Source organism: Aeromonas sp. 97A (genome assembly GCF_051919185.1).
In the GTDB taxonomy this organism is placed as follows: Bacteria; Pseudomonadota; Gammaproteobacteria; order Enterobacterales; family Aeromonadaceae; genus Aeromonas; species Aeromonas veronii.
This window is the reverse complement of the sequence record NZ_JBQBFF010000001.1, coordinates 2477556-2708241: the sequence shown is the minus strand read 5'-3', so window position 1 is coordinate 2708241 and position 230686 is coordinate 2477556. Positions and strand designations below refer to the sequence as shown.

The following is a 230686-nucleotide window of genomic DNA, read 5'->3' as shown; positions in this document are numbered from 1 at the left end:
CGCAGAGTCGGATTGCTTCCAGCGCCAGCGTTGACGGTTCTGTTCCAGATCCCAGACGATGATGCCCTGGCTGATGCTGGAGACGATGGCCTGCTTGCCATCACTGGAGAGATCTGCGGTCAGCAGACCCGTGCTGGCGAGGGTCATTTGCTGGTTGGGTTGGGAGCTTTGCTCGCAACCGGTGAGCATTAAACAGAGGCTCACCAGATAAATGGCACTTTTTATCATTTTTGCGGTCTCACGCTTTTGTTACCTGCGATCACGGCGTTAGTATAAGGCGCTTATCACGATAAACCTCTCATTTCACGATGGAACCGAGAGCGGTATTTGGAGTTTGGAGAAACTGATGAACAAATTTCTGAAGGTGTCCCTGTTGGCGGCGGCCGTTGCCGTCGGTCTGACTGCTTGCCAAAAAGACGAGAAGCCTGCTGCGGCCAATACCGCCGAAGTGAAGGCAGAAGCCAGCAAGCCGGCAGAGGCGACCAAGGCCGAAGCCAAGAGCTTTGAAGAGCAATCTGGCTACGCAATTGGCCTCTCCATGGGTCGTTACATCGCCAATACCCTGGAGCGTCAGCAGGAACTGGGCATCAAACTGGACAACGCCGTGATCCTGAAAGGGGTGACTGACGGTCTGGGCAAAGAAGCCAAGATGACTGATGAAGAGATCCAGAAGGTACTGCAGGATTACGACGCCAAGATCAACGAGCTGACCAAGGCCAAGGCCGAGAAAGACGCCGTTGAGAATCTGAAGAAGGGCGAAGAGTTCCTGGCTGCCAACGCCAAGAAAGAGGGTGTGAAGAGCACTGAATCCGGCCTGCAGTACGTGGTCGAGAAGATGGGCACTGGCGCCAAGCCGAAATCTACCGATATCGTCAAGGTTCACTACACCGGTACCCTGACTGACGGCACCAAGTTCGACAGCTCCGTCGATCGCGGCGAGCCGGCTACCTTCCCGCTCAACCAGGTTATCCCGGGTTGGACTGAAGGCGTGCAGCTGATGCCGGTTGGCTCCAAGTTCAAGTTCTTCCTGCCGTCCAAGCTGGCCTATGGCGAGCACGGTGCAGGCTCCATCCCGGCGAATGCCGTGCTGGTGTTTGACGTTGAGCTGCTGGCTATCGAGAAGCCGACTGCTGACGACGCCAAGAAGTAATCCCTTCTTGTAGTTAAAAACGGCTCCTTAAGGAGCCGTTTTTACTTGTGTATTCCCTGCAATCGCGGGATAACAGAGCTGTCTTGGCGTTGGGTTTGCGCGCGAAAATAAGGCAAAATAGATCGCAGAATCAAATACAAGGATGAGTCCAGTGGCTGAAAATAAATCGCGTGTCCTGCTGGTGGAAGATACCCGTAGTCTGGCGGTGGTCTATGAACAGTACCTGCGCCAGGAGGGGTATGAGGTGGTGCTGGCCGACTGTGGTCAGCAAGCGTTGGCGCAGTTGCTGGCAAGTCCTCCCCCCGTGGTGCTGCTGGATCTGGAGCTGCCGGATATGTCCGGTATGGATATTCTGCAAATGATCACCGAACAGCAGTTGCCCTGCTCTGTGGTGGTGATCACCGCCCACGGCTCGGTGGATGTGGCGGTGGAGGCGATGCGCCTCGGTGCTTTTGATTTTCTGACCAAGCCGTTTGACAGCAAGCGGCTCTGCGCCACCGTTCGCAATGCCTTGAAACACCAGCAGTTGAGCTCGCTGGTTGCCCACTATCGGGAAAACTTCGAGCGCAGCTCCTTCTTCGGTTTTATCGGTGCCTCCATGTCGATGCAGGCGGTCTATCGCATCATCGAGAGCGCGGCGCCCAGCAAGGCGACCGTCTTTATCACTGGCGAGAGCGGCACCGGCAAAGAGGTGTGTGCCGAGGCGATTCACCAGTGCAGTCCCCGCAGCGAGCAGCCCTTTATTGCCCTCAACTGCGCCGCCATTCCCCACGATCTGATGGAGAGCGAGATCTTCGGTCATGTGAAGGGCTCCTTTACCGGCGCCCAGGGGGATCGCAAAGGGGCAGCCAGTCTGGCCGATGGCGGAACCCTGTTTCTCGACGAGATCTGCGAGATGGACCTGGATCTGCAGAGCAAGCTGCTGCGCTTTATCCAGACCGGCACAGTGCAGCGGGTCGGCAGCGGCAAGCTCGAGACGGTGGATGTGCGCTTTATCTGCGCCACCAACCGGGATCCGCTGGTCGAGGTAAAAGCGGGCCGTTTTCGCGAGGATCTCTACTATCGGCTCCACGTCATTCCGCTTACCCTGCCGCCACTGCGGGAGCGGGGTGAGGATATCCTGCTGCTGGCGCGCACCCTGCTGCAAAGCTACGCCAAGGAGGAGAACAAACGCTTCAAGGATTTCGATGTCGAGGCGGCGCGAGTGCTGCTCGACTACCCCTGGCCTGGCAACGTACGCGAGCTGCAGAACGTGGTGCGCAATATCGTGGTGCTCAATGACAAGGAGCTGGTGAGCCCGGATATTCTGCCGCCACCGCTCAATGGGGTGCGCCCCCAGCTGCCGGCTGCGATTGCGGCAGCGGTGGCATCGGCTCCGGCCGCCACTGGCGTGGCCAACGGGCCAATTCGTCCGCTCTGGCTGGTGGAGAAAGAGGTGATCGAACAGGCCATCGCCAGCTGTGACGGCAACATTCCCAAGGCGGCGGCCCTGCTCGAGATCAGCCCCTCCACCATTTATCGTAAAAAGCAGGGGTGGGAGGAGTCTAATCGGGCCTGAACCATCTTGCCAGCAGAAAGGGCGGCTAGCGTGCCGCCCTTTCTATTTTGGGGATCAGAGTTTGGCGAGGCGCTTGAGGCGGGCCAGTCGCTCCCCCTCGTTGGCGCTGAACCAGCGGTCCTGCGATAGCAGAAACCAGGCACGGGAGAAGTATTCCGCGGCCAGCGGATCGTCCAGCACCAAGGCATTTTCCCCCAGCTCCTCGAACAGATAACCATCCTCAGGTTCGCCTGCCTCGGCCATATCGGCCTTGAGCTGGTGCAGCTCTGCCAGCGCCTGCTGGTGCTGACCCTGGGCCCGGGTCAGGCGAGCCAGACTCCAGCGGGCGATAAATGCCTTGGCCGGCTGGTTATGCTGCAGATGCCAAGCCAGACACTTCTGCTGCTGGATTTTCGCCTCATCAAAGCGGCCCAATTCGAAAAGGGTCCAGCCCTGATTGTTGTAAAGGGGGGCCAGCCAGCCGCGCACCTTCTCGTCACTGCTGCGTTCCGCCAGCTCCATCGCCAGTTGATGCCAGCGGCTCTGCTCTTCCAGTGGTGCGGCGATGGCGATCATGTGAGCGGCGTCGATGGCGAGATAGGTCTCCTTCTCCTTGAGCCCCCATTGCCAGGCTTGTTCAAACTGCGGTTTGGCACTGGCTTTGTCGCCCGCCGAGTTAAAGGTGCGGCCTCGTTCCAGCAGGGCCCTGATCCGCGCTCTGGGGGTTTTATCGGTGAGGCGAGGCTCTATCTCGTCGAGCAGCTGATGGGCTTCGGCAAACTGGCGCTGCAGCGAGTGGGTACGGGCAATTTGGGTCAGCAACTCCAGTTCGAGTTGCAGGTCGGCGGCGGCGCGCGCTTCGGGAAGAAGGGTGTGAAAACGCAGGGCGCTGGCGGCGGGATCCTGATAATCCCACAACGCCATGAAATCGGGCGGATTGTCCATTTGGCCTCCTTGCTGGTTATCCTGTCACCAAGATGCCTGCAGGCCATTGTTTGTACAAGGGGCGCCCGTCACAGAGCGCCCCTTGAGTCATGTTAACGGCTGTGGCCAGTTGCTCAGTAGACCATGGCCAGGCTCATCAGCATCAGACCGAGGGCGGCAAAGGCCCCCTCTTTGATGGCGAGCCGTGGCACCAGCGCCTTGGGCAGGGCCGGAAACAGGCTCAGGGCAAAGCCAAGGCCCGGCATCAACCAGTGGAATGCCGGATCGCGCAGGGCGGGATCGGCGGCTCCATTGATGATGATCAGCAAAATAAACAGGGTGAAGGCGGGGAGGATAAACCAGCGTACCCCACCGGCGGCGACCGCCCGCAGCGGCGAAATGCGATAGAGCAGCATGGTCACAAGGAACAGTACAAAAGGGGCCAGCAGATAGAGCGGAGCGGGGTTCATAACATCTTTCCTGAAAACTGATCGTCAAAAAACAGGGAGTCCGGTGCAAGAGGCGCGGGATTTAATCACTCTTCGCAGGTAATCACCAGCAGCCCGGGCCCGGGCTGTGAAGAGGATCCCGGATAAAGGTTTGCTAGCGCACTCTTAGTGCAACCAGAACAAGGTTGCAGCAAATCCCAGCCAGCTCAACACCAGCAATATCCAGGGCAGGGGATGCTGATGGCTTACTTCAACCAGCTCCAGCTGATCGTCTTGTTCTTCGGTTTGGGGCGCACCCTGTGGTTGTCTGGCTTTGGCCTGCATTTTTTTCTGGCGGCTCGCTTCGCGGGCTCGCGCCTTCATCTGTTTCTTGTATTCGTCGATGCCTTTCTGGATCCCTTGCGCGATAAGCTGGGTCTGCTCTTTGGTCTGCCCCGGCTTCTGGTTGGCACGGGCAATTTTCATCGCCTCCTGCTGGGTCTCGGGGGAAATCTTGTCGTACTTGGCCATCAAATCATCTCCTCGGGCATGGCTGGCTGGGGAGTATGCCATAAAGGCGCGTCCGGGTGGCGCCTCCTTGGTGCGGGATGGGGCAAGTGAGTGACCACTCAACAAAAAACCTGATAAATCAGCAGGAAGCCGGATGTTGGGCCGAAGATCACAATTAGCAGAATTTGTGAGTCATCGATGAAAAACGGTCATCTGTTGTTTGTTATATTGGCGCCCGACCCGCTGGACAGGGTTGATAAATAACAAAACAATCAAGGTGATATGGAAATGAATAATAACTTTATCAAAGGCGGCGTGGCACTGGCCGTGCTTGCTGCACTGACTGGCTGTAATACCTCGACCAATGACACCGTTGCACCCTGCACCGAAAATGTCTGCAAACTGACCATACTGCACACCAACGATACCCACGGCCGTTTCTGGCACAACGCTGAAAATGAGTATGGTATGGCTGCCCAGAAGACTCTGGTCGAACAGCTGCGTGCCGATGCCAAGGCTGCTGGCAGTGACGTACTGGTTCTCTCCGGTGGTGATGTGAATACCGGGGTGCCGGAGTCCGATCTGCAGGATGCCGAGCCTGACTTCATGGCGATGAACAACATTCGTTACGATGCCATGGCAGTGGGCAACCATGAATTCGACAACCCCCTCAGCGTGCTGGAGAAGCAGCGCAAGTGGGCCCAGTTCCCCATGCTCTCGGCCAACATCTATGACAAGGCGAGTGGCAAACACTACTTTGACCCCTACAAGGTGTTCAAGCTGGAGAGTGGTCTCAAGGTTGCCGTACTGGGCCTGACCACCGAGGATACCGCCCAGCTGGTTGACCCCAACAACGTTCAGACCCTGGAGTTCCGCGATCCGACCAGCGAGGCGGCCAAACTGGGCCAGCAGATCCGCAGCAACAAGGAGGCCAATCTGGTCTTCGCCATCACTCACATGGGCCATTACGAGAATGGTCAGCACGGCAGCAATGCGCCGGGCGATGTAGAGATGGCTCGTGCACTGCCGGCAGGGACTCTGGATGCCATCATTGGTGGCCATTCTCAGAATCCGGTCTGTATGGAACCGGGCACCACCAACAAGTACGCCAATTTCAAACCGGGTGATAACTGCCAACCGGACCAGCAAAACGGCACCTGGATCATGCAGGCTCACGAGTGGGGCAAGTATGTGGGCCGTGCCCAGTTTGAGTACCAGAATGGCAAGTTGACCCTGACCAGCTATGACCTGATCCCGGTCAACCTCATCAAGCGCAACGCCAAGGGTGAGGCGATCGATGCTAACGGTGCCGTGACCAAGGACCCGGCCAAGATGCAGTTCGTACAGGACGAGATCACTAAGGATCCCGAGCTGTATAACACCCTGCTGGGTTATCAGGAGAAAGGTCAGCAAGAGCTGAATGTTGTCATTGGCTCGGCAGATGGCTTGCTGGTTGGTGATCGCAACTCGGTTCGCAACAAGCAGACCAACCTGGGTCGCCTCATCACCACGGCGACCAGCAGCAAGCTGGGTGTCGACTTTGGTATCGTCAACTCTGGCGGCGTCCGTGACAGCATCCCTGCCGGTGATATCACCTACCGCAGCGTGCTGCTGGTACACCCCTTTGGCAACACGGTCAACAAGGCTGTCATGAAGGGAAGCGATCTGGCGACCTATCTGGGCCAGGTGGCAAGCAAGACCCGTACTACCGGTGGTTATGCCCAGTTTGGCGGTATCAACATGGCGGTGGATTGTCAGGCCAAGAGCGTCAATATCACCAGTATCGGTGGCAAGGCGTTTGATCCGGCAGCAACCTACAGCTTCGCGATCCCGAGCTTCAGTGCCTCCGGTGGTGATGGCTATCCGAAGATCGATACCATCAACGCCGGTTTGGTGGATGCTGCCGTGCTGAAGGAGTACATCGAGATCAAGAAGACCATCAACGTGGCTGATTATCAGCCAGGCAATGAGGTGAGCTATCTGAACTCAGCCTCTACCGAAGGGTGTAACTAAGCGCTGTCGATTCGGTATCGTCACAACAGTAGTCACATTCTGCTGTCTTCTTAAAAAAATCCCCAGGCATTACCTGGGGATTTTTTCGAACCGTTAGTGAATTTTCCAGTCTATTGCATCACATCGTGTCTCGTCAGGCTTGCAGCCAGCTTTCGATGCTGCGCTGGATGCCTGCATCGTCCAGACCGAGCAGGGCATAGATCTCCTGCTGGGTACCCTGTTCCACGAAGCGATCCGGCAAGCCGAGGTTGAGCACCGGCTTGCACTGCTTGCTGCACATCAGCAGTTCGTTCACCGCCGAACCGGCGCCGCCCATGATGGCATTGTCTTCGATGGTGACGAAGTGATCGTGGCTGGCCGCCAGCGACAGCACCAGCGCCTCATCCATCGGTTTGACAAAGCGCATGTCCACCAGGGTGGCATCCAGTGCTTCGGCGGCCGCTTTCGCGTGGTGCAGCAAGGTGCCAAACGCCAGAATGGCAGTGCCCTTGCCCTCTCGCAGGATTCGTCCCTTGCCGAGCTCCAGTGCCTGCATTTCTGACGAGATGGGGGCGTCGCTCAGGCTGCTGCCGCGGGGGTAGCGCACTGCGGCAGGGCCCTGATGGAGATAGCCGGTATAGAGCATCTGGCGGCACTCATTCTCATCAGATGGCGTCATCACTACCATGTTGGGCACGGTGCGCAGGAAGCTGATGTCGAACGCCCCCTGATGGGTCGGGCCATCGGCGCCCACCAGACCGGCCCGGTCGATGGCGAATAGCACCGGCAGATCTTGCAGCGCTACGTCGTGGATCACCTGATCGTAGGCGCGCTGCAGGAAGCTCGAATAGATGGCCACCACCGGCTTCTTGTCGGCGATGGCAAGACCCGCGGCGAACGTGACCGCATGCTGCTCTGCAATGGCCACATCGAAGTAGCGATCCGGATATTGCTGGCTGAATTTTACCAGCCCCGAGCCTTCGCGCATGGCGGGGGTGATGCCGACCAGCTTTTCGTCTTTGGCGGCCATGTCGCACAGCCATTGGCCAAAGATGGCGGAGAAGGTGGGTTTGGCGCTGCTCGCCTTGGGCAGGGCGCACTCGTCCGGATTGAACTTGGGCACGGCATGATAACCGATAGGGTCTTTTTCGGCCGGCTCGTAACCCTTACCCTTCTTGGTCTTGACATGCAGCAGCTGCGGGCCCTTGAGATTGCGCATGTTGCGCAGGGTCTCGACCAGTGCCTCGATATCGTGACCGTCGATGGGGCCGATATAGTTGAAGCCGAACTCCTCGAACAGGGTGCCGGGCACCACCATCCCCTTGAGGTGCTCTTCGGCCCGCTTGGCCAGCTCCTTGACCGGTGGCAAACCCGCCAGCACCTTCTTGCCGCCTTCGCGGATGGTGGTGTAGAGCTTGCCGGACATGACCCGGGCCAGATGGTTGTTCAGCGCCCCGACATTCTCGGAGATGGACATCTCGTTGTCGTTGAGGATCACCAGCATGTCCTTGTGAACATCGCCGGCGTGGTTGAGCGCTTCAAAAGCCATCCCTGCGGTAATGGCACCATCACCAATCACCGCTACCACCTTGCGACCCAGCCCTTCACTCTCGGCGGCGACCGCCATACCGAGCGCCGCACCGATGGAGGTGCTGGAGTGGCCGACGGAGAGCACGTCGTACTCGCTCTCGCCGCGCCAGGGGAAGGGGTGCAGACCATCTTTCTGACGGATGGTGTGGATCTGATCACGGCGCCCGGTCAGGATCTTGTGGGGATAGGCCTGATGGCCCACATCCCAGATCAGCCGATCGAACGGGGTGTTGTAGACGTAGTGCAGGGCCACGGTCAGTTCGACCGTGCCGAGACCGGAGGCAAAATGTCCGCTGGAGCGGCTGACTGAGCGCAGCAGATATTCGCGCAGCTCGTTGCACAGCACCGGCAGCCGATCTTTGGGCAAGGAACGCAGCTCGACCGGAGTGTCCGCGAGGGCCAGGTTGGGGAAATTGCTAATATCAACGCTCATATTGTTACTGTTATCCAGCGTTTAGTGGGTTCGCTCGATGATGTAATCGGCAAACGCTTCCAGAATGTCGGTATTGTAGGGCAAGGATTGCAGGGCTGTTAAGGCTTTCCCATGCAGTTCGCGAGCCAGCTCACGGGCATTTTCGAGTCCGAGCAGGGCCGGATAGGTACTTTTCTCCAGCGCCAGGTCAGAACCTTGCGGCTTGCCCAGGGTGGCGGTATCACCTGTGATGTCGAGGATGTCATCCTGCACCTGAAAGGCGAGGCCAATCGCGGCGGCATAGGTTTGCAGTGCAGCCAGCGTGGCGTCATCGACATCGGCTTTGCACAGGGCGCCGAGCGCCACGGCACATTCAATCAGTGCTCCGGTCTTGTGGCGGTGTACCTGCTCCAGCTCGGCGAGCGAGATCTGGCGTCCTTCGGCCTGCAGATCCAGCGCCTGACCGCCACACATACCGAGATAGCCGGAAGCGCGGGCGAGGGTACTCAGCATCCGCACCCGGTTGGCCATCAAGGAGTCGGGCATGGGGTGATCGGCCAGAATGGAGAACGCCAGAGTCTGCAGCGCATCACCGGCCAGAATGGCGGTTCCTTCGTCAAACGCCTTGTGAACGGTTGGCTGACCACGACGCAGGTCGTCGTTATCCATGGCGGGCAGGTCATCGTGCAGCAGGGAGTAGGCGTGGATGCACTCCACGGCAGCCGCGGGGCCATCCAGCAGCTCGCTCTTGACGCCCAGCATCTCGCCGACCGCGTAGACCAGAAACGGGCGAACCCGCTTGCCGCCCAGCAGCAGGCCATAACTCATGGCATCGCGCAGGCGTGGCGCCATGGCGGGCAAGGATTCAAGTTGTGCGGACAGACAGTCGTCAATACGCTGACGATGCAGACGGGAAAAATGGTCCAGCGCCACTCACTCCTCTCCTTGTTCTGGCTGGAAGGGGGCGAGCTGGTCACTGCCATCGGCTTGACTGAGCAGGATCTGGATCTTCTGTTCGGCCAGTTCCAGCTTCTGCTGACCGGCCCGTACCAGATGAACGCCCTGCTCGAACTGCTTGAGTGCCTCTTCCAGGGGTAGGGAACCTTGTTCCAGCTGATGAACGATGGTTTCCAGCTCTTCCAGAGTGGCATCAAAACTCAGACGGTCGATTTTTTTACTGGCCATGTCCATCCTCGGGGATTGAAAAAAACGGCTTATATTAACATCGACCGTCCACAGGGGGGAGGCAGAAAAGCATCCCCCCCTCAAACTCTCGCTAAACTGGCCGATAATGAGCCATCATTCTCAGTGGATGCATGCTTGCCGCATGGGTCGCAATAGCAGAAAATTCAACAGACTATAAATAGACATAAGAACCGGTGACAGGAGTAGGGACGTGGATCTAGGCAGTCTGATAGGGATAGTGCTGGGTTTCGGGGTGGTGGTGTACGGCATGCTGCTGGGTGGCCCCATGAGCATGTATGTTGATATGCCATCGGTCTACATCACTGTATTGGGATCAATCTTCATCGCCATGATGAAGTTCAACCTTGGCCAGTTCCTGATGGCATTCAAGGTGGCGGGTAAAGCCTTTATGTACAAGGGCGACAAGCTTGAAGACCTGATTACCAAAGCCGTTGAACTGGCTGACGCGGCTCGCAAAGGGGGCTTTCTTGCGCTGGAGGCCGCAGAGATCCCCAATGCATTTATGAAAAAAGGGATCGATATGCTGGTGGATGGTCACGATGCCGAAGTGGTGCGCGCCGTGATGGAAAAGGATATCGACCTGACAGCCGAGCGCCATGTCATTGCCATCAAGGTCTTCCGTACCCTTGGGGATCTGGGCCCTGCCATGGGGATGATAGGTACGTTGGTGGGTCTGGTGGCCATGTTGGCCAACATGAGTGACCCCAAGTCGATCGGGCCGGCGATGGCGGTGGCCTTGCTTACCACCCTGTACGGTGCGATAGAGGCCAATATGTTGGCTATCCCGATTGCCGACAAGCTGGAGCTGCGCAGCGGAGAGGAGAAGCTCAGCCGTACCCTGATCCTTGATGCCATTATGGGGATTCAGGATGGCCAGAATCCGCGGGTGATCCAGTCCATGCTGCAAAACTATCTGAACCAGTCCAAACGTAATACCGGCACCGAATAGGGGGCGTTATGTCTGATTGCAAGTGCCCGCCACCAGGGCTCCCTGGTTACATGGGAACCTTTGCCGACCTGATGTCGTTGCTGATGTGCTTCTTCGTGCTATTGCTCTCCTTTGCCGAGATGGATGTGCAGAAGTTCAAACAGATAGCCGGTTCCATGGACAAGGCATTCGGGGTACAGAACATCCTTGAGGTGAAAGATATTCCCAAGGGAACCTCGGTGATTGCCCAGGAGTTCAGGCCCGGTCGCCCGGAACCCACGCCAATTGATACTGTGATGCAGCAGACTATCGATCTGACCCAGACAGAACTGGAGTTTCTGCCCGGCGAGTCGGATCAGGCCGGTGGTCAGGACAAGAGTGATGGCAAACAGACGGGGGGCGATACCGCGCAGGATGCGAAGAAGGCGCAAGAACAGTCCAATACCCTGGCCAAAGCCCTCGCAGAGCAGATGAAAGATCAGATCCAGGACGGTGCTATCGAAATTGAGGCGCTGGGCCAGCAGATCATCATCCGGATCAGGGAAAAAGCGTCGTTCCCGGCTGGTTCGGCGTTTCTGCAGCCCCAGTTCTGGCCGGTCATTCGCAAGGTCGCGACCCTGCTCAAGGATGTGCCGGGTGAAATCACCATCTCCGGTCACACCGACAACGTGGCGACCGAAGATGAGCTGTTCCAATCCAACTGGGAGCTGTCGTCGCAACGGGCGGTGGCGGTGGCGCACCAGATGCTGAAGGTCCCCGGTTTTGATCAGGGGCGACTGGTTGTGCAGGGGATGGCGGACTCCCAACCATTGGTGCCCAATACGACCCCGGAAAATCGTCGGATGAACCGGCGGGTGGAGATCGCCATCATGCAGGGCAAACCGACTGTTTCGGCCCCCATTTCCGTACCGGAAGGGAAGTAAGCGAGGGTAATATCGATGACGCAAGTGGGATCTGCATCAGGGGGCTGACGTGGATTTTGTGTTGGCTTCATATTAAGATGCCTCATCCGAACCGATTGCTGCGGCCTCCTTGCAGATGGCCGCAGTTTCTATTTTCAAGCAACCCAGGTTTCGACTATGAATCATACTCCGATGACTGTTCGCGGCGCTGAGAAGCTGCGCGAAGAGCTCGATTATCTCAAGACCGAGCTTCGTCCCCAGATTATCGAAGCGATTGCCGATGCCCGTGAGCACGGCGATCTGAAGGAAAACGCCGAATACCATGCCGCTCGCGAGCAGCAGGGGTTCTGTGAAGGCCGCATTCAGGAGATTGAAGCCAAGCTCTCCAATGCTCAGGTGATCGATGTCACCAAGATGACCAACAACGGCCGCGTTATTTTTGGCGCGACTGTGACTCTGCTCAAGAGCGAGACAGAGGAAGAGGTGGTTTACCGCATCGTGGGTGATGATGAGGCTGATATCAAACAGAACCTCATCTCTGTCAACTCCCCCATTGCCCGCGCCCTGATTGGCAAGGAAGTGGACGATGTCGCAATCGTCAAGACCCCGGGCGGTGATGTGGAATACGAAGTGCTAGAAGTCGCTTATATCTAAGCGAATGCTACAGACGATGAAACAGGGGGGCTTGCGCTCCCCTGTTTGTCTTTATCTATGTGATTATTGATAAAAATCAGGACAGATACGCCTCGGTAAAGGCGTCCTGATGGCGCTGAAACAACCAGTGGCGCAGCCGTTCGATGTTGTTCTCGCTCATCTGAAAGCTCAGCGCCCAGGTGGCATGGTCGGCATTGGCTTTGATGCGCCTTACCAGTCGTCCCTGCAAGGGAAGAGGGGCCTCTTGCTCGATGCAGAGCTCGCCGTTGATGGGGGTATCGGCCACCATGTCGGTTGGCAAATTTTCCACGATGAGGCCGTTGAGGGAGAGGCTGAGCACCTGAAACAGGCCCAGCTCGCTGCAAAGCTTGGCTTTTTGGGTGAGACGCCAGGCGCGCGGTTGGGCAAACCCCAGCTCCCTGATGACCGGTGCAGATAACCGGGGCTCGACGAAGCCATCTTCCCCTTGGGTAAAGCTCAGGGGAAAACGCAGCTGATGACCTGCGAAGCGGGCTTCGAGTACAAGGTGTTCGGCTTTTTGCAGCAAGCCAAGCATGGGGGCATCGAGGTGACCACTCAGAACATGGGTGTCCTGATTGCTCCCCAAGTCCCGCAGCATGGCCAGCTCATCGTCGGTCAGAATAGGATGGTGAGCCATAATGCGTGTCCGGAAGTATTCATCGCAGGTTAAGGGCTTTGCGACTACTTTGGCAAGCGACTCGGGAAGAAGTGGAATAAGGAAAGAGCGATGCTCTTTCCTTTTACTTGCGGGGCAGCTGGATTTTGGGTTCGTTGGCTTGACGATAAATGGTCAGCACATGACCCATGCTTTGCACCTTGATTGAACCGGTTTCACGGACGATAGCATCCATAACCAGTTGTTTCATTTCGCGATCTTCAGAGGCAACCTTAACCTTGATCAGCTCGTGATGGTTCAGTGCCAGATCGATCTCGGCCAGTACACCTTCGGTCAGACCATGCTGACCCAGCAGGACGACAGGCTTGAGGCTATGGGCAAGGCCCTTGAGGTACTGTTTCTGTTTATTGTTGAGAATCATCGCAATTTCTTCATAAGTCAGGGTTGAAAGGGGCGTATTCTACCCCCACTTAGCCCTTAATACTAATAACCCTTGTGGTTTTTTAAAGTCGATTATCATGACCCAGAAAAAACGTTCCCCCAGTTCAACTCGCTGGTTAAAAGAACATTTTGACGATCAATACGTCAAAAAAGCCCAGAAAATGGGCCTGCGTTCTCGTGCTGTTTTCAAGATTGACGAGATCCAGGGCAAGGATCGCTTGCTGAAACATGGCATGACCGTAGTGGATTTGGGAGCAGCCCCCGGTGGTTGGTCCCAGTTCGCGGTTGAACAGGTTGGTGATTCGGGTCGCGTCATCGCATGTGACATTTTGCCGATGGATCCCATTGCCGGTGTCGATTTCCTGCAAGGGGACTTTCGGGAGGAAACTGTACTCGGCGCCTTGCTGGAACGAGTGGGCCCCGACAAGGTCGATGTCGTGATGTCTGATATGGCGCCCAACATGAGCGGTACCCAGCAGGTGGATCAGGCTCGCGCCATGTATCTGGTCGAGCTGGCGCTGGACATGTGCAATCAGGTATTGCGTAGTGACGGCAGTTTCGTGGTGAAGGTGTTTCAGGGAGAGGGCTTTGATGCCTATCTCAATGAAATTCGTAAACTTTTCTCCGCTGTCAAAATTCGTAAACCAGACTCATCCCGCGCCAGATCACGGGAAGTCTACATTGTGGCTACCGGTTTTAAACTGTAGTACCCTAACCTTCATCGTTAACTGTCAGTCTGCGAGGTTACTGATTTGAGTGACATGGCGAAAAACTTAATCCTGTGGCTGGTCATCGCCGTCGTTTTGATGTCGGTGTTCAATAGCTTCAGCCCCAGCGATACCACTAGTCGCCAGCTGGACTATTCCAGCTTCGTTAAAGAGGTGACCCAAGAGCAGATCCGTGAAGTGCGGATGGACGGTAAGGTCATTAATGGCGTCAAGCGTACTGGTGAACGATTCACCACCATCATCCCGGCGCCGGATCCCCAGCTGCTCAACGACATGCTCAATCACAATGTCAAAGTGATGGGTGAGAAGCCGGAAGAGCCGTCTCTGTTGACCTCTATCTTCATCTCCTGGTTCCCGATGCTGCTTCTGATCGGTGTCTGGGTCTTCTTCATGCGTCAGATGCAGGGCGGCGGTGGCAAAGGTGCTATGTCGTTCGGCAAGAGCAAGGCTCGCCTGATGAGCGAAGATCAGATCAAGACCACCTTTGCTGACGTTGCAGGTTGCGATGAAGCCAAGGAAGAGGTGAAGGAGCTGGTCGACTATCTGCGCGACCCGAGCAAATTCCAGAAACTGGGTGGCAAGATCCCGACCGGTGTGCTGCTGGTTGGTCCTCCCGGTACCGGTAAGACCTTGCTGGCCAAGGCCATTGCGGGCGAGGCCAAGGTGCCGTTCTTCACCATCTCTGGTTCCGATTTCGTGGAGATGTTCGTCGGTGTCGGTGCCTCCCGGGTGCGTGACATGTTCGAACAGGCCAAGAAATCTTCCCCTTGCATCATCTTCATCGATGAAATTGATGCGGTCGGTCGTCAGCGTGGCGCCGGTCTGGGTGGTGGTCATGATGAACGTGAGCAGACTCTTAACCAGATGCTGGTCGAGATGGATGGCTTTGAAGGCAATGAAGGCATCATCGTCATTGCTGCCACCAACCGTCCTGACGTACTGGATCCGGCACTGCTGCGTCCGGGCCGTTTCGACCGTCAGGTTGTGGTCGGTCTGCCGGATGTCCGTGGTCGCGAGCAAATTCTGAAAGTGCACATGCGCAAAGTTCCGTTGGCGGATGACGTCAATCCGGCGCTGATTGCCCGTGGCACCCCCGGTTTCTCCGGGGCGGATTTGGCCAACCTGGTCAACGAGGCAGCCCTTTTCTCTGCTCGTGAGAGCCGCCGAGTGGTCTCCATGGCCGAGTTCGAGAAGGCCAAGGACAAGATCATGATGGGTGCGGAACGCCGCTCCATGGTGATGAAAGAGTCCGAGAAAGAGATGACTGCATATCATGAAGCCGGTCACGCCATCATTGGTCGTCTGGTTCCGGATCATGACCCGGTTTACAAGGTCTCCATCATTCCGCGCGGTCGTGCGCTGGGTGTGACCATGTATCTGCCGGAGCAGGATCGCTGGAGCCACTCCAAGCAGCATCTGGAGTCGATGATCTCCAGTCTGTATGGCGGTCGTCTGGCAGAAGAGCTGATCTACGGTGCCGAGAAGGTATCGACTGGTGCATCCAACGATATCGAGCGTGCCACCGAGATTGCACGCAAGATGGTGACCCAGTGGGGTATGTCCGAGCGTCTCGGCCCGATGCTCTACGCGGAAGAAGATGGCGAGGTGTTCCTCGGTCGCAGCATGGCCAAGGCCAAGCATATGTCCGACGATACCGCTCGCGTGATCGATGCAGAGGTCAAGCAGGTCATTGATCGTAACTACGCCCGTTCCAAGCAGATCCTGCTGGATAATATGGACGTGTTGCACAGCATGAAAGATGCGCTGATGAAGTACGAAACCATCGACGCCAAACAGATCGATGATCTGATGGCGCGTCGCGAGGTACGTGCTCCGAGCAACTGGCATGACGAGCACGGTGATACCCCGCAAGGCGGTTCCACCGTGGCTGCCGAGGCCAAGCCTGCCGATGAGGCTGCACCGGTGGCGGATGTCACTATCGACAAAGCCAACGATGCTCCGGCCAAATAATTGTGACTCTCCAAACCCCGGGCTTGCCCGGGGTTTTTCTTTATCAGATGGACGTGAAAATGCAGTTAACCAGCAAGGGGCTCAGCCTCTCCCTCGATCGTCCCCATGTGATGGGGATCCTCAATGTGACGCCCGACTCCTTCTCCGATGGCGGTAATTTCAACCAATTTGAACGGGCAATGGGCCATGCGCGCCAGATGGTCTCTGACGGTGCGACCCTCATCGACATCGGTGGCGAGTCAACCCGCCCTGGTGCGCCCGATGTGAGTGAGCAGGAGGAGCTGGACAGGGTCATTCCTGTCGTGGAGCAGATAGCCCGTGAGCTGGATGTGATGATCTCCCTAGATACCTCCAAAGCGGCTGTGATGCGGGAGGGTTGCAAGGCGGGAGCCCATCTGATCAACGATGTGCGGGCGCTGCAAGAACCTGGAGCACTGCAGGCCGCGGCCGAGGCCGCTGTCCCTGTCTGTCTGATGCATATGCAGGGACAGCCGCGAACCATGCAGGTCGAGCCCCACTATGACGATCTGATCGGAGAGGTGCGCGCCTTTTTTGAGCAGCGCATTGCCGCTTGCCTGGCAGCCGGGATCCCGCGCGAATATCTGTTGCTGGATCCGGGATATGGCTTTGGCAAAACCCTTGCACACAACTATCAGCTGTTGGCGGCTCAAAAGGAACTGCTTGATTATGGCTTGCCGCTATTGGTGGGGATGTCGCGAAAGTCTATGATAGGCAACCTGCTGGGCCGTCCGGTGGATGAGCGTCTGGCGGGCAGCCTGGCATGCGCCCTTATCGGCATGCAGCATGGGGCCCGCATCATCAGGGTACACGATGTACGGGTGACCATGGACGCATTGCGCGTCGGTTGGCTGGCAATGACGGGACAAGATTTTATTTCCAGATAATAAAGAGAACAGACAATGGCAAGAAAGTATTTCGGTACCGATGGTGTGCGCGGCAAGGTTGGCGAATACCCGATCACACCTGATTTTGTAATGAAATTGGGTTGGGCTGCCGGCAAGGTGCTCTCCAAGAAGGGCACCAAAAAGGTGCTGATTGGCAAAGATACCCGCATTTCCGGTTACATGCTGGAATCCGCGCTGGAAGCGGGGCTCTCTGCTGCAGGCCTTAAAGCCATTCTGATGGGGCCCATGCCCACGCCGGCGGTTGCCTACCTGACTCGCACTTTCCGTGCCGAAGCTGGTATCGTCATCAGCGCTTCCCACAATCCCTTCTACGACAACGGCATCAAGTTCTTCTCCGCCGACGGCACCAAGCTGCCCGATGATGTCGAGCTGGCTATCGAAGCCGAGCTGGATCACGAGCTCAAGTGTGTCGAGTCGGCCGAACTTGGCAAAGCGGTGCGCATTGATGATGCTGCCGGTCGCTATATCGAATTTTGCAAGAGCACCTTCCCCTCCCACATGAATCTGGATGGGGTGAAAATGGTGGTCGACTGTGGCCACGGCGCCACTTACCACATTGCGCCGTCGGTTTTCCGCGAGCTGGGCGCTGAAGTGATCACCATGGGCTGTGCCCCGGATGGTCTCAATATCAACGATGGTGTCGGTTCGACTGCGCCTGACGCTCTGGTTGCCAAGGTACTGGAGTGCAAGGCCGATCTGGGGGTTGCCTTTGATGGTGATGGTGACCGTCTGATCATGGTCGACCATACCGGCTATCTCATCGACGGTGATGAAGTGCTCTATATCATCGCGCGCGATGCTCTGCGCAATGGTCGCCTCAAAGGCGGTGTCGTCGGCACCCTGATGGCCAACATGGGTCTGGAGCTGGCGCTGCAAACCCTGGGCATTCCGTTTGCCCGTGCCAAGGTGGGTGACCGCTATGTGCTGGAGATGATGGAAGAGAAGGGCTGGCGTATCGGTGGCGAGAACTCCGGCCACATAATCTGCCTGGATCAGACCACTACGGGTGATGGCATCGTAGCCGCCTTGCAGGTGCTTACCGCCATGCGCAGCGCCGAGATGCCGCTGGCCAAGCTGCGCTCCGGCATGAGCAAGTTCCCGCAGGTGCTGGTGAATGTTCGTTTTGCCGAAGGCAAGGATCCGCTGGCCGCTGATGCGGTCATGGCTGAGGTTGCCAAGGTGGAACAGGAGCTGGCTGGTCGTGGTCGCGTACTGTTGCGTAAATCAGGTACCGAACCGCTGATCCGGGTCATGGTCGAAGGGGAGCATGAACAGCAGGTGCGTGACATGGCTCAGCGCATAGCCAAGCAGGTCGAATCGGCGTTTTAATGAACAACCAGGGCGGCTTTTTAGCCGCCCTGGTTGTATCTTGTTCAAACGATTCAAAAATTTAAAAATAGCACTTGTCAGCTGAGCATCCTCTGGATATTATCAGCCCCGCTTTCGCAAGGGAGTTGCCGATGGGACATCGCAAGCCGTTTGTAGCAGCAAACTGGAAGTTGCACGGTAGTAGGTCGCAGTTAGAGCAGTTTACAAGTCAGTGTCTAAACGGCGTTGACGGAAAAGTAGATGTGGTTCTCTGTCCTTCCCATGTGCATCTCGACTTTAGCGCTTCACTGCTCAATGAGCAGAAAGTAATAAAGTTGGGGGCTCAGAATGTGAGTCAGCACGCTACTGGCGCTTACACTGGAGAAATCTCGTGTCAGATGCTGGTCGAGGCAGGGTGTCGTTACGTATTGGTAGGGCACTCCGAGCGCAGGCGTCTCTTTGGTGAGACCAGTTTTATCGTCGCAGAGAAGTTTGCGGCAGCCAGAGCGGCAGGCTTGATTCCCATCCTCTGTTTAGGTGAATCAGGTGCGGCTAGGCAGGCGAGAAGAGCCTTCGAGGTGATCGCTGAAGAGCTGGATATCGTCATAGAGAAAAATGGCGCGATGGCTTTCGATAATGCTATCATCGCCTACGAGCCGATTTGGGCTGTAGGTACAGGTAAATGCGCCACACCCGAGCAGGCACAAGAGGTTCATTCCTTTATACGTGGTCGCTTGGCGGAGGATACTCCGGTAATAGGTGAGAAAGTTAGAATCATCTATGGTGGGAGCGTAACGCCGAGCAACGCGAGAGATTTGTTTGCACAGCCCGACATTGATGGCGGACTGATTGGCGGAGCAAGCCTCGATAGCGATGCGTTTTTAGGAATTGTTGAAGCGGCAAAGGGTGCAAGTTAAATGTACGAGATTCTTTTAGTCGTTTATCTGCTGGTTTCACTGGCTCTGATTGGTCTGGTGATGATTCAGCAAGGTAAAGGGGCTGATATGGGCGCCTCATTCGGCGCAGGGGCATCGAACACAGTATTCGGCTCCGGTGGCTCAGGCAGTTTCCTGACCCGAACAACAGCAATTTTGGCTACTCTGTTTTTCGTTATCAGCCTGGTGCTCGGCTCTATGTCCAGCAACAAGGTAAAGCAGGGTAGTGAATGGGAAAATCTGCAACAAACCCAACAGGTTGAGCAGACCAAAGCGCCAGTGAAGAAAGATACTGACGTTCCCGAGTAAGAGTTTTGCCGTGGTGGTGGAATTGGTAGACACGCTATCTTGAGGGGGTAGTGCTCTAGGGTGTGCGGGTTCGAGTCCCGCCCACGGCACCAATTAAGCAGTGAGCTCGGGAAACCGAGTGTATTATAGCCAGTCAGTCTTGTATCGAGAGAGTGAAGTGGCTATAATCTCGCACGATTTCGGACGCGGGGTGGAGCAGCATGGTAGCTCGTCGGGCTCATAACCCGAAGGTCGTCGGTTCAAATCCGGCCCCCGCAACCAAATTTCACGCATTTCCTACGCTCAGGAAGGCGGTCGCTGCGAGGCGACAATCAGGGTAAAGCGCCAAGCCCCGATTTGACATCGGGGCTTTTTGTTATGTGCAATTTACTCTGAATCGATATCTATCTGGGCTTTATGCCCTTTTTTTGTTTTTCGGAGGGTGACTTTGGCTACGTTGGAACAACGTTTGACCGATCTGCTCGAGGCTCCGGTCGTTGCCTTGGGTTTTGAACTTTGGGGTATTGAGTTTATCCGTGCGGGTAAACACTCCACCTTGCGTGTCTATATTGACGGCGAGCAGGGGGTGACTGTCGAGAACTGTGCTGAGGTCAGCCATCAGGTTGGCGCCATCATGGACGTCGAAGATCCCATCACCGAGGAGTATTACCTCGAGGTATCCTCCCCTGGCCTGGATCGTCCCCTGTTCAAGGTTGCCCATTTCGAAAAATACGTTGGCCAAGAGGCGGCGGTAACGCTTCGGATGGCAACAAACAACCGCCGCAAGTTCAAAGGCGTAATCAAAGCTGTGCAAGGCGACATGATCACCCTGACAGTAGATGGTAAGGACGACGTGTTGGCTTTCACCAATATCCAAAAAGCGAACATAGTGCCGAACTTTGGTTAACGAGGCTATCGGATATGAATAAAGAGATTTTGCTGGTCGTTGACGCAGTATCCAACGAGAAAGCGGTACCCCGCGAGAAGATCTTCCAGGCTCTGGAAACCGCGCTGGCGACTGCGACCAAGAAGAAATATGAAGGCGAGATTGAAGTTCGGGTCGAAATCGATCGCAAGACCGGTGACTACGACACTTATCGCCGCTGGGTAGTCATTGCGGATCAAGCCGCGATGGAGAACCCCTATGCTGAAATCACCCTGGAAGCGGCACAAATTGATCAGCCGGAAATCCAGATCGGTGAGTATGTTGAAGACCAGATCGACTCTGTGACCTTCGACCGTATCACTACCCAGACCGCCAAGCAGGTTATCGTGCAGAAAGTGCGCGAAGCCGAGCGTTCACAAGTAGTTGATCAGTTTAAAGATAAAGAAGGCACCATCATCAGTGGTGTGGTCAAGAAGAGTAACCGCGACAACGTCATACTGGATCTGGGCAGCAATGCTGAAGCCGTGATCTTCCGTGATGACATGCTGCCGCGTGAAACCTTCCGCCCGGGCGACCGTGTCCGTGGCCTGCTCTACGCAGTGCGTCCGGAAGCCCGTGGTTCCCAGCTGTTTGTCAGCCGTTCCAGCCCGGACTTCCTGAAAGAGCTGTTCCGTATCGAAGTACCGGAGATCGGTGAAGAGATGATCGAAATCATGGGTGCTGCCCGTGATCCGGGTTCCCGCGCCAAGATCGCGGTGAAGACCAACGATCGTCGTATCGACCCGATCGGTGCCTGTATCGGTATGCGTGGTGCTCGTGTGCAAGCTGTCTCCGCCGAGCTGAGCGGTGAGCGCGCCGATATCGTGCTGTACGATGACAACCCGGCCCAGTACGTGATCAATGCCATGGCACCTGCCGATGTGGCCTCCATCATCGTTGATGAAGACAACCACACCATGGATATCGCCGTGGAAGCTGCCAACCTGGCTCAGGCCATCGGTCGCAATGGTCAGAACGTGCGTCTGGCCTCCCAGCTGACCGGTTGGGAGCTGAACGTGATGACCGTTGAGGACATGCGTGCCAAGCACCAGGCCGAAAACGACCGCATCATGAACCTGTTCACCAGCACTCTGGATATCGATGACGATTTCGCCGGTCTGCTGATGGAAGAGGGCTTCTCTACCCTGGAAGAGATCGCCTTTGTACCGGTTAACGAGCTGCTGGCTATCGACGGTCTGGATGAAGACATGGTCGAAGAGCTGCGCAAGCGCGCCAAAGATGCCCTGACTACCAAGGCACTGGCCAAAGAAGAGTCTTTCGATGGCGTTGAGCCGTCCGAAGAGCTGCTCAATCTGAACGGTCTGAGCCGCGAACTGGCTTACGCTCTGGCGGGCCGTGGCGTGGGCACCCTGGAAGATTTGGCTGAGCAAGGTATCGATGACCTTGCTGATATTGAAGGGCTGACTGCCGAGAAGGCAGGTGAGCTCATTATGGCTGCTCGCAATATCTGTTGGTTCGGAGAAGAGCAGTCCGAGTAAGATCAAACGGAGGAAAATGAATGGCAGAAGTATCAGTCAAACAACTTGCCACTGACATCGACACACCGGTTGATCGTCTTCTCCAGCAGTTTGTCGATGCCGGTATCAGCAAGAGCAAGGCCGACGACATGGTCAGCGAGTCTGAGAAACAGGCTCTGCTGGCACACCTGAAGAAACAGCATGGAGGTGACGAGGTCGCCGCTCCTGCCCGCATGACCTTGCAGCGCAAGACCAAGAGCACCATCAGTGTTCAGGGTACTGGCGGCAAGAACAAGGAAGTGCAGGTAGAAGTGCGCAAGTCTCGCACCTATGTAAGACGCTCGGCGCTGGAAGATGAACAGCGTCAGGCGGAAGCCGAGGAAACAGCGCGTTTGGAAGCAGAAGAAAAAGCTCGTCGCGAGGCCGAAGAGAAGGCCCGTCTCGAAGCTGAAGAGAAGGCTCGCCGTGAGGCTGAGCAAGCTCGTCGTGAAGCTGAGGAAAAGGCGCGGATCGAGGCACAATCAAAGGCTCGACAGGCTTCACAGCCCGCCAAAGCAGCCAGTAGCACAGCTCAGCAAGAGGCAGAAAAGATGGCCAAGCGCGAAGCAGAAGAACTGAAGCGCCAACAGGAACAAACAGCTTTGAAAAAAGCTGAAGAACTCGCCGCGAAGAAAGCCGAAGAGGCTCGTCTCATGGCGGAACAGAACGCAGCCCGCTGGGCTGAAGAAGAGGCCGCTCGCGCCAAAGAGAGCAGCGACTACCATCTGACCACCAACAAGCATGCGCAAGCCGCAGAAGACGAGTTGGATCGGAAAGAAGAGACCAGCCGCCGCACTGCCGCAGCTGCCAAGGCACCGAAGAAAGCCGGTCGTCGTGAAGATGATCGCGACTCTCGCAACCCGCGTGCCCGTAAAGGCAAGCGCGGCAAGGTTGCCATGCCGAACGCCATGAAGCACGGCTTCAACAAGCCGGCTGCCGTGGTGAACCGCGATGTCGTCATCGGCGAGACCATCACTGTGGCCGAGCTGGCCAACAAGATGGCCGTCAAGGGCGTTGAAGTCATCAAGGTGATGATGAAGATGGGTGCCATGGCCACCATCAACCAGGTGATCGACCAGGAGACCGCTCAGCTGGTCGCCGAGGAGATGGGTCACAAGGTTGTGCTGCGTCGTGAGAACGAGCTGGAAGAGGCGGTACTGTCCGATCGTGACGAGACCTCCGAAGCCAAGCCGCGCGCACCGGTCGTTACCATCATGGGTCACGTTGACCATGGTAAGACCTCGCTGCTCGACTACATTCGTAAAGCCAAGGTTGCTGCTGGCGAAGCCGGTGGTATTACCCAGCATATCGGTGCTTACCACGTCCAGACTGACAGTGGCATGATCACCTTCCTGGATACTCCGGGTCACGCGGCGTTTACCTCCATGCGTGCTCGTGGTGCCAAGGCGACCGATATCGTTGTTCTGGTTGTTGCAGCTGACGACGGCGTGATGCCGCAAACCATCGAAGCTATCCAGCACGCCAAGGCTGCCGGTGTACCGCTGGTTGTTGCGGTCAACAAGATCGACAAGCCGGAAGCGGATCCGGATCGCGTCAAGACCGAACTGGCCCGTTACAACGTCATGTCCGAAGATTGGGGTGGAGACTGCCAGTTCGTGCACGTATCCGCCAAGTCTGGCGAAGGCATCGACGACCTGCTGGAAGCCATCCTGATCCAGGCCGAAGTACTGGAGCTGAAAGCGGTGGTTGATGGCATGGCCAACGGCGTCGTGATCGAATCCTTCCTGGATAAAGGTCGTGGTCCGGTTGCTACCGTACTGGTACAAGAAGGTACTCTGCGTCAGGGCGACATCGTTCTGTGTGGTCTCGAGTACGGCCGTGTTCGCGCCATGCGTGACGAACTGGGTCGCGAGATCAAGGAAGCGGGTCCGTCCCTGCCGGTGGAAATCCTGGGTCTGTCCGGCGTTCCCTCTGCCGGTGACGAAGCCACCGTTGTCCGTGACGAGAAGAAAGCCCGTGAAGTGGCGCTCTATCGTCAGGGCAAGTTCCGCGAAGTCAAGCTGGCTCGCCAGCAGAAGGCCAAGCTGGAAAACATGTTCGCCAACATGACCGAGGGCGAAGTGTCCGAAGTGAACGTGGTGATCAAGGCCGACGTACAAGGTTCTGTGGAAGCGATCTGCGATGCGCTGGTCAAACTCTCCACCGACGAAGTGAAGGTGAAGATCGTGGGTTCCGGCGTAGGTGGTATCACCGAAACCGACGCGACCCTGGCTGCAGCTTCCAGCGCCATCTTGGTTGGTTTCAACGTCCGTGCCGACGCATCTGCGCGCAAGGTCATCGAATCCGAGAGCCTGGATCTGCGTTACTACTCCGTCATTTATGACCTGATCGACGAAGTGAAGCAGGCCATGAGCGGCAAGCTGGCCCCTGAGTATCGTCAGGAGATCATCGGTCTGGCTGAAGTGCGTAGCGTCTTCAAGTCTCCGAAGTTCGGCGCCGTTGCCGGCTGTATGGTTACCGAAGGTGTGGTCAAGCGTTCCAACCGTATCCGTGTTCTGCGTGACAACGTGGTTATCTATGAAGGCGAGCTGGAATCCCTGCGCCGCTTCAAGGATGACGTCAACGAAGTTCGCAACGGCTACGAGTGTGGTATCGCGGTCAAGAACTACAACGACGTGCGCGAAGGCGACCAGATCGAAGTTTACGAGACTGTTGAAATCCAACGGACTCTGTAAGCCGAGAGTTAGACAAAATAGGGGGCCGCGGCCCCCTTTTATCGCAGGATAGAATATGGCCAGAGAATTCAGCCGGACCCGTCGGGTCGGACAGCAGATCCAGCGTGAAATCGCGCTGATCCTGCAGCGCGAGGTGAAAGACCCGCGCATCGGCATGGTGACTGTTTCCGATGTGGAAGTGTCCCGTGACCTCAACTATGCCAAGATTTACGTCACCTTCTTGCAGCTGGAAAATGATGCCGAGCGCATCAAGGAAGGCTTGCAGGGTTTGACCGAAGCAGCCGGATATATCCGTAGTCTGCTGGGCAGTGCCATGCGTCTGCGCGTGGTGCCCGAGCTGCGTTTCTACTACGACCAGACCCTGGTCGAGGGGATGCGTCTCTCCAACCTGGTGACCAACACTGTGCGTGAAGACAAGCGTCGCATGGCCGAATCCGGCCGTGACGAAGAAGCTGAATCCGCACCGGATGACACGACTGAGGATAAAGCCTGAGATGACCCGAAGACGTCGTTTCAAGGGCCGTGATGTGCACGGCATTCTGCTGCTGGACAAGCCGACCGGCCTGACCTCCAACGATGTGTTGCAGAAGGTCAAGCGCATCTACAACGCCGCCAAGGCCGGTCACACCGGCGCACTGGATCCGCTGGCGACCGGCATGCTGCCGATCTGCCTCGGCGAGGCCACCAAGTTCTCCCAGTATCTGCTGGAAGCGGACAAACGCTATGAGGTGACCGCCAAACTGGGCGAGCGCACCAACACCAGCGACTCCGATGGTGAGGTGGTCTCCACCCGTCCGGTGAACGTGGCTGTCGGTACCCTGATCGAGGCGCTGGACCAGTTCCGCGGCCCCATCATGCAGGTGCCCTCCATGTACTCCGCGCTCAAGCACAACGGCCGTCCGCTCTACGAATATGCCCGCGAAGGCATCGAGATTGAGCGTGAAGCCCGTCCCATCACCGTATTCGAGCTCAAACTGCTGAGCTTTGAAGGTGATGAGGTGCGCCTTGAAGTGCACTGCAGCAAGGGCACCTACATCCGCTCTCTGGTGGATGATCTAGGTGAAGTGCTGGGCTGTGGTGCCCACGTGACTCAGTTGCGCCGTACCCAGGTGGCCAGCTATCCGTACGAGCGGATGCTGACTCTGGAGCAACTCGAGTGCATCTTCGAGCAGGCCAAGGCCGAGAGTATCCCGCCGCGCGAGCAGCTGGATCCGCTGTTGTTGCCGATGGATACCGCCGTGGCAAGCTTGCCCGAGGTGAACATGCTGGCGGTTGTGGCTGCCTATGTGAATCAGGGCCAGGCCGTGCAGGTAGCGGGTGCGCCGCAAAGCGGTCAGGTTCGCATGACGGTCGGCCCGGAGCGCGAGTTCATCGGGGTTGGCGAGATTGATGATGATGGCCGCGTCGCTCCCAAGCGACTGGTGCGTTATCACGACGAGGAGTGATCCTCAGGCGGTATCAGAACGTCTTTCCTGTTTCGCCTCTTTATCGTTGCGAAAAGGGGCGGGGACGATTATGATACCGCCCTCATTTCACGGCTGAATTAGAGATTGGCTGTGAACCTTTAAACACTCTACTGGAGTATTACCATGTCTCTAAATGCTGAGATCAAAGCTCAAATCGTTGCTGACAACGCTCGTTGCGCCAACGACACCGGTTCCCCCGAAGTGCAAGTTGCCCTGCTGACTGCCCAGATCAACCATCTGCAAGGTCACTTCAAAGAGCACTCCAAGGACCACCACGGTCGTCGCGGTCTGCTGCGCATGGTTTCCCAGCGTCGTAAGCTGCTGGACTACCTGAAGCGTAAAGATTCCGAGCGTTATGCTGCTCTGATCGCCAAGCTGGGTCTGCGTCGTTAATCGACCATCAGATTTCGCGAAAAAGGGGAACCGTCAGGTTCCCCTTTTTTATTGCTCTTCAAGCCGTTGCCTGCCTCACAGAATTCGCGTCACCGCTTACCTTTTGCATCGAATCAAGTATACTTGTGCGCGAATTTAAAGAGCCAAATTGTAAAAAGGAAATTCACGTGAATCCTATTGTAAAGTCATTCCAGTACGGTCAACACACCGTCACTCTGGAAACCGGTGTGATGGCCCGTCAAGCCACTGCGGCCGTTATGGTCAGCATGGACGATACCTGCGTATTTGTGACCGTAGTCGGCAAGAAAGAGGCCGATCACGGCCGTGATTTCTTCCCGCTGACCGTCAACTACCAGGAGCGTACCTATGCTGCTGGTCGTATCCCGGGTGGTTTCTTCCGTCGTGAAGGCCGTCCGAGCGAAGGCGAGACCCTCATCTCCCGTCTGATCGACCGTCCTATTCGTCCGCTGTTCCCGGAAGGCTTCCTCAATGAGGTTCAGGTCGTTGCGACCGTAATGTCCGTGAATCCGGCCGTATCCCCCGACATCGTTGCGATGATCGGTGCCTCTGCTGCACTGGCCATCTCCGGTATCCCGTTTGGCGGCCCGATCGGTGCTGCTCGCGTGGGTTACATGAACGGTCAGTATGTGCTGAACCCGACCACCACTGAACTGCCGCAGAGCGACCTGGATCTGGTAGTTGCCGGTACTGCCAACGCGGTACTGATGGTTGAGTCCGAAGCGGCCATCCTTTCCGAAGAGGTAATGCTGGGTGCCGTGGTATACGGTCACGAGCAGATGCAGACCGTGATCAATGCGATCAACGAGTTTGCCGCTGCCGTCGGCACCAAGCCGTGGGACTGGACTCCGCCTGCCGTCAACGAAGCGCTGAAAGCCAAGGTTGCCGAGCTGGCGAGCGCCGAACTGGGTGAAGCCTACCGCATCACCGAGAAGGCAGTTCGTTACGAAACCATCGCGGCCATCAAGGGTCGTGTGGTTGAGCAAGTTATCGCTTCCGGCGTGGAAGAAGATGCCAAGAAGATCGGCGAAGAGTTCCACAGCCTGGAAAGCCGCATCGTTCGTGGTCGCGTAGTACGTGGTGAGCCGCGTATCGATGGTCGCGATCCGGAAATGATCCGCGCCCTGAGCGTAGGTACCGGTATTCTGCCCCGTGCTCACGGCTCTGCCCTGTTCACCCGTGGTGAAACTCAGGCCATCGTGGTCGCCACTCTGGGTACCGAGCGTGACGCCCAGAACATCGACGAGCTGACCGGCAACCGTGCCGATCGCTTCATGCTGCACTACAACTTCCCGCCATACTGTGTCGGTGAGACCGGCATGATGGGTAGCCCGAAGCGTCGTGAAATTGGTCACGGCCGTCTGGCCAAGCGCGGCGTTGCTGCCGTGATGCCGAGCGCCGCCGAGTTCCCGTACGTGGTGCGCGTGGTCTCTGAAATCACCGAATCCAACGGCTCCTCCTCCATGGCGTCTGTCTGTGGTTCCTCTCTGGCGCTGATGGATGCCGGTGTGCCGATCAAGGCCTCCGTTGCCGGTATCGCCATGGGTCTGGTGAAGGAAGAAGAAGGTTTCGTCGTGCTGTCCGACATCCTGGGTGACGAAGATCACCTGGGCGACATGGACTTCAAAGTAGCCGGTACCACCGAAGGTGTAACCGCGCTGCAGATGGACATCAAGATCGAAGGCATCACCAAAGAGATCATGGAGATTGCGCTGAAGCAAGCTCGTGGCGCTCGTCTGCACATCCTGAAAGTGATGGACGAAGCTATCCAGGCTCCCCGTGCCCAGATCTCCGATTTCGCACCGCGTATCCACACCATCAAGATCAATCCCGAGAAGATCAAGGACGTGATCGGTAAGGGTGGTTCCGTGATCCGTGCGCTGACCGAAGAGACCGGCACCAACATCGAGCTGGATGATGACGGTACTGTACGTATCTCCGCCGTGGCCAACGAAGCCGCCATGGAAGCGATCCGTCGCATCGAGGCCATCACCGCCGAGATCGAAGTGAACCGCATCTATGAAGGTAAAGTTGTCCGTCTGGCCGATTTCGGTGCATTCGTCAACATCCTGCCGGGCAAAGATGGTCTGGTACACATCTCCCAGATCACCGATGCTCGCGTGCAGAACGTGGCTGACCACCTGACCATCGGTGACGTGGTCAAGGTGAAGGTACTGGAAGTGGACCGTCAGGGCCGTGTACGTCTCTCCATCAAGGAAGCGAACGCCCCGACCGAAGCAGCTGCACCTGCTGCTGACGCCGCTCCGGCCGCTGAAGAAGCGCCTGCTGCAGAGTAATCTGCTCGCCTGATACCGGATTGGTTCCGGTTGATGTAAAAAGTCCGGCTCCCCTTGGGGGGCCGGACTTTTTTATGGGCAAAACGCGCGATAAGGGATTACTTGCCGAGGATGGCGTACTGCATCTCTTGCAAGGGGAGTACATGGCGGGCGGCTCCCAGCTTGATCGCCTCTTTGGGCATGCCGAAGACCACGCAGGAGGCCTCATCCTGGGCATAGGTGTTGGCACCCGCATCCAACATCTCGCGCAATCCCCGGGCACCATCATCCCCCATGCCGGTCATGATGATGCCGGTGGCATTCTTGCCGGCATATTTGGCGACGGAACGAAACAGCACATCCACCGAGGGGCGATGGCGGTTGATAAGCGGCCCGTCGACTACCTCGACGTGATAGTAGGCACCGCTGCGTTTGAGCAGCATATGCTTGCCTCCGGGGGCTATCAGCGCCAGCCCCGGGATCACTCGGTCATTGTTCCTCGCCTCCCGCACTTCTATCTGGCAGACCCCGTTCAACCGCTCGGCAAACATGGCGGTAAATTTCTCTGGCATGTGCTGCACGATGACAATGCCGGGGCTGACCCGAGGCAAGGCTGTCAGCACGGCTTCCAGCGCCTGGGTGCCGCCGGTCGAGGTGCCGATGGCGATGAGCCGCTCTGTGGTTTGTGCCATGGCGTGCTGGTTGGGCGCCAGCATGGCATCCGCGTTGAGTTTGGGGCTGACCGGCACAGATGAGGGCTTGCCCACGCGCTTGAGGTTGGCCTGGGCCGCAGCACGTACCGCCATCGCCAGGTCGTGGGCAGATTCTTGCAGAAAGCTTTTTATCCCCATGGTCGGTTTGGTGATGATGTCCACCGCGCCGGCAGCCATTGCCTGCAGGGTTGTCTCGGCCCCTTTTTCGGTGAGGGAGGAGCAGATCACCACCGGGGTTGGATGCTCTGCCATGATCTTGGTGAGAAAAGTGATGCCATCCATACGGGGCATCTCCACATCGAGCACGATGACGTCAGGCCACTCTTTCTTCAGTTTTTCCTGGGCAAACAGGGGATCCGATGCCGTGGCTATCACCCGGATATCAGGCTCCTGCTCCAGCACCGCTTGCAATACCTGTCTGACCACGGCGGAATCATCCACCAGCATGACCCGGATCTGCTTCATTCTCGCGACTCCCGTTGATGTGGCAGACGATGATGGCGGAGCCAGACACTGCCGTTGCTGAGCTCAAAGAGCAAGCTTCGGTGGCCGCTATGGCCAAGATGATGGGCTTTGATATCAAGGCCAAGGTGTCGGGTCAGCTGCCAGGCTGCCTGAATATTTTTAGCGGCGACATTGTTGTCGCTCTGTGCGTATTGAGGCTCGGTAAACATGTTGCCACCCCCGAACAACTTGGCCTCATATTCATGGATAGGGGCGGGATAGTGACTGGCCGCTTGCAGCAGCAAGGCGAGGGCCTCATCGGCATAGCGCCCATCCAGCTTGGCAGAGGGATTGCGCCGACTTGGCAGCATGTAGTGACACATTCCTCCCTGTTTCTGCTCCGGATGCCACAAGGTGATGGCAATACAGGAGCCCAGTACGGTTCTGACCACCACATCTTCCTTGCCAAAAAAGAGTTCTCCCGGTTGCAGGATCACCTCCCGAGTCATGACTTATCTCTTCTGATAGATGGAAGGAGAGACAAGCTGCAGGCCGTGGTGCAGGCCATGCAGGCTCTCGGCGTGGCTCACCAGCAGGTAGCCACCGGGTTTGAGTCTGGGTACCAGCCGCTGCAAAACTTGCCCTTTGGTCTCCTTGTTGAAGTAGATCATCACGTTTCTGATGAAGATGACGTCAAACATGCCTATGTCCGGCAGATCCTGATTGAGGTTGATCTGCATGAACTGCACCTTGTCCCGCAACTTGCGATCGATGATGAAGATGCCCTCCTGCAGGCCTACACCCTTGAGGCAATATTTCATCAAAAAGGGCAGTGGAATATTTTGCGCCCGCTCGATGGGGTAGCGACCGCTCATCGCCTGTTCCAGCACCCGGGACGAGATATCGGAGGCCAGGATCTCCCAGTTGAAGGTGCTGCGTTTTTCCGCGAGGGTCATGGCCAGACTGTAGGGCTCCTCGCCGGATGAGCTGGCAGCGCTCCAGACCCGCAGTGGTTGCTCGGGCGGGAGCGCTGAGACTATCTCCCGCGTCAGAAACTCGAAGTGTTTGGGCTCCCTGAAAAAGTAGGTTTCGTTGGTGGTCAGCAGATCAAGCGCCAGCTGCAGTTCGCTGCTGCGATCGTTCATGATGAGCTGGAAGTAGTCGTCATAACTCTCCAGCTCATAGTGGCAGAGGCGTTTAGCCAAGCGGCTGGCCACCAGCGCCTTCTTGGCTGGAGACAGCTCTATCCCCGCCGTTTGATGAAGCCAGCGTTGGAAGCGGGAGAACTCATCATCATGCAGCTGGGTTTGATACAAAAAACGGTCCCTCTACCTGTGTTGTCGGAGATGGGAGAGGCAACGCCTCTCCCGTGGCTAGAACCGGACAAAATCGCCATCGCCGATGGGGCGTTGGACGGTGGCGGCTCGTTCCCGACTGTTGGCAGTGCTCTCGTTCATGAAGCGACCTCGGGTATTGGGGTGAAGATGCGAGGTGGCTGCTTTACCTTCTTTGGCGTGGGCCTCCAGGGTAAAGAACTCCATGGCCAGTTGCAGCTGTTCAGCCTGGCTGCTCATCTCTTCTGCTGTGGCAGCCAGCTCTTCGCTGCAAGAGGCATTTTGCTGGGTAACCTGACTCAGCTGGTTCATGGCCTGGTTGATCTGGCTGACACCGGTGGATTGCTCAACCGAAGCGGCACTGATCTCCTGCACCAGATCCGAGGTCTTGTTGATTGAAGGAACCATCTGATCCAACAAACGACCTGCTTTTTCCGCCATCTCGACACTGCTGGAGGCCAGCTCGCCAATCTCCTGTGCTGCAACCTGGCTGCGTTCGGCCAGTTTGCGCACCTCCGCCGCCACTACGGCAAAGCCTTTGCCGTGATCGCCTGCCCGCGCCGCTTCGATAGCTGCGTTGAGAGCCAATAGATTGGTCTGGTAGGCGATGTCATCGATGATGCCAATCCGTCTGGCGATCTGCTTCATGGCATCCACAGTCAGTTTGACCGCTTCTCCTCCCTCTACGGCCTCTTTGGCTGCCTTGCTGGCCATGCCATCGGTGACCTGGGCATTGTCGGTATTCTGGTTGATGCTGGCGCTCATCTGTTCGATGGAGGCGCTGGTCTCCTCCATGCTGGAGGCCTGTTCACTGCTGGATTGGCTGATCGACTGGGCGGTCGCGCTTACCTGCTCGGCGGCACTGGAGAGGTTGTCAGAGGCGCCGCGCACTTCGGTGACGATGTTGGTGAGCGATGCGATGGTCTTGTTGAGCGCATCCTTGGTGGTGCCAAACACGCCGGGATAGTCCGCCTCAATCTGTTGGGTCAGGTCACCTTTTGCCAGACATTGCACGACCCGGATGACATCGTTGAGTGTGCTGTCGATCACTTCGGCAATCTGGTTGATCCCTTCTCCCATCGCCTGAAAGAAGCCGCTCTTGCCAGCAAGTTCCATCCTGCGGTGCAGCTCGCCATTAATCACGGCCTGCACAATGTCGGACATCTCTTTCTCTATCATCACCTCCTTGGTTCTGTCGGCCCATTCGACCACGGAGCCCAACCGTTCTCCGGTATCGTTGAAGACCGGATTGGCGATCAGGGAGAAGGTGCGCCCCCCCAGCTGTATCTGGGTGCGGTAGGTGCTGTTGAGTTTGGCCAGCATGGCGCGCTGATGGCCGGGATTTTTATGAAAGCTGTCGATGTTGGCGCCCATCAGCTGATTGGCGTTGAAGCTGTAGAGCTCTTTCTTGATGTCGGTCTCAGCCTGATTGAGCATGCCGGTCACAGCCTCGTTCATATAGATAATGTCGAGGTTGGTATCGGCAATCATCACGTTGGTGCTGGCGCAGTCGAGGGCTTTGCGAACCAGCTGGTTCTCATGGAGCAATACCTGGTTCTTTTTAATGTCGTTGCGGCTCTGTTCCAGCTTGTCACTGAGCAAGGTGACCACCTCGTTGATGGCATGTCCTACTTCACGCAAGGGGCTATCCATACCGGAAAGATCGAGTGGTGCTGGAACCTGCTCTGCCAGGACTGCGTGTTGCAGTTGGCCGATTGCGTCGAGTAACAGGGTCCGCTGCCTCACTTCGGTGGCATTGTCTCCGAAGAGTTTTCCTAAGAGTGATTGGGTCATGAGCGTTTCCTTATGCTGCATGTCGTGGAGTATGGAGGCCTGTTCAGGAGGGTTGCAGGTTGCCTTGTGGCAACCTTGCCTGTGGCTGGGCCAGTTCGTTGAGTTGAGCCATCTCATCGAGTGACAACACTTTCCCGGTATCGATGAGGATGACGAATTTGCCGTTGACCTTGCCCATGCCGCTGATGAACTCGGCCCGGATGCGGGCACCAAAACTGGGTGGGGGCTCGATATCTGCTTGTGGGATACCCAGTACTTCCGATACGGAATCCACCACAACGCCAATATCCTGACCTACAGGTTCATCGCCCTGCGGGGCCATCCCCTCAATAATGACGATGCAACTGCGGCGAGTGATGACCGAAGGTGCATTGCCAAAGCGGGCATTCAAGTCTACGACCGACACAACCGCTCCTCTGAGGTTGATTACGCCACGAATAAAACCCGGCATCATCGGAACCGGAGTGATATTGCCGTATTCGATGATCTCTTTGACCCCCAGAATATTGATGGCGAACATCTCGTTGTTGATCAGAAATGTCAGGTACTGGGCATCGCCACTGTTCTCGTTAGCGGCCGCTGATGGCACCGTGATATCGGTGGATGTATGCATGGTCGCCTCCGGTTAAAAACGGACAAAATCCGCGTCATCAATGGAATGGGATAATGGTTGATTGGGCTGGCTGGCCCGTTGTGGGGGGGCGATGAAACTGCCTCTGGGAGGCATGCCCTTGTGGCCGGTTTCATTGGGCCTAGTGTTGAGCTGCGCACTTTTCTCCAGAGCAAAAAAGGCCATGGTTTGCTGCAGTTCGCTGGCTTGCGAGCTCATCTCTTCGGCCGTGGCCGCCAGCTCCTCGCTACTGGCCGCATTCTGCTGTGTCACTTGATTAAGCTGGTTCATGGCCAGACTAATCTGGTTGGCTGCGCTGGCCTGTTCACCTGAGGCGGCATTGATCTCTTGTACCAGATCAGAGGTTTTGCGAATGGAGGGGACGATCCTCTCCAGCAGGTTGCCAGCCCGCTCTGCCTTGCTGACGCTGTCGGAGGAGAGCTCGCCAATCTCCTGCGCAGCGATCTGGCTGCGTTCTGCCAGTTTTCTCACCTCGGCAGCAACCACCGCGAAGCCTTTGCCATGCTCTCCGGCGCGAGCAGCCTCGATGGCGGCGTTGAGGGCAAGCAGGTTGGTCTGGTAGGCAATGTCGTCGATGATGCTGACTTTCTTGGCGATTTGCTGCATGGCGGTCACCGTCTGTTGAACGGATTGGCCCCCTTCGGTGGCCTCCAACACCGAGTTGCTGGCCATGCTGTCGGTGATCTTGGCGTTCTCGGTGTTCTGATTGATGCTGGCGCTCATCTGCTCGATAGAGGCGCTGGTCTCTTCAACGCTGGCCGCTTGCTCGCTGGTGGCTTGGCTCAATGCCTGCGCCGTGTTGCTCACCTGATTGGAGGCATTGGTCAGGTTGTCGGCGGCGTTGCGTACCTCTTCGATGATATTGGTCAGCGCAGTGATGGTCCGGTTGAGGCCGTCTTTGGTCTGGCCGAAAATACCTGGGTAGGGCTCATCGATCCGTTGGGTCAGATCACCCTTGGAGAGTGCGGTGGCGATGCGCATCACATCTTCCAGGCTGGTATCTGTCACATGGGAGAGGCGATTCAGCAGCTCGGATACCCGCTTGATATATCCTTGACGATCCTCCAGCGCAATCTTGTGGCTGAAGTCGCCCTGTTCGACAGCGGCGGTGACCAGCGTTTCGATATCCGTGATCAAGGCCCCCAGTTTCTTGACCATGTTATCCATCGCCATCAAGAGCTGACCCGCTTCATCGTTGGACTCTATCTGGATCGATACATCTAGATTGCCATCGGCCAGACTATTGGCCACGCGCAGAGCCTGTTCGATGGGGGTGATGATGCTTTTGATTAGCAGGGTGCCAAACCAGGCTGCGAGTGCGATGCCGACCGCGATAACCACCGCCATGGTTATCAGCATCACGTCATACCAAGATTGCGCTGCGGTATATTCCGACTTGGCCACATTGAGCTGCAGGTTGACCAGCTCGGTGATTTTGTTGCCTATCGGGTCGATGGAGCCATAGAGGGCACCGTCAAAGTTGTTCAGCATGCCAGTAATCATGCCGTGCTGGGTGGCGAGGTATTTCTCCAGCTTGCCAATATCGGTATCGGCCGCGTTGAACAGGGTTGTCGCCTCGGCTGACAAACGCTGTTCATCTGGTGTGAGAGTGGTGGACTGGTAGTGATGCCACTCGTTTTTGATTGTCTGCTGGGCCTGTTGTATCTGCTTCAAAGCCTCTTCTGCCGGGATCAGCCCCGCATTGGCCTTGTTGAGGTTGTCGATGATCGAGACGGCATAGCTGTCGGAGATAGTCTTCAGCTGCTTGAGGGGAACCACCCTGTCGTTGTAAACGCGCTGCAACCCGGTATTGCTGCTCTGCATGTTGTATAACCCGAGGCTGCCAACAGCCAGCAGCAGCAGGCAGAGCATGCAGAGCAGTACGATAAGACGCAATTTGATGGTGGAATTTTTTAACATGATGGTCCCCTCAGTTGATGCTGGATTGAGGCAGGTTGCGCGACACTGTCAACCTGTTGAGCTGACAGGATTCCTGAGTGATTGCGTGCTGGATCAGCGAAGGAATGTCGAGGATCAGGGCGACCTCTCCCCCCCCCAGAATGGTTGAACCACTAATGCCCTGCAGGCGCTGGAACAATTTCCCCAACGGTTTGATGACGGTCTGGAATTCTCCCAGCAGTTCATCCACTACCAGCCCGGATTTTTTGCCTGCATGGCTGACCACGACAATGTTCTCGCGCCTCCCTTTGCTGCCATTGGTATCGAAGTAGTGTTGCAGGCGGATAAAGGGCAGCACCTCGCCACGCAAATTGATGTAATTGCGACCCTGGGTATCGGACAGTGCACTCTGGGTCAATTCAACGCACTCGATCACCATATCGAGGGGAATGACGTAGTGGGTGTCGCAGACTCGTACCAGGAAGCCGTCGATTATGGCAAGGGTGAGCGGCAGGCGGATCTGCACACGGGTTCCTTTTCCCGGGATGCTGTCCAGATCGACCGTGCCGCGCAGGGCAGTGATGTTGCGTTTGACGACATCCATGCCAACCCCGCGACCGGAGAGGTTGGTTATCGCCTCGGCGGTAGAGAACCCCGGCTCGAAGATCAGGTTGTATATCTCCTGATCTGTCAGCGTGGTGGTTGGGCTGATCAGACCGCGCTCGATGGCTTTTTGCTGGATCCTGGCTTTGTTGAGACCAGCTCCGTCATCCCGAATTTCGATGACGATACTGTTGGAGTCGTGATAGGCATTAAGATTCAGGGTGCCACGGGGGGATTTGCCTGCCAGCAGCCGTTGCTCTGCCGATTCGATGCCGTGATCCATCGAGTTTCTGACCAGATGCATCAGCGGATCGCCGATCTTCTCTACCACCGATTTGTCCAGTTCAGTCTCGGCTCCGGAGATCACCAGAGTGATATCCTTGTTCAGCTCCTGACTGACATCGCGCACCACCCGCTGGAAGCGGTTGAAGGTATCGCCGATAGGCACCATGCGCAGGCGCAGTGCACTGTCGCGGATCTCTTCCACCAGCATGGCAATGACTGAGGTGGCTTCCTGCAGTTGGCTTTCGCGGGTACGTTGGGCCAGCAGATTGGCTCCTGAACTGGCGACTACCAGCTCCCCGACCAGATTGATTAGATCATCCAGCTTGTCGGCATGCACCCTGACGTAACGGCCCTCTTTGCTCTTGCTCTCCTTGGTCTGGTTCTGTTTTTTCAGGGCAGCATCGACGACGGCTTCGTTGACGGCACCCTGCGCAATCAGGATTTCTCCGAGTTTGGGCGCTTGTTCTGCCGGGGTCGCTTGTTGTGCCTGCAGACCGCTTGCTAACTCCTCTGCGGTGAGGGCGCCGGTGTTGACCAACAACTGGCCCAGCATGGTGCTATCTTCCGGTAGCGACTCGATCAGGTTGATGAACTGGGCGATCTTGCTGTGGGGCGGCAAGATGGTGATCTGACAGTCATCTCTGACAAATTCAAAGACATCGCTGATGGCTGCCTTATCTGCCTGCGAGTCGAAGTCTATCTCGTAGCCGAGGTAGCAATTCTCCGGATCGAACTGTTCCCAATCCGGTAGCGCCTGATGGATGGTCTCCACCGAGCATATGGTTCCGAGAGTGCCGAGATAGCGCAGAAATGCGGCCGGATCCATGCCATTGCGCAGCACATCGGGACCAAAACGCAGGGAGATATGCCACAGGGAGGCGGAGCTGGTAATCCCTCCCTCTTTTTCGATCTTGGGTTCCGGCGTATGTACAGTATCTGGCAGCGTGGCATGGGGGACGCACTGATGACGGGTGAGGGTGAGCCTCAGCCGTTCATCCTGGTTGGCATCGCCATCGCTTAACGTGCTGCCCTGTTCTGCAACGACACTGATGAGTGTCTGGATGTGGTCGCAGCTCTCCAGCAGATCCTTGATCAGAGGAGAGGTGACGGTGAGCTGCTGATTGCGGATCTGGTCGAGCAGATCCTCGACGATATGGGTAAACCCGACGATTGGTTGCAGACCAAACAGGCCAGCCGACCCCTTGATGGTATGAGCAGCACGGAAGATGGCACCAATCAGCTCGCTATTGTCAGGGTCAGATTCCAGTGATAGAAGGGCTGACTCCATCTCTTCAAGCAACTCGCGTGCCTCGGCGATATAGGTTTGTAAAGCCTGATCAAGATCGATGCTCACGGTGACTCCTTGTCATGGTAGCTCAGGGCCGTTCGCCATGGGTGATGAGGGTGGGGTCGCCAAAAAAGGCCGAGAGCTGGCAGAGCTCCAGCAGTTCAAGCACAACATGGCTGTGCCAGACCAGCGCCAGGGAGGAGCCTTGCTGCAGAGCGGTTTTCTTCGCTGCCAGCAGCAATTGCAGCCCGGCGCTGTCTATCTCGGATACCGCCGCCAGATTCAGCTCCAGTTCGTTCCCCTGATGTAATAAGGGTGAGAGAGCATCTTTCAGCTCGCTGACTGTATAAATGGTGATCTCGTCCGGCATGGTCACCACTACCTTGTTGTCGAGTAGCTCACTCTGTAGTTGCATGATGCGCTCCGGATCACGGCATGATGAGCTTGGCGACTGCGGCCAGCATCTGTTCGGGCTGGAAGGGTTTGACCACCCAAGCTTTGGCTCCTGCGGCTTGTCCCTCCTGCTTCTTGCTGTCCTGAGACTCGGTGGTCAGCATGATGACAGGGGTAAATTTGTAGTTGGCCAGCTTTTTGGCCTCTTTGACGAAGGTGATGCCATCCATGTTCGGCATGTTGACGTCACTGATGATCAGGTTGATCTTCTTGCCATCAAGTTTGTTGAGCGCATCTTTGCCGTCAGAGGCTTCCATGACCTCATAACCGGCGCCCTTGAGGGTCATGCCCACGACTTGGCGAATAGTAGCCGAGTCATCCACGATCAGGATCGTTTTGCCCATATCTCTCTCCTAGAAAAATGTGATGTCGGCGCTGCTTGGTTGCGCGTTGACAGAACGGGTGGTGCGACCATGGTGAATATTGCGCTGTTCGTCGGTGGCGTATGAGAGCTCCATCTCTGCCAGCCAGCGATTGGCATCGATCTGGATTGGCCCTGTCGCATTGCTGCTCTGCTCGGAAGCCACCAAGTGGCTGGAGAGGCTCTCCATGTTTTGTCTGACGTGGCTGAGGATCTGGCTGACTCTGTCTTGAAATTGCAGCGAGACAATGACGCTGGAGATTTCGCGATGGATATCGGTGCTCTCGTTTTGCAGCAGGGAGGCGGATTCCGCCAGGCTGTCAGTGGCATGGCGAAAACGGGCCAGTACCTGTTCAATTGTCTGCTCCGAATTGAGCGCTGAGGCGTGATCCCGTGCGGCAGCATTTTCGGCAATCTGGAAGGCGCGACCGATAGCAGTATTGATGGTGTCTACCTTGTCGGTCATCTTCTGGGCGGTTTCGCTAGAGAGGCGGGAGAGGTTGCGCACTTCATCCGCGACCACAGCAAAGCCACGGCCTGCTTCCCCAGCGCGAGCCGCTTCAATGGCGGCGTTGAGGGCCAGCAGGTTGGTCTGGGAGGCGATTTTGGCCACATCCATGGCCATGGTGTTGAGCTCTATGGTGTAGGTGGTCAGGCTTTTTATCTCACCCAGCATGGCATCCCGATTGGCTTGGGCGGAGTGCAGGATGGCCACTACCTCATTGAGCTGCTGCTGGCTCTCGCTCAAGACTCCTGCCATGCCACGGGAATTGGCATCACCCAGTTCTCCTGCTGCCAGATGAGAAGCATTGACTGCTTCCTCCAGCTTGTTGGCCAAGCCGCTGAAGCGTTGGGTCAGGTCAATCATCGCGGCTTCGGTTTGTTGACGAGAGCTTTCAATTTGCTGGGACCAGATAGGTAGAGCCTTCTCGCACACCTGTTCGAGCCCGATGATGGAGTGGGCGAGAGGATCGGTCGCGACGGTTTGTTCCTCTCCTGCACGATGTCGGAGTGTGTGCTGGTGGAAGTGACTCGATGTCCAGAGCGCGGCGGCAATACCAACCAGCACATTGAGCAGCAGGTAGAGAGGTGACAGCGCATCGGCGAGCTGCAGCAACAGGCAGCTCAGCAGAGCAAGCCCGATGCAGCAAATCCAGCAAACCGGTTCCCAAAGCGGTGTGTTCACGCCACTTTTGTGTTGTGCCATACGTAGCTTATCCCTGTGCAATTATTTGGTAAGAGGTAAAGGCGCAGGACCGAAACAGTCATGGTGCCCCTTGACGCTCTTTTCTTTATTTATAGTTGGCACAATAAGGTTAGCGGAAAAAAATTAATTGGCTGCAAATCGGAGTTGTTTGTATCAGCGATTGCCGTATCAAGCGGCTTGCGAAGTGGGGGGCAGAGCTTGGTGGGGATGAAAAGGAGAGAGGGAGCCTGAGGATTCAGGCTCCTGATGAGGATCAAGCCTCGTTGGCGTGAGCCTTCTGGCAACCTTCCACGGCGTGGGCAATCAGTTCCAGCGCGCTCTTGTCACACGGGGGCAGTTCGGCATCGCACGCCTTGATAGGGGTGACGCGATCGCCCCACTTGATGATGGCGGCCCCCCAGGTCAGGCCGGCACCGAAAGCGGCGGTCAGCAGATAGGAGTTCGGCTTGACGCGGCCCTGCTCCAGCGCTTCGCAAAGGGCGATGGGCACGGTAGCTGCGGAGGTGTTGCCGTAGTTTTCGATGTTGACCATCACCTTCTCCATCGGCGCATTCATCCGTTTGGCGAGGGTCTCGATGATGCGGATATTGGCCTGGTGCGGCACGATCAGGTCGACCTGCTCCGGCGCAATACCGGCCTGCGCCAGCACAGTGCTGGTGGCTTCACCCATGCCGCGCACGGCGCGTTTGAAGATCTCCGGCCCTTCGAAGTTGAAGGTGAACAGCCCATCGATATCGGCAAAACGCACCCGATCGGTACCGAAGTTTGGTACGTGCAGGATCTCCCGCGCTTCGCTGTCACAGCCGAGCTTGTTGGCGATCAGGCCACACTCCTGCTCGCTCGCCTCGATTACCACGGCTCCGGCACCATCGCCAAACAGCACGGCGGTATCGCGGCGCGCCCAGTCCAGCAGGTAGGTGAGGCGCTCGGCACCAATCACCAGCACCTTCTTCATCATGCCGGTCTGCACCAGCGAGGTCGCGACGGAGAGGGAGTAGACGAAACCGGTGCAGGCAGCATTGAGATCAAACACGGCGGCATTGACGGCACCGAGCTTCTTCTGCACCGCAGAGGCGGCACTTGGCAGCAGGTTGTCCGGGGTGGCGGTGGCCAGGATGATGCCATCGAGATCGCTCGCTTCCAGACCGGCGCAGGCCAGCGCGCGGCGACCGGCCAGGGTGGCGAGATCCGAGGTACTGACATGGGAGATCCGGCGGGCCTTGATGCCGGTGCGCGGATAGATCCACTCGTCTGACGTATCCATGATGGTGCTGAGGTCATCGTTGGTCAGCACGGAGGGAGGCAGGCATTTGCCCCAGCCGGTGATATTGGCGTATTTCATCTTGTTACCGCTTCTCAAAGTGGATCGCCCGCGGGCGGAAAATCGTGCAATTATGCCGTACGAGACAACCACTGTCATCTTGTGGTCATGGTTATGTGCAGGGCGAGCGGCTGCGCCATCTGGTCGCAAAGGGCTGCAATGTGCCGAACATGGCAGGAAATTTCGCTTAAAGCGCGGGACTCCTCTGCCCTAAGATAGGCATTTCGCCACCGATGAGGGTATCTCCTTGCTCAGAGCCAATCTCAACTTGTTGCCGACCCTCAAGGTGCTGCTGGAGACCCGCAATATCAGCCGCGCCGCCGAGCTGCTGCACCTGAGTCAGCCCTCCATCAGCAAGCAGCTTGCCCAGTTGCGCAGCGAGTTTGATGACGAGTTGCTGGTACGGGAGGGGCAACGCTGGTTGCTGACGCCACGGGCCGAACTGTTGGCCGCCCAGCTGGCGGATTCTCTCGGTGCGCTGGAGCGGCTCTACGAGGCGCCCGGATTTGACCCGAGCCGCTGCGAGCGGGTATTTCGACTCGCGTCTTCTGATTATGTTGCCCAGCATATCCTGCCCGATATCTGTGCCGCGCTCGCCAAAGAGGCGCCGTTGGCGGCGCTGGAGTACAGCCTGTGGGACAAGCGTCAGCTGCCGCAGTTGTGGCAGTCCGAGCTCGATCAGGTCTCTACCATCACCGAGCAGGTACCGGAGCAGATACGCGGTCTGCATCAGGGGGAAGATCGGCTGGCGGTGTTGATGGGACGTCATCACCCGTTGGCGGGCAAGGCGCTGAGTCTCGATGACTATCTCGCCTGGCCTCACCTGCAGGTGAGCGGGGGAGGTGACAAGGACAGCCCGGTGGAGCAGGTATTGGCGCCGCAGGGACTGAGTCGGCACTGGTTTGCCAGAGTTCCCTTCTTTCAGGCGGCAGTGGAGGTGTTGCTGCGCACCGATTGCCTGATGACCACCCCTGCTCATATCGCCTGGCAGCTCTCCTGCGGCCATGAGCTCACCTTTGTCGACTTGCCCTTTGCGGCCCGCGACCAGCAGTATCATCTGCTGTGGCACCAGCGCCACCATCAGGATCCGGCCCACCGCTGGTTTCGCGAGCTGGCCTACCCCTTCCTGCGGGATCACCTGCAACATACCGTCGGCGAGAGTCGCAAGCTGCTTGATCTCGGCGGTTAGCCCCGGTCAGTTGTGTGGCGTTATAGCCATGGGTTATGGGTTCTATTCATAACTTTCACTACTGGCATAACGGCTCAGCCCGTACCCTGAATGCAGGCATCCTATCGAGCATATAAAGAGGAAAAGCATGGAACTGACGAGTTGGCTGGCACTGGCCGCAATCTGCGTGATGGGCGCCATCAGCCCGGGGCCGAGTCTGGCGCTGATCATCCGCAACACGGTGCAGGGTGGGCAGGGGCATGGCGTCGCAACCGCGCTCGGCCACGGCTTCGGGGTTGGTATCTATGCGCTGGTCACGGCGCTCGGCCTCTCCATCCTGATCACCCAGACCCCGATCCTGTTTGATCTGATCCGCTACGGCGGCGCCGCATTTCTTGCCTGGCTTGGGGTGAAAGCCCTGCTGGCAAAACCAGCCAGTGACGAAGGGAATGAAGAGGTGCATCAACTGCGCGGTCGGCAGGGAGCCTTTGAAGGTTTTATGGTGGCCTTCCTTAACCCCCAGCTGGCGGTTTTCTTCATCGCTCTGTTCAGCCAGTTTGTGCGGGCCGATACCGGTTGGAGCGAAAGGGGCATCATGATGCTCACCGCTGGCGGGATCGATGCAGTCTGGTACGTGCTGGTGGCGCTGGTGCTCTCTCGTGGGCCGGTGCTGGCGTGGCTTAAAGCCAAATCCTTTGTCATCGACAAGGTGAGCGGGCTGGTGCTGCTCGGGCTGGCACTCAAGGTGGTTATGTAATCCTGTATTTCGCAGATACCTTAAGCGGGATCAAGGCATGTGGGTGGTGAATGGGCTAGAGTAGCGCCCATTTGCTGTCCGCCCTGATCCCGAGACCATGCACCAGAACAAGCACCCGTTAAGCCACAACAACCGGTTGGAGCTGCTGGCTCCGGCCAAGAACCTCGCCTACGGCATCGAAGCCATCAACCATGGCGCCGATGCCGTCTACATGGGCGGCCCTGCCTTTGGCGCCCGCAGCGCTGCGGGCAACACCATCGAAGATATCGAAGCGCTGGCGCGCCACGCCCATCGCTTCGGTGCCCAGGTCTTTGTCGCCTTCAACACCCTGCTGCACGATCACGAGCTGGAGCAGGCCCGGCGCCTGACCCACCAAATTTACGAAGCCGGTGCCGATGCGCTCATCGTCCAGGATATGGGACTGCTGGCGCTGGATTTGCCTCCCATCGCGCTCCATGCCAGTACCCAGACCGACAACCGCACGCCGGAGAAGGTGAAGTTTCTGCAGGATGTGGGTTTCTCTCAGGTGGTGCTGGCGCGCGAACTGTCTCTTGCTCAGATCCGCGAGATCAGCGCGGCGACCAATGTGCAGCTGGAGTTCTTTATCCACGGCGCGCTCTGTGTCTCCTACAGTGGCCAGTGCAACATCAGCCATGCCCGTACCGGCCGCAGCGCCAACCGTGGCGAGTGTGCCCAGCTCTGCCGTCTGCCCTGCTCGCTGCAAAAGCCGGATGGCGAAGTGCTGGTGGCCGACAGCCACCTGCTGTCACTCAAGGATATGGATCAGACCGACAACCTGGAGGCCTTGATCGAGGCGGGGATCCGCTCCTTCAAGATTGAAGGGCGACTCAAGGGGCTCGACTACGTCAAGAACGTTACCGCCTGGTATCGCCAGAAGCTCGACGCCATTCTCGACAGCCGCTCCGATCTGGTGGCCGCCTCTGCGGGCCGTTGCAGCTACAGTTTCGAGCCTGATCCCAAAAAGAGCTTCAACCGCGGCAGCACCGACTACTTCCTCCATGGCCGCCAGCAGGGGATCGACTCCACCAAGAGCCCGAAATATGTGGGCGAACCGCTCGGGCGTGTCACCAGAGTCACCAAGGATGGCATCGAGATCGACGGCAAGCAGGTCAGCCTCAACAACGGTGACGGTTTGGGCTTCTTCAAGCCGAACAACGAGCTGGTGGGGATGCGCCTCAACAAAGTCGAAGGTAAGCAGTTACTCCTGTCAGAACGCATGCCGGGGTTGAAGGTGGGCACCGAAATCTACCGCAACCACGATCAGGCGTTCAGCAAGATGTTGGAGAAGGCGAGCGCGGATCGCCGCATCCGGGTCGATATGCAGCTCTCCGAGTGCGATGAGGGCGTGAGTCTCACGCTCACCGATGAGCAGGGTATCAGTGCCGCGGTGACGCTGTCTTGCGACAAACAGCTTGCCGACAATCCGGAGCGGGCGCTGCAACAGGCGCGCGACCAGCTTGGCAAACTCGGCAATACCCTGTTTGTGGCGCGCAAGATTGAGTTGGCATTCACTTACCCGCTATTCATCGCCGCATCACAGCTCAACGGGCTGCGCCGGGATGGCATCGCTGCGCTGGAGGCGACGCGCGTGGCTAACTACCTGCGCCCCGAGCGACGCATCGCCCTGCGGGATATCAGCTATCCCCAGCACCGTCTCTCCTACCTTGGCAATGTGCTTAACAGTGCCGCCGAAAAGTTCTTCCATGAGCACGGGGTTGAGCGCATCGCCCCCGCCTATGAGGCGAACAAGGAGGAGCGGGAAGTGGTGCTGATGATCACCAAGCACTGCATCCGCTACAGCCAGAACCTCTGCCCGAACGAGGTGCCCGGTCTCAAGGCCGAGCCGCTGGAGCTCAAGATGGGTAAAGACACCTTCCGCCTGCGTTTTGACTGTAACCGCTGCGAAATGCATGTGATGGGCAGCCTGAAACGCTGATCAATGAGCCCCTTTCTCCATCTGGAAAAGGGGCAATTTTTTATCGCAGGTGCTCTACTCAGACTCCTTTAATTGCCCCTCTCCAGCGCCAGCAGTGCTTTTTTAATCTCCAATCCCCCCGCATAGCCGGTCAGGCTGCCGTTTTGGCCGATCACCCGATGGCAGGGAACGATGATCGAGAGCGGATTGCGGCCGTTCGCCGCGCCTACTGCCCGCACTGCCTCGGGTTTGCCGATGGCTCGGGCAATATCGCTGTAGCTGCGGGTCTCGCCGTAGGGGATGTCGCACAGCGCTTGCCACACCGCCTGCTGAAAGGCAGTACCACGGGCGGCAAGGGGCAGGGAGAAGCGCTGCAAGCGACCGGCAAAATAGGCGTCAAATTCGGCGAGGAAGGGAGCCAGTGCCCCGTGATCTTGCTGCCAGCCACTCATATCGGGCAGTGCCCGCAGGCCCGCCACAAAGTCTACGTGTACCAGACCAGATTCATTGAGGGCAACCAGCAGCTCGCCGCAGCGGGTTGGCAGGATATCGTAGCGGATCATGGTGTTATCTCCTGTTGTTGGGTATCTGGCTGTTGTTCGTTGCCAGTGGCACGGAGCAGCAAATCGGGCGCTTCGCTCATGGCGTGCCACAGCCAGCTGGCCGCATAGCTGCGCCATGGCTGCCATGCTGCGCTTTGCGTCAACACCTTCTTCACCGGCAGCTTGGTGCCGCCTCCGAGTGCCTTTTGCAGCACCAGATCGGAAGCGGGGAAGGCATCGGTATCCATCCCGCAGCGCAGCCGCCAGTAAGAGACCGTCCAGGGGCCTATGCCCGGTAGTGCCAGCAACTGCTCATCACTGGCTGTCGTGAGGGTCAGCTCGCCGCTGGCCAGCACCTGCGCCACGCCACGCAGGGTACGAATGCGGCTGCCGGGCATGCCGATGCCGTCGAGATCGAGTTCGCACAACTTGGCGGGGGTCGGTAGTTGCGCCACCCCGAATTGCGCCTCGGTACGGGCTACCAGCCGCCCGAGTATGGTGATGGCCCCCTTGACCGACACCTGCTGGCCGACGATGGCACGCAGCATCACCTCGTATTCGTCCCAGCCACCCGGCAGCCGCACGCCGGGCCAGCGCGCCTGCAAACGGGCGAGCAGCGGATCCTGACCGAGCAGATCACCGATCCGCTGCATGTCGGCATCGAGATCCCACATCCGGCGCACCCTATAGAGCAGATCGGGCAGCGCAGCGAGCGGCAGATCATGGACGGTGAGTTGCAGGCTGTGCCCCTTGCCCTGCGCGATGCGCACCAGCGCGACCTGATCGCCGACCCGGTAGCGCCGCTCATACACCTCGCCATCTACCCGCTCCAGCCCCGGGATTGCCCGCAGCCGGTAGAACGCCAGCATGGCCGCTACGTCATACGGGGGGCGGTAGGGCAGTTGCAGCGTCAGGATTGCGCCGCGCGGTTGATCGCTCATGTGTTCTGGCGCGTTACCGTGTGCCTCTTGTTGGCGCAGGGTGCGCGGGGCCAGCCCGTAGGCGTTGAGCCAGGCGTCATTGAAGCGGCGGATGCTGGCAAAGCCGGCGGCAAACGCGATGTCGGTAATGGGCAGCCCGGTTTCAGTCAGCAGCCGTTTCGCGAGCAGCAGGCGACGCGTCTGCTCCACCTGTTTTGGTGAGGCGCCGAGATGTTGCTCGAACTGGCGGCGCAGGGTGCGTTCGCTGATCCCTGCCTCAGTGGCCAGTTTGGCGAGCGTGCCTTCCGCCAGCTCGCCGCGATCGATGCGCGCCAGCAGACGTGCCAGTTCAACCGGCAGATCGCCACGGGCTGCGGGGGCCAGCTCTGGGCGGCAACGCAGGCAGGGTCGCAGCCCATACTGCTCGGCGGCCGCGGCGCTTTGGAAGTAGCGCACATTGTGCTCGTGGGGTGGCCGTGCCGGGCAGACTGGCCGGCAGTAGATGCCGGTCGAGAGCACGCCGGTAAAGAAGCGGCCATCAAAGCGAGCATCGCGGGCGAGCCGTGCGGCATGGCACTGCTCACGGCTGAGGGTGTTGATCACCTCATCTTGTGACGACTCTTGGCTGGGCTTTGCATTCATGGTGTGGGCGGCTTTGCTGGAATAGATGGCAAGAGAGTAAGGGGGCTCAGGGGCTGTGACTAGCCAGAAACGGACAGGGATAGCAAAAATTGGCCAAAGGTTTTTTTGCTCTTTTATTGCACGGCCGGGTTTCACTCTTCGTCACGCTGTTATTCATGTATCGCGGCTCGACAGAAGGGGGCATAACGGACGGGTCGTAGGCACGATTGGCTTAGCTTTATTTGCTTAGCGAGATTAGTGGCGGCGAAAACTGCTTAAAAATTAATAACAGATCACATAACTATCTTTTTTACATTGAGTGTGGTGATTTTGTGTTGTTCAATCGAGTCAGTTAATTTTTGATGATTATTAAGTCATCACATCTGCGGCCTTAGGCCGAGCAATAACAACACTTGCCAAGGATGATAAGTGAACGACTGTAAGGCATGGCGCCATTGCCGGGGCTTTAGTCTGATCGAGTTGTTGATCGCCATGACGGTTGTCAGCATTCTCGCGGCCATCGCGTTGCCAGCGTATCAGGGTTATCTGCAACAGGGACGCCGTTACGAAGCGCAGCAGCAATTGCTGGAGCAGGCGCTCGCCCTCGAACGTATCTATACCCAACAGGGCCGCTATCCCGACACGTTTGCCACCCCTGCCAACACGGATTTCTACCAGTTCAGCTACAGCCAGCAAGATGCTGGCGACTACCTGCTCAAAGCCATTCCAACGACGCGACAACAGGATGAGTGCGGCACTCTGACCCTCGATCAGACCGGTTATCGCGCGGCCAATCGCCATGACTGCTGGGGATCATAAGATGAACGTGCGCGGATTTACTCTGATTGAGTTGATGATCACGGTCGGCATCGCCGCCATCTTGCTATTGGTCGGGTTGCCCTCCATGAGTCAGCGCCTCGCGGCCGAACGGCTCGATCGCAGTGCGACCGAACTCGCGTCAGCCTACCGCTTTGCCCGCAGCGAAGCGGTCAAGCTGACCCTGCCAGTGGTACTGCAGGGCACCGAGAACGGTGGCTGGGAGGTGATGGCTGACAGCAAGTTGCTGCGTCAGGCGGCAGCACCTGCTGGCGGAGTGGTGATCAAGCCGTTTGACCCCATCCAGATCGCGCCAACCGGCAGTAGCAGCCACGCCGAGATCATTCTGGCCAATCGCCTCGGTGAGCAGCGGGTGCTCTGCGTGGCCCCGAGCGGCCAGCTGCTGCAAGGGAGCTGCTCATGAGGCACGCCGCACTTGCCCGCCAGCAGGGCTTCAATCTGGTGGAGATCATGGTCTCCATGGTGTTGGCGGTGATGGTGTTTCTCGGTCTCGCCAAGGGGCAGGTGGTCTCGTTGCAGCAGGCGCATTACAGCTTGCAGAGCACCCTGGCTACGATCGAGGCGAGCAACAGCGTGGAGCAGATCTGGAGTTCGCTGTGTGAAGTGCAGCGCAAGCCCGAGCGGTTCACCCAGTCCGATTTTCTTGCCCGCTTCACCCTGCACGAGGGCCACCGGCTGGTGCTACCGAACCGTTATAGCGACAACTTTGTGGTCGCCATCGAGTGGCAGGATGAGCGGGTCTCCGGCGCCAAGCGGGTGGAGCTGAACGCAGGATTTCCGCCCTTATGCTGAGCATCCCCTCACGGCAACGAGGCGTCAGTCTCGTCGAGCTGATGATCTCCATGGTGCTCGGTCTGATGCTGATGCTGGCGATTTTTGCCGGTTACGCCCCAATCAAGAGCACGGTCGAGCAGAGCAAGGCGCTGGAGCAGGCGAACGAAGTGTTGCGCTTTGCCACTCTCACCTTTACCAACAGCATCAAGCAGGCGGATCAGCTGATAGCCGTGACCCCTGATCGCCTGACGCTTGCCTTCAAGGTAGAGGGGGGCAGTCAGGTGCTCTCCTGCCTTGGCAACCAGAAAACCGCCGATTTTACCGAGCAGTACCGCTTCACGCCGCCGGTACTCAGTTGCGATGACGGTGATGGCCCGCGCCTGTTGCTGGCCCATCTTCAGGATCTTGAATTCGGCCAGCAGGGTGCACTGGTCAATATCCGCATCTTGCCCGAAGGGCTGCCGAGCTATCTGGCGCCGGGAGTAGAGGTGCAGGTGGCCCGCCGCAAGGCGGTCTGGGCGGCAGCGTTGGCCACATCCGGTGCCAACGCCACAGCAGGGGGAGCGGGATGAACAAGGGATTGCAGGGGCAGCGGGGAGCCGTACTGCTGGTGGTGCTGGTGGTGAGCCTGCTGTCGAGTCTGCTGGTGTTTACCAGCATTCAGGAGAACCAGTTGCAGACTCGCCTGAGCGGCAATTTTCACAAAAAGATCAATGCGCAGCTCAGTGCTGAGCAGGGGATGAACGAGAGTTATCGTGCCCTGCATCAGGCCCTTGGCGCTGAACCACGGATAGAGTGGGCTCAACTGGTGCAGAAGGTGCCAAGCAAGGGCGAAGGGGCCATGGCGGGCAGCCGCTTTAGCATCGAACAGCTGGATGCCTCCGCCGGCAGCAAGTTGGCGTTGCAGAGCCATGGCCGTTATCTGGAGGGCAATGCCAGCCTCAACGCGCTGTTTGCTCTCAAGCGCGAGCCGGGCAATCTCATCTTTCAGGATTCGGTGGTGGCGTGTGAAGGGCTAAGCCTCTCCGGTAGCGGTTTTATCGACAGCTACGATTCGCGCAAGGGGGCGTACAAGGAGTCTGTTTCCGGGACTCTTAATCAGGGGCAAAACGCCAAGGTGGCGACTGTCAGCGACAAGGCCAATGTAGTGCTCGCCGGGCACTCCCCCATCTGGGGTGATGTGCGGGCGACCGGCGCGGTGACCTTGAACGGCTCTTCACCTGTTGCAGGTAATGTACTTGCTGGCGGCGATATCACCATTTCTCCCTCTGATGGGGTCGTCAGGGTTGAGGGAAGCGTGAACGGGAGTGGAAATTTTGCCTTGCAAGGGGGGCATATTGCCGGAGCTGTTGCAATCAATGGTGATGTCTCTATGGGTCATGGCACAAGCATTGCTGGCGACAAGTTGAACTATGGTGGGAACGGGGCATTCCTTGATGCCAAGCATCAGAAGTATCTGGATCCCCAATACCGCACTCATCCCAAGCTGCCACCCGTGGCCGGGCAGGTGTGTGACCCGCTCAATGTGGCCGCGCTGCCCAAATCGTTCCCTCCTGCAACGCTGCCCATCAATGGCCCGCTGACGCTCGGGGCCACCCAGCAGATGGTGCTGACCACGGATCCCTCCACCGGCTCGGTCACCAGCAGCAACCAGCACAAGCCCGGGCTGCCGCTACCCGGCAAGGGGGAGCTGTTTGGCAAGGATCAGACCATTTATCAGCTCGACAGTCTCAATATGGGGGCCGATGCCACACTCACCATCAAGGGGGATGTGGTGCTGCTGATCGACAAGGATTTCACCATGACTGGCAGCAACAAGTTGACGGTGAGCGAGGGGAGCAGCCTGACCCTGATCGTCAGCGGCAAGGTTGATCTCGGGGCCGGTGCCGAGGTGACGGCAGTCAAGCAGGGGCTGACCGCTGGCGGTACGCCTGCTATCTCCCTCTATTCCGCGTATAGCGGCAAGGATGGGGTCAAGCTGTCGGGCAATACCCCGCTCTATGCCGCTCTCTATGCCCCGCTCACCGAGATGAAGATCAGCGGAAGTGGCGGTTTGTACGGGGCGGTGCGTGCCAAGCACCTGAACGAGAGCGGTGCGGGCGGGGTGCACTATGACGAGGCGCTGGGCATGGCAGATTTGGGGGATGAGCAGGGGCCGCCTCCGACGTTGGCACTGCGGCAGTGGCACTTTGTGCAGTGAGGCTGGCGAGCCGCTAAAAAGGATCGAATGAGGCACGCAACTGTGAGATGGTGGAGATCTGTCCACCCAGTCGTTCACTGTTGAGGAGTGCTCCATGCCAGGCCCCGCTCGCGCCGGTGCCCTGATCTATGCCAAGGATCCGGGCCTGCTGACCCACTTTTACCGTACATTGCTGCAGATGGTGGTTTGCAGTCAGGATGAACAGTTGGTGGTGCTGGAAAACAGCGATATCCAGCTGCTGATCCACGCCATTCCCGAGCCTTATGTCGGGCAAGTTGTTATCAAGCAGCCGCCAGCACTGCGGGAAGAGGGGGCCATCAAGCTGTTCTTCACCGTCTCCAGCCTCGCCTGGGCGGAAGCGAAGGCGGCGGATCTCGGCGGCGGCCTGCTGCCACAGCAGTGGACGGGGCCCGGCTTTGTGGTGCGCAACGCCTTCGACCCGGAGGGCAATATCCTGCAGCTGCGCGAGTTGCTGGGTTCCCCGGATCCCCTCTGAACTCCCTATTTTTACAGCATTGTCGTGACGGCGTGCTGTGCCATGCACCGCCATAAAAATGAACCGCCATAAAAACGGGGCCCTGTAGTGGTTAACTAAAAAGGGCCCCGTTCTGCTGTTAGCTTACTGCGCTCATTACTTCAGGTAGCGCTGTTCCAGATGCTGGCGCAGCCAGTGCGGGTTGAGCGCTTCACCGGTGGCACGGCGCACCAGCTCGTCGGTGCTGTGCAGGCTCCCCTGTGACCAGATGTTGCGTCCGAGCCAGCCGAAGATTTCCGGCAGGCGGCCCGCCGTGATCACCTCACCCATGCTGCCCAGCTCTTTCTCGAGGGCAAAGCGCAGCTGGGCGGCATACATGGCGCCCAGGGTGTAGCTCGGGAAGTAGCCGAACGAGCCGTCGGTCCAGTGAATATCCTGCATGCAGCCATTGCGGTAGTTGCCCTTGGTAGAGAGCCCCAGCCACTGCTGCATCTTGGCGTCCCACAGCTCGGGGATGTCGGCCACCTCGATCTTCCCTTCCACCAGATCGCGCTCCAGCTCGTAGCGCAGGATAACGTGGGCCGGATAGGTCACCTCGTCCGCATCGACCCGGATAAAGCCCGGTTCGACCCGGCTGTAGAGCTTGGTCAGATTGTCCGGCGCAAACGCCGCCTGTTCGCCGAAGTGGTGACGAATACGTGGCGCCAGCAGCGCGAGGAAGGCCGGATGATGCCCCAGCTGCATTTCACAAAACAGGCTCTGGCTCTCGTGGATTGCCATGGAGCGTGCTTCGGCCACCGGCTGACCCAGCAGATGGCGCGGCAGCCCCTGCTCGTAACGGGCGTGACCGGTTTCGTGCACTATGCCCATCAGGCTGGAGACAAACTCCTGCTCGTTATAGCGGGTAGTGATCCGCACGTCGGTCGGCACCCCGCCACAGAAGGGGTGACTGCTCACATCGAGGCGGCCATGTGCGAAATCAAAGCCGAGCAGCCCCATTACCTCCTGACCGAGCGCCTGCTGGGTGGGGATGGGGAAGGGGCCTTGCGGCAGCAGCAGGGCATCGCCCTTTTGTTGTTCACTCACGGTCTGGATAAGAGCCGGCAGCCAGCTGGCGAGATCGCCGAAGATCTGATCGAGCCGTGCGCTGGTCATGCCCGGCTCATAGAGGGCCAGCATGGCGTCGTAGGGGCGCACGCCAAGCGCATCGGCTCGCAGTTGCGCCACTTCACGGGAGAGTTTCACCACCTCCTCGAGATTGGGAGCAAAACCGGCCCAGTCGTTGTTCTTGCGCTGGCTGCGCCAGGCGTGCTCGCACTTGCTGCCAGCGAGCGACAGCGCTTCGACCAGCTCACCGGGCAGCAGGCTGGCATCTTGCCACTGGCGCTTGATTTCGCCGAGGTTGGCGCGTTGTACTTCATCCAGCGGCTCACTCTCGGCCTTGGCAATCCAGTCGCCCAGCTCGGGAGCGGTACGCTTCTGGTGGATTAGCAGACCGAGTTCGGCCATCGCTTCGGCGCGGGCATCGTTGCCCCCTTCCGGCATCATGGCCGCCTGATCCCAGCCGCAGATGGCGGCGAGGTGGCTAAAGCGGTGGATCTGCTGCTGATGTTGTTCAAGCTTTTGATATGACATGGGATTGTCCTTGTTATCGTCCCTGATGGTATGCCGCCCCGTACCTGGCATGATCGGGGCCGTTCGATGCTAACACCGCCGCTGTATAGTTGACCACCTTCATGCAGGTGGGCCAAAGGCGTGGGGGGCGAAACGCGGATTAGCCGAGCCGCTTCTGGTGCCGTTCGCGGTTTTCCGCTTTTTTGCGTTCGCTTTTGCGCAGCAGCACATAGAGCGCGCCGCTGCCGCCGTGGCGACGCTCTGCGCTGTGGATCGCCATGACGGCGGGCAGTTGCGGCAACCAGGCGCTCACATAGCTTTTCAGCAGGGCGCGCGGGGTGCTGCGCTCCCCCTTGCCGTGCAGGATCAGCAGGCAGCGGATATCCCGGACTTCACAATCTGCAATGAACTGCACCAGCGTCTGGCGCGCTTCGTTGAGGGTTTTCTGGTGCAAGTCCAGGCTGGCCTGCAGCTCGTATTTGCCGAGCCGCAGCTTCTTGTAGACCCCCTCCTGCACCCCATCGCGTTTGAAGCCGACGATTTCGTGCGGATCGCGCATCTCGATGGCCTCCATGGTGAGGTGGTCGAGGGCGAGTTGCTCGGCGGTGGCAGCCTGACGGCGAGCGAGCTGCGCCTCGGTCGGGGCGGATTTGGCCGCATGGGGATGGATGTTGTCGCTGCGAATGGGCCGCACGTCGGCCACTTCATTCATAAATAGCGAGAGTTCGTCGTTATGAGACACGGCAGGCTCCCCATAAGAAAAAGTGGGGGTCATTATAACGGTCGCAACCGGCACAGAAAACGGGGAAAGGGAGAGGGGATAAGGGGCGCCCAGCATGGGCACTGGTGCAGATTGGCCCAGGAATCACAGTCGCGAACCATAAAACAGTACAGGCGGTCAGTGTGAGCTGCCGCCTGTGGTCAGAGGATTATTTTCCCTCTTTGGGTTGTTGAGAATGGGGTTGCTGTGAATGAGGTGGTTGCGAGTGCATCACCTTGTAGATGAAGTAGGCCGCGTAAGAGCTGATGAGCAAGAAGGTGCCGATAATCACCAGCATCGACATCAATCCCACGCTGTTGCCAAACATCAGGTCCAGCCAAAAGTCCATTTTATTGCTCCTGTCACCCGGTTGATGACAAGCATGATAAATACCTCTTTGCCCCGTCCGGGATGATCCCGATCAACTCCCTTGCAGGTTGTTTAATAACCAGTGCGATCTGTGATCGTTCTCACTGGACTCCTTGCTACCGAGCCTGCACCGGACCTGGAGTGGTGAGCGGGGTAATGCGCCACCCTTGCTGCTCCAGCAACGCCAGCAACCCCTGCTCGCCATAAAGGTGCAGGGCGCCTACCACGATAAAGCTCTCGTTGGGCAGGGTGGACCATTTCTTCAGCCAGTTATGGTTGCGCTCGGCCAGTAGGGTCTGCTCCATCCAGCTTTGTAGCGCGGGCGGGGCCATCTCATCCTTGAGCAGATTGATCAGCGTCGCCTCATCTCCCTGCTGCCATGCCTTCATCACGGCGGCGAAACCACTCTCCAGCATTGGTAGCTCATCCAGGGTGCTGGCGAGCATCAGGGTCTGGTTGTCACCCACGCTGGCCAGATAACCGAGCTGCTCCAGCAGGGTTTCAAAACCCACTACCTGTTTGCCCTCTTTGGCGGCCCGGGTGGCAAAGTGCTGGTCTATCCCGAGTTCACTCTTGAAGTCGGAGCGGGCCATGGCGGCCTGGGTCAGGGTAATGGCGGCAAACCATGGGCGCAGGGTGGCGAGGGTCGCCTCGTTGATGCCATAGCGGGACCCCGCCATCAGGGTGCGTTGATAGAGCTCGGCAGGCAGATGATCCTTGAGCGGTTTGCCATCCACCAGTCGGGTGAGGGAGGCGGTCTGTTGCCACTGATCCGGCGTGATGCTGTTCATGTCCACCTCCATCACCAGTGCGCGACTCTGCAGCCAGGCCCGTTCCACCGGCTCGGGCAGAGGATAGAGGGCTGGTTTGCCCGCATGGATGGAGCCCAGCAACCAGTGTTGCTGGTTGCCCTTGCTCACCCGATAGAAGGCGGGATCGGCAAAGGCGTGCAGCGGTAGCAGCAGGCAGAGCAGGAAGGCAAAGAGGGTGCGATGAAATCTCATGGGGATCCTTAATATGCGCCGGGTGACTTCTCTTGCTGAAAATAACTCCTATGATAAGTCCTCATTTCAGATAACCAAGAGGTTTGCCATGCCCCATCTTCGTTTTCGCGCCGTGACGATCGATACCCTGCAACAGGTGAGCGGCCCGCTGCTGGCCGAGCTTTGCGAGCTGACCGGCGGCAAGCCGGAGTTTGTCACCATGGAGCGGGTGGAGAGCTGCTGGAGCCGCAACGGCGAGCCAGAGGCGGGATTTCCGTTTGTCGAGCTGCACTGGTTCGAGCGACCACAAGAGATGCAGGACGCCGCCGCGCGCCTTATCACGCGCCATTTGAAACGGGTGCTGGGGGAGCAGACCTATGTGGTGGTGCAGGTGATCCCTCTGGTCAAGAGCGCCTACTACAGCAATGGCGAGCACTATTGAAGAGAGGGACAAACCAGGTTGGCGGGACAGGTGACGCCGCTATCCGGCTAACGCCACCTGGGCGACCGGGTACTTGGTCGCCAATCACGGGATCAGGCTGATTTGGCCAGCAGTTTATCGAGCCAGCGAGTGGGCAATACCCGTCGCAAGAAGGCAAACAGCCGGGTCGGCGTGGTCACCGGATAGCGCGCCTTGGGATGGGCGTGGGTCAGCGCATGGAGCAGCGGCGGGATGCAGGCTTCGCTTGGGAGGGTAAAGCCGCTGGTGGCCCCCTCTTTTTCCAGCCGCGTCAGGGTCTGGCGGTAGGCCGACTGATGACGGCTCTGGGCCGGATCGATGTGCCGCAAGAAGGCGCTGCGCGCATTGGCACGAAAACGGGTATCGATGGGGCCCGGTTCAATCAGGCTGATATATACACCGCTACCCGCCAGTTCGAGGCGCAGAGTGTCGCTATAACCTTCCAGCGCAAATTTGCTGGCGTTGTAGGCACCGCGATACTTCATGGCAACCAGCCCCAGTACCGAGCTGTTCTGCACTATCCGACCCTCTTTGGCCTCCAGCATCGGCGGCAGCACCTGACGGATCAGATGGTGCCAGCCAAACAGGTTGGTATTGAACTGCTCCCTGAGCGCTTCGGTGGGCAGATCTTCCAGCGCCCCGGGTTGGCCATAAGCGCCATTGTTGAACAGGCCATAGAGGCGCCCGCCTGCCAGATGGAGCGCCGCACTGGCACCCAGCTCGATGGAGGCAGAATCCGCCAGATCCAGCTGTACTGCGAGCAATCCCTGTTGCTGCAAACGGGCCACATCTTCCGCCTTGCGCGCCGAGGCGATCACGGTAAAACCGTGCTGCCCGAGCGCCTGTGCGGCGGCGAGGCCAATACCGCTGGAACAACCGGTGATGAGAACAAAACGGGGCATGATGGCGTCCTTGTGACTGCTGACAAAAGCGTACGGGCTGGTGAGCGGATAAAATCCTTATCCGGCTCGCATGTTAGCCTGCCAACCGGTAAAAAGAAAACCGGGCCAAGTGGCCCGGTTTGCTGACATCGTATTGCCTGATTACATGAAGGTAAGCGGCATGATGATGTGGAACTTGACGTCGTGCTCGGAGGCGAAGATGTTGGGGTAATCGGTCCAACCGCCGCCCTGGCTGATGTCGTTGTTGTAGTCGGTGTAGTGCAGTTTGAACAGGGTGCCTTTCAGCTTGCCATCCTGCACGGTATAGGTGACATCGAAGTTGGCTGCCCATTCGGTATCTTCACCGTTGGCTGCTTTCTTGCCTTGACCAGTTTCGATATCCCAACCGTAAGCACCGGATACACCGACGGACCAGCCAGGAGCACCAACCAGGTCATCCAGAGAACGGGTCACGCCGAAGAACAGCGCTTTCTCGTTGTTGGCGTTCCAGTCAGAGCGGGAGTCCCACCAAATTTCGTTGGCACCCTGGGAGTTGGCGTAGCCACGGGTCAGACGGGGCAGGTAGTTACCTTCCGCACCTTCAGCCTTGGTCCACAGACCTTCCAGACGGAAGCCGTACGGGCCCATGCCCCAGGCAGCTGTCAGAGCTTGTTGCCATGCCAGACCGTCATAAGTCTCGATCTGGGAAGCGCCCTTGGTGTAGGTCTCGGTCTCGGAACCGTAGAACTGGTAGCTGGTGGACAGGCCGCCCAGTACGTCAAATTTGTGAGCCAGTTTGAAGTGGTAGCTGTCCATGTAGCCTTCGGACTGACCGAAAGAACCGGTCACTGCAGTGCCATTTTCGAAGGTGTAACGGGCTGCGATACCGTGGATGTAGTCGATGACGTTTTCATCAGCGAACGGATCCATCCACGCTTTGGCACGGGAGAATACCTGAGTCTCTTTGTACCAGGGTGCCTTGTACTCGTCAGCGATGGCGTAGGTCAGGTAGAGGCCACCGAAGTTACCTTCAACTTGACCACCACGATAGGTACCCGGCTGATAAGACCAGTTAACACCGATTTGGCCAGGGACATACAGCTGGGTATAACCACCCTTGGCAGTGATGCCGCCGTCCAGGAATTTCAGCTTCATCGCTGCGTTGGAGAGGCTGAAACCACCTTGGGAGCCATCTTTGGCGTTGTTGCCCCAAGAACGGCCAGCGAAGGAGAATTCGTTTTCCTGGTTGACCGGGTGATTTTCGGTAACGGCCAGGTCATAGGCACCGAAGCCGCCCAGATCCAGACCTACGGTGTCCCAGGCATAACCGGAGTTGAAGTTGAGAGCGGCTTGAACGGTGGAATGGCTCAGGTTGGACTGGTATTTGCCTTCTTTCTTGGCTGCAGTCGGGTCACCATCGATGCGCTGACGATCACGCTGGAAGTAGAACAGACCGCCGGTCAGTTTGGAGTCTTTAACGAAGGTTTCATAGGATTGGCCGTATTCCGGGCTCATCATATCCTGAGCTGCCAACGCCATACCGGGGGCGACCAGAGCGGCTACCACAGCGGCACTCAAAGCGGCGCGCTTGAAGATCACTTTTTCCATTTTTATTGCTCCTGATTTTATGGACTTAGCTTTTTTTTTCCGGCAGTTGGCATCGGGCCTACCGCTCGGTATTGGCATTGCAATCAAAACCCCGAAGGGCAAAAAATATTGTCTTGGCTACCTGCAAACCCGGATGTCTTGGCACATCTGTAGTTGGCAGTCCTGATCATCACATGTTGTTTTTTTATGTTCCGATTCTTGGCTATCGGACAACCCCAAGAGTACGTTCGCGGTGCGAAATATCAATGAAAAGTTCCCTCAACGTTTCAAAAGTATGACCGAGTGCAAATAATCATGGGCAAGGTCGTAAACAGCCTCATGGCAGGTATCACGGTGATGAGAGCGTTTTCTTGAGGCTGCGGCCAGCGCCAGTGCGGGTTTTCATCCGGTACGGGGGAAGAGGTGTCAGTTAACCTGCTGATAACAAATAATTTTGTGCTACAAAAAAACTTTCCCTCTGGTCGAGGGAAAGTGATCTGGCAAAGATGTGGGGCGAATAGGGGTCAGCCTTGCTAGCCGAGGATGCGGGGGATCTGCTGCGCCTGATGGTGGATATGGGACGAGACCTGCACTGAGAGCTGACTCACCTGACGGGCATGCTGATGGATACGGGTGATCAGATCGGCAAAACTGGCCAGCTTGTGTTCCTGACTTTTGGCGTTGTCGGCGCCCTGCAGGGCGATCACTGCGGTGTTGCGGGCGATCTCCCGCACTGCCTGGGTGGTCTGGCGCAGTTGTTCTGCCTGCGCCCGCTGGCGGCTTGACTCGCTGGTGATCCGGTTCAGTACAGTGCCAAGCTGTTCACCGGATTGGGTCAGACGCCCCAGAATATCGGTGATCTGGTTGAGGGATTGCTGGGTGTTAGCTGAGAGGTGGCGCACTTCATCGGCAACCACTGCGAAACCGCGTCCCTGTTCCCCTGCGCGGGCCGCTTCGATGGCAGCGTTGAGGGCTAGCAAGTTGGTCTGCTGAGCGATATGACCGATCACATCGACAATGGCCGTCACATCGGCAACCGAGCGGGTGAGGGCTTGCAGTGCCTCATCGCTCTCGTCAATCGCCAGTCCGGTCTGATGAGTGGCATGCAGCATGCTCCCCACCAGATCTTCGCTTTGGCTCATCGCCTGTTCGTTATGGTGGGCATGCTGGGCGATGTCGGCGGCAACCTGATGAACCTCTCCGGCCAGCTGGTTCAGCTCATCCATCATCTGGCCACTCTCGTCGACCACCTGTTCGGTGGTGCGGGTGCTGTGGTGGATCTCGTCAACCTGACTGACCATCCCTTGCAGACTGAGGGATACCGCTGACAGCTGCCCCTCTTTTTGCTGTTGGTCCAGTTGCAGACGACCGATCAGCCGATTGTAGCTGGCAACAATATCGGCCAGCTCGTTGCGATCGCGCCCGGTAGGCAACGGCTCGGCCTGCCCCGTCTGATCGAGCTGTAGAAAGGCTCCACGCAGTCGCAACAAGGGGGTGAGCAGCCAACGTCGTTGCACCAGCGCAAACAGCAGGGCGACTATCACCAGACAGAGCGCCAGCGTGCCGAGGATGGTGGCCAGCTCCTGATTGACGGCTTGCCGTTCGCGGGCAAGTTGTTCCCCCATCTGTCTGGTCGCTTGCAACATCGCCATGATGTCTTGCTGCACGGTCTGGCGGCCAGCCTGTTGCTGTTGCAGCGCCGCACGGCTGTTGGCCAGCTCCTGTGGATAGCGGCCCAGCAGCGAGCGTAATTCGCTGCGCGGTTGATCTCCCAGCTCCTTGCGTACCGGCTCCCCCAGCGTGAACTCATCGGCGGGCGCCTCTTCATACAGGCCGAGCAGTGGCAAGGCGTGCAGCGCTTGGGCCTGTTTTTGCAGTGCCTCCAGCTCGAAGCGGATCCCTTCGAGCAGCTTCTCATTGCCCTGTTCCATATAGCTTTGGCGCAAATGGGCGAGGCGCGGCAGGCTCGCCAGGATCTCGGCTGCGCCGCTGCGATATTGCTGTGCTGCGGCAGATTGTTCCGTGCTGGCGCCTTGCTCCCCATAGCGGATCAGCGCCATGGCCTGGCTGCCCAGCTCACTCTCCGCATTTTGCAGTAGCAGCTGGCTGTTGCCCGAGAGCTTGCCTGCGGCCTGATAGTCGTGCGCGATGCGCTGCGCCATCTGCTCGAGTTGCTGCCTGAGCGGGGCCGCCACGGCATCATCCTGAGCGGCCAGCGAGGAGAGCGCTTGCTGGCGGACTTTCTCCGCTGCTGTCAGTTGCTGTGGATCGCCGCTGTTGAGGTAGTCACGCAGGCTGTTTTGCAGGGTCACTGTCACCAGTTGTTGCAGCGTCTCGTGCTGATGCTGGGCCTGATTGGTACGGGCAAGCTGTTGCCAGCCGTGGTAGAGGGCCAGCGCCTGTCCTCCCGCAACCAGTAACAAAACAAGGGAGGAGAGGGTGGCGTAATGGGCGATTTTCACGGGGTAATTCCTGTCAGCACAGACCATGGGGGAGCGTGGCCAGAGCCTAAACAGGGATGATGGCGTTTTTATGACAGCATGGTCAGGTAGCCCTATCTTGCCGGCTTAACTGGCTGGGGATGCCAGTGCTCTGTTGCGTTGGCCCAGCATACCGAGCAGGGCGCCTCCCATAATAAGTGCACCGGCCAGCAGATGGCGCGAGGTCAGCTCTTCTCCGTTCAATGCCACTAACAGCAAAGTACTCAGCAGCGGTGTCAGGTAGGCAAGGGCACCGATCCGGCGTGGATCGCCGTCTCGCAGTGCCAGATACCAGGTCACAAAGGCCGCCCCCATCGGGCCCAGCGCCAGCCCGATGATGAGGCTCCAGTCACTGGTGGGGATCTGCGCGAGTGGCAGGGGCCCCTCCAGCAGACGGGCGAGCAGCAGTGCCAGCAAACCAGCGGGCAGGCAGGCTGCCGCAGTGACCACGGCAGGGGCTGGCGGCAGACGGCGTGATAGCACCGAATAGGCCCCCCAGACGACAGCTGCACCGAGCGCCAACAGGTATCCCGGCAGATAGGCCTGCTGCAGTTGCAGCTCGCCATTGACCATCACCAGCATGGAACCCGCCAGACCGAAGGCGCCAGCCAGCAGGTGACGGGCATGGAGTGGATGGCCGGGCAACAACAGCGGGGTGAACAGAATGATGCAGAGCGGCCAGAGGTAGTTGATGAGGTTTGCCTCCAGCACCGGGGCATGGCGAAAGCTCATAAAGAGCAGCAGATGGTAGAGCAGCAATGCCGTAACCGTCACCAGCCAGGTAATCGGGCGAGCGCGCCATTGGCGCCAAAACGGCAAAGCCCCGACCCCGCAGAACAACAGCACCAGCCCGACCAGCACCAGCGGTGACACGCTGGTGACCCGTGACGTCAGCGCCGCCAGGGAAGCCCACAGGACAATGGTCAGCAAGGCAAAACCGGTGGATCTATCCCACCAGGAACATCCGGACATCCAACACTCCTTTGCAAGATGAAACAGGGCTTGGCCTCAAAGACAAGCCAAAGAGAAGCAGTCTATCAGAGAGAGCGCATGCTCTGAACGCAGAAAGGAGAGGGTCATTACGGTTGGATGGTCGGATTCATTGTCGCCAAAGACGACCAAGGGGTTGGCATCGTGATGATGCCAACCCCTTGTTTTATATGGCGCTCCCGACTGGAGTCGAACCAGTGGCCTGTCCCTTAGGAGCCAAGGTCTGCAGTGTTTCAGAAGGTTTTATAAAGTTGAATTATGGATGGTAATTCATTGTTTTTAATGTTTATTTTTCTTGTTGTGGGTTTCAGCTAGTTTCATGAAGTCTCACCCTATATCATGTTTGCTGTGGTACCCCAAGTGGTACCCCAAACAGGGGGGAGAGAATGCTATGGCAAGAAAACCGGTAACGCAGGATCGAGAGATCCCCTCATTGATTTTGCAAGGGGAGGCTTCGATTACCCGCTACGCGGTGAAATCTCCCCATGGCGGTGGATTAGCTATTGAGGTTAGGGCAGGGAAGAGCAAGCGGTTTGTCTATCGTTATCGGATTGCTGGTACTCAGGCGACAGTTGTTCTGGGTAATTACCCTGCGTTGTCGTTGGCGCGAGCTAGGCTTGAGCATGCAGAGCTGGCTGCCCTGGTAAAGAAAGGGATTGATCCACGCAAGCATGTTGCTAGTGAAAAGGCTAAAAATGAAACGGCCCTGACGATGGATGAGTTGCTTGGACGATGGCTTGATGCGCAGCGTGTTGCTGAGGTTGTCAAACCCAAAACCCTCCAATGTCATCAGGAGCGTTGGAATCGTCATCTCAAGAAAACTCTGGGCAATATTCGTTTAATCGATCTGACTCGTGCCCACTTGGCGCAAGCGTTAGAGATAACCCGACGTGCAACAAAAGACGAAACCCGTAAGGGGTTGGGAACGCTGAACCAGATGTTGGATTATGCGGTGGTTCACTGCCTGATTGAGGCCAATCCTGCGAGACTGTTGCGACCCAAGGATTTTGGTGCCAGTGCCGGTTCGCCAAGAGAGAGATGGTTGACAGTCCCAGAATTGCGCAGGCTATGGAAGGCGATTGATGAGGATCTTGGGAGTGGTGGTAGCTTGGCGGCTGGAGGGCGTGGTGTTTCTCGACATGCAACGATTTCTTTACCTGCCGCGAATGCGATTAAGTTATTGATCCTAACCGGATGTCGTAGAGGTGAAGTCGCTAATATGCGTTTTTCACATATTAGAGACGATATCTGGACGATCCCTGATACTAAAAATGGGAAGCCACATTCGGTATTCTTATCTCGACAGGCGAAAGCGTTGATTGAGGAACAGGCGCTATATGTAAACGGTGACTTTGTTTTTGAATCAGACAGACCCAAAAGTGACGTAATTGAGCCAATTTTAGTTGACTCGATAACCAGAGCTTTAAGACGTTTCATTTCTCGTTCATTATCTGATATGGAGCCATTTACCGTACATGATTTACGGCGTAGTGCTGCAACCAATTGGGCTGAGAGATTAGATGCAGAAGAGAGAGTTATTGAATTATGTCTGAATCATCTCCCACTCAATAAATTGGTTAGAACCTATCATCGTTCGCGACATGATGATAAGAAAAAAATGCTATGGCAACGCTGGGGCGAGTTGGTTGAACTTGAAGTAGCCAATGAGCCACAAAAAACTAACCCTCATGGAAATGTTATTGAATTTGTAAGAAAAGCAAAATAAAAAGGCGGACTAGTGTCCGCCTTTTTTTATTTTGTCATACTCTTCTCTAATCAGTCTTGTGACTACCTCATTTTTTCTTCTATCTGTGTTTTCACAAACAAAGTCTAGTTTTTTAATAATATCTTCGGATAGCACAATACTTACCGCCTTTTTACCATTATTTTTATCACGATATGCCTTTTGTGACCAAGCAGATTTCATATTCTTCTTTAATAAAGATCTCTTATCTTGGTACTCATTAAGTAAATCAAATGTTGTTATGATACCGAGAAGTTTGTCTAGCCTGTGATTATCATTTATAAACCAATCTGGAGCCGCGTCCTTGTGTATATATGACCACGCCCAGTTAATTTTATCTGGATCATTTTTAGGTATCCAAGTCTCCAAATCATCATAGTTTCTTATGTTAGTCCATTTATTTTCCAATGTTTTTATGTTTTTTTCTTTCTCACTTAGTGAAACATCCCACGTGTCAAAAAAAGAAATCACATTGCGTTTGATAATTTTGTTGTTGGTTGGATTGAGCTCAACAAATCTAAATGCATCTTGTTGCAAGCCAAAAGATATATAGTGGGGCTCTTTGATGATATTTTCTGGTGAGATATATAGTGTTTTTTCAAATTTTGTGCTGTTTGTGTTGAAGTTATGCCCCAAAACAAAGTCTGCATCACTAACCAATTCAATTTTTTCTTTAGCACATTTTATATATGCCCATATAAAATTACATAGTCGATCATTATCAGTGTTTATCCACTCGAAATATGTTTTATCTAAGCATTCTGCCTTAAGGATTTCATTGATGTATGCAATGCCGGAATAAGAAATACCATTTTTTATCATATTGTTGTGTAAAGCTCGAATGTTAACTCTATTTATTGTTTTTTCGTTGTTTATTTTTAATTCATGAAGTAAGGCATCATGTCGTCGTTCAAGGGGTTTGAATTTTTTAATTTCAATCCTGTGAATATTACAAATGAAAGATAGCTCTCTTTCGGATAAAGACATTAAAGGAGCACCTACTACTTCAGCCATTAAAACCTCCAATTACTAAGTAATTTTGAGATTGCTTTCATCTTGTTTATGGTTTGTTTATATGTTGTTTTTGATGTTTTATCAATTGGTTTTAGTTGTTTTTTTTGAGTGGTATGGCCCATTTAGCCTTACTTTTACTGGTTACTAGCAGAACAGTACCGATGTAGAGATGGTTGAAGTAGATCCTGCATGTAGCTGAGGTAGACTGTTACGAGGTGTGCTGACTCTTTGTTTTATCTAAGTCATGAGGGGGAGGTGTTAGGTTTAATGTATTAACGAGATCTTCAGACAGATGAGAGGTACGCATTCAGTATTTAATTCTCAATATTCTTGGTATCGAAACGTTACTAGGTCATGATAATGTTTTAAGTTCGTTTATAGACATAAGCACAACGCTGCCAACCATATGTTCGTGGTTTATCTATTTTTTAGGTATGCGCTTTTATAGAGATGTGTATGTTACAGATATAATATATTGATGATGCGTATGATAAAAATGTAGTGCCTACACTCTTGGTGTTTTTATGATGGGGATTGTTTTTTACATGTGAGCCCACTCCTATGGACGAAAAGGAGCTCATCATGAAACTACTTAAGTTGAAAGATGTCATCGCAATGACATCACTCTCTAAGGCATCTGTTTACCGTCAGATGAATGACGGGAAATTTCCAGCATCAATCAAGATTGGCCCAAGATCTGTTGCTTGGGTTAGCTCTGAAATAGAGTCATGGATTGAAGAGAAAATAAATCTTCGCTAGGGCTAATTTCTGAATAATAATTTGAACAAATTAGCTTGTTGCTCGGGATACAAGTCTTGTCCTATCTGGGATAAGAGTTTTTAGACTGGTTTGATATTCAATACATTTGTGTAGGTAATAGTAATATATGTTTAAAGTTGAATGAATGCGTATATTTAAATGCAATGACACCTTCATTGAAAGTATATTGACAGTCTATGAATATGCCTGCTTGAGCCATGCTAAGCAATAGCCATCGCTTATCATAATAGCTTAATTGCTCTATTCCGCATTTAAAGAAAATGTTAATCGCATCTATACACAAACTATCCTGGTGATTACACCAGTTAATAGACCGTGTTTTAAAAACACTATCGCTCTATTCGAAAAATACATCCATCACGATTTAAACCTTCAATGCCTATCAACAATCTATTGGGAGAGTTCAAATGTCTATTTCTATAGAAGAGTATGTCCTGCTTACTCAGCAGTTCTACGAAGGACAGAACTATAGCTTTAATGTGGATAATTTAGAGAAAATCCTCTCTGTATCGGAGTGCGCTCTTAAGCATTACCCCAGAGTGTTTGCTTTTCGAGTTGACTTTCATTTTGAACAACACTCTGGCTTTGGTATGTATTTAGCCTTAAAGCCTGAGTCGGGCTCAAGGATACTTAAGGCGTTCTTTTCAGGGCTTAAATGGCTCATTGATCGCGATGAGTCAGAACGACGTTATGAAGGCAAGAGGGTTCATTCGACTGAGATTAGATACGTTTGGGCTAAGGAGCAAACAGCCGATGCTCCCTGTCCTCACTATCACATGATGTTTTTTTTAAATAGGGATGCTTACTACAAATTAGGGAACTATGAATCGGAAAGAATGAACCTTGCTAATAAAATAAGAGTGGCATGGCACAGCGCTGTGTATGATGAAAATATCAATCTGCAAGATTGTAAAAGAATGGGACTGGTGCATTTCCCCGAGAATGCTGAGTATCTCATTGAGCGGAATGATACCGAGTCACTCAAAAAGATACTTGTGCGGGCAGCCTATCTGGCTAAAAACGAGACTAAGAGGCGGCGAGAAGGGTACCGCTGTTTCGGGGGGAGTAACATTTGAAGGCTTATTAGTGTTGATAAAAAGACTTTTACTGCTGCTTTACATGGCATCTGATCCGGGAGTTTCTGCTCCCGGATCTGTTAAGCTAACCCTCATTTGTTATCGCATCAGTTGGAGTAACCCATGGCAGCCTATTCCCCTCCCTTCACCCTGACCCACGCCATGTTGAGTCGAGTGGCGGATATCGCTGAGTTGCTGCGGCTGTAGCGGTTTGCTCAGAGCTCTCAGGTTCTTATGTTGCGTCGAGAGAACCGGATCCGCACCATCCAAGCTTCGCTAGCTACTGAGCACAATACTCTGAGTGTTGAGCAGGTGACGGCAGTGATTGAGGGGAAGACGGTACTTGGGCTTCCACGGGAAATCCAAGAGGTCCGTAATGCGTTTGCGGCCTATGAGGCAATGCCTAATAGGGATCCAGCTTCAGCGGAAGATTAACTTGGTGCTCACGGACTCCTGATGCGTGGACTCTGTGATGATGCGGGTCACTGGCGTAGGTATTTATCGAGGCGAGCATGTAGTGCATATGGCTCCCCCTGCGAACCAGGTCCCTCGTATGATGGGACCGCTATTGACTTGGCTGGCTGAGAACGAGGCTCATCCGCTGCCATATAAAGGGGTTTGGTCGGTGTGAATTGCCCCTAGTTCCCTAGAGACCTAACTGCCTTAAAATGAGGCCAGCATTGGAGGTGCCATGGTCCGTCAGCGTTATCCAGAAACTTTCAAAATCGAAGCTGTTAAACAAGTTACTGAGCGTGAGATGCCTGTGGCTGACGTTGCACGAGCCCTTGGGGTATCCAGCCACATTCTGTATGCCTAACTCAAGCAGTACGGCAAGCCTGCAGAGCAGCAACACGATGAGTCTGCCTTGCAAGCCGAGATACACTGCTTGAAAACCGATCTGCGTCAATTAACCGAGGAGAGCGCAACATCTTAAAAGAGGTGGGATTCAATCGGGTGTGCGGCGACCATGTGAAAACATGCAGTTGCGGAGGATTGTTGAATGAAACGAACATTTACAGCAAAGGAAAAGGGGACTGCCGAAGCAGTCCCTGAGTTAGGCTCATTGCGATAACACATGTCTGAAGTTTGGTTCAATTGTATTATCTACATGTTAACCACAGCTGCTCACAGAGAGCGTTGTTTAACTCAACTAAGTCGAGCGTTCACCGTCTAGCAGGGCGGCTATACCATGACCAGTCTGGAAATACGTGACCACTACAATATTGAGGTGTCAGCGAACATATCAGAGTGGGCCGGCTCCGGCGGAGGGCTTACAGATATAGATGCTCGGGGCCAGACCGCTCACTTGGGGATAACGAATATTAACCTGTTCGCACACTGCTGCTGTCAGTGACTGTGGAACCAATGCAACCACACAGCCACCAAACCCGCCACCAGTCATCCTCACACCACCACGACTGCCGATGATCTCTTTGATCATGTCGACCAAGGCGTCGATAGCAGGCACTGTGATGGCAAAATCATCACGCATCGAGGCATGGGACAGCGCCATTAATTCGGCCATCATGACCATGTCTTCATTCGCAAGCGCATCGGCTGCTGCCAGCGTTCGTTCATTCTCGGAGATGACGTGGCGTGCACGGCTCGCGACGACAGGATCCAGTTCGTTGGCTCGCTCGGTGAACTGGGTCATCGTCAGATCGCGCAGTGCCTTGACCCCAAAATGCCGTGCGGCCTCTTCACACTGTGCCCTGCGGGTATTGTATTCGCTATCCACCAGGCCCCGACGTACGTTCGAGTTGATGATGACCACATCAATGTCGGCTGGCATGCTCACAGGACAGGTATCCAGACTGCGGCAATCGATCAGCAGAGCATGATCTTGCTGACCCAGAGCCGAGATGAACTGATCCATGATGCCGCAGTTGCAACCGACGAACCTGTTTTCCGCCAGTTGTCCATTCAGGGCGATATCTGCTTGGCTGATGTCGAGGTGATTCATCTCTTTGAAGATCTGTCCTACTGCCACTTCCAGAGAGGCGGAAGAGCTCAGGCCTGCTCCCTGAGGTACATTGCCACTGATTACCAGGTCTGCCCCTGTCAGTTGACAGCCTCGCAATAGCAAATATTTGACGACGCCTCGCACATAGTTGGCCCACAGGTATTCCGGGCGCGCCTCTATGGGGTGGCGTAAGTCAAATTCATCCAGTTGGTTGTGATAGTCGGCAGCGATAACCCTGATCAGACTATCTTGGCGGGGGGCAGCACTGATCACGGTCTGATAATCGATGGCGCAGGGTAGCACGAAGCCATCGTTATAGTCCGTGTGTTCCCCAATGAGGTTAACACGCCCAGGTGCCTGAATGGCGAGGGTCGGGCGATAACCATACTGAGTGTAAAAGGTATGTTCAGTCACGCTGTGTGGCGATTCAATACTCATATCTCAACCTCAAACCTGTTCACGAAAATGGATATCGCTGACGGAACGCAGGCGTTCGGCCGCCTGTTCTGCCGTCAGGTCACGTTGTGTTTCTGCCAGCATTTCATAGCCCACCATAAACTTGCGTACGCTCGCAGAGCGCAGCAGGGGCGGGTAGAAGTGGGCATGCAACTGCCAGTGATCATTCTCTTCGCCATTGAATGGCGCACCATGCCATCCCATCGAATAGGGGAAGGAGCACTGAAACAGGTTGTCATAGCGGCTGGTTAGTTTTTTGAGCGCCAGTGCGAGGTCTGCACGCTGTTGCGGTGTCAGTGTCGGTAGACGTGTTACCGCAAACTTTGGAAGCAACAGGGTTTCGAAGGGCCAGGCAGCCCAATAAGGCACTACTGCCAGCCAGTGTTCCGTTTCCACTACGGTGCGGCTGCCGTCAGCCTGCTCGCGTTCCGCATAATCGAGCAACATGGCTCGACCATGTTTGGCAAAATACTCCCGTTGGGCGACATCTTCCCGCGCGGCTTCGTTGGGCAAGAAGTCGTTGGCCCATATCTGCCCATGGGGATGGGGATTGGAGCACCCCATCATGGTGCCCTTGTTTTCGAATACTTGGATCCAGCGGTATTCGCGCCCCAGCTCTGCAGTTTGTTCACACCAGGTGTTGACCACGGCAGTGAGGGAGGGGATAGACAACTCGGGCAAGGTCTTGCTGTGATCCGGTGAGAAGCAGATTACCCTGCTGGTGCCGCGTGCACTCTCTAGCTGGAAGAGGGGGTCCTCGCTGGTTGGGGCCATAGGTGTATCAACCATCAGTGCCGCAAAGTCATTGGTAAAAACGAAGGTCGACGGATAATCCGGATTTTTGTCACCAGTGACGCGAGTGTTGCCGGCGCAGAGGAAGCAATCCGGATCGTGAATGGATCGCTGGGTGCGATCAGGTTCATCCTGCTGCCCCTGCCAAGGGCGCTTCGCCCTGTGGGGAGAAACTAGAACCCACTGCTGGATCAATGGGTTGTAACGACGGTGGGGGTGATCGGTTGGTTCAAATTGCATAGGAAGGTCTGTCTCGTTCTGTACATTCATGGAAGGGGGTAACCGTTCGGATTTTGGGATTGCCAGCGCCAAGTATCGGCCGTCATCTCATCAAGCGTGCGATTAGCCTTCCACCCCAGCTCGTTGTAAGCCCGTGTTGGATCGGCCCAACACTGCGCTATGTCTCCGGCACGGCGGGGCACGATCTCATAAGGCAGCTCGCGACCACAGGCCTTGGAGAAGGCGGCATGAATGTCTAGGACGCTGTAGCCATGCCCAGTGCCCAGGTTGTACACATGGACGCCAGCTTGCCCAAGAGTATGTTTCAAGGCTGCAACATGGCCATCGGCTAGATCCATGACATGAATGTAATCCCGCACACCGGTACCATCCGGTGTCGGGTAGTCATCACCAAAGATGGCGAGTTTGGCACGGCGGCCCACTGCCACCTGGGCAATATAAGGCATCAGGTTATTAGGAATGCCCTGGGGATCTTCGCCCATTAGACCGCTGGGATGGGCTCCCACCGGATTGAAATAGCGCAACAGGGTCAATGACCAATCGGGAGCTGATCGTGCAAAGTCTTTGATGAGACGCTCCACCATCAGCTTGCTCTGACCGTAAGGGTTGGTGGCGCTCAAGGTTGGCGTTTCCTCGGTGATGGGCATGCTCTCTGGCTCACCATAAACGGTGGCAGATGAGCTGAATAGTAAGGTCTTGACCCCGGCGCGTCGCATTGACTGCAGCAACACCAGGGTGCCGCTAACATTGTTGTCATAGTACTCGAGAGGCTTTTCTACCGATTCTCCTACTGCCTTGAGGCCTGCGAAGTGGATCACTGCATCTATCGGTTGGTCTGCAAACACACGATCCAGCAGGTCGGCATCCCGCACATCACCGTGATAGTGCAGGGGACGCTGCCCGCTGAGGGTGTGGATACGTTCTAGTACACTTTCTTTACTGTTAACCAAATTGTCCAACAAGATGGGGGTCATCCCGGCAGCGATAAGCTGCAAGCAGGTATGACTACCTATGTAACCAGTTCCACCTGTGACGAGTATCTTCAACATGAATCTCTCCTTGGTGCTCGTTTTAATTAGGCTTTATTTAGTGTAACCGCTTACCCTTATTCTGCGCTTGTGAAAGCAGGCCGGGAAGATGCACCTCTGTTTTGTGTGACTTTTGTCACGTTTTTATCCGCGATTAGCATGATAATGAAGAATAGTGTATGTAAGATGATTACACGGCGAGGCGCTCGTATTGATAGAATGCTCCCGCTTTTGGTATGAAAGCCGTGTCAGGCATTGGAAATATCGGTAGTATCCTTACCCTGTAAAGCACAGGTTTTTATTTATACCGTTCACCGGAAAAGCTAATTCATGGCAACCATCAAAGATGTAGCAATCCTGTCAGGCGTATCCGTCGCCACAGTCTCACGTGTCATCAATAATTCGCCAAAGGCAAGTCAGGCGTCACGCGATGCCGTCTTCAAGGCGATGCATGAACTCAACTACCACCCCAACGCGAACGCGAGAGCCTTGGCCCATCAGAACAACGAAACGCTGGGGTTGATTGTTGCTGATGTGTCTGACCCCTTCTTTGGCACCATGGTTAAAGCAGTTGAGCAGGTGGCGCAGGCTACGGGGAATTTTCTGCTCATCGGAAATGGCTACCACGACGCAGCCAAAGAGAAGCACGTAATAGAGCAGTTGATAGGGCATCGCTGCTCTGGCTTGGTGGTTCATGCCAAAATGCTGCCAGATGAAGAGCTGATCCAGATGATGAGCTATGTTCCCGGCATGGTGCTAATCAACCGTATCGTTCCAGGGTTCGAGTCCCGTTGTGTGGCGCTGGACGATCGCTATGGTTCCTGGCTTGCAACTCGTCACCTGATCCAGGAAGGGCACAAGAAGATAGGGTTTCTGTGTTCAAATCATCAGATCTCTGACTCTCAGGATCGCATGCAGGGGTATCTGGATGCGCTGCAAGAGCACAATATCCCGGTCGATGAGCGCCTGATCTCCCGTGGCAGTCCGGATGAGCTGGGAGGTGAAGCCGCGATGACTGAGTTGTTGAGCCGGGGGCAACAGATGACGGCGGTCGTCTGTTATAACGATTCGATGGCGGCAGGAGCTTTGTCCGTGCTTAGCGACAACGGGATCGAGGTTCCCCAGGAGCTATCTCTGGTGGGGTTTGATGATGTACTGATATCCCGCTACTTGCGCCCTCGTCTGACTACGGTGCGTTATCCCATCATCGCCATGGCGACCCAGGCCGCCGAGCTGGCCATTGCTCTGGCAAAAGGTGGGCCCTTGCCCCAGACGACACATATGTTCAGCCCGACTCTGGTTCGCCGTCATTCAGTCCGCAGTATCGATTGATCGACATTCTGGCAACCTGAATTCATCGGCTATCAGGCAAGGTTACCCGTCAGGGGCCTTGCCTTTTTAGTGCCTCATCTTCTTCCTCTCTCTTTTGTCGCTCACCCCTGTGGGGTCGGGAAGGTCTCACGGTGCCTTCCTATGTCCTGCACGAGGAGGTCATGTCTGCTGCTATGAGTCTGGTCGAGCCATGGTTATCTCAGGTGTAGACATTACCATCAAGAGTGTAATCGATAACACGCAATTTATTTTTTAATGAACCTTTATTTTCAACTGCTTAAGTCTCTAGTGATGTTTTTATCAAGTGTTTACATGGCAGTATTTATGTAATAATTACAGTTTTGTGAGTTGCGTCATGTCAGTGATGGCACGGATATTCCTATAATCCACACCGGACAGTGAAAGCGCTTTCCCTATGGATTGGTAAGCGGTTCATCAAGATAACAATGCAACAGTGGAATAAAGGAATAACTATGAAAGTGAAACTACTGACGACATCCGTTGCCCTCGCTCTGTCAATGACTGCATTGAATGCTAATGCTGTTGATTTTACAGGCTATTTCCGCTCTGGCGTAGGTGTGTCCCAAGACGGTAATATGCAAACCGGTCGACAGAACTTTGTCGGCCGTCTGGGTAACGAAAGCGATACCTATACCGAAATTGGTATTGGTCAGGAGGTTTACAACAAGGATGGCAAGACTTTCTATGTAGACAGCATGTTCAGCATGCAGAGCGATGGCTCCAATGACTATGAAAGTACCACCACTGTGTGTAACTTCGATCAAAAGGAGTGCAAGGACGATGCAACATTTGCTCTGCGCCAATTCAATGTTAAGGCCAAGGGGCTGATTTCCGCTGCGCCCGATGCCGTGGTTTGGGCTGGCAAGCGCTTCTATCAGCGTCACGACCTTCACATCATCGATACCAAATACTGGAATATCTCGGGAGCCGGTGCCGGTATTGAGAACCTCAAGGCAGGTCCAGGCGCCTTCTCACTGGCGTGGATCCGGTCTGATGGTAACGATATCGATAACTCGATTGTCAACAATGACCTCAACGTTAACTTCCTGGACCTGCGCTATGCCGGCTGGGCTCCCTGGGAAGGGGCCTGGACTGAAGCGGGTGTCAGCTATGCCATGCCCAATCCGACCGATGAGCAGGAGAAGGTCGGTAATCTCTATGATCCCCAAAATGGTGTCATGCTGACCGCAGAAATGAGTCAATACTTTGCCGATAGCCGCATCTACGAGAAGTTGGTGCTGCAATATGCTGACAAAGGGCTGGCCCAGAACATGATCTCCCAAGGGGGCGGTTGGTATGATGTTTGGCATCTGACCGATGATGCCAAGGGATACCGGGTGATTCTAACTGGTGACATTCCCATGGGAGAGAAATTCAGTGTGAACCATGTATTCACTTACGGTAAGGGTGAGAAACTTGAAGCATGGCATGACAACACCGAACTGTTTAGCGCTGTCGCGCGAGGCGGTTATGCGTGGACTGACATCATGAAGACGCTGGTTGAAGCCGGTACTTATGAGAGCACCAAGACTTGGACAAGCGGCTCTGAAGAAAAATCGAGTGGTCAAAAATATACCTTGGCTCAAGCTTGGTCAGCTGGTCCCAGCATGTTTGCCCGCCCGGAGATCCGTGTTTTTGCCAGCTATCTGAAAGATGGCGAAGGCAAATCCTTCAACGGCGGTGAGGATGATAATACCTGGAACTTCGGCGTGCAGGCCGAAGCCTGGTGGTAAATCCCGACTCGTTACATCGCAGGGAGCCCGCTGGGCTCCCTTTTTTATTTTGCATTGAGGACTCGCCTTGTCGTGCTGACGTCGTCCTAGGAAAACCGATGTTGCGAGTCCCGGCGAAGGAGGCTGCAGTCGGCGAGTCGGTTTGTCTCGGGGAGAGGGTGGTCGTGTTTTCGGTGATGGTGGCGGAGGCCCCCGCGCGACTCGGCTCAGTGGAGCTGCCATCCGCATCCAGAGTCATTACGCGCAGGCAAGTGGCGGGATGATATGCGTTGGTGAGAAAGGGCGAAGAGACGGGTGAAGTCATGTCCAGGTGGCAGCCTGAAGAGGCGCACTACCTACTGCGCCTCTGTGTAACGTTACATATTTAATGCAACAGGAAGGCATCCAGCGCATAAGTGGGTTTGCCGCTGTTGTCCATCAGCCCCAGGCTGTAACCCTGCCAGTTCTTGTAGCTTTGTGGTTCCCAGTAGAGCACTCCGAGTCCCTTGCTATCGGGGATCCACGTCATCTTGTTGAGTAGATCAGCAATGGTGTCGTAACTGTTTTTTGGGTCATCCCATGGCATGCCCACCTCGACAATCATCACCTCCTTGCCATAGCGGGTCACCATATCGGAGAGGTTGTCATAGCAGAGGTTGTTGAGGGTGAACCAGTCGCCGTTGCCACTCTGGGTTGGGTAGATGGAGGCACCAATGACATCCCACTTGGCACCGTTGTTCTTTAGGCCATCAAACATCCAACGATAGAGGCTGTTGTTCTCGCAGTTAGCCAGGTGGACGATGACCTTGGTGCTACTGTTGACCGCCTTGACGGCGTCATAACCGCTGTTGATGAGCCAGGCAAAGTTCTTCATGTTGACCGAGGCGCGCCCCTCTTCCCAGAGCATGCCATTGTTGGTCTCGTTGCCCACCTGTACCCACTTGGGTGTGATGCCTGCGTTTTTCAGGGCTACCAGGGAGTTGTAGGTGTGCCACCATACGTTCGACATCAGCTGCTCGAAGGTGTAGCTCTGCCAGGCTGCCGGCTTGGTCTGCTTGCCAGGGTCGGCCCAACTGTCGCTGTAGTGGAAGTCAATCAGCAGATCGAAACCGGCCGCCTTGGCCCGCTTGGCCTTGGTGATGACGTCACTGATGTTGTTCCAGCCATCGGCAGGATTGACCCATACCCTGAGTCGGATGGTGTTCATACCGTGCTCTTTCAGGGTTTTGAACAGATCCTGCTGCTGGCCAGCGTCGTTATAGAACTTGTATCCGGAGTTCTCCATCTGGGTCAACCAACTGACGTCAGCCCCCTTGACCATGGCTTCTCCCTGGCCATGAAACAGCAGAGCGCTGCCAAGCAGTAGGGTGGTAAGTAGATGTCTCTTCATTGTTGTTATCTCCTGTCTGGATGTGTGTAGGATGGCGACAGGGATGCAGTCCCGCGCCGGGATGGCGTCGCCGTGCGACGCCATCCCGGCTGAGGCTGGGGCCGCCTTGCGGCGGCCCAGGGATCACCCGGCGGGGGAGACGGTGACCTGGATGTGTTGGGGATCGCGGCGATCCAGGGTGATGCGATACTGGCCGTCGCGGGGCGGGGTGAACTTCATGTCGCTCCACTGCCAGCCGGCCTTGACTACCACCGGTTTGTCCGCCTCGACCTTGACTGCGGGGTCGAACTGACCATAGCTGGTGTCGGCCTTCCACTTCTCGTCGGCAATCTTGAACTTGTAGGCGCCGTGACTGGCCTGCAAGGCCACCTGTACCGACAGCAAGTCTCCTTGCTGGGTCACCAGTTGCTGGTCTGCCGGTGCCTCCCAGTTGTTCATCTCGCCACGCAGGAACAGCGGGCGTGCCAGGGGGTTCTCTTCATTGGCCAGCGCGGGCTGGAGACAGGCGATCAGGGTAGTCAGCAACAGTGTCTTCTTGAACATGGGTAGTCCTCTCTATGGTGTGTGGTCAGGCGCTCTTCAGGGTGAAGCGGCGGGTCAGCGACAGTTGCTGCTGCGACAACTGCTGCAACTGGTCGCTGGTCTGTGCCACCTTGACCAGGGCGACTTGGTTGTCGTCGGCAATCCGGGCTATGTTGGTAATGTTGCGGGCGATCTCGGCGCTGGTCTGCTGTTGCTGCAGGGTCGCGCTGGCGATACGGCTGCTCTGCTCGGCCACCTGCTGCAGCGCCTGGGATAGCTCGGCCAGGGTGGCGCAACCTGCATCGCTGTCGGTGCGGCTCAGGGCCATGGCGTCGTGGCAGCGCAGCATGGTGGCGACCGCGCCGCGGGTGCTCTGCTGCAGATCGTCGATGATCCCCTGGATACGAGTGGTGGAGTCTGCGGTGTGGTGTGCCAGCTGACGTACCTCGTCGGCCACCACGGCAAAGCCACGCCCCTGCTCTCCGGCGCGGGCCGCCTCGATGGCGGCGTTGAGGGCCAGCAGATTGGTCTGCTCCGTGATGCGCCCGATCAGGGCAAGGATGTCACCGATGCTGACGCTCAATGTCTGCACCTGCTCCACACTGCGGCGTGATTGCGCCAACTCGTCAGCCAGTTGCTGCAGCCGTTTGCCGGTCGCAGCCCCACGCAGGCTGGCGGCGTGGGCTGCCGCTGCTATGTTGCCGAGTGTCTGTTCGGTCTGGCCAATACTGCCGGCAACCTCGCGAACCGAGTAGTCCATCTCCTCCATGGCGCTACAGACCCCTGTGGTCTCGTTGCGCTGTTCGCCGATGGCAAGCTGGGCGTGATGCTGGGCTTGCTGGTTCTGGCCGGCCATACGGCCGAGCGCGTCGGCCGCATGAACTATCTGACCGAGCATGCCGCTCATCTCGTCGGCCAGAGCATTGATGCCGATGGCAAGCTGGCCAAACTCGTCGTGGCGCAGCAGCGGTACGCGTTGGCGCATGTCTCCCTGGCTCAGTGCCTTGAGGGTGGTGAGGATATGGTGCAGCGGCTGGCGGATGGCGTGCACCAGGTGCCACAGCACCAGGGCGCCGAGACTGAGAGAGAGCAACAGGCCGGCGCACAGCCCGAGGCGTAGCCAGAGCAGAATTGCGCCGCTGCCGGCGGTGCTCTGGTGAAGCTGCTCGTCGATTGCTCCGTCAAGTTCGCTCAGCTCGCCGAGCAGACTGTCGATGAAATGGCTGGCTTGTGCGCTTTGGTTGCGAAGCATGATGCTTTGCTCGACCAGTGACAGGTGGCGGGCCAGCAAGCTGTCTGGACCACTTAGCAGGGTTGCGAGGGTATCGAGCCGTGCCCCTGTGCTACGTTCCAGGCTTAGGGGCGCGCCGAAAGCATCTTCTTGGCCTGCAAGCTGGCGCTCCAGCTCCTTGCGCAGTTCTGTCATCTGCTTATTGGCCCGTTCATTGATCGCTAAGCGTGCCGCAATAGGAGCCGGGTCTTGCTGCTTGAGGATCTCCTGAGTAGTACTGACTTGCTGTTCCAGGTTTGCCAGCAGACGATTCTTGAGCAATGCGGCAGGATGGCTACCCAGAGGGGCAAGCAGAACATCGAGGGCACTGGCAAATTGGCGCGCCGTGCTGCCGAGGCGGGTGTCGGCAGCCAGCTTGCTCTGTTCGAGGCGGTTGTGGGCATAGTCATCGACCAGTTGTTGGGCCAGTTGCCAGTAGGCGGCCTGTTGCTCGCGCAGGCTCTCGACGCGCGCACTCTGTTGCGGCTCCCCCGCTATCTGTCGAGCCAGGGTGGCCAGATCCTGGTCGAAGCGAGCCTGCCATTGCTGCATCTGCTCGCGGGCGGAGCCCAGTTCCTCCTCTCCGGTCTGCAGTAATGCGTTGCCCAGATGTCGGTCGAGGGTAAAGAGATCACGGACCACGGCACGGCTCTGCACCAGAGTCGGCGCGGTATGGCTGGCGAGCAGCCCCACTTGGTCGGCCAGCCGTTGGCCGGCGTAGAGGGAGAGGGTCACCGAGAGCAGCAGCAGCAACAGGATGACGGCAAAGCCCAGCGCCAGGCGCTGGATGATGGAAAGGTGACGAGTACGCAAGCTCATGGTATCGATTACATGTAGTGTTGAGTCAACCCAGCCTGATGGCAAAAGTAATAAGTCATCTTTTATCAGTGCCTTATCTTTTTAAAAGATAAGGTCACGATAAGGGAGGGTCCCTGAATCTGATTTTTAGTGTAACGTTTTCATTATTTTGTGGATCTTTTACACTCTTTCTCGGCACCCTTGTATGGGATTTGTCCAGGGTTGCGAGCCCGCTCTCATTTTGTGTCCCGAGCCGGGGATAAAAAAAAGCCCCCGACCGGCGGGGGCAAAATAGATCGGGGCATGCAGTAGCCGCGTTCAGCGGCTGATCCTGAGCCCTTCGGCATTGAACACAAGGCAATTTTGCGGGGCAAAGAAGACATCCATCTTCTGGTACGGATGAAACTCCCCATCCCCTGCCAGCAGCAGCTTGAAGCCGTCGGTGCCGCAGCACTGACCGAACAGGTAGGTGCTGTTGCCAAGACGTTCCACCACCTCGCAGGTAAAGGCGAGGTGGATCCCCTCTGCGCCCGGCACCACATGCTCGGGACGCAGGCCAAGGGAGATCTCGCTGCCCTGCTCGAGTCGCTCGGTGAGGATGGGCAGGGTGAGCTCCTGCTGGCCGGCTACCTTGACCCGGATCTGCTCCGGGCTCCAGGCCAGTACGCGGGCCGGTAGGAAGTTCATCTTGGGTGAGCCGATGAAACCGGCCACGAAGCGGTTGCAGGGTTTGTAGTAGAGCTCCATCGGCGAGCCGACCTGTTCCACCTTGCCATAGTTCATCACCACTATCTTGTCGGCCAGGGTCATGGCCTCTACCTGATCGTGGGTCACGTAGATCATGGTGGTCTTGAGCTCCTGATGCAGCTTGGCGATGTGCAAGCGCATCTCGACACGCAGCTCGGCATCGAGGTTGGAGAGCGGCTCGTCAAACAGGAACACCTTGGGATTGCGCACGATGGCACGGCCGATGGCTACCCGCTGGCGCTGGCCGCCGGAGAGCTGCTTGGGCTTGCGATCGAGCAGGTGGGAGAGCTGCAGCGTCTTGGCCACCATGCTGACCTGGTGGGTTATCTCCTCTTTCGGCACGCCATTGACCCGCAGGCCATAGCCCATGTTCTCGGCCACCGTCATGTGTGGATAGAGGGCATAGGACTGGAACACCATGGCCACGCCGCGATGAGCCGGTGCGATATCGTTGACCACCTGCTCATCGATGGCAATCTGGCCTTCCGATATCTCTTCTAGACCGGCGATCATCCGCAGCAGGGTGGACTTGCCACAACCGGAAGGACCGACGAAGACGGTGAACTCGCCGTCTTCCACGTCCAGGTTGACGTTATGCAAGGTCACGTTGCTGCCAAAACGCTTGACCACATTGTTCAATCTGATACTCGCCATGAGCTTTAACTCCTTGATAATAAATGCATTAGCTGCAGAACTCCGAGGTGGCCATACCCCTGCTGCGGCTTCTTTGCCCTGGGAGGGAGAAGGCGTTTCACACCGTTTCACTCTGTGGCTTTGGGGGGACTATATCAGTCAGGTGTAAGCGGTTGCACAAAATGCTGTTTCTTTTGTGCATGAGATCACAGCCTTGGTACGTGCTACTGGCAGGCTGGGCAGGCACCGCTTACCGTAGAGCCATTCGGTGTAATCGTTACCTTTTTTGCCGCATGAAAGCATAGTGAAGGGCGTAGGCGGCAAGAAATTAAGAGAGAGAGCGAGTTGCTCCGGATCTGATGTATAGGATTAAACCGGTTATTTATCATTACATTAGGTGATGGTGAGTGCGCGTCATAGAGGCCAGACCAGTACAGTGTGCAATGTGGTTGTGCTCTGCTTTACACACTAATCGGTAACAAGCGTCATAAGTTACACCGGCTGGATGGCATCGTAACACCCACCTAACCGACGTGGTCGGCGAAGGCCTGTTTTTACCTGAGTTAGGGACAAGGAAATCATATGAAAATCAATAAATTGACCGCTGCAATGTTGTTTTCTTTTGGCGTGGTGGGGTTGGGGCAGGTAGCCCGGGCTGCCGACGGTGAACTGCTGGTGTGGGAAGACATCAAGAAATCAAATGGCATAGAGGAGGCCGTCAAGGCGTTCGAAGCCAAACACAGCGTCAAGGTTAAGATCCTCGAAACCCCCTATGCCCAGCAGATCGAGAAGCTGCGCCTAGACGGCCCTGCCGGCATAGGCCCGGATGTGTTGGTATTGCCCCATGATCAGGTGGGCACCGCCGTGGTGCAGGGGCTCATCAGCGAGATCAAGCCGGGTGCCGACTATCTGGCCGGCTTCACCAAGCCGGCGGTGGATGCCCAGACTTATGAAGGCAAGCTCTATGGCCTGCCCAAGGCGGTCGAGACCATCGTCATGGTCTACAACAAAGACCTGCTGCCCAAGGCGCCGGAGAGCTTCGACGAGCTGATCAAGACCTCCCAGACCCTGCGTGGGGAGAACAAATACGGCCTGCTCGCCAAGTTTGACGAGATCTATTACTCCTACGGCGTAGTGGCCGCCATGGGGGGCTACATCTTCGGCCAGAACCCCAACGGTTCGCTCAACGTCAAGGACGTGGGCTTGGCCAACCAGGGGGCGGTCGACGCGGTCAGCTTCCTCAAGCGTTTCTATAGCGAAGGGCTTTTCCCAGCCGGTATCGTCGGTGAGACCGGCGCAAACGCCATCGACTCTTTGTTTACCGAGAAGAAGGCGGCGGCTGTTATCACGGGACCTTGGTCGTTCCAACCTTACAAGGATGCCGGTGTGAATTATGGCGTCGCCCCACTACCGACACTGCCCAATGGCGAACACATGCGCTCCTTCCTCGGCGTGAAGGGGTACAGCATTTCAACCTATTCCAAGCAGAAAGAGCTGGCACAGCAGTTCATCGAGTTCATCAATCAGCCTGAGTACGCCAAGGTCCGCTTCCAGAAGACCGGTGAGATCCCGCCGCTCAAGGCATTGATCGACGATCCGCTCATCAAGGACGACGAGAAATCCCGGGCCGTGGCCATTCAGGCTGGCTTCGCCATCCCGATGCCAAGTGTGCCCGAGATGCAGGAGGTGTGGACCCCGGCCAACAGCGCACTGCAGCTCGGTGTGACCGGCAAGCAGGATGTCAAGGCGGCTTTGGACGGCGCGGTCAAGAACATCAACATGCAGATCGAAGTCAATCACGCACAGCAATAACAACAGTCGAGCTTCGGCTCGATTCGGGCCGGGCGGCATCAGTGGTCGCCCGGGCTCTTAATGGAAAGGAGGTAAATTGTGGTTGTCGATTCCGAATCGTTCACCCAGATTGGTACAAGAACCCATCATGCCAAGGTTGCCGCGCTGCTCTCGCTGATACCGGGACTCGGACAGTGGTATAACCGGCAATGGGTCAAGGGCACCCTGTTTTTTATCGTCATGGTTTGCTTCTTCGGCGTATTCCATGACTTCCTGTCGCAGGGCTTCTGGGGCCTGTTCACCCTCGGTATCGAGTTACCGCGGGACAACTCCGTCTTCCTTCTGGCCAAGGGGGTCATCAGCGTACTGGTGGCTATCTTTGGTTGTGCTTTCTACTACTGGAGTATCCGCGACGCCTATATCAACGGTGATCGCCGCGATCGTGGCGTGGCCCTGACCAGTGTGCGCAAGCAATACCAGTTGCTGCTGAGCGAAGGGTTCCCGTACCTGATGATCACCCCGGGCTTCATCCTGCTGGTGTTCGTGGTGGTGTTCCCCATCATCTTCGGCTTCTCCATCGCCTTCACCAACTACGATCTATACCACACCCCGCCGGCCAAGTTGGTGGACTGGGTGGGGATGAAGAACTTCATCAACATCTTCAAGCTCGATCTGTGGCGTTCGACCTTGCTCGACGTGCTGCAGTGGACCGTGATCTGGACGCTGATCGCCACCACGTTGCAATGCTCGGTCGGGGTGCTGCTGGCGATCCTGGTCAATCAGAAGGATCTGCGCTTCAAGCCGCTCATCCGCACCATCCTGATTCTGCCGTGGGCAGTGCCCGGTTTTGTCACCATTCTGGTGTTCGCCGGCATGTTCAACGAGACCTTTGGCGTCATCAACAACGGTATTCTGGCTTCTCTGGGTATCGACCCCAAGGCATGGATGACTGATCCCTTCTGGACCAAGACAGCCCTCATCCTGATGCAGACCTGGCTTGGCTTCCCGTTCGTCTTCGCCATGACCACTGGGGTGTTGCAGGCTATCCCGGATGATCTCTACGAGGCGGCCACCATCGACGGTGCCAGCACATGGCACAAGTTGACCACCATTACGCTGCCCTTGGTGCTGTATTCGATCGCTCCGATCCTCATCACCCAGTACACCTTCAACTTCAACAACTTCAACATTATTTACCTGTTCAACAACGGGGGACCGGCGGTGGCTGGTTCCAATGCCGGCGGCACCGACATCCTGGTCTCCTGGATCTACAAGCTGACCATGTCGTCATCCCAGTATGCGATTGCAGCGAGCATCACCATTCTGCTCTCCATCTTCGTGGTCGGCATTGCCCTGTGGCAGTTCCGTGCGACCAATTCGTTCAAGCAAGACGACATGGTGTAAGGAGATCCAGCCATGAGTGCCAAACACAGTCTGAAAAAGAGTAATGCCATCCGCCTGACCCTAAGCTATTTGCTGCTGGCTATGGTTGCGGTGATCATCATCTACCCCCTCATCTGGACGGTGGGGGCATCCCTCAACCCGGGCAGCAGCCTGCTCAACACCTCGATCATCCCGGAAAACTTCTCCTTTATTCATTACCAGGAGCTGTTTGACGGGCGCATCGACTACGCCGACTGGTACTGGAACTCGATGAAGATCAGTTTCCTGACCATGGTGTTGACCCTCATCAGCGTCAGCTTCACTGCCTATGCCTTCTCGCGCTTTCGTTTCCGTGGGCGGCAAAATGGCCTGATGTTGTTCCTGTTGTTGCAGATGGTGCCCCAGTTCTCGGCCCTCATCGCCATCTTCGTGTTGGCCCAGATGCTGGGTCTGGTCAACAGCCACCTGGCGCTGGTGCTGGTCTATGTGGGCGGCATGATCCCGATGAACACCTATCTGATGAAGGGTTATCTGGACGCCATCCCCAAGGATCTTGACGAGTCGGCGCGTATGGACGGAGCGGGCAACTTCCGCATCTTCATCGAGATCATCATGCCGCTCTCCAAGCCCATCATTGCGGTGGTTGCACTGTTCTCCTTCACCGGCCCGCTTGGCGACTTCATCCTGGCCAGCACCATATTGCGCACCCCGGATCAGTTCACCTTGCCCATTGGTCTCTACAACCTGGTCGCCCAGAAGATGGGGGCCAGCTACACCACCTATGCGGCGGGAGCTGTGCTCATCGCGGTGCCGGTGGCCATCTTGTACCTCTCCTTGCAGAAGTACTTCGTTTCCGGTCTTACCGCAGGTGGGACCAAGGGTTAATCCGTTAAACAGGACGTTCGACATGAAAATCAAGAAGACGCTGGTGATGGCGGCGCTGCTCGCCACCGGCATGTTGGGTATGCATGCCCCCGCCGTGGCTGCCGAAAATGTGGTGGTGCAACCAGTTGCGGTACCACAGGAGTTCATCAAGGGGGCTGATGTCTCCATGCTGGCCGAAGTAGAGAAATTTGGTGGCAAGTTCTTTGATGCCAGTGGCAAGCAACAGGACGCCATGGCAATCCTCAAGGAGAACGGCTTTAACTACATTCGCCTGCGCCTGTGGGTAGACCCCAAGGATGCGGACGGCAAGCCTTACGGCGGTGGTAACAACGATCTGGCTGCAACGATAGCGCTTGCCAAGCGTGCCAAGGCCCTTGGTATGAAGTTCCTGCTCGATTTCCACTACAGCGACTTCTGGACCGATCCGGGCCGCCAGAACAAGCCCAAGGCGTGGCGTACGATGTCAGTCGAGCAGTTGGCGGATGCCGTTTACGCCCATACCAAGGAAAGCATGGATGCCCTGGCAAAGGCCGGTGTGATGCCTGACATGGTGCAGGTCGGCAACGAGATCAATGGTGGCATGTTATGGCCAGAGGGCAAGAGCTGGGGGCAAAACGGTGGGGAGTTTGATCGCCTGGCCACACTGCTCAAGGCTGGTGTACGTGCTGTGAAAGAGCACGGCAAAGATATCAAGGTGATGCTGCATCTGGCTGAGGGCACCAAAAACGACACCTTCGTCTGGTGGTTTGATGAAGTCGCCAAGCGCGAGGTGCCCTTCGATATCATCGGACTCTCCTTCTACACCTACTGGAATGGCCCCATCAATGCCCTCAAGGCCAACATGGATGACATCAGCAAGCGCTATGGCAAGGATGTGATCGTGGTCGAGGCCGCCTACGGCTACACCACTGAGAACTGCGACAACGCCGAGAACAACTTCACTGCCAAGGAGGCGAGCGACGGTGGTTACCCGGCCAGCGTACAGGGGCAGGCCGACTTCCTGCGCGATCTGATCAAGAGCGTGGTGGCGGTACCGGACGGGCGTGGCAAGGGAGTCTTCTACTGGGAGCCTGCGTGGCTGCCAACCCCTGGTGCCACTTGGGCTACCAAGGCTGGGATGAAGTACAACAACGACGACTGGAAAGAGGGCAATGCCCGGGAGAACCAGGCGCTGTTTGACTGCTCCGGCCATGTGCTTCCCTCGATCAAGGTATTCAACTGACCCGGTTCAACCGATAGGGCGACCGGCCATGGCTGGCGCCCCCTCGTTTTAGGAGATGTGTGATGTTCAAGTTTCCCCCGCTCAGTGAACGGGTGCCCGCCCTGCTGCATGGTGCTGATTACAACCCGGATCAGTGGCTGGATGATCCCCTGGTGTTCGAGCGCGATCTCGAGATGATGAAGCAAACCCGCTGCAACGTGATGTCGGTCGGCATCTTCAGTTGGTCTTCCCTGGAGCCACAAGAGGGGCACTATGAGTTCGGCTGGCTCGATACGGTGCTCGATCGCTTGCACGAAAACGGTGTGTCAGTTTTCCTCGCCACACCAAGTGGTGCTCGTCCGGCTTGGCTTTCCCAGCGTTATCCCGAGGTGCTGCGGGTCAGCAAGGAACGTGTGAAGGCACTGCACGGTGGCCGTCACAATCACTGTATGAGTTCGCCTGTCTATCGTGACAAGGTGCGCGCTATCAACGGTGCCCTGGCCGAACGCTACGGCCATCATCCCGGTGTCATCGCCTGGCACATCTCCAACGAGTACGGCGGCGAGTGCCACTGCGAGCTTTGTCAGGAGCGCTTTCGTGACTGGCTCAAGGCTCGTTATGGCAGCATAGAAGCGCTCAATCACGCCTGGTGGAGCAGCTTCTGGAGCCATACCTACACCGACTGGTCACAGATCGAATCCCCGTCTCCCATCGGCGAGAGCTCGATCCACGGCCTCAACCTAGACTGGAAGCGTTTCAATACCGCCCAGGTGAGCGATTTCTGTGCCGAGGAGATCAAGCCCTTGAAGGCGGCCAACCCGAGCCTGCCGGCCACCACCAACTTCATGGAGTACTTCTACGACTATGACTACTGGCAGTTGGCCAAGGAGATCGATTTCATCTCCTGGGACAGCTACCCCCTCTGGCACAACAGTGGCGATGACTCGACCCTGGCGGCGTACACCGCCATGTATCACGACCTGATGCGCACTCTCAAGGGAGGCAAACCTTTCTTCCTGATGGAGTCGACCCCGAGCCTGACCAACTGGCAGCCCATCAGCAAGCTCAAGAAGCCGGGAATGCATATCCTCTCCTCCTTGCAGGCGGTAGCCCACGGCTCCGACTCGGTGCAGTACTTCCAGTGGCGCAAGAGCCGTGGTTCGGTCGAGAAGTTCCACGGCGCCGTGGTCGATCACGTTGGTCACATCGATACCCGGGTGGGCCGCGAGGTGCAGGCGCTAGGCGAGATCCTGGCCAAGTTGCAAGAGGTCGCTGGCAGCCGCGTCGAGGCCAAAGTGGCCATCATTTTCGACTGGGAGAGCCGTTGGGCCATGGACAATGCCCAGGGGCCGCGCAATGCCGGCCTCTTCTACGAGAAGACGGTAGCCGAGCACTACCGCCCATTCTGGGAGGCAGGGGTGGCGGTGGATGTCATCAATGCCGACTGCGCGCTTGATGGCTATGACCTGGTTATCGCCCCGATGCTCTACATGGTGCGCGATGGCTTTGCCGAACGGGTTGACGCCTTTGTCAAACGAGGTGGGCAGTTTGTTACCACTTACTGGAGTGGCATCGTCAACGAGACCGATCTCTGTCACCTGGGGGGATTCCCAGGGCCGCTACGCCCGGTCCTTGGGATCTGGGCAGAGGAGATAGACGGTCTCTATGACGAGGAACGTAACGCCGTCTCGGGTCTTGCTGGCAACGAAGCCGGACTCTGCGGCCCTTACGAAGTCACTCACCTTTGCGATCTCATCCACCTGGAAGGCGCGAGGGCCCTGGCCAGCTATGACGGTGACTTTTATGCCGGACGTCCGGCGGTGACGGTCAACGAGCACGGGACAGGTCGCGCCTATTATGTCGCCTCGCGAAATGATCTGGCGTTCCAACGCGACTTCTTTGGCCATCTCATCGAGACCCTGGCCCTGCCGCGTGCTTTGCCAGCCTTGCCGGAGGGGGTCACCGCCCAGTGCCGCAGCGATGGTAAGCAGGTGTTCGTGTTTGTGCAAAATTTCGCCAACGCCGAGCGCCTGGTCACTCTGCCGGGTGGTCACAGTGACATGGTGAGCGGTGAGGCGCTGAGCGATTCACTGGTGCTGCCTCCATTCGGCTGCCGGGTGCTGCGTCGCGCCCGTTGATTGCGGGGCGGAGCCAGTGGCTTCGCCTTCTTTTTTACGTTTAGGAGATTCAAATGGTCAAGATGCAGGACTTCAAGCGGCTGTTCGCCGCGGCCCTCGGCCACAAGGAGGAGAAATCGGCCGAGGCACCGCTCTCCGGGCTGGACGAAGCGGCCATCACCGCGCTCATCGCTGCCTTTGGCGGGCGCGACAACATCGTGGGCTTTGACGCCTGCCTGACCCGGCTGCGGGTCAGGGTCAATGCCTTGCAGCCGGTCGACAGCGAGGCGCTGCAGCGTCTCGGCGCCATAGGCGTCATCATCATCGGCGACGAGGTGCAGGCCATCTTCGGCAAACGCTCGGACAACCTGCGTCGTGATCTCGGTCAGTGGTTCGAGCTGCACGAGCCGGAGCAGCACTAGGATGCGCCCCCCGCTGAGCTGGCCACTGTTGGTCATGCTGGGAGCCATCAGTGCAGGGGCTGGTGCCGCTCCTCATAACCTGGTCATCCGAGGGGCGGATGTCTCCACCCTAGCCGAACTCGAGCGCCTGGGCGTTCACTATCAAGACGGAACGCGGCAGGGGGATTTGCTAACCCTGATGCGCAAGCGTGGCCTCAACCTGGTACGCCTGCGGCTGTGGGTCGATCCCCGTTCGGCCAAGGGGGAACCCTTTGGTGGTGGCAACAATGACTTGGAAAAGGTGATTGCACTGGCGCAGCGAAGCCGGTCCCTCAACCTGCCCTGGTTGCTCGATCTTCATTACAGCGACTTCTGGGCCGACCCTGGCAAGCAGCACACGCCACGGACCTGGCGAGGCAAGTCGGATGCAGAGCTGGCGGCAATGCTGCACGATTACAGCGCCGCCGTGATACAACGCCTGCGCGAGGCCGGGGTGCCACCGCAAATGGTGCAGGTCGGCAACGAACTCAATAACGGCATGCTGTGGCCTCAGGGGCAACTACACCGGCAAGAAGAAGAGGAGGGGTTCGATCGATTAGCCCAGTTGCTCAAGGCGGCCATCGCCGGGATCCGTGCTGGCAGCGAGGGGGGTATCACCCCACGACTGATGCTACATCTTGCTGAAGGAGGGGATGAGGCTCAGTGCCTACGCTGGTTCAAGGCGATTCAGGTACGCGATGTGCCGTTCGATCTGGTGGGTATCTCCTTCTACCCATATTGGCACGGATCTCTGGGCGACCTCTCGCGCACCATGAACAGCCTTGCCACCCAAATCAGGCGTCCGCTGCTGGTCGTTGAGACCGCCTATGGGCATGACACCGTCAACCAGGACGAGGTTCGTAACGCCTTCGGTGAGCAGGAGGCCGTACGCGGCGGGTTTGCTGCGACGCCCGAGGGGCAACTAGCGTTTCTCGATGCACTGCGTGCTGCTATTGCCGCAGTGCCGGATCAGCTCGGGCTCGGGTTTGTCTATTGGGAGCCGGGCTGGATCCGGGTCCCCGGCGACAGTTGGGCCAGTCGCGCTGGCATGGCGTTCCTCGGGATAGATGAGCCCCTCGGCAATGGCTGGGAGAACCAGGCCCTGTTTGATCGGGAGGGCAGAGGACTGCCGGCGTTGGCCGCCTTTGTCCTGACCCGCTGACTATTTCACATTGAAGAGATGACAACAGCACCATGAAGATTGACATGAAAAAGACCAAAATTGTCTGCACCATCGGTCCGAAGACCGAATCCAAAGAAATGCTGGCCAAAATGCTGGACGCCGGCATGAACGTCATGCGCCTGAACTTCTCCCACGGTGACTACGCCGAGCACGGCAGCCGCATCAGCAACCTGCGCGCTGTGATGGCCGAGACCGGCAAGCACGCAGCTATCCTGCTGGACACCAAGGGTCCGGAAATCCGTACCATGAAGCTGGAAGGCGGCAACGACGTCGCGCTGGTCGCTGGCCAGACTTTCACCTTCACCACCGACCAGACCGTGGTTGGCAACAAAGACAAAGTGGCCGTGACCTATGCAGGTTTCGCCAACGATCTGCGCGTCGGCAACCGCATCCTGGTTGATGACGGCCTGATCGGTCTGGACGTTATCGAAATCACCGAGCGCGAAGTTATCTGTAAAGTGCTGAACAACGGTGATCTGGGCGAGAACAAAGGCGTTAACCTGCCGGGCGTCTCCATCAAGCTGCCGGCCCTGGCCGAGAAAGACAAGCGCGACCTGATCTTCGGTTGCGAGCAAGGCGTTGATTTCGTTGCCGCTTCTTTCATCCGTAAGAAAGAAGACGTTCTGGAAATCCGTGAGCACCTGAAAGCCCACGGTGGCGAGAACATCCAGATCATCTCCAAGATCGAAAACCAGGAAGGTCTGGACAACTTCGACGAGATCCTGGCTGTTTCCGACGGCATCATGGTTGCTCGTGGCGACATGGGTGTAGAGATCCCGGTTGAAGAAGTTATCTTCGCCCAGAAGATGATCATCGCCAAGTGCAACAAAGCCCGCAAAGTGGTTATCACTGCCACCCAGATGCTGGACTCCATGATCAAGAACCCGCGTCCGACCCGCGCCGAAGCTGGCGACGTGGCCAACGCCATCCTGGACGGTACCGATGCAGTGATGCTGTCCGGTGAATCCGCCAAGGGTAAGTACCCGCTGGAAGCCGTGACCATCATGGCCACCATCTGCGAGCGTACCGATGCCGTGATGCCGTCCAACCTGTCTGCTGCCAACGACAGCAACAAGCTGCGCATCACCGAAGCCGTATGTAAAGGCGCCGTAGAGACCTCCGAGAAGCTGGACGCCCCGCTGATCGTGGTCGCTACCGAAGGCGGCAAGTCTGCCAAGGCCATTCGCAAGTATTTCCCGAAAGCCTGGATCCTAGCTATCACCACCAACAAGAAAACTGCTGCCCAACTGGTTCTGACCAAGGGTGTGGTTGCTCACGTGGTTGACAGCATCGCCTCTACCGACGATTTCTATCGCATCGGTAAAGAAGCCGCGCTGGAAATCGGCATGGGTCTGAAAGGTGATGTGGTTGTGATGGTCTCCGGTGCTCTGGTACCGAGCGGCACAACTAACACCGCCTCCGTGCATATACTCTGAGCGGGAGTCGAGTCTTTTTAGTCCCATACTAGACTTAAACATTCTTAGCTAACTTCTAACTACTCAGAACCCGTGATGCTCCATATCGCGGGTTCTTTATTTCAAGAGGGGGTACGCATATGTTATAAATATGCGCTATCTTACCGCCTTGATATCACTGCAGAAAACGTGGTGTACCACCTTTCCATCTTCTGCGGGGCACTTCCATTTTACCTATGCTTCTGAAGAGCTCACACATCACAGTCAGTAGCATTTCATCAAACTTGAGCAAATAGTTCAGCACATTATGCAATAGCAGATGACGTTCTTCTAAGTCATCGTGATACACCATGCTAATATCGTATATTCCCTACTCCTCAAACTTATTCCTATACGTATTACAGTTGTAATATGTTCTGGGTGCACTGCTCAGTGATTTCCAGCCTTTGCCTAATCGACGCCAAAGGTTAATATCAGTGACGGCGTATCATTTGTGGGCACGGATGGCGCCAGATAACGGCAGGCATGCGACCTCTTGGTTGGGTTCCAATACGCCAGCGAAGGAGGCGATCCGGGTCGGTTTCGATTACTTCAAAGGCAACCTGAATCGGGTCAGCGCAACAACCAAGTTCTCCGAGCATGAGTACCATTTGCATGTGGTCGAGCTACATAACTCCTGCCCCAGCACCAAACCAGTCTGGCCGCGCTGGTAGCGTTTTGTTCCATTCTGATGGGCAAGCCGGTGCAGGAGCAGATGGTAGTGCTGGGTGACATGACGCTAGGCGGTGTGGTCAATCCGGTTGAGGATTTGGCTGGCAGTCTGCAACTGGCAATGGACAGTGGCGGAAAACGGGTATTGTTGCCGATGGCGTCAGCCTCGGATATTCCAACCGTACCGGCGGAGATCTTCTCCAAGTTTCAAATCAGCTTTTATGCTGATCCGGTAGATGCCGTCTACAAGGCATTAGGGGTTCAGTAGTCAGCCAAAAAAAAAGAAGTATCAGGTAGGGTGAGCTACATGCTCACCCTCTGCCTCAGATTCATATTTTCGCGGCTTGAACACTACTGCATTCCTGCCGGTAGACATCCAGATAGAGATATCCGTAGCTGGCTTTGGGATTAGCCAGACACACCCATTCCCCTTGCTGCAACGTCACCAATTTATCTTGGTCACTCAGTAGTTCTCCTTGTTGAAAGAGCTTTCTAAGGCGCTCAATAAAACTCGGTATAACGGTATCAATGTCGGTGAGCCATTGCTCGTCAGCATCGCCATAGACGCCGCAGCGATCCCAAAGCAGGGAAACCCTGCTTCGTTCAACAATTGCACGTGCGCCAAAACGTGGCTGAACTTGGGTGTGTAATCCCCAACTCCCTATGGTTCGCATTTTCTGTGTACTCCTAATGATGGTAAGTCGTTGTAGAGCTCACTGCTGGCTATGCCTTCTTCCTCCATGGGCCCCCTGACCTGCGTGGCAGTTACAAATTTCCTCGTTCTGCCAGCGACACCACACCCTCAGTACCGACGACCAGATGATCCAAAATCCGGATATCCACTAGTGCCAAGGTATTCTGCAGTCGCAGGGTGATCTCGATATCTGCCCGGCTGGGTTCCGGGTATCCCGACGGGTGGTTATACACCAGTATCAGAGCGGCAGCATTGTGGTGCAGTGCCCGCTTGACGACATCGCGAGGGTAGACGGTCGCAGCGGACAGGGTGCCAAGGAACAGCTCCTCGTAGGCCAGGATCCGGTGTTGGTTATCGAGGAACAGTGCTGCAAACACTTCGCGGTCTCGTGTTTGCAGCAGCCCTTGCAGTGCTTGTTGTGCCAGGTATTTATCGGTGAGAGCTGTGCCCTTGGCGAGTTTCTGGCGGGCAACGGCTTGGGCGATGGTGAGCAGGTCATCGTCGGTGACAAGGTCAGTCACCCGGTAGGTGCCGGGGGTTTCCCCGGCGATCAGTTTGTGATGCAACATGATTGTGCTCCATACACCATCGTCCCACCGCGTTGGATGCGGCAGGGTTGGCGAGGTAGTTGGTTAATGGGTTACTGAATGGGGGGGGACCGCAGACTTGGTTGGCGGTGTTCTGGCCGCCAGGGTGTGCGGGGTGTAGTCGTGCAGCGGAATGTGGTAACTGGTGGCGAGCAAGTTACCTACCTGTGTTAGCCAGTAGTGATCCAAGTGATCGCACAGCCATTGCGCCAGTGCATCACCCCGTTCGTTTTCATAGCGCAGGTAGAGGGCGTAACCGTCTACCGGCTGGCTTTGGTCATGCACTGCTTCAATCTGACCATCATGCTCAAGATAAGCCTCCAGCTCGATGGCGAGCACGGCGTTAATCATCTTCGGTCTCCTTGTCAGGGATGGGGTCACTCGCCACGGCATAGCCGCGATGGATGCAGATGCGTTGCAGGTCGGCCAGAAAGTTGGCCAGTACGCGAGGTTGCTCGGTGAGCGGGACTGGTCCTGCCTGGCAATGCCAGAAACAGCGGCGTTCGGGGTCGATGCAGATTTCATCCCTCGGCCGGCTCATGGTGTGCCAGTCCTCAGCATTGGTGAGGGAGATCAGTTGCCACTGCACGCCAGACCAACGGACCTGCAGGGTGACGGTGCGGATGTGTGGACTATCCGGTGTCAGGTGCAGCAGCCATCGCTGACTACTGCGGGTGGGGGGTATCTTGGCGTTGGCGGCAACTTGTCCCAACCACTGACGTGAGTAGTGGGAGAGCGCTAATTCTTGGCTCATCGTGTCCTCCTAATCTCCTGCGACGGTGACGCTGAAGCATTCCAACCGGCAGTAGGCAATGAAGTTGCTCTGCCAGATGCCGAACAACTCCCGCGCCTCAGCCAGCCGCAGCGGTCCCCAGCCCAACATGGTGTGTTCCCCATCGAGGAAGTTGAAGTCGAGCTCCTTGCAGAGCTCGGCATCATGGCCGAGCCCCTGGTAGCTGAAGTCGGTGACGTAATCGAACAGCCAGCCATCTAGCCCACGGATCAGGCGGATCTCGACTGGGTGCACGCCGCCTTGCTCGGCGCTGTAGCCGGGATTACGAAAGTTGAAGGTCAGTTGGCTTAAGCGCTCGATATTGAGCTCGGTTTTAGCGACTTCCTGGTTGAGCAGAATCAGCAATGCTTGGTCAACGGGCAGGGCAAAGCCGTCCCGGAAAAAGGGAATGGTCATGGTGTTTCCTCATTGAGTTCCAGCAGGAGAGCGCCCCTGCGTTTTGCTTTGAAGTGATGGGTCAGTCGTTTAACCAATCCCACAGTTTGCTGACGCTATAGGCTGCGACGGCGCCCACTGCAAGGGGGGCTAACAACGGGGCTGTGGCAATACCGGTCACCGATACTACCGTTGCAGCAGCGCCACTACCTCCAGCTGTTGTGGCTAGGGTGCTGGCAGCAAGTCCTGCTGTTGCACTGGTGGCCGCCTTGCTGAACGTGTGACGAGCCACTTCGGTTGCCACCACCGTTGCTACAGCGGTCTGCAGCAGTTTGGGGGGATGCTGAACCCCTTCAATGCACCAAGTGACAAACCGCTCGCTGTTGGCAAACGGTCGGCCATGCTCACCTTCATTTAGTCGGGCGTAAGCCCGTGTCAGGCTTTCCTCTCGGCTGAAAAGGCGTCGAGCATGGGGTTTCACCTCAATGGTGTTGTGCTGACTGAATTGAGCCAGCGAGGTCAACGCCAGTTGGCCTGGGTGCTCTCCGGCAGGCGATGGCAGGCAGTGAATGACCTGGTCATGACCAACAAAGATGCCATGATGCTGGCCTTCAGACTGCGGTGTTACCAAGTGATCGCCGATAATGAAATGTCGTGTCATGGGGTGATGAACCTCATCAAGGGTTGGAAATGAAAAAGGGCGTCACCGTGATGGTGACGCCCTTTGGCTTTATTTTTTTCTGAGCGGGCTACTTGCCGCCTACGGTGATCTTCAGTGGTTGATGAAACTCGGGTGTGAAGGTGGAGATTGGGAGCCGGGTAACCTGGTTATTTGCAAAGACTTCGGTCGCCTGAATAATGGCGATGGACTTGGCCTGTTCAACCTGTCCGCAATCAACTTCCGTAAAGCCGCCACCATAACGAGTAGCGGAACTCCCACCGAATGGCTCAACCTCCAGCGTTGACTCGGCCAGCGGTTTGCCCTTTTTGTCATTAAACTGCAGCGTGATATACAACCGCCCAAACTCATCGGCCCCACCGCTATCGAGGGAGAAGTGGTAGGCGCAGACGCCTTGGTTGGCGTAGACGGTGTCAGTGTGCTGGATAGCGAGGTAGTGCTGTTCTTCCGCATGGCTTGGGTGGCTCCAGAGCAGTCCACAAGCCATCAGGGCAGCTATCGAGCATTTGGTTGAAGTGATGTTCATGACTCACCCGTTGTAATAGTCGCAAGTGGAGGTCAACTTCGTGGGCTTGACCGTCCATGTGGCTTTTTGATCCTGCCCACGGTAGATGCTCAGGGTTGAGGCGGAGAGGATCGCGTTGACAAGTTGAGTCCATTCGGCCTGGCTTTTGGCTTCACCGGACAGACGTTGACCATTGACTTCGATCTCCTCAACACTGCTTGAGGCATCGTAGGCTCTGGTGTATCTGAGTTCAGAGTGCAGGGGCCAGGTTGCCCCCGCCATCTGATAGGCGCATTTGATTTCCAGTACGTATCGTGAGTAACCCTGGCCCTGTGTCAGGGTATAACGAGGGCCATAGCGCCCCTCTTCGGCCACCCACTGTGCAGGGGGACCTTTTGGTGCATCCAGCATCTGAGGCTTCTTGGCATTCTCTTCTGCCTTGCTCCAAGACGCCCCTTTACCCGCCTTGCGTATTTCTCCCCACATCCAAGCATCTAACGGATAACGCTTGATGAGTCGGTCACCGATCATGACATCGACGTTGTTCAGACGATTGTAGGTATTGACCTCGATACTGGCCGAGGTGCTACAGGTGCCGGTATCCAGTTTCTTAAAGCTGCGACTGGCGTGTTCGGCAACCAGCAGATCACCAGTGGCACAGCCCGTTTGGGAGCTGTTGTTGACGAGGGCAAGGTAGTGGCTGTTTTTGTAGATCAGATCACAGGTACGTTTGTTATTACACGCTTGAGCCAAGGTGGTGCCATCACTGTCTTGATAGGACCAGATGTCATTGGTGTTGCTGGCCATGATACTCGGTGCAGTGACTGCTAGGGTTAGCAATGGAACGAGTCGTTTCATGAGAACTCCTATTGGTAGTAAGTCGTAGAGAAGGGGATAACCCTAGTCCGGTTAAATAGGCAGATAATGCCCAATAACAACCTTTTGGGTTGATCCTCACCTTTTGTGGTTCTTCATGTCAACGAGTCCACACCCAACCATAGGAGTTGGTTGGAGGACTTATGACAGATATCAACTTTGAGCAGTTAGCCAAGAACGTGGGTAAGGCGATTGGGCGTCAGCGTAACCAGGCCGGGTTTACCCAGGAGCAGGTGGCTGAACACCTCAATATCGGGATGGAGGCCGTCTCTCGGATGGAGCGGGGGATTGTGGTGCCGACCGTGGTGCGGCTGGCGGAGCTCGCTCAACTTTTCGGCTGTGAGCTGGCGGATTTCCTGCGCGAGACCAGTAACCGCCCGACCGAGCAGGGCATTGTGCTGAGCCAGCAACTGGCTCGGCTCGATGATGCTGACCGAACCCTGTTGCTGGAAACGGTAGAACGGTTGGTGGAGCGGTTGGCGCGTCCCCGCTGATCACCCGCCATTTGCTGGGGGAGGGGATGGAGTCCCTTTCCCCAATTTGTTGGTGAGCGGACTCCTTCTTGGTTGCGGCCTCTGCGGTGCGGCATGCGAGGTAGTCGTCTCCACACCAGAGTTACCATTAGCCGTTTCGTCGTTGTTGGCTTCGGGATAGAACTCCTCCAGCAGCATCGGCACCTCTTCATCGATATCTTCAAACTGGCCGTTACGCAGCAATTCACGCGCGGCCTGCTCCATCTGGTCGATGGTGAGACCCGCCTCCTGGTCACGCTGTGCCGCCTCTTGTGCTTGCCTGACTACCTCAGTCAGGTTGGTTTCTTCCCGCAAGGTTAAATCCACGTAGTAGACCGGTGTGCGGTACGACTGGGTGGTGCTCTTGGCTCGCAACCGCAGGGTGAGCGGCAGATAGCGGGTATGGCCCCCGCTCACTGCCTCCAGGTACTTCAGTCGAGCCGCCAGAGTGCGCACCGAGTTGTAGCCGGTGGTGCGGAAGATAAAGCTGCCCAGCTCATCCCCTTGCCCCTCCACAAACAGGTTCAGTCGACCGTACAGCTTGCAGCCCTGTTGCCCTGCAAAGGCGCAGCGCTCTGGTCCAGGGCAGCTGACCTCCTCCATGCCTTGTGCCCCTACACGTCTTGCCACCTCCCCATTCCCGACACAGAGCGGCCTGCCGGTTTGCCGGTCAAAGGCGCTGTATTCCGCCCGCAGATTCAGGTCGCTATCGTTGAACAGCACCCGCACCGGAATGGCGCGGATCTTGGTCTGCTCCTGCCCCTGGCCACTCTTTTGCGATGAGTAGTGTTGATGCAGGGGATGGAGCAACCATCCCCCCTTTTGTTGTACCTGGGTGGTGAGGGTGAAGCTGTCGTCCTTCTCCGGTACCCACTTATCCTGTTTTTGCACCAGCTTGCCGATGCAGATCCGCCCGATCACGGGCGGGGTAATCGCCAGTCCTTTGATCATGGTGTTTGCCTCAAGGGTTGAATGGTGAAGCGGCGCACGCCGGGCACCGGTTTGACGTAGCGGGTGAGCAAGTCGGGATGATCCTGTCCGAGCTTATCCAGATCCGGTGCCAGCCGGTCTTTGCTGCGTTTCCAGGTGATCTTGCCATCGGCAAACAGCCCGGCTGTCGCTTCACCCAAGGTGGCTTGCAGCCGCTGTTTGAGCTGCGACTCCTGCAGCTCGACCGCTTCCTTTTGCTGACGCAATCGCAGTAGCTCGCCAAACAGCTGGTTGAACTCGGGTGAATCTGAGAGATCCACCGTCTGGCCATCGTCACGGGGGAAGAGCCAGCTCAGGGCATTGGCGGCATCACTGGAGCCGTCAGGCTCAGGCTGCTGGTCTTGTTGCACCATCTGCCAGAACTGCGCTTCCCGCTCGGTGAGATCCTGGATCTTCTCCTCATCGCGCTCGATGCGGTAAATCCGAAAATCCTGGCCACCGATCAGCACAGCCACTTCGGCCCAGGCATGGCCAGTGACGGCCAGCTGATGCAGCACCTGACACTGGTAAGCCACCGGCACTCCTTCCTCCCACTGGGGGGCGCTGTGATAGCTGGCGGTCTTGATCTCCAGAATGCCCGGCCCATCGGGATGGCCGACCACCTCTCGATCGAGGTTGGCGAGCATGAAGGGTTGCTCGGGGTGTTGCAGCACAGCATTGACCCGGCGCACCTTATAGCCGGTGCGTTTGGCATAGACCTGCGCCAAGACCGGCTCCAGCTCGATGCCCCACAGCACCGCTTCCTTGTGGGAGATATCTTCCGGCTCCTTGCGACCGGTCTTCTCCAGCCACAGGCTGAGCGGGCATTTGTAGGGGGATAGCCCCACTGCCACGGCGGCATCGGAGGAGCCAATGCCGAGTTTGCGGAGTGCGAGCCACTGCTCGCGGGTTAATTGGGTAGTAGAGGCCAGCCGCAGGGCCTGGCCATATTTGGTTTTTGTTTTCATGACAACTCCTTGTTGACGGCATAAATGGCTACGCCCGGATTGGCTTGCGCCAGTCCGGGTGAGGTCGTTATGTGGTTTGAATGGGGAAGCGGAATTACTGCAGCAGAGTGAGTGCCTGATTCAGGGCTTGGGACTTGAGTTGGGCGCCCTGACCGAACCAAGCGGAATCGAGCCGGTGATCCTGGCTGCGAGCGCGGCGGTGGTGATCCACGTATTCGGTGACTGCATTGACCAGCCCCCAGGCGGTATTGCGGGAACTGGCAAGCTCTGAACCCATACCCGCACCCTGATAGAGCTCATGCAGCCGTTGTACCGGCTTGGTGAGGATAATGTTCTTCTCATCCAGCGGTTGCGCCAGCAAGTCGCTGAAAAAGCGTAGCGCCTCTTCGGGGGACACGGGCCGTTGTGCCAATTCCTTAGTCTGTGCCTTGAACTCATCCCAATGGGAGAGCCCCAGTCCGAGCGACTCTTTGGCGGCAGCCGCATCGAACTGGGTGGAGTGGGGCACCTTGATGGCGCCGGTAGCGCCGCGCAGTGCCATCTGCAGGGTGTTGTTGCAGACCACCCGCAGAGACGTAAATTGCGCCGTAGTGCAGAGCGTGCCGTCACAACTGGTCGCCAGCAGCAGATAGGACTTTACCAAGTCATTGCCTTTGAGTTTTAGATCTTGGCCTGTCTTAGCCAGTGCCCACAGTTTGCGGCCGCCTTTAAGCGAGCCTGCGGTCTCCAGCTCAAATCCACCGGCCTCCACTAGGTCTTGATAGAAGTGCAGTACCTCGTGAGGCTGTACCACGTTGTAGCGGCTTGAGACCACCGACAGGGGGGCGAGGGTATCGGAGCGGTAAAGTACCTTGCTGTCGCTGTAGGGGCGAATATGCAGCGCATCGGAGGCGATGTTAAACATCACGTCGCTCTGCTCGATAGTCCAATCCATCCCGGCTGCCTGTAGCCAGATGTCGAGGGATTGTTGCGGGGGCAAGACATTACCAAGGCCATGCCAAGGGGTTTGGCCAGTGTAGGCCATGGTGTCGATCAGGTGAGCCATTAGAGATCTCCAATGAAAAAGGGACTGCACAGAGCAGTCCCTTGGGTAGGTTCATGGAGATAATATATATCTGAAATCAATTCAAATGAGACTTATTCGCTTCTCTAATTTCTAGCTATGGAATGCGCGCTGTGGTACCCCGTGTGGTACCCCAGGCCAAAAACGACCAAGGGGTTAGCACCATGATGATGCTAACCCCTTGTTTTGTATGGCGCTCCCGACTGGAGTCGAACCAGTGGCCTGTCCCTTAGGAGGGGACCGCTCTATCCTGCTGAGCTACGGGAGCTGTGTGGCGGGCATTATACAAGAAGCAACTCCCTTTTAAACCCTTGATTCTTATTCCAATACTGCCAAATCCCCGTTCTGGATGTTGAATGGCGAATATTTGTTCTGGCTGCTGATGATGGCGCCATCGTCGAATACCTGCACCACCTCGAACAGACCATCGGCCGGGTTGCGCATCATGCGCGACTTGCCATAGGGGTCGATGAAGTCGGCGTTGTGCTGGATGCGGAACTGGTCGCCAAGTTTGACGCCGTTGCGCCGTCCCAGATTGATGTAGGGGCCGCGTTCGTTCTGGCCGACCACCCGGGCGGTGACCGGGGCGCAGGTGAGCTGGGCTACCAGATCCTGAGCCGCCTGCTGCAACTGGTAGTTGACCTCCTGGCCATAGCTTGACTGCCAGAACTGGCCGCTGCTGCTGCCCACCTGCTCCCGCTTGCCAAAGGTCCAGGTGGCACGTCCTTCGTAAACTTTGCGGTTGATCAGACTGCCGTTGATGCCGTCGAACAGGTAGAGCTGCATGCGAAAGTTGCGCACCGGATCCTCATACCAGCTGGTCAGCTGGTTGCCTTGCGGCTCGATGGAAAGATCGTCGATGCTGCCGAGCACCAGATACTGGCTGTCGGTACGCAGGCTGAGCGCCTTGATCTCTTCCAGAGCGCTGCGATCCCCCTGTTGCAGATGGAGCGGATCGATGCGCAGGTTTTCATCCAGCCACTGGCGCACTGCGACCCCTTGCGGCGCATTGGCGAGGGTCTCGAACAGTCGGCGCGAGAGGTTTTCCGGCATGTCGTCCATGGCGCCGTAGCTGGCTTGGTCCGGATAGCGCATCCGCAGCCTGACCAGTGTCAAATCCTTGGCGAAGTGCTGGGTCTGGCAGATCTGGCGCTCGGCCTGAATGTCGGCCACTAAGGTGATATACATGCGGCCGTTGCGCACCTCTTCCCGCTTGAGCCGGTACTGGCGAATGTCGCCGCCGGAGCGGATCTGGATCTGCTCGGATCGCAGGCTGCCATTTTCCAGACGCTGGACGCTGGAAACGGCCGCGCCGCTGGCCAGCAGCGCCTGACGCAGGGCGTCGCGGGTCGCCTGCTCGCGGGCATAGACCTCATCGCCCCCCAGAATGGCGGCGCTGCCCTGCGCTTCGATAAGCTCGGCGCGGGCGCTCAGGCTGGCCAGCAGCAGGGTCAACAGCAGCGGTAATTTCATAGCAGATACCTTGAGTTGGCGGGCAGCCGAGCCATGTTGAGGAAATGGCGCCTGCTGGCCGACATGGATCACAACACGTTCCAAGTGGCAGCGCACGTTGGCGCTGACGATGACCATTAAAAAGCAAGAATCATGCCTCATTCCCGGCTCAAGCTTTGTCCGGCGCGTCCGATAATAAGTCAGGTGCAGATACAGGAAAGGTATCCATGAACAAACTCATCACGGCGTTGGCGCTTGCCCTGGCATTGACCGGGTGTGGCTCCGACCCTATCAATCGGGATCAGGGTGACCCCCGCCAGGCGGCGCAGGGGATGGAGCTCAACTGGCTGGTGGCGCGCATGACCGATCAGCTGATGGAGCGCAAATCGCTGACCACTCTGACCGAACCCATCGCGGTGGCCTCTTTCGTCGATCTCGATACCCTGCAGGATACCAACTGGATGGGGCAGCAGATTGAGGAGAGCTTTATCTACGAGCTCAACCGCCGCGGCGTGGTGGTGGTGGACTTCAAGCTGACCGGTAGCATCAAGGTGACGCCGCAGGGGGACTTCGTGCTGAGCCGCAACTATAAGGAGCTCTCCTCCCGTTTGCCGATCTCCCGCATTCTGGTCGGCACCTTCAGCCGCAACAGCAAGGGAATTCTGGTCAATGCCCGCGTTATCGACATGCGCACCAAGATGGTGGAGACCACGGCCCAGAGCCTGATCCCGCAAAAATATCTGTTCGGTGCCAACAACTCGTTTGGTCGGGCATCGATCAATCGCGGTTATCTGATGCGTGACAGTCAGGCCCGGCCGGGCGGTCATCTGGTCAACCTGACCCCGTGAGGAGCGAGTCATGAAGATCCTGTTTGGTTGCCTGTTGGCACTCTTGCTCACCGGTTGCAGCTACAACCGGGTGGTGGATTACACCCAGGGTGGCAAGCCCGATGATTTTCCGGTGCTCAAGGCGGTGGGCTATGCGGTGATCGACATCCAGCCTGGCCCCTCCCAGTCGGAGAAGATGCTGCAAGCCATTCGCGCTTCCAAGATGGATGCTTATCGCGAGCTGGCAGAGCAGCTCAATGGTCAGCAGGTGCGCGGTCAGAGCAGCTACCGCGACTTGACCCAGACCTCCAACTCGCTGGATGTGTCGGTCGCTGGTGTGGTGCGTGGTGCCCGGGTGGTTGCCTCTTATCCGCGCGGCAATACCTATGCCACCGAGATGGAGCTCGATACCCGTGCCCTCTACAACATCAATCAGTTGATGGCGGGTCAGTTCTGAGTTGATTGCCTGACCTGAAAACAGGCATCAAAACAAAAGGCGAGCAGGGTGCTCGCCTTTTGTCGTTGTGGGCTGGTTAGCTCCCCATCAGCACCGGCGGCACTGCGGTAGGTTTCACATCCTCGCTCGGGTAGCAGCCCAGCACCTTGATATAGCGGGTGATCTTGGTCAGCTCCACCAGTGCGGCCTGCATCGCCGGGGTCTGCAGGTTGGCGGAGACATCGAGGTAGAACATCTCTTCCCACGGGTTGCCCTGCACCGGACGGGACTCCAGTTTGGTCATGTTGATCTCGTGGCTGCGCAGCACCAGCAGCGCCTCGACCAGCGAACCCGGCTTCTGGGAGGTGGACATGATGAGGGTGGTCTTGGCCGGGATCTGCGGTGCCACGTCGATGGGCTTGCGCGCCACCACGATAAAGCGGCTGTAGTTCTCTTTCTGGTTGGCGAGCTGCTCGGCCAGCACATCCAGACCATACAGTTCGCCACCGGCGGCGCTGCCGATGGCGGCGGCCTCCGGGCTGGCCAGTTCTTTCACCTTCATCATGGCACTGGAGGAGGAGTCGCAGATCTCGTGACGCGCCCCTTCCAGCTTGCTCAGATAGTGGGAGCACTGCTGGAACACCTGCGGGTGGGCATAGAAGGTTTTGATGCGACTCAGCTCGGTCGGCACGGCGGTGAGAATGCAGTGCTCGATGGGGTAGGTTAGCTCGCCGACGATGGAGAGGCTGGTATGCTGCATCACGTCATAGACTTCGTTGATGGAGCCCGAGCTGGTGTTTTCGATGGGCAGCACGCCGAAAGCGGCGCGACCCGACTCCACCGCATCCAGTACTTCACGGAAGTTCTGGCAGTTTACTTCGATCACCTGATCCTTGTAGCGCGCCAGATATTTGCGTGCGGCCAGGCTGGAATAGGAACCGCGCGGCCCAAGATAGGCGACGCTGGTCATCGGCTCCTGCTGCTCCGGGTTGAGCAGGCTCTGCAGATAGGCCTGCTGGGAGAGCACAGAGTCTTCGATGATGGTGTGATAGATGCGAGTGATGTACTGGGCATCCAACCCAAGCACGCGTCCTTTCTGGATCAGGGCGACCAGCAGCTCCTGCTCCCGCTGGTGGTCACGAATGGGGCGCGGGTTGGCTTGCTTGGCACGGGCGACCTCGATGCTGAGGGTCTTGCGTTTCGCCAGCAGGGCAAGCAGCTCCTGATCCAACCGGGTGATGTCTTGTCTGATCTCGTCGAGCGTTGCCATGATTGTTCCCTATCCAAGTAATCGATTGATATTAATGCAAAAAAAAGCCTCCGCTAGGGGAGGCTCGATTCGTCTTTGCTTTCTGTTCACACGACGACAGGCCTTCCCTCAAGCGGGCCGGATAAACGAGAAAGCAAAGAAGAATGGTGCGTGCATAGGTGTGTCCTTGAGGTAACGTCATAACCATTAAGGGATTTGTCGGTCTGATGCAAGTAAAACTTGCCCGCAGGCGGGGATGGGGGCAGGTTATCCGGTTAAGAAAATGGCGTATGAGCGATGTTCTGTTGACTCTGTTTTGATGACTGAAACCCAGTGGGGGAGGTAAAGACGATGGCGATTATTTTCGATCTGGGACGGGTGGTGGTGAGCTGGGATCCGGTAGGCATAGTGCGTTCCGTGCGTGGCCCGCAAGGGGCCGAACAGTTGGCCAAGCAGCTCTTTAACCACCCGGATTGGCTGGAGGTAGACAGAGGCACCATGTCGCTCCACACCATGGCCCGGGAAGCGCAAGCGCGCACCGGCCTCTCTGCGGCACAGAATCTGGCCATTTTACAGGCAGTTCCTGCCTCCCTGATGCCAGATCCCGCTATGCTAACCCTGATAGCCGAGCTGCACGGGGCGGGGCACACCCTGTATGCCCTCTCCAACATGGGTCATGCCAGCATCGACTGGTTGGAGCAGCATCAGGATTTCTGGCGCTTCTTTAGCGGCAAGGTGGTGTCGGCGCGGGTGCGGATGATGAAGCCGGAGCCGGATATCTATCGCTATCTGCTGGTGTCGTTCGATCTGAAACCGGCAGAGTGTATCTTCATCGATGACAGTCCCGCCAACATCGCAGCCGCCGAGGCCCTCGGTATCAGGGGGATCGTCTTTACCGACGCGGCAAGTTGCCGCCAGCAACTGGGTGAGCTGGGCTGTTTGCCCGCCACCGGCAAGGGGTGATGCCCCTGTAGGAGCACTATGGAGCATGGCCGGTTTCGCAATTGGCTCAGTCACTATCCCGAGGCGACCCTGATCATCGCCTGCAAGGATGGCAGCGGTTATCAGCTCTGTGTTGAGGCAGAAGGGGAGTGCCTCTGCCTGACCGACAGTGAGGGAGGGCGCCTGACTTTCACCTCGCTGGATCAGGCGCAGGGTTTCTTGCGAGCCCATCGGGTTCACCAAGCAAGATTACGAATTTATGACGCCCAAAATGAAGATTTAGCAGCAGAATCACAGGAAATAATCATCAAGTTTTAATTTTAACCAGACTCTTTAAGGGTCTATTCAGTTTGTTTGCCGCACAATACTGCACCTGTTCATCATCCGGAGCTGTTTAATGGGTGCCAATGTAGTTGTACTGAATCAGGGATATGATCACTCTTTTCAAGCCAGGGAACAGCTGCTGATTGAGCGACTGGCAAGTTTTGACGAGCTGGTTGTCTCTTTTTCGGGACGGTTGGAATCCTGCTACAGCATCGAGCTGTGCCGCGCTGCCGGTGTGAAAATCCACGCAATTACCCTCGATAATCCGACCCGCAGTCGCAGCGAAGTGGCCCGAGCCCGCCGTTATTGCCAGCGTTATGGCATCGATCACTGGGTAATCAAGAGTGACGAGATCGTCTTTTGCGATCGCCTGCCAAATATTGAAGGGCTGATCGACCCGGTTCGCCGCATTGGTGAGTATGTGCAGACTCGTCCGGAATGGGCTCATCTGCCGTTGCTGGTTCCGGCAGCGGTGGAGGAGCGTGATGATTATCTTGCCCAGTTCGGGTCTCTGCCTGCCAACTCAATCTGTTTTTTTGCCGACAACGGATTGATGCGCCGCGATTATCGTTACGGCTTCAACAAGCGTCAGCTCGGTCGTTGGGGCAAGGGGAGCAACGGTTGCCTCAGCAATCGCTTCACCAATCCACGGCAGCTTGAGCAGCGTTATCTGCGAATGGTGGATCAGGCAGAGCAGATGCTGGCCGACATGGGGCTGGACGAGGCACAGGTCTTTTTCCATACCCTGTGCGACTGCTCCACCACCCTGGCCCGGGTGCGTCTGCCCGAGCATCAGCGTGCACAGGCATTTGATATGCAATCGGATATTTTGTCTGCCCTCAAGGGGAGCAAGTTCGATCTGGTGACCCTGGATATGGCACAGAAAGAGCGGCACGATCTCGCCATCTAGCCTGCGGGCAAGCGATGCGGGTGCCAGAACGTGAGTGCTGTCATAGGCAAGGGGCGACGGGACTGTTTATACTGTCGCCCTTTCACCCGTTACCGAGCTTCGCCCTATGAAACCCTTCTCCCGTCTGCTGATTGCCCTGTGCCTCTCCCCCGTATTGGCGCAGGCTGCCCCTCTTTCTCAGGTGACGCTGCCCGATGGCCGGCAGGTTCAGCTCAACGACGACTTCACCTGGGAGTATCTGGTGGTCAAACCGGCCGAGCCTGTGCAGGGCGTGGCTGCCGATGGGAAGGCTGGGGCCGTGGTGGCCGTCGCGGCCCCGGTGTTGACCGATCAGGCCAAGGCCAATCCGGACCTGCTTGCCCAGATGGCGCGTGACGGTGTGGTGGTCAAGCTGGACAAGATCGAGGGATCTGACCCGCTGGTGCTGACCTTTATGGTGAGCAATACCGGTACCCGCAATGTAGTCGGGGTGCGTGGCATGGTGACCCTGTTCAGTGCTGACGGGGTGCAGCTGAGCCGTCAGGAGGCACGCTTCTGGGTTGCCGAGAATCGTCTGCCGGAAACCTATCTGCGCAAGGGGCAAGCCCGCCCGTCACTGGCCCTCGAGATCCCCCGTCCTGCCGGATTGACTGGTCAGCCGCTAGTGCGGGTCGAAATTGACGAGGTGGTCTTCCGCTGATTTGGCGTTGTTCCGGCCCATGCAAACCGCTTGGGCCGGCAACTTGTTGCCGCTGACACCCCCTGCAATATCTGCTTACATCTGACATGGTTCTGCAACAGCTTGCAGCTCGGCAAGCCGGGAACCTGATCGCACAATGACTCCATACCTGCTCGCTAGCAACGGGCCCAATCACATGGAGTTATCATCATGAAAAAAGCAACTGTCTCTCTTCTGGTTCTGGCCGGGTTTGCCTCTACTTCCGTCATGGCGCAGGATGCCTTTAGCTACGCCAAGGGTTCCGCCACCTGGGCGCACACCAAATCCGACTATCTCAACGGTACCTTCAGCAATGACAGCAAAGGAACCCGTGATTTTGGCGGTCTGAGCCTGGATCTCTCCAAGAGCTTCGGCTCCAATTTCTATGGTCGCGGCAGCACTGAATACACCTCTCGCAGCAACGGCAACGACAGCATGTCGATCTCCAGCATTGGTGTCGGTGTATTTACCCCGCTGAGCACGGGTCTGAACCTCTACGGTGAAACCGGTTTGACCGGCTACATGCTGGAGCGTGAACTTGCCAGCGATATCGCTAACAAAGGGTGGGATGCTGTTGCTCGCAAAGATAGCGGTAGCATGTACGGTGAAGTGGGTCTGCGCTACGACATCGGCAATGTCGAGCTCTCCACTGCCTACCGCTACGCCAACATGACCGACGATATGCACGACTTCAAGGTGGGCGGTGCTTACAAGCTCAACCAGAACTGGGCACTGACAGCCGATTACACCTATCGCAACTGGGATCTGCAAAAAGGTTCCATCTCCAGCCTAGGTGTGAAGTACAGCTTCTAATTTTCCTTCCCGTAGTCCGTAGTGTCTTGATTTTTACCCATGGCGTTCGCCATGGGTTTTTTCTTTTTCCGGTGATCCCTTTTTTCTCCTTGTGTCGTATTAGTCGCAAATAGTTATACAACTTTCATTTTTTTGTATAACTGCTATAACTGAATCAATGCTTATACAAGGAGTGCCATCATGTACAAGATTAAAGTCGGTATCAGTGCCTGCCTGCTGGGACAAGAGGTACGTTTCGATGGGGGCCACAAGCGCTCCAGCTTCTGTGAACGGGATCTTGGCGCTCACTTTGACTATCACCCCGTCTGTCCCGAGATGGCCATTGGTCTGGGGGCGCCCCGTGCCGCCATCCGGCTGGTCAAGCGCAACGGCGAGATCCGCGCCGAGGCGAGCAACGGCAGCTTCGATGTCACCGAAAAGCTGATTGCCTTCAGCGAGCAGAAGGCACGTCAGCTCGACTTTATCTCCGGTTATATCCTCTGTGCCAAATCACCCAGCTGTGGCATGGAGCGGGTCAAGGTCTATGGCGCCAACAACGAGGGGAGCGCCAAGGAGGGGATTGGCCTCTTTGCCAAGGCGTTGATGGAGGCCAACCCCCTGTTGCCGGTGGAAGAGGATGGCCGCCTGTGCGACCCCATCCTGCGCGAGAACTTCGTGCTGCGGGTCTTCGCCTACCATGACTGGCAGCAACTCTGCGCCCGCGGTATTACCGCCTCTGCGCTAATCCGCTTCCACTCCCGCTACAAGTATCTGGTGCTCTCCCATGCCACCACCCACTACCGGGCGCTCGGAAAGCTGCTCGGCAATCTGGGCAAGTCCACCAATTTGCAGGAGGTGGCTGACAACTACATCAAGGGATTGATGACCGCGCTGACCCTGCGGGCCAACCGTCGCAGCCACACCAATGTGCTGATGCACCTGCAGGGCTACTTCAAGCGGGTGCTGACCCCGGCCCAGAAGCAGGAGCTTGCCGATACCATCGACAAGTACCGCACCGGCATCTTCCCCTTGTTGGTGCCGCTCACCCTGATCCGCCACTACCTGCGCGAGTACCCCAATCCCTATCTCGCCGAGCAGGTTTATCTCAATCCACACCCCGATACGCTGAAATTGCGTTACGGGCTCTGAATACGTTCTGTTGCCCCGGCGCATGGTTTGCGCCGGGGGGGCTTTACCCCTCTGTTTGATGGACGTTGTCATGTCTGATTTATCGCAAGAAGTTGCTCCTCTCGCTGATGAGGGGATCTACCCCATTCGCGAGGTCTCCCGTCTCACCGGCGTCAACGCCGTGACCCTGCGTGCCTGGCAGCGCCGCTACGGTCTGGTGCAACCGGCTCGCACCGAAAAGGGCCACCGCCTCTACAGCGAGCAGGATATCCGCCAGATCGGCGAGATCCTGAGCTGGCTGGAGCGGGGAGTGAGTATCGGGCAGGTGAAGGGGCTCTTGAGCGAACCCCACGCCCAGCCGGTGAGCGATCACTGGCAGCAGACCCTGGAGCAGTTCAGTCAGGCGTTGCTCGCCTTCAACCAGCGCAAGGCGGAGGCCGAGCTCAACGACCTGCTGGCGAGCTACCCGTTCGAGCTGGTGCGCAGCCGGGTACTGCAACCGCTGGTGGAGCGGCTGCTGGGGCTGTGGCGCGAGCGGCCCGATGGCGAGTTGCTGCAACAGGTGTGGCTGGGTTGGCTCCATACCCGCTTCGCCCGCCACCTGATCGAGCAGGAGAAGGGCGTGCCGATCACGCTGGCGAGCTGGGGACAGGTCGGCCCCCTCGATCTGGTCTGGGCTGCCTACGAGCTGATCGGTCAGGGCTATGAGGTGCAACTGCTGGGGGCAGTGGAGCCCCGTCATGTCAGCCTGCTGGAGGGGCGTGCCGTTACCCCCTGGCTGGTATTGCTGGGAGCTGGTCTTGGCAAACAGGAGCTGGCCGCCGGGTGGCCCGCCGGTACGCGCCTGTTTGGCGAGCTGGGGCGTCTCTACGATGATGAGTGGCTTAAAGCCCACGGCTGGCAGGCGAGCCTTGCCGAGCTGATGGTGGACGCACCTGCTGCGGCTGGTGCCAGCGGACGCGGGAGGAAAAAATCATGAAGCTGGTCTGGTTTCGCAACGATCTGCGCCTTGCCGACAACCCGGCGCTGCGGCATGCCTGCGCCGGTGATGGACCGGTCGCCGCGCTCTTTATCATCTCTCCTACCCAGTGGCGGCAGCACAAAATGGCCCCCATCCGTCAGCGCTTTATGTTGGCGCAGGTCGATGTGCTGGGCCGCGAGCTGGCGGCGCTCGGCATCCCGCTCCATCTGCTGCGAGTGGAAACCTTTGCCGAGGCGCCCGCTGCGTTGTCAGACCTCTGCCGCGAGCTGGGGGTGACCCAGCTCTATGCCAATCAGGCTATCGAGATCGATGAGCAGCGTCGCGACCACGCAGTCAGCGCCGCGCTGGCAGAGCAGGCGGTGAGTTGTCACTGGCTCAACGGCTGTTGCGTATTGCCGCCGGGGCGGGTGCTGACCGGCTCGGGTGAGATGTTCAAGGTGTTCACCCCTTTCAGTCGCGCCTGGCTCAAGGCCCTCGACGAGGAGGGGTTTGTCATTCATCGCGCTCCTGCGCGCCGTGGTGAGCCCTTGCCGTGGCAGCCGCTGGCTGAGCGGGCGTGGGTTGATGAAGCGCTCGGCGAGCTGACGGTTGATCCCCGCTGGCCGGTGGGGGAGGCAGAAGCTCTGCGTCGTTTGAACATTTTCCTGGAGCAGGCAGTGCTCGACTATGGCGAGACCCGGGATTTTCCTGCCATCACGGGCACGTCCGTGCTCTCCCCCTATCTGGCGGCGGGCATCATCAGCCCGCGACAGTGTGTGGCGGCGCTCCAGCAGCGCCTTGGCTATCGGCCCCAGTCCAAGGCCCAGCCCGGCTTTGTCTGGCTCAATGAGCTGGTCTGGCGCGAGTTTTATCGCCACCTGCTGGTGCTGATCCCGACCCTCTCCATGAATCGCCCCTTCAAACCCGAGACGGCAGCCTTGCCGTGGAGCTGGGACCCGGATGCCTTTGCCGCCTGGTGCGAGGGACGTACCGGCTACCCCATTGTCGATGCGGCGATGCGCTGCCTCAACGCCACCGGCTGGATGCACAACCGGCTGCGGATGATAGTGGCGAGTTTTCTCACCAAGGATCTCCATATCCACTGGCGGCTCGGGGAGGATTACTTCATGAGTCGGCTCATCGACGGGGATCTGGCGGCCAACAACGGCGGCTGGCAGTGGGCGGCGGGTACCGGCGCCGATGCGGCGCCCTATTTTCGGGTATTCAACCCCACCACTCAGGGGCAACGATTTGATCCACAAGGGGAGTTTATCCGTAACTGGGTAACTGAACTGGCCGATATTCCCGCCGCTTATGTGCATCAGCCCCACGACTGGCTGCGACTCAAGGGGCGACAGGATTATCCGGCACCCATGGTGGATCACGCCGTAGCCCGGGTGAGAGCCATCGAGATGTTTCGCTCTCTGGAGAAATAGGATGAACGAGCCGCTGGCCCGCTTTATTGGCCTCTATCAGCAACTGGACAAACAGCAGTTGCACCGCTTGCCCGAGGTCTATGCCGAACAGGTGGTCTTTACCGACCCGGCTCACCGCATCGAGGGGCTGGTGGCCCTTGGCGACTATTTTGCGGCCCTCTATCAGCGCCTCGCCTACTGTCGCTTCGTCATCACCAGTCAGCAGCAGCAAGGGCCGCAGGCCTGGCTCGGTTGGACCATGACTTTCTCTCACCCAAGATTGCGTGGTGGTGAGCCGGTGACGGTGGAGGGGGCCACCCGCCTCGAATTCGACGAGGCGGGCAAGGTGTGCCAGCACCGGGACTATTTTGACCTGGGCGCCATGCTCTACGAGCAGTTGCCGCTGCTCGGGCCCGTGGTGCGCACCATCAAGATGAGGCTTGGCGCATGAGCGGCCGGGTGCTGATCACCGGGGCGACCTCCGGCATCGGTCGCCAGTTGGCGCTGGATTACCGGCGCTCAGGCTGGCAGGTGTGGGGTTGTGGCCGCGATGGCGAACGGCTGCAGGCGCTGGGGCTGGATGGCGTCACGCCGCTGCAGTTCGATGCCCGGGAGCTGGCCGCAATGAGCGGGGTAGCTGCTACGCTGCCATCCCTCGATCTGCTGATCCTCAACGCAGGCAACTGCGAGTACATGGATGTCGGCGATGGGTTTGACAGCGAGCTGTTTGCCCGGGTGATTGAGACCAATCTGACCGCTACCGGCCATGCTTTGGCCGCCTTCTTGCCGTTGCTCGGGGCTGGGTCACGGCTGGCCATCGTCAGCTCGTCGGTGAGCTGGCTGCCGCTGCCACGAGCCGAGGCCTATGGCGCCTCCAAGGCGGCCCTCGACTATCTGGCGGATACCTTGCGCCTCGATTTGGCCAGCAAAGGGATCGGGGTGACCCTGATCCGCCCCGGCTTTGTCCAGACGCCGCTCACCGCCAAAAATGATTTTCCCATGCCCTGTCTGGTGACGGTGGAGCAGGCCTCCCGTGCCATCATGGACGGGCTGACCGCTGGTCGTCACCAGATCCACTTTCCCCGCCGTTTCATCTGGTTGCTGCGCCTGCTTGGTGCGCTGCCGGTGGGGCTCTGGCTGCGCCTTGGCCGCGCACTCGTATCGAAAGGAAGCCATTCATGAAGAAAAAGATCGCCATCGTCGGTTCAGGGATCTCGGGGCTCACCGCCGGTTTTCTGCTCCACAAACTCCATGACATAACCCTGTTCGAGGCGGCGCCGACTCTGGGCGGCCATACTGCGACCGTCGATGTGAATCAGGCTGGCTGCAGCTATGCCATCGACACCGGCTTTATCGTCTTCAACGATCGCACCTACCCCAACTTCTTGAAGTTGCTGGCGCGGATCGGCATGGCGCGCCAACCGGCCGAGATGAGCTTCTCGGTGAAGAGCCCGGAGGGGCTGGAGTATAACGGCCACAACCTGGATACCCTGTTTGCCCAGCGCAGCAATCTGCTGAGTCCGCGCTTCTACGGCTTTGTCGCCGAGATTTTGCGGTTCAACCGGGAGGCACGGGCCTGGCTGGCGGATGGTCAACATCAGGGGACGGGTCCCGAGCTGACACTGGGGGATTTTTTGCTGGCGGGGGAGTTTAGCGACTACTTCGCCCGCCACTACATCTTGCCGATGGGGGCGGCAATCTGGTCATCGACCCTGGCCGATATGCGCGCCTTCCCCCTTGGCTTCTTCCTGCGCTTTTTTGCCAACCACGGCCTGCTTGATGTGGCCAATCGCCCCCAGTGGTACGTGATCCCGGGTGGCTCGCGGGAATATATCGGCCCCCTTACCGCGGGTTGGCAGTCGCAGATCCGACTCGCCTGCCCGGTGCAGAGCGTACGGCGGGACGCGGACGGCGTGGTGATCCTGAGCAGTTACGGCGAGGAGCGGTTTGACGAGGTGATCTTCGCCTGCCACAGCGATCAGGCGCTGGCGCTGCTGGCGGATCCCGGCGAGCGGGAGCAGGCCATCCTCGGCGACATGCCCTATCAGGCCAACGATGTCTGGCTCCATACCGATGCTCGCTGCCTGCCCACCCGCCGCAAGGCATGGGCCAGCTGGAACTATCAGCTCGATGGCAATGACGAGGCGCGGCCGCTGGTGAGCTACAACATGAACATCCTGCAGGGGGTGAACTCGCCGGAGCCCTTCTGCGTCAGCCTCAACCCCAAGGGCAAGGTGGATGAGAGCAAGGTGCTGCGCCGCTTCGTCTATCACCATCCGGTGTTCAATCAGGCCTCTATTGCCGCCCAGCAGCGGCGCGCGGAGATCTGCGGCCAGCAGCACACCCATTTCTGTGGCGCCTACTGGTACAACGGCTTCCATGAGGATGGGGTACGCAGCGCGCTGGATGTCGCCAGGCGCTTCGGGGCCGAGCTATGAACGGCGCCACCGTGGCCACCGAACATGAGCGTGCCGACGAACTGGCTGGCGTCACCAGCGCCATCTGGCAGGGCTCGGTGCGCCACCGCCGTTTCGCCCCGCGGGCTCACACCTTCTCCTACAGCCTCTTTATGCTGGGACTGGATCTCGACGAGCTGCCACAGCTCGATCAGGGGCGCTGGTTCGGTGTGGATCGCTCGGGGCTGCTCTCGTTTCACCGCCATGACTATCTCAAGGGGAGTGAGGGAAGCCTCAAGCAGGCTGTGTGGCAGAAGGTGAGCGAGCTGGGTGGCGATGCCGAGCCCGAGGGGCGGGTACTGCTTCTCGGCAATGTGCGCTGTCTGGGGTTCTACTTCAGCCCGGTCAACTTCTACTTCTGCTACCGGCAGGGCGAGGCGCGCTATCTGCTGGCAGAGGTGTCGAACACCCCCTGGAACGAGCGTCACTACTACCTGCTGGATTTGGCGGCGCTGGCACCCCATGACAAGGATTTTCACGTCTCCCCCTTTATGGGGCTGGCGATGCGTTATCACTGGCGGATCAGGCCGCCCGCACAGGAGACCCTGATCCACATCGAGAGTCATCCCGTATCCGGTGAAGCCAAGCTGTTTGACGCAACCCTGGCGCTCACTCGCGAACCCTTGTCGCGCAAGGGGCTGGTGGCCCTGCTGGCCCGCTGGCCCTGGATGACCATGAAGGTGCTGCTCGGGATCTACTGGCAGGCCCTGCGTCTATTTATCAAACGAACCCCGATATTTACCCATCCGGAGAGCCGCTAATGGAACTTGCTCAATCAACCCTCTCTGCCTCTTTCATCGACAAGGGGGCAAGACAAATGCTGCTCAATCTGCTGGGTCGCCTCGAACATGGCCAGCTGCTGCTGCGGGATGGCGGTGAGCGCCACAGCTTTGGCGTCGCGGGCACCGATCTGCATGCCGAACTGGTGGTGCAGGATCCTGCCTTCTATCGTCGCCTGTTGCTGGGGGGCAGCATTGCCGCTGGGGAAACCTGGGTGGAGGGGCTCTGGACCAGCCCGGACCCGGTGGCGCTGGTGCGGCTGCTGGCCCGCAATCTGGCCCTGCTCGACTCCCTCGAGCGGCGCCTTGGCTGGCTCAGTTTCCCCTTCAACAAGGTGCGTCACTGGCTCAACCGCAATACTCTAACCGGTTCGCGCTCCAACATCGCCGCCCACTACGATCTCGGCAATACCCTCTATCAGGGGTTTCTCGACAGCCATATGCAGTACTCGAGCGCCATCTATCCGAGCGCCGAGGCCACTTTGGAAGAGGGGCAGCAGGCCAAGCTGCGCACCATCTGCGAGCGGCTCGAGTTAGGGCCTGACGATCATCTGCTGGAGATCGGCACCGGCTGGGGTGGCCTTGCTGTCTATGCCGCCCGCCACTATGGCTGCCGGGTGACCACCACGACTATCTCCCGGGCCCAGCATGACTATGCCAAGGAGTGGATTGCGCGGGAGGGGCTGGGGGATCGCATCACCTTGCTGCTGGAGGATTACCGCAAGCTGGAGGGCACCTATGACAAGCTGGTCTCCATCGAGATGATCGAGGCGGTGGGCCACGCCTTCCTGCCAGACTATTTCCGCCAGTTGTCACGGCTGCTCAAACCCGGTGGTCGCCTGCTCATCCAGGCCATCACCATCGCCGATCAGCGCCATGCCCAGTATCTGCGCGGGGTTGATTTCATCCAGCGCTACATCTTCCCCGGTGGCTGCCTGCCGAGTGTCTCCCAGATGGCGGGTTTGCTGGCGCGGGAGACCGACATGCAGCTGGTACGGTTGCACGATCACGGCCATCATTATGCGCGCACCCTGGCTCACTGGTGCGATCGCTTTCTGGCGCTGGCGCCCGAGCTGCCCAAGCTCGGTTACAGCCAGGATTTCATCCGGCTGTGGCACTTCTACTTCGCCTATTGCGAGGGGGGATTCTGGGAGCGCAGCATCAGTCTGGTGCAGCTGGAGGCCGCCAAGCCGGGGCCTGCTGGCTGGTCGGGTGATGTGCCAGTAAGCGGTCACTGACCATGTGGCAATGGGCTCACCTGCTGGGGTTCAACCTCTACTGGTTGCTGGCGGTGAAGTGGCAGCAGCCGGGCCCGCTGCTGGCAATGTTGCTGCTGCACTTTATCTTCTCACCCAGCCGCCTGCGTGACTGGCGGCTGCTCCCCATCGCGGTTGCTGGCTGTCTGCTGGATGTCCTGCTCTGGCAGCTCGGCCTGTTCCGGTTCCCGTCCGGTTTTCCCCTCTGGCTGGTGCTGCTCTGGCTCGGTTTTGCCCTGACGCTGGCCCACGGTATGCGCTGGCTGTTGCGCTTGCCTCGCTGGCAGCAGGCGCTGTTTGGCGTATTTGGCGGTGCCTCCTCCTATGTGGCGGGGGCCGCCATGGGGGCAGTACACTTACCCTGGGGCATCTGGATCAGCACGGCACTGCTGGCAGTGATCTGGATGTGGTGGTTACCCGTACTCCTGTGGGTAATGGTCAAGCTGGAGGGTGAGTCATGACAAACACCTTTTCGACCGATTCGTTGCTTTTTTCCAAATGGACCAAAGAGAGCCAGCATGAGCTGACTGATCGCTTCTATCTGGTGGTTGCCTGCCAGCGGGATGCGCAGGGGCGGCTGGTGCAGGTGGTGATGCAGGATATCAACACCTTGCAAGAACAGGAGATGGACTGGCATGAACTGGAAGACCCCAACCACTGGCATATGGGGTGGAATTAACCCGCTGCTGCTGGCGTTTACGCTCTTTGCTGCAACCGCGGTGCAGGCTTCTTCCGCCCACTGGCAGCAGCTGCGCCCGGTCGGGCAGGGGGAGATGAACTGGCTCTGGTTCAAGCTCTACGATGCCACCCTCTACAGTGCGAGCGGGCGCTATCAGCCCGGTCACTATCCGCAGGCCCTGACCCTCACCTATGCCAGATCCATCGAGCGGGAAGATCTGCTGAGCGCCACTGCCGCCGAGTGGCAGCGACTCGGTCTTGGCTCCGACGCCGAACGTCAGCGCTGGCTCGGCCAGCTCGCTGCACTCTGGCCCGATGTGCAGGCAGGCGACAAGCTCACCTTCTATGTCGACAAGGGCGGGGCAGGCCACTTCTGGTGGCAGGAAAAACCCCTCGGCACTCTGGCCGATCCGCAATTCTCGGCCGCTTTTCTCGCCATTTGGCTGGCTGACAACAGCCGCGATCCCGCCCTTACCCGCCGCCTGCGTGGCCAACCCTGAGCATGGAGTTTCCAATGTTTTTCTATCGTGCATACCGCTGGTTGCTGTTGCTCCCTTTTTTGCTGTTGAGCGGCTGTGGTGCCAGTCTCGATGACTATCGGGGGCAGGGGCCAAACTGGGATCTCGCCCGTTTCTTCAACGGTAAATTAGTGGCTCACGGCTTGGTAACCGACCGCAGCGGCGAAGTGACCAGTCGCTTTCGGGTCGAGATGGTGGGTCGTTGGAAGGATGGCAAGGGAGAGCTGTTCGAACAGTTCTACTTTGACGATGGCCGCCAGCAGACCCGTACCTGGTATCTGAGCAAGGGCGATGATGGTCACTGGCGCGGTACTGCTTCCGATGTGGTGGGAGAGGCGGTGGGTAAAAGCGAAGGGTTCGCCCTCAACTGGCGTTATCAACTTGATCTGGCGCTACCGGATGGCGAGGTAGTGCGGGTGAGCTTCGATGACTGGATGTACCTGCTGGACGAAGAACGTCTGATCAATCGTGCCGAGATCAGCAAGTTCGGTATCCATCTTGGCGAGGTGATCCTCTATATCGAACGTCAGCCCTGACCGTTAACGCAAGATAACGACCAGTAAAAAGCGCGCCGATGGCGCGCTTTTGTTTACCGAAAAACCAGAGTCATCAGATGATGCGGTTCTCTTCCAGCATCTTGCGACGGGCCTCTTCCTTGGCCATCTTCTTCTTGCGGTTGTCACAGGGTTCCGGGCAATCGCACTCTTTCTCGATGCCGACACTACCCAGACCGCCACAGGAGCCGGAGATGGTCTTCTTCTGGAAGATGTAACCGATAGCCATGGCGGCTATCACCAGCATGAATACCCCGAAGGTGATCAGAAAAATCTGCATCTCTACCTCTTACTTCTTGACCAGATAGGGCTTGAAGGCATCGGAGTAAGCCTCTTCAAAGCCGTTGTCCGTCTTGGTGATCACGAAGATCGCCAGGCCGCGCTCGTTGGCATAGGCCAGGCTCTTCTCGGTCCCCATCACCATAAACACGGTGGCCAGCCCGTCTGCGGTCATGCAGGAGGGATGGATCACGGTGACCGACACCAGACGGTGCTGGATCGGCTTGCCGCTGCGCGGATCTATGGTGTGGGAGAAGCGCTGACCATCCAGTTCATAGTAGTTGCGGTAATCGCCGGAGGTGGCCACCCCGTTGTCACCGGGCACGATCACCTCTTGCACCGTGCCGGTGCCTGCGGTGGGCTTCTCGATGGCCACGCGCCAGGGGTGACCCTTGCCGTTGACGCCATTGATCCGCAGCTCGCCGCCAATCTCCACCAAATAGTTACGCGCACCCAGTGATTCCAGATACTCGGCTACCTTGTCCACACCAAAGCCCTTGGCGATGGCAGAGAGATCGACGTAAAGATCCGGAATGTCTTTTTGCAGGGTATCGGCATCCACCGAGGTGATGACGTGCAGGTTGCCCAGACCGGTCTTCTGGCGAGTCTGGGTGATCAGCTCGTCGGAAGGGACCTTGGTCGGCTTCTTGTCCGGGCCAAAGCCCCACAGATTGACCAAGGGGCCAACGGTGACGTCCAGCGCCCCCTGGCTCTCACGGCCAATGTGAATAGCCTCTGTGACGACCCGTGCGGTATCGCGGGAGACCACTACCGGTTTGTTGTCACGGCTCTGGTTGAAGCGCGACAGTTCGGAATCGGGGCGATAGGTCGACATCTGATCGTTGACCCGCTCCAGCAAGACATCCACCTCAGCTTGAAGCTTGGCCGGATCGCTGATGGCGCTGTCCGCCACCTTGATGGAGTAGTAAGTGCCCATGGTGCTGCCGGTGATGTGGATCTCCGGTTTGGATTGGACCGTCTCCTGACCGCACCCAGTCAAGAAAAAGGCTAGCCCGAAGGCTAGCCAGGTTTTTACAACACTGTGCATGGATTAACCACCAAAGTCATCCAACAGGATGTTTTCGTCTTCAACGCCCAAGTCTTTGAGCATGTTGATGACGGCAGCGTTCATCACCGGAGGTCCACACATGTAGAACTCGCAATCTTCCGGTGCTTCGTGGTTCTTGAGATAGTTCTCGTAGAGCACGTTGTGGATGAAGCCGGTGTAGCCGTCCCAGTTGTCTTCCGGTTGCGGATCAGACAGGGCGACGTTCCAAGTGAAGTTCTCGTTCTCGGCGGCGAGCATGTCAAAGTCTTCGACATAGAACATTTCGCGCTTGGAACGGGCACCGTACCAGAAGCTCATCTTGCGCTTGGACTTCAGGCGACGCAGCTGGTCGAAGATATGGGAACGCATCGGCGCCATACCTGCACCACCGCCGATGAATACCATTTCGGCATCGGTGTCTTTGGCGAAGAACTCACCGAACGGACCGGAGATAGTCACCTTGTCGCCAGCCTTCAGGCTGAAGATGTAGGAGGACATCTGTCCCGGAGGGGCAGTCCAGTTGCTGGGCGGCGGGGTCGCGATACGCACGTTCAGCATGATGATGCCGAACTCTTCCGGATAGTTGGCCATGGAGTAGGCACGGATGATCGGCTCATCGACCTTGGACTCCAGCTCAAAAATCTTGAAGCGATCCCAGTCCCCGCGATACTCCTCGGGAATATCGAAGTTCTTGTAGTGCACGTGGTGAGCCGGGGCCTCAATCTGGATATAACCACCGGCGCGGAATGGCACGCTCTCGCCATCGGGGATCTGCAGCTTGAGCTCCTTGATGAAGGTGGCCTTGTTATCGTTGGAGATAACAGTACATTCCCACTTCTTCACCCCGAAGATCTCTTCCGGCAGTTCGATATCCATGTCGGAGCGAACGGTAACCTGACAGGCCAGACGCTCGCCATGACGGGCTTCGCCCTTGCTGATGTGATCCAGTTCGGTCGGCAGAATGTCGCCGCCACCGGATTTCACCCGTACCTTGCACTGGCCGCAGGAGCCACCGCCGCCACAGGCGGAGGAGACGAAGATACCGCTGCCAGCCAGCACGCCGAGCAGCTTGCCACCGGCCGGGCTGGTCACAGCCTTGGCCGGGTCACCATTGATGCTGATTGTCACGTCGCCCGCGGTCACCAGCTTGGACTTGGCGAACAGAATGACTGCCACCAGTGCCAGCAGGATCACGGTAAACATGACCACACCCAAAATAATTTCCATCTATCGTTCCTTTCTGATTGCAGGAAAGCCGATTACAGGGAGATACCAGAGAAGGACATGAAGCCCAGCGCCATCAGACCGGCGGTGATGAAGGTGATGCCCAGACCGCGCAGGCCTTCCGGAACATCGGAATACTTCATCTTCTCGCGGATACCAGCCAGCGCAACGATCGCCAGCATCCAGCCTGCCCCTGAACCCACACCGTAGACCACAGACTCCATGAAGTTGTAGTCACGCTGCACCATGAAGGAGACGCCACCGAAGATAGCGCAGTTCACGGTGATGAGCGGCAGGAAGATACCCAGCGCGTTGTAGAGTGCCGGGAAGTACTTGTCCAGCGCCATCTCCAGGATCTGTACCAGTGCTGCAATCACACCGATGAAGGTGATGAAGCTCAGGAAGCTCAGATCCAGACCGGATACCAGAGCGCCATCTTTAAGCACGTAGTTGTAGATCAGGTTGTTGGCAGGAACCGCGATGGTCTGCACCACAATAACGGCAATACCCAGACCCATGGAGGTCTTTACCTTCTTGGACACCGCCAGGAAGGTACACATCCCCAGGAAGAAGGAGAGTGCCAGGTTTTCGATGAAGATCGATTTAATCAACAGACTCAGATAGTGTTCCATACCTTAATCCTTCGCCTCCACCTGCTTGGGATCCTTGGTGCGCACGCCCCAAATGATCAGACCAATGATGAAGAATGCACTCGGCGGCAGCAGCAGCAGACCGTTGGGCACATACCAGCCACCGTTGTTCACCAGCGGCAGCAGCTCGATGCCGAACCAGGTGCCGGAGCCCAGCAGTTCACGCACAGTCGCGACGCTCAGCAGAATGGCGCCATAGCCCAGACCGTTGCCGATACCATCCAGGAAGGAGGGCAGCGGGGCACTCTTCATGGCGTACGCTTCAGCGCGGCCCATTACGATACAGTTGGTGATGATCAGACCCACGAAGACCGACAGTTGCTTGGAGATGTCATAGGCATACGCCTTGAGCACCTGGTCAACCACGATAACCAGTGAGGCGATGATCGCCATCTGCACGATGATCCGGACGCTGTTCGGGATCTGGTTGCGGATCAGGGAGATGAACAGGTTTGAGAAGGCGGTGACCGCCATGACCGCGAGGGTCATTACAAACGCAGTTTTCATCTGGCTGGTAACCGCCAGTGCAGAACAGACGCCCAGCACCTGCAAGGCGATGGGGTTGTTACCCAGCACAGGCGTCAACAGCAACTTCTTCATTTCGCTCTTGTCAGCCATTGTTGATTTCTCCTGCACGAACCTTGGCCAGGAAAGGACCGAAGCCCTTGGGACCCATCCAGAAGTCGAAGGTATGCTGTACGCCGTTACCGGTCAGAGTGGCACCGGAGAGACCATCGATCTCGTGCTCGGAGCCCGCCGGAGCGTGGCCCTTGATGACGCGCAGCGCCGGCATGCCATTTTGGTCGAACAGTTTCTTGTCCTTGAACAGCGCCTGCCAGGCCGGGTTTTCGATCTCGCCACCCAGACCCGGTGTTTCACCGTGGTCATAGTAGGTGATGCCCTTGATGGTCTGGCCATCAGCGGCAACGGCGACGAAGGCATACATGGTCGACCACAGACCCTGACCGTAGATGGGCAGGATGATGCTGTCGATCTTGCCTTCGGCATCCTTGGCGAAGAATACCGGGATCTGCTTGGAGATCTGACGCAGGCTGGCCTTGTCGTCAGCTGCGGCAAGACGGATGCTGCGGGCCGGATCTTTGGCTGCCAGCTTGGTGTCGAAGTTGTCGGCATCGCCGTCAACAAAGTCACCGGTTGCCAGATCCACCAGACGCGCTTCGATCTTCTCGCCATACAGTTTGGCCAGGTCGCGCTTGGCCACTTCGCTTACATCCACACCGGCTACGGCGAGAATGTTGCTCTGCTTGTCCAGCGCCTTGTTTTCCTGCTGGGTAGAACGCAGGCCCACAGCGGCAACGGATACCACGATGGAACAGGCCAGACAGAGGCCGGTGACCACGCTGACGGTGCCGAGGGTTGAATCTTTATTAAACGCCACGAGCAATCCTCCGCTTGATGTTTGCCTGAGCGACGAAGTGGTCAAACAGGGGAGCAAACAGGTTCGCAAACAGAATGGCCAGCATCATGCCTTCCGGGAACGCAGGGTTGACCACGCGAACCAGCACGACCATTACGCCGATCAGGGCGCCATACCACCACTTGCCTTTGTTGGTAAAGGCTGCGGAGACAGGGTCGGTCGCCATGAAGGCCATACCGAAGGCGAAGCCACCCAGTACCAGATGCCAGTGCCACGGCATGTTGAACATGGGGTTGGTATCGGAACCGATGACGTTGAACAGCAGGGAGGTGGCGATCATACCGATCATCACGCCGGCGATGATGCGCCAGGAGGCGATGCGCATGTAGACGATCATGGCGGCACCCAGCAGGATCATCAGGGTAGAGACTTCACCGATGGAACCCGGCAGGTTACCCAGAAAAGCGTCCATCCAGCTGATAGCCTGGCCGGTTGCACCGTTGATCAGCGCCATCTGGCCGCCTTGGGCCCACTGGCTCAGTGCAGTCGCGCCGGAGAAGCCGTCAACGGCAACCCATACGGCGTCACCGGAAATCTGGCCCGGGTAGGCGAAGAACAGGAACGCACGACCAGCAAGCGCCGGGTTCAGGAAGTTCTTGCCGGTACCACCGAACACCTCTTTGGCCATCACCACACCGAAGGTGATACCCAGCGCAGCTTGCCACAGGGGCAGCTCGGGCGGCACGATCAGGGCAAACAGAATGGAGGTCACGAAGAAGCCTTCGTTGATCTCGTGTTTGCGCACCATGGCGAACAGCACTTCCCAGAAACCACCGACAAAGAAGACGGTGATGTAGATCGGGAAGAAGTGGGTGGCGCCGATCAGCATCTTGCTGCCGATACCGGCAACAGCCGGATCGAGGGAGGCGCCCAGCATGGTAGCCAGGGCATATTGCCAGCTGCTGGCACCAGCAGCCGAGCCCATGTGGGCAATGGCGGCAATCGCCTGGTTACCAACGTTGTACATGCCCCAGAACATGGCCGGGAACACGGCCAGCCACACCATGATCATCATGCGCTTCAGATCGAGCGCATCACGAACGTGGGAGGCGTTGCGGGTAACGCTACCCGGGGTGTAGAACAGGGTGTACGCCGCTTCGAACAGGGCATAGTACTTGGCGTACTTTCCACCCGGTTCGAAGTGGTGTTCCATATTTTCAAGAAGTTGCTTGAAACTCATCGCTTAACCTTCCAGTTCAATCTTGGTCAGGCACTCACGCAAGATCGGGCCGTACTCTGTCTTGCCGGGGCAGACAAAGGTACAGAGCGCCAAATCTTCCTCATCCAGCTCCAGGCAGCCCAGTGCTTGCGCACCGTCGGTATCGCCGGAGAGCATGTCCCGCAGCAGCAGGGTTGGCAGGATGTCGAGTGGCATCACCCGCTCATAGTTGCCGATAGGCACCATGGAACGGTCACTACCGTTGGTAGTGGTGGTGAAGTTGATCAGCTTGCCCTTCATCAGATGAGAGAGGGTGGTACGGGTGATAGAGAACTTGTTGGCGCTGGGGTTGATCCAGCCAAGGAACTCTTTCTCGCGACCTTCACCCAGCACGCAAACCTGATTGTGGTAGCGGCCCAGGTAGTCGTGAACACCTTCGGCTTTGGCACCACTCAGGATAGAACCGGAGATGATACGGTTTTCGTCGGCACGCAGCTCATTATTGGTGAGCTGGCTGATGCAGGCGCCCAGACGAGTACGCAGCAGACGCGGCTTGAGCACGTTCGGGCCAGCCAGCGCGATCACCTTGTCAGTGAAGATCTGACCGGTGGTGAACAGCTTGCCGAATGCGATCACATCCTGATAGTTGATGTGCCACTGCACCTTGGTGCTGCTGACCGGATCCAGGAAGTGGATATGGGTACCCGGCAGACCGGCAGGGTGCGGACCAACGAAGATCTCTTCCTTGACCTGAGCCAGCGGAGAGTGGGGCAGACTGCCTTCGCCTTTACAGACGTAGACTGCGCCGTCGGTCAGGCGGGTCAATACGGCCAGACCATCGAGGAAGGCCTGCGGCTGTTCCTTGATAATCAGCTCGGCATCGGCTGCCAGCGGGTTGGTGTCCATTGCAGTCACAAAGATGGCGCGCGGGGCAGACGCTACCGCGGGGACTTTGCTGAACGGACGGGTACGCAACGCAGTCCATTGACCTGATGCGACCAGGATCTCTTGCACCTTGCTGCGCTCGAGCTTGGCCAGCTCGGCAGAGGCAAAATGCTCAAACGTCACCTGTTCATCGGAACCGTCCAGGTCGATGACCACAGACTGGAGAACACGTTTGGCACCACGGTTGATCTCTGAAACCACACCGGTGGCAGGAGCTGTGAATTTAACGCCCGGATTCTTCTTGTCTTCAAAAAGATCCTGACCTTTGATGACGCGATCACCTACTTTGACGAACATAGTAGGTCGCATCCCCACAAACTCCTCGCCCAGTGTCGCAACACGGGTGATGGCGGGGCCATCGTAGATTACTTGCTCTGGCGCACCCAGCACGGGGATGTCCAGTCCTCTTTTGATTGTAATCATACTTACTTGCACTACCGTTACGGGAGAGGTTGGTTAGCGCCGAGAAATACATCACGACGGGTGGTTGAATGAGTCGATGTTGTGGTTGTGCCAGGTGGGCAGGCTCAACAATTATTCAACATGCAGGCTCACTCAAAAGCGCTTGAGTTTACCACTTAAGGTGCATTTTCTGCCATGCCAAATGGGCAAAATCCCCGTGCCATCACAAAATTAACCTGCAATGAATAAGCCCCTGACACCTTGTAAGTAGTGGTTTTAAAGGTTTTTTTATTTCGATACCTCGATGGGGGTATTTGCCGTTGTCTCCACTATCAGCAAAAAGCCTTGATGCCGAAATATACCCCCTTGGATGTAGCCTTTTCGGGGCCAATGGGGGAAATATGTTTAATTTTTGTTGGCAGGTTCTCGAGGGGAATCCTGTGGTACAACCGGTTTCAGGAGAGTGACGGTTTGCCAACGCAGCTCGGGGTGCGCGGGGCGTGGCCTTTTTCCTGCCACTCGGTCTCGGTGTAGGTATGCAACGCCAGTGCATGAACGGCACCGGCCAGCTCGTCGGCCAGAACCGAATTGACCTGACGATGACGGGCCAGCAGCCGCTGCCCTACAAATTGCTCGCTGACGATCACCACCTTGAAGTGGCTCTCAGATCCTGGTTCCACACGGTGCATGTGGCTCTCGTTGATCACCTCCAGCACGGTGGGGGAGAGGGCGGCGGTCAGCTTGGCTTCAATCAGTTGTTGGATGGTCATCGGATCGGCTTCCAGAGTGAATGTCGGGCCATTCTATCGGCAGTCGCGGGATGGAATAAGCCCCCGTAAGAGGGAAATCACCCGTCAGTTGCCCCCTTGATGCGCATCGAACTGGTGAAATTCCTGCTCCTCGCTAGAATAGCGCCACTTTGCGTCGCCCCTGGCGCCTGTATACACGAATCAAGCCGAGGTTGGACTCTTCCTATGCAAACCCTTCTCGACACTCCCCATTGCCAGCTCACGCTCTACCGCTATCCGCGCCAGAGTCAGGAGACCCTGCAAGCCTGGGATGCGGCTGACGAATATCTGATCAATACCCTGGCGGAGTCTCCCCTCGAGCAGCCGGGCCCCGTCATCATCATGAATGATGGCTTTGGCGCGCTGGCGGCCTATCTGCATCCGTACTCCCCCTGCTGCGTCACCGACTCCTACATCAGTGAGCGGGCGACCCTGGCCAATCTGGCCGAAAACGGACTGGATGTGGGTGGTATCCGCTTGCAGGATGCGCTGGCGCCGCTGCCCGATGCCCCTGCGCTGGTGGTGATCAAGGTCTCCAAATATCAGGCTCTATTGGAGCAGCAACTGCTAGCGCTGCGGGAGGTGGTGACACCGGCAACCCGCGTTATCGCTGCCGGCAAGGCGAAGGATATTCATACCTCCACCCTCAAGTTGTTTGAGAAGTATCTGGGGCCTACCCGTACCTCGCTGGCCTGGAAGAAGGCGCGCCTCATTCACTGCGAGCCGCAGGCAGTACGTCCCGCGCTGGCCAACCCCTTCCCGACTGTCTGGCCGCTGGAGGGGAGTGGCATGCTCATCCACAACCATGCCAACCTCTTCTCGCGCACCAGTCTCGATATCGGCGCCCGCTTTATGCTGGACAACCTGCCCATCCACAGTGCCCGCAAGGTGATCGATCTGGGCTGTGGCAACGGGGTGCTGGGTCTGTCGCTGCTCGCCAAAGACAGCGAGGTGGAGGTGACCTTTATCGATGAATCCTATATGGCGGTTGCCTCGGCACAGCTCAACGTCGAGCACAATCTGCCCGATGCACTGCCGCGTGCCCGCTTTATGGTCAATAACTGTCTCGACGGGGTGGCGGTCGGCTCGGCGGATCGGATCCTCTGCAACCCTCCTTTCCATCAGCTGCAGGCGATCACCGATCATATCGCCTGGCAGATGTTCAGTGATGCGCACCGGGTGTTGCCTCAGGGGGGGGAACTCTGGATAGTAGGCAACCGTCATCTGGACTATCACAACAAACTCAAGCGCTTGTTTGCCAACGCACAAGTCGTTGCGTCGAACAGCAAATTCGTTATTTTGAAAGCCATCAAACGCTAAAGCCAAAGGAAACCATGATGAAAAAGTCACTCTTGCTGCTGGCCGCCCTGATGCTGGGCGGGTGTGCCACTCATTGGCCGGAGACGGCGCTGCTCAATCCGCAGGTGATCCCCGCCAACCAGCAATACTACTCTGGCAATCGCATCACCATGGAAGGGGTAGACAAGCGTGAGGCTGCCTACGTCTTCTCCATCAAACATAAAGAGAAAGCCCCCGTCCTGGTCAACAGTGAGCGTCCGCTCAACCTGCTGATGGCCGAGCGGCTGGCCGAAGGGCTGCGCAGCCAGGGTCTGGAAGTGGGCAACAGTGGCACCACCAACCTGACGCTGGTGATCTCCAACGCCGCAGTCAATGTGGAAGAGAAGACCTTTACCTATGTCACCAAGTCCCGCGTCAGCCTGCAGGTGATCGCTGATTTCCAGGGCAACCGTCTGACCAAGCAGTTCAACATGTCCTCCAGCAAGGAGAGCCCGAGCGAGCCAAGCATGGCCGACCTGGAGTCTACACTGAACCTGCAACTGGGTAGCGTGCTGCAGCAGATCATGGCCGATGATGCGCTGCGCGGTTACCTGAAAGGTCAACCGAACGGTGCAGGGGTCTGATGATGAAAAAACTCTGGTTGCTGGCCATGCTGATCGCCCCGCTGGCGTTCGCTGGCCCGAAAGTCAGAATGGAGACCAACCACGGCAATATCGTGGTGGAGCTGGCGTCCAAGCAGGCGCCCCAGACGGTGAAGAACTTCCTGCGTTACGTGGCTGATGGCAGCTATGACGGCAGCATCTTCCACCGGGTGATCCAGGATTTCGTGGTGCAGGGTGGGGGCTACAACCAGCAGTTCCAGCAACTGCCAACCTATGAGCCTGTGGTCAACGAGTCGCGCGGCGGTCTGCCCAACAAGCGTGGCTCCATCGCCATGGCCCGCACCCAGGCGGTCGACAGCGCTACTCGCCAGTTCTACTTCAATCTGGTCGACAACAATAACCTCAACGCCGGTGGCGCCGCGGGTTATACCGTGTTCGGTCAGGTGGTGCAGGGGATGGAGGTGCTGGACAAGCTGGCTCAGGTACAGACCGGTTACAGCCCCATTTTGCGTGCCAACGATGTGCCGACCAGTCCCATCATTCTGAAGAAGGTGGTCTTGCTGGCAGAAACTCCGGCAGACAAGAAAGTCGACAAGAAAGCGGGCAAGTAACTCTCGCCGGACTCGGTTCGTCACCTCGCCTCGTCAGGTCACAATACAAGGCTCATCCCGTTCGGGATGGGCCTTTTCTCTATCCGGGCTTCTTTGACCTATCTCTTTGCTCGCCTTGGCTATCTGCCATCAACCTGCCAAAATGACGCACTTTTCCAAAGTCGTCAGGTAGTTGAACATGATCCGCAAACCAAGCTGGAGAGAGTCCCTCGCCGTCTATCTCGAATTTCGGGTGTTTATTCTCTTTGCCATGGGTTTTTCATCGGGTCTGCCGCTGCTGCTGGTGTTCGGTACTCTCTCATTCTGGTTGCGTGAGGCCGATGTCAGCCTGACCGATATCGGCTATATGAGCTGGGTGGCGCTCGCCTATGGCTTTAAATGGCTGTGGTCGCCGCTGGTGGATCGCATGCCGCTGCCGTTGCTCTCCACGCTGCTGGGGCGTCGCCGCAGCTGGATGTTCTTCTCCCAGCTGCTGATTGCCGCCGCGTTGGTCGGCATGGCGTTCTGCGATCCCAAGACCGAGCTGGCCCAGCTGGCGATGTTTGCCCTGCTGGTGGCCTTTGCCTCGGCGACTCAGGATATCGTTATCGACGCTTATCGCATCGAATCTGCTCCCGAGCGGCTACAGGCGGCGATGGCGGCCTCCTACATGACCGGTTACCGACTGGCGATGATCATGGCGGGCGCCGGTGCGCTGGCGCTGGCAGCATGGTTTGGTAGCAATAGTGGCTATGACTATCGTGGCTGGCAGATTACCTATCTGGTGATGGCGGGTCTGATGTCACTCGGGGTCATCACCACGCTGTTTTGCCACGAGCCGGATATCGATCTGGCCGAGCAGGGCAAACAACAGGCCGAACGCAAGGCGCAGCTCCTGGGAAAAGGGTGCCCTGCGCTGCTGGCGAGTGCGGGGGCCTGGGGCTATGAGGCCGTCTGGTGTCCGTTTGCCGACTTCTTTCGTCGCTATGGCAGCTCGGCGCTGCTGATCCTGGCTCTGATCGCCTGCTATCGGGTTGCCGATGTGGTGATGGGGGTGATGTCCAACAGCTTCTATGTGGATATGCAGTTCAGCAAGACCGAGGTTGCCACCATTACCAAGGTGTTTGGCGTCATCATGACGCTAGTGGGGGCGGCGCTGGGGGGCGTGCTGGTGATGCGCTTCGGTACGCTGCGCATCCTGTTCTTGGGGGCGCTGCTCACTGCCAGCACCAACTTGCTGTTTGCCCTGCTCAATCAGGTTGGTCACAACCTGGAACTGCTGACCCTGATCATCTCGCTGGATAACCTCAGTGCCGGTATCGCGACCGCGGCCTTCGTGACCTATCTCTCCAGCCTGACCAATGTGGCATTTTCGGCCACTCAGTACGCCCTGTTCAGCTCGGTAATGTTGCTGCTACCCAAGTTGCTGGCCGGTTTTTCCGGGCAGGTTGTGGAGCAGATTGGCTACAGTGCCTTCTTTGTCGGAACCAGTTTATTGGGCTTGCCGGTGTTGTTGTTGATTGTGCTTGTCGCCAGAAAAGGGAGTGAGTTGCTCTCAACGGCTGACAAATAGCAAGCGTTTGCGTAGAATCGGGGGTGATTAGATTCACACTTCCGGATAAAGTTCCCGAGAAGTTGTTTCACCCCCAATTTTATTTGATTAGAATCCCTCTCGCTCCTTGTGGGCAGGCTACGGAAAACCTCAACTAACGCACAAGAGACCAATAAAATGGCCAAATTTACCAAGACTCTGATCGCTGCCGGTCTGCTGGCTGCTGCCGCTACCCCGGCCTTCGCTGCTGATTACAGCGGTGATATCCACAAGAATGATTTCAAATGGATGCAGTTCAACGTAATGCATACCATTGACCAGCGTCCTTACATGGGCAGCGACTACAACGACACCTACCTGGAAATGGAATTCGGTGGTCGTTCCGGTATGTTTGATCTGTATGGCTATGTCGATGTGTTCGATATTTTCCAAAGCAGCCATAGCGACAAACACAATGGCCAGAACATCTTCATGAAGTTCGCCCCGCGTCTTTCTCTGGATGCCCTGACTGGTAAAGATCTCTCCTTCGGCCCGGTACAAGAGCTCTACATCGCTACCCTGAACAACGTTGATGACTCCATGATGGAGAACATGATCGGTCTGGGTGCTGATGTACAGGTGCCTTGGTTCGGTAAAGTTGGCATGAACCTGTATGCTCGCCATGCAACCGAAAGTGGCTTCAAGGCCGAAGAGGGTGACTGGAACGGTTATCAGTTCTCCATGAACTGGTTCAAGCCTTTCTATACCTTCTCCAACGGCAGCTTCGTCTCCTATCAGGGCTACTTGGATTATCTGTTTGATAAAGATATCCATGGTGACAACAACCAGAGTGCTAACGGTTTGGGTACTTTCCACGGTATCTACTGGCACTCCGACCGTTACGCAGTTGGTTACGGTCTGAAGTACTTCAACGAAATCTACGGTATCAACAATGGTGCCTTTGGTGGTCTGAACACTACCGGTTTCGGCCACTACTTCTCTGTTACCTACAAGTTCTAATAAAACTTGGGGTACAAAAAACCGGAGCAGATGCTCCGGTTTTTTTATGGCCGCGATTTAGATAGCGTGGCGCGAGTCATCAAGTGCGCCACGGCTGAGTGGATAAATCAGTCGCGGAAGTTCTGGAACTGCATCGGTTGACCCAGTTCGGCGCCACGGACCAGTGCCATGGTCTCTTGCAGATCGTCACGCTTCTTGCCGGTGACACGTACTTCATCACCCTGGATGGCGACCTGTACCTTGATCTTGGAGTCCTTGATCAGCTTGACCAGCTTCTTGGCGATCTCTTTCTCGATCCCCTGTTTGAACTTGACGGTCAGGTGGAAGCGTTTGCCGGAGTGAACGGAGTCACCCACTTCCATGGAGCTGTTTTCGATGTTGCGCTTGAGCAGGGCACCGCGCAGGATTTCGACCATCTGCTTGAGCTGGAAATCGGCATCGGCTTCCAGTTTTACCTCTTCCTTGTTCAACTCGAAGCTGGCTTCTACCCCACGAAAATCGAAACGGGTGGCCAGTTCACGATTGGCGTTGTCGACTGCGTTCAACACCTCGTTCATTTTGACTTCAGAGACAATATCGAATGACGGCATAGCCAAAGCTCCTCATGTTGCGTTATCGGGGGGCAAATCTACCAGAAAACGGGCAAATTTGCTGATTTTGATGGGGTTGCTCTGCTAGAATCCCCTGCGCACAGGACGGGTGGACCCGTTAGTGTCCACCAGCGACATCTTCACTTATCCCCGGTAACAGGTTGAGAGGATTGCAACCCTTACCCTGACAGAGTCACACCATGCCAAGCGGATTAAAAAATTCCCGACAGCCCGTTATTCCACCCGTTACTCCGAAGTGGTCACTGTTGGGTTGTGGCGCCCTCGGCGGCGTTTTTGCCTCCCTGCTGACCCTGAGTGGTCAATCTACCCGTGTCTTGTTGCGCGAACATCATAAGTCCACGCTCCATCCGGGGATCGATTTCACCTCGCTGGAGGGGCATGTCCAGCTGCTCAATATCGAGCGCGGATTTGTCAGCAAACCCGGCAAGATCCAGCGTCTGCTGGTGATGACCAAGGCCAGTCAGGTGATTGCCGCACTGACACCGCTGGTGAGCAATCTGGATGCCGGCGTGCCAATCGTGCTGCTGCACAACGGGATGGGCATTGCCGAGCAGGTGGTCGAGATGTTCCCGCACAATCCGGTGATTGCCGGAGTCACCAGCCATGGCGCCATGCAGTGCGGCCATTTTGTCTTCCGTCATACTGGCAAGGGGGAAACTTGGCTTGGCCCGATCAACGATGCCGCCAAGGCCCATGCCGCGCTCGCGGACGAGCTGGCGCTGGCACTGGGTCAGGCTGGTTGGGATGAGCAGGTATTGACGCGCCAGTGGCAAAAGCTTGCCATCAACTGTGCCATCAATCCCCTGACGGCCCTCTACAAGCTGAAAAATGGCGAGCTGGCTGGCCCCCGTTTTGCCGATGCCCTGCAGCAGATCTGCGTGGAAGTGGCGGATGTGATGTGTGCCGAAGGAGTTGCGACCACGGCAGAGGAGTTGCAACGTCGGGTGATGACAGTGGTGGAACTGACCGCTGACAATTACTCATCCATGCATCAGGATATGGAGCTGGGACGCGAGACCGAGATTGAGGCCATCACCGGCTTCCTGCTGGCCAAGGCAGCCCGGCATGGCATCGCCGTACCGGTCAATCAGGGTCTCTATCAGGCAATCAAAGAGAAGAGTCAGGCCGTCTGATCTTCTACATGGCAGAGCAAGCTGCAAGGAGGCGAACGTGAGTGTACTGGTGCTGGTGGCCCCCGGGTCGGAAGAGATAGAGACGGTCGCCATTGTCGATACCCTGGTGCGCGCCAGCATCGAGGTGGTGCTGGCCTCTTGCTGCCCTGCCGGATCCCGGCAGGTAAAAGCGTCGCGCGGGGTGCAGCTGGTGGCCGATTGTCATATCGACGAGCTGACCCGTCGGGACTTTGAAGCCATCGTGGTACCCGGTGGTCTGCCCGGCAGCGAAGTGATCCGCGATACCCCGCTGGCCATCGATCTGCTCAAAGAGCAGGCCGCTCTTGGCCGCTGGCGCGCTGCCATATGCGCCGCCCCTGTGGTGCTCTTGCAACATCACGCGCTGCTGGATGGTGCCATCGTCACCTGTCATCCCGGCTTTCAGTCCCGACTACCGACATCGCAGCTGTCACATGAGCGGGTCGTCAGAGATGAGGCTCATCGCCTGATCACCAGCCAGGGGCCGGGCAGCGCCATCGAGTTTGCGCTGGAACTGGTGCGGGTGCTGCGCGGGGATGATGTGGCTACCGCCGTGGCTGGCCCTATGGTGCTGCCTTGAGCGCACTCTGCTGCAGAATCAAGCTGGTCACGCTTTGAAAAACGGGCCCCGATCATCTTGATCGGGGCCCGCTTGTTATTTGCCGTTGTCGGTCACGCCATCTTGTCCGGCTCAGTAGTCGTACTGTTTGCACTTCTTCTTGCGAAACTCTTCACGCCAGCGAGACAACTCTTGCTCTGTGCCGAGTGTGTCCCCTTTCTTGATGGCCTGTTCCAGTATCTCAATCCGGTCGTACAGCCAGCGGCACTCTGCCGTCGGGTTGTTCTTGCCGATGCCGGTCAACGGCAGCAAACAGAGTCCCAGCCAAAGATATTTCATCCCGAACGCTCCTTGTCATTGTGGTAGTAAAGGTCTCCTTGGAGTCTACTATTTTAGCCACAACAAGAGAGATAGAGCTGCGGTTATCCTTGGGGTAAGATGATGCCATGTCTGTTTATTTATACAGTGGTATGCGCAAGATCATCCATATCGACATGGACTGCTTTTTTGCCGCGGTGGAGATGCGGGACAATCCGGCGTTGCGGGAGGTGCCGCTTGCCATCGGTGGGTCCTCCGAGCGGCGCGGCGTCATCTCGACCTGCAACTATGTGGCGCGCCGGTTCGGGGTGCGCTCCGCCATGCCGAGCGCGCTGGCGAAAAAACTCTGCCCGCCGCTGGTACTCATCCCTGGGCGAATGGCGGTGTACAAGGATATCTCCCGTCAGCTCAGGGCCATTTTCCTGCGCTATACCGATCAGGTTGAACCGCTGTCGCTGGATGAGGCTTACCTCGACGTGACCCACAGTCGCTGTTTTGGCGGCAGCGCCACCCTCATGGCGCAAGAGATCCGGCAAGCCATCGTCTCCGAACTGGGATTGACCGCCTCGGCCGGAGTGGCCCCCAACAAGTTTCTCGCCAAGCTCGCCTCGGAGCAGCGCAAGCCTGATGGTCTGTTTGTCATTCTTCCCGACGAAGTGGCTGAATTTGTCTGCCAGTTGCCCCTCGGCAAACTGCCCGGGGTGGGGAGCAAGACTGCCGAGCGGCTGGAGGCGCAGGGGCTTTACACTTGTGAGGATGCGCGGGCCTTGTCGGCACAAGAGCTGTGCAGCCGTTTTGGCAAGCTGGGAGAGATGCTGACGACCCGGATCTGGGGGCTGGATGAACAGCCGGTGCAGGCACACCGGATCCGCAAAACCATCGGGGTGGAGACCACCTTGGCGAGCGATGTTTGTGACGAAGCCGCCTGCCTGACGGTATTGCAGCAACTGTTGCCGGAGCTTGAGCGGCGATTTCAGCTGGCGTGCCCTGCCGAGCAGGTGATGGGGCAGGGGATTAAACTCAAGTTTGCCGACTTCCACCAGACCACCGTCTATCGCAGTCAGGGTGGCTATCAGCCAGCCTTGTTCGTTCCCCTGCTCAAAGAGGGGTTACAGCGGGCGCAAGGGCGTTCGGTTCGCCTGCTGGGCTTGGTGGTGGGTTTGCCAAAAGAGGGTGAAGTTAATCAACTCTCGCTGGATTTGCTGTGAGGGAGTTAAGTTTTTGTTTATAAAGTCGATAATCTATCCATATCTGTATGACGTAGGAATATTGGCATGAGCGCTCTTTCTGTCCAGGGTCGGATTACCCTGATCGCCGGTTGCTGTCTGTTGGTGACAGCCGCCGCTCTGGTTGCCTCTTCGATTTACAACGCGAACAAGATGCAACAGCAGGTGCGGCAAGCCACCATGCACGAGGCGCAGCAGTCTGCCGAAAACTGGATGAAGGCGATGGGCTCGGAGCAGGCGGCCAAGGTAACCAGCTATCTCGATGAGGCCTATTTCCGCGCCAGTTTGCTGGCGGAGAGCGTGTTGTTCCAGCGCAAGAATGCGGCCGAGAACTTTGTCCATTCGGAGGCGCTGCGCAGCGCCGTCAATCAGCAGCTGCACGATGCCGTTGCCTCATCGACCAATCTGCTTGGTGTCTATGCGGTGTTCGAGCCTGACCAGCTGGATGGGGAAGACAGCAATTATCAGGGCTCAACGGCGCTGGGTTCCAACGACAAGGGGCGTTTTTCCAGTTACTGGGCCTATGACAACGGCAAGATAGAGCCGGAAGTGCAGAATGAGGATGTACTGGCCGATGAGAGCCCGACCGAGGCAGGTGGAATCGAAAACGAGTGGTATCGCTGCAGCATTCGCACCCGTGCCCTCTGCCTGCTGGAGCCCTATCTGGACGATGTGGGCGATAAACAGATATTGATGACCTCGGTGACGGTCCCGCTACTGGAGCAGGAGACCTTGCTGGGGATGGTCGGGGTCGATATCTCGCTGGCCACTTTGCAGAGTCTGGTCAGCACCATGGACAAGGAGCTCTATGAGGGCAAGGGCAGAATCTTGCTGGTCAGTCACGAGGGGCGCGTGGCGGGAGCCGATGAGTTCGATGTGACCATGGGGCGTGGGCTGGATCAGAAGTATCAGGGGCTGGCCAGCGAGCTGAAAGGCTGGCTCAGTCAGGGTCAGGAGCTGACTCGTTGGAGCAGCGATGGCACCCTGTTGCAGACCTTTGTCCCGGTATCCATGCGTGGCACCGACCGTAAATGGGGCATCTACATTGAATTGCCACGGGCCGTAGTGCTGGCCTCGGCCCAGCAACTGCAAGATGAGCTGGCCAGTGAGGCCAATCGCAGCGTGGTTTCGCAGTTGTCAATTGGGGTGCTGATCTCGCTGGTGGCCCTGAGTTTTATCTGGTTGATGGCGCGCCAGATTGTGGCGCCCATCCGCGCTGTAGTTGCCCGCCTCAAGGATATCGCCAGTGGTGAGGGGGATTTGACCCAGCGTATCGAGATCCAGCGGCAAGACGAGATCGGCGAGCTGGCCAAGTGGTTCAACAGCTTCCTCAACAAGTTGCAATCCACCATCAGTCAGGTGATTGATACCGTCTCCGGTACGCGCAACAGTGCCGAGCGAGCCGCGCAAGTGGCCGAGCGCACCAGCAGTGGCATGCAGGCCCAGTATCAGGAGATCGATCTGGTGGCGACGGCATTTGAGGAGCTGAGCGCCACGGCGTTGCAGGTCTCCGGTAATGCCGGCTCGGCGGTGGCGGCCGCCAACACCACTGACGCTGCAGCGCAAGAGGGCAAATATGTCGTTGCCGACACCCAGGAGGCGATGCGCAAGCTGATGACCATCATCAACGATGCCCAGCCGGTGGTGGAGCGACTCTCCGCCAACAGCGACAACATCAATGACATCCTCATCGTGATCCAGGGGATTGCCGAGCAGACCAACTTGCTGGCGCTGAATGCGGCTATTGAAGCGGCGCGCAGCAGGGCCGTGGCTTTGCCGTGGTGGCCGATGAGGTGCGCAATCTGGCGGGTCGCACCCAGAATGCCATCGTCGAGATCCAGACCCTGATCAGCCAACTGCAATCCGGTACCGGCGCCGTGGTCAAGGCGATCCGCGATGGTCATGGTCAGGCTGACGAGACCCTCGCCAAGGTGGATCTCTCGGTGCAGGTGCTGGAGCAGATTATCCAGTCGGTCTCCACCATCCATCAGATGAACGAGCAGATTGCCCGGGCGGCGCAGGAGCAGAGCCGGGTGGCGGACGAGATCAACCGCAACGTCAGCAACATTCGCGATGTGAGCCACACCATTCGGGCCGAGGCGGCGACATCCGCCGAAAATGGTCGCGAGCTCTCTGCGCTGGCGGACAAGCAGCAGCAGCTGGTGGGGCAGTTCAAGGTATAGAAGGGATGAAAAAAGGCGCCATCCAGCTGGAGGCGCCAAACACATTCAGATGACAGACTGGGTCAAACCGGTGAGATTTGAGCCCCTCTTCCCGCAGAGGAAGAAACACAACACCACAATCACAGTCGAAAGACTCACTAAAAACACATGTAAACCAACACGTAGTAGAAAATGTGAGCCATATGACGACTGATTGCTGGGCGAATTATGTTTATTCACTGGTCGACCCGCAACCGACAAATTATAATGCGCCCCATTAGAAAAACTCATCGTCGGCTGGTGTCATGTCTCGTCGTTTACCCCCGCTCAATGCCCTCAAGGCCTTTGAAGCAGCGGCTCGTCACTTAAGCTTTACCCGCGCAGCAGAAGAGTTGTTTGTGACTCAGGCTGCCATCAGTCACCAGATCAAGGCGCTGGAGGAGTATCTTGGCATCAAGCTGTTCCGCCGCAAAAACCGCTCCTTGTTGCTGACCGAAGAGGGGCAGGGTTATTTCCTGGATATCAAGGACATCTTTGCCTCCATCTCAGAGGCGACCGACAAGCTGCTGGCCCGCAGTGCCAAGGGAGCGTTGACTGTCAGTTTGCAGCCGAGTTTCGCCATCCAGTGGCTGGTGCCGCGGTTGGTCAAGTTCAGCGAGCGCCACCCCGATATCGACGTGCGGATCAAGGCGGTCGATCTCGACGAAGGGTCGCTTACCGATGATGTGGATGTGGCTATCTATTACGGGCGCGGCAACTGGCCGGGTCTGCGCTCGGACAAGCTGCATACCGAATACCTGATCCCGGTCTGTTCCCCCTTGCTGCTGACCGGGCCCAAACCGCTGCGTACGCCGCAAGATTTGACTCTTCATACCCTGCTGCACGATACCTCCCGCCGCGACTGGAAGGCCTGGTTCCGCCAGCTCGATATCGATGCACCCAACGTCAATCAGGGGCCCATCTTCAGCCACTCAACCATGGTGATCCAGGCGGCGATCCACGGCCAGGGGGTGGCGCTTGGCCACAGCGTGCTGGCACAACCCGAGATTGAGGCCGGCCGCCTTATCTGCCCGTTCGAGCAGGTGCTGGTGAGCAAAAATGCCTTCTATCTGGTGTGCCAGGAGCAACAGTCGGATCAGGGCAAGATCGTTGCCTTCCGCGACTGGATGCTGGAGCTGGTGGAGCAGGAAGAGGCGCGTCGCAGGGCAAGGCTCGCCGATGCCTGATGTGATCCGCGAGGGGGCAATTGATGCCCCCGTTCGCATTTTGCTGGCCCACGGGGCAGGCGCGGGGATGGATCATGTTTTTCTTGCCGAGTTGTCACGCCTGCTGGCTGGCCCCGACATCGAAGTGGTGCGCTTCAACTTTCCCTACATGACCAAGCGTGCACAGGATGGCAAGCGCCGCCCGCCGGACAGAGCGCCTGTGCTGCTCGCCCATTGGCGCGACATGATCCGCGAGTTTGCCCATCCACGGCTGTTTCTGGCGGGCAAGTCGATGGGCGGGCGGATGGCGGCGGAACTGTATAGCGAAGGCGAGGGTGAGATGAATGCTGCAGGATTGCTCATTCTCGGGTATCCTTTCCACCCTCCGGCCAAGCCCGACAGTTGGCGAGGCGAGGTACTCAAGCATATTGCAGTGCCAACTCTGCTGTTGCAGGGGGAGCGCGATACCTTCGGTAGTCGCGCCGAACTGGCCGATTTCCCCTTCTCACCCGCCGTATCGGTCCATTGGTTGACCGATGGTGATCATGGTTTCAAACCGCGTAAAGCCAGTGGCGTGAGTGAGCAGGAGAATATGCAGCATGCAGCGGCGGCCATCAGCCATTTTGTGGCCCGACATGGATAGCACGAGAGGGTTGGTTTGATTGCCAGCCGTGATGAGAGAGGGAGAGTGAGGATGCAGATCCATCGACATTGGCTGATACTGGCCGGTCTCTTCGGGTTGACGGCCACCATGCTGGGGGCTTATGGCGCCCATGGATTGGCGGCGACCGGTATTACGCCCGAGCGTCTGGCGGCATTCAATACCGCCGTGCAATATCAGTTTTTTCACGCATTGGCCCTGCTGGTTCTGGGCTGGTGTGGTGTGCGCAGCAGGGTGATCCACCTGGCTGGCACCGCTTTTGTGCTGGGGATCATCGGATTCTCCGGCAGTATTTACGCCATGGTGCTGCTTGGCAGCAAGGGGCTGGGGTTGATTACCCCGGCCGGTGGCCTCTGTTTTATGTTGGGATGGACGGCCCTGATCTGGGCTGGCTGTCGTCTTGGAGGAAAAAATGAATAATCTGCTGCTTTATTGCCGCCCCGGTTTTGAGAAAGAGGCGGCTGCAGAGATCACCGAGCGTGCCGGTAACATGCAGTGCTACGGTTTCGCCCGGGTCAAGGACGACAGCGGTTATGTGATCTTCGAACTGTATGACGAGGAGCAGGCGGACCTGCTGGCTCGCAAGCTGCCATTCCGGGAGCTCATCTTCATCCGCCAGATGCTGGTGGTCACCCATGAGCTGAAGGATCTGGATGTCGCGGACAGGATCTCCCCGATCCTTGAGGCGGTGAGTGACTACACCATTTGCGGTGATCTGCGGGTCGAAACCGCGGACACCAACGAAGCGAAAGAGCTATCGGCCTTCTGCCGCAAGTTCACCGTGCCGCTGCGTCAGGCGCTGCGCAGCAACGAGATCCTGACCAAGAAGGAGACGCCGAACCGTCCGGTGTTCCACGCCTTCTTCATGGCCAATGATCATGTCTTGCTGGGTTACTCCTACTCGTTCAACAACTCCGGATTCCACATGGGGATCCCGCGCCTGCGCTTCCCGGCCGATGCACCGAGCCGCTCCAGCCTCAAGCTGGAGGAGGCGTTTTACGTGTTTGTACCGCGGGAAGAGTGGGATGTGCGTCTCTGCTCAGGCATGAAGGCGGTGGATCTGGGTGCCTGTCCGGGTGGCTGGACCTATCAGCTGGTGCGTCGTGGCATGATGGTGACTGCGGTCGACAACGGCATGATGGCCCAATCCCTGATGGATACCGGTCAGGTCAAGCATATCCGGGATGACGGTTTCGTCTGGCGTCCGAGCAAGAAAAACACCTACTGGCTGGTGTGCGACATGGTCGATAAACCGGCGCGGGTCGTTCACATGATTGCGGACTGGTTCCGTGAGGGCGACTGCCAGGAGGCGATGTTCAACCTCAAGCTGCCGATGAAGAAGCGTTATGCCGAGTCGGTGCACAATATCGAGGTGCTGCGCGAGATGCTCAAGGAGATCGACAACGCGTTCGTGATCCAGGCCAAGCAGCTCTATCACGATCGAGAAGAGATCACCGTGCATGTTTACAACAAGTACTGGGTCTCCAAACTCGAGCCCAAGGCGTGATGTAGCAGTTCTGCCCGTACGATAAATACCAAGGCCGACAGGGAAACCTGTCGGCCTTTTGCTATTCGGTTGCCGGAAAATATCAGAAACGGTAATCGAGGCGCAGGGAAGATTCGTCGTCGGTCACCTTGATCTCTATCTGCAGCGGGATGGTTTTGTCGACCGGATTGAATTGCATCTTTATCCCGTCCCCTCTCAGCCTGAGGGCGGTGTTCATTCCGCCAGCCTTGAACTTGACCTTGGGTCTGAAGCGTTCGACCGACAGACTGACGCTCTTTTCCGGGGTCAGATTAAGCTGCGGGTAGGAGGTGATCTTTTGATTACCAAAGTTGTCGGTGGAGACTTCAATACCAAACGACAGGGGTTTGGGTGCCTTGAGCAGGTCGTTGGTATCCAGGCTCGAGCGCCATACCTCGGTAGCAGTCCGTTTTTCCTGCTGCGGCAGTTTGGCTGTTTGGGTTAATTGAGCCTGTTCGAAGGCGCTTGCAGTACCACAAACCAGCATCAGACCCGAAACCAGATAGCACCCGTATCCCTTCATGAAAAACACTCCCTGTTCTTCTTCTCTATTGAACATAGTTGCTGTTTGGGGAGTGGCAAAGGATTCGGAAACATAAAAAAGGGAGCCTAGGCTCCCTTTTAAAATCAATTGGTTAGCTTACAGGCGATCGATGATGGCTTGGGTGAATTCGCTGGTGGAAGCCGTGCCACCCAGATCGCGGGTGACCCGATCACCGGATTCGACGGTGGCTCGTACCGCCTCGCGGATCCGCTCTGCTTTATCCTGCATACCGAGGTACTCCAGCATCTGGATGGAGGCGAGGATCACCGAGGTCGGGTTGGCAATGTTCTTGCCTGCGATGTCAGGCGCAGAGCCGTGGACCGCTTCGAAGATGGCCGCGCCATCGCCAATGTTGGCGCCGGGCGCCATGCCAAGGCCGCCGACCAGACCGGCGCAAAGATCCGAGAGGATGTCGCCGAACAGGTTGGTGGTGACCATGACATCGAAACGCTCCGGGTACATCACCAGATTCATGCAGGCGGCATCGACGATCATCTCTTCGCTCTGGATATCCGGGTAGTGGCTGGCGATGTCACGTGCCACTTCGAGGAACAGGCCGGAGGTTGACTTGAGGATGTTCGCCTTGTGGATGATGGTGACCTTCTTGCGCCCTTCCTGACGGGCCAGCTCGAAGGCGAACTTGACGATGCGCTCGGCCCCTTCTCGGGTGATGATGCTCATCGCCTCGGCACTCTTGTTGTCATCGCTGCGCTTCTGACCTGCACCCGAGTACATCCCTTCGGTGTTTTCACGCACCGTGATGATGTCGATGTTGTCGTAACGGCTTCTGGTGCCCTTGAAGGAGATGACCGGTCGCACGTTGGCGTAGAGGTTGAACTTCTTGCGCAGGGAGACGTTGATGGAGGTAAAACCGCCGCCGACCGGTGTGGTCAATGGCCCTTTCAGGCTAACCTTGTTCTTCTCAATCAGATCCAGGGTAGCCTGGGGCAGCAGCTCGCCATGCTTCTCGAGGGCAACCAGACCCGCATCAGCGTATTCGTACTCAAAGTCACAGCCCGCATGGGTCAGGATCTGGATGGCTGATTCAATGATGCTGGGGCCGATGCCGTCGCCGGGGATCACGGTAATTTTTCTTTTGGACATGAGAGGGTTCCACTTCCAGGGTATAGGGGAGGATGGGGCTGCTTTATAGCATTTACTCAGCAAACCAACCACATTCCTTTACATTCTACTCACTTTTATCAACAGCGAGGGTGAGTCTCGTCATGGTTCACGCCCTTGCCTGCATTTTTGTTCGGCACTTTAGTCTGGCTGGGGCGGGTAGCGGATGTCCCGCAGGTTGAATCCCAGCGGAATATCCCGCTGCAAGCGCACCAGCTGCTGGGCCAGCAGGGCCTCATCCTGATGCTGGCGCAGCTTGAGCAGTGGCTTGGCGGCGTCCTCTTGCTGACAGGCTTCGAGCATGGCGGCCATATTGCCATATTGCTGCAACAGCTGGGTGGCGGTCTTGGGGCCAATACCGGGTACACCCTTGATATTGGAACCGCCGATGCCGGTCAGGGCCCAGAAGTCGACCAGCTGAGCAGGGGCTACCCCATATTGCTGCTGGACGAAGGCCGCATCCAGCCAGCGCTTGTTGAAGTAGTCGCGCACCCGGATCTGCGGGCAGATCAGTTGGCAGAACCCCTTGTCGGTGGAGATGATGGTCGCCTGATGGCCATGGCTGGCTATGCCGCGGGCGAGGGTGGCGATAAGGTCATCCGCTTCATCTGTCTCGGAGAGCAGGGCATCGACACCGCACTCCCAGAAGGCATCCTGCAGGGTCGCCAACCCCTCACGCAGTTCAGGGGGCATGGGGGTTCGCCCCTCCTTGTAGGCCGGATAGACCTCTTTGCGCCAGCTATGCACCTCGCCATCAAACACGGCAATGACATGGGTCGGCTCGCTATTGGCCAGCAGCTTGCGGCAGGTATTGATAAGGTTGGCGCGGGTGGCAACCAGCGCCTGGGCAGGGGTCAGTGCCTGCTGGGCCTGTACCGCGTGCAGACGGCGAATGAGGTTGAGGGCATCGATGATGAGCAGGTGTGGCCGGATAGTTGACATGGGGCACTCTTGGCGGTCGGGACGCCCCATTGTAACAAACCGCTCGCCTTATGGGGGATTGATGGCAGTCGGGAAGGCATTGAGCCAATAAAGAGGGGCGCCGATGCGCCCCTCTGTCGATGATGTATCTGTACCCTAGCGGACGATTTCGTAGCAGGGCACATACTGACTGCCCGGCAGCTTCATCCGCTGCTGCTTGACGAAGCTCTCCAGCAGTTTGTCCATCAGGTGCATCAGCTCCTTGTCGCCGTGCAGCTTGAAGGGGCCCTTCTTCTCGATGGCACGAATGCCCCCTTCCTTGACGTTGCCGGCGACGATACCGGAGAAGGCTCGACGCAGGTTGGCGGCCAGCAACTGGGGCGGCTGGTTGCGGTGCAGATCCAGACTGGCCATGCTGGCGTGATCCGGTTCGAAGGGGAGTTGGAACTCCGGCTCAATCTTGAGGGACCAGTTGAAAGAGTAGGCATCACCGACCGATTTGCGGTATTCGCGGATTTTCGGCATCGCCTCTTTCATCACTCGGGCCACTTCCGGCGCATCGCCGACAATGACCCGGTAGAGTTTGGTCGCCGGTTCACCAAGGGTCGCCTTGATGAAGTCGTCGATGGCTCGGAAGTAGTCGGCACTCTCTTTCGGGCCGGTCAGGATGATGGGCATCGGCTGCCGCTCGTTGGCCGGGTGCATCATGATGCCGAGCAGATAGAGCAGCTCTTCGGCGGTGCCGACCCCACCCGGGAAGATGATGATGCCGTGGCCGAGGCGTACGAAGGCTTCAAGTCGCTTCTCGATATCCGGCAGGATCACCAGCTCGTTGACGATGGGGTTGGGCGGTTCTGCCGCAATGATGGAAGGCTCCGTGAGGCCGATGTAGCGGCCGTTGCGCACCCGCTGTTTGGCATGGCCGACGGCCGCCCCCTTCATCGGGCCCTCCATGGCACCCGGGCCACAGCCGGTACAGATGTTCAGCTCACGCAAGCCCAGCTCGCTGCCCACGGCGCGGGTGTACTGGTATTCGATCTCGTTGATGGAGTGGCCACCCCAGCAGACGATCAGGTTGGGATCGGCGCCGGGCAGGATCACCTTGGCGTTGCGCAGAATGGCGAACACCACGTTGGAGATGTGAGTGGAGTTGGTCAGATTGACCTGGCGGTTGGACTCGAGCTGATTGGAGACATAGAGAATGTCGCGCAGCACCGAGAAGAGGTGCTCCTGAATGCCGCGAATGATCTCGCCATCGACAAAGGCGTGCTCGGGGGCATTGAACAGTTCCAGCTTGACCCCGCGCTCGCGCCGGATCACATGAATATCGAACGATTTGAAGCGCTCCAGGATCTCCTTGGAGCTGTCGGTATGGCTACCGGAATTGAGCACTGCCAGCGAGCAGTTGCGAAACAGTTGATAGATATCGCTGGAGGCAGTCTGCTTGAGGCGATCCACCTCAAGCTGTGACAGCAAATCCATGCTGCCGACGGGATTGATGTGCGTAATCATAGGTTCCCCTTTACTCACTTGTTATCGTTGTGTTTTTCCCTGGGGAGAAAAGGGGACGCTATGTTGCATCCCCTGAGATCGATAGTAGTGGTAACTGAGGGGGGAGGGAAATAGGGCGACGACTGTTCGCTGTTTTTTTAGCCGCTTGTCAGGCCAGTGTCACTTGATCCCGACCGGTGTGCTTGGAGTGGTAGAGCGCCTTGTCCGCCCGCTCGAACACATCTGACGGGTTGTCCCCATCCTTGAACAGGGTTGCGCCGATGGAGATGGTGATCTCCACCTTGGCATCTCGAAAACGGAACGGGATGCTCTTGATGGTCTGGCGCAGGGTCTCCAGCGGCTTCTGGAACTTGTCCGGGTTGATGTTGGGCAGCAACACCACGAACTCTTCCCCACCAAAACGGGCGATGAAATCAGTGTCACGCAGCGCGCTCTGCAGTGCTTTGGCGACCACTTTCAGTGCCTTGTCACCCGCCATATGGCCGTAGTTGTCATTGATATTCTTGAAGTGATCGATGTCGATGATCGCCATGCAGAGCGGAGTGCGGTAACGAAGCCAACGTTTGTACTCCTGCTCCAGCCGTTCATCGAGGGCGGCCCGGTTGTGTACTTGGGTCAGGCTGTCGAGGAACAGCTTGTGTTTTTGAATGGTCAGCCGCTTCTTGTACTCGGCGGTCTCTTCCTTCATCAAGCGCAGCTTGGACTCCATGGTGGAGAGGCGGGTGAGCAGGTGACGCTCCCGCGCCGCCGTGCTGTCACGCTCTTGCAGCAGCAGGTTGATGGCGCCCATATGGCCGGAGATGGCGCGCTTGAGCGCATCGATGGAGTTATGGCTGGCCAGGGAGTGATCGATCGCCTGCAACTCGTTGACCAGCGCCTCGCGGGTCTCTCGGGTTTCGTTTTGCAGCGCGCGCCCCTCATCGAGGGATTCAGTAAAGCCGACATGTACTGCGGACAGGCTCTCGTTGAGGGAGCTGAGGAAGGCGCGGGAGGCTTTACGCTCCTCACGGGTGCCTTCGATGATGAGCTCGATCACCTGAAGGCAGGTTTCCGCCAGCAGGGCAGGGTTGATCCCGATCAGCAGTTGGCGGCGAATGTCCTCAGGCTCTCGCCAATGGCGCCGGCAAAGTCGAGTTCGGTGATAAGCCGCTGCAGCTCATCGGCGATGCGCGCGTGATCCTTTAGATCAAACGGGTCTACATCGGGCTGGCCATCGTTGCTGGCAGTATCGCTTTCTTGTTGAGTTGCACCTGAAGGTACCAACAGGGGTTGGCTTGGCAGCAGCTGGATCTTGATCGCCTGCTGGTAGAACTCCAGCAGCTTGATCACCTTCTTCTGGTGATCGGCAATGCCGTAACCGGCGGGACTTGCCAGAAATTCCTTGAGGGACTTGCGGGTCTCTTCCGGGAAGCCCTTGATGTTTTTCAGCTGTTTGGAACCAAGTTCGATGGCGGTTTGGGTCAGGGTGATCGACTCTTCCAGCGCATTGCTGTGCTGCTGCAGCAGTTTTTCAATGGCCAGCAGGTCGGCGTCCAGCGAGGTAAATGCGGGATTGTTATCCAGTTTCTGCTTGAGCTTGGCGAAGCGATTGTCCAGCTCGCGGTCGAAGCCACGGCAGGAGAGCATCAACTTGTTGATAAACTGGATACCACGGGCACGCTCTGCATCGGAAAACGACAGTACGCCGTCGAGTTCCAGCTGTTTCTGCTGAAGGGATTCCCTGAGTCTTGCCAATTGTCCTGCTACGGCAGCGATGTCATTCATTATCAGGTCGCCCTGTTGTCATTATTGTTTTTGGTGTTGGATAGCAACAGTGGTCGAACTTGGTTTCGATCCTCGCCTGTTATCTACATTATTTCCTGGTGGTTATCGGCTGCCGGCTTCCTTGCAAGGCTGGGCCAATTAACCCATTGCTTTTCATGAGAAGAATTGACTTTTACCAGTCCCTTGTCAATTGCCATCAGGCCGCATTGCCACACATCTCCATTAAAAAATGCCGCTTGTTGGCAATCGATCGCCGCGAGCTCCAACCAGGCGTTTTGCTGGCATTTTTCACTGAGCTGAATGGCTCCCGACAGGGCGAGATAGCAGAGGTCAAACAGGCCATTGTGATCGAGCGCGGTCGCCGCCTTCGGCAGGAAGGGGTGACTGACAATCCCGAGGCTGATCCGGCGATCCAGCGGATAGTTGCAAGGGAAGGCGGCGATGGCGGTCAGCAGATCTCCCGCCAGTTGATGCAGGTTGGTGACGTGGCGCTGTGGCACCACATAGAGCATGTGTCCTTCACGCAAGTCATAGATACGGCCATCTTGCGGGGTCAGGGTGTCCATATAGGCACCGAAGGCCTGCTCGATTTCTCTGCTGGCCTGATAGCCGTGGCGCTCCAGCGTGTTGACTAGGAAAGGCACCCGGAACAGCAGATAGTGCAGCTTGTCATCGAACTCGCTGGAGGGCTGTTCGCTGAGGTACCAGCGATCTGATTTCAGCTGGCGCTTTGCCATCTCCCGCGGCCAGCGGTTCATCAGCCGCTGCCAGTTGGCCAGCCCCGAGCGTGGCTCGATCAGCAGGGCCTCATTGGTCCGTTTCAGTTGCAGGCGGGCAGTACGCAGCTTGAGCCAGAGGGTGAAGAAGAGGTAGATAAAGAGCGCCAACAGCAGGCTGGTGGTGATACTCGACCAGAGATAGCGCTCCTGCTGATGCTGGCTGTTGTTAAGCCGCTGCTCCAGCTCCTTGATATGTTGCACCCGCTCGACCTGAACATAGTTGTCACGGATCGCCGCCTGCTCCATGGCTTGCTCCTGCTGGCGCACCTCCTCGCCAAGACGGTGGAAGCGCTTGTAGCTGTCGAGAGCCTGACGTAGATACCCCTTCTGCTCGTAGGCAAGCGACAACAGGCGGAATACCTCGTACTGACGGCGGGTATCACCGAGCTGATTGGCCAGCGCGCGGGCGTTCTCCAACTGCAGAATAGCGATGGCGGCCTCCTGCTTCTTCAGATAGAGCTCGCCGAGCAGCAGCAGCGTATCTATCAGTGGCTCTTTGGCATCGTTCAGCTCGTGGGACTGACGGGCCGCATTGAGGTAGTTGCTGGCCAGCGAGAGGTTGCCGCTTTGCAGGTAAGTTTTGCCGATTTCGTATTTGAGCAGGGAGGCTTGCGGTCGGTTGCTCCCCTCATCGAGCAGATCCAGCGCATTGAAGAAGTAGACCAGCGCCATATTGAGGTCGCCCTGCTCGCGGTTGAGTCGCGCCAGCACCATCAGGGAGTCGCACAGTAGGGAGGGGTTGCCGATGGAGTGGAAGTAGTTGGCCGCCTCATTGGCATACTGCAGCGCTTTCTGGGGCTCCTGCTCCTGCTGGTAGAGTTTCACTATCTGGTTCGATAGCAGGCCGAGAAAGAGCGGGTCATTGAGGCTTTTGGCCTGTTGCTGGGCATCGATATATTCCCCCAGTGCCAGCTGTGGCTGCTGCAGCGCGCGATAAAGGTCGCCGCTGATGGCGCTGACCCAGGCACTGGCGAGGGGATTGGGGGTCTTGGCGGCCCAGATCCGCGCATCTGCCAAGTGGGCCTTGGCATCATCGAAGTGCTGGTTCTCGATGTCGTAGCTGGTGCGTTGCAGGCGGCCATAAATCTGGAGCTGGCTCTGCTTGAGCGTGGGGACGGCCAGCTGTTCGTCCAGTTGATCCATCAGGGCGCGGCTGGTGCTCTGGTTATCCGGTTTGAGGGCCTGGCTGCGGATCTTGAGATAGAGGCCGTGGGCCTTGAGTTCCGGTTGCCGCTCTTTGTCTGCCAGCGTCATCGCCTTGTCGAGCGCTTGCTGGGTGGCCTGATATTGACCCAGTTGCAGCAGACACTCCCCTTTGAGCAGATGGGCGCCTATGGTCTGGGCCGCCGTGCTGTAACTCAGGATGGGCTCGCGATAACCGAACTCTTGGCGATTGCTGATGATTTGCTGGGGATTATTGGCTGCGCGCGTCAGGAAGGCGGTGGTGATCTGGACGCATCTGGCAGGATCGGTCAGTACCATCGATTGCGCTTGTTGCAGATCGATAGAGAGTTGCTCCTTGTTCAGATCCAGATTCGGAGCTGACAGGGAGGACATCATCATGGCCAGAAAAAACAGTTGATTCATTGGATTAAGGACGGCGCAGAGGTGTTGGCATGTTATCCAAGCCCCCCCCTGCGAGTCCAGCGTTTACTGTGGTTTGCTGGTGGCCGGCAAGTGGGTTTCGTCTGGATTTTATTATCCAGCCCCCTTATCCCAGCTGCGTAAAGCATCGATTGAAACCTTTTAACCAGTCATGGAGGGCAGTGCGACTGCCCTCTATGTCGCAACTCGACTTTATTGGCGGATCAGACGCAGGTTGGCGGGCACGGCTTCGAAATCGGAGCGGAACGGGTTGATGTCGAGGCCGCCGCGGCGGGTATAGCGGGCATAGACGGTCAACTGTTCAGGCTGGCAATAGTGCTTGAGGTCGATAAAGATCCGCTCGATGCACTGCTCGTGGAACTCGTTGTGCTGGCGAAACGAGATGAGATAGCGCAGCAGCTTCTCCCGATCGAGTTTCTGCCCCTTGTAGCGGATCACCACAGAGCCCCAGTCCGGTTGGCTGGTGACCAGACAGTTGGATTTGAGCAGGTGGCTGTGCAGGGTCTCCTCGACCAGCTCGCTACCGGCTGCCCCTTGCAGCAGGGACGCATCAAACTCGTAATTGTCTACCTCGATATCCTGCTCGTCGATGCACTCGCCGGGCAGTAGGGCAATCTGGTGCGGCGCCTGAGCAAGGGGGAACAGGGTGACCGTGACGGTCTCGCCCGCACAGGCACTCAGATCCTTGGTCAGCATGGCGGCGACTGCCTCGATAGAGTCGCAACGGGTCTGGTTGAAGGAGTTGAGGTAGAGCTTGAAGGATTTGGATTCGATCAGGTTCGCACTGGTGGCCGGGATGGTCACTTCACCCACCGCCACCATCGGCTTGCCCTTGGCATTGAGCCAGGAGAGCTCATAGAGGGTCCAGACATCGCAACCGCTAAAGGGCAGGTCATTGCCCAGCTGGAGATCATTCCGGTTCAGGCTACGTGGAACCGGCTGTAGCAGGGAGGGGGTGTACTGGCTGATGTAATCGGATTGCTGGCCCAGGCTCAGGCCGGTCAGGGCGCTGGCCCCGGCGTATCTATCTTGTTTGCTCACAGGGTTGCTCACGTAATGTGCTCATGATGAGTGGAATGAAACGGGCCATTGCAGGGCCGGATGGTTGCAGCCGTTTGGCTTGGGCGTCGGCCTCTCTGTATCCCGGGTTCTGTTTCCCGGGTCACAAGGTCGGCTGGCAACCTTGTCTGTGACCGGGTTTGGTGGTGCAATAGCGGACTTTGCCAGCAATTGTGGGGATTTTCGATGTCGGATCAAGTTTTGTCTGCCCTGGAGCACTTTTTTGCCCGCTGGCAACGGGATGGCGAGGCCAGACGAGGCCTGCCCCTGTGCGAGTGGGAGGCGGACTGGCGTTCCCCCTGCCAGCTTGGTGAGCCCGCCGATGGTCGGGTGGCCTGGCGCCCTCACCAGCGCTCCGAGCCCGGCGATTTCACCGCCATGAACGAGGCGCTGGATCTGCAGCTTCATCCCGCAGCGACCACCCTGTTTGGCCACTGGTTCAGCCGCCCCATCCCCTGCCTTTTCAAGGGGCTGCGCCTTGAATTGATCCTGCCATGGAACGACGCGGATCTCGACCTGCTCAAGGAGAACCTCATTGGCCATCTGCTGATGTTGCGCAAGCTAAAACGAACCCCCTCCATCTTTATTGCCACCACCCGCAACGAGATGACGCTCATCTCGCTGGATAACGAGAGTGGTCGGGTGTGGCTGGAGTGGCTCGATTCCGGTCGCCGTCTGACGCTGGCGCCCTCTTTGCCGGCGTTTCTGGAACGGCTGGAGACGTTGCCACAATAGCGCCGGTTCGAGCCAAGGTTACCCATCGGAACGAAAAGAGCCTTGCCATGCGGCAAGGCTCTTTTTTATGGCATCGCGTACAGGGAACGCGCTTAATCCTTGAAATCCCAGGAGAGGTTGGAGACCAGACGGCAGCTGTCGCACTTGAAGTCGAAGATCTCGTGCAGTGGCGCTGCCAGTGCCCACTCACCGCCACAGCTGGGGCAGGGGCGCGCCTTCTCCTCGGCAGCGCTCAGCCCGCCCACCCGGTAGAGGTAGTAGTAGGTGGGGATGCCGGTCAGCACTTCCAGTCGCTTGGCCAGATCGGTGCCGCGCCGGTAGAGGCGGCTGCCCACTTCGCCGATTTCGTGCAGCGCCGCGTGTTCGGCGATGGAGCCGTTCATCTGTAACTGATCACACGCCTCCCAATCCTCCTGCCACTTGATGATCTGTTTCTGATCGCCGTTGGCGACCGCGGGCAGTTGGTAGAGCGGAATGGGGGCGAAGTGGTCGCCACAGCGCAGCGGCGAGCAGGTGTGCAGGAAGCTGGTGTAGAGCATCATCCAGCTCGGCCGCTCGCCCTGTGTGCCACAAGGGTCTGTGCTGTCGGAGAGCAGATCCGCCCCCTGCAGCTGGAGTTTGGGCGCCAGCAACCCCGCCTGATTGAGCTGCTGTTCGGCCAGTTTGACCTGCTCGCTCTGGTTGTCGGGGTGCAGGCTATCCTGCTCCGGGCAGACCACCCGACTGACGAAATAACCGTCGTGCATGCTGGTGGGGAACTCCCGCCCGAGGATCTGGCCCTGATAACGCAGCATGTCGAGGTAGTTGACGATGGCCCGCTCGGCGTCGCCAAGGGAGGTATCGCGGTAACACTCAAAGCAGAGTTCGACGATATACATGGTTCAGCCTTGCCCCTGCTGGAGGAGCAGGTCGGTCAGGCGATCCACCTTCTGTTCGATGCGTGCGAGCTGTTCGGCGAGTTGCTGCAGGGTGAGCGCCGGCGCTGGCTGGGGCACGGCCTCTGGCAGGAGCTCGCTCTCGGCGGTCGCGACGGGTTGCTGCTTCCACTGGCTCAGCACTTTCAGCAGCTCGGCCATCGGCACGGGCTGGGTAAGGCGGGCCTTGATCATGGCGGTGGTGGGTGTCAGGCCCTTGGCGGCCAGCTCGTTGGCAATTCGGACGATCTCGTGGGCGGACATAAGCATGCTCTGGGTGAGAAGGAGGGATCGATATCGGGGCGGGATCTTAACCAAAGCTGGCAGGGGAGGAAAGGGGCGGGCGGCTTAGCGGGGCTGGCGCAACATCACATCGAGCTGGTCGATCGCCTCGCACCAGTCGGAGTCGTTCCACAGGGCATCGCGCAGAAAGCTGGCTTGGGCGGCGTTCCAGAAACCGGCCTCCGGCAGCAGGGTCTCATTGTCGAGGTGATGGTCGTGCACAAAGCGGTGCAGGCTCAGCTCGTCGTTGGCCATCCCGAGCTGGGCAAACAGGGCTGGCAGATCGTGGACAAGGGGTTCCATCTCGTCTCTCCCTTTGTTTAATCCCTGAGATTATAGACAGGCACAGCCATCGGGCGCAGAGACGAGATTGGAGATCAGGCTGAGGGGATGCGATGGGGTGGCAGATCAACGCCTACAATGTGCAGCCCCTGCATCTTGAGGGTGCCCTGATAGTGGCTCTCGCCATCGCTGGAGAATTCAAACTGATAGTGGGTCAGCAGCCGCAGGGGATTGTGTGCCAGCTCCCGCCGATGGCGGGCCAGCGACAGCAGTTGCAGGTCATGGTGCTGGCAGTAGCGACGCATGTATTGCCAGGCCACTTCTGCCTGTTGGCGTTGCAGCCAGAACAGGCCGGCAATCGCAATCAGCAACAAAATTCCGAGCATCTCTCCCATAGGCGGGCTTCCTTATCGTGATGTCGATAACCGGGAGTCCTGCTCGGCACTCCCGATCTCCTTTTCTATATTCCCGCCGTGTTGCCTCGTGGCGTGAGGGGGAGGCGAGGGATCAGGCCGAGGCAAACAGACGGCCGATGGCCTTGCCCAGCGCATCGCTGCGGTTGGGGTCACGCAGTCTGGCCAGCATATCATTGCGCAGGGCCGGTAAAGTGACCAACTCGGCAAAAACCTGATTGAAGAACTGGGTCGGTTGCAGTGCCAGTTGTTCCAGATAGTGGCTGAGCAGATTGGCATCTTTCAGGTCGGGCCAGAGCCGGCCGGCGATGGCGAGCAGTAGCGCAGGGCTCGGCTGGGTTTGCAGCAGGGTCAGCAGCTTGTTGGTGCGCAGCGTGCTGCCGGGGCAGGAGGCCATAGCGCGGCAGAGGTAGGCCAGGGTCTCCGGGTTGGGGGCGGCGCACTCCTGCTCCTTGCCGATCCGCTCGAGCAGGGCGCCTTGTACTGCTGGCGGCAGCGGGGCGTTTTCAAGGCTCTGGCAGAGGGCATAGAGCGGCTCTTGCGGCAGTTTGGGCAGCGCCTTGCAGATCAGCGCCAGATTGCGCTCATCATGCAGTCGCTCGGCCAGGTCGGCAAAGCCCTGCAGCCCCAGAGTCTGCCAACCGGTGTCGTTGGGGGCGGCCAGATAGTGGCAGAGGGCATCGTAATAGGCAGAAGGGGCCTGCTCCAGCTGTCGCGCCAGCTTGGCATGCAGACTGGCCATCTTGGCCTCCGCTGGGCGGAAGGTGTAGGGATTGTCGGCCAAGCGCTGGGCTTTCTCTTCATCCAGATCGCCGGTGAGCTTGTAGCCCAGGGTCTCCACCACCTGATCCATGAACAGCTTGGGGCCATTTGACATCAGCAGGCCGCGCTCATCGAGGGCAAACTTGAGGAACCAGAGGTAGTGGCGAGACTCGCTCGGCTGGAAGAAGTGCACACCCAGCCAGGCGTGCTGTTGCAGCGGCAAGGGATAGGGCTCTTGCTGCTGTTCGATGCGCACAAAGGTATCGCTTGCCAGTGGCCGCACCTGGCGGCCCATGTCAAACAGCTGGAACTGGGTGCCAGCCTGAGTCAGAAATTCGGTCAAGGTATTGATGGCAGTAGGCGTCGCAGACATGGTGAGATCCGGCTAATGGTGATGCGGGCCGATTATAAGGCCCTTGCCGAGGATAGCCAGTGGCAGCAGACGTGCGCTGCGGCAGATATCAACATGGCAGCCATGCGGGGGGAGGTGTATAGTATCGCCCTTTTTTAAAGGCGGCAGGCCGCGCTGGTTGCCGTGTATGTCGTTGACTCGGCTGAACCGCCGGTGCTGTGCGACTGAATGTATCGGCATCCTGGCTGACCCTGTCGGGTCGGCGGATCAATTTGTGGTTATGAGGAAGAGAGCGAGATGAATCAATATTTGCTGGTAGCTGGCCTGTTGGGGGAACTCACCGCCGAGTTGCAGCGCCTTGAGCGCTGGCAAGCTGACCATCCCGGTGACGAAGCCCTGGCAAGCACCCTGCCTTTTTGTGTCGATACCCTGAGCTTTGATCAGTGGCTGCAGTTCGTGCTGATCCCGCGCATGGAGCAGCTGGTGATGTTGCAGGCGCCGTTGCCGACCAGCGTCTCCCTCTATCCCATGGCCAGCGAAGTCTACAAAGAGGATCTGGCCGAGGCAGAAGCGCTGCTGCGCCTGATCGCCCGCTTCGATCTGCTGCTTTCCGGCAAAGTGATTGAACAATGATGCCAGATCAAACCCGAGAAGAGAGTGACCTGAAGCTGACCCTGCTCTATCAGGATGAGTGGCTGGTGGCGGTCAACAAGCCGTCAGGTCTGCTGGTGCACCGCAGTTGGCTCGACAAGGGCGAGACCCGTTTTGCCATGCAGATGACCCGGGATCTTATCGGCGGTCGCCATGTCTATCCGGTGCATCGCCTCGACCGACCCACCTCCGGTGTGCTGCTGTTTGCGCTCGATCCGGTGATTGCCCGCGCACTGACCGAAGCCTTTACCCAACGTCAGGTGCACAAGGAGTATCTGGCATTGGTGCGTGGCTGGGCGCCCGAGCAGGGGGTGATCGACTATCCCCTCAAGGAGCAGTTGGACAAGATTGCCGATGCCATGAGCAACCCGGATCGTCCGGCGCAGGATGCCGTCACCACCTTCCGGCGCCTGCATCAGGTCGAGCTGCCCCACGCGGTATCCAAGAAGCACCCCACCAGTCGTTACAGTCTGGTCAGATTGTTCCCGAAGACCGGCCGCAAGCATCAGCTGCGCCGTCATATGGATCACCTGTTCCACCCCATTGTCGGGGATACTACCCACGGGGATGGGCGCCACAACCGTTTCTTTCGCGAGCACTTTGGCTGCGAGCGGCTGCTGCTGGTGGCCCGCACCCTGAGCTTTACCCATCCGGTGCTCAAGGTGCCGATGCGGATTCAGGCGCCGCTCGGTCAGGATGTATTGCGCCTGTTTGCCGAGCTGGGCTGGCCCGCCAGCGAGAGCGACTACTAAGCGCCTGATCCTCAGCCTTGAACCGGTGGCATCTGACGCCAGCTTGCTGATAGAGTTGCTCAAAAGAGTGACTCAAGCAGGGAGAGGAGAATGGCGCAGATCGATATCGTGGTAGGAACTGTCTATGGCGCAGCCATGCTGGTGGCCGAGACCTTGGCAGATGAGCTGGAACGCAAGGGGCATCACTGTGCCCTGCACGAAGAAGCACGGCTGGCGGACATCGACCCCGGCCGTTTTTTATTGCTGGTAAGTGCCACTACAGGGCAGGGGGACATTCCTCCCAATCTGCAGCCCTTTGCCAGCGAGCTGGCTGACAAGGCGCCCTGGCTCAAGGGGCTGCGGTATGCCCTGATTGCCATGGGTGACAGCAGCTATGACCATTTTTGTGGCGCAGGCCGTCGGCTGGACGGATTGCTGCAAGAGCTGGGCGCCACGCGAGTGATTCCCCCGCTGGAACTGGATGCTACCGTGCACGATGAACCCGAACAGGTGGCACTCAGCTGGCTGAAAAAGTGGGATATTCAGCCCTGAATATTCTCTGAAATAGAGCCATATCAATCCCCTGATCCTTAACCGACAGGGGATTGTTATTTGCACAAATGTCATCTCACTCAGCAAGCATATTTCCCACTCTTATTGTCGATAGTGGCGGAGGGATATTTTCCCCTTTTGGCATTCCATCGGCGTAATGGTTTCAAGCGCACCGCAGACCCGTCGTCCAAATAAAAGTTCAATCTTGAAAGCGATCTCAGTCATGTTTTTGTCATTCGAACGTAAAATAATGACTTTGGTTCAGTCGCGAATTAATTGCTGGTAACGCTTTCAGGTTTGCCATAATTGCTTGTTTTGTGGTTTTATTGGTTTACTATTGCTTCTCCGGTCGGTTTTTTGCTGGCTGGTGTTGTGGCGATCGTTTGCCGAGCGATTTGTCGCCATTTTGTGAGTCGCTTCATATTTGTCGTGAAATACGCTCCCTATAATCAACCTCGGTTATCACCAACAGGATTACATGGTGATAAGAAGTTGAATATTCAGGATCACACTCCTCACTGCGGGAAATAAGGAATATGACAATGAAAATGAAGTGGCTCCCGATTGCAGCAGCTGTTACTGCCGCCCTGGCTTCCCAAGCCGCCTTTGCCGTAGATTTCCACGGTTACTTCCGTTCCGGCGTTGGTGTTTCCGGCGACGGCGACATGGTTAAATACAACGTCAATAAAGTTGGCCGTCTGGGTAACGAAAATGATACCTACGGTGAAGTGCAACTGGGTCAGGAAGTATTCAACAAAGATGGCAAGACTTTCTATGTTGATTCCATGTTTGCCATGGCTTCCAACGGTTCAAACGACTGGGAAGGTACCGGTACTGTTTGTAACTTCGATGCCAAGCAGTGCAATGGTGATTCTGACTTCGCTCTGCGTCAGTTCAACGTACAAGCCAAAGGCTTGCTGAACTTTGCTCCTGAAGCAACCCTGTGGGCTGGTAAGCGTTACTATCAACGCCATGACATCCACATCTCCGACTTCTACTACTGGAACATCTCCGGTGCTGGTGCTGGTATCGAAGGCATCCAGGCTGGTCCGGGTAAAGTCTCTTTCGCATGGGTACGTAACGACCGTAGCGCAAAAGACGTGTTCGGCGAGTACACCAATACCGGTACCAGTGCAGCTCCAAACTACGTGAAGAACGAAGATCTGAACGTCAATACTCTGGATCTGCGTTATGCCGGCATCCCGCTGTGGACCGATCCTCTCTGGAACTGGGCGTGGATTACGCTCTGGTCAATGAAACCAATGATCAGAAAGCACTGAAGAAAGATCCGCAAGATGGCGTCATGCTGACTGCTGAACTGACCGCAGGCATCCTCGGTGGTTTCAACAAAACCGTGCTGCAATACGGTACCGAAGGTTACTCCAAGACTATGGCTTTCTATGGCGATGGTTCCTGGTACGGTGCTGAAGCCAAAGACGGTGCCGATGGTTTCCGTATCATCAACTGGGGCGTTGTTCCGATGGGCAACTCCTGGGAGATGGGTCACCAGCTGGTTTACGGTGTAGGCAACGAAATGTGGGATGGTAACGACAAGTACGAAACCATGTCCGCTGTTATCCGCCCGATGTACAAGTGGGATGACTTCAACAAGACCATCTTTGAAGGCGGCTACTTCAAGGACAACAACAAGTCTACCAATGGTAGCGAAGACAAAGATGCTGGCTACAAGCTGACCCTGGCACAAGCCTGGTCTGCCGGTTCCAGCTTCTGGGCCCGTCCGGAAATCCGTGTGTTCGCCTCCTATCTGGCTAACGACGAAGACAAGAAAGTCTTCGAAGGCAATACCTCCAAAGACACCTACCAATTTGGTGTTCAAGCAGAAGCTTGGTGGTAAGCAAAAGTTTAAGTTAAGTTAGTGACTGCCCCCTTATGGGGGCAGTTTTGTTTCGCCGGATCACGGCCACCGGATTATGGAGATAAGAAAAATGAAACGGGTAAAGATGTCTATTGCAGCCGTAATCACTGCGCTATTAACCGGTTGTGCCGGAAACATGGTTGTTCCTCTGCAAGAACATGGCTCGATCTTGAGCGATGCAGATCAAGCCAAGCAAGCGTTGGCCAAAGCCTCAAGCTGCTGTGTGGCGTTTAAAGATTTCAGTTATGCCCCCTTGCCTGAAGGTGAGACCTTGCTGGCCATTGATGGCAAGCAACCCACTTTTCAGTTTGATGAGGGGATGAGTTACTTTGCTGCCTATCGCTTGCCGACCAACACCGGCAATCTGGCGATCAGCCTGGCATCACAGGTGAGTAAAACCGTGATGGTGCCCAAGGTCATTATGCTGGATGCCGAGTTCAAGGTGACTCGGGTCCTAGGTGAGTCAGTATTCAGCTATCAGCCTGCTCACTTGCTCGATAACGACCGTATCGAAGGACGTGTTTTTGTTGACCGCAGCATGCCTGGCAACCCGGCCAGCGAAACATACATGATCGTTTATGCGCCCGCGGATAAGCTCTCAGGCAGCACAACAATCCTGCATCCATCAAAAGCATTTGCTCGCGCTAATGGTACCGTTGAGCCTGATATCAAGGATCCGGTGATCCCGCACTCCCCGTGGGGTTTGGTGCAGATCAAAGTCAAAGATATGGCCCGTGGAAGTGGTCTTGAAGCGGTATTCAAACCCGAATATGCCGACAAGGTGGCCATGAGCCAGGGTCAGCAGGTTGCAGCGATAGCGACTACCACAGCCGTTACCACAACTGCAACAGCTGCGGTCGCAGCCAAACCTGCTCCTGCCATGTTGAGTGAAACTGAAGCCTTCTACCAGAGCCAGATCGAAAAAGCGGTCAAGGCGGGGGATATCGACAAGGCGATGAAGCTGGTGAACGAGGCCGAGCGGGCCGGTTCAACCAAGGCAAAAAGCGTGTTTATTGATGCGGTCAAGCGCTCGCAAAAATAGAATAATACGACCATTTATTGGTCAGATATATTTATTGAGGCCTCCCTTGTTGGAGGCCTTTTTAATCGGTAGACTGTAATAAATAAAAATCAAGCCGTTACGTTTGGTTACAATTGGTTTCTGTTTGATGTGAATGGCATTATTAAAATACAAATTGAAACTACTATTTATATGTCTTTGTAATAAAGTGATAATGCGGATTATTAACTTATATTAGAGGCGTTTTTTAGCCGCTAAACAAGTTGTGATCTTCCCTCCAAATTCAATATTCCCCCGCCTTCGAAAGCAGCAATTTATGACCCGCTGGGTTATATTCTGATGGTCAAAATAAACAAGCCCGACTCGAAGATATCTGAATGAATCAGTGCTTATTTCATCCAGATAGATCGTTCAGGGACGACAATCCATTCAGGAGCGCACACAATGTTCAAAAATGCTTTCTCTAATCTGCAAAAGGTTGGTAAGGCGCTGATGCTGCCAGTATCAGTCTTGCCAGTCGCAGGTATTCTGCTGGGGGTGGGTGCTGCCCACTTCAGCTGGATGCCGGAAATTGTCTCCCAATTGATGGAGCAAGCCGGTGGTTCTGTATTTGGCCAGATGGCCCTGCTGTTTGCAGTGGGTGTTGCTCTGGGCTTTACCAATAACGACGGTGTATCCGGTCTGTCAGCCATCGTTGGCTACGGCATCATGGTCGCAACCCTGAAGGTCATGGCACCTGTGATGGGTGTTGAAACCATCGAAACCGGCGTGCTGGGTGGTATCCTGGCCGGTGGTATCGCTGCCTGGGCGTTCAACCGTTTCTACAAGATCCAGCTGCCAGAGTACCTGGGCTTCTTCGCGGGCAAACGTGCCGTACCCATCATCACCGGTTTCCTCTCCATCGGTCTGGGTGTCATCCTGTCCGTGATTTGGCCGCCAGTGGGTGGCGCCATCGGTGCCTTCTCTGACTGGGCTGCCAACCAGAACCCGGTACTGGCCTTCGGTATCTACGGCGTGGTTGAGCGCTCCCTGATCCCGTTCGGTCTGCACCACATCTGGAACGTACCGTTCTTCTATCAGGCTGGTACCTGTGTCAACGGTGCTGGTGAAACTGTTCACGGTATCATGACCTGCTTCCTGACTGCTGATGACGCGTCCCGCGCTGCCGGTAACGGCTTTGGTCAGCTGGCTGGTGGCTACCTGTTCAAAATGTTCGGTCTGCCTGCTGCTGCGTTCGCCATCGCTCACGCTGCTAAGCCGGAAAACCGCGCCAAGATCGTTGGTATCATGGCCTCTGCTGCCCTGACCTCTTTCCTGACCGGTATCACCGAGCCGATTGAATTCTCCTTCCTGTTCATCGCTCCGGTTCTGTACGCAATCCACGCTGTACTGGCTGGCCTGGCTTATGTGCTGACCAACTCTCTGGGTATCGTACACGGTCACACCTTCTCCAACGGCTTCATCGACTTCGTGGTGCAATCACCGCGTGCCGACAACATGCTGCTGCTGGTAGGTCTGGGTCTGGTTTACGCGGCCATCTACTACGTTGTATTCAGCTTCGTTATCCGTGCCATGAACCTGAAAACCCCGGGTCGTGAAGACGAGACTGCTGAAGAGGCCGTTGGCCAAGGCAAAGACGAAATGTCTGCTGCTCTGGTTGCCGCCTTCGGTGGTAAAGAGAACATCGCTTCTCTGGATGCCTGCATCACCCGTCTGCGTGTTGGCGTGAAAGATGTTGCCAAAGTTGACCAGGCTGGTCTGAAGAAACTGGGTGCTGCTGGTGTGGTAGTGGCTGGTTCCGGCGTTCAAGCCATCTTCGGTACCAAGTCTGACAACCTGAAAACCGACATGGACATCTGGATGAAGAGCAACTAATTCTGTTGCCTGAATATCAGCGTGTTTGAAGAGGGAGGCGAAAGCCTCCCTCTTGCTATTTATGGTTATGGAGCGTGCGAGTCGCTGTAGATCGATCTCGGCAGGAGTCTCGTTGCCCAAGGGGCGATATGTAACAGGATGCCCTATGTTGGCGTTGTGTCTCGCTCGCCTTATCGCACCATCACCAGATCAACCTATCGCCAGATAAAGTCATCCAGTAATCAGCCAATAAAAAGAGCGCCACCTGGGCGCTCTTTTGTCGAGTCGGGGGGATTAGAGTTTCTCCAGATCCCGCTCGATTTCGCTGATCTTGTTCTGCACCACTTTTTCCAGATGGCGCAGGTCGCGCAGGATCTTCTGCTTGATGTCCGGGTCGGCCTGCTGATGAACGCCCTGGGTCAGGTTGTCCAGCTCATCCACCACATACTTGAGGTTGGCGTTGATCTCGGTGACATCCTTGTACTCATGGGTACCGGAGTCGACCAGCATGGTCTTGCGCTGGCGGGGATACTTGAATTTGACACTCTTGGCGAAGAACTCGCCCTTCTGCTTCTTGAAGTAGATCTTGAGGATGTCGTGGTTGGCCTCCTGGCGCAGGGTATAGCTGTCGACGGAGGCGGGATCCTGGATCCCCAGGCTCTTCAGATTCTCGTACATCAGGCTTCCTCGGTTTGAAACGATCCTGTCCCATCCATCTTAACCGATGCCTCATGGCTTGCCTGTGACAGGGGCGCCAAAATCAAAAGGGCGCCATCAGGCGCCCTTTGCATCACCGCAATGCTGATTACTCGTCGATGGAGCGCAGCAGGGCGTTGATGCCGACTTTGGCGCGAGTCTTGGCATCGACCTTCTTGACGATCACCGCCGCGTAGAGGCTGTACTTGCCGCACTTGGAGGGCAGGGAGCCGGAGACGACCACGGAGCCAGCCGGTACGCGGCCGTAGTGGATTTCGCCGGTTTCGCGGTCATAGATGCGGGTGGACTGGCCGATGAAGACGCCCATGGAGATGACGGAACCTTCCTCGACGATGACCCCTTCAACCACTTCGGAGCGGGCACCGATAAAGCAGTTGTCTTCGATGATGGTCGGGTTGGCCTGCAGTGGTTCCAGTACGCCACCGATGCCGACGCCGCCGGAGAGGTGGACGTTTTTACCGATCTGGGCGCAAGAGCCGACAGTGGCCCAGGTATCGACCATGGTACCTTCGTCAACGAAGGCGCCGATGTTGACATAGGAGGGCATCAGCACGGTATTGGAGGCGATAAAGGAGCCTTTGCGGGCGGTCGCCGGCGGCACCACGCGCACACCCGCTTCCTTGAACTGCTCGGCGGTGTAGTTGGAAAACTTGAGGGGAACCTTGTCGTAGTACTGGGCATCGTCGCCCTTGATGATGGCGTTGTCGTTGATGCGGAAGTAGAGCAGTACCGCTTTCTTCAACCACTGATGGACAACCCACTCACCGGCGATCTTCTCGGCAACCCGTGCCTTGCCAGAGTCCAGCAGGTCGATGGCTTGCAGGATGGCGGACTTGGTGGCGCTATCCACGGAGCCCGGAGTAATGGTGTCGCGGCGCTCGAAGGCCGCTTCAATGATCTGTTGCAACTCGGTCATGACAGGTTTCCTTTAAAAAATTCTGTTTGTTGTATCACACTTTTCCGACTGTTTTTAAGGGGTTGACCGGAATTCTTCCGGCCTGCGGCCATTTCTTCATCCGGTGTGCGCCAACCAGTTGTTTGGTATAGCAAAAAACGCCCGACAATCAGCCTCTTTCGAATCACTCTTCGCTTAATCAAGTACCGACTGCTGGGGATTGAGCTGGTGTACCAGTCGCTCTTCCAGCTGTTTTTGCTGCTCGGCGGTCAATGGCTCGCCATCAAGGCTGGTCAGGCTGAAAAAGTCCTCGACCCTCTCACCGAAAGTGGCAATTTTGGCGGCGTGCAGCGATAGTCCGCACTGCTGGAAAACGGCACCGATCCGCGCCAGCAGGCCGGGAGTATCGAGGGCAGTCAGCTCCATCAGGGTGTGACGGCTCTCCCCTTTAGTGGGCGAAGAGCGGGGCAGGAAGACCACCCGGGTCGGCACGCTGAACTGACGGTGGCGCCGCGACAGCGGCTTGTTGCGCAGCACCAGCTTGCCCGGCTCCTGCAGCGCCTTCTCCAGCGCCTTCTTGATGGTGGCGGTACGGTTGGGGCTGATGGGTTCGCCGCTTGGCTCCAGTACCACGAAGGTATCGAGCACATAGTTGCTGCGCGAGTTCATGATCTGGGCGTCGTGGATGTTGAGGTTCTTCTGATCCAGCGCCGAGGCGACGGTGGCAAACAGATTCGGGGTATCGCGGCAGTAGATAAATACCTCGCTGCCGCCGCGGGTCGGATGTTTGCCGATGATCACCAGCGGTGCCGGATTGTCGCCATGCTCGATGATATGGCGGCAGTGCCAGGCGATCTGCTCCGGGCTGTGGCGCAGGAAGTAGTCGGCCTTGAAATCGGCCCAGAGCTGGTTGATCGCCTCTTCCGATACATCCCGTTGTGCCAGCAGTTGCTTGGCCTGACGCTGGTTTTCGCGAATGCGCAGCCGCATGTCGGGCGGGTTCTCCAGCCCCTGGCGCAGCGCCTTCTGGGTCGCGAAGTAGAGCTCCCGCAGCAGGGTGCCCTTCCAGTCGTTCCACAGGGTATCGTTGGTGGCGCAGATATCGGCCACTGTGAGGCAGTAGAGCAAGTCGAGATGCTGCTCGTCGCGCACCTTCTGGGCAAAGTCGGTGACCACGTCGGGATCGTAGATATCGCGGCGCTGGGCGGTGACCGACATCAACAGGTGGTGGCGCACCAGCCAGGCAACCAGCCGACTCTCGTAGCGATCGAGGCCGTGCAGCTGGCAGAACTCCAGCGCATCGACGGCGCCGAGTTCCGAGTGATCGCCGCGCCGTCCCTTGGCGATGTCGTGGAACAGGGCGGCGATGCTGAGCAGCTCTGGTTTGCGCAGCCGGGTGAACACCTCGTGGCAGAGCGGGTGGCTCTGGCGACTGGCCGGATTGGGGAACTGGTGAATGTTCTTGAGCAGCCGGTGGGTGTGTTCATCCACCGTGTAGGCGTGGAACATGTCGAACTGCATCTGGCCGACGATCAGGTTCCACTGGGGCAGATAGGCCGCCAGAATGCCGTACTTGTGCATCAGGGTGAGCGGCAGGCCGATGCCGTTGGGGTGGCGCAGCAGCGCCATAAAGAGGCGACGGCAGTCGGGCAAGTCCTGCAGCCAGCAGTTGAGTTTGCGCCGTGCCTCGCGCAGTTGGCGCAAGGTGGCCGAGTGGATGCCCGCAATCTCGGGATGCTGGGCCATCTGATAGAAGAGGCGCAGGATAGCTGCCGGTTCACGGCTAAACAGCTCCGCATCCACCGCATCGATGAGGCGGCCACGGAGCTGGAACTCGTCGGAGAGGCGGCGCACATCCATGGCGGTGTTGCCGAGGATCGCCTCGTCAAACAGCTGCAGCAGCATCTCGTTGAGCTCGGAGACCCGCCGCACCGTCTGGTAGAAGCGCTTCATCATCTGCTCGACCGGAGTGTTGCCTTCCCCTTCGAACCCCAGCATCTGGGCCACGGTGCGCTGGCGATCGAACAGCAGGCGGTTATCTCCCTTGTTGATGGCCATATGCAGGGCGAAACGCACCTTCCAGAGAAAATTCTGACAGTCGAGCAGTTCGCGATACTCGGCGCGGTTGAGAAAGCCGTGGCTGGTCATCTCGAACAAGGTAGTGGCGCCAAAGTGGCGGCGGGCGACCCAGGCGAGGGTTTGAATATCACGCAGGCCACCCGGATTGCTCTTGAGATCCGGCTCCAGCTTGTAGGCGGTGCCGAGAAACTGCTGGTGACGTTCAGCCTGCTCCTGGCGCTTGGCGCGAAAGAAGGCTTCGCTCGGCCAGAAGTGCTGGGGGCCAGTGGCCTCTTTCAGTTGCCGGAAGCCCTCCTGGCGACCTGTGATGTAGCGGGCCTCAATGAGGTTGGTTGCTACCGTAATATCGGCGCGCCCCTGCTCGAGGCACTCCGCCACGTTGCGCACCGCCTGACCCACCTCCAGCTTGAGATCCCACAGCAAGGTGATGAACTCGCCGATCCGCAGCCCCAGCACCTCGTCCAGCTCGTCGCCGTCATAGAGGATCAGCAGGTCGATATCGGAGTGGGGGTGCAGCTCGCCGCGACCATACCCCCCCACCGCGATGAGGGTGAGGTCGCTCTTGTCGAAGCCGAACTTCTGCCACAGCCGGCAGAGCAGCTGATCCATGTATTCGGAGCGGGTGGCAACCAGCTCGATGATGTTGTCACCGGCATCAAAACGGGCGTGCAGCCAGCCGAGAAAGCGGCTCAGGTACTCTTTGCAGTTGTCGCGAGTGAGCTGATCATCGGGTAACAAATGGGGGGAAAGCAGGCTGGCGTCCATGGCATCTCACACACAGTGGCAGGCAAACGGCTGAAACAGAAGTAAAAACCCCGGCGCTTTGGAAGTTCAGGGCCGGGGTTCGATGTTAGCTGTGTTTGATGAAGCGGTCGATAGTGTCATCGGGGCGCAGGGTAAGCACCTCGCAGCCATCCTCGGTCACCAGCAGGGTGTGTTCCCACTGGGCGGAGTCGCCGCCATCCTTGGTGGTCACGGTCCAGCCATCCTTCGGATTGACCTTGCAGTGATACTTCTTGCTGTTGACCATGGGCTCGATGGTGAAGCACATGCCCGCTTTCAGCTCCAGCTTGCCACTGTTGCGGTAGTGGAGGATCTGCGGCTCTTCGTGGAACTCGGCACCGATGCCGTGGCCGCAGTAGTCACGAACCACGGAGAAACCGGCCTTCTCGACGATGGGCTGGATCACTGCGCCAATCTCGGTAATGCAGGCACCCGGACGCACCTTCTTGATGGCAGCGTAGAGGCTCTCTTGCGCAACCTTGCAGAGCTGGCGGCGCAGCGGGGTGGTCTCACCCACGATGAACATGGCCGAGGTATCGCCGTGGTAGCCATCCTTGATGACGGTGATATCCAGGTTGATGATGTCGCCATCGCGCAGCTTCTTGTGATTCGGGATACCGTGGCAGATCACATCATTCACCGAGGTGCAGATGGATTTGGGGAAGCCATGGTAGTTGAGCGGAGCTGGAATCGCCTGTTGTACGTCGACAATATAGTCGTGGCAGAGGGTGTTCAGTTCGTCAGTGGTGACGCCAGCTTTGACATGGGGCGCAATCATGACCAGCACATCGGCGGCCAATTGGCCGGCAACGCGCATCTTTTCAATCTCTTCCGGTGTCTTGATTTTAATGGACATGGGATCTCTCTTGCGGCCTGCCACTGGGCCTGCGAGGGCAGACAGGACAGGTAATGAAAAATAGATGCGTTTGCAATCAGGGCAAAATTTTATCCGCAACCCCTGCGTACTTCCAGTGTGATTGTCATCACAACGTCAAATCAGCGTCGCAGCATCCTCTGGCGGGATCCATATTTACACCTGTTTAGGGTGTCGGCCGGTGGTGTCCTGAACAAAGTTATGGTATAAAGCGCGCCGGAATGGGGAACTTGCGTCCCGATTTCATCACCCTTACTTAAACAACACACACACATCGACACATATGCCGGGGTGCCTTAACGGGTCGGTTATATGGGATGTGTGGAGGCCTAACCCCAATACAGAGGTATAAAATGGCTAAAGTTTCTATGCGCGACATGCTGCAAGCCGGCGTTCACTTCGGTCACCAGACTCGTTACTGGAACCCGAAAATGAAATCCTACATCTTCGGTGCCCGCAGCAAAGTTCACATCATCAACCTGGAAAAAACCGTTCCGATGTTTGACGATGCCATGAACTTCATCAGCTCCGTAGCTGCCAAGAAAGGCAAGGTACTGTTCGTTGGTACCAAGCGTGCCGCGTCTGAAGCCGTAAAAGAAGCCGCTGAGCGTTGCGACCAGTTCTATGTAAACCACCGCTGGCTGGGCGGTATGCTGACCAACTGGAAAACCGTTCGTCAGTCTATCAAGCGCCTGAAAGATCTGGAAACCCAGAGCCAAGACGGTACCTTCGACAAGCTGACCAAGAAAGAGGCGCTGATGCGTACTCGCGAAATGGAAAAGCTGGAGAAGAGCCTGGGTGGTATCAAGAACATGGGCGGCCTGCCTGACGTTCTGTTCGTTGTCGATGCCGACCACGAGCATATCGCTATCAAAGAAGCCAATAACCTGGGTATCCCGGTAGTTTCCATCGTTGATACCAACTCCAACCCGGACGGCGTTGACTATGTCATCCCGGGTAACGACGACGCTATCCGTGCCGTACAGCTGTACCTGAATGCTGCTGCTGACACCGTACTGGAAGCTCGCGCTCAGGACATCGTTGTTCAAGCCGAACAAGATGGCTTCGTTGAAGCTGAGTAATTGATAAGGACTGTAAAGCCCTTATTAACCAAGCTGATGTAATTGGTTAGCAGGGGCCCTTGTGGCCCCTGTTTCTTGTCAATTCAAGACCGAGGATACTGGACATGGCTAACGTTACTGCCGCCCTGGTAAAAGAACTGCGCGAGCGCACTGCCGCTGGCATGATGGATTGCAAAAAAGCACTGGAAGAAGCTGCTGGTGATATCGAGCTGGCAATTGAGAACATGCGCAAATCCGGTCAGGCCAAAGCCGCCAAGAAAGCTGGCCGTATCGCCGCTGAAGGCGTTATCTTTGCTCGCACCGAAGGCAACGTTGCCGTCATGATCGAGCTGAACAGCGAAACCGACTTCGTCGCCAAAGATGCCAGCTTCATGGCAATGGGCCAGAAGATCGCTGACATCGCTGCGACCCAGAAAATTGCTGACGTTGACGCGCTGAAAGCCGCTGACTTCGGTAACGGCGAATCCGTCGAACTGACCATCACCAACCTGATCGCCAAGATCGGTGAGAACATGAACCTGCGTCGCGTGATGCTGGTTGAAGGTGACAACCTGGGTACCTACGTTCACGGTTCCCGCATTGGTGTTATCACCAAGCTGACCGGTGGTTCTGCCGAGCTGGCCAAAGATCTGGCCATGCACGTTGCTGCCAACAGCCCACAATTCGTCAAGCCTGAAGACGTGTCTGCTGAAGTCGTTGCCAAAGAGCGCGAAATCCAGATCGACATCGCCATCAACTCCGGCAAGCCGAAAGAGATCGCCGAGAAGATGGTTGAAGGCCGCATGAAGAAGTTCACCGGTGAGGTTTCCCTGACTGGTCAACCGTTCGTGAAAGATCCTTCCATGACCGTTGCCGAACTGCTGAAGAAAGAAGGCGCTGACGTTGTCTCCTTCACCCGTTTCGAAGTGGGCGAAGGCATCGAGAAGCAAGAGACCGATTTCGCTGCTGAAGTTGCAGCCCAAATCGCGGCCGCTCAAAAGGCCTAATCGAACCGGTTTTTCCGTTTCCCCAGACCGCGACTTATGTCGCGGTCTTTATATGACCAGGAATCAGTGACATGAGTACCAATCCCAAACCTGCATACAGACGTGTTCTTCTGAAGTTGAGTGGTGAAGCCCTGCAAGGATCCGAGGGTTTCGGCATTGATCCGGCGGTGCTGGAGCGGATGGCCCAAGAGATCAAAGAACTGGTTGAGTTGGGTGTTCAGGTCGGTCTGGTCATCGGTGGCGGCAACCTGTTCCGTGGTGCCGGTCTTGCCAAAGCGGGCATGAACCGCGTGGTGGGCGACCACATGGGTATGCTGGCAACCGTGATGAACGGTCTGGCCATGCGTGATGCCCTGCATCGTGCTTATGTGAATGCCCGTCTGATGTCTGCCATCTCCCTGCAGGGCGTCTGCGACTCCTACAGCTGGGCCGAGGCAATCAGCCAGCTGCGTGCTGGCAAAGTCGTTATCTTCTCTGCCGGTACCGGCAACCCCTTCTTCACTACCGATTCTGCGGCTTGCCTGCGCGGGATCGAGATCGAAGCTGACGTGGTGCTCAAAGCCACCAAGGTTGATGGTGTATACAACGAAGATCCGGTCAAGAATCCGGATGCCGTGCTGTATCATGAACTGAGTTATGATGAAGTTCTTGAAAAAGAGCTCAAGGTGATGGATCTTGCTGCCTTTACCCTGGCACGTGACCATGATCTGCCGATCCGCGTGTTCAACATGAACAAACCGGGTGCCCTGCGCCGGGTTGTCATGGGTGAACCGGAAGGCACTCTGATCCACCACGTTGGTAAATAAGATAAAGTGAGCCACCTGGCGCTCTTATCCTATCCATCACGTCAGTAAATAAGATAGACACGGGCCGTGTAGCGGCTCGTTCGCCAAAAGGAAAACCACTGTGATCAACGAGATTAAAAACGACGCCAAGGACCGTATGGGCAAGAGCGTAGAAGCGCTCAAGACTCAAATGTCCAAGATCCGTACCGGCCGCGCTCACCCGAGCCTGCTCGACGGCATCCAGGTTGAGTATTACGGTGCTGCCACTCCGCTGAAACAGTTGGCCAACGTCGTGGCAGAAGATGCTCGCACCCTCTCCATCTCCATTTTTGACCGCTCCATGATCCAGGCGGTAGAGAAGGCGATCCTGACCTCCGATCTGGGCCTGAACCCGTCCAGCAATGGCCAGACCCTGCGCGTGCCGCTGCCGCCGCTGACCGAAGAGCGTCGTCGTGACCTGACCAAGATCGTCCGTGCCGAAGCGGAAAATGCCCGTGTTGCCGTGCGCAACATCCGTCGTGACGCCAACGCTGATCTGAAAGCGTTGCTGAAGGACAAAGAGATTTCCGAAGACGACGACCGTCGCGCCCAGGAAGAGATCCAGAAACTGACCGACTCCTACATCAAGCTGGTCGATGAGGCCCTTGCCGTAAAGGAGAAGGAGCTAATGGAAATCTAACCGTCTGAAAGGTATATTACGAGCGCCGTGTAGTGCCCCTGCACGGCGCTTTTGTCTTTGTGGGAGAATTACATGTCGCTTTTGGCTGCGTTGGGTGATTGTGCCAACTCGTCTTTACCCCGTCACGTCGCCATCATCATGGATGGTAACGGTCGCTGGGCCCAGAACCGAGGCAAGATGCGGGTTTATGGCCACAAGGCGGGCGTCAAGTCAGTGCGCGAGGCCGTTACCTTTGCTGCGCGTGCCAAGATCGAGGCATTGACCCTGTTTGCATTCTCCAGCGAGAACTGGCGCCGCCCGGAAGGGGAGGTCAGTGCCTTGATGGAACTGTTCATCACAGTGCTGGGTCGTGAGGTGCAGAAACTGCACAACAACGGGATCCGGCTCAAGGTGATTGGCGATACTGCTCGCTTTAGTGAGCGGTTGCAGGCCAAAATCGCCAAGGCGGAAGCCTTGACCGCCAATAACAAGGGGTTGACCCTGAACATTGCGGCCAACTATGGCGGCCAGTGGGATATCGCTCAGGCGGCCCGCAAGCTGGCCAAAGCAGTGGCGGCCGGTGAACTGGCCGCTGACGACATTGATGAATCCATGTTGACCCGCGAGGTTTGCATGGCCGATCTGCCACCCGTGGACCTGTTGATCCGCACCGGTGGCGATCATCGCATCAGCAACTTTGTGTTATGGCAGCTCGCCTATGCCGAGCTCTATTTTACCCCGGTATTGTGGCCCGATTTCAACGAGGCCGAGTTCAGTGAGGCTGTCGCCTCTTTCGTTGCCCGCGAGCGTCGCTTCGGTTGCACGGGTGAACAGATACGGGAATTGATCGCCGAGCAGCAGACCGGCTAAACCCCGCTCCCAAGAGAGAGGTTTCTTTTGCTAAAACAACGAATTATTACTGCTTTGATGTTGATCCCCCTGGTGTTGGGGGCGCTCTTCTTTCTGCCATTGAAATTTTTTGCCCTGTTGGCTGCGTTGGTGTTTTTGTTGGCCAGTCGCGAATGGAGTGGGTTTGTCTCTGCAGCTCCGCAGCAATGGTTACCCATCGTATTTTGTCTGTTGCTCGGTGCCAGCCTCTTTTGGCTGCCGGTAGAGCAACTCTGGACGCCCCATCTGCACCCCCTCGTGATGGGCGTGCTCTGGACCGCGGTAAGCTGGTGGCTGCTGGGTCTGCTGCTGGTGCTGCGCTATCCCCAAAGCGCCAAGCTGTGGAAAGAGTCTATCTGGCTCAAGTCGCTGTTTGGTCTGGTGACTCTGGTTCCCTTCTTCTGGTCGCTGGTCGCCATCCGTGGTTACAACTTTTACCATGACCCCATGATGGGCGCCTGGATCCTGTTGTTCGTGATGGGACTGGTCTGGGCGGCAGATTCTGGCGCGTATTTTTTCGGCAAGGCGTTTGGTAAGCACAAGTTGGCACCGGCTGTGAGTCCGGGCAAAACCATCGAAGGGATGTGCGGCGGCCTCTTTACCGCCAGCCTGCTGGCCATCGGCGTTACCTGGTCGATGGGATTTGTTCCTGCCAAGATGATCACAGTGCTGTTTTGCTCTCTGCTGGCGGTGCTAGCCTCCGTACTCGGCGATCTGACCGAAAGCATGTTCAAGCGCGAAGCGGGCATCAAGGATTCCGGCACCCTGCTGCCGGGTCATGGCGGCATTCTCGACCGGATCGACAGCCTGACCGCCGCCCTGCCGGTGTTTCTGCTCAGTTATCTGCTACTCAGTCAGGAGTTTTGATGCACAAGTCACTGGTTATTCTGGGAGCCTCCGGCTCCATTGGTCAGAGTACCTTGAAAGTGCTGCGCCATAACCCGGGCAGTTGGCAAGTGTTGGCGTTGACCGCCGCCCGCAACGTGGATGCCATGTTGCGGGACTGCCTCGAATTCTCCCCCGTTTTGCCGTGATGGTCGATGAGGATGCCGCCCGTGAACTGGCTGCCCGTCTGAAAGCGCACGGCAGTGCGACCCGGGTCATGTCTGGTGCAGCAGCCCTCTGCGAGGTTGCCGCTCACCCCGACGCCCATAGCGTGATGGCCGCCATCGTCGGTGCGGCCGGACTGGCCCCGACCATGGCCGCGGTACGTGCCGGCAAGCGTATTTTGCTGGCCAACAAGGAGGCGCTGGTGATGTCCGGTGCTTTCTTCATGGAGGCCGTTCGCGAGCATGGTGCCGAGCTGCTGCCCATCGACAGCGAACACAATGCCATCTTCCAGTGTCTGCCGACCGCCGTGCAGCGCCAGCCCGGTTTTTGCGATCTGGCGGCGGCGGGGATCAGCAAGATTTTGCTGACCGGTTCCGGCGGTCCGTTCCGTTACACCGAGATCAGCGAGCTGGCCAAGGTGACGCCGGCGCAGGCCATCGCTCATCCCAACTGGTCGATGGGGGCCAAGATTTCGGTCGACTCCGCCACCATGATCAACAAGGGGCTGGAGTACATCGAGGCGCGCTGGCTGTTCAATGCGGCGCCCGAGCAGATCCAGGTGGTGATCCACCCGCAGTCGGTGATCCACTCCATGGTGCAGTACAAGGATGGCTCCGTGCTGGCTCAGCTTGGCAATCCGGATATGTGTACCCCCATTGCCCATGCGCTGGCTTATCCCAATCGCATCCCCTCCAGTGTGGAACCTTTGGATTTCTTCAGTGTCGGAGAGTTCAGCTTTATCCGGCCTGATTATGATCGCTATCCCTGTCTGGCGCTGGCCATCAATGCCTGCCAGAAGGGACAAGCGGCGACCACTGCGCTCAATGCAGCCAACGAGGAGGCGGTTGCTGCCTTTCTGGCCGGGTGCATCGGCTTTATGGATATTGCCCGGATCAACGAGGCAGTGATGCTGGCGCTGGAGAGCAGCGCAGTCGGCTCGCTCGATGATCTGTTTGCCCTGGACGGTGCGGCAAGAGCCCGTGCTCACACTTTGATTGAGGAGCTTGTCTGATGGGCGGTGTGTTGTGGAATATCGGTGCCTTTGTTGTTGCGCTGGGCCTGCTGGTCGCGGTGCACGAGTTTGGTCACTTCTGGGTGGCCCGTCGTTGTGGCGTCAAGGTTGAGCGCTTCTCCATCGGTTTTGGCAAGGCGATCTGGCGCCGGATGGGTAAAGATGGCACCGAATATGTGCTGGCGCTGATCCCGCTCGGTGGCTACGTCAAGATGCTCGATGGCCGGGTCGATGAACTCAAGCCCGGTGACGAGCAGTATGCCTTCAACCACAAGAGTGTCTGGGCGCGGATGGCGATTGTTGCCGCGGGCCCCATGGCCAACTTCGTCTTTGCCCTGTTTGCCCTCTGGCTGATGTTTATCATCGGGGTGCCGAGCGTCAAGCCGGTGATCGGTGAGGTGCGTCCTGCATCCATCGTTGCCGAGGCGGGTGTGCTGCCGGGGATGGAGATTGTCGGGGTCGGCGATGAGCAGACCGGTGACTGGGAGAGCGTCACCTACGCTCTTATCAGCCATCTGGGTGACGATGCTGTGACTCTCAAGGTGCAGGCACCCAATACCAGCTATGCCACCGATAAAACCTTGTCGCTGACCGGCTGGACCTTCGATCCGGATAAAGAGTCGCCCATCGGCAGCTTGGGAATTGTCCCCCTGAGTGGCAAAGTGCTGCCAGTCGTGGCTGCCGTGGTGGCCAAGAGTGCCAGTGAAAAGGCGGGGTTACAGGTCGGTGACCGTATCAAACAGGTCGGCGATCAGCCTATTACCGCGTGGGCCCAGTTTGTCGAACTGGTGCAGCAGGCTCCGGGCGAACCCCTGCAAGTGGTGGTTGAGCGCAACAACAGTGATCTCAACGTGACCCTGACCCCGGATAGCCGCAAGGTGCAGGGCAAGCTGGTAGGATTTGTCGGTCTCTCGCCGCAACTGGTTCCATTACCGGATGAATATCGAATTCTGTTACAGTATGGGCCTTTGCAGGCGCTGTGGCATGGCGCGGACAAGACCTGGAGCCTGATCACGCTCACCTTTGACATGATTGGCAAGTTGATCGGTGGCATCGTGTCGCTGGACAACCTGAGCGGCCCCATCTCCATTGCCAAGGGCGCCGGCAGCAGTGCCGACTATGGTCTGGTCTATTTCTTGAGTTTTCTGGCGCTGATCAGCGTCAACCTGGGGATTATCAATCTGTTCCCCCTGCCGGTGCTCGATGGTGGCCATCTGGTCTATTTCCTGATCGAAGCGGTCACCGGCAAGCCGGTATCAGAGAAAATACAGGAAGTGGGTTTCAGGATCGGCGCCGCCATTCTGATGTTATTGATGGGCATTGCGCTGTTTAACGATTTCGCTCGCCTCTGAGGCCAGAGCATCAACAAGGACACATAAGAACAAAATGGCTGTTAAAAAAGCATTGGTGTTGAGTTGCCTGCTGGGTGCCAGTTTCCTGGCCCAGGCGGCCCCTGCCTCTTTTGTGGTGCAAGATATCCAGGTCGAAGGTCTGCAACGGGTGACCCTGGGTGCCGCACTGTTGAACCTGCCGATCCGGGTCGGTGATACCGTCGACTCCGTGGCTCTGGCCAGCGCCATCAAAAAGCTCTATGCCTCGGGTAACTTCGAGGATGTGAAGGTTTACCGTGATGGCCAGGTGCTGCAGGTGATGGTCAAGGAGCGTCCAACCATCTCCAGCATCGAGTTTGCCGGCAACAAGGATATCAAAGAGGAGCAACTGACCCAGAGTCTGGAGTCCTCCGGTATCCGTGTGGGCGATCCGCTGGATCGCACCGTACTCACTTCCCTCGAGAAGGGACTGGAAGATTTCTACTATGGCGTGGGTAAATACTCCGCCAAGGTCAAGGCCATCGTCACCCCGTTGCCGCGCAACCGGGTCGACCTCAAGTTCACCTTCGTGGAAGGGGAAGCGGCCAAGATCCAGCAGATCAACATCGTCGGCAACAACGTCTTCCCTGAAGAGAAGCTGATTGCCCAGCTCTCCCTGCGCGACGAAGTGCCCTGGTGGAACTTCACCGCCGATCAGCGCTATCAGAAGCAGAAACTGGCCGGTGATATCGAGACCCTGCGCTCCTACTACATGGACCGCGGCTATATCCGCTTCCAGCAGGAGTCTACCCAGGTCTCTATGACCCCCGACAAGAAGGGCGTCTACGTCACCCTCAACATCAAGGAAGGGGACCAGTTCAAGGTCTCCGGTGTCCAGCTCAAGGGTGACCTGATCGATCGCGGTGGCGAGATGAAGGGATTGATCCCGATCGCTGCCGGCAGCATTTACTCTGCCAGTCAGGTGACTCATACCGAAGAGGTGCTCTCCAAGTTCCTCGGCCGTTACGGCTACGCCTATCCGAAAGTGGTCACCTTCCCACAGGTCAATGACAAGACCAAGGAAGTCGAGCTGATCGTCAACGTTGAGCCGGGCCCCCGTGTCTATGTGCGCAATATCAACTTCAGCGGTAACGCCACTACCGAAGATCAGGTGCTGCGTCGCGAGATGCGCCAGATGGAGGGCACCTGGCTCTCCTCCGACAACATCGAGCAGTCCAAGAGCCGTCTCAACCGCCTTGGCTACTTCGAGAGTGTCGAAGTGGACACCAAGCGGGTACCGGGCAACGATGACCTGGTTGACCTCGACTTCAAGGTCAAGGAGCAGCCTGCTGGCTCCATCAACGCCGGTATTGGTTACGGCACCGAGTCAGGTCTGAGCCTGCAGGCGGGGATCTCCCAGGACAACTTTATGGGTACCGGTAAAAAGGTCTCCATCAACGCCAGCACCAACGACTACTCCAAGAACGTTGACCTGAGCTACAACGACCCCTATTTCACCGTGGATGGTGTCAGCCTGGGTGGTCGGGTCTACTACAACCAGTTCCGCGCCGATGATGCCGATATCGTTGATTACGAGAATGAAACCATCGGTTTCCGTCTCTCCAGCGGCTTCCCGGTCAACGAGTTCAACCGTCTCGACTTCAGTACTGGTATCGAGAGCACCAAGCTGAGCCGTCCGTCATTCAATGCCCAGAACTATCAGGAGTGTCTGAAGGACAATCCGGATACTGATGGCAATACCTACTGCTGGGATCAGTGGAATGATAACCGCCAGTCGGTACAGATGGATCAGTTCTGGAATGCTTACTCACAGGATGGTTCCAACCTCGACTTTGTGACCGTCGATGTCACCGCTGGCTGGACCCGCTCTACCCTGAACAAGGGGATGTTCCCGACTTCTGGCGATCGTCAGCGTATCAACGCCAAGGTGACCGTACCGGGCATGGAGCTGCAGTACTACAAGCTCTCTGCCGAAGATGCCCACTACTTCCCGCTCGATGCGGATCACAGCTGGGTAATGATCGGCAAGGGTCGTGTCTCCTACGGTAACGGCTATGGCGATGACTCCATGCTGCCGTTCTTCGAGAACTACTATGCCGGTGGTTTCGATACGGTACGTGGCTTCAAGAGCAACACCATTGGTCCCAAGGCGATCTACAAGACCTACAACAAGCCGGGTGCTGGCAGTTGCACGGGTTCTCAGCCGTGTGAAACTGGCTACTACGAAGGTTCCGACACCTCGGTGGGTGGCAACGCTCTGGCCGTCGCCTCACTGGAGCTGGTCTTCCCGACCCCGTTCGTCTCCGAGACCTATCGTCCGCAGATCCGTTCAACCGTCTTTATGGACGCAGGTACCGTCTGGAGCACTGATTTTGCCAACGGGGCATATCCTTGCGCCGCCGGTTCTGATTGCAACTATCTGAGCCAGGACTACTCCAACCCGGGCAATATCCGGGTCTCTGCCGGTGTCTCCCTGCAGTGGCTCTCGCCGATGGGCCCGCTGGTGTTTGCCTTGGCCAAGCCGATCAAGAAATACGAAGGGGATCGCACCGAAGTCTTCTCCTTCAACATCGGTCGTACTTTCTAAGCAGAGTTTCGCCCCCACCCATGCGGTGGGGGTCTTCAATGATGGGACGCGCGGTATGCGTGCCTCACCAGGTAACAAGACGGTCCTAACGCCGCTTGCATAATCGGGTAAATCAGGTAGCCCTCGCCATGAGGGAACAAGGAGTAAGTGTGAATAAAGCGTTGAAAGTAGCTGGTTTGAGCTTTGCACTGATGGCTGCCGGCATGGGTTCTGCCTTCGCTGAGACCAAGATCGCCGTGGTTGATATGGGCGAAGTCTTCCAAAAGCTGCCCCAGCGTGAAGCCGTTGCAGCCAAGCTGAAAGGTGAATTCGAGCCGCGCATGCGTGAGCTGCAGAAGCTGGAACAAGAAGGCCAGAAGCTGGTCGAGAAGTTCCGCAAGGATGAAGCCTTCATGAGCGCCGAGCAGAAGAAGCAGAACCAGGAGAAGCTGGCCAAGCTGCAGATGGAGTTCAACCAGAAGCGTCAAGCCTTTGAGCAGGACAACGGCCGCCGTCAGTCCGAAGAGCGCAACAAGATCCTGACCAAGGTGCAGGCTGCCATCGATTCCATCGCCAAGAGCAATGGTTACGATCTGGTTCTGGAGCGCAATGCCGCCCCGTATGCCGCCAGCAAGCTGGACATCTCCGGCCAGGTTATTTCTCAGGTAAGCAAGAGCAACTAATTGATGGCATTCACTCTCGCACAGCTGGCCCAGCAACTGGGGGCCCAGGTCCATGGCGACGGAACCCTGGAAATCCGCAAGGTAGCGACACTGGAAAAGGCCGGGGAGGGTGAGATTACCTTCCTGTCCAACAAAAAGTACCGGCACTATCTGGAGCAGAGCAAGGCGACTGCCGTGCTCATTACCGAAGCGGATCTGCCATTTTGTCCCACCAATGCCCTGGTGCTCAAAGACCCCTATGTGGGCTTTGCCCGGGTAGCCCAACTGCTGGACACCACCCCGCAGCCGGCCACGGATATCCATCCGAGCGCCGTTATCGCGGCTGACGTACAACTGGGCGAGAGAGTGGCCATCGGCGCCAATGCAGTGATCGAATCCGGCGTCGTGCTGGGTGATGATGTACGCATTGGCCCGGGTTGTTTCGTTGGCAAGAACACCCGGCTGGGAGCGCGCTCCCGGCTGTGGGCCAACGTCACCCTCTATCACAATGTGACCATGGGTACCGACTGTCTGGTTCAATCCGGCACAGTGATCGGCGCCGATGGTTTCGGTTATGCCAACGAGCGTGGCGAGTGGATCAAGATCCCCCAGCTCGGCGGTGTGACCATTGGCAACCGGGTCGAGATCGGTGCCTGTACCACCATTGACCGCGGTGCGCTGGAAGATACCCGCATCGCTGACAACGTCATCATCGACAACCAGTGCCAGATCGCCCACAACGTGGAGATCGGTTACGGCACCGCCGTGGCGGGCTCTACCGTGATGGCTGGTAGTCTCAAGGTCGGCAAATACTGTATCATTGGCGGCGCTTCCGTCTTTAACGGGCATATGGAGATCTGCGACCAGGCCACCGTTACCGGTATGGCCATGGTGATGCGACCCATTACCGAGCCCGGTGTCTACTCTTCCGGCATCCCTCTGCAAACCAATAAAGAGTGGCGCAAGACCGCCGCCCGGGTGATGCGTATCGAAGAGATGCACAAGCGGTTAAGCAAGCTTGAGAAGAAGCTGGATCAAGAATAATCACGATTGGTATAGGGTACTGTTTTGACTACTGAAAAGAAGAGCCTGGGTATCCAGGAAATCATGGATCTGCTGCCCCACCGTTATCCGTTTCTGATGGTGGATCGTGTAGACGACTACGAGATCAGCGATGAGCGCAAAACCCTGCGTGCCATCAAGAACGTCTCGTTCAACGAGCCGATCTTCCAGGGGCACTTCCCGGCCAAGCCGGTGTTCCCGGGCGTACTGATCCTGGAAGCGATGGCACAGGCCACCGGTATCCTGGCCTTTACCATGGTGGGCAAGCCGTCTCCCAACGAACTCTATTATTTTGCCTCAATCGACAACGCTCGCTTCAAGCGCCCGGTCGGCCCCGGTGACCAACTGGTGCTCGACGTGGAGTTCCTGAAAGAGCGTCGCGGTATTGCCAAGTTCACCGGTGTCGCCACCGTCGACGGTGAAGTGGTCTGTACCGCCGAGCTGATGTGCGCCAAACGCGAGGTTTAACACACGTGATCGACCAGACTGCCATCATTCACGATACTGCCATCGTCCATGAGTCTGCCGTGATCGGTAAAGGGGTTGAAATCGGCCCCTTTTCTGTCATCGGCGCCGAGGTGGAAATCGGTGACAACACCTGGGTAGGTTCCCATGTGGTGATCAAGGGCCCGACCAAGATTGGTCGCGGCAACAAGATCTTCCAGCACACCTCCATCGGTGAGGATTGCCAGGACAAGAAGTACGCCGGTGAGCGCACCTTCCTCGAAATTGGCGACAACAACGTCATTCGCGAGAACTGCACCTTCCACCGTGGCACCATTCAGGATCAATCCCTGACCAAGGTCGGCAGCGGCAACCTGTTCATGGTCAACGTTCATGTTGCCCACGACTGCATCATCGGTGACAACTGCATCTTCGCCAACAACGCGACCCTGGCGGGCCACGTGGTGATCGGTGACTTCGTGATCTTCGGTGGTCTCTCCGCCATTCACCAGTTCGGCCGCGTCGGTTCCCACGCCTTCGTCGGTGGCTGCGCCGCACTGAACAAGGACGTGCCGCCCTACGTGATGGCCGCCGGCAACTACGCCAAGCCGTTCGGGGTCAACTCCGAAGGTCTGCGTCGCCGCGGTTTCAGCGCCGAGGCCATCTCTGCCGTCAAGCGTGCCTACAAAGAGATCTTCCGTTCCGGCAAGACCATCGAAGAGGTGCTGCCGGTGCTGATCGAGATGGCGCAAGCCGAACCGGCCGTCCAGCTCTATGTGGACTTCCTCAAAGATAACGAGCGCGGGATCATCCGTGCCTGATCCGGTTCGTATCGGTATCGTCGCCGGAGAAGTCTCCGGCGACATTCTGGCTGCCGGTCTGGTGCGCGAGCTGCAGGCCCGCTACCCGGATGCGCAGTTCGAAGGGATCGCCGGGCCGCGGATGCAGGCCCTCGGCGTCAAGGCGCTGTTCGAGATGGAAGAGCTCTCCGTCATGGGGATCACCGAGGTGCTGGGCCGTCTGCCGCGTATTCTCAAGGTCCGTCGCGAACTGCTGCGCCACTTTATTGCCAATCCGCCCGATATCTTCATCGGCGTGGATGCACCGGATTTCAATATCGGAGTGGAGCTGAAACTGCGCCGCGCCGGTATCAAGACGGTTCACTATGTCAGCCCCTCGGTGTGGGCCTGGCGCCAGAACCGCATTCACAAGATCAAGGCCGCCACCGACATGGTGCTCGCCTTCCTGCCATTCGAGAAAGCCTTCTACGACCGCTTCGACGCCCCTTGCCGTTTTGTCGGTCACACCATGGCGGATGATATTCCGCTGGTGCCGGATCAGGCCGCCGTGCGTCGCAATCTCGGTATCGATGCCAATCGCCGCTGGCTGGCGGTGCTGCCGGGCAGCCGCACCGCAGAAGTGGGCTTTATGTCCCCCCTGTTTCTCGAGGCGTGCAAACACCTGACGGTGCGCTATCCGGATCTCGGCTTCATCGTGCCGCTGGTCAACCAGAAACGGCGCGAGCAGTTTATGGCCATCAAGGCCGAGGTAGCGCCGGGTCTCGACATGGTGCTGCTGGAAGGGCAGGGCCGCGAGGCGATGATCGCCGCTGACGTGGTGATGCTGGCCTCTGGCACCGCGGCGCTCGAAGCCATGCTGGTGAAAAAGCCGATGGTGGTGGGCTACAAGCTCAAGCCCTTCAGCTATTGGCTGGCCCAGCGACTGGTAAAGACCGAATTTGTCTCTCTGCCCAACCTGCTCGCCGGTCGCATGCTGGTGCCGGAACTCATCCAGCACGAGTGCACCCCGGAGAATCTGGTGGAAGAGGTGAGCAAGTACTTCGAGCACGACAACAGTGCGCTGGTCAACACCTTCACCGAGCTGCACCAGCTGATCCGCTGCAATGCCGACTCGCAGGCCGCCGATGCGGTGGTGGATCTGCTTGGCAGATAACGCTATTTCGGACCGTCGATTGCGCCGCGCAGCCCGTTAATCCGTTTTCCGAGCGGTAATGCCGCGCCAGTCGACCCCAGTCAGGCCCCACGGGGCCTGTTTTGATTCAAGGCTACAAGATGATGATCGATATTCCTGACGACAAGCTGGTTGCCGGTGTAGACGAAGTGGGCCGTGGCCCCCTGGTGGGTGACGTGGTCACCGCTGCGGTCATTCTCGATCCCGCCAATCCGATCGCGGGGCTCAACGACTCCAAGAAGCTCTCCGAGAAGAAGCGCCTCGCCCTGTTTGACGAGATCAAAGAGAAGGCGCTCGCCTGGGCCATCGGTCGCGCCACTCCGGAGGAGATCGACGAGCTCAACATCCTGCATGCCACCATGCTGGCGATGCAGCGCGCTGTGGCGGGGTTGAAGGTCACCCCCGAGCTGGTCTTTATCGATGGCAACCGCTGTCCGGCGCTGCCGATGGAGGCGCGCGCCGTGGTCAAGGGCGATAGCCTGGTGGCCGCCATCAGTGCCGCCTCGATCCTCGCCAAGGTGACCCGCGATGCGGAGATGACCGAGCTGGACAGCCGTCATCCCAAATATGGTTTTGCCCGTCACAAGGGTTATCCGACCGCTGAGCACCTCGCCATTCTGGCCGAACGGGGCCCGTTGCCCGAATATCGCAAGAGCTTCAAACCGGTGCGCCGCGCACTGGGGATCGAGTAGACCATGCCATTTAGTTTGAGCAGCGAGAGGAGATGACGATGGCTGACCCCCGTTTTATCCACCTGCGAGTCCACTCCGACTTCTCCATGGTCGATGGCCTGCAGAAGATCAACCCCATCATCGGGGCGGCGGCGGCCAACAACATGCCGGCGCTGGCGCTGACCGATCAGATGAACATGTGCGGTCTGGTGCGCTTCTATGGCGCCGCCCACGGCAAGGGGATCAAGCCCATCGTCGGGGCAGACTTCTGGGTGCAGAGCGATGAGCTCGGCGACGAGCAGTTCCGTCTCACCCTGCTCGCCATGGATAACGACGGCTACCAGAACATCACCCTGCTTATTTCCCGCGGTTACCAGCGCGGCCACGTGCAGGGGCGTCCGGTTATTGACAAGAGCTGGCTCGCCGAGCATGCCAAGGGGGTGATCGTCCTCTCCGGCGGCCGCGAGGGGGATGTGGGCAAGTTCCTGCTCAAGGGCAACCGGCAGATGACCGAGCAGTGCGTCGCCTTCTATCAGACCCACTTCCCCGATGCCTACTACCTCGAGCTGCTGCGCACCGGTCGACCCGACGAAGAGGTCTATCTGCACATGGCGGTGGCCATTGCCACCGAGTTCGAGCTGCCGGTAGTCGCCACCAACGAGGTGGTGTTCCTCAACGCCGATGACTTCGATGCCCACGAGATCCGGGTTGCCATCCACGATGGCTATACCCTGATGGACAAACGCCGCCCCCGTCGCTACAGCCCCCAGCAGTACCTGCGCAGTCAGGAGGAGATGGCGGAGCTGTTTGCCGACATTCCCGAAGCGCTGGAAAACACGGTGGAGATCGCCAAGCGCTGCAACGTGACGGTGCGTCTCGGCGAATACTTCCTGCCCAACTTCCCGACCGGCGACATGACTACCGAAGATTTTCTGGTGGCCAAGTCGAAAGAGGGTCTGGAGGAACGTCTCGAGTTCCTGTTCCCGGATCCGCAAGTGCGTGCCGAGCGTCGTCCCGAGTATGACGAGCGTCTCGACATCGAGCTGAAAGTGATCAACCAGATGGGCTTCCCGGGTTACTTCCTCATCGTGATGGAGTTTATCCAGTGGTCCAAGGACAACGGTATCCCCGTTGGTCCGGGGCGGGGCTCGGGGGCGGGCTCTCTGGTGGCTTATGCCCTCAAGATCACCGACCTCGACCCGCTGGAATTTGACCTGCTGTTCGAACGTTTCCTGAACCCCGAGCGGGTATCCATGCCCGACTTCGACGTCGACTTCTGCATGGACCGACGCGATGAGGTGATCGAGCACGTCTCCGACATGTATGGCCGGGATGCGGTCTCCCAGATCATCACCTTCGGCAGCATGGCGGCCAAGGCGGTGGTGCGGGACGTAGGCCGGGTGCTGGGTCACGCTTACGGATTTGTGGATCGCATCTCCAAGCTGATCCCGCCGGATCCGGGGATGACGCTGGCCAAGGCATTCGAGGCCGAGCCCAAGCTGCCCGAGCTCTACGAGCAGGATGAGGAGGTCAAAGACCTCATCGACATGGCCCGTCGCCTCGAAGGGGTGGTGCGCAACGCCGGTAAACATGCCGGTGGCGTGGTGATCGCACCCACCAAGATCACCGACTTTGCGCCGCTCTACTGCGATGACGAAGGCCATCACCCGGTCACCCAGTTTGACAAGAACGATGTGGAATACGCCGGTCTGGTGAAGTTCGACTTCCTGGGTCTGCGCACCCTCACCATCATCGACTGGGCGCTCGGCATGATCAACCCGCGTCTTGCCAAAGAGGGCAAGCCGCCGGTGGACATTGCCGCCATCCCCATCGATGACAAGAAGTCGTTCGACCTGCTGCAGCGCTACGAGACCACAGCGGTATTCCAGCTGGAATCCCGCGGCATGAAGGATCTCATCAAGCGGCTGCGCCCCGACTGTTTCGAAGACATGATCGCACTGGTGGCCCTGTTCCGACCGGGCCCGCTCCAGTCAGGCATGGTGGATAACTTCATCGACCGCAAGCACGGTAATGAAGCGATCTCCTATCCGGACGAGAAGTGGCAGCACGAGAGCCTGAAACCGATTCTGGAACCGACCTACGGCATCATCCTCTATCAGGAGCAGGTGATGCAGATCGCCCAGACCCTGGCGGGATATACCCTGGGTGGCGCGGACATGCTGCGCCGGGCGATGGGTAAGAAAAAGCCCGAGGAGATGGCCAAGCAGCGGGCCGGTTTCGAGGAGGGCGCCGTCAAGAATGGCGTCGACGGCGAACTGGCGATGAAGATCTTCGATCTGGTGGAGAAGTTTGCCGGCTACGGCTTTAACAAATCCCACTCCGCCGCCTACGCGCTGGTCTCCTACCAGACCCTCTGGCTCAAGACCCACTTCCCGGCCGAGTTTATGGCAGCGGTAATGACCGCCGATATGGACAACACCGACAAGATCGTGACCCTGGTAGACGAGTGCCAGCGGATGGGGCTGACGGTGATCCCGCCGGATGTGAACACCGGTCGCTATCGCTTCTCAGTCAACGAAGATGGTCATATCGTCTACGGCATCGGGGCGGTGAAAGGGGTCGGTGAAGGCCCCATCGACGCTATCCTCAGCGCCCGGGATCAGGACGGCCCGTTCCGCGATCTGTTCGACTTCTGCAACCGGGTCGACATCAAGAAGCTCAACAAGCGGGTGATGGAGAAGCTGATCCTCTCAGGCGCCATGGATCGGCTCGGCCCGCACCGCGCCGCCCTGATGGCGACCCTTGAGGAGGCGATGCGTGCCGCCGAGCAGCACGCCAAGGCGCAGGCGGTGGGGCAGGTCGACATGTTCGGCGTGCTCACCGAAGAGATTGACGACGTCAAGAAGGCGTTTGCCAACGTGCCGCACTGGCCTGACAAGGTGTGGCTGGAAGGGGAGCGCGAGACCCTCGGGCTCTATCTCACCGGCCACCCCATCAACCAGTACAGCAGCGAATTGCGTCGTTATACCTCGGGTCGCCTGTGCGATCTGCATCCCACCTCCCGGGATACCGTGACCACGGCGGCGGGGCTGGTGATTGCGGCCCGCAGCATGGTGACCAAGCGTGGCAACAAGATGGGGATCTTCACTCTGGACGACCGTTCCGGTCGCCTCGATGTGACCCTGTTCAGTGAAGCGCTGGAAAAATATGAAGAATTGATGCAAAAAGACCGCATTTTGGTGGTTTCTGGACAGGTCAGCTTTGATGACTTCTCCGGTGGCCTTAAAATGTCGGCTCGAGAATTACTGGATATCAACGATGCGAGGGAGCGTTTTGCCAGAGCAATCCGCATCTCCCTCGATGAACAGCGGATTGATGATCGCTTTTTCCCGCGTTTGTGCGAGATTTTGGAGCCCGCCCGTGCCGGAGTCTGTCCGGTTCAGGTAAACTATCGTCGCCCCGGCTCCCGGGTGCGATTGACGCTCGGTACCGAGTGGCGGGTGACGCCCACCGATCAACTGATAGATGACTTGCGAGTCCTGCTTGGACGAGAGCGGGTTGAATTGGTTTTTGATTAGAGGTTCTAAGGCCCTATGAGTCTTTTTCTGGATTTTGAACAGCCGATTGCCGAGTTGCAGGCGCAGATTGATGAACTCAAACATGTGAGTGAAGGCAATCACGCCGTGGATCTGAAAGACGAGATCCGCCGGCTGGAGAAGAAAAACGAAGAGCTGACCAAGAAGATCTTCGGTGATCTGGGTGCCTGGCAGGTATCCCAGATGGCGCGTCATCCCCAGCGCCCCTACACCTTTGACTATATCGAGCATATCTTCACCGATTTCGACGAGTTGGCTGGCGATCGCGCCTATGCCGATGACAAGGCTATCGTCGGCGGCATCGCCCGTCTCGACGGTGAGCCGGTGATGGTGATTGGTCACCAGAAGGGTCGCGAGACCAAAGAGAAGATCAAGCGTAACTTCGGCATGCCGCGTCCGGAAGGATACCGCAAGGCCCTGCGTCTGATGGAGATGGCCGAGCGCTTCAAGATGCCGATCATCACCTTTATCGATACCCCGGGCGCTTACCCCGGCGTCGGTGCCGAAGAGCGTGGTCAGTCCGAAGCGATTGCCCGCAACCTGAAAGTGATGGCCGGTTTGACCGTGCCGGTTGTCTGCACCGTGATTGGTGAGGGTGGCTCCGGTGGTGCGCTGGCAATCGGCGTGGGTGACCGGGTCAACATGCTGCAGTACTCCACCTACTCCGTCATCTCGCCGGAAGGGTGTGCCTCCATCCTGTGGAAGAGTGCCGACAAGGCCTCTGTGGCTGCCGAAGCGATGGGTATCACTGCCCAGCGTCTGAAAGAGCTCAAGCTGATCGACCACGTGATCGACGAGCCCCTCGGCGGTGCCCACCGCGATGTGGAGAAGATGGCCAAAAACCTCAAGGCCCGCATCAAGCAGGATCTGGACGCACTGCGTCCGCTCGATACCGAGCAACTGCTGGAGCAGCGTTACCAGCGTCTGCTGGGCTACGGCTACTGCTAAGCGCAGCCGTCAATCCCGAGTATTCAGGCCCCCGTCAGCGACGGGGGCTTTTTATTGCGGTTGATCTGCCATTCAGGTGAGTGCCCCAACACGCCCTGAAACGGCGCAGGTCTACATTCGTGGGTGTGGGGCCGGGTTGGTATGCCACGCTGTTGGTGATGACTGTCATTAGCCTGCAGCATCGTTTGGCATTGCTGGCGGTGGCATGACAAGCCGCTTGATCATCCGATTGCGGCATAAAAAAGCGCCCCGACTGTGCGGAGCGCTTTTACAGGTGTCTGGCGGTATTACAGTTCAATCTCGTCTGTAAGACCTTCATAGGCGATATCGATGGATTGCAGCTCCTTCTGCAGGCGATGTTTGTCTTTCAACGCCTCGATTTCACGCCATTTACGTTTTTTTCCCGTTGTCCCGCGGCTACGCGAACCGAGTTCAACCACCTCGTCATAATCGAAGTTGAACATTTCCATGGCTCCCTCCTTGGTTTTTATCGTTTTCACCACCCGTATAACATAACGAATCTGAAATTAAAACGTTTTCGTGACGACTCTATGACAGCGCTAAAAAAGCCCATGAAAAAAAACCGGGCCCCTTGGTAGGGGCCCGGTTTTTATCAGAAAAAAGAACCGATTACAGGCGGCTTGCCAGCATGGTTTCCAGCTTGCCCTGGTCGATGGCGAACATGCGGATGCCTTCGCCCAGCTTCTCGTGAGCCATGGCGTCCTGGTTCAGTTCCCAGCGGAATTCGGCTTCGGTCATCGGAGTCGGTTTGGCCTTGCGCTCACCGGCGTAGTCCAGTTTGCGTACCACGGCCCCTTCGGCCTTGCTCAGCTCTTCCAGCAGGGCCGGGCCAATGGTCAGGCGGTCGCAACCGGCCAGTTCCAGGATTTCGCCGGTGTTGCGGAAGCTGGCGCCCATCACCACGGTCGGGTAGTCGTGCTGCTTGTAGTAGTTGTAGATGGAGGTAACGGAGACCACACCCGGATCTTCGCTGGCGGTGTAGTCACGGTTGTGCTTGGCCTTGTACCAGTCGAGGATGCGGCCTACGAACGGGGAGATCAGGAAGGCACCGGCTTCGGCACAGGCACGGGCCTGGGCGAAGGAGAACAGCAGGGTCAGGTTGCACTGGATACCCTCTTTCTCCAGTACTTCAGCGGCACGGATCCCTTCCCAGGTGGAGGCCAGCTTGATCAGAATGCGGTCGTTGCTGATGCCGGCTTCGTTGTAAAGACGGATCAGTTTGCGGGCCTTAGCGATGCTGGCTTCGGTATCGAAGGAGAGACGGGCATCCACTTCGGTAGAGATGCGGCCAGGAACGATCTTCAGCACTTCCAGACCGATGTTGACGGCCAGCTTGTCGCCCGCGTCGATGATTTGCTGTGCCTTGTCCTGGCTCTGGGCTTTGGCCCACTTGATGGCGTCTTCGATCAGCGGAACGTACTCGGGGATCTCGGAGGCCTTCAGAACCAGAGAGGGGTTGGTGGTGGCATCGATGGGCTGATAGCGTTTGATGGCTTCGATATCACCGGTGTCGGCAACAACAGTGGTCAGGGCTTTCAGCTGGGTTAATTTATCGGCCATAGCGAATATCATCTCTTAATGAGGGAGTAATCCCTGGGTTGCGGGCTTGAGACGGTGGTTCTGAAATAAAATTACAGGATCTTGGTGCCTCAGGCTCAGAAAAGCGCGATGGGGGCGGCCCATCGTCATTGCCTGCCTAATTAATACTGATGTGGTGCATCCTGCAATAGGGGCGCTTGGTTGTTAAACATTCAAGCTGTTGAGTTATCCCGTTTTATGGCTTGAAACTATATGATTAGTAAGGTTTTTTACATTTCCTTCTGACCTCGATCCAGTTTGCTGTCAGCTGAACTTTTTTAGCCAATATCCATATTTGTGTCGTCGATCACATAAATTATCTCACTACGTACTTGAAATTTAATTACAGCGAAAACGTTTGGCGAAATGTCTCCGTTTGAAAGCCATTTCATGCAAGCGTTTGCGTTTTCGCATAGCTCATCAGGGATATATCAAAATGGTTCTCTTATGGGGCTTAATGATGGCCTGTCTGATTGAATTATTGAGTTTGTTGAAAGTTTGCGATTTAAATGGAGCTTTATGGGCTTTTACCGTTCGTTTTTTGTGTCTCGCGTGACCGGGATCACTATTCCGGGCTCTCCCGCTGTGCTAGATTCCGCCCCTTTAGCGAAACGCTAATTAAACGACAGACAGAAAACGGTCAGCGCAGACTGGCCATGGATGTGAATAACAACGAGAGAATTATGGACACCTTGATTGCGATGCTAAACGACCTGATGTGGGGAGCCGTGCTCATCTACCTGCTCATCGGGGTCGGTATCTTTTTCACCTTCCGCCTGGGTTTTATCCAGATCCGTCACTTTGGCCACATGTTTTCCGTGCTGAAAAACAGCCGTAAATCGGACAATGCAGGCATCTCCTCCTTCCAGGCCCTCTGTACCAGCCTTGCCGCCCGTGTCGGCACCGGCAACCTGGCCGGTGTGGCTGTCGCCATCTATCTGGGCGGCCCCGGCGCCATCTTCTGGATGTGGCTGATTGCCTTTATCGGCATGGCGACCGCCTTCGTCGAAAGCACCCTGGCCCAGCTCTACAAGGTCAAGGATGAGGATGGCAACTACCGTGGTGGCCCGGCCTACTACATGGAGAAAGGCCTTGGCATGCGCTGGATGGGGGTGGTGTTTTCGCTCTGCCTGATCCTGGCATTTGGTCTGGTGTTCAACGCGGTGCAGGCCAACTCCATCAGTCTGGCGATGAAGGTGGCGTTTGGTATTCCTGACTGGGTCAGCGGTCTGGCGCTGGTGGCGCTCTCCGGCCTGATTATCTTCGGCGGCATTCGTGGTATCGCCCGTTTTGCCGAGCTGGTGGTGCCCTTTATGGCGCTGGCCTACATCCTGCTGGCGCTGGTGATCGTGGCGATGAACATCACCGAGTTGCCCCATGTCTTCATGCTGATCATCAAGTCCGCCTTCGGGATTGAGCAGGCTGGCTCGGGTGCGCTGGGTTATGCCATCTCCCAGGCGATGATCAACGGTATCAAGCGTGGTCTCTTCTCCAACGAAGCGGGCATGGGCTCTGCGCCCAACGCTGCAGCGACTGCCACTCCCTATCCGCCGCACCCGGCCTCCCAGGGTTATGTGCAGATGCTGGGGGTCTTTATGGATACCATCGTCATCTGCAGCTGTACCGCCGCCATCATCCTGATGTCAGGTCAGTTTGAGCCGGGCTCCGGCGTGACAGGTGTCGAGCTGACCCAGCGGGCGCTCTCTTCCCAGATTGGCAGCGGTGGCAACATCTTTATCGCGGCGGCCATCTTCTTCTTCGCCTTCACCTCTATCGTGGCGAACTACTCCTATGCCGAAACGAATCTGGTGTTCCTCGAGCACAACCACAAGGGCGGCCTGATGCTGTTCCGGATGTTTGTGCTGGGCATGGTGATGTTCGGCTCTGTGGGCGAGTTGCCGACCGTCTGGGCAATGGCTGATGTCTCCATGGGGTTGATGGCCATCGTCAACCTGGTGGCTATCCTGCTGCTCTCCGGCGTCGCCATCAAGCTGGCCAAGGATTACAACGACCAGCTCAGGCTGGGCAAGGTGCCCACCTTTGATGCCAACAAGTACCCCGAGATCCGCTCCCAGCTGGAAGAGGGGATCTGGGACAATCCGACCAAAAAATAACAAGCGGTGAGTCAAACCTCTTGATTAAAACCTGAAGGGGGAGCCGGTGGCTCCCCCTTCTTTTATGAGCCGCTCTTCGGCGGCTGATCCCAGCGCTGGGCGAGCTGTCTGATACGCCGTTGCAACTGGCGCCAGCAGCGCCCTTGTTGCCGGTCGTTGAGGAGGGCATAACGCCAGCGGCGATAGAGCCACGCACTCTTTAGCAGGGGATGGGCAAGGTCGGGGCGCAGCCGCGCCAGCCGCTCGCACCATGCTCCCATGCTCTCGGCAGGCTCTGGGGAATAGCCGCTGCGTTTGCCCCGTTTGAGCAGGGGTTGCCAGATGCGCCGCTCTGGCGGCAGACGGGCGGGCAACAGCAGGGGCAAGCTCACCAGCAGGGCGACCAGCATCAGGCTGGCGAGGATCAACCAGGGAGTGTATCCCGCCAGTGCAGGCCAGCGCAGACCGATTTGCTGCCAGATCTGGCCCGCATCGTAACCAATCACCCTGCGACTCCACTGGTAGTCGATATTGTTGCCCCACCAGCGCAGCTGATTGAGCAGGGCCCAGTTGCGATAACGCTGCAGAGCTAGGGGATCGGCGGCGGTAAACTCGTCGCTCAGGGCCTCCCTCACGCCGCCTTCAATGCGCTCCGGTGCCACTGCCGCCGTGGGGTCGATTCGCCGCCATAAGCCCCCTTCATCGAGATACTCCACCCAGGCGTGAGCATCGAACTGGTGTACAGCCAGATAGTTGCCCGTGGGATTCCACTCGCCGCCGAGATAACCGGTGACCAGCCGTGCTGGAATACCGGCGGCGCGCAGTACGAAAGCGGTCGCCATGGCGTAGTGGCCGCAAAAGCCGCGCTTGGTATCGAACAGGAACTCATCCACCCCGTCACTGCCAAGTCGTGGTGGTGTCAGGGTGTAGTAATAGGATTGGCTGCGAAACTGCGCGAGTAGGGCGGCGACCAGCGCTGCGCGTTCTGGATAGCGCACAGCCAGCCCTTGGCCGTGAGCTCGCGCTCTCGGGTTGCCTCCGGCTGGCAGTTGCAGGTTGCGCTGGGCGGCTTGGTGGTCATCCTCGGGCAGCGCTTCGTCACGGCTAATGCGATAGCGGATTGCCACCTCGCCGCTCCCCTGACGATAGAGGGTGTTAATGGGGGTGAGCAGCACTGGTCCAGTCAGAATAGTCGGTTCACTCAGGGCAAAGGCCCAGCGGTGGCGCTGGGGCTCGGCGATCACCTCGTAGCTCCCGGCGGGTAACGGACTATCTGCCAGTTGAGTGTTGGCCTGTGAAGAGGATGCCAGAAGGGTGAGCCCGGTTTGCACCGGCACTGTCTGCTGCCATGTTTTGACCTCGGGGCTCAGCAACCAGCGCTGACCATCGAAAACTTCTTGGCGCATCACCGGAAAGTAGCGCTCGCGGGCCGGGGGCGGGCCATCGGCAAAAGTGACCCGAAACGCCAGTTCCGATGAGTTGACCAGTTCGCTGATATCGCCGGGGGCCAGCTCTTCCGAGAGCCCCGACAGGGCGCGGCTGGTGGTGGGCATCTGCCAGAGGGGCGGCAGCCTCGGCAGCAGCAGAAACAGAGTGATAAGCAGGGGAAGCGCCAGCAGAAGTGTGCCACCGGCACTGCGCCACGGCCGTTTCTGTTCGGGGGCGACGGCGGCTACCAGCGTGGTTACTGTCAGCCAGAGTGCTACTGTCATTCCGGCCGTCCAGCCGATGCTCTGTCGCTGCACCAGCGCCAGCGCGATAAGAAAGAAGGCGAGCAGCAGCACCAGCTCGATATCCCGCTCGCGCCGTACCTCGATCATCTTGAGGCTATAGCCGAGCCAGAGCAGATTGATCAGGGCGGGCAGGGTGCCCAAGCCACGCCACTGTAGTCCCAGCAACAGCACAGTGGTGATGGCCAGCAGCGCCAACCAGCGGGTAGGAAGGGGCGGCCAGCCGCGCCACAGCATCATGGCCCGGATGCCGAGGGTTGCGGCGCCCACCGCCACTACCCAGATCTGCAGTTGGGGCCAGAGCGCCGCGACCAGCAGCAGCTGTTGCAGGGCGATGAGTGGCAGCAGGCGGCGGTTATCGAGCAGCATCCTGCGTGCTCTTCTGTGGTGTGGCATCGAACTGGGCCAGTGCCAGCAGGCAGCGCTGCACAAAGGCGGCACCGCTATCGGGCCCCAGCGTCTGGTTTGTCAGCGTCAGGGTAAAGGGGATGCCCCGCTTGCCGTAATCGGCGCACCACCAGGCCAGCACCGCCAGCCGCTGCTCCAGATCCCCGCCTGCGACCCGCTGCAAGGTGAGGTGAGTGTCATCCTGCTGCGGTTCATGGAACTGTTTGGTCAGCAGGCCGCGCCCTTGGGCAAGTTGCTTCCAGGCGACTCGGCTCAGTGGCTCACCAGCCTGATGTGCCCGCAGGGTATCGAAGTCGCCAAGGGGGGCGGGTGCAGGCTGGCCCTGCTGACCTTTGTTGTCACCCGACGCTTCCCCCCTCAGTGCCCCGTACTCCGGTTTGGGGGCGAGCCAGCCTTCCAGTTGCAAGTCCAGCAGGGACCAGCAGCGAAACAGGCCGAGAGGGTAGCGGCTTTCAACCCGCAATCGACCAAGGTGCAATGGCCCGCGGCGCGAGCCCGATACGGGTAGGATAACTGTGCTGGGCACAGCGTCGGCCTGTGCCAGCCAGAGGGTGCCTTCGTTGAGGCTAAACCGGAGCGCCTGCACCGGGCGAGGGCTCTGCACCAAGATACGGATCGGCAGCTGGCTACCCGCTTCCCCCAGCACCAGCGGGCCACCCAGCAGCTCCAGCCCCAGCAGGTTGCTGTGGGTGAGCCACATGGCGGCCATAAACAGGCTGCCGAGGCAGTAGGCCACCAGCAGCACCAGATTGTTCTGGTAGTTGGTGCCGAGCAGATAGATGGCGAGCAGCACCAACAGATAAAGCAGCCCCATGCGGGTGGGGAGGATAAAGAGGCTGCGGGTACCCAGCGTGATCTGGCGGGCCGGCGGAATGCGGCGGTCGAGCCAGCGCCGATGCCAGCGGGCTCGCCACTGCTGCCAACGGCTTAGCAATTTGCTCATCAGGGATTGTCCGGATCGATCCGGGCCAGCAATCGCTGGCTCAGGGGACAGGCTTCGCCGTGCTGTACGCCAAAGCTGCCCCGCAGCCGATGCTCGGCCACATAGGGGAAGACTGCCTGCACATCCTCCACCGTGACAAAGCGCCGCCCGGCTACCAGTGCCCAGGCCCGGCTCACTGCCAGCAAGGTCTGGGCTGCCCGGGGGGAGAGGGGCTGTGGCAGATCCCCATCAAAGCGGCTCTGGTGCACCAGCGCCAGCAGGTAGTCGAGGGTGGCATCGGAAACATGGATAGCATCACCTTCCGCTTGCAGGGCAGCCAGCGCGGCGGCATTCAGCATGGCGGGCAACGGGTCAGTCGGCTGGTTGCCCCGCAGTAGCTGGCGCTCCGCTTCTCGCGGCGGAAAACCCAAAGAGAGTCGCACGGCGAAGCGGTCGAGCTGGGATTCCGGCAGTGGATAAGTGCCCGCCTGATCCGCCGGGTTCTGGGTGGCGATGACGAAAAACGGATCGGGGAGGGGATGCGTATTCCCCTCAATGCTCACCTTGCCCTCTGCCATCGCCTCCAGCAGGGCGCTCTGCACCTTTGGGCTGGCACGGTTGATCTCGTCCGCCAGCAGTACCTGGGTGAAGATGGGGCCGGGGTGAAAGCGAAATGTTCGCTGCTGGGGGTCAAAGATCTGCAACCCCAGCAGGTCGGCGGGAAGCAGATCGGCGGTGAACTGCATCCGCCTGCATGCCAGCCCCAGTACCTGTGCCAGCGCGTGGGCCAGGGTGGTCTTGCCCATGCCGGGCAGATCCTCGATCAGCAGATGACCGCGCGCCAGCAGGGTCACCAGCGCGATTTTCAGCTGTAGCGGCTTGCCCAGAATGACTTGCTCCAGTGCCGCCAGCAGCCCAGCAATCTGCTCTTCTCTCTTCATTCCCTTCATACACATTCCCTGTATTGCGTCGCACCTACAGCTTATACGCCCGCAAGGGCGAAGGCGGATAACAGACGGACGGTAAAAGTGCAGCGCAGGGATGGCAATGAGCGGGAGGTGACCCGGTTTATTGCAGAATCCGCTCGATTCAATATGGCCGCCCAGGCACGCAGCTCAATACAATATTTCCTGATTGGAATGTACCGATCGCCATCTCTTCACTAGGTGAGGGCGGTGGGCACCCATATAGTTGCCCCATTGCGACGCGCTGTGTTGCTACCTTTGTCACCACCTTGGCCCCGCCACTGTTCGCCTGTCGCTGTGATCTGGCAGGCATCGGCACGCCAATCTGCTATGGAGCATCCATGCCTGTATTCCTGTTGTGCACTTTTCTGATGATCATCCTCTATCCGGTCGGGATCGATCTCTATCTGGTCGCCGTGCCCCAGATTGCCGATACCCTGCAGGCGAGCGAGGCGCAGATCCATACCGCCTTCTCCATCTATCTGTTTGGCATGGCGGTGACCGTGCTGCTGGGGGGAATGATTGCCGATCGCTACGGGCGGCGCTGGGTGGTGCTCGGGGGGGCGCTGATTTTTGTCATCGCCTCGCTGGTGGCGGGTCATGCAGAAGGGATCAACCAGTTCTACCTCGGCCGTTTCTGGCAGGGGGTCGGGGCCGGTGCGCTCTATATCATGACCTTTACCGTGCTGCGGGACGTGCTGAGTCAGGAGCGGCTGGCGATGGCGCTCTCGATGATCAACGGGGTGATCTGCGTGATCCCGGTGCTGGCGCCGGTGCTCGGTTACCTCATCCTGTCCCATTTTGACTGGCGCGGGATCTTCGTGGCGATGGCGCTGGTGGCTGTCGTCAGCGGTCTGGTGAACTTGTTGCTGCTCAAGGAGACCCGCCCAGCCCGGCAACCGGACAGTGGCGCAGCGCTGCCTTTTGCCCTGCTGCGCTCCCCGCGCTTTATGCTGCTCTCCCTGCTGACCAGTGCCAGTGTGACCGCCATTCTGGTCTATGTCAGCATCTCGCCGCTGATCCTGATGAAGGAGTTTGGTTTCACCACCGAGCAGTACTCCATCGTGATGATGGTGATGGCCGGCGTGAGTATGTCCACCTCCTTCCTGACGCCCCTGCTGTTGCGCTGGTTGGGCAAACAGAAAGTGCTGGCGGTGTCTCATCTCTCCTATCTGCTGGCGGCGTGCTCACTGATCGGCAACTGGCAGGCGGGGGGCGATATCCATCTGTTGCTGCCGGGGTTTGCGCTGGTCTGTGTCGGCTTCTCCTGTGGCTTCGGGGTGGCGATGGGGGAGGCGCTCGATGGTTGCCAGCACAATGTGGCGTTCGCCAGTGCCGTGCTCTGCATCATGCAGATCAGCCTCTCCGGCCTCTACATCTGGCTGCTGGGCCAACTTGGCTTTGCCCCGACCGAGATGCTGATCTGCGCTCTGCTGCTGACACTGCTCAGTTACCTGGCTGTCAAAGGGCTGTTACCATGGCTCGCGCTTCGTGAAGTGCGGTCGCAGGGCTGATGGAAGATGAGAGGGGATATGCGCAATCTGGGTGAACTCGATTTGAACCTGCTGGTGGTCTTCAAGTACCTGATGCAGGAGCGCAGTGTGGCAGGGGCGGCCAAAAAGCTCTGTGTCACTCCGTCGGCGGTGAGCAAGTCTCTGGCCAAATTGCGGGAGTGGTTTGACGATCCCCTGTTTGTGCGGGTGCGGCAGGGATTGCAGCCCACCAACCTCTCCCTGACCCTGGAGGAGGAGCTGAAGGTCTGGTTCCAGCTCACCGACAGCATCACCTCGCTCAATAGCGAGGCGATCCCCGACGGTGCCCGTTTCACGCTGGTGATGGAGTCCCCCTTTTACATCAGCTTCCTGAGCGATCTGCCCATGACCATCTACCAGAAGTACCCCAACTCGGTGGTCAGGATGCTGGGGTGGGATCACCACTCCCTCAACGACATCGTCAATGGCGATGCTGATCTCGGCTTCTGCGCCCGCGAGACCCATGGCCGCTCCCTGGCCAAGGTCAACCGCTTGCCTTATTACATCGATCACGAGGTGCTGTTCACCGATCGCCCGGTGGTGTTCCTGCGCAAGGATCACCCCCTGCTGGAGCAGAAGTGGTCGCTGGAGAATTTTCTGGCCTGCCCCCAGATCAGCATGGTGTGGGAAGCGAACGATACCTGGGCCCTCGACAGCCTGCTGGAGGACGAGGGGCTGAAGCGGGAGGTACCCATCATGGTCTCCAGTTTTGAGCAGGCGCTGCATATTGCCTCCCAGTCGAGCCACGAACTGATTGCGGTGGCGCCTTCCTACTGCGGTGGTTATGCCAGTCGGCATCATGGCAATCTGATCGCCATGCCGCTGCCGCTACCCGAGAAGCTCTACGCCCAGCTGGAGATCGCCTTCATCCTGCTGTGGCACAAACGGCACAATCAGGATGCCAAGGTGATGTGGCTGCGCAACGAGATCCGGCGACTCTACAACGACGAATCGCCACGCTAATGTGGCCGTGACGGTGCCCATCGATCAGCCGGAGCCATCTGCTCCGGCTTTTTGTTGTCGTATCGCCCGGATGAGTGGGCTTTTGCACGACTTAAGTGCCGAGTTCGGGTTCAAGCTGTGTGCCATTCAACTCTCTTCATGCACAGATTGGCCTTGGTTGCACGTCTCGAGTGAAGCTCTTTTCACGAAAAAAATTCATGTGGTTTCATTAGAAAACTTCACTAATGGTCACTTTTAAAGTGTGATCGACCATTAAGTTCCTGTATTTGCAGTGATATAGCATGACCCACCTTGGAATGGCGGGGTTAGATAGCGCCTGCGTAGGTGACTGCCAGTGGAGCACGGAGTTAGCCACCCCCACAGGTCGTCTGTGGCCGTATCATGCTCCGGCTATCTGGCCACCAGCCATGAGTGACGGAGCAGAGGGGAATAAGCATCAAGGTTGATAAACCGGCTTGAGTGAAGGGATGCAGCAAAAGTAGCGCCTGGCGCCGGTAATCGCATAGCGCGATGTTGTTCACCATCCCCCGATAACCCGTAATTGAAACCGGCTAGATGAAAAACACCTTCATCGAACGGGTTGCGTACGCCCGAAAATAGCCAGATTGGCAGGCTGATTGCGCTTACCGTTATGGCAATGACGGACAAAAAATAGTGCGGTAGCTACCACCAGATGAATAAAAATAAATCTCAGCAAAGGCAGCTTAATATGCATCCAGCAACAGCATCCACAGGGTTGTTACAACAACCAAAACCCTTCTTCATGATATTTTTCGTCGAACTCTGGGAGCGCTTCGGTTATTACGGCGTGCAGGGGATCCTGGCGGTCTTCTTTGTACAGCAACTGGGATTTTCCCAAGAGCAATCCTTTATTACCTTCGGCGCCTTCTCGGCGCTGGTATATGGCCTGATCTCGGTCGGTGGCTATGTCGGTGACCATGTTCTCGGCACCAAGCGCACCATGGTGCTCGGGGCTATCGTGTTAGTGGTCGGTTATTTTATGACCGGCCTGTCGATCTACAATCCCGACCTGATTTTCTATGCGCTAGGCACCATCGCGGTCGGTAACTGCCTGTTCAAGGCCAATCCGGCCAGCCTGCTGTCAAAATGCTACCAGCCAAAAGATCCGCGGCTGGATGGGGCGTTTACCCTGTTTTATATGTCGATTAATATCGGCTCCCTTATCTCCCTCTCGCTCGCGCCGGTGATTGCCGATCACTACGGCTATACCGTGACCTATAACCTGTGCGGGGTGGGGCTGATTATTGCGCTGCTCACCTTCTTTGCCTGCCGCAATATGGTCAAGGATATTGGCTCCGAGCCTGATCACCTGCCGCTCAATTACAGCAAGTTGCTGCTGGTAATCGCAGGCTCGGTGGTTATGGTCTTCTTCTGTGCCTGGCTGATGCACCACGTGGTGATCGCCAACATGGTGTTGATGACGGTGACCATCGCCGTGGTGATCTTCTTCTTCCGCGAGGCATTCAGGCTTGACACAGTGGGTCGCAACAAGATGTATGTGGCCTTCGTGCTAATGCTGGAGGCGGTGCTCTTCTATGTGCTTTACGCCCAGATGCCGACTTCACTGAACTTCTTTGCCATCAACAACATGCATCACGAGATGCTGGGCATGAGCGTCAACCCGGTCAGCTTCCAGGCGCTCAACCCCTTCTGGGTGGTGGTGGGCAGTCCGGTACTCGCGATGATTTATACCCGGATGGGCAGCAAGGGGCGGGATCTCACCATGCCGCTCAAGTTCACCCTCGGGATGTTCTTCTGCTCGCTGGGATTTCTGACGGCGGCGGCATCCGGCTGGTGGTTTGCCGATGAGCAGGGGCTGACCTCCCCCTGGTTTATGGTGCTTATCTACCTGTTCCAGAGTCTGGGAGAGCTGATGATCAGTGCGCTGGGACTGGCGATGGTCGCCGCGCTGGTGCCACAACGCCTGATGGGCTTCATTCTCGGAATGTGGTTCCTGACTCAGGCGATGGCGTCCCTGCTGGGTGGCTATGTGGCGACCTTTACCGCCGTGCCGCAAGGGATGACGGATCCGCTGCAAACCTTGCCCATTTACACCGGTGTGTTTGGCAAGATCGGGATGGCGACTCTGCTGATTGCGGTAGTGATGGGGCTGATGGTGCCCTGGCTCAACCGGATGATGAATGCGACGCCGACCGAAGCCGAAGGGCTGGTCGCGGGTCAATCACAGGCGTAATGAGGGGAGGATAGTGCGAGACAAGGCAAGGGCAAGGCGCCCCTTGCCTTGCTATTGATGGTTTAGTTGTACTGCTCTTCCATCCAGGCTTCGACGATCAGCTGCGCCGAGACGCCATCCACACTGCCTTTTTCCAGCGCGCGATAGCCACCTTGCTCAAACAGCCGGGCACGGGCATCTGTGGTGGTGAGTCGCTCATCCTTGAACTCCACCGGCTTGCCGAAGCGGCCATGCAGCCGGTTGCCAAACTTGCGCGCCCGAACCGTGATCTCCTGATCGGTGCCATCCATGTTCAGCGGTAAACCGACCACCAGCAGGTCCGGTTGCCACTCCTTGAGCAGCTTCTCAATCTCGTCCCAATTGGGGATGCCGTCGTTGGCCTTGAGGGCGCGCAGAGGTTGGGCTGTGCCAGTCAGCTCCTGACCGATGGCGACGCCAATGCTCTTGGTGCCATAGTCAAAGCCCATGATGCTGCGTGATGACATAACTGATAAATCCTCGAAATAGAGAGCGGAGCGGGCCAGCCGATCAGCTGTGGCCGACGTCGCTGGAGAGGTGAACCGGATTCACCCCTATGCTGGCGGCGGCTTGCTGCCAACGTTTGTGAATGGGGGTTTTGAACACCAGATCCGGATTGGGGGGGATCACCAGCCAGGCGCCGTCTACCAATTCCTGCTCCAGCTGACCGGCACTCCAGCCTGCATAGCCAAGGGCCACCAGCCAATGGGCAGGGGCCTCGCTCGTACCCAGAGTTTCCAGAATATCCTTGGAGGTGGTCACCATCATCTCATCCCCCACCTGCAGGGTGGAGTTGAAACCGGGGCGGAAGCTGTGCAGCACGAAGCCGCGATCGGCATGAACCGGCCCTCCTTGCAACACCGGTTGCTTGAGCTCCGGACTGGCGGGTGGGTTCAGTTTGAGCTGGGTCAGCATGGTTTCCAGCGACATCTCGACCGGAATGTTGACCACCAGCCCCATGGCCCCCTCTTCGTTGTGCTCGCACAGATAGACCAGCGAGCGCTCGAAATAGGGATCCGTCAGGCTTGGCATGGCAAGCAGGAAGTGATTTTGCAGTGTTTGCATAGAGGCCAAATAGTGCAAAGGTATTTGAGGTCAATTATGGCAGTTGATCCCCATGGGAAAAACCGCTTTTTGGGGCTGGGTGAGATCCCGCCCCTTGCCGGATTGCCTTGAAACAGAGAGGGGGGCGCCAGCCCTCCCTCTCTGTTTCAAGGCTTGTCAGGGGCGGGTTACCCCCTGAACAGGCCGGTTAGCCTGCCCAGCGATTATTTGCCCAGCCGACGCTCGATGGCATCCATCAACATGCCGGTGATGTGCACATCGAAGGCCGCTTCAATCTCGCGAATGCAGGTCGGGCTGGTGACGTTAATCTCGGTCAGCCGATCGCCGATGATGTCTAGGCCGACGAAGATGAGGCCTTTCTCTTTGAGGGTCGGGCCTACCGCGCGGGCGATGGCCCAGTCCGCTTCGCTCAGGGGACGGGCTTCACCACGGCCACCGGCCGCCAGATTGCCACGGGTCTCCCCTTGCGCCGGAATACGGGCGAGGCAGTAGGGAACAGGTTCACCGTCCACCACCAGCACCCGCTTGTCGCCCTCCTTGATGGCGGGCAGATAGGTCTGCGCCATACAGTACTGGCTGCCGTGGGCGGTCAGGGTCTCGATAATCACGCCGACGTTGGCGTCATCTTCCTTCATGCGGAAGATGGAGGCGCCGCCCATGCCGTCCAGCGGCTTGAGGATGACGTCCTTGTGTTTCGCGTGGAAGGCGCGCAGCTTGTCGGCGCGGCGGGTTACCAGCGTGGTCGGGGTGTGCTCGGCAAACCAGGCGGTGTAGAGCTTCTCGTTGGCGTCACGCAGGCTCTGCGGCTTGTTGACGATAAGGCAACCCTCATCCTCTGCCCGCTCCAGCATGTAGGTGGCATAGATAAATTCGGTGTCGAACGGCGGATCCTTGCGCATCAGGATCACATCGAGGTTGGAGAGGGGCTGATCCACCACCTCGCCCAGCTTGTACCAGTCGGCATAGTCATATTTGACGGTGAGCGGGCGCATGGTGCCAAAGGCGCGACCAGCTTCCATGTAGAGATCCTTCATCTCCAGATAGAAGAGCTCATAGCCGCGCTTTTGCGCCTCTTCGAGCATGGCAAAGCTGGAATCTTTCTTGATGTTGATGGCCGAGATGGGGTCCATCACGATGCCGAGTTTAATGGTCATCCGAATATCCTTCTTGTGGCTCGATTGCTAGTGAGATTCTTAAAACCTGCTTCAGGCCAGATCGCCAAAGCGGCACTGCAGCGCAGTTATCGCCGTCAGGGCGGCGGTTTCGGTGCGCAGCACCCGCGGCCCCAGCAGCATCTCTTTGAAATCTTCCTGCACGGTACGGGCGATCTCGTCGCTCGACAAGCCCCCTTCCGGGCCAATCAGCAGGCGCACGCCGTGCTCGGGAACGGGCAGGGTGTTGATGCTGTACTCGGCGCGCGGGTGCAGGTTGAGCTTGAGCTCCTTGGTCTCTTCCGCCAGCCAGGCGTCCAGCTCCATCGGCATGCGCACCTCTGGTACTACGTTGCGGCCGCACTGTTCGCAGGCGCTGATCACCACCTTCTGCCACTGTTCACGCTTCTTCTCCAGTCGATCGGCTGGCAGCTTGACGCCGCAGCGCTCGGAGAAGAGCGGGGTGATGCAGGTGACGCCCAGCTCCACCGATTTCTGGATGGTGAAGTCCATCTTGTCGCCACGGCTGATCACTTGACCGAGGTGAATGGCCAGCGGTGACTCCACTGATTGGACGTCGCAGCTGTCGATGGTCACTTCCACCGACTTCTTGCCAACGCTGGCGATGGTGGCGGGATATTGATTGCCATCGCCGTTGAACAGCTCGAGCTGCTGGCCTGGCTGCATGCGCAGTACCCGGCCGATATGGTTGGCGCCGTCTTCCGACAGGGCGATGGTCTGGCCAACTTGCAGGGTGGCCGGTTCATAGATACGTGGAATGCGCATGGCTGCTTGTCAGTCTCTTGCTTGGAAACCCTTTATATCCTGCGGCAAGCAAGGCTCACGCGGCAATAGGGAAGGGCTTCATGATAGGAGGGGTGATCCCCTCCCTGGTCAAATGGGGTTATTGGCACTGCTTTTCAATAAAGGGATTGGTATTGCCCTGCAGCTTGCCGATGCGGCGGTTGCGCTCGCACTCCCAGCCTTCTGCAGGGTACTGCCTGTCCCAAGCTTCAAACAGTTTACGCTGTTGCGCTGCCAGACGCAGCCCATACTGCTCGCTCATGTAGAGGTAGGCGCGGGCAATCTGGCCCCGCACCGGCCCCTTGGGCGGCTGTACCCGACGATCCTTGAAATCCACCAGCATCTGGCACTGGCCGTACTGATCCGGCTTGCCGTTCCAGTCGGAGAAGCGGTAGTTGGCCCGATCGCCGTTCACCTCGCCAATTGCGGGGAAGAGGTTGTGCATGTCCCCCTCCATCTTGTTGAACTCGGGGCTCGATTTTTCGCAGTTCTTGCGACCGCCATCCTGCCAGCACTGCAGCTGGTGGCCGAACTCCCAGGCGGGGACCACGTGTTCCCACTCGATGCGGGCGGCGCGCTTGGCCTGCTTGCGTGGCTCATAGCCGCAACTGGCGAGATCCGGGCTCATTTTCTTGCCCTGATAGTCGATGTCACAGCCGCAGTAGAAGGTGGTGACCGCAGGCTGGCTGCGGTAGAGCTTCACCAGATCCTGCTTGGCTTCACGAAAGGTCTGGGCGTGCAGGGGGGCGCTGAGCAGCGGCAAACCGGCCAGCAGGGTCAGGGCGATGGAGGAGATGAAACGCATGGGATTCCTTGCAAACGGGGTGATTGACGAACGATGGCGGGCACCCTACCACAGGGGCGCGACACAAGCTGGCTTACTGCTCTGGCTCCGGCCGTTCCCGCTCCAGCGGCTGCTTGCAGCGACGACAGTGATAGCGGGCTTCGCCACGCACCACCTTGTTGTGGCGGCGAATAGAGAGTTGATGCTGCTGGCAGTGACAGCGATAGGGCACGGTGCGCTGGGCCAATACCGCCAGATCGAAGCTGTGGGTGGTTCTGGGCTCAAGGCCGAATACCTCCCGCATCACCGATTGCCACTGGCGGCCGTGGGGCAAGACCCGGCTTTTGCCACGTCCTTCTCCCCACAGGGCGTGTACCAGCAGATGGGCCACCTCGTGGGGCACCACCTCATCCAGAAACGCCTGCTGGTTGGCCTGATAGAGGGCCGGGTTGAAGCGCAGCTCCCAGGTTTGCAGCCGCGCCGATCCCGCCGCCCGGCCCCGCATATTGCAGTAGATCCGTGGGCGGGGGAAGGTGCGGCCAAGGCGCACCTCGGCCTGCACAAAGCAGGCTTCTAGGCGTTGTTGCAGCAGGGCGACAAGCTGGGCAGGAGTGGCAGACATCAACATCTCGTCAGATAGCGGATAAGCAAAAGGGGAGCCAGGCTCCCCTTTTATCACAACAGCGAGCCTTACAGGCCAGCGGCAGAACGCAGCAGTTCGGCCTTGTCGGTCTGCTCCCACGGGAACTCGTCACGACCGAAGTGACCGTAGGCAGCGGTAGCCTGGTAGATCGGGCGCTTCAGATCCAGCATTTCGATCAGGCCATACGGGCGCAGTTCGAAGTGCTCGCGCACCAGTTTGACCAGCAGCTCTTCGGCGACCTTGGCAGTACCGAAGGTTTCGACGCTGATGGAGGTCGGCTCGGCCACGCCGATGGCGTAGGAGATCTGGATTTCACAGCGATCGGCCAGACCGGCGGCAACGATGTTTTTGGCAACGTAGCGGGCGGCGTAGGCAGCGGAGCGGTCAACCTTGGACGGATCCTTACCGGAGAAGGCGCCACCACCGTGACGAGCCATGCCGCCGTAGGTGTCGACGATGATCTTGCGACCGGTCAGACCGCAGTCACCCATCGGGCCGCCGATAACGAAACGGCCGGTCGGGTTGATGAAGTATTTGGTGTCCTTGTTGACCCACTCGGCCGGCAGCACCGGCTTGATGATCTCTTCGCGTACCGCCTCAACCAGATCCTTGTGGCTGATGGATTCGGCGTGCTGGGTAGACAGCACCACGGCATCCACACCGATGATCTTGCCTGCGTCGTCGTAGGCGAAGGTCAGCTGGCTCTTGGCATCCGGACGCAGCCACGGCAGGGTGCCGTTCTTGCGTACTTCAGCCTGACGTTTCACCAGCAGGTGAGAGTAGGTGATGGGGGCCGGCATCAGCACGTCGGTTTCGTTGGTGGCGTAGCCGAACATCAGGCCCTGGTCGCCCGCGCCCTGCTCCAGCGGATCGCTGCGGTCAACGCCCTGGTTGATGTCCGGGGACTGCTTGCCGATGGCGTTCAGCACGGCGCAGGAGTCAGCGTCGAAGCCCATGTCGGAGTGGGTGTAGCCGATTTCACGTACGGTATCACGCACGATCTCTTCGATATCAACCCAGGCAGAGGTGGTTACTTCGCCGGCCACCATGACCATACCGGTCTTGACCAGGGTCTCGCAGGCAACGCGTGCCTTGGTATCTTGCTTGAGGATGGCGTCCAGTACCGCATCGGAGATCTGGTCCGCAATCTTGTCGGGATGGCCTTCGGAGACCGACTCGGAAGTAAACAGCTTTGCCATGATAAGAGTCTCAGCTTGTCTGGGTTATCGCCACAGCAATAACCGGATGAATAGGATGGTGTAGAGGTATCTACATCTGGACGTCTATTTTAATTAGCGCCCCCCGTGATTGCCAGCACTATTTTGTCGCGCAGTGTCCAATGGGTCACAAGCGGTGCTCTCCTATCCCGAAAGGGATGGAAATCAAACGTTTTTCTCTGGTTGCTTTGGTCAATAGAGGGCAAGAAAAGCGATTGTCCTCCCAAAGCCACTTTATTCATCCAGATAATATTTGCACGCCGCGCGCCCTGCTGGGACAATAACGCGCCTTAATCTTGGCCATCAAATGAAGCAATCGCAGGAGATTCAGATGCCTTCTCGTAAAGAGCTTGCCAATGCCATTCGTGCATTGAGTATGGATGCCGTTCAAAAAGCCAACTCCGGTCACCCGGGCGCCCCCATGGGAATGGCGGATATCGCCGAAGTGCTGTGGCGTAGCCACCTCAGACATAACCCGAACAACCCCAAGTGGGCCGACCGCGACCGTTTCATTCTCTCCAACGGCCACGGCTCCATGCTGCTGTACTCCCTGCTGCACCTCTCCGGTTATGACCTCTCCATCGACGATCTGAAAAACTTCCGCCAACTGCACTCTCGCACCCCGGGTCACCCGGAGTACGGCTATGCACCGGGCGTGGAAACCACCACTGGCCCGCTGGGTCAGGGCATCACCAACGCCGTTGGTATGGCGATCGCCGAAAAAGCCATGGCTGAGCAGTTCAACCAGCCGGGCCACGACATCGTTGACCACTACACCTACGCCTTCATGGGCGATGGCTGCCTGATGGAAGGTATCTCCCACGAGGCTTGCTCTCTGGCCGGTACCCTGCAACTGGGCAAACTGATCGCGTTCTGGGATGACAACGGCATCTCCATCGACGGTCACGTAGAAGGCTGGTTCACCGACGACACCGTCAAGCGCTTCGAAGCCTACGGCTGGCACGTTATCCCGGCTGTTGACGGCCACAGCCCGGAAGCCATCAATGCTGCCATCGAAGCCGCCAAGGCCGAGACCGGCAAGCCGACCCTGATCTGCTGCCGCACCATCATCGGTTACGGCTCCCCGAACAAATCTGGTTCTCACGACTGCCACGGCTCACCGCTGGGCAACGACGAGATCGCTGCTGCACGTGCCTTCCTGAAGTGGGACCACGCTCCGTTCGTTATCCCGGCCGACATCGCTGCCGAGTGGAACGCTCAGGAGAAGGGCGCTGCACTGGAAGCCGACTGGGCTGCCAAGTTCGCCGCCTATGAAGCCGCTCACCCGACGCTGGCTGCCGAATTCAAGCGTCGCACCGCTGGCGAACTGCCGGCCAACTGGGCTGCTGAATCCGCCAAGATCATCGAAACCCTGCAAGCCAACCCGGCCAAGATTGCGACCCGTAAAGCGTCCCAGAACTCTCTGGAAGCGTTCGGCAAGCTGCTGCCGGAGTTCATGGGTGGCTCTGCCGACCTGGCTCCGTCCAACCTGACCATGTGGTCCGGCTCCAAGTCCCTGACCAATGACGATGCCTCCGGCAACTACATCCACTACGGTGTACGCGAGTTCGGCATGTCCGCCATCATGAACGGTATCGCCCTGCACGGTGGTTTCATCCCCTACGGCGCCACCTTCCTGATGTTCATGGAGTATGCCCGCAACGCCCTGCGCATGGCCGCCCTGATGAAGCAGCGCGCCATCTTCGTTTACACCCACGACTCCATCGGTCTGGGTGAAGATGGCCCGACTCACCAGCCGGTTGAGCAGATCGCCTCCCTGCGTCTGACTCCGAACATGAGCACCTGGCGTCCGTGTGACCAGGTTGAATCCGCCATCGCCTGGAAACACGCCATCGAGCGTACCGACGGCCCGACCTCTCTGATCTTCTCTCGTCAGAACCTGGCCCAGATGGACCGTACTGCCCAGCAGCTGGCCGACACCGCCAAGGGTGGCTACGTGCTGAAGGATTGCGCCGGTACTCCGGAGCTGATCCTGATCGCCACCGGTTCCGAAGTGGAACTGGCCGTTGCCGCCTATGAGCAGCTGACTGCCAAGGGCCGTGCCGTGCGCGTGGTCTCTCTGCCGTCTACCGACGTGTTCGACGCCCAGTCTGCCGAGTACAAAGAGTCCGTCCTGCCGTCCTCCGTCACCAAGCGTGTGGCCATCGAAGCCGGCATCGCCGACTACTGGTACAAGTACGTCGGTTTCGGCGGCAAGATCATCGGTATGACCACCTTCGGTGAGTCCGCACCGGCCGAGCTGCTGTTCAAGGAATTCGGCTTTACCGTGGAAAACGTGGTTGCGACCGCAGAGTCCCTGTAATAGCTGACCATTGGGCCACTCTGGCCCAATATCCGGAATAAGAAAACGCCCCCCATCGTAAGATAGGGGGTATTTTTTTAGATTTTTTAAGAGATATTGTGAATATAAATGATTAACTTGAAATATTTTTAGTTATATTATTTATGCGTATGATATATACACTTAAATTGAGTTTGCAAGTGGTGATGTAAATTGATGGTGTTATAGGCCTGATGTATAACACGGTTTTAATAATAGGGGGCGCAATGGCATGTTATCTCAGAGATGAGCGTATTTCTAATATTACAATTGATGCAGATTGTCTTTCTCAATTAGGAGGTGTTTTTCTAGAGCGAACAATGGCTATAAATAATGCTGCCGGGAATAATACTGATGGGAAAAAGGCTATATTTACGTGTATTATCAGGTTTGATAACAAAGGTTATAGAGTTTTTAGTATTGAAGATTTATTGAATTACTTTCAACTTGGCAAGGATGTTGAACGTATATTGTTAACCATCGATACAGGAGAGAGTCTAAGTTCCAACAGGCAAATAGGAACATATTTAGAGTTACGCTTAGATAATCGAGATCAGGCAAACTGTTTTCTCACAGTAACTTCTGATGATAAAGACTTAGTCGATGCATCATTCTCTGCCATACACGATGCTTTGAGTAAATATAAAAACAAAAATGCATGGGTAAGGTCTGTATGGACGCAGCTCTGTATTCAAATAATTGGTGTTAGTCTCGGTTTTATATTGAGTTTATGGGGAGCGAATATTATTTCCCGTCAGATAGAAATGGAAAACCCTTTTGTACTATCTTTTCTGTTTTTAATATTAATATTTTCAAATCTATGGGGGTATATTAATCAAGCCATTTTATGGGGTTTGAATAGTTTGTTTCCAAATTTAAAATTCTATCGGCAAGATAAAGAAACGCTTCATTGGTTAATGCAAACAATTGTGGGTGGCATTGTAGTTGCGATAGTTCTCTTCTTTCTAAATGAAGCATTTTCATTCTTAATGATAATTATGAACAGTATTATACATAAAGGTGGGTGAGCTCGTAGGTTCGATTAGCGAAGCGTAATCGGACGTTCGCGTTCTTTAAGACGATGCCATAAAAATAATACCCCTTCCTGTTACCTAAAAAGAGACCGGCATTTAGCCGGTCTCTTTTTATTTATTGCAACCCTTACGCCTGCGGCGGGGTACTTTCCGTGTTGGATATCACCGCACCCACCTCAACCAAGTCTGCTATGTGCCTTATTTATCTGATGATAACGGCGCCATGGTTAATACCAGCTTGCCGATATGACGGCCTGAATCCAGCAAATGGTGGGCGGCGGCGGCCTCATGCAGCGGGAAGGTCTGGTAAACCTGCGGTTTGACCTCACCGCGTTCGATAAATGGCCAGACATGAGTTTGCAGCTGGGCGATCATGTCGGCTTTTTCCTGCGGAGTACGCGAGCGCAGGGTAGAGCCGATATGGGTCAGCCGCTTTTGCAGCATGGGAAACAGATCGAGATTGGGGGCGGCGCCCGCAATAATGCCGATCTGGACTATGCGGCCATTGATGGCGGCCGCCGCATAGTTGCGCGCGACATACTCCCCGCCAATGATATCGAGAATGATGTCGGCGCCATGGTCATCGGTGGCAGCATGCACTGCCTCGACAAAATCCTCCTCCTTGTAGAGCACGGCCACATCCGCGCCCAGCTTGATGCTGGCGGCCTGCTGCTCGGGTGAGCCGACCGTGGTGATGATTTTGGCGGCGCCAAATGCCTTGGCCAGCATGGTGGCGGTCGTGCCGATGCCGGAGGCACCGCCATGGATCAAGATAATGTCCCCTTTTTTAAACTGACCCCGTTCAAACATATTTGACCAGACCGTCATAAAGGTTTCCGGCAGCGCCGCGGCTTCGACAAAGCTCAATCCGGGTGGCAGGGGCAGGACATTGCTCTGGTGGGCGACGCTGTATTCGGCGTAGCCTCCACCCGAAATCAGCGCGGCGACCTTGTCGCCAATCTTGAGATGGGTCACCCGCTCCCCCTTGGCGACCACGACCCCGGCGACCTCCAGCCCGGGAATATCCGATGCTCCTGCCGGAGGCGGGTAGAGCCCTTTGCGCTGCATCACATCCGGCCCATTGATGCCGGTTGCATAGTGCCGGATCAAGACCTCATCCGGCTTGGGCTTGGGTGTGGCGCGGGTGGTCAGTTGCAAGACATCGGGGCCACCTGGCTGGGTAATCTCTACCGCGCTCATGGTGGCGGGAATGGAATAGGCGTTATGCATCAGCGGCTCCTTGTAACGAGGTGATATGAGGTTCCCCGAGTGGGATGAGCACCAAGATAGTGGAGATTGCTGATGAATAAACGCAGTATTATCCCTCACCTGTAATGCAAAAATGCATTTCAACCGGGAGTCGTGATGAACTGGGATGATGCGAAAATTTTTCTGGCGTTGCATCGGGAAGGGAGCCTGAGGGGCGCCGCCCGTGTGGTCGGGGTCGATCAGGCCACCATTGGCAGACGGATTGCTGCACTGGAGCATCGTCTGGCGGCCACGCTGTTTCTCCGCACATCCAAAGGGTATGTGCTGACTCATGTCGGAGAGATAGTGCTGGCCAGCGCTCAGCAGATGGAGCTGGCGGCCATTGATTTCGTGCGGGCGGCGCAAGGGGTCGACAACCGTCTGGTCGGGGAGGTCAGTGTGGCGACCACAGACACCCTGGGGATGGATTTTCTGATACCGGCCCTGACCGAGCTGCATCAGCGTTATCCCGATATCAGGGTCATCCTCAATACCTCGACCCAGGTGGTCAATCTGTCCCTGCGGGAAGCGGATATAGCGATCCGGACGGTGAAGCCGGACAATCCCGACCTGATTATTCGCAAGCTGGCCTCCTGGCCGGTCGGGTTGTATGCCTCCGCCGACTATCTGGCTCGCCATGGCATTCCCGAAGCGGGCACCGGTTTTGCGGGCCATTCGCTGGTGGTGTATGAGCCCCACTGGCAGAGCGCTCGCTCGCCAATGATGCTCGAAGAGGCGGCCGAGGGGGCCACGGTCGCCGCGGGGGTCAATACCAGCCTGATGCTGCGTCAGGCCCTGTTGATGGGGCTGGGGCTTGGCGAGGTAGCGGTTCCGCTTGCCGAGCAAGCCGGGTTGGTGCGGGTCTGGCCCGAGCGGCAGTTACAGCAATCCTACGATGTGTGGTTGGTGACCCATCAGGATGTGCAGCATGCCGCGCGGGTCAGGGCGGTCATGGATGCCATCGTCAGGGCATTTGCCGCGATGGCCTAAGTCTGGCGGGGATTCTGTTCAGGTTTTGTCGCAGCGTGGTCACACCTCTTGCCATCGTCATGGCGGTTGAGGGAAAACCCTCATTTACTTGGTCTCTGACAGTCAATACTGTGAGACCGAGTCCACCACTACTGGAGCCTGACCCATGACCGACATGCTTGTTGACGATAAACAACCGACCCCGGATCCGGCAGAGCAGAATGCCTTCTTCCCGTCGCCCTACTCCCTGAGCCAGTTCACCTCGCGCAAATCTGACCTTGCCGGGGCCGACTATCCCGCTCCCTATCGGGAGGGGCGCTGGAAGATCCTGCTGATCGGGGCCGATGAGCGTTATCTGCCCACCGACAACGGCACCCTGTTTTCCACCGGCAACCATCCGGTCGAAACCCTGCTGCCCATGTATCACCTCGACAAGGCGGGCTTTGCCTTTGATGTGGCCACCCTCTCCGGCAATCCGGTCAAGTTCGAGTGGTGGGCCATGCCCGGCGAAGATAAAGAGGTGCTGGGGCTCTATGCCAAATATCAGGCGCAGTTCCGCCAACCGGCCAAGCTGGCTGATCTGCTGAAAGATGCGCTGGCTGCTGACTCCGACTATATCGGCGTCTTTATTCCCGGCGGGCACGGCGCCCTGATGGGGCTGCCGGAGAGTGCCGAGGTGAAAGCGCTGCTGGAGTGGGCGATGGCCAACGATCGCTTCATCATCTCCCTCTGTCACGGGCCTGCTGCGCTGCTGGCGGTGGCCAATCCAGAGACCTTCGCGGGCTACAAGATCTGCGCCTTCCCCGACGAGCTGGATGCCCAGACCCCGGCAATTGGCTATATGCCGGGCCACCTCACCTGGAAGTTTGGCGAGAAGCTCAAAGAGATAGGCTTTGAGATCGTCAACAACGGCATCTCGGGAGAGGTGTGCCGGGATCGCAATCTGCTGACCGGTGACAGCCCGCTGGCGGGCAATAACCTCGGCAAGCTGGCTGCTACCACCTTGCTGGAGGCGGTTGCCAAGCGATGAGGTTGTCGTCGTCGCCAGCGAATGCGCTGCAGGTCGCGGTGGCGCTGGAAGGGTGCCAGCGGCTGGAGGAGATCCAGCAGCTGGTGCGCGCTTTTGCCACCCCGCTGGGGTATCACCGCTTTGCGCTCTTCTCCATCAGTGCCAGCGAGGAGGGGGTGGTCGAGCACCTCTATTGGCTGGAGGGGGAGTGGCTGGAGAGCGGCGAGGCGGTCGACCTGCATGCAATATGCGCGAGTGCCCGATGGCGATGCATATCAGGGAGCGAGACCAGCCCTTCTTCTGGAGCAAAACGGTTGGTGCCGTTGGCGAGCAGTACCGTATCGTTCGCCAGCCTGAGGGGCCTGGCCGACATGGCTTGCAGGTTCCCGTCTATGGGCCGTTGGGACTGGAAGGGGCGATGAGCTTTGGCGGCGCTCAGATCGATGCCAGTGCCCACACTCGGGTTGGCCTTGCGCTGATCGCGGCGGCGGCTTTTCATGCAGCTCGTCGCCTGATGGAGATGCCGGTAGCGGGTCACGAGCGTGGCCTCACTGGGCGCGAGCGCGAAGTGCTGGAGTGGGTCTCCCGGGGTTGGCGCCATGCCGATATCGCCACCACCCTGAAGCTTTCGGTGCGCACGGTCGAGAACCATCTGCGCAGTGCTCGCCGTCGACTGGGGGTGGCCACTACCGCAGAGGCGGTCAGAGTGGCGATCAGGAACCGCGATATCGAGGGCTGAGGGGCTATCCCTTTGTCTGGCATGTAAAAAGAGACCGGCCATCAGCCGGTCTCTTTTTTTATTTACCACAACATTACACCTGCGGCGGGGTGCTTTCCGCGTTGGACATCACCGCATCAATTTGCACCAGAGCACCGGCGGGAAGTTCACTGACCCCGATTACGGTGCGGGCAGGCAGATAACCCGGGAAATATTTGGTGTAGACGGCGTTGACCGCATCCAGATCCGCGATATTGGCGAGCTGGATATTGACCTTGACGATATCGTCCATCACATGGCCGATGCTCTCCACAATCGCTTTGATATTGCTCAGGCACTGGGCGGTCTGCTCCTTGATGCAGCCAGCCAGGATCTTGCCGGTGGCGGGGTCTATCGGCAGTTGGGCAGAGAGATGGTTGTAGTGGGAGAAGGCGACGGTCTGGGTGTGCAGCGGGCTTCTCGGCGCTTTGTCGGTATTGCGGGCACGGATCACCAGATTGTGTCTGTCTTCCACCAGTTGCGGCGGGGTGCCGTCACCGTGGGAGATGACCGCATCCATTTGCACTAGCGCCCCCATGGGCAGGGCGGCGGCACTGACCACAGAGCGGGCAGGCAGATAGGCCACGGCGCGGGCGATGGCGGAGTCGGGGAATAAGGTGGTGTAGACCTCGTTGACGGCTTCCAGATCGGCCAGATCGGCCAGATAGACGGTGACCTTGACGATATCGTCAAATGGCACGTCGATACTCTCCAGCACCGCCTTGATATTGCGCAGGCACTGGCCCGCCTGCTCCTTGATGCCACCGGCGACCAGCTGGCCCGAGGCCGCATCGACCGGCTGCTGGGCGCCGATATTGTTGTAGTGGGAGAAGGCCACGGTATGGGTGGAGAGCGGATTGTGTGGCACCTTGTCGCTATTGCGGGCGAGTTTCACCAGCGGGCAAGGATCTTGTGGGAAGGTACCTTCGCCGTTGGAGATGATGGCATCGATCTGCACCAGCGCGCCCAGCGGCAGAGCGGCGACGGCAAGGGTGGTGCGGGTCGGCAGATAGCCCGGGAAGAATTCGCGATAGACAGCGTTGACCGCCTCCAGATCGGCCATCTCTTTCAGGAAGATGGTCGCTTTGACCATATCGTCCATCACATGGCTGATGCTCTCGATGATTGCCTTGAGGTTGCTCAGGCACTGTCTGGCCTGCGCAGTGACATCGCCACTCACCATCTTGCCGGTGGCGGGATCGACCGGCAGCTGGGCGGAGATATTGTTGTAATGAGAAAACGCCACCGTTTGGGTGCAGGGGCCCAGATCCTGGGGTGCATAGGGGGTATTTCTTGCCGACTTGATGATGGTGCCACTCATAGATATGCCTCTTTTTAATATTTGTTGTTTATTCAGGTACAGGTTTACCCCATCTTGTTGTGCGCCACGGCCACTGCGCCAGCGGCGGCATCCCCGGTTATTATTTGTGATCCACTCAATTACTGAGAGGAATAAGGGAGAAGAGAACAGGGTAGATATTTCAGACGCTGCGATTCTATGAGTGGCTATCAGGGGTTGCAAACCGCTGATTGCATTTCTATGAGATGGCTCAATGGGCGCAAATTTAAGCATATTGCTATTCAATTCACCCGAAATAGGAGCCAATTTGTGCGCAAATGGTGCCGAACCGGCGGACAGCCTTGCCCTGACTGGGTTTGCTCACCTCCTCTTCAGGATATTGGCATGTGAATAAAGGGTTAATATTATGCGCCGATGTGCAAATAATGCATATTATGGTGCATGGATATATGTTTTTAGCTCTTTTAAGGGGCTATGAAAATTCCCGTTAATATGCATATCCACCTTATTAAAGATACCTCTGGAATATAATTCACGGCTTTTGCATTCCTCTCTGTTAATGCTGATTCCGGCATACTCGATGACACCTTGCTGGCAGCCGGGATCTGTTATTAACGCCATAAAATTCTATGCCATGAATTTGCACGGCGGATCTGCCCCTGCTGCACAGGAGTGAGGAGCATGGCGTTGGCGTGACGGTGTGCGGGCGCTGTGGTGCTGGATGAGGAAGGGGAGGTGGTGGCAATCCGCTTATCTTCACGACGGTTGCATCCCCTGATGGGGGGGGGTGCCCCGCGTCGTCGATTTTTCCACTTTTTTGCGGCTTTGTCTGATCTCCCTCTTATCTGTGGCTGGTTGTGATGATAGGGATGGTTTTCAGGGCTCGGGAACAGCTCAGGTGATTTCGCAGGAATAAAGTTTAATATATTGTTTTTAAAAGGAAATTCGTCAAAAAATGGATTTATCAACCGCTTCTTATGGTTTCTTGATGAAACTGTTAATTAGTGACGTGATTGCGAGTCAGGTCGCTTTTTTCACTCGCTATTAATCGTATGATTAATAAGGTAATCAAGGAGCCCTGACGGAAAGCATCGATGCACCGGCAGGCCATTGCCCAGGATTGGCAAGCGAGATCGCGTCGCGATCATCATTACCTGACTGTGGAGGATTTATGCTGGGTTTCGTTCTGGGCGATATGTATTGTCAAACATCTGGGCAGCGGTTACCTCCTCGCCTGGGAAAGAGCTTTCCCATTCCTGCCGATTACCGACTGCGCGGCCGGGTATCCGCCGCCATCATGACCATCGAGAGCCTGCTCGATACCCCTTATCCGCAAAAGCAGTTTCGTGATCTGGTCTTTGGCGCCTTTATCGAGCGCCAGCGTCGGCTGTTTGGCGAACATGTGATTGTGGCCCGCATGGAAGGGGAGGAGGGGCTGGAGCTGTCGATTGATCTCTCGTTTGTCAGCACCGCCGTACCTGTGGGCCTCTTGGCTATCTCTGAAGAGCTGGCCCTCGCCACGGCGCCGCGTCCCAAGAAGAGCCATCCCCACTACGAGGCGCTGTGCAAGGCGATCGACTGCATGGTGATGCTGATGTTTTATGGCAAGGTGATCCGCCAGCGGAATACGGTGTTGGAAAATATCGGCCATCAGTTTGGTTATCAGCCAGCGGCGACCCTGACGGCGCGTGTTGGCAAGGGTGGGGAGGATGATTACGACGCCTTCATGGTCAATATCATGACCTGTATTGCCTACTCCAACTCGCTCAAGGAGGCGCTGGAGAATGCCAGCCGGATGGGAATTCAGGAGCCCGCTTTCTTCTGCATCGTCGGGGCGATTGCCAGCACCCTGTGGGGCGTTCCCAGACAGTGGGCGTATCAAGCCTCACAGCTGATCCATCGCTCCCACCACCACTACATCCAGAATTTGCTTCGCTGTGAAACCCGTGCCGGGCTGCGCCATATCAATCTGGAGCCGCCAAAGCCCCCTTTGTTTGCACCGATCCGGCAACAGGTTGTGCGTCTGTTCAAGGGGGCACACTGATCCGCAGCCCCCTTGTCATCACTCAGGCAGGATAAAGCGCCCCCAGCACAGCCGGACGGCTGGCACCGGTGACGGCGGGCAGGTTGCCCGGCTTGCGGTGAACAAAGCACATGGCCAGCCAGGCAAAGGCTGCGCCTTCCACCCAGTCGGGGGCAAGGCCCAGCTCGGCAGTGCTCAGGAGCCCGCTTTCTTCTGCATCGTCGGGGCGATTGCCAGCACCCTGTGGGGCGTGCCCAGACTGTGGGCGTATCAAGCCTCACAGCTGATCCATCGCTCCCACCACCACTACATCCAGAATCTGCTTCGCTGTGAAACCCGTGCCGGGCGGCGCCATATCAATCTGGAGCCGCCAAAGCCCCCGCTGTTTGCACCGATCCGGCAACAGGTTGTGCGTCTGTTCAAGGGGGCACACTGATCCGCAGCCCCCTTGTCATCACTCAGGCGGGATAAAGCGCACCCAGCACAGCCGGACGGCTGGCACCGGTGACGGCGGGCAGGTTACCCGGCTTGTGGTGGACAAAGCACATGGCCAGCCAGGCAAAGGCAGCGCCTTCCACCCAGTCGGGGGCAAGGCCCAGCTCGGCAGTGCTGGCGATGCGCCATGCAGGCAGCAGGCTAGCCAGCTCCTTCAGCAAGGGGGCGTTATGGGCTCCGCCGCCGCAGACAAACAGCTCGGCTTTCGGCTGGCTGGCACCGACTGATTCGGGCCGGGCGGGCAGTTGGCGGGCGATGCTGTGGCAGGTGAGTGCCTGCAGGGTGCGCTGCACATCCACGGGGGCGTATGAAGTGCCTGCCAGCTCCCCATCGAGCCAATCGAGGGTGAACATCTCCCGTCCGGTGCTCTTGGGGGAAGGGGCGGCGAAGTAGGGGTGAGCCAGCAGTTTTTCCTGCAGGGCCGGGATGGGCTTGCCACTGGCGGCCCATTTGCCACCGGCGTCATAGCTGCCGCCGTGGGGCTGATGGCGGCGATACCAGCCATCGAGCAGAGTGTTGGCCGGGCCGGTATCAAAACCATATACCCCGCCCGGATTGCCCGGCAGCACCGAGATATTGGCGATGCCGCCGAGGTTCAGTACCACTCGCAGGGCGCCGGGTTTGGCAAACAGCGCCTGATGGAAGGCGGGCACCAGCGGCGCTCCCTGACCGCCGAGGGCCATATCCATGGTGCGAAAATCGGCGATAACGTCGATGCCGGTCAAGGCGGCCAGCAGGGCGGCGTTGCCGATCTGCAGGGTAAAGCCAAGCTGGGGACGGTGGCGGATGGTCTGGCCATGGCTGCCGATGGCGCGAATATCTTTGGGCTCAAGCTTCGCCTTGGCCAGCAGCGCGTGGGTGGCGGCGGCAAACTCTCGCGCCACCAGATTATCGGCCACCCCCATGCGGTCGATTTCGTTGTCGCCCGGGGTGCAGAGGGCATGCAGCGTGCGGGCGGTCTCTTGCGGCCAGGGGTGACAAAGCGCCGCTTCGACCCGCAGTTCATCCCCGGCGATCATCACCAGCACGGCATCAATGCCGTCCATGCTGGTTCCCGACATCAGACCGATATAGCGCTCAGCCATGGTGTCTCCTTACATTGCTGTTCGAAAATACGGTGTGCAGAGAGGGTGAAGAGGGGAGCGGCTTTCATCCCATGCCACATGGCGTGGTCTTTGACATCAGACCGATATAACGCTCAACCATGTTGCATCCTCAATGCGGACCGGAAAAAGAGTGAGAGAGACAGGATAGATAAGCCCTTGCTTCCGTGCCACATGCCGCTCCCGGTGTTCCATCTCATCTTATGTCCGAAGGTGGACTCATTTCAATCTGATTGCCTGGCGCGGGTTCAATAAAAGGGGCTGGTAGGGCCTTCACCCTGCCAGCCCTGATGGCTTAGTTGCCGCGACTATCCCGCTTGTTCTGGGCCAGCTGCAGCTCGGGGTTGTCGAGCTTGGCCAGTTGTGGCATCGCCAGCTTTTTGAAGTTGGCCAGCTCGCGTCCGCTCAGGGTCTCTGCCTGCGGCAGGGTGAGGGTGCGCGGGTTCTTGTGAATGCCGCCCACCACGAATTCGTAGTGCAGGTGCGGGCCGGTGACGCGGCCGGTGCCACCCAGAGTGCCGATGGTCTGCCCCTGCTTCACCCGCTGTCCCTTGTTGACGGTGCGCTTGGAGAGGTGCAGGTACTTGGTTACATAGTTGCCAGCATGCTTGATAAAGACGTAGTTGCCGTTGAACTGGTTGTAACCGGCGGCCACCACGCTGCCGGAGCCCGCCGCCATGATGGGGGTACCCACCGGCGCTACATAGTCGATGCCGTTATGGGGGCGGATCTTGCCGGTCACCGGATGGAGGCGGCGCGGGTTGAAGTTGGAGCTGATGTATTTGAAGTTGACCGGTGCACGCAGGAAGCTCTTGCGCATCGCCTTCCCTTCCGGGGTGTAGTAGTTGCCATCTTCATTGAGCACGGCGCGGTAGGCGGTGCCCTGGTTGACGAACTCCGCCGCCAGAATATCGCCGGAGGCGACCCGCTCGTCGTCGCGGAACTTGTCTTCATAGACCACCCGGAAGCTGTCACCCGGCTGCAAGTCCTGGGCAAAGTCGATGTCCCAGCCGAAGATGGCGGCCAAGTCCATGATCTGATCTTCGGTCATCCCCGCATCCACCGCGGCGCCCCAGAAGCTGGAACGGATCTCCCCTTTGCTCACCTGTTCGCGGGTGTCGAGGGCGATCTTGACGTTGCGGGCGACAAATGTCTCCTCCTTGCGGCTCACCTTGAGCGCCTGCTCCAGACTGTGGGGGTAATAGAGGCTGTGCAGCTCGCCGTTCTCGGTGAGCTTGAAGGTGAGTTCCTGCCCAGGTTGCAGCATCCGCAGGGGATCGCTGCCCTCGAGCTGATCGATCAGGTGCAGATCCGTGGTGCTCAGGCCAATGCGCTGGAAGATGACTCCCATGTTGTCGCCACGGCGTACCTTCACCTGCTTGGTGATATAGCGCGGCTTGGGCGGGGTAACGGGCTGGGCGGCCTCGGCCGGCAGCTCGTCGTTCAGCGCGTTATCGTTAGCCGGTTCCCGCAGGGCAATCTCGTTGCCGTTTTCATCGACCCGTGTTGCTACTGCCTGTTCGCTTGGCCAGGCAGCCAGCATCATGATCATGATGCTCAAGATCAGCACCATCTTGCGGTGCCAGTGGGGGAGTGCGTTGAAGGCGTGCCAAATAACCATGAGAAGCAGATGAAGTCGGGCAGAATGGACGGATTTTACAGCCTTTCCAATTGGCCCGCCATTCCAGTAATATGTTTGGCCCTGTGGAATCGTGATGGAGAGTCAAAAAATGTCCCAGCTCGAGGTGGCGCTAGCCGAGATCAAGCGCGGAGCGGAAGAAATTCTGGTTGAAGAAGAACTTGTCGCCAAGTTGAAGGAAGGGCGCCCGCTGCGAATCAAGTTGGGCATGGACCCGACCGCCCCCGACATTCACCTGGGTCATACCGTGATCCTCAACAAGCTGAAGACCTTCCAGGATCTGGGCCATGAAGTGATCCTGCTGATCGGTGACTTCACTGCCATGGTGGGTGACCCCTCCGGCAAGAATGCCACCCGTCCGCCGCTCTCCGAAGAGGCCATCAAACACAACGCCCTCACCTATGCGGAGCAGGCGTTCAAGATCCTCGACCCGGCCAAGACCCGCATCGAGTACAACTCGACCTGGCTGTGCGAGCTGGGTGCGACCGGCATGATAAAGCTGGCGGCCAAGCAGACCGTGGCCCGCATGATGGAGCGCGACGACTTTAAAAAGCGCTACACCGGCGGCCAATCCATCGCGATTCACGAATTCCTCTATCCGCTGCTGCAAGGCTATGACTCGGTCGCGCTGAAGGCGGACGTTGAGCTGGGCGGTACCGACCAGAAGTTCAACCTGCTGATGGGCCGCGAGCTGCAAAAAGATGCCGGCATGGCGACCCAGTGCGTGCTGATGATGCCGCTGCTGGTGGGGCTGGATGGCGTCAAGAAGATGTCCAAGTCCGCAGGCAACTACATCGGCGTCCACGACGCTCCGGGCGAGATGTTCGGCAAGATCATGTCCATCACCGACGATCTGATGTGGAACTACTACGAGCTGCTCTCCTTCCGTCCGCTGGCCGAAATCGAAGAGTTCAAGGCAGGCATCGCTGCCGGTACCCTCAACCCGCGCGATGTGAAGATCTGGCTGGCCAAAGAGATCATCGCCCGTTATCACGACGAAGCGGCGGCTGAAGCGGCCCACGAAGATTTCACCCAGCGTTTCTCCAAGAACGCCATTCCGGACGAGATGCCGGAAATCGAGCTGGCACTGGAAGGTGAAGGTCTGGCCATTGCCAACCTGCTGAAAGAGGCCGATCTGGTGGCCACCACCTCCGAAGCGCTGCGGATGATCAAGCAGGGCGCGGTCAAGGTGGATGGCGAGAAGCTGGAAGATGGCAAGGCACTCATCGGTGCCGGTACCGCCGTCTATCAGGTCGGCAAGCGCAAGTTTGCCCGGGTGACTGTCAAATAAGCAGTACCGTCAAATAAGCCGTCGCATCAGGCAAGCTGGTCATCAAACCGGTTCAAGCTTGTTCAACAGGGCCTCCTTCGGGAGGCCTTGTCGTATCTGGGCGGCACGGATCTGGGCGATAAAGTGCCGCAGCACGGCACTGCTTGGGTGTGGCCGTGTCGCCAGACTGATGCTGGTCATCATGCCGTTGCCCTCAATGGGGTGATAACTGACCCCGAGCGGGCGCAGCGCCGCCACCGAGCTGGGCACCAGAGTCACGCCAAAGCCCGCCTGCACCATGCCGACGGTAGAGATCACCTGCGGGCATTCGGGCCCCAGTATCGGTTCGAACCCCGCCTCCCGACAGAGGCCCACGATGCCGTCATAGAGCCCGGGCCCGATGGCGTGGGGAAACAGAATAAAACTCTCGTCCTTCAGGCTGGCCAGTGGCAAGGGGCCCGGCTTGGCCTTGGGATGGCTGGTCGGCAGGGCGATCAGCAGCGGCTCCTGCTCGATAAGGTGATGGGCAAAGCCCTCGCTACCGCGGCAGGGGAGCCGCAAGATGGCGGCGTCCAGCCGATCGTTGCGTAGCGCCTCCACCAGTGCCGGCATGGTGCCCTCCTGCGGGCTGAGAGCCACCTCGGGATAGCGCTCCCGGTAGTCGTGCAGCAGGGTCAGCACCGCGGGGTGGAGCACGGTGGAGCCGGCAAAGCCGATCCGCAGCGCCCCCTGCTCGCCCCGGGCAATCCGCTTTACCTTCAGTTTTGCCGCATCGGCCAGCGCCAGGATCTGCGCCGCATCCCGATAGAGGCTCTCGCCCGCCTCGGTCAGCTCGACACTGCGGGTCAAACGGCGCAGCAGCGGGGTGCCCAGGGTCTCCTCCAGCTTGCGGATCTGCTGGCTCAGCGGCGGCTGGGCCATGTTGAGTGATTCGGCTGCGCGGGTGAAATTCTGCTTTTCAACAACGGCCATGAAGTAGCGAAGCGTACGAAGTTCCATATCGATTGAGTCTCAAAGTCATGGGATCAGCGTATTGGTGTTGAAATGTGAACCAAGTCACCATTGGATCCGAACGCTAACAGGATTCACGGTGGAGGTGAAACCCGAATGGAACATATTGCAACATCTGACAGTGCCGGGTGCAGCTGTGCCCTCGAAGTGAGCCAGCAGTTTTCCCGCTGGCGCAGGCAGCATGACGGCGGCGAGATCTACCAGAGTTCCCTGATGAGCGCCCTGCTGGCGGGGGTCTACGAAGGGGAGACCACCATGAGCGAGCTGCTGCGCCACGGCGACTTTGGCCTCGGCACCTTCAATCACCTCGATGGTGAGCTGATCGCCTTCGAGCGCCAGATCCACCAGTTGCGCTCCGATGGCTCGGCCCGGCCCGCCCGCGCCGATCAGAAGACCCCCTTTGCGGTGATGACCCATTTTCGCCCCTGTCTGGAGCGTCGCTTCGACCATCCCCTCAGCCGTGACGAGATCCACCAGTGGGTGGATCGGCTGGTGGGATCCGACAACGTCTTTGTCGCCCTGCGCCTCGACGGCCAGTTTGAAACAGCCAAGGTCCGTACCGTGCCGCGTCAGGAGCCCCCCTATCGCCCCATGCTGGAAGCCATCGAACAGCAGCCGCTATTCCGCTTTGCCGCGGTGGCGGGAACCCTGGTGGGCTTTCGCTGCCCGCCGTTCGTGCAGGGGGTCAATGTGGCGGGTTTTCACGAGCACATGATCACCGCCGATCGCAAGGGGGGCGGCCATCTGCTCGACTACACCATGGCCCACGGCACCCTGCGACTTTCTGTGGTGCGTCACCTCAATCTGGCCCTGCCATCGGATCCCGCTTTCCGGCAGGCCGACCTCAACCCCGCCGATCTCGATCGCGCCATTCAGGCCGCCGAAGGCTGATAGACAAGGAGCAATATCATGGAAAACAGACAGTGGAAGTGCGGTGCCGAGTTGGTGGTTCGTCATCTGGAGGCGCAAGGGGTCAAGCAGGTGTTCGGTATTCCCGGTGCCAAGATTGATCGGGTGTTCGATGCGCTGGAGGACTCCCCCATCGAGACCATAGTGGTGCGCCACGAGGCGAACGCCGCCTTTATGGCGGCCGCCGTGGGGCGTCTCACCGGCAAGGCGGGGGTGGCGCTGGTCACCTCGGGCCCCGGCTGCTCCAACCTTATTACCGGGCTGGCGACCGCCACCTCGGAAGGGGACCCCATGGTGGCGCTGGGCGGTGCGGTGCGCCGTGCCGACGGCCTCAAACTCACTCATCAGAGCATGGATACGGTCAACCTCTGCCGTCCGGTCACCAAGTTCAGCGCTCAGGTCAACAGCGGGGCGGCGATCTCCGAAGTGATGGCCAACGCCTTTCGCGCTGCCGAGCTGGGGCGGCCGGGGGCGGCGTTTGTCAGCCTGCCGATGGATATCATCAACAAGCCGGTACAGGGCAATGTGCTGGTGCCCCGCGAGGTGCCGGAGCCGGGCTGTGCCGATGAACAGAATATGGAGCAGGCATTGACCCTGCTGCGCAACGCCGAGAATCCGGTGGTGCTGCTCGGCCTGATGGCGAGCCGGCCGGAAAATGCCGAGGCAGTGCGCGCCTTCCTCGACAAGGCGCGGTTGCCGGTGACCGGTACCTATCAGGCCGCCGGGGTGGTGGACAGCTGCCACTTCGATGACTTTGCCGGACGGGTCGGGCTCTTCAACAACCAGCCGGGGGATCAGCTGCTGGCAGGGGCCGATCTGGTGATCTGCATCGGCTATAGCCCCATCGAGTACGACCCCGTGCTGTGGAATGGCGACAGGGAGCGGCGCATCCTCCATATCGACGTGCTGCCCGCCGATATCGACAGCAGCTACTGCCCGACCGCCGAGCTGGTGGGGTCGATCCGTGCCAACCTGTTGCAGCTGACCCGCATCATGGGCAATCCGAAAATCCGCCCCCCCGAGGTGGATCGGTTGCTGCAAGGGGTACGCCAGCAGCGACTGCGACTGGCGATGCGGGCCGATGAGCTGCACGGCAATCCGGTTCACCCCTTGCGTATCGTGCGCGAACTGCAGGATCTGGTGCGCGACGACATGACACTCTGCGTCGACATGGGCAGCTTCCATATCTGGATTGCCCGCTACCTCTACAGCTTCCGCGCTCGTCAGGTGCTTATCTCCAACGGTCAGCAGACCATGGGGGTGGCACTGCCGTGGGCCATCGGTGCGGCGCTGGTGCGGCCGGGTGAGAAGGTGATCTCGGTATCGGGGGATGGCAGCTTTATGCAGTCGAGCATGGAGCTGGAGACGGCGGTGCGGCTCAAGAGCAATATCGTTCACATCATCTGGGTCGATAACGGCTACAACATGGTGGCGATGCAGGAGCAGCAGAAGTATTGCCGCACCTCCGGCGTCTCTTTTGGCCCTATCGATTTCAAACGCTATGCCGAATCGTTCGGGGCGGCCGGGTTTGCGGTGCGCTCGGCAGACGAGTTGCGCGCAACCCTGCGGGCCGCACTGGCGGTGGAGGGGCCTGCGGTGGTGGCGATCCCGGTGGATTACTCCGACAACCCGGGGCTGATGGCCCAGCTCAGGCCAGAAGTATTGGCATAGTGTGGGAGCAGTGCTGGCCTGAATCCTCGTGTAAGGGCAGGCAGACCCGCCCATATAGCAAAAACCGGCATCAATGGATGCCGGTTTTTTATTGCTACGCGGGATGGGTGGCCTTAACGGGCCAGCTGGACGGCGGCTCGTGCGCGGGCCGGTTGCGGGCGCTGTTTGGCTTTTGGCGCACAGGCCATCTTCAGGCGCAGCCACTCGCGCCACAGCAGCCAGCAGAGTGGCAGGGTGAGCAGCAGCACGGTCGCGGGCTGGGCCATCAGCACCCCATCACGCCCCCACAGTTGCGGCAGCAGGAAGATGAGCGGCAGCAGCAACACGGTTTTGGCGATGGAGATGACCAGCGCCTGACGGGTACGTGCCATGGATTGCAGCAGCACGATGCCGAACATGATGATCCCCTCCAGCGGAATGGCGCCGAGGTTGAGGGTCAGGCTGCTGATGGCGGCGGCCAGCAGTTCGGGATCCTTGTCGCCGGTATAGAGCATGGCGACCTGTCCCGGCAGCAGCTGGATGGTGAGCCACACCAGCATGCCGTAGATAAAGGTGAACTTGAGCCCCATCTCCATCAGGTACTTGAGGTTGCGATGGCGCTTGGCTCCTGCCGCCTTGCTGATGAGCGGCTGAATGCCGAAGGCGAGCCCCTGCAGAATGACGATAAAGACCGCTTCGGTGTAACCGGCCACGGTAAAGCCCGCCAGATCCTTCACATTGCCATACACCATCAGCTGGCTGTTGTGCAGCATCAGCAGCAGGCCGAGGTTGAACTGGGCAATCAGGCTCGGCAGGCCGGTAAAGAGCAGGTGCGGCATGGCGGGAAGGTTGGGCACCAGATCCCGCCAGCTGAGGCGCAGCCGCGCCCAGGGGGTAAAGAAGTAGCCAAGGCCGATCAGGCTCACCGCACCCTCTGCCATCAGGGTGGCTTGCGCAGTACCGATCAGTCCCAGCCCCAACCGCCCCACCATGATGTAGTTGAGGATGATATTGAGCACGGCGCCGCTGCTCACCAGCACCATGGCCAGTTTCGGGCGGCCATCGTTGCGCAGCAGATAGGGCACTGCCAGATTGCTGGCCAGCAGCAGGGTACCGCCGCCAATCCAGGTGAGGTAGTCACTCGCTTGTTTCCAGGTCTCGGTGCCCTGTTCAATCCCTAGCCCCAGCAGGATATCGGTGTGGGTGTAATAGAGCAGCACCGGCGCAACGCCCCCGAGACCGGCCAGCAGCCAGAGGGCGTTGACCAGCGCCTGACGGGCCCGCTTGTCGTTTTTCGCCCCTTGCTGGAAGGAGATTGCGGTGGCTGCCCCCATGCTGATCATGGCGGCCAGGCCGATCAGCACCATGATGACCGGATAGACCAGGTTGATCCCGGCGAGGCCAGCGGCGCCGACATAGTGGCCGACGAAGATGCCGTCGATGAGGTAGTAGGCCCCCGAGACCAGCATGGCAAGAATGGAGGGGAGGGCGTAAGCCCAGAAGCGACGGGTCATGGCCCTTTGCCGCAGTGTTAAATAGGCAGACATATCTGTTCTCTCGGGGAGTTCGATTATCGAACAGCTAGTCTAGATTAATACTTATTTGGTGATAATCAGGGTTTCACTTGATGAATTGCTGAGTATTACTCACTAATCCGGGGTTTTGGTAGTGAGCCTTGAGCATGTCGATCAGGATGCGCAAGCCGCTGCCCAGCTGATGCCGACTGGGATAGAAGAGGTAGAAACCGGCAAAGGTGGGGCACCAGGGCTCCAGCACGGTGAGCAGTTTCCCCTCCGCGACCTTCTGGCTCACCTCCTCTTCCAGACAGTAGGCGAGCCCCAGCCCCGCCTCGGCGGCGCCCAGATAGAGGGCCGGGGTGCTGGTAGTGAGCGGCCCGGTCACTTCGATCTCCAGCATGGTGCCGTCGGCGGCAAAGGCCCAGCGATAGTGGTGGTGCGGAGTGAGGCGATAGCCGATGCAGGCGTGGCGGCTCAGCTCGCTCGGGTGCTCCGGTGTACCGTGCTCCGCCAGATAGGCCGGGGAGCCCACCACCAGATAACGCTGGGGCGGGCCGAGGGGGATGCCGATCATCTCCTTGGGCAGCAGATCCCCATAAAAGAGCGCGGCATCGTAACCATCTTCAATCAGCCGGGGCATCAGCTCCTGCTCCACCACCTCCACCTGCATCCGCGGATAGCGGGCCAGATAGTCGATCAGCACAGGTGCCAGCAGGCTGTCGATGGCGCCGCGCGGAGCGCAGAGCTTGAGTCTCCCTACCGGCTCGTCGCTGTTGCGGGCCAGCTCGGCAAGCGCTTCTTCGAGGGTATTGAGGGTGGGGAGCAGCTGCTTGAGCAGCCGTTGGCCCGCTTCGGTCGGCACCACGGCCCGGGTACTGCGGTTGAGCAACCGCACCCCCAGTCGCTCCTCCATCCCCTTCAGACTGTGGCTGATGGCGGAGGCGGATACGCCGAGTTCGAGGGCGGCCTTGCTGAAACTGCGGTGGCGGGCGACGGCGGCAAACACCGCCAGTTCGGCGAGATCGGTACGGGTAATGGTCATCATCAATCAACAAAAAGGCGTGAGTCACAAGGGTACGCCAAGGCCGTGCTGCACACAATCCGCGCTAAACGGGTGGCTTGTTGCAAATATGTAGCTGCTCGCAGGCCATTGATTCCAGTGAAACTAAGTTGAATTGTTAAAAAAAACTCACAATAAGGCACTTTGAGTGTGATCTTGGTCGTCCGAAAGGCGACCAAAATCAAACTTTGGTTGATTAATTCAAAAAAAACGCTGTGATTAATAAGGGCATTTAATTAAAGTCAGCCCATCAAGAGTGGCGCACGTTAATCGGTTGTTAAGTGAGACGGGCGCCGACCCTCAGGGTCAAAATCTCGCACTGTTGTTTGTTGCAATCCTGTTGTCACAAGGAGTGATGGCCAGGTTGCCGGGGGGCGAGAGGTTAATATCAAGGACGGACAGCAGGCGTTCCAGGGAGATGGAACCGGGCCAAGGCCCGACCAAACAAGAATCCCATTTTCCTAGATGACAGGAACAACGTATGTCTGACATGAATATTGCAGCTGATGGTCGTTTAGCCAGCAACACCTCCCGCGGCGTCAACAAGGCCGATGTGGTCTGGATGCTGGGTCTGTACGGTACCGCGATCGGTGCCGGTGTGCTCTTCCTGCCAATCAACGCCGGTGTAGGTGGCCTGTGGCCGCTGGTTGCCATGTTGATCCTGGCGCTGCCGCTGACTTTCTTTGCTCACCGTGGTCTGACCCGCTTCGTGCTGTCCGGCTCTACCCGTGATGGCGACATCACTGAAGTAGTAGAAGAGCACTTCGGCAAGACCGCAGGCAAATTCATCACCCTGCTCTACTTCTTTGCCATCTACCCGATCGTGCTGATGTATTCAGTCGCCATCACCAACACCGTCGAGAGCGTGATTGTTCACCAGCTGGGCATGTCTGCACCTCCCCGTGCCGTTCTGTCACTGGCCCTGATCCTCGGTCTGATGGCGGTTGTTCGTCTGGGCGGCCAGGTTATCGTCAAAGCGATGAGCGTGCTGGTATTCCCGTTCGTGCTCACCCTGATGGGTCTGGCGTTCTACCTGATCCCGCACTGGAACGGTGCCATCATCACTGAAGCTCCGGCCCTGTCCGACGCCTTCAACGGTGACTTCATCAAGACCCTGTGGCTGGCTATCCCGGTAATGGTGTTCTCCTTCAACCACTCCCCGATCATCTCCTCCTTCGCGGTGGACAACAAAGGTCGTTACGGTGAAGGTGCCGAGAAGAAGTGCAGCAACATCCTGCTGGGCGCCCACGTCATGATGGTGATGACAGTTATGTTCTTCGTATTCAGCTGCGTACTGAGCCTCTCCCCGGCTGACCTGGCTGCTGCCAAAGAACAGAACATCTCCATCCTGTCCTACCTGGCCAACCACTTCGATAACCCGGTTATCGGTACTGTGGCTCCGCTGATCGCCATGGTTGCCATCAGCAAATCCTTCCTGGGTCACTACCTGGGTGCGCAAGAAGGCATGAACGGCCTGATGGCCAAGGCGCTGCGCGAGAAGGGCAAGAACGTTGATACCAAGCAGCTGAACAAAGTCACTGCCGTGTTCATGATCCTGACCACCTGGGCCATCGCTACCATCAACCCGAGTATCCTCGGCATGATTGAAGACCTGGGCGGCCCGATCATCGCAATGCTGCTGTTCCTGATGCCGATGTACGCCATCACCAAGGTTCCGGCCATGCGCAAATACGCTGGCAACATCAGCAACGGCTTCGTGACCATCATCGGCCTGATCGCCATGTCCGGTATCATCTACAAGCTGATTGCCTGATAACTCCGGTTACCAAGTTGAATGAAGAAGCCGCCTCACAAGAGGCGGCTTTTTTATGGCTGTTTGGGGTGGTGAGCGGATGCGGTATCGCTACTTCATCAGCTTCTTCACCTCGTCGCTGGCCAGCGCCTTGTTGAATTTGTCCCGCGCCTTTTTCCCCTTGGCAGAGTTGGTAAAGCAGACGTGGAGGGACTTGTCCTCGAGGATCTTGCCGTTGAAGCCGAGGTTGGCGGCAACGTCCTTGAGTTGGGGATCGCTCTCCAGCAGATAGGTCATCACATTCTGGTCGATGACCGCCAGATCGAGCCGACCGTTGCCGAGCTTGAGCAGGTTCTGGCTGTCCGAGCTGGTGGCGTCAGCCGAGAGCACCTTGCTGGCCACTTTTTCGTCGAACTCGGTGGTATTCACATAGCCGGTGACGACACCAATTTTCTTGCCCTTGAGGTCATCAAGGCTCTGCCAGGTGACCGGCTGATCGGCTCGCTGGGCAAAGCCGAGGGGGCCGTTACCTATGGGGTCAGAGAAGAGGCAGCTGCTCTTGGGGTCGAGATACTCGGGGAAATAACCCAGTACCTCGGGGTTGTTGGTTGCCTCGTCCACGGCCCGTTGCCAGGGATAGAACTTGATAGTCAGCGGGTCGCCAGCCAGGGCAAAGGCTGCGGTCACCACCTGACTGCTCTTGCCCTGCTCAGGGAGGCTGGCGCTGGTGTAAGGGGGCCATTCAAGGCTGGTCAACACTGCCGCCTGAGCGGCCGACATGCCGAACAAGGGAAGAGTGGCCAGGGCGAGGTGCTTCCATTTCAGGCTCATAGGGATAACTCCTTGTGGTCAAACACCCCTTAAAGATAGCCCCCGGTGTCGATTGCGGATGCCGGCCATGGCTGACCGGCATCCGTGCCATCTATTTATTGTCGATATTCTCCGACTGCCAGAGGGCATAACCCTTGCCGGAAGCCGTGGTGGGCAGATCAATCTGCATCAGGTCGTTGCCGATGACGAAGGGGCCCGTGTAGCGGGCGCGCAGATCCTGCGCCAGATCTTTTACCCTGATCTTGCCGTTGAGGCCGATATGGCTGAACACGGTCAGCGCCGGTCTGGCTTCGTTCATTACCCGGGCCGCCTGCTCGGCAGAGGTCATGGAGACGCAGTGCACCAGCAGATCGGCCCCTTTGGCCTGCTTCACTACTTCGGGGCTGTAACGGGTATCGCCGGAGAGCACCACGCTGTGGCCGTGGTAGTCGATGCGATAGCCGAATGACGGCTTGATGTTGACCCCGTGGTCGTTGTCAAAGGCGGTTACCTTGACCCCGTCATGGTTGTAGACCACCCCGGCGGTGACCTCGTGGCTGTTGATCTCCACCCCGTCCAGCGGCGTTCCCTCATCCTTGACCCGGGTGGCGATGTCAGTGGCGTAGGCCTGCTGCAAGCCACGGGCGAGAGCTGTGGTGCCTTTGGGGCCGTAGAGTTCCATCGGCGCGTGGCGCTGGCCATAGGCCGGTTGCAGCCAGCCGGTCAGCCAGAGATCCGCCAGCCCGTTGGTGTGGTCGGAGTGAAAGTGGGTGAGGAAGAAGGCGTTGACCCGGCCGATGGGGATATGCAGCTGCCACAGGCGAGTGGCGGAGTTGCGGCCAAAATCGAACACCAGCTTCTGGTTGCCTGCCTCGACCAGGGTGCTGTAGCCGCCCCGGCTTATCTGGGGCACCGGAGTGCCGGTGCCGAGCAGGCTGACCCGAAAGATATCGGGCCGGGCTTGAGTTGCTGAGGCTGGGGCTTGATCGTGGTTGCTGATAAAGCTGCTCTCGGCGGCCTGACTGGCGCCGCTGGCCAGCAGACCGACCAGCAGGGCGGCCAGATAGGTGCTTTTCATGGGAATTTATCCTGTGGGGAAGGGATGGCATCACTGTATTGGTAACTAAAAGTTGAGTAAATTGGCTAAAATCCATTTCTTACTAAACTTTTGGTTGTGAATTAGGGCTCGGTAGCGGGTCGTGTTACTCAGGAACGAACAAAGGAGCGGTTGTGGACCGATTGACCAGCATGCGTATCTTCACCCGGGTGGTGGATCTCGGCTCCTACAGCGCCGTGGCGAGCGAAGAGGGGATCAGCGCCCAGATGGTGGGCAAGCATGTGCTGGGACTGGAGCAGTGGCTGGGGGGCAAGCTGTTTCACAAGACCACCCGCCAGCAGACTCTCACCGAACTGGGCCAGCTGTTTTTGGCTCGCTGCCAGCGGGTACTGGAGGAGCTGGCATTGACCGAATCGCTCACCCAGAATCTGTTGGCTGAGCCGGCCGGCCGGCTGCGCATCGCCGCCCCCCTCAGTTTTGGCCACCATCGGCTGGTGCCGCTGCTGCCCGCTTTTATCGACCGCTACCCCAAGCTGGATCTGGATCTGCAGCTCACTCCGCGCTGGGTCGATCTGGTGGAGGAGGGGTTCGACGCCGCCATCCGCACCCTGCGCCCGCAGGATGAGGCGCTGATCGCCCGTCCGTTGCTGACCCAGCACTACCGCCTCTGCGCTGCCCCCGACTACCTCAATCGCCACGGCGTGCCCCGTCATCCGGCCGATCTCGCCCGCCACCAGTGTCTGCACGGCAACTGGGGCGAGCACGAGCGTTGGCAATTTGTTGGCGAGGATGGTCAGAGCGAGGAGGTGCGGGTCGCCTCGCGCTTGCGCATCAACCACTGGCCGGCGCTGCTGACGGCGGCACTTTCCGGGGCTGGCATCACCTTGCAGCCCGCCGAACAGGTGAGTGACCATATCGCTGCGGGGCGTTTGCTGCCGCTGCTTGGTCGCTATCAGAGCCCGGCCAAGACCCTCTACTTCATCTATCCGGCGGCGCGGCGGCAGGTGCTCAAGATCACCCTGCTGGGGGATTTTCTGGCCGAATCCCTGCAAGTTGGGCCCGAGCCCGAATAAAAGGCTGCATATTCTCGCCGCCGCGCTTAACCATCGTGCTTAACAAAGGGGCGGAGCAGGCCTAACATGGCGGGATGTTTTTCTAGTCGGGACAAAAGGATATGTCTGGGTTGAAAAAGGATCTCGGGCTCTGGCAGGGAATGGGGCTGCTCGCCACCTCGCTGCTCGGCACCGGGATCTTCGTGGTACCGGCGACCGCCGCCTCGCTGGCGGGTGGGGCCTCGCTCTGGGCCTGGTTGTTGCTGATTGCGCTGGTGCTGCCCATCGCCTTTACCTTCGCTCGCCTCGGCCGTCGCTATCCCCATGCGGGCGGCGCGCCGCACCTGATTGGCCTCGCTTTTGGCAACGGTGCCGAGCGCTTCTCCGCCTTCCTGTTTCTGGCGGTGCTGCCGGTGGGCCTGCCTGCCGCCCTGATGATTGCCGCCGGTTTCTGGCACGCCCTGTTCGATATGGGGGAGTGGACCCTCTGGGCCATCCAGTTGCTGACCCTGCTCGGGGTCTTTCTGCTGGGGCTGCGCGGGGCGCGCTCCTCCGGCAACCTGCAGCTGTTGATAGCTCTGGCTATTCTGGGGCTCACCCTGCTGATCTGGTTCAAGGGGGAGGTGAGCTGGCGCGATGCGGCCCGGCCGCTACCGAGCGCGGATGAGTGGCCCCCTATGGCTACCGCGCTGGCGGTGATGTTCTGGTGTTTCGTCGGGCTGGAAGCCTTCGCCCACATGGGGGAGGAGTTCAAGCGGCCGGAGCGGGACTACCCCATCGCCCTGCTCGGCGGGGTGCTGCTGGCGGGGCTTATCTACTGGATCCACTCGCTGGTGGTGCTCAAATATGGCCTCTACGGCGATGAGGCGAAAAACGCCACCGCCATCCCCTCCCTGCTGGCGCTGCTGTTCGGCCCCACCGCCAAGTGGCTGGTGGCGGTGCTCGGCTACCTCTCCTGCTTTGCCAGCATCAATATCTACATTCAGGGCTTTGCCCGGCTGATCTGGAGCATGGCGCGGGAAGGCAAGCTGCCCGCCTCGCTGGCTGTGCTCACCGCGCGCGGCGCGCCGCTGCGGGCGCTCGGTCTGGTGCTCGCCATCTGCCTGCTCTGTATCACCCTCATCATCTGGCTGCGACTGCCGCTCGATGAGCTGATCCGCTACGCCAACGGCAACTTCGTGCTGGTCTACCTGCTCTGCATGGCGGCGGGCTGGCGTCTGCTCGGCGGGGTGGGCAAGGGGCTGGCGGGGATAAGCGTGCTGCTCTGCGCTCTGGTGCTGGTGGCGCTCGCCACTCAGGTGCTCTATGCGGTGGTGCTGAGTCTTGGCTACGGCGGCTTCTCGTTGTGGCGGCGTCATCTGCGCCGCAGTCGTCAGCAGGATGCGCTTCCGGTAGCGAAGTAACGTCTCCCCGATGGTCGAAGAAATGAGAAAGCCCTGATGTTCAGGGCTTTTTGATTCCGGCATATGGGATGTTCATATGAATACTAGTTGGCACGCTATTTGCCGAAAAGTGCGGTGTCGGATCAACTCAACGGCGATTTATAGCCAAAAAAAGTGGGATCCAGCTCCCGTTTTGCTTAAAGTGATCCCTTCCGATCCCGGTGGTCGGAATGCCCGCAAGGATGCCCTTCAGACGTAAACAGGATGGCCTGGCCAGACTGACTCTCAGAGATGTGATTGCTTCGGTTCTCTTTTTATCTGTCACCTCTGGTGATAGCGCCTTGTTCCGTTCAGTCAGCCCGGGTTTTGCGTCTCTCTCATCGTGCATTGTCACCATCTGCAGCGAGTGAATCATGAGCGAATCGGTTTTTGAGATCCACGACTGGACCCTGAGCGTTGACGACAACATGTTGTGTCGCCCCGACCGCGAGGTCTACCTCGAACCCAGACTGGTCAACCTGTTGCGGTTTCTGGCCCATAATGCCGGCACTGTGTTTGGCCGCGATGCCCTGATCAACGAGGTGTGGGATGGCGCCGAGGTGACCGATCAGGTTGTGACCCAGTCCATCTTCGAACTGCGCAAGATCCTCAAAGATGGTCGCACCGATGCGACCGACTATATCGTCACCGTACCCAAGCGCGGCTACAAGCTGGTGGCACCGGTAAGGCCGCTGCAGGTGGTTTCCGTAGTGATGGCGGACGAGCAGCCATCTCCTGCGGTCAATACCACTCTCTCAGACAACCCGACTCTCTCCGATCTGAGCCCGCCCGCGGCTGAGCAGGATGATGATGCACAGCCCAATGTCGCCCCTTTTCCCGCCGGGCCCCTGACCCGCGCCATCTCCACCCATGCCAAGGATGCCCGCAGCCGCTGGAAGATGGTGAGTTTCGATATCTTCGTGGCCATCGTGCTGATCGCCATTGTCAGCATGCTCAGCTACCAGCACACCAGCCCCCAGGTGCATGCCATGCTGGATCCCAATCTGCTGGTGTTCCGCTTCCACTCCGGCATGGATGACAACAACGAGAACGTGCGCCTCGCTGATGGCATTACCCGAGCCTTGATGGGGGAGGTGGCCGTGGCCACGCCGCTGCGGGTGCAGTACGGCGCCACCACTCTGATGGGGGGTATCATGCCCGGCAAGGAGCTGAGTGTGCGGGTCACCCGCCAGCCCCGTGGCACCTATCTCGATCTGGAGTATCGCAATATCAATACCAACCGGGTGCTGTTCAGCCATCAGTACCAGCTCAGTCGCCACAGTGTGCACGGTGTGTTGCAGGCCAGCAGCCAGGATCTGCTGCGCGCCCTCGACCAACCCGATGCCGAGCCGGGGATGGGCTGGCCGACCGATGATGCCTCCCTGATGGCGATGATGGAGGCGCAGTACTACATCAACAGCCGGGATCCGGTCGCCCTCAAGCGCGGCATCGATCTGCTGGAGCAGGCGCTGATTGCCCATCCGGATCAGCCGCTGCTGTTGGCGGAGCGCTATCTGGCGGGCGAGGCGCTGGCCACCCTTGCGGGCAAATCCGAGAGCGAGCGACTGCAGGGGATTGGCACCCATCTCGCCAGCGTGGTGCAAAACAGCGGCGCCCTGCCAGCCCGGGTGTGGGAGGCGTTGACCCTGCAGGCGATCCTCAACGGCCAGCAACAGCAGGCCAACTATCTGCTGGAGAAGGCGGCGAGTCGCGGCCGCTCGGTGCTCTACTACATACTGCAGGGCAAGCTGGCGGAGCTGGACGGTCGCCCCGAGGCGGCGGGGGATGCCTACAGTCAGGCTTTCCTGATGGAGGCGACCGAGCAGACCTATCTGCTCTGCCAGCAGCTCGGTTTCTACAGCAATATGGAGAGCCTCACCCCGGCTCTGTTCAATGCGCTGGGCCAGAGCAAGGTGAAGCTCTTCTAACACCGCAGTGTTGGTTTTCCCCCGGTCGGTGCGGTTGCCGACCCCATCCACAGGCTGCCTTTGGGCGGCCTGTGCTGTTTCTGCTTGTCTCAATCCTGCTTGTTTGCCACCGGGGATGGTCGCTCTGGTGTGGCCCGATTTATCCCCCGCCGCTCCCCACTATCCCCATTTGCCTTTGTCTTGCACGCAGCATTCGCGGCACTCGAGTTTGCCCGGCTTTGCGCCGCGCGCAGCTTGTGACATCTGCTCATTGTTGGCGGCGGGATAAGCTGTCCGTCACGACCCATTTCTCATTGCTTACCGGTTATCGCCGTTGCGCTTTACCTCTGAGTTTGGATTGTGATGAGCCGAGCGGAGGGTCAAGCAGGAGGTGAGCGGCCACTCAGGGTGATGGTCAGCTGGGCGTTCGGATGGTTACAAGGGGAGGGGGTGCATTGGGAGCTGCTTTATCCCGGGTTTATCTGGCCAAAAATATCAAGGCGGCGAGATAAGGGGTTATCAAGGGACAAGAACGGGGCTGTCTGATATCAAGGTTTTATCAAGATGGTGGTGCGACATGACGTCAAGGTTCTGTTTTTAAATGATTTTTATA

212 protein-coding genes, 3 tRNA genes, 6 pseudogenes and 1 other annotated feature (1 of these 222 running past the window's edge) are annotated in these 230686 nt (G+C 57.8%); of the genes and pseudogenes, 120 read left to right on the top strand and 101 right to left on the bottom strand.

Annotated elements, in window-relative coordinates; translation table 11 throughout:
• A protein-coding gene (locus ACTG27_RS12070) for a hypothetical protein (RefSeq protein ID WP_005349516.1) crosses the window boundary here: on the bottom strand, window positions 1-228 show its 5' end (the start). 741 nt of this gene lie to the left of the window's left edge; only the first 228 of its 969 coding nucleotides appear in the window; its start codon is at window positions 226-228; its stop codon lies off the left edge, out of view.
• Window positions 229-346: 118 nt separating this feature from the next.
• On the opposite strand from ACTG27_RS12070, the gene fkpA reads away from it, so the two are divergent.
• Both fkpA and ACTG27_RS12060 read left to right on the top strand, forming a co-directional pair.
• Window positions 347-1150, top strand: a complete 804-nt coding sequence (gene fkpA, locus ACTG27_RS12065; protein WP_005335283.1) for an FKBP-type peptidyl-prolyl cis-trans isomerase — start codon at window positions 347-349, stop codon at window positions 1148-1150.
• Window positions 1151-1301: 151 nt separating this feature from the next.
• Entirely contained in the window at window positions 1302-2708 is a 1407-nt protein-coding gene (locus tag ACTG27_RS12060; RefSeq protein ID WP_005348258.1) for a sigma-54-dependent transcriptional regulator, read from the top strand.
• Between the two features lie 54 nt (window positions 2709-2762).
• Here ACTG27_RS12060 and ACTG27_RS12055 read toward each other — a convergent pair whose 3' ends face one another.
• The 3 genes from ACTG27_RS12055 to ACTG27_RS12045 form a co-directional block, all read right to left on the bottom strand.
• Window positions 2763-3632, bottom strand: coding sequence for a hypothetical protein (locus ACTG27_RS12055; protein WP_058057826.1), 870 nt, complete (start codon window positions 3630-3632; stop codon window positions 2763-2765).
• A gap of 113 nt (window positions 3633-3745) precedes the next feature.
• Window positions 3746-4081: a hypothetical protein gene (locus ACTG27_RS12050; RefSeq protein WP_005358483.1), complete on the bottom strand. Its 336-nt coding sequence runs from the start codon at window positions 4079-4081 to the stop codon at window positions 3746-3748.
• Between the two features lie 144 nt (window positions 4082-4225).
• On the bottom strand, window positions 4226-4570 hold the full coding sequence (locus ACTG27_RS12045; RefSeq protein WP_151286998.1) for a DUF2956 domain-containing protein: 345 nt from the start codon (window positions 4568-4570) through the stop codon (window positions 4226-4228).
• Between the two features lie 267 nt (window positions 4571-4837).
• On the opposite strand from ACTG27_RS12045, the gene ushA reads away from it, so the two are divergent.
• Window positions 4838-6562, top strand: coding sequence for a bifunctional UDP-sugar hydrolase/5'-nucleotidase UshA (gene ushA, locus ACTG27_RS12040; RefSeq protein WP_439979725.1), 1725 nt, complete (start codon window positions 4838-4840; stop codon window positions 6560-6562).
• 133 nt (window positions 6563-6695) lie between these two features.
• On the opposite strand, the gene dxs is transcribed toward ushA, so the two are convergent.
• Genes dxs through xseB form a run of 3 tightly spaced genes read right to left on the bottom strand, consistent with a single transcriptional unit; the run spans window position 6696 to window position 9728 of the window.
• Entirely contained in the window at window positions 6696-8564 is a 1869-nt protein-coding gene (dxs, locus tag ACTG27_RS12035) for a 1-deoxy-D-xylulose-5-phosphate synthase (protein WP_429059900.1), read from the bottom strand.
• Between the two features lie 21 nt (window positions 8565-8585).
• A complete protein-coding gene (ispA, locus tag ACTG27_RS12030) occupies window positions 8586-9476 on the bottom strand; it encodes a (2E,6E)-farnesyl diphosphate synthase (RefSeq protein ID WP_005349523.1) in 891 nt (296 codons plus the stop codon).
• Complete coding sequence (gene xseB / locus ACTG27_RS12025) at window positions 9477-9728, bottom strand: exodeoxyribonuclease VII small subunit (protein WP_005338838.1); 252 nt, start codon at window positions 9726-9728, stop codon at window positions 9477-9479.
• 211 nt (window positions 9729-9939) lie between these two features.
• Here xseB and pomA point away from each other — a divergent pair, with 211 nt between their 5' ends.
• The 3 genes from pomA to greA all read left to right on the top strand — a co-directional run bounded on the left by pomA (window position 9940) and on the right by greA (window position 12233).
• Window positions 9940-10698, top strand: a complete 759-nt coding sequence (pomA, locus tag ACTG27_RS12020) for a flagellar motor protein PomA (protein ID WP_005349525.1) — start codon at window positions 9940-9942, stop codon at window positions 10696-10698.
• 8 nt (window positions 10699-10706) lie between these two features.
• Window positions 10707-11600 (top strand): flagellar motor protein MotB, encoded by an 894-nt coding sequence (locus ACTG27_RS12015; RefSeq protein ID WP_005349528.1) that lies wholly within the window; start codon window positions 10707-10709, stop codon window positions 11598-11600.
• A gap of 156 nt (window positions 11601-11756) precedes the next feature.
• Window positions 11757-12233 (top strand): transcription elongation factor GreA, encoded by a 477-nt coding sequence (gene greA, locus ACTG27_RS12010; RefSeq protein WP_005338833.1) that lies wholly within the window; start codon window positions 11757-11759, stop codon window positions 12231-12233.
• Window positions 12234-12309: 76 nt separating this feature from the next.
• On the opposite strand, the gene ACTG27_RS12005 is transcribed toward greA, so the two are convergent.
• The gene (locus tag ACTG27_RS12005) at window positions 12310-12891 is read right to left on the bottom strand and encodes a PilZ domain-containing protein (RefSeq protein ID WP_127006339.1); all 582 of its coding nucleotides are present in this window, start codon (window positions 12889-12891) and stop codon (window positions 12310-12312) included.
• A 103-nt stretch (window positions 12892-12994) separates the two neighbouring features.
• Window positions 12995-13291, bottom strand: a complete 297-nt coding sequence (gene yhbY / locus ACTG27_RS12000; RefSeq protein WP_005338829.1) for a ribosome assembly RNA-binding protein YhbY — start codon at window positions 13289-13291, stop codon at window positions 12995-12997.
• A gap of 97 nt (window positions 13292-13388) precedes the next feature.
• Between yhbY and rlmE the strand changes: the two genes are divergently transcribed.
• From rlmE to pnp, 15 genes are all read left to right on the top strand, one after another.
• Window positions 13389-14018, top strand: coding sequence for a 23S rRNA (uridine(2552)-2'-O)-methyltransferase RlmE (gene rlmE / locus ACTG27_RS11995; RefSeq protein WP_005338828.1), 630 nt, complete (start codon window positions 13389-13391; stop codon window positions 14016-14018).
• Window positions 14019-14063: 45 nt separating this feature from the next.
• Complete coding sequence (ftsH, locus tag ACTG27_RS11990) at window positions 14064-16010, top strand: ATP-dependent zinc metalloprotease FtsH (RefSeq protein WP_042060094.1); 1947 nt, start codon at window positions 14064-14066, stop codon at window positions 16008-16010.
• Window positions 16011-16069: 59 nt separating this feature from the next.
• Window positions 16070-16915, top strand: coding sequence for a dihydropteroate synthase (folP, locus tag ACTG27_RS11985; protein ID WP_439979724.1), 846 nt, complete (start codon window positions 16070-16072; stop codon window positions 16913-16915).
• Window positions 16916-16930: 15 nt separating this feature from the next.
• Window positions 16931-18265: a phosphoglucosamine mutase gene (gene glmM / locus ACTG27_RS11980; RefSeq protein ID WP_005338823.1), complete on the top strand. Its 1335-nt coding sequence runs from the start codon at window positions 16931-16933 to the stop codon at window positions 18263-18265.
• Window positions 18266-18396: 131 nt separating this feature from the next.
• A complete protein-coding gene (tpiA, locus tag ACTG27_RS11975; protein ID WP_043822828.1) occupies window positions 18397-19161 on the top strand; it encodes a triose-phosphate isomerase in 765 nt (254 codons plus the stop codon).
• Window positions 19162-19488: a preprotein translocase subunit SecG gene (gene secG, locus ACTG27_RS11970; protein ID WP_005338811.1), complete on the top strand. Its 327-nt coding sequence runs from the start codon at window positions 19162-19164 to the stop codon at window positions 19486-19488.
• Between the two features lie 7 nt (window positions 19489-19495).
• Window positions 19496-19580, top strand: a tRNA-Leu gene (locus ACTG27_RS11965).
• 92 nt (window positions 19581-19672) lie between these two features.
• A tRNA-Met gene (locus tag ACTG27_RS11960) sits at window positions 19673-19749 on the top strand.
• Window positions 19750-19915: 166 nt separating this feature from the next.
• Window positions 19916-20374 carry a ribosome maturation factor RimP gene (gene rimP, locus ACTG27_RS11955; protein WP_005338809.1) on the top strand — a complete coding sequence of 153 codons (459 nt, stop codon included), beginning with the start codon at window positions 19916-19918 and terminating at the stop codon, window positions 20372-20374.
• 14 nt (window positions 20375-20388) lie between these two features.
• A complete protein-coding gene (nusA, locus tag ACTG27_RS11950) occupies window positions 20389-21891 on the top strand; it encodes a transcription termination factor NusA (RefSeq protein ID WP_005338808.1) in 1503 nt (500 codons plus the stop codon).
• 20 nt (window positions 21892-21911) lie between these two features.
• Window positions 21912-24605, top strand: coding sequence for a translation initiation factor IF-2 (gene infB, locus ACTG27_RS11945; protein WP_005338806.1), 2694 nt, complete (start codon window positions 21912-21914; stop codon window positions 24603-24605).
• Between the two features lie 55 nt (window positions 24606-24660).
• The gene (gene rbfA, locus ACTG27_RS11940) at window positions 24661-25098 is read left to right on the top strand and encodes a 30S ribosome-binding factor RbfA (RefSeq protein WP_005338799.1); all 438 of its coding nucleotides are present in this window, start codon (window positions 24661-24663) and stop codon (window positions 25096-25098) included.
• A 1-nt stretch (window position 25099) separates the two neighbouring features.
• Complete coding sequence (gene truB, locus ACTG27_RS11935) at window positions 25100-26050, top strand: tRNA pseudouridine(55) synthase TruB (RefSeq protein ID WP_005338798.1); 951 nt, start codon at window positions 25100-25102, stop codon at window positions 26048-26050.
• A gap of 144 nt (window positions 26051-26194) precedes the next feature.
• Window positions 26195-26464: a 30S ribosomal protein S15 gene (rpsO, locus tag ACTG27_RS11930; protein WP_005338797.1), complete on the top strand. Its 270-nt coding sequence runs from the start codon at window positions 26195-26197 to the stop codon at window positions 26462-26464.
• 167 nt (window positions 26465-26631) lie between these two features.
• The gene (gene pnp / locus ACTG27_RS11925; protein ID WP_005338796.1) at window positions 26632-28779 is read left to right on the top strand and encodes a polyribonucleotide nucleotidyltransferase; all 2148 of its coding nucleotides are present in this window, start codon (window positions 26632-26634) and stop codon (window positions 28777-28779) included.
• Between the two features lie 98 nt (window positions 28780-28877).
• Here the strand turns inward: pnp and ACTG27_RS11920 are convergent, their stop codons facing one another.
• The 11 genes from ACTG27_RS11920 to ACTG27_RS11870 form a co-directional block, all read right to left on the bottom strand.
• Complete coding sequence (locus tag ACTG27_RS11920) at window positions 28878-29936, bottom strand: protein-glutamate methylesterase/protein-glutamine glutaminase (protein WP_184234418.1); 1059 nt, start codon at window positions 29934-29936, stop codon at window positions 28878-28880.
• Window positions 29933-30424 (bottom strand): chemoreceptor glutamine deamidase CheD, encoded by a 492-nt coding sequence (gene cheD, locus ACTG27_RS11915; protein WP_005338793.1) that lies wholly within the window; start codon window positions 30422-30424, stop codon window positions 29933-29935. The genes ACTG27_RS11920 and cheD overlap by 4 nt, the downstream gene beginning before the upstream one ends.
• A 3-nt stretch (window positions 30425-30427) precedes the next feature.
• Complete coding sequence (locus ACTG27_RS11910) at window positions 30428-31231, bottom strand: CheR family methyltransferase (protein ID WP_042054189.1); 804 nt, start codon at window positions 31229-31231, stop codon at window positions 30428-30430.
• A gap of 57 nt (window positions 31232-31288) precedes the next feature.
• Window positions 31289-33043 (bottom strand): methyl-accepting chemotaxis protein, encoded by a 1755-nt coding sequence (locus ACTG27_RS11905; RefSeq protein ID WP_439979723.1) that lies wholly within the window; start codon window positions 33041-33043, stop codon window positions 31289-31291.
• A 43-nt stretch (window positions 33044-33086) separates the two neighbouring features.
• A complete protein-coding gene (locus ACTG27_RS11900; RefSeq protein WP_439979722.1) occupies window positions 33087-33656 on the bottom strand; it encodes a chemotaxis protein CheW in 570 nt (189 codons plus the stop codon).
• Window positions 33657-33668: 12 nt separating this feature from the next.
• Window positions 33669-35594, bottom strand: coding sequence for a HAMP domain-containing methyl-accepting chemotaxis protein (locus ACTG27_RS11895; protein WP_439979721.1), 1926 nt, complete (start codon window positions 35592-35594; stop codon window positions 33669-33671).
• A gap of 10 nt (window positions 35595-35604) precedes the next feature.
• Entirely contained in the window at window positions 35605-37815 is a 2211-nt protein-coding gene (locus ACTG27_RS11890; protein ID WP_110303371.1) for a chemotaxis protein CheA, read from the bottom strand.
• Between the two features lie 22 nt (window positions 37816-37837).
• Window positions 37838-38164: an STAS domain-containing protein gene (locus tag ACTG27_RS11885; RefSeq protein WP_005358513.1), complete on the bottom strand. Its 327-nt coding sequence runs from the start codon at window positions 38162-38164 to the stop codon at window positions 37838-37840.
• A 13-nt stretch (window positions 38165-38177) separates the two neighbouring features.
• Entirely contained in the window at window positions 38178-38546 is a 369-nt protein-coding gene (locus ACTG27_RS11880) for a response regulator (RefSeq protein ID WP_005338778.1), read from the bottom strand.
• 9 nt (window positions 38547-38555) lie between these two features.
• Window positions 38556-39770 (bottom strand): methyl-accepting chemotaxis protein, encoded by a 1215-nt coding sequence (locus ACTG27_RS11875; protein ID WP_021230363.1) that lies wholly within the window; start codon window positions 39768-39770, stop codon window positions 38556-38558.
• Between the two features lie 253 nt (window positions 39771-40023).
• Window positions 40024-41112 carry a ketoacyl-ACP synthase III gene (locus tag ACTG27_RS11870; protein ID WP_021230362.1) on the bottom strand — a complete coding sequence of 363 codons (1089 nt, stop codon included), beginning with the start codon at window positions 41110-41112 and terminating at the stop codon, window positions 40024-40026.
• A gap of 226 nt (window positions 41113-41338) precedes the next feature.
• Between ACTG27_RS11870 and ACTG27_RS11865 the strand changes: the two genes are divergently transcribed.
• From ACTG27_RS11865 to ACTG27_RS11855, 3 genes are all read left to right on the top strand, one after another.
• Window positions 41339-42280 carry a LysR family transcriptional regulator gene (locus ACTG27_RS11865; protein WP_439979720.1) on the top strand — a complete coding sequence of 314 codons (942 nt, stop codon included), beginning with the start codon at window positions 41339-41341 and terminating at the stop codon, window positions 42278-42280.
• 127 nt (window positions 42281-42407) lie between these two features.
• Window positions 42408-43016, top strand: a complete 609-nt coding sequence (locus tag ACTG27_RS11860; RefSeq protein WP_439979719.1) for a LysE family translocator — start codon at window positions 42408-42410, stop codon at window positions 43014-43016.
• Window positions 43017-43113: 97 nt separating this feature from the next.
• Window positions 43114-44973 (top strand): peptidase U32 family protein, encoded by a 1860-nt coding sequence (locus ACTG27_RS11855; RefSeq protein ID WP_439979718.1) that lies wholly within the window; start codon window positions 43114-43116, stop codon window positions 44971-44973.
• A gap of 68 nt (window positions 44974-45041) precedes the next feature.
• Here ACTG27_RS11855 and ACTG27_RS11850 read toward each other — a convergent pair whose 3' ends face one another.
• Together ACTG27_RS11850 and ACTG27_RS11845 are read right to left on the bottom strand one after the other, a co-directional pair.
• Entirely contained in the window at window positions 45042-45515 is a 474-nt protein-coding gene (locus tag ACTG27_RS11850) for a methylated-DNA--[protein]-cysteine S-methyltransferase (protein ID WP_439979717.1), read from the bottom strand.
• Window positions 45512-47056 (bottom strand): AlkA N-terminal domain-containing protein, encoded by a 1545-nt coding sequence (locus ACTG27_RS11845; RefSeq protein ID WP_439979716.1) that lies wholly within the window; start codon window positions 47054-47056, stop codon window positions 45512-45514. The genes ACTG27_RS11850 and ACTG27_RS11845 overlap by 4 nt, the downstream gene beginning before the upstream one ends.
• Window positions 47057-47464: 408 nt before the next feature.
• Here ACTG27_RS11845 and ACTG27_RS11840 point away from each other — a divergent pair, with 408 nt between their 5' ends.
• The 6 genes from ACTG27_RS11840 (at window position 47465) to ACTG27_RS11815 (ending at window position 51342) form a co-directional block, all read left to right on the top strand.
• Window positions 47465-47854, top strand: coding sequence for a type IV pilin protein (locus ACTG27_RS11840; RefSeq protein ID WP_043822788.1), 390 nt, complete (start codon window positions 47465-47467; stop codon window positions 47852-47854).
• A gap of 1 nt (window position 47855) precedes the next feature.
• The gene (locus ACTG27_RS11835) at window positions 47856-48275 is read left to right on the top strand and encodes a GspH/FimT family pseudopilin (protein ID WP_005338751.1); all 420 of its coding nucleotides are present in this window, start codon (window positions 47856-47858) and stop codon (window positions 48273-48275) included.
• Window positions 48272-48664, top strand: coding sequence for a type IV pilus modification PilV family protein (locus ACTG27_RS11830; RefSeq protein ID WP_043822785.1), 393 nt, complete (start codon window positions 48272-48274; stop codon window positions 48662-48664). The genes ACTG27_RS11835 and ACTG27_RS11830 overlap by 4 nt, the downstream gene beginning before the upstream one ends.
• The gene (locus ACTG27_RS11825; RefSeq protein ID WP_043822783.1) at window positions 48658-49218 is read left to right on the top strand and encodes a PilW family protein; all 561 of its coding nucleotides are present in this window, start codon (window positions 48658-48660) and stop codon (window positions 49216-49218) included. Before ACTG27_RS11830 ends, ACTG27_RS11825 begins: the two co-directional genes overlap by 7 nt.
• Window positions 49215-50846: a DUF7305 domain-containing protein gene (locus tag ACTG27_RS11820; protein ID WP_043822781.1), complete on the top strand. Its 1632-nt coding sequence runs from the start codon at window positions 49215-49217 to the stop codon at window positions 50844-50846. Before ACTG27_RS11825 ends, ACTG27_RS11820 begins: the two co-directional genes overlap by 4 nt.
• 94 nt (window positions 50847-50940) lie before the next feature.
• Window positions 50941-51342 carry a glyoxalase/bleomycin resistance/dioxygenase family protein gene (locus ACTG27_RS11815; protein ID WP_439979715.1) on the top strand — a complete coding sequence of 134 codons (402 nt, stop codon included), beginning with the start codon at window positions 50941-50943 and terminating at the stop codon, window positions 51340-51342.
• 135 nt (window positions 51343-51477) lie between these two features.
• Here the strand turns inward: ACTG27_RS11815 and ACTG27_RS11810 are convergent, their stop codons facing one another.
• The 4 genes from ACTG27_RS11810 to ACTG27_RS11795 form a co-directional block, all read right to left on the bottom strand.
• On the bottom strand, window positions 51478-52956 hold the full coding sequence (locus ACTG27_RS11810; protein WP_439979714.1) for a carboxypeptidase M32: 1479 nt from the start codon (window positions 52954-52956) through the stop codon (window positions 51478-51480).
• A gap of 139 nt (window positions 52957-53095) precedes the next feature.
• A complete protein-coding gene (gene smrA, locus ACTG27_RS11805) occupies window positions 53096-53677 on the bottom strand; it encodes a DNA endonuclease SmrA (protein ID WP_005338734.1) in 582 nt (193 codons plus the stop codon).
• A gap of 187 nt (window positions 53678-53864) precedes the next feature.
• Window positions 53865-54044 carry a DUF3149 domain-containing protein gene (locus tag ACTG27_RS11800; protein ID WP_005338733.1) on the bottom strand — a complete coding sequence of 60 codons (180 nt, stop codon included), beginning with the start codon at window positions 54042-54044 and terminating at the stop codon, window positions 53865-53867.
• 136 nt (window positions 54045-54180) lie between these two features.
• A complete protein-coding gene (locus ACTG27_RS11795; protein ID WP_439979713.1) occupies window positions 54181-55068 on the bottom strand; it encodes a TraB/GumN family protein in 888 nt (295 codons plus the stop codon).
• 88 nt (window positions 55069-55156) lie between these two features.
• Between ACTG27_RS11795 and ACTG27_RS11790 the strand changes: the two genes are divergently transcribed.
• The gene (locus ACTG27_RS11790; protein WP_439979712.1) at window positions 55157-55489 is read left to right on the top strand and encodes a DUF1904 family protein; all 333 of its coding nucleotides are present in this window, start codon (window positions 55157-55159) and stop codon (window positions 55487-55489) included.
• A 92-nt stretch (window positions 55490-55581) separates the two neighbouring features.
• On the opposite strand, the gene ACTG27_RS11785 is transcribed toward ACTG27_RS11790, so the two are convergent.
• The 4 genes from ACTG27_RS11785 to ACTG27_RS11770 form a co-directional block, all read right to left on the bottom strand.
• On the bottom strand, window positions 55582-56409 hold the full coding sequence (locus tag ACTG27_RS11785) for an SDR family oxidoreductase (protein ID WP_421209872.1): 828 nt from the start codon (window positions 56407-56409) through the stop codon (window positions 55582-55584).
• Between the two features lie 141 nt (window positions 56410-56550).
• Entirely contained in the window at window positions 56551-57996 is a 1446-nt protein-coding gene (locus ACTG27_RS11780; protein WP_439979711.1) for an OprD family outer membrane porin, read from the bottom strand.
• A 512-nt stretch (window positions 57997-58508) separates the two neighbouring features.
• Window positions 58509-60437, bottom strand: a complete 1929-nt coding sequence (locus ACTG27_RS11775; protein ID WP_439979710.1) for a methyl-accepting chemotaxis protein — start codon at window positions 60435-60437, stop codon at window positions 58509-58511.
• Between the two features lie 105 nt (window positions 60438-60542).
• Window positions 60543-61427: a DMT family transporter gene (locus ACTG27_RS11770; protein ID WP_120414915.1), complete on the bottom strand. Its 885-nt coding sequence runs from the start codon at window positions 61425-61427 to the stop codon at window positions 60543-60545.
• Window positions 61428-61836: 409 nt separating this feature from the next.
• Here ACTG27_RS11770 and ACTG27_RS11765 point away from each other — a divergent pair, with 409 nt between their 5' ends.
• Window positions 61837-63171: a tyrosine-type recombinase/integrase gene (locus ACTG27_RS11765; RefSeq protein WP_421246603.1), complete on the top strand. Its 1335-nt coding sequence runs from the start codon at window positions 61837-61839 to the stop codon at window positions 63169-63171.
• 9 nt (window positions 63172-63180) lie between these two features.
• Here the strand turns inward: ACTG27_RS11765 and ACTG27_RS11760 are convergent, their stop codons facing one another.
• Complete coding sequence (locus ACTG27_RS11760; RefSeq protein WP_439979709.1) at window positions 63181-64203, bottom strand: hypothetical protein; 1023 nt, start codon at window positions 64201-64203, stop codon at window positions 63181-63183.
• A 582-nt stretch (window positions 64204-64785) separates the two neighbouring features.
• Here ACTG27_RS11760 and ACTG27_RS11755 point away from each other — a divergent pair.
• The 3 genes and pseudogenes from ACTG27_RS11755 to ACTG27_RS11745 all read left to right on the top strand — a co-directional run.
• Window positions 64786-64962, top strand: coding sequence for a helix-turn-helix transcriptional regulator (locus ACTG27_RS11755; protein ID WP_429159610.1), 177 nt, complete (start codon window positions 64786-64788; stop codon window positions 64960-64962).
• Window positions 64963-65390: 428 nt separating this feature from the next.
• The gene (locus ACTG27_RS11750; RefSeq protein ID WP_439979708.1) at window positions 65391-66059 is read left to right on the top strand and encodes an inovirus Gp2 family protein; all 669 of its coding nucleotides are present in this window, start codon (window positions 65391-65393) and stop codon (window positions 66057-66059) included.
• A gap of 691 nt (window positions 66060-66750) precedes the next feature.
• Window positions 66751-66995: pseudogene (locus ACTG27_RS11745) on the top strand (transposase); the annotation flags it as partial.
• Window positions 66996-67302: 307 nt separating this feature from the next.
• Here ACTG27_RS11745 and galK read toward each other — a convergent pair.
• Genes galK through galE form a run of 3 tightly spaced genes read right to left on the bottom strand, consistent with a single transcriptional unit; the run spans window position 67303 to window position 70556 of the window.
• Window positions 67303-68460, bottom strand: a complete 1158-nt coding sequence (galK, locus tag ACTG27_RS11740; protein WP_068982252.1) for a galactokinase — start codon at window positions 68458-68460, stop codon at window positions 67303-67305.
• Between the two features lie 9 nt (window positions 68461-68469).
• A complete protein-coding gene (gene galT, locus ACTG27_RS11735; protein WP_068982253.1) occupies window positions 68470-69510 on the bottom strand; it encodes a galactose-1-phosphate uridylyltransferase in 1041 nt (346 codons plus the stop codon).
• Window positions 69511-69536: 26 nt separating this feature from the next.
• Complete coding sequence (galE, locus tag ACTG27_RS11730) at window positions 69537-70556, bottom strand: UDP-glucose 4-epimerase GalE (protein ID WP_255912838.1); 1020 nt, start codon at window positions 70554-70556, stop codon at window positions 69537-69539.
• A 312-nt stretch (window positions 70557-70868) separates the two neighbouring features.
• On the opposite strand from galE, the gene galR reads away from it, so the two are divergent.
• Both galR and ACTG27_RS11720 read left to right on the top strand, forming a co-directional pair.
• The gene (gene galR, locus ACTG27_RS11725) at window positions 70869-71870 is read left to right on the top strand and encodes an HTH-type transcriptional regulator GalR (protein ID WP_255912808.1); all 1002 of its coding nucleotides are present in this window, start codon (window positions 70869-70871) and stop codon (window positions 71868-71870) included.
• A 467-nt stretch (window positions 71871-72337) separates the two neighbouring features.
• Window positions 72338-73624: a maltoporin gene (locus ACTG27_RS11720; RefSeq protein WP_439980515.1), complete on the top strand. Its 1287-nt coding sequence runs from the start codon at window positions 72338-72340 to the stop codon at window positions 73622-73624.
• 364 nt (window positions 73625-73988) lie between these two features.
• On the opposite strand, the gene ACTG27_RS11715 is transcribed toward ACTG27_RS11720, so the two are convergent.
• The 4 genes from ACTG27_RS11715 to ACTG27_RS11700 form a co-directional block, all read right to left on the bottom strand.
• Window positions 73989-74993 carry a glycoside hydrolase family 53 protein gene (locus ACTG27_RS11715; protein WP_429159603.1) on the bottom strand — a complete coding sequence of 335 codons (1005 nt, stop codon included), beginning with the start codon at window positions 74991-74993 and terminating at the stop codon, window positions 73989-73991.
• A gap of 123 nt (window positions 74994-75116) precedes the next feature.
• Window positions 75117-75536: a hypothetical protein gene (locus ACTG27_RS11710; RefSeq protein WP_247626630.1), complete on the bottom strand. Its 420-nt coding sequence runs from the start codon at window positions 75534-75536 to the stop codon at window positions 75117-75119.
• 25 nt (window positions 75537-75561) lie between these two features.
• Window positions 75562-77604, bottom strand: coding sequence for a methyl-accepting chemotaxis protein (locus ACTG27_RS11705; protein ID WP_439979707.1), 2043 nt, complete (start codon window positions 77602-77604; stop codon window positions 75562-75564).
• 297 nt (window positions 77605-77901) lie between these two features.
• Window positions 77902-78984, bottom strand: coding sequence for an ABC transporter ATP-binding protein (locus ACTG27_RS11700; RefSeq protein ID WP_439979706.1), 1083 nt, complete (start codon window positions 78982-78984; stop codon window positions 77902-77904).
• A 561-nt stretch (window positions 78985-79545) separates the two neighbouring features.
• Here ACTG27_RS11700 and ACTG27_RS11695 point away from each other — a divergent pair.
• The 9 genes from ACTG27_RS11695 to ACTG27_RS11655 all read left to right on the top strand — a co-directional run bounded on the left by ACTG27_RS11695 (window position 79546) and on the right by ACTG27_RS11655 (window position 90357).
• Complete coding sequence (locus tag ACTG27_RS11695) at window positions 79546-80775, top strand: extracellular solute-binding protein (protein WP_255912801.1); 1230 nt, start codon at window positions 79546-79548, stop codon at window positions 80773-80775.
• 78 nt (window positions 80776-80853) lie between these two features.
• Window positions 80854-82158 carry an ABC transporter permease subunit gene (locus ACTG27_RS11690; RefSeq protein ID WP_429026269.1) on the top strand — a complete coding sequence of 435 codons (1305 nt, stop codon included), beginning with the start codon at window positions 80854-80856 and terminating at the stop codon, window positions 82156-82158.
• A 12-nt stretch (window positions 82159-82170) separates the two neighbouring features.
• Window positions 82171-83022 carry a sugar ABC transporter permease gene (locus tag ACTG27_RS11685; protein WP_255912799.1) on the top strand — a complete coding sequence of 284 codons (852 nt, stop codon included), beginning with the start codon at window positions 82171-82173 and terminating at the stop codon, window positions 83020-83022.
• 22 nt (window positions 83023-83044) lie between these two features.
• Window positions 83045-84244, top strand: coding sequence for a glycoside hydrolase family 53 protein (locus tag ACTG27_RS11680; RefSeq protein ID WP_421257777.1), 1200 nt, complete (start codon window positions 83045-83047; stop codon window positions 84242-84244).
• Window positions 84245-84306: 62 nt separating this feature from the next.
• On the top strand, window positions 84307-86361 hold the full coding sequence (locus tag ACTG27_RS11675; protein ID WP_429026272.1) for a beta-galactosidase: 2055 nt from the start codon (window positions 84307-84309) through the stop codon (window positions 86359-86361).
• A gap of 53 nt (window positions 86362-86414) precedes the next feature.
• Complete coding sequence (locus tag ACTG27_RS11670) at window positions 86415-86762, top strand: glucose PTS transporter subunit EIIB (RefSeq protein ID WP_042080911.1); 348 nt, start codon at window positions 86415-86417, stop codon at window positions 86760-86762.
• A gap of 1 nt (window position 86763) precedes the next feature.
• Window positions 86764-87942 (top strand): glycoside hydrolase family 53 protein, encoded by a 1179-nt coding sequence (locus ACTG27_RS11665; RefSeq protein WP_439979705.1) that lies wholly within the window; start codon window positions 86764-86766, stop codon window positions 87940-87942.
• 44 nt (window positions 87943-87986) lie between these two features.
• Window positions 87987-89399 (top strand): pyruvate kinase PykF, encoded by a 1413-nt coding sequence (pykF, locus tag ACTG27_RS11660; protein WP_421257775.1) that lies wholly within the window; start codon window positions 87987-87989, stop codon window positions 89397-89399.
• Between the two features lie 655 nt (window positions 89400-90054).
• Complete coding sequence (locus ACTG27_RS11655; RefSeq protein ID WP_439980514.1) at window positions 90055-90357, top strand: S16 family serine protease; 303 nt, start codon at window positions 90055-90057, stop codon at window positions 90355-90357.
• A gap of 61 nt (window positions 90358-90418) precedes the next feature.
• Here the strand turns inward: ACTG27_RS11655 and ACTG27_RS11650 are convergent, their stop codons facing one another.
• From ACTG27_RS11650 to ACTG27_RS11615, 8 genes are all read right to left on the bottom strand, one after another.
• The gene (locus ACTG27_RS11650; RefSeq protein WP_123172552.1) at window positions 90419-90763 is read right to left on the bottom strand and encodes a type IV toxin-antitoxin system YeeU family antitoxin; all 345 of its coding nucleotides are present in this window, start codon (window positions 90761-90763) and stop codon (window positions 90419-90421) included.
• A gap of 91 nt (window positions 90764-90854) precedes the next feature.
• Window positions 90855-91352 carry a RadC family protein gene (gene radC / locus ACTG27_RS11645; RefSeq protein WP_439979704.1) on the bottom strand — a complete coding sequence of 166 codons (498 nt, stop codon included), beginning with the start codon at window positions 91350-91352 and terminating at the stop codon, window positions 90855-90857.
• Window positions 91353-91415: 63 nt separating this feature from the next.
• Window positions 91416-91721 carry a hypothetical protein gene (locus ACTG27_RS11640; protein ID WP_439979703.1) on the bottom strand — a complete coding sequence of 102 codons (306 nt, stop codon included), beginning with the start codon at window positions 91719-91721 and terminating at the stop codon, window positions 91416-91418.
• Window positions 91714-92124 carry a hypothetical protein gene (locus ACTG27_RS11635; protein ID WP_068982367.1) on the bottom strand — a complete coding sequence of 137 codons (411 nt, stop codon included), beginning with the start codon at window positions 92122-92124 and terminating at the stop codon, window positions 91714-91716. Before ACTG27_RS11635 ends, ACTG27_RS11640 begins: the two co-directional genes overlap by 8 nt.
• Window positions 92125-92133: 9 nt before the next feature.
• Window positions 92134-92559: a DUF2787 domain-containing protein gene (locus ACTG27_RS11630; protein ID WP_429160692.1), complete on the bottom strand. Its 426-nt coding sequence runs from the start codon at window positions 92557-92559 to the stop codon at window positions 92134-92136.
• Window positions 92560-92620: 61 nt separating this feature from the next.
• Window positions 92621-93199, bottom strand: a complete 579-nt coding sequence (locus ACTG27_RS11625) for a lecithin retinol acyltransferase family protein (protein ID WP_429160695.1) — start codon at window positions 93197-93199, stop codon at window positions 92621-92623.
• Between the two features lie 88 nt (window positions 93200-93287).
• Window positions 93288-93743: an IrmA family protein gene (locus ACTG27_RS11620; protein WP_429160698.1), complete on the bottom strand. Its 456-nt coding sequence runs from the start codon at window positions 93741-93743 to the stop codon at window positions 93288-93290.
• A 3-nt stretch (window positions 93744-93746) separates the two neighbouring features.
• Window positions 93747-94580 (bottom strand): hypothetical protein, encoded by an 834-nt coding sequence (locus tag ACTG27_RS11615; protein ID WP_043118645.1) that lies wholly within the window; start codon window positions 94578-94580, stop codon window positions 93747-93749.
• A 161-nt stretch (window positions 94581-94741) separates the two neighbouring features.
• On the opposite strand from ACTG27_RS11615, the gene ACTG27_RS11610 reads away from it, so the two are divergent.
• Entirely contained in the window at window positions 94742-95092 is a 351-nt protein-coding gene (locus ACTG27_RS11610; protein WP_016349802.1) for a helix-turn-helix domain-containing protein, read from the top strand.
• On the opposite strand, the gene ACTG27_RS11605 is transcribed toward ACTG27_RS11610, so the two are convergent.
• The 5 genes from ACTG27_RS11605 to ACTG27_RS11585 all read right to left on the bottom strand — a co-directional run bounded on the left by ACTG27_RS11605 (window position 95093) and on the right by ACTG27_RS11585 (window position 99583).
• Window positions 95093-96061, bottom strand: coding sequence for a recombination directionality factor (locus ACTG27_RS11605; RefSeq protein ID WP_439979702.1), 969 nt, complete (start codon window positions 96059-96061; stop codon window positions 95093-95095).
• A complete protein-coding gene (locus tag ACTG27_RS11600; protein ID WP_429160704.1) occupies window positions 96058-97047 on the bottom strand; it encodes a YqaJ viral recombinase family protein in 990 nt (329 codons plus the stop codon). Before ACTG27_RS11600 ends, ACTG27_RS11605 begins: the two co-directional genes overlap by 4 nt.
• A 94-nt stretch (window positions 97048-97141) precedes the next feature.
• Entirely contained in the window at window positions 97142-98092 is a 951-nt protein-coding gene (locus ACTG27_RS11595; RefSeq protein WP_439979701.1) for a DUF932 domain-containing protein, read from the bottom strand.
• Between the two features lie 209 nt (window positions 98093-98301).
• Window positions 98302-98378 (bottom strand) — tRNA-Arg (locus ACTG27_RS11590).
• A 50-nt stretch (window positions 98379-98428) separates the two neighbouring features.
• Window positions 98429-99583: a flagellar assembly protein FlgT gene (locus ACTG27_RS11585; protein ID WP_103251879.1), complete on the bottom strand. Its 1155-nt coding sequence runs from the start codon at window positions 99581-99583 to the stop codon at window positions 98429-98431.
• Between the two features lie 206 nt (window positions 99584-99789).
• Between ACTG27_RS11585 and ACTG27_RS11580 the strand changes: the two genes are divergently transcribed.
• The gene (locus tag ACTG27_RS11580) at window positions 99790-100410 is read left to right on the top strand and encodes a FlgO family outer membrane protein (protein WP_439979700.1); all 621 of its coding nucleotides are present in this window, start codon (window positions 99790-99792) and stop codon (window positions 100408-100410) included.
• A 10-nt stretch (window positions 100411-100420) separates the two neighbouring features.
• Window positions 100421-100846: an LPP20 family lipoprotein gene (locus ACTG27_RS11575; RefSeq protein ID WP_005349622.1), complete on the top strand. Its 426-nt coding sequence runs from the start codon at window positions 100421-100423 to the stop codon at window positions 100844-100846.
• 76 nt (window positions 100847-100922) lie between these two features.
• Here the strand turns inward: ACTG27_RS11575 and pheA are convergent, their stop codons facing one another.
• Window positions 100923-102095, bottom strand: coding sequence for a prephenate dehydratase (gene pheA / locus ACTG27_RS11570; RefSeq protein WP_005343631.1), 1173 nt, complete (start codon window positions 102093-102095; stop codon window positions 100923-100925).
• Between the two features lie 38 nt (window positions 102096-102133).
• Window positions 102134-102255: a sequence feature (Phe leader region), on the bottom strand.
• A 170-nt stretch (window positions 102256-102425) separates the two neighbouring features.
• Between pheA and ACTG27_RS11565 the strand changes: the two genes are divergently transcribed.
• From ACTG27_RS11565 to ACTG27_RS11485, 17 genes are all read left to right on the top strand, one after another.
• Entirely contained in the window at window positions 102426-103037 is a 612-nt protein-coding gene (locus ACTG27_RS11565) for an HAD family hydrolase (RefSeq protein WP_257687106.1), read from the top strand.
• A gap of 18 nt (window positions 103038-103055) precedes the next feature.
• Window positions 103056-103334, top strand: coding sequence for a DUF6482 family protein (locus ACTG27_RS11560; RefSeq protein ID WP_005338699.1), 279 nt, complete (start codon window positions 103056-103058; stop codon window positions 103332-103334).
• A 79-nt stretch (window positions 103335-103413) separates the two neighbouring features.
• A complete protein-coding gene (locus tag ACTG27_RS11555) occupies window positions 103414-104250 on the top strand; it encodes a hypothetical protein (RefSeq protein WP_439979699.1) in 837 nt (278 codons plus the stop codon).
• 106 nt (window positions 104251-104356) lie between these two features.
• The gene (locus ACTG27_RS11550) at window positions 104357-104929 is read left to right on the top strand and encodes a DUF3157 family protein (RefSeq protein ID WP_115521405.1); all 573 of its coding nucleotides are present in this window, start codon (window positions 104357-104359) and stop codon (window positions 104927-104929) included.
• Between the two features lie 189 nt (window positions 104930-105118).
• Window positions 105119-105760, top strand: coding sequence for an outer membrane beta-barrel protein (locus ACTG27_RS11545; RefSeq protein ID WP_139433737.1), 642 nt, complete (start codon window positions 105119-105121; stop codon window positions 105758-105760).
• A 180-nt stretch (window positions 105761-105940) separates the two neighbouring features.
• Window positions 105941-106888, top strand: a complete 948-nt coding sequence (locus tag ACTG27_RS11540; protein WP_005343644.1) for a YbgA family protein — start codon at window positions 105941-105943, stop codon at window positions 106886-106888.
• A gap of 70 nt (window positions 106889-106958) precedes the next feature.
• A complete protein-coding gene (locus ACTG27_RS11535; RefSeq protein WP_439979698.1) occupies window positions 106959-107846 on the top strand; it encodes a MerR family transcriptional regulator in 888 nt (295 codons plus the stop codon).
• A complete protein-coding gene (gene phrB / locus ACTG27_RS11530) occupies window positions 107843-109264 on the top strand; it encodes a deoxyribodipyrimidine photo-lyase (RefSeq protein ID WP_439979697.1) in 1422 nt (473 codons plus the stop codon). The genes ACTG27_RS11535 and phrB overlap by 4 nt, the downstream gene beginning before the upstream one ends.
• Before the next feature lies 1 nt (window position 109265).
• On the top strand, window positions 109266-109694 hold the full coding sequence (locus ACTG27_RS11525) for a nuclear transport factor 2 family protein (protein WP_128836347.1): 429 nt from the start codon (window positions 109266-109268) through the stop codon (window positions 109692-109694).
• On the top strand, window positions 109691-110425 hold the full coding sequence (locus tag ACTG27_RS11520) for an SDR family NAD(P)-dependent oxidoreductase (RefSeq protein ID WP_439979696.1): 735 nt from the start codon (window positions 109691-109693) through the stop codon (window positions 110423-110425). The genes ACTG27_RS11525 and ACTG27_RS11520 overlap by 4 nt, the downstream gene beginning before the upstream one ends.
• Window positions 110422-111681 (top strand): NAD(P)/FAD-dependent oxidoreductase, encoded by a 1260-nt coding sequence (locus ACTG27_RS11515; protein ID WP_439979695.1) that lies wholly within the window; start codon window positions 110422-110424, stop codon window positions 111679-111681. Before ACTG27_RS11520 ends, ACTG27_RS11515 begins: the two co-directional genes overlap by 4 nt.
• Window positions 111678-112460 (top strand): DUF1365 domain-containing protein, encoded by a 783-nt coding sequence (locus ACTG27_RS11510; RefSeq protein WP_439979694.1) that lies wholly within the window; start codon window positions 111678-111680, stop codon window positions 112458-112460. Before ACTG27_RS11515 ends, ACTG27_RS11510 begins: the two co-directional genes overlap by 4 nt.
• Entirely contained in the window at window positions 112460-113716 is a 1257-nt protein-coding gene (locus ACTG27_RS11505) for a class I SAM-dependent methyltransferase (protein ID WP_439979693.1), read from the top strand. The genes ACTG27_RS11510 and ACTG27_RS11505 overlap by 1 nt, the downstream gene beginning before the upstream one ends.
• 2 nt (window positions 113717-113718) lie before the next feature.
• On the top strand, window positions 113719-114195 hold the full coding sequence (locus ACTG27_RS11500) for a DUF2878 domain-containing protein (protein WP_368150460.1): 477 nt from the start codon (window positions 113719-113721) through the stop codon (window positions 114193-114195).
• Window positions 114192-114413, top strand: a complete 222-nt coding sequence (locus ACTG27_RS11495; RefSeq protein ID WP_019445887.1) for a TIGR02450 family Trp-rich protein — start codon at window positions 114192-114194, stop codon at window positions 114411-114413. Before ACTG27_RS11500 ends, ACTG27_RS11495 begins: the two co-directional genes overlap by 4 nt.
• A complete protein-coding gene (locus tag ACTG27_RS11490; protein ID WP_439979692.1) occupies window positions 114370-114912 on the top strand; it encodes a chalcone isomerase family protein in 543 nt (180 codons plus the stop codon). Before ACTG27_RS11495 ends, ACTG27_RS11490 begins: the two co-directional genes overlap by 44 nt.
• A gap of 14 nt (window positions 114913-114926) precedes the next feature.
• Window positions 114927-115466: a DUF3833 domain-containing protein gene (locus ACTG27_RS11485; RefSeq protein WP_047435477.1), complete on the top strand. Its 540-nt coding sequence runs from the start codon at window positions 114927-114929 to the stop codon at window positions 115464-115466.
• Between the two features lie 73 nt (window positions 115467-115539).
• Here ACTG27_RS11485 and nqrM read toward each other — a convergent pair whose 3' ends face one another.
• The 9 genes from nqrM to ACTG27_RS11440 form a co-directional block, all read right to left on the bottom strand.
• Complete coding sequence (gene nqrM / locus ACTG27_RS11480) at window positions 115540-115764, bottom strand: (Na+)-NQR maturation NqrM (protein ID WP_005338668.1); 225 nt, start codon at window positions 115762-115764, stop codon at window positions 115540-115542.
• A 9-nt stretch (window positions 115765-115773) separates the two neighbouring features.
• Window positions 115774-116811: an FAD:protein FMN transferase ApbE gene (locus ACTG27_RS11475; RefSeq protein WP_005338666.1), complete on the bottom strand. Its 1038-nt coding sequence runs from the start codon at window positions 116809-116811 to the stop codon at window positions 115774-115776.
• Between the two features lie 3 nt (window positions 116812-116814).
• Window positions 116815-118038 carry an NADH:ubiquinone reductase (Na(+)-transporting) subunit F gene (gene nqrF / locus ACTG27_RS11470; RefSeq protein ID WP_005338656.1) on the bottom strand — a complete coding sequence of 408 codons (1224 nt, stop codon included), beginning with the start codon at window positions 118036-118038 and terminating at the stop codon, window positions 116815-116817.
• Between the two features lie 32 nt (window positions 118039-118070).
• Entirely contained in the window at window positions 118071-118667 is a 597-nt protein-coding gene (gene nqrE, locus ACTG27_RS11465; protein WP_005338645.1) for an NADH:ubiquinone reductase (Na(+)-transporting) subunit E, read from the bottom strand.
• 3 nt (window positions 118668-118670) lie between these two features.
• Entirely contained in the window at window positions 118671-119303 is a 633-nt protein-coding gene (locus ACTG27_RS11460) for an NADH:ubiquinone reductase (Na(+)-transporting) subunit D (protein ID WP_005338644.1), read from the bottom strand.
• Window positions 119296-120084 (bottom strand): Na(+)-translocating NADH-quinone reductase subunit C, encoded by a 789-nt coding sequence (locus tag ACTG27_RS11455; protein ID WP_005349682.1) that lies wholly within the window; start codon window positions 120082-120084, stop codon window positions 119296-119298. The genes ACTG27_RS11460 and ACTG27_RS11455 overlap by 8 nt, the downstream gene beginning before the upstream one ends.
• Entirely contained in the window at window positions 120074-121303 is a 1230-nt protein-coding gene (locus tag ACTG27_RS11450; protein ID WP_005338642.1) for an NADH:ubiquinone reductase (Na(+)-transporting) subunit B, read from the bottom strand. Before ACTG27_RS11450 ends, ACTG27_RS11455 begins: the two co-directional genes overlap by 11 nt.
• 3 nt (window positions 121304-121306) lie before the next feature.
• Window positions 121307-122650: a Na(+)-translocating NADH-quinone reductase subunit A gene (locus ACTG27_RS11445; RefSeq protein WP_439979691.1), complete on the bottom strand. Its 1344-nt coding sequence runs from the start codon at window positions 122648-122650 to the stop codon at window positions 121307-121309.
• Between the two features lie 434 nt (window positions 122651-123084).
• Window positions 123085-123399, bottom strand: a complete 315-nt coding sequence (locus tag ACTG27_RS11440; RefSeq protein WP_180343385.1) for a BolA family protein — start codon at window positions 123397-123399, stop codon at window positions 123085-123087.
• 204 nt (window positions 123400-123603) lie between these two features.
• Here ACTG27_RS11440 and ACTG27_RS11435 point away from each other — a divergent pair, with 204 nt between their 5' ends.
• The 5 genes from ACTG27_RS11435 to ACTG27_RS11415 all read left to right on the top strand — a co-directional run bounded on the left by ACTG27_RS11435 (window position 123604) and on the right by ACTG27_RS11415 (window position 128459).
• A complete protein-coding gene (locus tag ACTG27_RS11435; protein ID WP_439979690.1) occupies window positions 123604-124737 on the top strand; it encodes a methyltransferase in 1134 nt (377 codons plus the stop codon).
• Between the two features lie 17 nt (window positions 124738-124754).
• Window positions 124755-125339 carry a YajG family lipoprotein gene (locus ACTG27_RS11430; protein WP_005349692.1) on the top strand — a complete coding sequence of 195 codons (585 nt, stop codon included), beginning with the start codon at window positions 124755-124757 and terminating at the stop codon, window positions 125337-125339.
• Window positions 125340-125341: 2 nt separating this feature from the next.
• On the top strand, window positions 125342-125929 hold the full coding sequence (locus ACTG27_RS11425) for a peptidylprolyl isomerase (protein WP_050547831.1): 588 nt from the start codon (window positions 125342-125344) through the stop codon (window positions 125927-125929).
• 172 nt (window positions 125930-126101) lie between these two features.
• Complete coding sequence (locus ACTG27_RS11420; protein ID WP_439979689.1) at window positions 126102-127481, top strand: AmpG family muropeptide MFS transporter; 1380 nt, start codon at window positions 126102-126104, stop codon at window positions 127479-127481.
• A gap of 156 nt (window positions 127482-127637) precedes the next feature.
• Window positions 127638-128459, top strand: a complete 822-nt coding sequence (locus ACTG27_RS11415) for a nucleoside-specific channel-forming Tsx family protein (protein WP_005338635.1) — start codon at window positions 127638-127640, stop codon at window positions 128457-128459.
• A 107-nt stretch (window positions 128460-128566) separates the two neighbouring features.
• Here ACTG27_RS11415 and ACTG27_RS11410 read toward each other — a convergent pair whose 3' ends face one another.
• Complete coding sequence (locus ACTG27_RS11410) at window positions 128567-129049, bottom strand: YajQ family cyclic di-GMP-binding protein (protein ID WP_005338634.1); 483 nt, start codon at window positions 129047-129049, stop codon at window positions 128567-128569.
• A gap of 200 nt (window positions 129050-129249) precedes the next feature.
• Here ACTG27_RS11410 and ACTG27_RS11405 point away from each other — a divergent pair, with 200 nt between their 5' ends.
• Together ACTG27_RS11405 and ACTG27_RS11400 are read left to right on the top strand one after the other, a co-directional pair.
• Window positions 129250-130203: a ketopantoate reductase family protein gene (locus ACTG27_RS11405; protein WP_201932744.1), complete on the top strand. Its 954-nt coding sequence runs from the start codon at window positions 129250-129252 to the stop codon at window positions 130201-130203.
• A gap of 37 nt (window positions 130204-130240) precedes the next feature.
• The gene (locus ACTG27_RS11400; RefSeq protein WP_019445897.1) at window positions 130241-130801 is read left to right on the top strand and encodes a DJ-1 family glyoxalase III; all 561 of its coding nucleotides are present in this window, start codon (window positions 130241-130243) and stop codon (window positions 130799-130801) included.
• A gap of 111 nt (window positions 130802-130912) precedes the next feature.
• Here ACTG27_RS11400 and ACTG27_RS11395 read toward each other — a convergent pair whose 3' ends face one another.
• On the bottom strand, window positions 130913-131119 hold the full coding sequence (locus ACTG27_RS11395; protein ID WP_019445898.1) for a hypothetical protein: 207 nt from the start codon (window positions 131117-131119) through the stop codon (window positions 130913-130915).
• A 131-nt stretch (window positions 131120-131250) separates the two neighbouring features.
• Here ACTG27_RS11395 and dinB point away from each other — a divergent pair, with 131 nt between their 5' ends.
• The 6 genes and pseudogenes from dinB to rlmM all read left to right on the top strand — a co-directional run bounded on the left by dinB (window position 131251) and on the right by rlmM (window position 137859).
• Complete coding sequence (gene dinB, locus ACTG27_RS11390) at window positions 131251-132306, top strand: DNA polymerase IV (RefSeq protein WP_439980513.1); 1056 nt, start codon at window positions 131251-131253, stop codon at window positions 132304-132306.
• A 66-nt stretch (window positions 132307-132372) separates the two neighbouring features.
• Window positions 132373-134507, top strand: a pseudogene (locus ACTG27_RS11385) (methyl-accepting chemotaxis protein).
• A gap of 284 nt (window positions 134508-134791) precedes the next feature.
• Entirely contained in the window at window positions 134792-135712 is a 921-nt protein-coding gene (locus tag ACTG27_RS11380; protein ID WP_005338622.1) for a transcriptional regulator GcvA, read from the top strand.
• A complete protein-coding gene (locus ACTG27_RS11375) occupies window positions 135705-136334 on the top strand; it encodes an alpha/beta family hydrolase (protein ID WP_136501475.1) in 630 nt (209 codons plus the stop codon). Before ACTG27_RS11380 ends, ACTG27_RS11375 begins: the two co-directional genes overlap by 8 nt.
• Before the next feature lie 51 nt (window positions 136335-136385).
• Window positions 136386-136772 (top strand): DUF423 domain-containing protein, encoded by a 387-nt coding sequence (locus ACTG27_RS11370; protein WP_100654345.1) that lies wholly within the window; start codon window positions 136386-136388, stop codon window positions 136770-136772.
• A complete protein-coding gene (gene rlmM / locus ACTG27_RS11365) occupies window positions 136765-137859 on the top strand; it encodes a 23S rRNA (cytidine(2498)-2'-O)-methyltransferase RlmM (protein WP_005338617.1) in 1095 nt (364 codons plus the stop codon). Before ACTG27_RS11370 ends, rlmM begins: the two co-directional genes overlap by 8 nt.
• Before the next feature lie 82 nt (window positions 137860-137941).
• Here the strand turns inward: rlmM and ACTG27_RS11360 are convergent, their stop codons facing one another.
• From ACTG27_RS11360 to queF, 7 genes and pseudogenes are all read right to left on the bottom strand, one after another.
• The gene (locus ACTG27_RS11360; protein ID WP_439979688.1) at window positions 137942-138400 is read right to left on the bottom strand and encodes a hypothetical protein; all 459 of its coding nucleotides are present in this window, start codon (window positions 138398-138400) and stop codon (window positions 137942-137944) included.
• A gap of 117 nt (window positions 138401-138517) precedes the next feature.
• A complete protein-coding gene (locus ACTG27_RS11355; protein ID WP_439979687.1) occupies window positions 138518-139525 on the bottom strand; it encodes an isocitrate dehydrogenase in 1008 nt (335 codons plus the stop codon).
• A 159-nt stretch (window positions 139526-139684) separates the two neighbouring features.
• Window positions 139685-140485: a flap endonuclease Xni gene (gene xni, locus ACTG27_RS11350; protein ID WP_439979686.1), complete on the bottom strand. Its 801-nt coding sequence runs from the start codon at window positions 140483-140485 to the stop codon at window positions 139685-139687.
• 135 nt (window positions 140486-140620) lie between these two features.
• Window positions 140621-141976 carry a nucleotide 5'-monophosphate nucleosidase PpnN gene (gene ppnN, locus ACTG27_RS11345; protein ID WP_204478264.1) on the bottom strand — a complete coding sequence of 452 codons (1356 nt, stop codon included), beginning with the start codon at window positions 141974-141976 and terminating at the stop codon, window positions 140621-140623.
• Window positions 141977-142124: 148 nt separating this feature from the next.
• Window positions 142125-143740: pseudogene (locus ACTG27_RS11340) on the bottom strand (diguanylate cyclase).
• Between the two features lie 83 nt (window positions 143741-143823).
• Window positions 143824-146106 (bottom strand): tetratricopeptide repeat protein, encoded by a 2283-nt coding sequence (locus ACTG27_RS11335; protein ID WP_439979685.1) that lies wholly within the window; start codon window positions 146104-146106, stop codon window positions 143824-143826.
• Window positions 146107-146316: 210 nt separating this feature from the next.
• Window positions 146317-147165, bottom strand: a complete 849-nt coding sequence (queF, locus tag ACTG27_RS11330; RefSeq protein WP_439979684.1) for an NADPH-dependent 7-cyano-7-deazaguanine reductase QueF — start codon at window positions 147163-147165, stop codon at window positions 146317-146319.
• 204 nt (window positions 147166-147369) lie between these two features.
• Between queF and syd the strand changes: the two genes are divergently transcribed.
• A complete protein-coding gene (syd, locus tag ACTG27_RS11325; RefSeq protein ID WP_439979683.1) occupies window positions 147370-147918 on the top strand; it encodes a SecY-interacting protein in 549 nt (182 codons plus the stop codon).
• A gap of 92 nt (window positions 147919-148010) precedes the next feature.
• On the opposite strand, the gene ACTG27_RS11320 is transcribed toward syd, so the two are convergent.
• The 5 genes from ACTG27_RS11320 to ACTG27_RS11300 all read right to left on the bottom strand — a co-directional run bounded on the left by ACTG27_RS11320 (window position 148011) and on the right by ACTG27_RS11300 (window position 150944).
• A complete protein-coding gene (locus tag ACTG27_RS11320; protein WP_236268005.1) occupies window positions 148011-148796 on the bottom strand; it encodes a Zn-ribbon-containing protein in 786 nt (261 codons plus the stop codon).
• Between the two features lie 3 nt (window positions 148797-148799).
• The gene (locus ACTG27_RS11315) at window positions 148800-149096 is read right to left on the bottom strand and encodes a DNA-binding protein (protein ID WP_439979682.1); all 297 of its coding nucleotides are present in this window, start codon (window positions 149094-149096) and stop codon (window positions 148800-148802) included.
• An 84-nt stretch (window positions 149097-149180) separates the two neighbouring features.
• The gene (locus ACTG27_RS11310) at window positions 149181-149417 is read right to left on the bottom strand and encodes a DUF2789 family protein (protein ID WP_005338602.1); all 237 of its coding nucleotides are present in this window, start codon (window positions 149415-149417) and stop codon (window positions 149181-149183) included.
• Window positions 149418-149491: 74 nt separating this feature from the next.
• Window positions 149492-149791 (bottom strand): DUF3301 domain-containing protein, encoded by a 300-nt coding sequence (locus tag ACTG27_RS11305; protein ID WP_139409987.1) that lies wholly within the window; start codon window positions 149789-149791, stop codon window positions 149492-149494.
• A gap of 112 nt (window positions 149792-149903) precedes the next feature.
• Window positions 149904-150944, bottom strand: coding sequence for a DUF3549 family protein (locus tag ACTG27_RS11300; RefSeq protein WP_439979681.1), 1041 nt, complete (start codon window positions 150942-150944; stop codon window positions 149904-149906).
• Window positions 150945-151220: 276 nt separating this feature from the next.
• Between ACTG27_RS11300 and ACTG27_RS11295 the strand changes: the two genes are divergently transcribed.
• From ACTG27_RS11295 to ptsG, 6 genes and pseudogenes are all read left to right on the top strand, one after another.
• A complete protein-coding gene (locus tag ACTG27_RS11295) occupies window positions 151221-151556 on the top strand; it encodes a YqcC family protein (RefSeq protein ID WP_005338596.1) in 336 nt (111 codons plus the stop codon).
• Complete coding sequence (gene truC, locus ACTG27_RS11290; RefSeq protein ID WP_041202291.1) at window positions 151553-152326, top strand: tRNA pseudouridine(65) synthase TruC; 774 nt, start codon at window positions 151553-151555, stop codon at window positions 152324-152326. The genes ACTG27_RS11295 and truC overlap by 4 nt, the downstream gene beginning before the upstream one ends.
• 90 nt (window positions 152327-152416) lie before the next feature.
• The gene (locus ACTG27_RS11285; protein WP_266134126.1) at window positions 152417-152857 is read left to right on the top strand and encodes a flavodoxin; all 441 of its coding nucleotides are present in this window, start codon (window positions 152417-152419) and stop codon (window positions 152855-152857) included.
• A 542-nt stretch (window positions 152858-153399) separates the two neighbouring features.
• A pseudogene (locus ACTG27_RS11280) lies at window positions 153400-154712 on the top strand (maltoporin).
• A gap of 91 nt (window positions 154713-154803) precedes the next feature.
• Window positions 154804-155775 carry a MalM family protein gene (locus tag ACTG27_RS11275; protein ID WP_213386732.1) on the top strand — a complete coding sequence of 324 codons (972 nt, stop codon included), beginning with the start codon at window positions 154804-154806 and terminating at the stop codon, window positions 155773-155775.
• A gap of 423 nt (window positions 155776-156198) precedes the next feature.
• On the top strand, window positions 156199-157629 hold the full coding sequence (gene ptsG, locus ACTG27_RS11270; RefSeq protein ID WP_005338586.1) for a PTS glucose transporter subunit IIBC: 1431 nt from the start codon (window positions 156199-156201) through the stop codon (window positions 157627-157629).
• A 273-nt stretch (window positions 157630-157902) separates the two neighbouring features.
• On the opposite strand, the gene ACTG27_RS11265 is transcribed toward ptsG, so the two are convergent.
• The 4 genes from ACTG27_RS11265 to map all read right to left on the bottom strand — a co-directional run bounded on the left by ACTG27_RS11265 (window position 157903) and on the right by map (window position 162938).
• Window positions 157903-158286 carry a DUF3461 family protein gene (locus ACTG27_RS11265; protein ID WP_005338583.1) on the bottom strand — a complete coding sequence of 128 codons (384 nt, stop codon included), beginning with the start codon at window positions 158284-158286 and terminating at the stop codon, window positions 157903-157905.
• A gap of 127 nt (window positions 158287-158413) precedes the next feature.
• Entirely contained in the window at window positions 158414-159241 is an 828-nt protein-coding gene (dapD, locus tag ACTG27_RS11260) for a 2,3,4,5-tetrahydropyridine-2,6-dicarboxylate N-succinyltransferase (protein ID WP_439979680.1), read from the bottom strand.
• Between the two features lie 174 nt (window positions 159242-159415).
• Window positions 159416-162064, bottom strand: coding sequence for a bifunctional uridylyltransferase/uridylyl-removing protein GlnD (glnD, locus tag ACTG27_RS11255; protein ID WP_019445217.1), 2649 nt, complete (start codon window positions 162062-162064; stop codon window positions 159416-159418).
• A gap of 85 nt (window positions 162065-162149) precedes the next feature.
• Entirely contained in the window at window positions 162150-162938 is a 789-nt protein-coding gene (map, locus tag ACTG27_RS11250; protein WP_439979679.1) for a type I methionyl aminopeptidase, read from the bottom strand.
• Window positions 162939-163309: 371 nt separating this feature from the next.
• On the opposite strand from map, the gene rpsB reads away from it, so the two are divergent.
• The 17 genes and pseudogenes from rpsB to accA all read left to right on the top strand — a co-directional run bounded on the left by rpsB (window position 163310) and on the right by accA (window position 182629).
• Entirely contained in the window at window positions 163310-164038 is a 729-nt protein-coding gene (rpsB, locus tag ACTG27_RS11245; RefSeq protein WP_005303470.1) for a 30S ribosomal protein S2, read from the top strand.
• Between the two features lie 104 nt (window positions 164039-164142).
• A complete protein-coding gene (tsf, locus tag ACTG27_RS11240; protein WP_005338578.1) occupies window positions 164143-165024 on the top strand; it encodes a translation elongation factor Ts in 882 nt (293 codons plus the stop codon).
• Window positions 165025-165095: 71 nt separating this feature from the next.
• Window positions 165096-165830: a UMP kinase gene (gene pyrH, locus ACTG27_RS11235; protein ID WP_005338577.1), complete on the top strand. Its 735-nt coding sequence runs from the start codon at window positions 165096-165098 to the stop codon at window positions 165828-165830.
• 100 nt (window positions 165831-165930) lie between these two features.
• Window positions 165931-166488, top strand: a complete 558-nt coding sequence (gene frr / locus ACTG27_RS11230) for a ribosome recycling factor (protein WP_005338576.1) — start codon at window positions 165931-165933, stop codon at window positions 166486-166488.
• A 72-nt stretch (window positions 166489-166560) separates the two neighbouring features.
• Window positions 166561-167337 carry a polyprenyl diphosphate synthase gene (gene uppS / locus ACTG27_RS11225; protein WP_005338574.1) on the top strand — a complete coding sequence of 259 codons (777 nt, stop codon included), beginning with the start codon at window positions 166561-166563 and terminating at the stop codon, window positions 167335-167337.
• A 27-nt stretch (window positions 167338-167364) separates the two neighbouring features.
• Complete coding sequence (locus tag ACTG27_RS11220; RefSeq protein WP_026034918.1) at window positions 167365-168222, top strand: phosphatidate cytidylyltransferase; 858 nt, start codon at window positions 167365-167367, stop codon at window positions 168220-168222.
• Window positions 168222-169417 (top strand): annotated as a pseudogene (gene ispC, locus ACTG27_RS11215) (1-deoxy-D-xylulose-5-phosphate reductoisomerase). The gene ACTG27_RS11220 and the pseudogene ispC overlap by 1 nt, the downstream one beginning before the upstream one ends.
• Window positions 169417-170769: a sigma E protease regulator RseP gene (gene rseP / locus ACTG27_RS11210; protein ID WP_005338567.1), complete on the top strand. Its 1353-nt coding sequence runs from the start codon at window positions 169417-169419 to the stop codon at window positions 170767-170769. The pseudogene ispC and the gene rseP overlap by 1 nt, the downstream one beginning before the upstream one ends.
• A gap of 34 nt (window positions 170770-170803) precedes the next feature.
• Window positions 170804-173335 carry an outer membrane protein assembly factor BamA gene (gene bamA, locus ACTG27_RS11205; protein ID WP_439979678.1) on the top strand — a complete coding sequence of 844 codons (2532 nt, stop codon included), beginning with the start codon at window positions 170804-170806 and terminating at the stop codon, window positions 173333-173335.
• A gap of 149 nt (window positions 173336-173484) precedes the next feature.
• Complete coding sequence (locus ACTG27_RS11200) at window positions 173485-173997, top strand: OmpH family outer membrane protein (protein ID WP_005338563.1); 513 nt, start codon at window positions 173485-173487, stop codon at window positions 173995-173997.
• A 3-nt stretch (window positions 173998-174000) separates the two neighbouring features.
• Entirely contained in the window at window positions 174001-175020 is a 1020-nt protein-coding gene (lpxD, locus tag ACTG27_RS11195) for a UDP-3-O-(3-hydroxymyristoyl)glucosamine N-acyltransferase (RefSeq protein WP_323935542.1), read from the top strand.
• Between the two features lie 24 nt (window positions 175021-175044).
• Complete coding sequence (fabZ, locus tag ACTG27_RS11190) at window positions 175045-175506, top strand: 3-hydroxyacyl-ACP dehydratase FabZ (protein ID WP_005338559.1); 462 nt, start codon at window positions 175045-175047, stop codon at window positions 175504-175506.
• Between the two features lie 5 nt (window positions 175507-175511).
• The gene (gene lpxA / locus ACTG27_RS11185; RefSeq protein WP_005338557.1) at window positions 175512-176303 is read left to right on the top strand and encodes an acyl-ACP--UDP-N-acetylglucosamine O-acyltransferase; all 792 of its coding nucleotides are present in this window, start codon (window positions 175512-175514) and stop codon (window positions 176301-176303) included.
• Window positions 176296-177435, top strand: coding sequence for a lipid-A-disaccharide synthase (lpxB, locus tag ACTG27_RS11180; RefSeq protein ID WP_076492919.1), 1140 nt, complete (start codon window positions 176296-176298; stop codon window positions 177433-177435). The genes lpxA and lpxB overlap by 8 nt, the downstream gene beginning before the upstream one ends.
• Window positions 177436-177554: 119 nt before the next feature.
• Window positions 177555-178145, top strand: a complete 591-nt coding sequence (rnhB, locus tag ACTG27_RS11175) for a ribonuclease HII (protein ID WP_323895581.1) — start codon at window positions 177555-177557, stop codon at window positions 178143-178145.
• A gap of 38 nt (window positions 178146-178183) precedes the next feature.
• The gene (gene dnaE / locus ACTG27_RS11170; protein WP_421264867.1) at window positions 178184-181663 is read left to right on the top strand and encodes a DNA polymerase III subunit alpha; all 3480 of its coding nucleotides are present in this window, start codon (window positions 178184-178186) and stop codon (window positions 181661-181663) included.
• A gap of 15 nt (window positions 181664-181678) precedes the next feature.
• Window positions 181679-182629 carry an acetyl-CoA carboxylase carboxyl transferase subunit alpha gene (accA, locus tag ACTG27_RS11165; protein WP_005338549.1) on the top strand — a complete coding sequence of 317 codons (951 nt, stop codon included), beginning with the start codon at window positions 181679-181681 and terminating at the stop codon, window positions 182627-182629.
• Between the two features lie 287 nt (window positions 182630-182916).
• On the opposite strand, the gene ACTG27_RS11160 is transcribed toward accA, so the two are convergent.
• Both ACTG27_RS11160 and tal read right to left on the bottom strand, forming a co-directional pair.
• Window positions 182917-183099, bottom strand: a complete 183-nt coding sequence (locus ACTG27_RS11160) for a DUF3545 family protein (protein WP_005338547.1) — start codon at window positions 183097-183099, stop codon at window positions 182917-182919.
• Window positions 183100-183259: 160 nt separating this feature from the next.
• Complete coding sequence (tal, locus tag ACTG27_RS11155) at window positions 183260-184210, bottom strand: transaldolase (protein WP_227341167.1); 951 nt, start codon at window positions 184208-184210, stop codon at window positions 183260-183262.
• Window positions 184211-184911: 701 nt separating this feature from the next.
• Between tal and ACTG27_RS11150 the strand changes: the two genes are divergently transcribed.
• Entirely contained in the window at window positions 184912-186342 is a 1431-nt protein-coding gene (locus ACTG27_RS11150) for an alanine/glycine:cation symporter family protein (protein WP_042055130.1), read from the top strand.
• Window positions 186343-186404: 62 nt separating this feature from the next.
• Here the strand turns inward: ACTG27_RS11150 and ACTG27_RS11145 are convergent, their stop codons facing one another.
• From ACTG27_RS11145 to ACTG27_RS11135, 3 genes are read right to left on the bottom strand one after another with little or no spacing between them, the layout of a single operon-like run.
• The gene (locus tag ACTG27_RS11145) at window positions 186405-188420 is read right to left on the bottom strand and encodes a transglutaminase family protein (RefSeq protein WP_439979677.1); all 2016 of its coding nucleotides are present in this window, start codon (window positions 188418-188420) and stop codon (window positions 186405-186407) included.
• Window positions 188407-189402 carry a DUF58 domain-containing protein gene (locus ACTG27_RS11140; protein WP_439979676.1) on the bottom strand — a complete coding sequence of 332 codons (996 nt, stop codon included), beginning with the start codon at window positions 189400-189402 and terminating at the stop codon, window positions 188407-188409. Before ACTG27_RS11140 ends, ACTG27_RS11145 begins: the two co-directional genes overlap by 14 nt.
• A complete protein-coding gene (locus ACTG27_RS11135) occupies window positions 189402-190331 on the bottom strand; it encodes an AAA family ATPase (protein WP_439979675.1) in 930 nt (309 codons plus the stop codon). Before ACTG27_RS11135 ends, ACTG27_RS11140 begins: the two co-directional genes overlap by 1 nt.
• 356 nt (window positions 190332-190687) lie before the next feature.
• On the opposite strand from ACTG27_RS11135, the gene ACTG27_RS11130 reads away from it, so the two are divergent.
• The 3 genes from ACTG27_RS11130 (at window position 190688) to dtpB (ending at window position 195056) form a co-directional block, all read left to right on the top strand.
• The gene (locus ACTG27_RS11130; RefSeq protein WP_439979674.1) at window positions 190688-191860 is read left to right on the top strand and encodes an MFS transporter; all 1173 of its coding nucleotides are present in this window, start codon (window positions 190688-190690) and stop codon (window positions 191858-191860) included.
• An 18-nt stretch (window positions 191861-191878) separates the two neighbouring features.
• A complete protein-coding gene (yidZ, locus tag ACTG27_RS11125) occupies window positions 191879-192841 on the top strand; it encodes an HTH-type transcriptional regulator YidZ (RefSeq protein WP_194496765.1) in 963 nt (320 codons plus the stop codon).
• A 709-nt stretch (window positions 192842-193550) separates the two neighbouring features.
• Entirely contained in the window at window positions 193551-195056 is a 1506-nt protein-coding gene (gene dtpB, locus ACTG27_RS11120; protein ID WP_236271879.1) for a dipeptide/tripeptide permease DtpB, read from the top strand.
• Between the two features lie 62 nt (window positions 195057-195118).
• On the opposite strand, the gene ruvX is transcribed toward dtpB, so the two are convergent.
• The 7 genes from ruvX to metK all read right to left on the bottom strand — a co-directional run bounded on the left by ruvX (window position 195119) and on the right by metK (window position 200720).
• Entirely contained in the window at window positions 195119-195541 is a 423-nt protein-coding gene (ruvX, locus tag ACTG27_RS11115; RefSeq protein ID WP_100654327.1) for a Holliday junction resolvase RuvX, read from the bottom strand.
• A gap of 43 nt (window positions 195542-195584) precedes the next feature.
• Complete coding sequence (locus ACTG27_RS11110) at window positions 195585-196139, bottom strand: YqgE/AlgH family protein (RefSeq protein WP_236344878.1); 555 nt, start codon at window positions 196137-196139, stop codon at window positions 195585-195587.
• Between the two features lie 203 nt (window positions 196140-196342).
• Window positions 196343-197293 carry a glutathione synthase gene (gene gshB, locus ACTG27_RS11105; protein ID WP_042055145.1) on the bottom strand — a complete coding sequence of 317 codons (951 nt, stop codon included), beginning with the start codon at window positions 197291-197293 and terminating at the stop codon, window positions 196343-196345.
• Between the two features lie 51 nt (window positions 197294-197344).
• Window positions 197345-198076, bottom strand: a complete 732-nt coding sequence (gene rsmE, locus ACTG27_RS11100) for a 16S rRNA (uracil(1498)-N(3))-methyltransferase (protein ID WP_005343824.1) — start codon at window positions 198074-198076, stop codon at window positions 197345-197347.
• Window positions 198077-198194: 118 nt separating this feature from the next.
• On the bottom strand, window positions 198195-198899 hold the full coding sequence (locus ACTG27_RS11095) for an endonuclease (protein WP_439979673.1): 705 nt from the start codon (window positions 198897-198899) through the stop codon (window positions 198195-198197).
• A gap of 73 nt (window positions 198900-198972) precedes the next feature.
• A complete protein-coding gene (locus tag ACTG27_RS11090; RefSeq protein WP_439979672.1) occupies window positions 198973-199500 on the bottom strand; it encodes a SprT family zinc-dependent metalloprotease in 528 nt (175 codons plus the stop codon).
• A gap of 68 nt (window positions 199501-199568) precedes the next feature.
• Window positions 199569-200720 carry a methionine adenosyltransferase gene (gene metK / locus ACTG27_RS11085; protein ID WP_005338519.1) on the bottom strand — a complete coding sequence of 384 codons (1152 nt, stop codon included), beginning with the start codon at window positions 200718-200720 and terminating at the stop codon, window positions 199569-199571.
• 349 nt (window positions 200721-201069) lie between these two features.
• Between metK and tkt the strand changes: the two genes are divergently transcribed.
• Window positions 201070-203061 carry a transketolase gene (tkt, locus tag ACTG27_RS11080; protein WP_005338517.1) on the top strand — a complete coding sequence of 664 codons (1992 nt, stop codon included), beginning with the start codon at window positions 201070-201072 and terminating at the stop codon, window positions 203059-203061.
• Window positions 203062-203273: 212 nt separating this feature from the next.
• Window positions 203274-204107 (top strand): hypothetical protein, encoded by an 834-nt coding sequence (locus ACTG27_RS11075; RefSeq protein WP_323929709.1) that lies wholly within the window; start codon window positions 203274-203276, stop codon window positions 204105-204107.
• A gap of 204 nt (window positions 204108-204311) precedes the next feature.
• Here ACTG27_RS11075 and ACTG27_RS11070 read toward each other — a convergent pair whose 3' ends face one another.
• Window positions 204312-205343, bottom strand: coding sequence for an NAD(P)H-quinone oxidoreductase (locus ACTG27_RS11070; protein ID WP_323929707.1), 1032 nt, complete (start codon window positions 205341-205343; stop codon window positions 204312-204314).
• A 135-nt stretch (window positions 205344-205478) separates the two neighbouring features.
• On the opposite strand from ACTG27_RS11070, the gene ACTG27_RS11065 reads away from it, so the two are divergent.
• From ACTG27_RS11065 to ACTG27_RS11055, 3 genes are all read left to right on the top strand, one after another.
• The gene (locus ACTG27_RS11065; RefSeq protein ID WP_042055160.1) at window positions 205479-206351 is read left to right on the top strand and encodes a LysR family transcriptional regulator; all 873 of its coding nucleotides are present in this window, start codon (window positions 205479-205481) and stop codon (window positions 206349-206351) included.
• A gap of 145 nt (window positions 206352-206496) precedes the next feature.
• On the top strand, window positions 206497-207360 hold the full coding sequence (gene hchA, locus ACTG27_RS11060) for a glyoxalase III HchA (protein WP_323929705.1): 864 nt from the start codon (window positions 206497-206499) through the stop codon (window positions 207358-207360).
• Window positions 207361-207586: 226 nt separating this feature from the next.
• Entirely contained in the window at window positions 207587-208078 is a 492-nt protein-coding gene (locus ACTG27_RS11055; protein ID WP_439979671.1) for a PA1136 family autoinducer-binding transcriptional regulator, read from the top strand.
• Window positions 208079-208151: 73 nt separating this feature from the next.
• Here the strand turns inward: ACTG27_RS11055 and ACTG27_RS11050 are convergent, their stop codons facing one another.
• The gene (locus ACTG27_RS11050; RefSeq protein WP_439979670.1) at window positions 208152-209417 is read right to left on the bottom strand and encodes a RidA family protein; all 1266 of its coding nucleotides are present in this window, start codon (window positions 209415-209417) and stop codon (window positions 208152-208154) included.
• Window positions 209418-210567: 1150 nt separating this feature from the next.
• On the opposite strand from ACTG27_RS11050, the gene ACTG27_RS11045 reads away from it, so the two are divergent.
• The gene (locus ACTG27_RS11045) at window positions 210568-211440 is read left to right on the top strand and encodes a hypothetical protein (protein ID WP_439979669.1); all 873 of its coding nucleotides are present in this window, start codon (window positions 210568-210570) and stop codon (window positions 211438-211440) included.
• A 22-nt stretch (window positions 211441-211462) separates the two neighbouring features.
• Here the strand turns inward: ACTG27_RS11045 and ACTG27_RS11040 are convergent.
• The 3 genes and pseudogenes from ACTG27_RS11040 to ACTG27_RS11030 all read right to left on the bottom strand — a co-directional run.
• Window positions 211463-211615, bottom strand: a pseudogene (locus tag ACTG27_RS11040) (anhydro-N-acetylmuramic acid kinase); the annotation flags it as partial.
• Between the two features lie 262 nt (window positions 211616-211877).
• Window positions 211878-212999, bottom strand: coding sequence for an anhydro-N-acetylmuramic acid kinase (locus ACTG27_RS11035; RefSeq protein WP_201955227.1), 1122 nt, complete (start codon window positions 212997-212999; stop codon window positions 211878-211880).
• A 313-nt stretch (window positions 213000-213312) separates the two neighbouring features.
• Entirely contained in the window at window positions 213313-214638 is a 1326-nt protein-coding gene (locus ACTG27_RS11030; protein WP_013724009.1) for a peptidoglycan DD-metalloendopeptidase family protein, read from the bottom strand.
• A 109-nt stretch (window positions 214639-214747) separates the two neighbouring features.
• On the opposite strand from ACTG27_RS11030, the gene tyrS reads away from it, so the two are divergent.
• On the top strand, window positions 214748-215947 hold the full coding sequence (gene tyrS / locus ACTG27_RS11025) for a tyrosine--tRNA ligase (protein WP_439979668.1): 1200 nt from the start codon (window positions 214748-214750) through the stop codon (window positions 215945-215947).
• A gap of 42 nt (window positions 215948-215989) precedes the next feature.
• Here the strand turns inward: tyrS and ACTG27_RS11020 are convergent, their stop codons facing one another.
• Window positions 215990-216925 carry a LysR family transcriptional regulator gene (locus ACTG27_RS11020; protein WP_043818935.1) on the bottom strand — a complete coding sequence of 312 codons (936 nt, stop codon included), beginning with the start codon at window positions 216923-216925 and terminating at the stop codon, window positions 215990-215992.
• 108 nt (window positions 216926-217033) lie between these two features.
• On the opposite strand from ACTG27_RS11020, the gene budA reads away from it, so the two are divergent.
• Together budA and alsS are read left to right on the top strand one after the other, a co-directional pair.
• Window positions 217034-217828, top strand: coding sequence for an acetolactate decarboxylase (gene budA, locus ACTG27_RS11015; RefSeq protein WP_005338506.1), 795 nt, complete (start codon window positions 217034-217036; stop codon window positions 217826-217828).
• Between the two features lie 18 nt (window positions 217829-217846).
• Window positions 217847-219517 carry an acetolactate synthase AlsS gene (alsS, locus tag ACTG27_RS11010; protein ID WP_439979667.1) on the top strand — a complete coding sequence of 557 codons (1671 nt, stop codon included), beginning with the start codon at window positions 217847-217849 and terminating at the stop codon, window positions 219515-219517.
• A gap of 113 nt (window positions 219518-219630) precedes the next feature.
• On the opposite strand, the gene ACTG27_RS11005 is transcribed toward alsS, so the two are convergent.
• The gene (locus ACTG27_RS11005) at window positions 219631-221043 is read right to left on the bottom strand and encodes an MATE family efflux transporter (RefSeq protein WP_439979666.1); all 1413 of its coding nucleotides are present in this window, start codon (window positions 221041-221043) and stop codon (window positions 219631-219633) included.
• 73 nt (window positions 221044-221116) lie between these two features.
• Window positions 221117-222055, bottom strand: a complete 939-nt coding sequence (locus ACTG27_RS11000) for a LysR substrate-binding domain-containing protein (protein WP_439980512.1) — start codon at window positions 222053-222055, stop codon at window positions 221117-221119.
• A gap of 499 nt (window positions 222056-222554) precedes the next feature.
• Here ACTG27_RS11000 and ACTG27_RS10995 point away from each other — a divergent pair, with 499 nt between their 5' ends.
• The gene (locus tag ACTG27_RS10995) at window positions 222555-223847 is read left to right on the top strand and encodes an HAAAP family serine/threonine permease (protein WP_005338498.1); all 1293 of its coding nucleotides are present in this window, start codon (window positions 222555-222557) and stop codon (window positions 223845-223847) included.
• Between the two features lie 90 nt (window positions 223848-223937).
• On the opposite strand, the gene ACTG27_RS10990 is transcribed toward ACTG27_RS10995, so the two are convergent.
• Complete coding sequence (locus ACTG27_RS10990; RefSeq protein WP_151286710.1) at window positions 223938-224657, bottom strand: substrate-binding periplasmic protein; 720 nt, start codon at window positions 224655-224657, stop codon at window positions 223938-223940.
• Between the two features lie 91 nt (window positions 224658-224748).
• Window positions 224749-225714, bottom strand: a complete 966-nt coding sequence (locus ACTG27_RS10985) for an MBL fold metallo-hydrolase (RefSeq protein WP_151286709.1) — start codon at window positions 225712-225714, stop codon at window positions 224749-224751.
• 152 nt (window positions 225715-225866) lie between these two features.
• Between ACTG27_RS10985 and ACTG27_RS10980 the strand changes: the two genes are divergently transcribed.
• The 3 genes from ACTG27_RS10980 to cadC all read left to right on the top strand — a co-directional run bounded on the left by ACTG27_RS10980 (window position 225867) and on the right by cadC (window position 230094).
• The gene (locus ACTG27_RS10980) at window positions 225867-226766 is read left to right on the top strand and encodes a LysR family transcriptional regulator (RefSeq protein WP_064337066.1); all 900 of its coding nucleotides are present in this window, start codon (window positions 225867-225869) and stop codon (window positions 226764-226766) included.
• Window positions 226767-226867: 101 nt separating this feature from the next.
• Window positions 226868-228148: an L-methionine/branched-chain amino acid transporter gene (gene yjeH, locus ACTG27_RS10975; protein WP_151286708.1), complete on the top strand. Its 1281-nt coding sequence runs from the start codon at window positions 226868-226870 to the stop codon at window positions 228146-228148.
• Window positions 228149-228540: 392 nt separating this feature from the next.
• A complete protein-coding gene (cadC, locus tag ACTG27_RS10970) occupies window positions 228541-230094 on the top strand; it encodes a lysine decarboxylation/transport transcriptional activator CadC (RefSeq protein WP_151286707.1) in 1554 nt (517 codons plus the stop codon).
• The last annotated feature ends 592 nt before the right edge of the window (window positions 230095-230686 follow it).

Coding starts and splice junctions, on each gene's coding strand:
- ACTG27_RS11600 (WP_429160704.1), bottom strand. CDS start 97,047: ATGAAAACAAAAACCAAATATGGCCAGGCCCTGCGGCTGGCCTCTACT.
- ACTG27_RS11440 (WP_180343385.1), bottom strand. CDS start 123,399: ATGACCATCCAACAACTGATTGAAGCCAAGCTGACCGCCGCCCTCTCC.
- ACTG27_RS11565 (WP_257687106.1), top strand. CDS start 102,426: ATGGCGATTATTTTCGATCTGGGACGGGTGGTGGTGAGCTGGGATCCG.
- infB (WP_005338806.1), top strand. CDS start 21,912: ATGGCAGAAGTATCAGTCAAACAACTTGCCACTGACATCGACACACCG.
- ACTG27_RS11435 (WP_439979690.1), top strand. CDS start 123,604: ATGCAAACCCTTCTCGACACTCCCCATTGCCAGCTCACGCTCTACCGC.
- ACTG27_RS11830 (WP_043822785.1), top strand. CDS start 48,272: ATGAGGCACGCCGCACTTGCCCGCCAGCAGGGCTTCAATCTGGTGGAG.
- ACTG27_RS11680 (WP_421257777.1), top strand. CDS start 83,045: ATGAAAATCAAGAAGACGCTGGTGATGGCGGCGCTGCTCGCCACCGGC.
- ACTG27_RS11045 (WP_439979669.1), top strand. CDS start 210,568: ATGCTGGGTTTCGTTCTGGGCGATATGTATTGTCAAACATCTGGGCAG.
- ACTG27_RS11850 (WP_439979717.1), bottom strand. CDS start 45,515: ATGATCCGCTACGATATCCTGCCAACCCGCTGCGGCGAGCTGCTGGTT.
- ACTG27_RS11595 (WP_439979701.1), bottom strand. CDS start 98,092: ATGGCTCACCTGATCGACACCATGGCCTACACTGGCCAAACCCCTTGG.
- ACTG27_RS11635 (WP_068982367.1), bottom strand. CDS start 92,124: ATGAGCCAAGAATTAGCGCTCTCCCACTACTCACGTCAGTGGTTGGGA.
- syd (WP_439979683.1), top strand. CDS start 147,370: ATGTCGGATCAAGTTTTGTCTGCCCTGGAGCACTTTTTTGCCCGCTGG.
- yidZ (WP_194496765.1), top strand. CDS start 191,879: ATGCGCAATCTGGGTGAACTCGATTTGAACCTGCTGGTGGTCTTCAAG.
- glnD (WP_019445217.1), bottom strand. CDS start 162,064: ATGGACGCCAGCCTGCTTTCCCCCCATTTGTTACCCGATGATCAGCTC.
- ACTG27_RS11625 (WP_429160695.1), bottom strand. CDS start 93,199: ATGACACGACATTTCATTATCGGCGATCACTTGGTAACACCGCAGTCT.
- ACTG27_RS11485 (WP_047435477.1), top strand. CDS start 114,927: ATGTTTTTCTATCGTGCATACCGCTGGTTGCTGTTGCTCCCTTTTTTG.
- ACTG27_RS11445 (WP_439979691.1), bottom strand. CDS start 122,650: ATGATTACAATCAAAAGAGGACTGGACATCCCCGTGCTGGGTGCGCCA.
- dapD (WP_439979680.1), bottom strand. CDS start 159,241: ATGACCGAGTTGCAACAGATCATTGAAGCGGCCTTCGAGCGCCGCGAC.
- ACTG27_RS11665 (WP_439979705.1), top strand. CDS start 86,764: ATGCGCCCCCCGCTGAGCTGGCCACTGTTGGTCATGCTGGGAGCCATC.
- hchA (WP_323929705.1), top strand. CDS start 206,497: ATGACCGACATGCTTGTTGACGATAAACAACCGACCCCGGATCCGGCA.
- ACTG27_RS11515 (WP_439979695.1), top strand. CDS start 110,422: ATGAAGAAAAAGATCGCCATCGTCGGTTCAGGGATCTCGGGGCTCACC.
- rnhB (WP_323895581.1), top strand. CDS start 177,555: ATGATGATCGATATTCCTGACGACAAGCTGGTTGCCGGTGTAGACGAA.
- ACTG27_RS11335 (WP_439979685.1), bottom strand. CDS start 146,106: ATGAATCAACTGTTTTTTCTGGCCATGATGATGTCCTCCCTGTCAGCT.
- ACTG27_RS12055 (WP_058057826.1), bottom strand. CDS start 3,632: ATGGACAATCCGCCCGATTTCATGGCGTTGTGGGATTATCAGGATCCC.
- ACTG27_RS11615 (WP_043118645.1), bottom strand. CDS start 94,580: ATGAAACGACTCGTTCCATTGCTAACCCTAGCAGTCACTGCACCGAGT.
- ACTG27_RS11710 (WP_247626630.1), bottom strand. CDS start 75,536: ATGTTCAAGAAGACACTGTTGCTGACTACCCTGATCGCCTGTCTCCAG.
- ACTG27_RS11000 (WP_439980512.1), bottom strand. CDS start 222,055: ATGACCATTACCCGTACCGATCTCGCCGAACTGGCGGTGTTTGCCGCC.
- pyrH (WP_005338577.1), top strand. CDS start 165,096: ATGAGTACCAATCCCAAACCTGCATACAGACGTGTTCTTCTGAAGTTG.
- ACTG27_RS11070 (WP_323929707.1), bottom strand. CDS start 205,343: ATGCATAACGCCTATTCCATTCCCGCCACCATGAGCGCGGTAGAGATT.
- ACTG27_RS11685 (WP_255912799.1), top strand. CDS start 82,171: ATGAGTGCCAAACACAGTCTGAAAAAGAGTAATGCCATCCGCCTGACC.
- ACTG27_RS11695 (WP_255912801.1), top strand. CDS start 79,546: ATGAAAATCAATAAATTGACCGCTGCAATGTTGTTTTCTTTTGGCGTG.
- xseB (WP_005338838.1), bottom strand. CDS start 9,728: ATGGCCAGTAAAAAAATCGACCGTCTGAGTTTTGATGCCACTCTGGAA.
- ptsG (WP_005338586.1), top strand. CDS start 156,199: ATGTTCAAAAATGCTTTCTCTAATCTGCAAAAGGTTGGTAAGGCGCTG.
- cheD (WP_005338793.1), bottom strand. CDS start 30,424: ATGACTCGGGAGGTGATCCTGCAACCGGGAGAACTCTTTTTTGGCAAG.
- ACTG27_RS11380 (WP_005338622.1), top strand. CDS start 134,792: ATGTCTCGTCGTTTACCCCCGCTCAATGCCCTCAAGGCCTTTGAAGCA.
- ACTG27_RS11360 (WP_439979688.1), bottom strand. CDS start 138,400: ATGAAGGGATACGGGTGCTATCTGGTTTCGGGTCTGATGCTGGTTTGT.
- ACTG27_RS11395 (WP_019445898.1), bottom strand. CDS start 131,119: ATGAAATATCTTTGGCTGGGACTCTGTTTGCTGCCGTTGACCGGCATC.
- ACTG27_RS11545 (WP_139433737.1), top strand. CDS start 105,119: ATGAAAAAAGCAACTGTCTCTCTTCTGGTTCTGGCCGGGTTTGCCTCT.
- ACTG27_RS11675 (WP_429026272.1), top strand. CDS start 84,307: ATGTTCAAGTTTCCCCCGCTCAGTGAACGGGTGCCCGCCCTGCTGCAT.
- rpsO (WP_005338797.1), top strand. CDS start 26,195: ATGTCTCTAAATGCTGAGATCAAAGCTCAAATCGTTGCTGACAACGCT.
- nqrF (WP_005338656.1), bottom strand. CDS start 118,038: ATGGAAATTATTTTGGGTGTGGTCATGTTTACCGTGATCCTGCTGGCA.
- ACTG27_RS11305 (WP_139409987.1), bottom strand. CDS start 149,791: ATGGGAGAGATGCTCGGAATTTTGTTGCTGATTGCGATTGCCGGCCTG.
- ACTG27_RS11760 (WP_439979709.1), bottom strand. CDS start 64,203: ATGGCTGAAGTAGTAGGTGCTCCTTTAATGTCTTTATCCGAAAGAGAG.
- ACTG27_RS11300 (WP_439979681.1), bottom strand. CDS start 150,944: ATGTCTGCGACGCCTACTGCCATCAATACCTTGACCGAATTTCTGACT.
- ACTG27_RS11855 (WP_439979718.1), top strand. CDS start 43,114: ATGCACCAGAACAAGCACCCGTTAAGCCACAACAACCGGTTGGAGCTG.
- ACTG27_RS11075 (WP_323929709.1), top strand. CDS start 203,274: ATGTATAACACGGTTTTAATAATAGGGGGCGCAATGGCATGTTATCTC.
- map (WP_439979679.1), bottom strand. CDS start 162,938: ATGTCCATTAAAATCAAGACACCGGAAGAGATTGAAAAGATGCGCGTT.
- radC (WP_439979704.1), bottom strand. CDS start 91,352: ATGTTGCATCACAAACTGATCGCCGGGGAAACCCCCGGCACCTACCGG.
- rbfA (WP_005338799.1), top strand. CDS start 24,661: ATGGCCAGAGAATTCAGCCGGACCCGTCGGGTCGGACAGCAGATCCAG.
- ACTG27_RS11520 (WP_439979696.1), top strand. CDS start 109,691: ATGAGCGGCCGGGTGCTGATCACCGGGGCGACCTCCGGCATCGGTCGC.
- ACTG27_RS10985 (WP_151286709.1), bottom strand. CDS start 225,714: ATGAAAAGCACCTATCTGGCCGCCCTGCTGGTCGGTCTGCTGGCCAGC.
- ACTG27_RS11295 (WP_005338596.1), top strand. CDS start 151,221: ATGAATCAATATTTGCTGGTAGCTGGCCTGTTGGGGGAACTCACCGCC.
- ACTG27_RS11550 (WP_115521405.1), top strand. CDS start 104,357: ATGAAACCCTTCTCCCGTCTGCTGATTGCCCTGTGCCTCTCCCCCGTA.
- ACTG27_RS11095 (WP_439979673.1), bottom strand. CDS start 198,899: ATGCGTTTCATCTCCTCCATCGCCCTGACCCTGCTGGCCGGTTTGCCG.
- ACTG27_RS11650 (WP_123172552.1), bottom strand. CDS start 90,763: ATGCGAACCATAGGGAGTTGGGGATTACACACCCAAGTTCAGCCACGT.
- galT (WP_068982253.1), bottom strand. CDS start 69,510: ATGCAATTTGAACCAACCGATCACCCCCACCGTCGTTACAACCCATTG.
- galR (WP_255912808.1), top strand. CDS start 70,869: ATGGCAACCATCAAAGATGTAGCAATCCTGTCAGGCGTATCCGTCGCC.
- cadC (WP_151286707.1), top strand. CDS start 228,541: ATGAGCGAATCGGTTTTTGAGATCCACGACTGGACCCTGAGCGTTGAC.
- ACTG27_RS11610 (WP_016349802.1), top strand. CDS start 94,742: ATGACAGATATCAACTTTGAGCAGTTAGCCAAGAACGTGGGTAAGGCG.
- tpiA (WP_043822828.1), top strand. CDS start 18,397: ATGGGACATCGCAAGCCGTTTGTAGCAGCAAACTGGAAGTTGCACGGT.
- dxs (WP_429059900.1), bottom strand. CDS start 8,564: ATGAGCGTTGATATTAGCAATTTCCCCAACCTGGCCCTCGCGGACACT.
- rlmM (WP_005338617.1), top strand. CDS start 136,765: ATGAATAATCTGCTGCTTTATTGCCGCCCCGGTTTTGAGAAAGAGGCG.
- ACTG27_RS11495 (WP_019445887.1), top strand. CDS start 114,192: ATGACAAACACCTTTTCGACCGATTCGTTGCTTTTTTCCAAATGGACC.
- rseP (WP_005338567.1), top strand. CDS start 169,417: ATGGGCGGTGTGTTGTGGAATATCGGTGCCTTTGTTGTTGCGCTGGGC.
- dinB (WP_439980513.1), top strand. CDS start 131,251: ATGCGCAAGATCATCCATATCGACATGGACTGCTTTTTTGCCGCGGTG.
- gshB (WP_042055145.1), bottom strand. CDS start 197,293: ATGACCATTAAACTCGGCATCGTGATGGACCCCATCTCGGCCATCAAC.
- ACTG27_RS11715 (WP_429159603.1), bottom strand. CDS start 74,993: ATGAAGAGACATCTACTTACCACCCTACTGCTTGGCAGCGCTCTGCTG.
- galK (WP_068982252.1), bottom strand. CDS start 68,460: ATGAGTATTGAATCGCCACACAGCGTGACTGAACATACCTTTTACACT.
- ACTG27_RS11475 (WP_005338666.1), bottom strand. CDS start 116,811: ATGCACAGTGTTGTAAAAACCTGGCTAGCCTTCGGGCTAGCCTTTTTC.
- ACTG27_RS11050 (WP_439979670.1), bottom strand. CDS start 209,417: ATGAGTGGCACCATCATCAAGTCGGCAAGAAATACCCCCTATGCACCC.
- ACTG27_RS11130 (WP_439979674.1), top strand. CDS start 190,688: ATGCCTGTATTCCTGTTGTGCACTTTTCTGATGATCATCCTCTATCCG.
- ACTG27_RS11510 (WP_439979694.1), top strand. CDS start 111,678: ATGAACGGCGCCACCGTGGCCACCGAACATGAGCGTGCCGACGAACTG.
- xni (WP_439979686.1), bottom strand. CDS start 140,485: ATGTCAACTATCCGGCCACACCTGCTCATCATCGATGCCCTCAACCTC.
- ACTG27_RS11005 (WP_439979666.1), bottom strand. CDS start 221,043: ATGTCTGCCTATTTAACACTGCGGCAAAGGGCCATGACCCGTCGCTTC.
- ACTG27_RS11580 (WP_439979700.1), top strand. CDS start 99,790: ATGAACAAACTCATCACGGCGTTGGCGCTTGCCCTGGCATTGACCGGG.
- ACTG27_RS11555 (WP_439979699.1), top strand. CDS start 103,414: ATGGGTGCCAATGTAGTTGTACTGAATCAGGGATATGATCACTCTTTT.
- ACTG27_RS11405 (WP_201932744.1), top strand. CDS start 129,250: ATGCCAAGCGGATTAAAAAATTCCCGACAGCCCGTTATTCCACCCGTT.
- tyrS (WP_439979668.1), top strand. CDS start 214,748: ATGTCCCAGCTCGAGGTGGCGCTAGCCGAGATCAAGCGCGGAGCGGAA.
- ACTG27_RS11430 (WP_005349692.1), top strand. CDS start 124,755: ATGAAAAAGTCACTCTTGCTGCTGGCCGCCCTGATGCTGGGCGGGTGT.
- ACTG27_RS11860 (WP_439979719.1), top strand. CDS start 42,408: ATGGAACTGACGAGTTGGCTGGCACTGGCCGCAATCTGCGTGATGGGC.
- ACTG27_RS11160 (WP_005338547.1), bottom strand. CDS start 183,099: ATGGAAATGTTCAACTTCGATTATGACGAGGTGGTTGAACTCGGTTCG.
- ACTG27_RS12005 (WP_127006339.1), bottom strand. CDS start 12,891: ATGGCTCACCATCCTATTCTGACCGACGATGAGCTGGCCATGCTGCGG.
- ACTG27_RS11030 (WP_013724009.1), bottom strand. CDS start 214,638: ATGGTTATTTGGCACGCCTTCAACGCACTCCCCCACTGGCACCGCAAG.
- yhbY (WP_005338829.1), bottom strand. CDS start 13,291: ATGATTCTCAACAATAAACAGAAACAGTACCTCAAGGGCCTTGCCCAT.
- dnaE (WP_421264867.1), top strand. CDS start 178,184: ATGGCTGACCCCCGTTTTATCCACCTGCGAGTCCACTCCGACTTCTCC.
- ACTG27_RS11460 (WP_005338644.1), bottom strand. CDS start 119,303: ATGGCTGACAAGAGCGAAATGAAGAAGTTGCTGTTGACGCCTGTGCTG.
- ACTG27_RS12015 (WP_005349528.1), top strand. CDS start 10,707: ATGTCTGATTGCAAGTGCCCGCCACCAGGGCTCCCTGGTTACATGGGA.
- ACTG27_RS11490 (WP_439979692.1), top strand. CDS start 114,370: ATGAACTGGAAGACCCCAACCACTGGCATATGGGGTGGAATTAACCCG.
- pheA (WP_005343631.1), bottom strand. CDS start 102,095: ATGGCAACGCTCGACGAGATCAGACAAGACATCACCCGGTTGGATCAG.
- ACTG27_RS11895 (WP_439979721.1), bottom strand. CDS start 35,594: ATGTTAAAAAATTCCACCATCAAATTGCGTCTTATCGTACTGCTCTGC.
- dtpB (WP_236271879.1), top strand. CDS start 193,551: ATGCATCCAGCAACAGCATCCACAGGGTTGTTACAACAACCAAAACCC.
- metK (WP_005338519.1), bottom strand. CDS start 200,720: ATGGCAAAGCTGTTTACTTCCGAGTCGGTCTCCGAAGGCCATCCCGAC.
- ACTG27_RS11415 (WP_005338635.1), top strand. CDS start 127,638: ATGGCCAAATTTACCAAGACTCTGATCGCTGCCGGTCTGCTGGCTGCT.
- ACTG27_RS11785 (WP_421209872.1), bottom strand. CDS start 56,409: ATGCCCCGTTTTGTTCTCATCACCGGTTGTTCCAGCGGTATTGGCCTC.
- ACTG27_RS11320 (WP_236268005.1), bottom strand. CDS start 148,796: ATGTATATCGTCGAACTCTGCTTTGAGTGTTACCGCGATACCTCCCTT.
- rpsB (WP_005303470.1), top strand. CDS start 163,310: ATGGCTAAAGTTTCTATGCGCGACATGCTGCAAGCCGGCGTTCACTTC.
- ACTG27_RS11310 (WP_005338602.1), bottom strand. CDS start 149,417: ATGGAACCCCTTGTCCACGATCTGCCAGCCCTGTTTGCCCAGCTCGGG.
- rlmE (WP_005338828.1), top strand. CDS start 13,389: ATGACCCAGAAAAAACGTTCCCCCAGTTCAACTCGCTGGTTAAAAGAA.
- ACTG27_RS11605 (WP_439979702.1), bottom strand. CDS start 96,061: ATGATCAAAGGACTGGCGATTACCCCGCCCGTGATCGGGCGGATCTGC.
- ACTG27_RS11755 (WP_429159610.1), top strand. CDS start 64,786: ATGAAACTACTTAAGTTGAAAGATGTCATCGCAATGACATCACTCTCT.
- bamA (WP_439979678.1), top strand. CDS start 170,804: ATGGCTGTTAAAAAAGCATTGGTGTTGAGTTGCCTGCTGGGTGCCAGT.
- tal (WP_227341167.1), bottom strand. CDS start 184,210: ATGGCCGATAAATTAACCCAGCTGAAAGCCCTGACCACTGTTGTTGCC.
- pykF (WP_421257775.1), top strand. CDS start 87,987: ATGAAAAAGACCAAAATTGTCTGCACCATCGGTCCGAAGACCGAATCC.
- ACTG27_RS11905 (WP_439979723.1), bottom strand. CDS start 33,043: ATGACCCAATCACTCTTAGGAAAACTCTTCGGAGACAATGCCACCGAA.
- ACTG27_RS11780 (WP_439979711.1), bottom strand. CDS start 57,996: ATGGAAAAAGTGATCTTCAAGCGCGCCGCTTTGAGTGCCGCTGTGGTA.
- ACTG27_RS11875 (WP_021230363.1), bottom strand. CDS start 39,770: ATGGCACAACACAAAAGTGGCGTGAACACACCGCTTTGGGAACCGGTT.
- ACTG27_RS10990 (WP_151286710.1), bottom strand. CDS start 224,657: ATGAGCCTGAAATGGAAGCACCTCGCCCTGGCCACTCTTCCCTTGTTC.
- lpxD (WP_323935542.1), top strand. CDS start 174,001: ATGGCATTCACTCTCGCACAGCTGGCCCAGCAACTGGGGGCCCAGGTC.
- ACTG27_RS12050 (WP_005358483.1), bottom strand. CDS start 4,081: ATGAACCCCGCTCCGCTCTATCTGCTGGCCCCTTTTGTACTGTTCCTT.
- accA (WP_005338549.1), top strand. CDS start 181,679: ATGAGTCTTTTTCTGGATTTTGAACAGCCGATTGCCGAGTTGCAGGCG.
- nusA (WP_005338808.1), top strand. CDS start 20,389: ATGAATAAAGAGATTTTGCTGGTCGTTGACGCAGTATCCAACGAGAAA.
- ACTG27_RS11750 (WP_439979708.1), top strand. CDS start 65,391: ATGTCTATTTCTATAGAAGAGTATGTCCTGCTTACTCAGCAGTTCTAC.
- ACTG27_RS11790 (WP_439979712.1), top strand. CDS start 55,157: ATGCCCCATCTTCGTTTTCGCGCCGTGACGATCGATACCCTGCAACAG.
- ACTG27_RS11285 (WP_266134126.1), top strand. CDS start 152,417: ATGGCGCAGATCGATATCGTGGTAGGAACTGTCTATGGCGCAGCCATG.
- ACTG27_RS11020 (WP_043818935.1), bottom strand. CDS start 216,925: ATGGAACTTCGTACGCTTCGCTACTTCATGGCCGTTGTTGAAAAGCAG.
- ACTG27_RS11640 (WP_439979703.1), bottom strand. CDS start 91,721: ATGATTAACGCCGTGCTCGCCATCGAGCTGGAGGCTTATCTTGAGCAT.
- ACTG27_RS11055 (WP_439979671.1), top strand. CDS start 207,587: ATGCGCGAGTGCCCGATGGCGATGCATATCAGGGAGCGAGACCAGCCC.
- ACTG27_RS11450 (WP_005338642.1), bottom strand. CDS start 121,303: ATGAGTTTCAAGCAACTTCTTGAAAATATGGAACACCACTTCGAACCG.
- budA (WP_005338506.1), top strand. CDS start 217,034: ATGGAACATATTGCAACATCTGACAGTGCCGGGTGCAGCTGTGCCCTC.
- ACTG27_RS11315 (WP_439979682.1), bottom strand. CDS start 149,096: ATGTCCGCCCACGAGATCGTCCGAATTGCCAACGAGCTGGCCGCCAAG.
- ushA (WP_439979725.1), top strand. CDS start 4,838: ATGAATAATAACTTTATCAAAGGCGGCGTGGCACTGGCCGTGCTTGCT.
- ACTG27_RS11410 (WP_005338634.1), bottom strand. CDS start 129,049: ATGCCGTCATTCGATATTGTCTCTGAAGTCAAAATGAACGAGGTGTTG.
- yjeH (WP_151286708.1), top strand. CDS start 226,868: ATGTCTGGGTTGAAAAAGGATCTCGGGCTCTGGCAGGGAATGGGGCTG.
- truC (WP_041202291.1), top strand. CDS start 151,553: ATGATGCCAGATCAAACCCGAGAAGAGAGTGACCTGAAGCTGACCCTG.
- ACTG27_RS11825 (WP_043822783.1), top strand. CDS start 48,658: ATGCTGAGCATCCCCTCACGGCAACGAGGCGTCAGTCTCGTCGAGCTG.
- alsS (WP_439979667.1), top strand. CDS start 217,847: ATGGAAAACAGACAGTGGAAGTGCGGTGCCGAGTTGGTGGTTCGTCAT.
- ACTG27_RS11090 (WP_439979672.1), bottom strand. CDS start 199,500: ATGTCTGCCACTCCTGCCCAGCTTGTCGCCCTGCTGCAACAACGCCTA.
- ACTG27_RS11620 (WP_429160698.1), bottom strand. CDS start 93,743: ATGAACATCACTTCAACCAAATGCTCGATAGCTGCCCTGATGGCTTGT.
- greA (WP_005338833.1), top strand. CDS start 11,757: ATGAATCATACTCCGATGACTGTTCGCGGCGCTGAGAAGCTGCGCGAA.
- ACTG27_RS11150 (WP_042055130.1), top strand. CDS start 184,912: ATGGACACCTTGATTGCGATGCTAAACGACCTGATGTGGGGAGCCGTG.
- ACTG27_RS11535 (WP_439979698.1), top strand. CDS start 106,959: ATGTCTGATTTATCGCAAGAAGTTGCTCCTCTCGCTGATGAGGGGATC.
- ppnN (WP_204478264.1), bottom strand. CDS start 141,976: ATGATTACGCACATCAATCCCGTCGGCAGCATGGATTTGCTGTCACAG.
- ACTG27_RS11800 (WP_005338733.1), bottom strand. CDS start 54,044: ATGGACTTTTGGCTGGACCTGATGTTTGGCAACAGCGTGGGATTGATG.
- ACTG27_RS11425 (WP_050547831.1), top strand. CDS start 125,342: ATGAAAAAACTCTGGTTGCTGGCCATGCTGATCGCCCCGCTGGCGTTC.
- nqrM (WP_005338668.1), bottom strand. CDS start 115,764: ATGCAGATTTTTCTGATCACCTTCGGGGTATTCATGCTGGTGATAGCC.
- ACTG27_RS11505 (WP_439979693.1), top strand. CDS start 112,460: ATGGAACTTGCTCAATCAACCCTCTCTGCCTCTTTCATCGACAAGGGG.
- ACTG27_RS11820 (WP_043822781.1), top strand. CDS start 49,215: ATGAACAAGGGATTGCAGGGGCAGCGGGGAGCCGTACTGCTGGTGGTG.
- fkpA (WP_005335283.1), top strand. CDS start 347: ATGAACAAATTTCTGAAGGTGTCCCTGTTGGCGGCGGCCGTTGCCGTC.
- ACTG27_RS11540 (WP_005343644.1), top strand. CDS start 105,941: ATGTACAAGATTAAAGTCGGTATCAGTGCCTGCCTGCTGGGACAAGAG.
- phrB (WP_439979697.1), top strand. CDS start 107,843: ATGAAGCTGGTCTGGTTTCGCAACGATCTGCGCCTTGCCGACAACCCG.
- ACTG27_RS11375 (WP_136501475.1), top strand. CDS start 135,705: ATGCCTGATGTGATCCGCGAGGGGGCAATTGATGCCCCCGTTCGCATT.
- ruvX (WP_100654327.1), bottom strand. CDS start 195,541: ATGTCATCACGCAGCATCATGGGCTTTGACTATGGCACCAAGAGCATT.
- ACTG27_RS11110 (WP_236344878.1), bottom strand. CDS start 196,139: ATGCAAACACTGCAAAATCACTTCCTGCTTGCCATGCCAAGCCTGACG.
- ACTG27_RS11810 (WP_439979714.1), bottom strand. CDS start 52,956: ATGTCATATCAAAAGCTTGAACAACATCAGCAGCAGATCCACCGCTTT.
- ACTG27_RS11265 (WP_005338583.1), bottom strand. CDS start 158,286: ATGTACGAGAATCTGAAGAGCCTGGGGATCCAGGATCCCGCCTCCGTC.
- glmM (WP_005338823.1), top strand. CDS start 16,931: ATGGCAAGAAAGTATTTCGGTACCGATGGTGTGCGCGGCAAGGTTGGC.
- ACTG27_RS11705 (WP_439979707.1), bottom strand. CDS start 77,604: ATGAGCTTGCGTACTCGTCACCTTTCCATCATCCAGCGCCTGGCGCTG.
- uppS (WP_005338574.1), top strand. CDS start 166,561: ATGTCGCTTTTGGCTGCGTTGGGTGATTGTGCCAACTCGTCTTTACCC.
- ACTG27_RS11920 (WP_184234418.1), bottom strand. CDS start 29,936: ATGAAGCAGATCCGGGTCATGCTGGTGGATGATTCCGCCGTGGTCAGA.
- ACTG27_RS11670 (WP_042080911.1), top strand. CDS start 86,415: ATGGTCAAGATGCAGGACTTCAAGCGGCTGTTCGCCGCGGCCCTCGGC.
- ACTG27_RS11900 (WP_439979722.1), bottom strand. CDS start 33,656: ATGCATACATCCACCGATATCACGGTGCCATCAGCGGCCGCTAACGAG.
- ACTG27_RS11140 (WP_439979676.1), bottom strand. CDS start 189,402: ATGAGCAAATTGCTAAGCCGTTGGCAGCAGTGGCGAGCCCGCTGGCAT.
- ACTG27_RS11065 (WP_042055160.1), top strand. CDS start 205,479: ATGAACTGGGATGATGCGAAAATTTTTCTGGCGTTGCATCGGGAAGGG.
- tkt (WP_005338517.1), top strand. CDS start 201,070: ATGCCTTCTCGTAAAGAGCTTGCCAATGCCATTCGTGCATTGAGTATG.
- ACTG27_RS11035 (WP_201955227.1), bottom strand. CDS start 212,999: ATGGCTGAGCGCTATATCGGTCTGATGTCGGGAACCAGCATGGACGGC.
- folP (WP_439979724.1), top strand. CDS start 16,070: ATGCAGTTAACCAGCAAGGGGCTCAGCCTCTCCCTCGATCGTCCCCAT.
- rsmE (WP_005343824.1), bottom strand. CDS start 198,076: ATGCGCATTCCACGTATCTATGAACCGGCCACCCTGCAAGTTGGCCAG.
- ACTG27_RS11765 (WP_421246603.1), top strand. CDS start 61,837: ATGGCAAGAAAACCGGTAACGCAGGATCGAGAGATCCCCTCATTGATT.
- ACTG27_RS11885 (WP_005358513.1), bottom strand. CDS start 38,164: ATGCAACTACAGAGTGAGCTACTCGACAACAAGGTAGTGGTGACCATG.
- ACTG27_RS11585 (WP_103251879.1), bottom strand. CDS start 99,583: ATGAAATTACCGCTGCTGTTGACCCTGCTGCTGGCCAGCCTGAGCGCC.
- ACTG27_RS11815 (WP_439979715.1), top strand. CDS start 50,941: ATGCCAGGCCCCGCTCGCGCCGGTGCCCTGATCTATGCCAAGGATCCG.
- ACTG27_RS11145 (WP_439979677.1), bottom strand. CDS start 188,420: ATGCTGCTCGATAACCGCCGCCTGCTGCCACTCATCGCCCTGCAACAG.
- ACTG27_RS11355 (WP_439979687.1), bottom strand. CDS start 139,525: ATGTCCAAAAGAAAAATTACCGTGATCCCCGGCGACGGCATCGGCCCC.
- ACTG27_RS11835 (WP_005338751.1), top strand. CDS start 47,856: ATGAACGTGCGCGGATTTACTCTGATTGAGTTGATGATCACGGTCGGC.
- ACTG27_RS11845 (WP_439979716.1), bottom strand. CDS start 47,056: ATGAATGCAAAGCCCAGCCAAGAGTCGTCACAAGATGAGGTGATCAAC.
- ACTG27_RS11560 (WP_005338699.1), top strand. CDS start 103,056: ATGGAGCATGGCCGGTTTCGCAATTGGCTCAGTCACTATCCCGAGGCG.
- ACTG27_RS11630 (WP_429160692.1), bottom strand. CDS start 92,559: ATGACCATTCCCTTTTTCCGGGACGGCTTTGCCCTGCCCGTTGACCAA.
- ACTG27_RS11770 (WP_120414915.1), bottom strand. CDS start 61,427: ATGTCCGGATGTTCCTGGTGGGATAGATCCACCGGTTTTGCCTTGCTG.
- secG (WP_005338811.1), top strand. CDS start 19,162: ATGTACGAGATTCTTTTAGTCGTTTATCTGCTGGTTTCACTGGCTCTG.
- ACTG27_RS11370 (WP_100654345.1), top strand. CDS start 136,386: ATGCAGATCCATCGACATTGGCTGATACTGGCCGGTCTCTTCGGGTTG.
- ACTG27_RS12045 (WP_151286998.1), bottom strand. CDS start 4,570: ATGGCCAAGTACGACAAGATTTCCCCCGAGACCCAGCAGGAGGCGATG.
- ACTG27_RS11525 (WP_128836347.1), top strand. CDS start 109,266: ATGAACGAGCCGCTGGCCCGCTTTATTGGCCTCTATCAGCAACTGGAC.
- nqrE (WP_005338645.1), bottom strand. CDS start 118,667: ATGGAACACTATCTGAGTCTGTTGATTAAATCGATCTTCATCGAAAAC.
- ACTG27_RS11135 (WP_439979675.1), bottom strand. CDS start 190,331: ATGAAGGGAATGAAGAGAGAAGAGCAGATTGCTGGGCTGCTGGCGGCA.
- ACTG27_RS11275 (WP_213386732.1), top strand. CDS start 154,804: ATGAAACGGGTAAAGATGTCTATTGCAGCCGTAATCACTGCGCTATTA.
- ACTG27_RS11575 (WP_005349622.1), top strand. CDS start 100,421: ATGAAGATCCTGTTTGGTTGCCTGTTGGCACTCTTGCTCACCGGTTGC.
- truB (WP_005338798.1), top strand. CDS start 25,100: ATGACCCGAAGACGTCGTTTCAAGGGCCGTGATGTGCACGGCATTCTG.
- tsf (WP_005338578.1), top strand. CDS start 164,143: ATGGCTAACGTTACTGCCGCCCTGGTAAAAGAACTGCGCGAGCGCACT.
- ACTG27_RS11500 (WP_368150460.1), top strand. CDS start 113,719: ATGTGGCAATGGGCTCACCTGCTGGGGTTCAACCTCTACTGGTTGCTG.
- ACTG27_RS11700 (WP_439979706.1), bottom strand. CDS start 78,984: ATGGCGAGTATCAGATTGAACAATGTGGTCAAGCGTTTTGGCAGCAAC.
- ACTG27_RS11870 (WP_021230362.1), bottom strand. CDS start 41,112: ATGAAATACGCCAATATCACCGGCTGGGGCAAATGCCTGCCTCCCTCC.
- ACTG27_RS11795 (WP_439979713.1), bottom strand. CDS start 55,068: ATGAGATTTCATCGCACCCTCTTTGCCTTCCTGCTCTGCCTGCTGCTA.
- ACTG27_RS10995 (WP_005338498.1), top strand. CDS start 222,555: ATGTCTGACATGAATATTGCAGCTGATGGTCGTTTAGCCAGCAACACC.
- ACTG27_RS11880 (WP_005338778.1), bottom strand. CDS start 38,546: ATGGGCAAAACGATCCTGATCGTGGATGACTCGGCTACTATTCGCCAA.